Origin of the sequence: Pseudomonas sp. P867, assembly GCF_019891455.1 — a bacterium.
Lineage (GTDB): Bacteria > Pseudomonadota > Gammaproteobacteria > Pseudomonadales > Pseudomonadaceae > Aquipseudomonas > Aquipseudomonas synxantha_A.
In genome coordinates this window covers 1-224,977 of sequence record NZ_JAFLXB010000010.1, presented here as the reverse complement: position 1 = coordinate 224,977, position 224,977 = coordinate 1, and the positions used below count along the sequence as shown (strand labels likewise).

General features: G+C 60.4%; 218 protein-coding genes, 2 tRNA genes and 2 pseudogenes (1 of these 222 cut by a window edge). 103 read left to right on the top strand and 119 right to left on the bottom strand.

Annotated features, from left to right (window positions below):
• From ihfB to mtnA, 10 genes are all read right to left on the bottom strand, one after another.
• Positions 1–74, bottom strand: partial view of an integration host factor subunit beta gene (ihfB, locus tag J1G33_RS19465; RefSeq protein ID WP_003189779.1) — the start only. The gene continues 223 nt to the left of window position 1, outside the view; only the first 74 of its 297 coding nucleotides appear in the window; the start codon lies at positions 72–74; the stop codon falls past the left edge of the window.
• Between the two features lie 131 nt (positions 75–205).
• Positions 206–490 carry a lipoprotein gene (locus J1G33_RS19460; protein ID WP_032877175.1) on the bottom strand — a complete coding sequence of 95 codons (285 nt, stop codon included), beginning with the start codon at positions 488–490 and terminating at the stop codon, positions 206–208.
• Between the two features lie 160 nt (positions 491–650).
• Positions 651–2,336, bottom strand: a complete 1,686-nt coding sequence (rpsA, locus tag J1G33_RS19455; RefSeq protein WP_005786304.1) for a 30S ribosomal protein S1 — start codon at positions 2,334–2,336, stop codon at positions 651–653.
• 120 nt (positions 2,337–2,456) lie between these two features.
• Positions 2,457–3,146, bottom strand: a complete 690-nt coding sequence (cmk, locus tag J1G33_RS19450) for a (d)CMP kinase (protein WP_103733571.1) — start codon at positions 3,144–3,146, stop codon at positions 2,457–2,459.
• Positions 3,143–5,353 (bottom strand): bifunctional prephenate dehydrogenase/3-phosphoshikimate 1-carboxyvinyltransferase, encoded by a 2,211-nt coding sequence (locus J1G33_RS19445; protein WP_248134484.1) that lies wholly within the window; start codon positions 5,351–5,353, stop codon positions 3,143–3,145. The genes cmk and J1G33_RS19445 overlap by 4 nt, the downstream gene beginning before the upstream one ends.
• Before the next feature lie 28 nt (positions 5,354–5,381).
• Positions 5,382–6,494, bottom strand: coding sequence for a histidinol-phosphate transaminase (gene hisC, locus J1G33_RS19440; RefSeq protein ID WP_032877176.1), 1,113 nt, complete (start codon positions 6,492–6,494; stop codon positions 5,382–5,384).
• Positions 6,495–6,503: 9 nt separating this feature from the next.
• A complete protein-coding gene (gene pheA, locus J1G33_RS19435; protein ID WP_003172650.1) occupies positions 6,504–7,598 on the bottom strand; it encodes a prephenate dehydratase in 1,095 nt (364 codons plus the stop codon).
• Complete coding sequence (gene serC / locus J1G33_RS19430; RefSeq protein ID WP_032877177.1) at positions 7,598–8,683, bottom strand: 3-phosphoserine/phosphohydroxythreonine transaminase; 1,086 nt, start codon at positions 8,681–8,683, stop codon at positions 7,598–7,600. The genes pheA and serC overlap by 1 nt, the downstream gene beginning before the upstream one ends.
• Positions 8,684–8,928: 245 nt before the next feature.
• A complete protein-coding gene (gyrA, locus tag J1G33_RS19425) occupies positions 8,929–11,583 on the bottom strand; it encodes a DNA gyrase subunit A (protein WP_005786294.1) in 2,655 nt (884 codons plus the stop codon).
• 424 nt (positions 11,584–12,007) lie between these two features.
• Positions 12,008–13,078, bottom strand: a complete 1,071-nt coding sequence (gene mtnA / locus J1G33_RS19420) for an S-methyl-5-thioribose-1-phosphate isomerase (RefSeq protein WP_223018558.1) — start codon at positions 13,076–13,078, stop codon at positions 12,008–12,010.
• A 109-nt stretch (positions 13,079–13,187) separates the two neighbouring features.
• On the opposite strand from mtnA, the gene J1G33_RS19415 reads away from it, so the two are divergent.
• The 4 genes from J1G33_RS19415 to J1G33_RS19400 all read left to right on the top strand — a co-directional run bounded on the left by J1G33_RS19415 (position 13,188) and on the right by J1G33_RS19400 (position 16,768).
• The gene (locus J1G33_RS19415) at positions 13,188–14,519 is read left to right on the top strand and encodes a TRZ/ATZ family hydrolase (protein WP_032877179.1); all 1,332 of its coding nucleotides are present in this window, start codon (positions 13,188–13,190) and stop codon (positions 14,517–14,519) included.
• 64 nt (positions 14,520–14,583) lie between these two features.
• Positions 14,584–15,282 (top strand): bifunctional 2-polyprenyl-6-hydroxyphenol methylase/3-demethylubiquinol 3-O-methyltransferase UbiG, encoded by a 699-nt coding sequence (ubiG, locus tag J1G33_RS19410; protein ID WP_003172645.1) that lies wholly within the window; start codon positions 14,584–14,586, stop codon positions 15,280–15,282.
• A 4-nt stretch (positions 15,283–15,286) separates the two neighbouring features.
• Positions 15,287–15,958: an N-acetylmuramic acid 6-phosphate phosphatase MupP gene (mupP, locus tag J1G33_RS19405; protein ID WP_032877180.1), complete on the top strand. Its 672-nt coding sequence runs from the start codon at positions 15,287–15,289 to the stop codon at positions 15,956–15,958.
• 69 nt (positions 15,959–16,027) lie between these two features.
• Entirely contained in the window at positions 16,028–16,768 is a 741-nt protein-coding gene (locus J1G33_RS19400) for a YciK family oxidoreductase (protein ID WP_032877181.1), read from the top strand.
• A 133-nt stretch (positions 16,769–16,901) separates the two neighbouring features.
• On the opposite strand, the gene J1G33_RS19395 is transcribed toward J1G33_RS19400, so the two are convergent.
• The 6 genes from J1G33_RS19395 to J1G33_RS19370 are packed head-to-tail and all read right to left on the bottom strand — an operon-like array spanning position 16,902 to position 23,061.
• A complete protein-coding gene (locus J1G33_RS19395) occupies positions 16,902–18,416 on the bottom strand; it encodes an ABC transporter substrate-binding protein (protein WP_223018557.1) in 1,515 nt (504 codons plus the stop codon).
• A 31-nt stretch (positions 18,417–18,447) separates the two neighbouring features.
• Entirely contained in the window at positions 18,448–19,419 is a 972-nt protein-coding gene (locus J1G33_RS19390) for an ABC transporter ATP-binding protein (protein WP_032877183.1), read from the bottom strand.
• The gene (locus J1G33_RS19385; RefSeq protein ID WP_032877184.1) at positions 19,416–20,372 is read right to left on the bottom strand and encodes an ABC transporter ATP-binding protein; all 957 of its coding nucleotides are present in this window, start codon (positions 20,370–20,372) and stop codon (positions 19,416–19,418) included. Before J1G33_RS19385 ends, J1G33_RS19390 begins: the two co-directional genes overlap by 4 nt.
• Entirely contained in the window at positions 20,369–21,226 is an 858-nt protein-coding gene (locus J1G33_RS19380) for an ABC transporter permease (RefSeq protein WP_103733563.1), read from the bottom strand. Before J1G33_RS19380 ends, J1G33_RS19385 begins: the two co-directional genes overlap by 4 nt.
• Positions 21,223–22,170 carry an ABC transporter permease gene (locus tag J1G33_RS19375; protein ID WP_032877185.1) on the bottom strand — a complete coding sequence of 316 codons (948 nt, stop codon included), beginning with the start codon at positions 22,168–22,170 and terminating at the stop codon, positions 21,223–21,225. The genes J1G33_RS19380 and J1G33_RS19375 overlap by 4 nt, the downstream gene beginning before the upstream one ends.
• Positions 22,171–22,173: 3 nt before the next feature.
• A complete protein-coding gene (locus J1G33_RS19370) occupies positions 22,174–23,061 on the bottom strand; it encodes a proline iminopeptidase-family hydrolase (RefSeq protein WP_032877186.1) in 888 nt (295 codons plus the stop codon).
• Positions 23,062–23,244: 183 nt separating this feature from the next.
• On the opposite strand from J1G33_RS19370, the gene J1G33_RS19365 reads away from it, so the two are divergent.
• Together J1G33_RS19365 and J1G33_RS19360 are read left to right on the top strand one after the other, a co-directional pair.
• The gene (locus J1G33_RS19365) at positions 23,245–24,009 is read left to right on the top strand and encodes a LuxR family transcriptional regulator (RefSeq protein WP_005786276.1); all 765 of its coding nucleotides are present in this window, start codon (positions 23,245–23,247) and stop codon (positions 24,007–24,009) included.
• A gap of 90 nt (positions 24,010–24,099) precedes the next feature.
• Positions 24,100–25,032, top strand: a complete 933-nt coding sequence (locus tag J1G33_RS19360; RefSeq protein ID WP_103733561.1) for a proline iminopeptidase-family hydrolase — start codon at positions 24,100–24,102, stop codon at positions 25,030–25,032.
• A gap of 100 nt (positions 25,033–25,132) precedes the next feature.
• Here the strand turns inward: J1G33_RS19360 and J1G33_RS19355 are convergent, their stop codons facing one another.
• Entirely contained in the window at positions 25,133–26,635 is a 1,503-nt protein-coding gene (locus tag J1G33_RS19355) for a nucleobase:cation symporter-2 family protein (protein ID WP_032877188.1), read from the bottom strand.
• A 157-nt stretch (positions 26,636–26,792) separates the two neighbouring features.
• On the opposite strand from J1G33_RS19355, the gene J1G33_RS19350 reads away from it, so the two are divergent.
• Complete coding sequence (locus J1G33_RS19350; RefSeq protein ID WP_223018556.1) at positions 26,793–27,626, top strand: nucleoside-binding protein; 834 nt, start codon at positions 26,793–26,795, stop codon at positions 27,624–27,626.
• 127 nt (positions 27,627–27,753) lie between these two features.
• On the opposite strand, the gene punC is transcribed toward J1G33_RS19350, so the two are convergent.
• Positions 27,754–28,938 (bottom strand): purine nucleoside transporter PunC, encoded by a 1,185-nt coding sequence (gene punC, locus J1G33_RS19345; protein ID WP_223018555.1) that lies wholly within the window; start codon positions 28,936–28,938, stop codon positions 27,754–27,756.
• 122 nt (positions 28,939–29,060) lie between these two features.
• Here punC and punR point away from each other — a divergent pair, with 122 nt between their 5' ends.
• Entirely contained in the window at positions 29,061–29,975 is a 915-nt protein-coding gene (punR, locus tag J1G33_RS19340; protein WP_223018554.1) for a DNA-binding transcriptional activator PunR, read from the top strand.
• A 123-nt stretch (positions 29,976–30,098) separates the two neighbouring features.
• Here the strand turns inward: punR and J1G33_RS19335 are convergent, their stop codons facing one another.
• On the bottom strand, positions 30,099–31,268 hold the full coding sequence (locus J1G33_RS19335; RefSeq protein WP_103733560.1) for an aspartate aminotransferase family protein: 1,170 nt from the start codon (positions 31,266–31,268) through the stop codon (positions 30,099–30,101).
• Between the two features lie 102 nt (positions 31,269–31,370).
• Between J1G33_RS19335 and J1G33_RS19330 the strand changes: the two genes are divergently transcribed.
• Complete coding sequence (locus tag J1G33_RS19330) at positions 31,371–32,276, top strand: LysR family transcriptional regulator (RefSeq protein ID WP_223018553.1); 906 nt, start codon at positions 31,371–31,373, stop codon at positions 32,274–32,276.
• On the opposite strand, the gene J1G33_RS19325 is transcribed toward J1G33_RS19330, so the two are convergent.
• On the bottom strand, positions 32,254–32,895 hold the full coding sequence (locus J1G33_RS19325; protein ID WP_223018552.1) for an HAD family phosphatase: 642 nt from the start codon (positions 32,893–32,895) through the stop codon (positions 32,254–32,256). The genes J1G33_RS19330 and J1G33_RS19325 overlap by 23 nt on opposite strands.
• Positions 32,896–33,109: 214 nt before the next feature.
• Entirely contained in the window at positions 33,110–34,303 is a 1,194-nt protein-coding gene (gene fabV, locus J1G33_RS19320; RefSeq protein WP_032881058.1) for an enoyl-ACP reductase FabV, read from the bottom strand.
• Between the two features lie 276 nt (positions 34,304–34,579).
• Here fabV and J1G33_RS19315 point away from each other — a divergent pair, with 276 nt between their 5' ends.
• The 4 genes from J1G33_RS19315 to J1G33_RS19300 all read left to right on the top strand — a co-directional run bounded on the left by J1G33_RS19315 (position 34,580) and on the right by J1G33_RS19300 (position 37,746).
• Positions 34,580–35,404, top strand: coding sequence for an aspartyl/asparaginyl beta-hydroxylase domain-containing protein (locus tag J1G33_RS19315; protein ID WP_078820650.1), 825 nt, complete (start codon positions 34,580–34,582; stop codon positions 35,402–35,404).
• Between the two features lie 148 nt (positions 35,405–35,552).
• Positions 35,553–36,926 (top strand): nucleotide 5'-monophosphate nucleosidase PpnN, encoded by a 1,374-nt coding sequence (ppnN, locus tag J1G33_RS19310; RefSeq protein WP_032877195.1) that lies wholly within the window; start codon positions 35,553–35,555, stop codon positions 36,924–36,926.
• A 170-nt stretch (positions 36,927–37,096) separates the two neighbouring features.
• Positions 37,097–37,354 carry an AbrB/MazE/SpoVT family DNA-binding domain-containing protein gene (locus J1G33_RS19305; protein WP_078820648.1) on the top strand — a complete coding sequence of 86 codons (258 nt, stop codon included), beginning with the start codon at positions 37,097–37,099 and terminating at the stop codon, positions 37,352–37,354.
• Positions 37,351–37,746, top strand: coding sequence for a type II toxin-antitoxin system VapC family toxin (locus tag J1G33_RS19300; protein ID WP_103733557.1), 396 nt, complete (start codon positions 37,351–37,353; stop codon positions 37,744–37,746). The genes J1G33_RS19305 and J1G33_RS19300 overlap by 4 nt, the downstream gene beginning before the upstream one ends.
• 54 nt (positions 37,747–37,800) lie before the next feature.
• On the opposite strand, the gene J1G33_RS19295 is transcribed toward J1G33_RS19300, so the two are convergent.
• Entirely contained in the window at positions 37,801–38,130 is a 330-nt protein-coding gene (locus tag J1G33_RS19295) for a YXWGXW repeat-containing protein (protein WP_005786252.1), read from the bottom strand.
• A gap of 170 nt (positions 38,131–38,300) precedes the next feature.
• On the bottom strand, positions 38,301–39,197 hold the full coding sequence (locus J1G33_RS19290; protein WP_223018551.1) for a LysR family transcriptional regulator: 897 nt from the start codon (positions 39,195–39,197) through the stop codon (positions 38,301–38,303).
• A 99-nt stretch (positions 39,198–39,296) separates the two neighbouring features.
• Between J1G33_RS19290 and J1G33_RS19285 the strand changes: the two genes are divergently transcribed.
• Positions 39,297–39,968 carry an NAD(P)-binding domain-containing protein gene (locus J1G33_RS19285; protein ID WP_148852341.1) on the top strand — a complete coding sequence of 224 codons (672 nt, stop codon included), beginning with the start codon at positions 39,297–39,299 and terminating at the stop codon, positions 39,966–39,968.
• Positions 39,969–40,032: 64 nt separating this feature from the next.
• Here J1G33_RS19285 and mqo read toward each other — a convergent pair whose 3' ends face one another.
• Complete coding sequence (mqo, locus tag J1G33_RS19280) at positions 40,033–41,679, bottom strand: malate dehydrogenase (quinone) (protein ID WP_032902653.1); 1,647 nt, start codon at positions 41,677–41,679, stop codon at positions 40,033–40,035.
• A 482-nt stretch (positions 41,680–42,161) separates the two neighbouring features.
• Between mqo and J1G33_RS19275 the strand changes: the two are divergent.
• Positions 42,162–43,345, top strand: a pseudogene (locus tag J1G33_RS19275) (MFS transporter).
• A gap of 97 nt (positions 43,346–43,442) precedes the next feature.
• Here J1G33_RS19275 and J1G33_RS19270 read toward each other — a convergent pair.
• Both J1G33_RS19270 and J1G33_RS19265 read right to left on the bottom strand, forming a co-directional pair.
• On the bottom strand, positions 43,443–43,661 hold the full coding sequence (locus J1G33_RS19270; protein WP_080889019.1) for a hypothetical protein: 219 nt from the start codon (positions 43,659–43,661) through the stop codon (positions 43,443–43,445).
• A 147-nt stretch (positions 43,662–43,808) separates the two neighbouring features.
• Positions 43,809–44,099 (bottom strand): DUF6124 family protein, encoded by a 291-nt coding sequence (locus tag J1G33_RS19265; protein WP_216090917.1) that lies wholly within the window; start codon positions 44,097–44,099, stop codon positions 43,809–43,811.
• Between the two features lie 526 nt (positions 44,100–44,625).
• Here J1G33_RS19265 and J1G33_RS19260 point away from each other — a divergent pair.
• The 3 genes from J1G33_RS19260 (at position 44,626) to tal (ending at position 47,607) form a co-directional block, all read left to right on the top strand.
• On the top strand, positions 44,626–45,063 hold the full coding sequence (locus J1G33_RS19260; protein WP_032877202.1) for an acetyltransferase: 438 nt from the start codon (positions 44,626–44,628) through the stop codon (positions 45,061–45,063).
• Positions 45,064–45,290: 227 nt separating this feature from the next.
• Positions 45,291–46,286: a tRNA dihydrouridine(20/20a) synthase DusA gene (dusA, locus tag J1G33_RS19255; protein WP_223018550.1), complete on the top strand. Its 996-nt coding sequence runs from the start codon at positions 45,291–45,293 to the stop codon at positions 46,284–46,286.
• A gap of 394 nt (positions 46,287–46,680) precedes the next feature.
• Positions 46,681–47,607: a transaldolase gene (gene tal / locus J1G33_RS19250; protein WP_019818234.1), complete on the top strand. Its 927-nt coding sequence runs from the start codon at positions 46,681–46,683 to the stop codon at positions 47,605–47,607.
• A gap of 201 nt (positions 47,608–47,808) precedes the next feature.
• Here tal and rssC read toward each other — a convergent pair whose 3' ends face one another.
• From rssC to J1G33_RS19235, 3 genes are all read right to left on the bottom strand, one after another.
• On the bottom strand, positions 47,809–48,291 hold the full coding sequence (gene rssC, locus J1G33_RS19245) for an anti-sigma factor antagonist RssC (RefSeq protein WP_010212025.1): 483 nt from the start codon (positions 48,289–48,291) through the stop codon (positions 47,809–47,811).
• On the bottom strand, positions 48,291–49,472 hold the full coding sequence (gene rssB, locus J1G33_RS19240; protein ID WP_005786210.1) for a two-component system response regulator RssB: 1,182 nt from the start codon (positions 49,470–49,472) through the stop codon (positions 48,291–48,293). The genes rssC and rssB overlap by 1 nt, the downstream gene beginning before the upstream one ends.
• Positions 49,473–49,805: 333 nt before the next feature.
• Positions 49,806–50,495: a VacJ family lipoprotein gene (locus J1G33_RS19235; protein ID WP_005786208.1), complete on the bottom strand. Its 690-nt coding sequence runs from the start codon at positions 50,493–50,495 to the stop codon at positions 49,806–49,808.
• Positions 50,496–50,691: 196 nt separating this feature from the next.
• Between J1G33_RS19235 and J1G33_RS19230 the strand changes: the two genes are divergently transcribed.
• The gene (locus tag J1G33_RS19230; RefSeq protein WP_032877205.1) at positions 50,692–51,300 is read left to right on the top strand and encodes a hypothetical protein; all 609 of its coding nucleotides are present in this window, start codon (positions 50,692–50,694) and stop codon (positions 51,298–51,300) included.
• 110 nt (positions 51,301–51,410) lie between these two features.
• Positions 51,411–51,677, top strand: coding sequence for a DUF4404 family protein (locus tag J1G33_RS19225; protein WP_005786202.1), 267 nt, complete (start codon positions 51,411–51,413; stop codon positions 51,675–51,677).
• A gap of 138 nt (positions 51,678–51,815) precedes the next feature.
• Here J1G33_RS19225 and queF read toward each other — a convergent pair whose 3' ends face one another.
• Both queF and J1G33_RS19215 read right to left on the bottom strand, forming a co-directional pair.
• Positions 51,816–52,646 carry an NADPH-dependent 7-cyano-7-deazaguanine reductase QueF gene (gene queF, locus J1G33_RS19220; RefSeq protein WP_223018549.1) on the bottom strand — a complete coding sequence of 277 codons (831 nt, stop codon included), beginning with the start codon at positions 52,644–52,646 and terminating at the stop codon, positions 51,816–51,818.
• Between the two features lie 66 nt (positions 52,647–52,712).
• Positions 52,713–53,234: a cupredoxin family protein gene (locus J1G33_RS19215; RefSeq protein ID WP_032877207.1), complete on the bottom strand. Its 522-nt coding sequence runs from the start codon at positions 53,232–53,234 to the stop codon at positions 52,713–52,715.
• Positions 53,235–53,392: 158 nt separating this feature from the next.
• Between J1G33_RS19215 and J1G33_RS19210 the strand changes: the two genes are divergently transcribed.
• Complete coding sequence (locus J1G33_RS19210; protein WP_005786195.1) at positions 53,393–54,073, top strand: heavy metal response regulator transcription factor; 681 nt, start codon at positions 53,393–53,395, stop codon at positions 54,071–54,073.
• Positions 54,070–55,416 carry a heavy metal sensor histidine kinase gene (locus J1G33_RS19205; RefSeq protein WP_223018548.1) on the top strand — a complete coding sequence of 449 codons (1,347 nt, stop codon included), beginning with the start codon at positions 54,070–54,072 and terminating at the stop codon, positions 55,414–55,416. The genes J1G33_RS19210 and J1G33_RS19205 overlap by 4 nt, the downstream gene beginning before the upstream one ends.
• A 117-nt stretch (positions 55,417–55,533) precedes the next feature.
• On the opposite strand, the gene J1G33_RS19200 is transcribed toward J1G33_RS19205, so the two are convergent.
• Genes J1G33_RS19200 through J1G33_RS19190 form a run of 3 tightly spaced genes read right to left on the bottom strand, consistent with a single transcriptional unit; the run spans position 55,534 to position 58,780 of the window.
• The gene (locus J1G33_RS19200) at positions 55,534–56,778 is read right to left on the bottom strand and encodes a lipoprotein-releasing ABC transporter permease subunit (protein WP_216090911.1); all 1,245 of its coding nucleotides are present in this window, start codon (positions 56,776–56,778) and stop codon (positions 55,534–55,536) included.
• 60 nt (positions 56,779–56,838) lie between these two features.
• Positions 56,839–57,522 carry a lipoprotein-releasing ABC transporter ATP-binding protein LolD gene (gene lolD / locus J1G33_RS19195; protein WP_019818240.1) on the bottom strand — a complete coding sequence of 228 codons (684 nt, stop codon included), beginning with the start codon at positions 57,520–57,522 and terminating at the stop codon, positions 56,839–56,841.
• A 7-nt stretch (positions 57,523–57,529) separates the two neighbouring features.
• Positions 57,530–58,780 (bottom strand): lipoprotein-releasing ABC transporter permease subunit, encoded by a 1,251-nt coding sequence (locus tag J1G33_RS19190; RefSeq protein ID WP_032877209.1) that lies wholly within the window; start codon positions 58,778–58,780, stop codon positions 57,530–57,532.
• Positions 58,781–58,874: 94 nt separating this feature from the next.
• On the opposite strand from J1G33_RS19190, the gene J1G33_RS19185 reads away from it, so the two are divergent.
• Together J1G33_RS19185 and J1G33_RS19180 are read left to right on the top strand one after the other, a co-directional pair.
• The gene (locus tag J1G33_RS19185; protein ID WP_148852348.1) at positions 58,875–59,453 is read left to right on the top strand and encodes a PilZ domain-containing protein; all 579 of its coding nucleotides are present in this window, start codon (positions 58,875–58,877) and stop codon (positions 59,451–59,453) included.
• Between the two features lie 44 nt (positions 59,454–59,497).
• Positions 59,498–60,220 carry a glycerophosphodiester phosphodiesterase family protein gene (locus J1G33_RS19180; RefSeq protein WP_003172585.1) on the top strand — a complete coding sequence of 241 codons (723 nt, stop codon included), beginning with the start codon at positions 59,498–59,500 and terminating at the stop codon, positions 60,218–60,220.
• A gap of 42 nt (positions 60,221–60,262) precedes the next feature.
• Here J1G33_RS19180 and sthA read toward each other — a convergent pair whose 3' ends face one another.
• On the bottom strand, positions 60,263–61,657 hold the full coding sequence (gene sthA, locus J1G33_RS19175; protein ID WP_056847305.1) for a Si-specific NAD(P)(+) transhydrogenase: 1,395 nt from the start codon (positions 61,655–61,657) through the stop codon (positions 60,263–60,265).
• Between the two features lie 213 nt (positions 61,658–61,870).
• Here sthA and J1G33_RS19170 point away from each other — a divergent pair, with 213 nt between their 5' ends.
• The gene (locus J1G33_RS19170; protein WP_078820627.1) at positions 61,871–62,404 is read left to right on the top strand and encodes a chalcone isomerase family protein; all 534 of its coding nucleotides are present in this window, start codon (positions 61,871–61,873) and stop codon (positions 62,402–62,404) included.
• 184 nt (positions 62,405–62,588) lie between these two features.
• Here the strand turns inward: J1G33_RS19170 and J1G33_RS19165 are convergent, their stop codons facing one another.
• On the bottom strand, positions 62,589–64,052 hold the full coding sequence (locus tag J1G33_RS19165; protein ID WP_032803369.1) for a glyceraldehyde-3-phosphate dehydrogenase: 1,464 nt from the start codon (positions 64,050–64,052) through the stop codon (positions 62,589–62,591).
• Positions 64,053–64,392: 340 nt separating this feature from the next.
• Here J1G33_RS19165 and mfd point away from each other — a divergent pair, with 340 nt between their 5' ends.
• From mfd to J1G33_RS19150, 3 genes are read left to right on the top strand one after another with little or no spacing between them, the layout of a single operon-like run.
• On the top strand, positions 64,393–67,842 hold the full coding sequence (gene mfd / locus J1G33_RS19160) for a transcription-repair coupling factor (RefSeq protein WP_148852349.1): 3,450 nt from the start codon (positions 64,393–64,395) through the stop codon (positions 67,840–67,842).
• Positions 67,843–67,853: 11 nt separating this feature from the next.
• On the top strand, positions 67,854–68,420 hold the full coding sequence (locus tag J1G33_RS19155; RefSeq protein ID WP_148852350.1) for a CsiV family protein: 567 nt from the start codon (positions 67,854–67,856) through the stop codon (positions 68,418–68,420).
• Positions 68,421–68,429: 9 nt separating this feature from the next.
• Positions 68,430–71,120, top strand: coding sequence for a DEAD/DEAH box helicase (locus J1G33_RS19150; RefSeq protein ID WP_223018547.1), 2,691 nt, complete (start codon positions 68,430–68,432; stop codon positions 71,118–71,120).
• Positions 71,121–71,221: 101 nt separating this feature from the next.
• On the opposite strand, the gene nagZ is transcribed toward J1G33_RS19150, so the two are convergent.
• Complete coding sequence (gene nagZ, locus J1G33_RS19145; protein ID WP_032877216.1) at positions 71,222–72,232, bottom strand: beta-N-acetylhexosaminidase; 1,011 nt, start codon at positions 72,230–72,232, stop codon at positions 71,222–71,224.
• 136 nt (positions 72,233–72,368) lie between these two features.
• Entirely contained in the window at positions 72,369–73,076 is a 708-nt protein-coding gene (locus tag J1G33_RS19140) for a TetR/AcrR family transcriptional regulator (protein ID WP_005786171.1), read from the bottom strand.
• Positions 73,077–73,339: 263 nt separating this feature from the next.
• Between J1G33_RS19140 and lexA the strand changes: the two genes are divergently transcribed.
• Positions 73,340–73,948 carry a transcriptional repressor LexA gene (gene lexA / locus J1G33_RS19135; RefSeq protein WP_003172575.1) on the top strand — a complete coding sequence of 203 codons (609 nt, stop codon included), beginning with the start codon at positions 73,340–73,342 and terminating at the stop codon, positions 73,946–73,948.
• Between the two features lie 10 nt (positions 73,949–73,958).
• Positions 73,959–74,432: an SOS-induced cell division inhibitor SulA gene (sulA, locus tag J1G33_RS19130; RefSeq protein WP_005786162.1), complete on the top strand. Its 474-nt coding sequence runs from the start codon at positions 73,959–73,961 to the stop codon at positions 74,430–74,432.
• Between the two features lie 53 nt (positions 74,433–74,485).
• Here sulA and J1G33_RS19125 read toward each other — a convergent pair whose 3' ends face one another.
• From J1G33_RS19125 to J1G33_RS19095, 7 genes are all read right to left on the bottom strand, one after another.
• The gene (locus J1G33_RS19125) at positions 74,486–74,719 is read right to left on the bottom strand and encodes a hypothetical protein (protein WP_005786160.1); all 234 of its coding nucleotides are present in this window, start codon (positions 74,717–74,719) and stop codon (positions 74,486–74,488) included.
• Between the two features lie 115 nt (positions 74,720–74,834).
• On the bottom strand, positions 74,835–75,356 hold the full coding sequence (locus J1G33_RS19120) for a DUF6586 family protein (protein WP_032877217.1): 522 nt from the start codon (positions 75,354–75,356) through the stop codon (positions 74,835–74,837).
• A gap of 194 nt (positions 75,357–75,550) precedes the next feature.
• Entirely contained in the window at positions 75,551–78,172 is a 2,622-nt protein-coding gene (gene topA / locus J1G33_RS19115) for a type I DNA topoisomerase (protein WP_005786156.1), read from the bottom strand.
• A 114-nt stretch (positions 78,173–78,286) separates the two neighbouring features.
• Entirely contained in the window at positions 78,287–78,523 is a 237-nt protein-coding gene (locus J1G33_RS19110) for a DUF1653 domain-containing protein (RefSeq protein WP_032803813.1), read from the bottom strand.
• Positions 78,524–78,621: 98 nt separating this feature from the next.
• On the bottom strand, positions 78,622–79,797 hold the full coding sequence (gene fadA / locus J1G33_RS19105; RefSeq protein WP_005786153.1) for an acetyl-CoA C-acyltransferase FadA: 1,176 nt from the start codon (positions 79,795–79,797) through the stop codon (positions 78,622–78,624).
• Between the two features lie 29 nt (positions 79,798–79,826).
• Positions 79,827–81,974 carry a fatty acid oxidation complex subunit alpha FadB gene (gene fadB / locus J1G33_RS19100; RefSeq protein WP_005786151.1) on the bottom strand — a complete coding sequence of 716 codons (2,148 nt, stop codon included), beginning with the start codon at positions 81,972–81,974 and terminating at the stop codon, positions 79,827–79,829.
• A 458-nt stretch (positions 81,975–82,432) separates the two neighbouring features.
• Positions 82,433–82,870 (bottom strand): hypothetical protein, encoded by a 438-nt coding sequence (locus J1G33_RS19095; RefSeq protein WP_032877219.1) that lies wholly within the window; start codon positions 82,868–82,870, stop codon positions 82,433–82,435.
• A 105-nt stretch (positions 82,871–82,975) separates the two neighbouring features.
• On the opposite strand from J1G33_RS19095, the gene J1G33_RS19090 reads away from it, so the two are divergent.
• Positions 82,976–83,416 (top strand): universal stress protein, encoded by a 441-nt coding sequence (locus tag J1G33_RS19090; protein WP_005786147.1) that lies wholly within the window; start codon positions 82,976–82,978, stop codon positions 83,414–83,416.
• A gap of 182 nt (positions 83,417–83,598) precedes the next feature.
• On the opposite strand, the gene J1G33_RS19085 is transcribed toward J1G33_RS19090, so the two are convergent.
• A complete protein-coding gene (locus tag J1G33_RS19085; RefSeq protein ID WP_223018546.1) occupies positions 83,599–85,518 on the bottom strand; it encodes an ATP-binding cassette domain-containing protein in 1,920 nt (639 codons plus the stop codon).
• A 213-nt stretch (positions 85,519–85,731) separates the two neighbouring features.
• Here J1G33_RS19085 and J1G33_RS19080 point away from each other — a divergent pair, with 213 nt between their 5' ends.
• Positions 85,732–87,660: a transglycosylase SLT domain-containing protein gene (locus tag J1G33_RS19080; RefSeq protein WP_223018545.1), complete on the top strand. Its 1,929-nt coding sequence runs from the start codon at positions 85,732–85,734 to the stop codon at positions 87,658–87,660.
• Positions 87,661–87,795: 135 nt separating this feature from the next.
• Here J1G33_RS19080 and J1G33_RS19075 read toward each other — a convergent pair whose 3' ends face one another.
• A complete protein-coding gene (locus J1G33_RS19075) occupies positions 87,796–89,562 on the bottom strand; it encodes an ABC transporter transmembrane domain-containing protein (protein WP_223018569.1) in 1,767 nt (588 codons plus the stop codon).
• 236 nt (positions 89,563–89,798) lie between these two features.
• On the opposite strand from J1G33_RS19075, the gene J1G33_RS19070 reads away from it, so the two are divergent.
• Entirely contained in the window at positions 89,799–89,972 is a 174-nt protein-coding gene (locus J1G33_RS19070; RefSeq protein ID WP_057013325.1) for a PA1571 family protein, read from the top strand.
• Positions 89,973–90,025: 53 nt separating this feature from the next.
• Here the strand turns inward: J1G33_RS19070 and pdxB are convergent, their stop codons facing one another.
• Positions 90,026–91,168: a 4-phosphoerythronate dehydrogenase PdxB gene (gene pdxB, locus J1G33_RS19065; RefSeq protein ID WP_223018544.1), complete on the bottom strand. Its 1,143-nt coding sequence runs from the start codon at positions 91,166–91,168 to the stop codon at positions 90,026–90,028.
• 168 nt (positions 91,169–91,336) lie between these two features.
• On the opposite strand from pdxB, the gene J1G33_RS19060 reads away from it, so the two are divergent.
• Entirely contained in the window at positions 91,337–92,731 is a 1,395-nt protein-coding gene (locus J1G33_RS19060) for an MATE family efflux transporter (RefSeq protein WP_032877223.1), read from the top strand.
• On the opposite strand, the gene tusA is transcribed toward J1G33_RS19060, so the two are convergent.
• Entirely contained in the window at positions 92,728–92,973 is a 246-nt protein-coding gene (gene tusA / locus J1G33_RS19055; protein WP_032877224.1) for a sulfurtransferase TusA, read from the bottom strand. The genes J1G33_RS19060 and tusA overlap by 4 nt on opposite strands.
• 126 nt (positions 92,974–93,099) lie before the next feature.
• A complete protein-coding gene (gene rlmM / locus J1G33_RS19050; RefSeq protein WP_032877225.1) occupies positions 93,100–94,176 on the bottom strand; it encodes a 23S rRNA (cytidine(2498)-2'-O)-methyltransferase RlmM in 1,077 nt (358 codons plus the stop codon).
• 196 nt (positions 94,177–94,372) lie between these two features.
• Here rlmM and acnA point away from each other — a divergent pair, with 196 nt between their 5' ends.
• Complete coding sequence (acnA, locus tag J1G33_RS19045) at positions 94,373–97,114, top strand: aconitate hydratase AcnA (protein WP_223018543.1); 2,742 nt, start codon at positions 94,373–94,375, stop codon at positions 97,112–97,114.
• A gap of 137 nt (positions 97,115–97,251) precedes the next feature.
• Here acnA and J1G33_RS19040 read toward each other — a convergent pair whose 3' ends face one another.
• Entirely contained in the window at positions 97,252–98,190 is a 939-nt protein-coding gene (locus J1G33_RS19040; RefSeq protein WP_032877227.1) for an aspartyl/asparaginyl beta-hydroxylase domain-containing protein, read from the bottom strand.
• Positions 98,191–98,343: 153 nt separating this feature from the next.
• Complete coding sequence (gene cysK / locus J1G33_RS19035; RefSeq protein ID WP_032877228.1) at positions 98,344–99,318, bottom strand: cysteine synthase A; 975 nt, start codon at positions 99,316–99,318, stop codon at positions 98,344–98,346.
• A 125-nt stretch (positions 99,319–99,443) separates the two neighbouring features.
• Here cysK and J1G33_RS19030 point away from each other — a divergent pair, with 125 nt between their 5' ends.
• The 3 genes from J1G33_RS19030 to J1G33_RS19020 all read left to right on the top strand — a co-directional run bounded on the left by J1G33_RS19030 (position 99,444) and on the right by J1G33_RS19020 (position 102,643).
• Positions 99,444–100,520, top strand: a complete 1,077-nt coding sequence (locus tag J1G33_RS19030) for a DUF748 domain-containing protein (RefSeq protein ID WP_043046513.1) — start codon at positions 99,444–99,446, stop codon at positions 100,518–100,520.
• A 99-nt stretch (positions 100,521–100,619) separates the two neighbouring features.
• Entirely contained in the window at positions 100,620–101,465 is an 846-nt protein-coding gene (locus J1G33_RS19025) for a MoxR family ATPase (RefSeq protein WP_003210690.1), read from the top strand.
• A complete protein-coding gene (locus J1G33_RS19020) occupies positions 101,465–102,643 on the top strand; it encodes a VWA domain-containing protein (RefSeq protein ID WP_003189625.1) in 1,179 nt (392 codons plus the stop codon). The genes J1G33_RS19025 and J1G33_RS19020 overlap by 1 nt, the downstream gene beginning before the upstream one ends.
• A 108-nt stretch (positions 102,644–102,751) precedes the next feature.
• Here J1G33_RS19020 and J1G33_RS19015 read toward each other — a convergent pair whose 3' ends face one another.
• From J1G33_RS19015 to J1G33_RS19005, 3 genes are read right to left on the bottom strand one after another with little or no spacing between them, the layout of a single operon-like run.
• On the bottom strand, positions 102,752–103,666 hold the full coding sequence (locus tag J1G33_RS19015; protein ID WP_148852356.1) for a biotin-dependent carboxyltransferase family protein: 915 nt from the start codon (positions 103,664–103,666) through the stop codon (positions 102,752–102,754).
• A complete protein-coding gene (gene pxpB / locus J1G33_RS19010) occupies positions 103,663–104,367 on the bottom strand; it encodes a 5-oxoprolinase subunit PxpB (RefSeq protein ID WP_223018542.1) in 705 nt (234 codons plus the stop codon). The genes J1G33_RS19015 and pxpB overlap by 4 nt, the downstream gene beginning before the upstream one ends.
• Positions 104,364–105,104: a 5-oxoprolinase subunit PxpA gene (locus J1G33_RS19005; protein ID WP_032877232.1), complete on the bottom strand. Its 741-nt coding sequence runs from the start codon at positions 105,102–105,104 to the stop codon at positions 104,364–104,366. The genes pxpB and J1G33_RS19005 overlap by 4 nt, the downstream gene beginning before the upstream one ends.
• Positions 105,105–105,279: 175 nt before the next feature.
• Between J1G33_RS19005 and J1G33_RS19000 the strand changes: the two genes are divergently transcribed.
• Positions 105,280–106,200, top strand: coding sequence for a LysR family transcriptional regulator (locus J1G33_RS19000; protein ID WP_005786115.1), 921 nt, complete (start codon positions 105,280–105,282; stop codon positions 106,198–106,200).
• Positions 106,201–106,313: 113 nt separating this feature from the next.
• Here the strand turns inward: J1G33_RS19000 and J1G33_RS18995 are convergent, their stop codons facing one another.
• From J1G33_RS18995 to J1G33_RS18985, 3 genes are read right to left on the bottom strand one after another with little or no spacing between them, the layout of a single operon-like run.
• The gene (locus tag J1G33_RS18995; protein WP_005786113.1) at positions 106,314–106,856 is read right to left on the bottom strand and encodes a DUF2937 family protein; all 543 of its coding nucleotides are present in this window, start codon (positions 106,854–106,856) and stop codon (positions 106,314–106,316) included.
• Between the two features lie 10 nt (positions 106,857–106,866).
• Positions 106,867–107,643 (bottom strand): class II glutamine amidotransferase, encoded by a 777-nt coding sequence (locus J1G33_RS18990; RefSeq protein WP_032877233.1) that lies wholly within the window; start codon positions 107,641–107,643, stop codon positions 106,867–106,869.
• Positions 107,644–107,675: 32 nt separating this feature from the next.
• Positions 107,676–108,203 carry an MFS transporter gene (locus J1G33_RS18985; RefSeq protein WP_032877234.1) on the bottom strand — a complete coding sequence of 176 codons (528 nt, stop codon included), beginning with the start codon at positions 108,201–108,203 and terminating at the stop codon, positions 107,676–107,678.
• A gap of 24 nt (positions 108,204–108,227) precedes the next feature.
• Here J1G33_RS18985 and J1G33_RS18980 point away from each other — a divergent pair, with 24 nt between their 5' ends.
• Positions 108,228–110,270, top strand: coding sequence for a S9 family peptidase (locus J1G33_RS18980; RefSeq protein ID WP_223018541.1), 2,043 nt, complete (start codon positions 108,228–108,230; stop codon positions 110,268–110,270).
• A 48-nt stretch (positions 110,271–110,318) separates the two neighbouring features.
• On the opposite strand, the gene J1G33_RS18975 is transcribed toward J1G33_RS18980, so the two are convergent.
• Positions 110,319–110,597 carry a hypothetical protein gene (locus tag J1G33_RS18975; RefSeq protein WP_005786107.1) on the bottom strand — a complete coding sequence of 93 codons (279 nt, stop codon included), beginning with the start codon at positions 110,595–110,597 and terminating at the stop codon, positions 110,319–110,321.
• Between the two features lie 78 nt (positions 110,598–110,675).
• Between J1G33_RS18975 and J1G33_RS18970 the strand changes: the two genes are divergently transcribed.
• The gene (locus J1G33_RS18970) at positions 110,676–111,362 is read left to right on the top strand and encodes a hypothetical protein (protein WP_032877236.1); all 687 of its coding nucleotides are present in this window, start codon (positions 110,676–110,678) and stop codon (positions 111,360–111,362) included.
• Positions 111,363–111,479: 117 nt separating this feature from the next.
• Here J1G33_RS18970 and J1G33_RS18965 read toward each other — a convergent pair whose 3' ends face one another.
• Complete coding sequence (locus J1G33_RS18965) at positions 111,480–112,400, bottom strand: ParB/Srx family N-terminal domain-containing protein (protein WP_223018540.1); 921 nt, start codon at positions 112,398–112,400, stop codon at positions 111,480–111,482.
• Positions 112,401–112,507: 107 nt separating this feature from the next.
• On the opposite strand from J1G33_RS18965, the gene J1G33_RS18960 reads away from it, so the two are divergent.
• The 3 genes from J1G33_RS18960 (at position 112,508) to J1G33_RS18950 (ending at position 113,929) form a co-directional block, all read left to right on the top strand.
• Positions 112,508–112,882, top strand: a complete 375-nt coding sequence (locus J1G33_RS18960) for a YajD family HNH nuclease (protein WP_005786102.1) — start codon at positions 112,508–112,510, stop codon at positions 112,880–112,882.
• A 161-nt stretch (positions 112,883–113,043) separates the two neighbouring features.
• Positions 113,044–113,511 (top strand): RNA methyltransferase, encoded by a 468-nt coding sequence (locus J1G33_RS18955; protein WP_003189607.1) that lies wholly within the window; start codon positions 113,044–113,046, stop codon positions 113,509–113,511.
• A gap of 67 nt (positions 113,512–113,578) precedes the next feature.
• Complete coding sequence (locus J1G33_RS18950; protein ID WP_032877238.1) at positions 113,579–113,929, top strand: DUF2892 domain-containing protein; 351 nt, start codon at positions 113,579–113,581, stop codon at positions 113,927–113,929.
• Positions 113,930–114,012: 83 nt separating this feature from the next.
• Here J1G33_RS18950 and J1G33_RS18945 read toward each other — a convergent pair whose 3' ends face one another.
• Together J1G33_RS18945 and J1G33_RS18940 are read right to left on the bottom strand one after the other, a co-directional pair.
• Positions 114,013–115,233 carry a hypothetical protein gene (locus J1G33_RS18945; protein ID WP_223018539.1) on the bottom strand — a complete coding sequence of 407 codons (1,221 nt, stop codon included), beginning with the start codon at positions 115,231–115,233 and terminating at the stop codon, positions 114,013–114,015.
• A gap of 14 nt (positions 115,234–115,247) precedes the next feature.
• Positions 115,248–115,697 carry a YcgN family cysteine cluster protein gene (locus J1G33_RS18940; RefSeq protein WP_003172524.1) on the bottom strand — a complete coding sequence of 150 codons (450 nt, stop codon included), beginning with the start codon at positions 115,695–115,697 and terminating at the stop codon, positions 115,248–115,250.
• Between the two features lie 154 nt (positions 115,698–115,851).
• On the opposite strand from J1G33_RS18940, the gene J1G33_RS18935 reads away from it, so the two are divergent.
• Entirely contained in the window at positions 115,852–116,445 is a 594-nt protein-coding gene (locus J1G33_RS18935; RefSeq protein ID WP_078820608.1) for a nitroreductase family protein, read from the top strand.
• A gap of 70 nt (positions 116,446–116,515) precedes the next feature.
• On the opposite strand, the gene J1G33_RS18930 is transcribed toward J1G33_RS18935, so the two are convergent.
• From J1G33_RS18930 to J1G33_RS18910, 5 genes are all read right to left on the bottom strand, one after another.
• Positions 116,516–117,448, bottom strand: a complete 933-nt coding sequence (locus tag J1G33_RS18930; RefSeq protein ID WP_078820607.1) for a D-2-hydroxyacid dehydrogenase — start codon at positions 117,446–117,448, stop codon at positions 116,516–116,518.
• Positions 117,449–117,556: 108 nt separating this feature from the next.
• Positions 117,557–117,850 (bottom strand): YcgL domain-containing protein, encoded by a 294-nt coding sequence (locus J1G33_RS18925; protein ID WP_014717482.1) that lies wholly within the window; start codon positions 117,848–117,850, stop codon positions 117,557–117,559.
• Positions 117,847–118,980, bottom strand: a complete 1,134-nt coding sequence (gene rnd, locus J1G33_RS18920; RefSeq protein ID WP_032877242.1) for a ribonuclease D — start codon at positions 118,978–118,980, stop codon at positions 117,847–117,849. The genes J1G33_RS18925 and rnd overlap by 4 nt, the downstream gene beginning before the upstream one ends.
• 122 nt (positions 118,981–119,102) lie before the next feature.
• A complete protein-coding gene (locus J1G33_RS18915) occupies positions 119,103–119,702 on the bottom strand; it encodes a class I SAM-dependent methyltransferase (RefSeq protein ID WP_005786086.1) in 600 nt (199 codons plus the stop codon).
• A 99-nt stretch (positions 119,703–119,801) separates the two neighbouring features.
• Entirely contained in the window at positions 119,802–121,172 is a 1,371-nt protein-coding gene (locus J1G33_RS18910) for a glutamine synthetase family protein (RefSeq protein WP_223018538.1), read from the bottom strand.
• 350 nt (positions 121,173–121,522) lie between these two features.
• On the opposite strand from J1G33_RS18910, the gene J1G33_RS18905 reads away from it, so the two are divergent.
• Positions 121,523–122,296 carry a transporter substrate-binding domain-containing protein gene (locus J1G33_RS18905; protein WP_223018537.1) on the top strand — a complete coding sequence of 258 codons (774 nt, stop codon included), beginning with the start codon at positions 121,523–121,525 and terminating at the stop codon, positions 122,294–122,296.
• Between the two features lie 105 nt (positions 122,297–122,401).
• Here the strand turns inward: J1G33_RS18905 and cynR are convergent, their stop codons facing one another.
• On the bottom strand, positions 122,402–123,268 hold the full coding sequence (gene cynR / locus J1G33_RS18900) for a transcriptional regulator CynR (protein ID WP_032877244.1): 867 nt from the start codon (positions 123,266–123,268) through the stop codon (positions 122,402–122,404).
• Positions 123,269–123,380: 112 nt separating this feature from the next.
• Between cynR and J1G33_RS18895 the strand changes: the two genes are divergently transcribed.
• The 3 genes from J1G33_RS18895 to J1G33_RS18885 are packed head-to-tail and all read left to right on the top strand — an operon-like array spanning position 123,381 to position 125,414.
• On the top strand, positions 123,381–124,022 hold the full coding sequence (locus J1G33_RS18895) for a carbonic anhydrase (protein WP_223018536.1): 642 nt from the start codon (positions 123,381–123,383) through the stop codon (positions 124,020–124,022).
• Between the two features lie 27 nt (positions 124,023–124,049).
• Positions 124,050–124,520 carry a cyanase gene (gene cynS / locus J1G33_RS18890; RefSeq protein ID WP_005786081.1) on the top strand — a complete coding sequence of 157 codons (471 nt, stop codon included), beginning with the start codon at positions 124,050–124,052 and terminating at the stop codon, positions 124,518–124,520.
• A 54-nt stretch (positions 124,521–124,574) separates the two neighbouring features.
• On the top strand, positions 124,575–125,414 hold the full coding sequence (locus J1G33_RS18885) for a cache domain-containing protein (protein WP_148852364.1): 840 nt from the start codon (positions 124,575–124,577) through the stop codon (positions 125,412–125,414).
• 87 nt (positions 125,415–125,501) lie between these two features.
• Here J1G33_RS18885 and J1G33_RS18880 read toward each other — a convergent pair whose 3' ends face one another.
• Positions 125,502–127,019 (bottom strand): MDR family MFS transporter, encoded by a 1,518-nt coding sequence (locus tag J1G33_RS18880; protein ID WP_223018535.1) that lies wholly within the window; start codon positions 127,017–127,019, stop codon positions 125,502–125,504.
• 66 nt (positions 127,020–127,085) lie between these two features.
• The gene (pobA, locus tag J1G33_RS18875) at positions 127,086–128,279 is read right to left on the bottom strand and encodes a 4-hydroxybenzoate 3-monooxygenase (RefSeq protein WP_216090894.1); all 1,194 of its coding nucleotides are present in this window, start codon (positions 128,277–128,279) and stop codon (positions 127,086–127,088) included.
• Positions 128,280–128,459: 180 nt separating this feature from the next.
• Between pobA and J1G33_RS18870 the strand changes: the two genes are divergently transcribed.
• A complete protein-coding gene (locus J1G33_RS18870) occupies positions 128,460–129,335 on the top strand; it encodes a helix-turn-helix domain-containing protein (RefSeq protein WP_005786075.1) in 876 nt (291 codons plus the stop codon).
• On the opposite strand, the gene J1G33_RS18865 is transcribed toward J1G33_RS18870, so the two are convergent.
• Positions 129,328–129,507 carry a hypothetical protein gene (locus J1G33_RS18865; protein WP_003189580.1) on the bottom strand — a complete coding sequence of 60 codons (180 nt, stop codon included), beginning with the start codon at positions 129,505–129,507 and terminating at the stop codon, positions 129,328–129,330. The two genes, J1G33_RS18870 and J1G33_RS18865, sit on opposite strands and share 8 nt — an antisense overlap.
• A gap of 100 nt (positions 129,508–129,607) precedes the next feature.
• Positions 129,608–130,513, bottom strand: coding sequence for a LysR family transcriptional regulator (locus tag J1G33_RS18860; RefSeq protein ID WP_005786071.1), 906 nt, complete (start codon positions 130,511–130,513; stop codon positions 129,608–129,610).
• Positions 130,514–130,618: 105 nt separating this feature from the next.
• On the opposite strand from J1G33_RS18860, the gene J1G33_RS18855 reads away from it, so the two are divergent.
• Positions 130,619–131,485 (top strand): MBL fold metallo-hydrolase, encoded by an 867-nt coding sequence (locus tag J1G33_RS18855; RefSeq protein ID WP_216090892.1) that lies wholly within the window; start codon positions 130,619–130,621, stop codon positions 131,483–131,485.
• 34 nt (positions 131,486–131,519) lie between these two features.
• On the top strand, positions 131,520–132,134 hold the full coding sequence (locus J1G33_RS18850) for an NAD(P)-dependent oxidoreductase (RefSeq protein ID WP_078820600.1): 615 nt from the start codon (positions 131,520–131,522) through the stop codon (positions 132,132–132,134).
• A 38-nt stretch (positions 132,135–132,172) separates the two neighbouring features.
• On the opposite strand, the gene J1G33_RS18845 is transcribed toward J1G33_RS18850, so the two are convergent.
• Positions 132,173–133,042 (bottom strand): LysR substrate-binding domain-containing protein, encoded by an 870-nt coding sequence (locus J1G33_RS18845; protein WP_103733521.1) that lies wholly within the window; start codon positions 133,040–133,042, stop codon positions 132,173–132,175.
• Positions 133,043–133,153: 111 nt separating this feature from the next.
• Between J1G33_RS18845 and J1G33_RS18840 the strand changes: the two genes are divergently transcribed.
• The 3 genes from J1G33_RS18840 (at position 133,154) to J1G33_RS18830 (ending at position 137,189) form a co-directional block, all read left to right on the top strand.
• A complete protein-coding gene (locus J1G33_RS18840) occupies positions 133,154–134,791 on the top strand; it encodes a 5-guanidino-2-oxopentanoate decarboxylase (RefSeq protein WP_223018534.1) in 1,638 nt (545 codons plus the stop codon).
• A 131-nt stretch (positions 134,792–134,922) separates the two neighbouring features.
• Complete coding sequence (locus J1G33_RS18835) at positions 134,923–136,110, top strand: cyanate transporter (protein WP_223018533.1); 1,188 nt, start codon at positions 134,923–134,925, stop codon at positions 136,108–136,110.
• 137 nt (positions 136,111–136,247) lie between these two features.
• Positions 136,248–137,189 carry a LysR family transcriptional regulator gene (locus J1G33_RS18830; RefSeq protein ID WP_032877254.1) on the top strand — a complete coding sequence of 314 codons (942 nt, stop codon included), beginning with the start codon at positions 136,248–136,250 and terminating at the stop codon, positions 137,187–137,189.
• Positions 137,190–137,217: 28 nt separating this feature from the next.
• Here J1G33_RS18830 and J1G33_RS18825 read toward each other — a convergent pair whose 3' ends face one another.
• Entirely contained in the window at positions 137,218–138,138 is a 921-nt protein-coding gene (locus tag J1G33_RS18825; RefSeq protein ID WP_032877255.1) for a LysR substrate-binding domain-containing protein, read from the bottom strand.
• 187 nt (positions 138,139–138,325) lie between these two features.
• Positions 138,326–138,472, bottom strand: a complete 147-nt coding sequence (locus J1G33_RS18820; RefSeq protein WP_164699504.1) for a hypothetical protein — start codon at positions 138,470–138,472, stop codon at positions 138,326–138,328.
• Positions 138,473–138,670: 198 nt separating this feature from the next.
• Here J1G33_RS18820 and J1G33_RS18815 point away from each other — a divergent pair, with 198 nt between their 5' ends.
• A complete protein-coding gene (locus J1G33_RS18815) occupies positions 138,671–139,978 on the top strand; it encodes an MFS transporter (RefSeq protein WP_032877256.1) in 1,308 nt (435 codons plus the stop codon).
• The gene (locus tag J1G33_RS18810) at positions 139,975–140,733 is read left to right on the top strand and encodes a substrate-binding domain-containing protein (RefSeq protein WP_005786057.1); all 759 of its coding nucleotides are present in this window, start codon (positions 139,975–139,977) and stop codon (positions 140,731–140,733) included. Before J1G33_RS18815 ends, J1G33_RS18810 begins: the two co-directional genes overlap by 4 nt.
• Here J1G33_RS18810 and J1G33_RS18805 read toward each other — a convergent pair.
• Positions 140,725–141,627 (bottom strand): LysR family transcriptional regulator, encoded by a 903-nt coding sequence (locus J1G33_RS18805; protein WP_057701145.1) that lies wholly within the window; start codon positions 141,625–141,627, stop codon positions 140,725–140,727. The genes J1G33_RS18810 and J1G33_RS18805 overlap by 9 nt on opposite strands.
• 210 nt (positions 141,628–141,837) lie before the next feature.
• On the opposite strand from J1G33_RS18805, the gene J1G33_RS18800 reads away from it, so the two are divergent.
• Together J1G33_RS18800 and J1G33_RS18795 are read left to right on the top strand one after the other, a co-directional pair.
• A complete protein-coding gene (locus tag J1G33_RS18800; protein WP_078820595.1) occupies positions 141,838–142,242 on the top strand; it encodes a type II toxin-antitoxin system ParD family antitoxin in 405 nt (134 codons plus the stop codon).
• Positions 142,239–142,592: a type II toxin-antitoxin system RelE/ParE family toxin gene (locus J1G33_RS18795; protein WP_223018532.1), complete on the top strand. Its 354-nt coding sequence runs from the start codon at positions 142,239–142,241 to the stop codon at positions 142,590–142,592. The genes J1G33_RS18800 and J1G33_RS18795 overlap by 4 nt, the downstream gene beginning before the upstream one ends.
• Before the next feature lie 18 nt (positions 142,593–142,610).
• Here J1G33_RS18795 and J1G33_RS18790 read toward each other — a convergent pair whose 3' ends face one another.
• The 3 genes from J1G33_RS18790 to J1G33_RS18780 all read right to left on the bottom strand — a co-directional run bounded on the left by J1G33_RS18790 (position 142,611) and on the right by J1G33_RS18780 (position 146,343).
• Positions 142,611–143,648, bottom strand: coding sequence for a histone deacetylase family protein (locus tag J1G33_RS18790; RefSeq protein WP_223018531.1), 1,038 nt, complete (start codon positions 143,646–143,648; stop codon positions 142,611–142,613).
• A gap of 134 nt (positions 143,649–143,782) precedes the next feature.
• Positions 143,783–145,015, bottom strand: a complete 1,233-nt coding sequence (locus J1G33_RS18785; RefSeq protein ID WP_223018530.1) for a Zn-dependent hydrolase — start codon at positions 145,013–145,015, stop codon at positions 143,783–143,785.
• 11 nt (positions 145,016–145,026) lie between these two features.
• Positions 145,027–146,343: an MFS transporter gene (locus tag J1G33_RS18780; protein WP_223018529.1), complete on the bottom strand. Its 1,317-nt coding sequence runs from the start codon at positions 146,341–146,343 to the stop codon at positions 145,027–145,029.
• Between the two features lie 157 nt (positions 146,344–146,500).
• Here J1G33_RS18780 and J1G33_RS18775 point away from each other — a divergent pair, with 157 nt between their 5' ends.
• The 4 genes from J1G33_RS18775 (at position 146,501) to J1G33_RS18760 (ending at position 149,618) form a co-directional block, all read left to right on the top strand.
• The gene (locus tag J1G33_RS18775) at positions 146,501–147,442 is read left to right on the top strand and encodes a LysR family transcriptional regulator (RefSeq protein ID WP_103733514.1); all 942 of its coding nucleotides are present in this window, start codon (positions 146,501–146,503) and stop codon (positions 147,440–147,442) included.
• Between the two features lie 105 nt (positions 147,443–147,547).
• Positions 147,548–147,862 carry a type II toxin-antitoxin system RelE/ParE family toxin gene (locus J1G33_RS18770; RefSeq protein ID WP_057022036.1) on the top strand — a complete coding sequence of 105 codons (315 nt, stop codon included), beginning with the start codon at positions 147,548–147,550 and terminating at the stop codon, positions 147,860–147,862.
• A gap of 2 nt (positions 147,863–147,864) precedes the next feature.
• Entirely contained in the window at positions 147,865–148,152 is a 288-nt protein-coding gene (nadS, locus tag J1G33_RS18765; RefSeq protein WP_003189536.1) for a NadS family protein, read from the top strand.
• A 239-nt stretch (positions 148,153–148,391) separates the two neighbouring features.
• Complete coding sequence (locus J1G33_RS18760) at positions 148,392–149,618, top strand: MFS transporter (protein ID WP_032877262.1); 1,227 nt, start codon at positions 148,392–148,394, stop codon at positions 149,616–149,618.
• Positions 149,619–149,691: 73 nt separating this feature from the next.
• Here J1G33_RS18760 and J1G33_RS18755 read toward each other — a convergent pair whose 3' ends face one another.
• A complete protein-coding gene (locus J1G33_RS18755; protein ID WP_032877263.1) occupies positions 149,692–149,946 on the bottom strand; it encodes a hypothetical protein in 255 nt (84 codons plus the stop codon).
• A 651-nt stretch (positions 149,947–150,597) separates the two neighbouring features.
• On the opposite strand from J1G33_RS18755, the gene J1G33_RS18750 reads away from it, so the two are divergent.
• Together J1G33_RS18750 and J1G33_RS18745 are read left to right on the top strand one after the other, a co-directional pair.
• Positions 150,598–150,837: a type II toxin-antitoxin system RelB/DinJ family antitoxin gene (locus tag J1G33_RS18750; RefSeq protein WP_014717442.1), complete on the top strand. Its 240-nt coding sequence runs from the start codon at positions 150,598–150,600 to the stop codon at positions 150,835–150,837.
• Positions 150,827–151,120 carry a type II toxin-antitoxin system RelE/ParE family toxin gene (locus J1G33_RS18745; RefSeq protein ID WP_103733512.1) on the top strand — a complete coding sequence of 98 codons (294 nt, stop codon included), beginning with the start codon at positions 150,827–150,829 and terminating at the stop codon, positions 151,118–151,120. Before J1G33_RS18750 ends, J1G33_RS18745 begins: the two co-directional genes overlap by 11 nt.
• A 95-nt stretch (positions 151,121–151,215) precedes the next feature.
• Here the strand turns inward: J1G33_RS18745 and J1G33_RS18740 are convergent.
• The 5 genes from J1G33_RS18740 to dapA form a co-directional block, all read right to left on the bottom strand.
• Positions 151,216–151,305, bottom strand: a tRNA-Ser gene (locus J1G33_RS18740).
• 83 nt (positions 151,306–151,388) lie between these two features.
• The gene (purC, locus tag J1G33_RS18735) at positions 151,389–152,102 is read right to left on the bottom strand and encodes a phosphoribosylaminoimidazolesuccinocarboxamide synthase (RefSeq protein WP_005786030.1); all 714 of its coding nucleotides are present in this window, start codon (positions 152,100–152,102) and stop codon (positions 151,389–151,391) included.
• 27 nt (positions 152,103–152,129) lie between these two features.
• Positions 152,130–152,888, bottom strand: a complete 759-nt coding sequence (locus J1G33_RS18730; RefSeq protein ID WP_005786028.1) for an MBL fold metallo-hydrolase — start codon at positions 152,886–152,888, stop codon at positions 152,130–152,132.
• 4 nt (positions 152,889–152,892) lie between these two features.
• Complete coding sequence (gene bamC, locus J1G33_RS18725) at positions 152,893–154,008, bottom strand: outer membrane protein assembly factor BamC (RefSeq protein ID WP_005786026.1); 1,116 nt, start codon at positions 154,006–154,008, stop codon at positions 152,893–152,895.
• A 17-nt stretch (positions 154,009–154,025) separates the two neighbouring features.
• Positions 154,026–154,904, bottom strand: a complete 879-nt coding sequence (dapA, locus tag J1G33_RS18720; RefSeq protein WP_032877264.1) for a 4-hydroxy-tetrahydrodipicolinate synthase — start codon at positions 154,902–154,904, stop codon at positions 154,026–154,028.
• Between the two features lie 262 nt (positions 154,905–155,166).
• Here dapA and J1G33_RS18715 point away from each other — a divergent pair, with 262 nt between their 5' ends.
• Both J1G33_RS18715 and J1G33_RS18710 read left to right on the top strand, forming a co-directional pair.
• Complete coding sequence (locus tag J1G33_RS18715) at positions 155,167–155,727, top strand: glycine cleavage system protein R (protein WP_003189463.1); 561 nt, start codon at positions 155,167–155,169, stop codon at positions 155,725–155,727.
• A gap of 10 nt (positions 155,728–155,737) precedes the next feature.
• The gene (locus J1G33_RS18710) at positions 155,738–156,211 is read left to right on the top strand and encodes a peroxiredoxin (RefSeq protein WP_005786022.1); all 474 of its coding nucleotides are present in this window, start codon (positions 155,738–155,740) and stop codon (positions 156,209–156,211) included.
• A gap of 19 nt (positions 156,212–156,230) precedes the next feature.
• Here the strand turns inward: J1G33_RS18710 and J1G33_RS18705 are convergent, their stop codons facing one another.
• On the bottom strand, positions 156,231–156,470 hold the full coding sequence (locus J1G33_RS18705) for a sulfurtransferase TusA family protein (RefSeq protein ID WP_223018528.1): 240 nt from the start codon (positions 156,468–156,470) through the stop codon (positions 156,231–156,233).
• Between the two features lie 95 nt (positions 156,471–156,565).
• Here J1G33_RS18705 and J1G33_RS18700 point away from each other — a divergent pair, with 95 nt between their 5' ends.
• Positions 156,566–157,999: a M48 family metalloprotease gene (locus tag J1G33_RS18700; RefSeq protein ID WP_032877266.1), complete on the top strand. Its 1,434-nt coding sequence runs from the start codon at positions 156,566–156,568 to the stop codon at positions 157,997–157,999.
• 80 nt (positions 158,000–158,079) lie between these two features.
• Here the strand turns inward: J1G33_RS18700 and J1G33_RS18695 are convergent, their stop codons facing one another.
• The 4 genes from J1G33_RS18695 to rpoE form a co-directional block, all read right to left on the bottom strand.
• Positions 158,080–159,516, bottom strand: coding sequence for a DegQ family serine endoprotease (locus J1G33_RS18695; RefSeq protein WP_005786015.1), 1,437 nt, complete (start codon positions 159,514–159,516; stop codon positions 158,080–158,082).
• A gap of 235 nt (positions 159,517–159,751) precedes the next feature.
• On the bottom strand, positions 159,752–160,711 hold the full coding sequence (locus J1G33_RS18690) for a MucB/RseB C-terminal domain-containing protein (RefSeq protein ID WP_032877267.1): 960 nt from the start codon (positions 160,709–160,711) through the stop codon (positions 159,752–159,754).
• 16 nt (positions 160,712–160,727) lie between these two features.
• On the bottom strand, positions 160,728–161,315 hold the full coding sequence (locus tag J1G33_RS18685) for an RseA family anti-sigma factor (RefSeq protein WP_005786011.1): 588 nt from the start codon (positions 161,313–161,315) through the stop codon (positions 160,728–160,730).
• Between the two features lie 32 nt (positions 161,316–161,347).
• A complete protein-coding gene (rpoE, locus tag J1G33_RS18680; RefSeq protein WP_003172477.1) occupies positions 161,348–161,929 on the bottom strand; it encodes an RNA polymerase sigma factor RpoE in 582 nt (193 codons plus the stop codon).
• Positions 161,930–162,390: 461 nt separating this feature from the next.
• On the opposite strand from rpoE, the gene nadB reads away from it, so the two are divergent.
• Entirely contained in the window at positions 162,391–164,007 is a 1,617-nt protein-coding gene (nadB, locus tag J1G33_RS18675) for an L-aspartate oxidase (RefSeq protein WP_078820542.1), read from the top strand.
• On the opposite strand, the gene J1G33_RS18670 is transcribed toward nadB, so the two are convergent.
• Positions 163,976–164,422 (bottom strand): protein YgfX, encoded by a 447-nt coding sequence (locus tag J1G33_RS18670; protein ID WP_223018527.1) that lies wholly within the window; start codon positions 164,420–164,422, stop codon positions 163,976–163,978. The genes nadB and J1G33_RS18670 overlap by 32 nt on opposite strands.
• Positions 164,406–164,660: a succinate dehydrogenase assembly factor 2 gene (locus tag J1G33_RS18665; protein ID WP_032877270.1), complete on the bottom strand. Its 255-nt coding sequence runs from the start codon at positions 164,658–164,660 to the stop codon at positions 164,406–164,408. The genes J1G33_RS18670 and J1G33_RS18665 overlap by 17 nt, the downstream gene beginning before the upstream one ends.
• Positions 164,661–164,799: 139 nt before the next feature.
• Here J1G33_RS18665 and J1G33_RS18660 point away from each other — a divergent pair, with 139 nt between their 5' ends.
• Together J1G33_RS18660 and J1G33_RS18655 are read left to right on the top strand one after the other, a co-directional pair.
• The gene (locus J1G33_RS18660; protein WP_032877271.1) at positions 164,800–165,741 is read left to right on the top strand and encodes a folate-binding protein YgfZ; all 942 of its coding nucleotides are present in this window, start codon (positions 164,800–164,802) and stop codon (positions 165,739–165,741) included.
• A gap of 36 nt (positions 165,742–165,777) precedes the next feature.
• Positions 165,778–166,599, top strand: coding sequence for an HDOD domain-containing protein (locus J1G33_RS18655; RefSeq protein ID WP_032877272.1), 822 nt, complete (start codon positions 165,778–165,780; stop codon positions 166,597–166,599).
• Here the strand turns inward: J1G33_RS18655 and J1G33_RS18650 are convergent, their stop codons facing one another.
• Both J1G33_RS18650 and J1G33_RS18645 read right to left on the bottom strand, forming a co-directional pair.
• Entirely contained in the window at positions 166,600–167,985 is a 1,386-nt protein-coding gene (locus tag J1G33_RS18650; protein WP_078820540.1) for a sensor histidine kinase, read from the bottom strand.
• Positions 167,978–168,649, bottom strand: a complete 672-nt coding sequence (locus J1G33_RS18645) for a response regulator (RefSeq protein ID WP_005785982.1) — start codon at positions 168,647–168,649, stop codon at positions 167,978–167,980. The genes J1G33_RS18650 and J1G33_RS18645 overlap by 8 nt, the downstream gene beginning before the upstream one ends.
• 247 nt (positions 168,650–168,896) lie before the next feature.
• Between J1G33_RS18645 and J1G33_RS18640 the strand changes: the two genes are divergently transcribed.
• From J1G33_RS18640 to J1G33_RS18615, 6 genes are all read left to right on the top strand, one after another.
• Positions 168,897–170,189, top strand: a complete 1,293-nt coding sequence (locus tag J1G33_RS18640) for an OprD family porin (RefSeq protein ID WP_032877274.1) — start codon at positions 168,897–168,899, stop codon at positions 170,187–170,189.
• Between the two features lie 47 nt (positions 170,190–170,236).
• Positions 170,237–171,220, top strand: coding sequence for a tripartite tricarboxylate transporter substrate binding protein (locus tag J1G33_RS18635; protein ID WP_148852377.1), 984 nt, complete (start codon positions 170,237–170,239; stop codon positions 171,218–171,220).
• Positions 171,221–171,366: 146 nt separating this feature from the next.
• Positions 171,367–171,825, top strand: a complete 459-nt coding sequence (locus tag J1G33_RS18630; RefSeq protein WP_005785979.1) for a tripartite tricarboxylate transporter TctB family protein — start codon at positions 171,367–171,369, stop codon at positions 171,823–171,825.
• Between the two features lies 1 nt (position 171,826).
• A complete protein-coding gene (locus tag J1G33_RS18625; RefSeq protein WP_032877276.1) occupies positions 171,827–173,341 on the top strand; it encodes a tripartite tricarboxylate transporter permease in 1,515 nt (504 codons plus the stop codon).
• Positions 173,334–174,362, top strand: coding sequence for an AbrB family transcriptional regulator (locus tag J1G33_RS18620; RefSeq protein WP_078820536.1), 1,029 nt, complete (start codon positions 173,334–173,336; stop codon positions 174,360–174,362). Before J1G33_RS18625 ends, J1G33_RS18620 begins: the two co-directional genes overlap by 8 nt.
• 118 nt (positions 174,363–174,480) lie before the next feature.
• Positions 174,481–175,416 (top strand): YncE family protein, encoded by a 936-nt coding sequence (locus tag J1G33_RS18615; RefSeq protein WP_164699505.1) that lies wholly within the window; start codon positions 174,481–174,483, stop codon positions 175,414–175,416.
• A gap of 15 nt (positions 175,417–175,431) precedes the next feature.
• Here J1G33_RS18615 and ung read toward each other — a convergent pair whose 3' ends face one another.
• On the bottom strand, positions 175,432–176,124 hold the full coding sequence (gene ung, locus J1G33_RS18610; protein ID WP_032877279.1) for a uracil-DNA glycosylase: 693 nt from the start codon (positions 176,122–176,124) through the stop codon (positions 175,432–175,434).
• Between the two features lie 136 nt (positions 176,125–176,260).
• Between ung and J1G33_RS18605 the strand changes: the two genes are divergently transcribed.
• Positions 176,261–177,373, top strand: coding sequence for an enoyl-CoA hydratase/isomerase family protein (locus J1G33_RS18605; RefSeq protein ID WP_078820535.1), 1,113 nt, complete (start codon positions 176,261–176,263; stop codon positions 177,371–177,373).
• Here the strand turns inward: J1G33_RS18605 and J1G33_RS18600 are convergent.
• Together J1G33_RS18600 and J1G33_RS18595 are read right to left on the bottom strand one after the other, a co-directional pair.
• A complete protein-coding gene (locus J1G33_RS18600; RefSeq protein WP_032877281.1) occupies positions 177,359–177,811 on the bottom strand; it encodes a DUF3757 domain-containing protein in 453 nt (150 codons plus the stop codon). The genes J1G33_RS18605 and J1G33_RS18600 overlap by 15 nt on opposite strands.
• Positions 177,812–177,967: 156 nt before the next feature.
• Entirely contained in the window at positions 177,968–178,327 is a 360-nt protein-coding gene (locus J1G33_RS18595; RefSeq protein WP_081883289.1) for a hypothetical protein, read from the bottom strand.
• Between the two features lie 244 nt (positions 178,328–178,571).
• Between J1G33_RS18595 and J1G33_RS18590 the strand changes: the two genes are divergently transcribed.
• The 4 genes from J1G33_RS18590 (at position 178,572) to J1G33_RS18575 (ending at position 180,840) form a co-directional block, all read left to right on the top strand.
• Positions 178,572–178,784, top strand: coding sequence for a cysteine-rich CWC family protein (locus J1G33_RS18590; RefSeq protein WP_032877283.1), 213 nt, complete (start codon positions 178,572–178,574; stop codon positions 178,782–178,784).
• Complete coding sequence (locus tag J1G33_RS18585; protein WP_032877284.1) at positions 178,774–179,466, top strand: pseudouridine synthase; 693 nt, start codon at positions 178,774–178,776, stop codon at positions 179,464–179,466. Before J1G33_RS18590 ends, J1G33_RS18585 begins: the two co-directional genes overlap by 11 nt.
• Before the next feature lie 304 nt (positions 179,467–179,770).
• On the top strand, positions 179,771–180,655 hold the full coding sequence (locus tag J1G33_RS18580; protein ID WP_078820531.1) for an alpha/beta hydrolase: 885 nt from the start codon (positions 179,771–179,773) through the stop codon (positions 180,653–180,655).
• A 111-nt stretch (positions 180,656–180,766) separates the two neighbouring features.
• Positions 180,767–180,840 (top strand) — tRNA-Gly (locus J1G33_RS18575).
• A 94-nt stretch (positions 180,841–180,934) separates the two neighbouring features.
• Here J1G33_RS18575 and J1G33_RS18570 read toward each other — a convergent pair.
• The gene (locus J1G33_RS18570) at positions 180,935–182,104 is read right to left on the bottom strand and encodes an MFS transporter (RefSeq protein WP_223018526.1); all 1,170 of its coding nucleotides are present in this window, start codon (positions 182,102–182,104) and stop codon (positions 180,935–180,937) included.
• 95 nt (positions 182,105–182,199) lie between these two features.
• Here J1G33_RS18570 and J1G33_RS18565 point away from each other — a divergent pair, with 95 nt between their 5' ends.
• From J1G33_RS18565 to J1G33_RS18545, 5 genes are all read left to right on the top strand, one after another.
• On the top strand, positions 182,200–183,093 hold the full coding sequence (locus tag J1G33_RS18565) for a LysR family transcriptional regulator (RefSeq protein WP_103733495.1): 894 nt from the start codon (positions 182,200–182,202) through the stop codon (positions 183,091–183,093).
• 167 nt (positions 183,094–183,260) lie between these two features.
• Positions 183,261–183,443, top strand: coding sequence for a type II toxin-antitoxin system HicA family toxin (locus J1G33_RS18560; RefSeq protein ID WP_078820528.1), 183 nt, complete (start codon positions 183,261–183,263; stop codon positions 183,441–183,443).
• A gap of 22 nt (positions 183,444–183,465) precedes the next feature.
• A complete protein-coding gene (locus J1G33_RS18555) occupies positions 183,466–183,876 on the top strand; it encodes a type II toxin-antitoxin system HicB family antitoxin (RefSeq protein ID WP_032877288.1) in 411 nt (136 codons plus the stop codon).
• A 139-nt stretch (positions 183,877–184,015) separates the two neighbouring features.
• Entirely contained in the window at positions 184,016–184,516 is a 501-nt protein-coding gene (locus J1G33_RS18550) for a methylated-DNA--[protein]-cysteine S-methyltransferase (RefSeq protein ID WP_223018525.1), read from the top strand.
• 101 nt (positions 184,517–184,617) lie between these two features.
• The gene (locus tag J1G33_RS18545) at positions 184,618–185,034 is read left to right on the top strand and encodes a low affinity iron permease family protein (RefSeq protein ID WP_032877290.1); all 417 of its coding nucleotides are present in this window, start codon (positions 184,618–184,620) and stop codon (positions 185,032–185,034) included.
• A 53-nt stretch (positions 185,035–185,087) separates the two neighbouring features.
• Here the strand turns inward: J1G33_RS18545 and J1G33_RS18540 are convergent, their stop codons facing one another.
• The 4 genes from J1G33_RS18540 to J1G33_RS18525 all read right to left on the bottom strand — a co-directional run bounded on the left by J1G33_RS18540 (position 185,088) and on the right by J1G33_RS18525 (position 187,772).
• Positions 185,088–185,615: a DUF4142 domain-containing protein gene (locus J1G33_RS18540; protein WP_005785958.1), complete on the bottom strand. Its 528-nt coding sequence runs from the start codon at positions 185,613–185,615 to the stop codon at positions 185,088–185,090.
• A gap of 118 nt (positions 185,616–185,733) precedes the next feature.
• Positions 185,734–186,375, bottom strand: coding sequence for a LysE family translocator (locus J1G33_RS18535; protein ID WP_032877291.1), 642 nt, complete (start codon positions 186,373–186,375; stop codon positions 185,734–185,736).
• Positions 186,376–186,422: 47 nt separating this feature from the next.
• Complete coding sequence (gene fos / locus J1G33_RS18530; RefSeq protein WP_005785954.1) at positions 186,423–186,839, bottom strand: fosfomycin resistance glutathione transferase; 417 nt, start codon at positions 186,837–186,839, stop codon at positions 186,423–186,425.
• Positions 186,840–186,854: 15 nt separating this feature from the next.
• A complete protein-coding gene (locus J1G33_RS18525) occupies positions 186,855–187,772 on the bottom strand; it encodes a LysR substrate-binding domain-containing protein (RefSeq protein ID WP_177327396.1) in 918 nt (305 codons plus the stop codon).
• 77 nt (positions 187,773–187,849) lie between these two features.
• On the opposite strand from J1G33_RS18525, the gene J1G33_RS18520 reads away from it, so the two are divergent.
• Entirely contained in the window at positions 187,850–188,326 is a 477-nt protein-coding gene (locus J1G33_RS18520) for a DMT family transporter (RefSeq protein WP_223018524.1), read from the top strand.
• Here the strand turns inward: J1G33_RS18520 and J1G33_RS18515 are convergent.
• Positions 188,298–188,972 (bottom strand): NAD(P)H-binding protein, encoded by a 675-nt coding sequence (locus tag J1G33_RS18515; protein ID WP_078820524.1) that lies wholly within the window; start codon positions 188,970–188,972, stop codon positions 188,298–188,300. The two genes, J1G33_RS18520 and J1G33_RS18515, sit on opposite strands and share 29 nt — an antisense overlap.
• An 87-nt stretch (positions 188,973–189,059) precedes the next feature.
• The gene (yiaY, locus tag J1G33_RS18510; protein ID WP_078820523.1) at positions 189,060–190,208 is read right to left on the bottom strand and encodes an L-threonine dehydrogenase; all 1,149 of its coding nucleotides are present in this window, start codon (positions 190,206–190,208) and stop codon (positions 189,060–189,062) included.
• A 123-nt stretch (positions 190,209–190,331) separates the two neighbouring features.
• On the opposite strand from yiaY, the gene J1G33_RS18505 reads away from it, so the two are divergent.
• Positions 190,332–191,348: a DUF4917 family protein gene (locus J1G33_RS18505; protein ID WP_223018523.1), complete on the top strand. Its 1,017-nt coding sequence runs from the start codon at positions 190,332–190,334 to the stop codon at positions 191,346–191,348.
• A 125-nt stretch (positions 191,349–191,473) separates the two neighbouring features.
• On the opposite strand, the gene J1G33_RS18500 is transcribed toward J1G33_RS18505, so the two are convergent.
• Entirely contained in the window at positions 191,474–192,001 is a 528-nt protein-coding gene (locus J1G33_RS18500; RefSeq protein ID WP_005785945.1) for an XRE family transcriptional regulator, read from the bottom strand.
• 160 nt (positions 192,002–192,161) lie between these two features.
• Here J1G33_RS18500 and J1G33_RS18495 point away from each other — a divergent pair, with 160 nt between their 5' ends.
• From J1G33_RS18495 to J1G33_RS18475, 5 genes are all read left to right on the top strand, one after another.
• Positions 192,162–192,944: an aldolase gene (locus J1G33_RS18495; protein ID WP_005785944.1), complete on the top strand. Its 783-nt coding sequence runs from the start codon at positions 192,162–192,164 to the stop codon at positions 192,942–192,944.
• Positions 192,945–192,974: 30 nt separating this feature from the next.
• Entirely contained in the window at positions 192,975–193,847 is an 873-nt protein-coding gene (locus tag J1G33_RS18490) for a dihydrodipicolinate synthase family protein (RefSeq protein WP_005785942.1), read from the top strand.
• 137 nt (positions 193,848–193,984) lie between these two features.
• Complete coding sequence (locus J1G33_RS18485) at positions 193,985–194,524, top strand: RNA polymerase sigma factor (RefSeq protein ID WP_032877298.1); 540 nt, start codon at positions 193,985–193,987, stop codon at positions 194,522–194,524.
• Positions 194,521–195,489, top strand: a complete 969-nt coding sequence (locus J1G33_RS18480; protein WP_032877299.1) for a FecR domain-containing protein — start codon at positions 194,521–194,523, stop codon at positions 195,487–195,489. Before J1G33_RS18485 ends, J1G33_RS18480 begins: the two co-directional genes overlap by 4 nt.
• 126 nt (positions 195,490–195,615) lie before the next feature.
• Entirely contained in the window at positions 195,616–198,174 is a 2,559-nt protein-coding gene (locus J1G33_RS18475; RefSeq protein WP_223018522.1) for a TonB-dependent receptor, read from the top strand.
• A gap of 105 nt (positions 198,175–198,279) precedes the next feature.
• On the opposite strand, the gene J1G33_RS18470 is transcribed toward J1G33_RS18475, so the two are convergent.
• The 4 genes from J1G33_RS18470 to J1G33_RS18455 all read right to left on the bottom strand — a co-directional run bounded on the left by J1G33_RS18470 (position 198,280) and on the right by J1G33_RS18455 (position 201,726).
• Positions 198,280–199,497 carry an SAM-dependent methyltransferase gene (locus tag J1G33_RS18470; protein WP_223018521.1) on the bottom strand — a complete coding sequence of 406 codons (1,218 nt, stop codon included), beginning with the start codon at positions 199,495–199,497 and terminating at the stop codon, positions 198,280–198,282.
• 221 nt (positions 199,498–199,718) lie between these two features.
• Complete coding sequence (locus J1G33_RS18465) at positions 199,719–200,336, bottom strand: TPM domain-containing protein (protein WP_005785935.1); 618 nt, start codon at positions 200,334–200,336, stop codon at positions 199,719–199,721.
• A gap of 31 nt (positions 200,337–200,367) precedes the next feature.
• Positions 200,368–201,096: a TPM domain-containing protein gene (locus J1G33_RS18460; protein ID WP_032877302.1), complete on the bottom strand. Its 729-nt coding sequence runs from the start codon at positions 201,094–201,096 to the stop codon at positions 200,368–200,370.
• A gap of 18 nt (positions 201,097–201,114) precedes the next feature.
• Positions 201,115–201,726 carry a LemA family protein gene (locus J1G33_RS18455; RefSeq protein WP_032877303.1) on the bottom strand — a complete coding sequence of 204 codons (612 nt, stop codon included), beginning with the start codon at positions 201,724–201,726 and terminating at the stop codon, positions 201,115–201,117.
• Positions 201,727–201,967: 241 nt separating this feature from the next.
• Here J1G33_RS18455 and bglX point away from each other — a divergent pair, with 241 nt between their 5' ends.
• Positions 201,968–204,259 carry a beta-glucosidase BglX gene (gene bglX, locus J1G33_RS18450; RefSeq protein ID WP_032877304.1) on the top strand — a complete coding sequence of 764 codons (2,292 nt, stop codon included), beginning with the start codon at positions 201,968–201,970 and terminating at the stop codon, positions 204,257–204,259.
• Positions 204,260–204,387: 128 nt separating this feature from the next.
• Here bglX and J1G33_RS18445 read toward each other — a convergent pair whose 3' ends face one another.
• The 8 genes and pseudogenes from J1G33_RS18445 to J1G33_RS18410 form a co-directional block, all read right to left on the bottom strand.
• Positions 204,388–205,545: a phosphatidylserine/phosphatidylglycerophosphate/cardiolipin synthase family protein gene (locus tag J1G33_RS18445; RefSeq protein WP_005785930.1), complete on the bottom strand. Its 1,158-nt coding sequence runs from the start codon at positions 205,543–205,545 to the stop codon at positions 204,388–204,390.
• Position 205,546: 1 nt separating this feature from the next.
• The gene (locus J1G33_RS18440) at positions 205,547–206,128 is read right to left on the bottom strand and encodes a YceI family protein (RefSeq protein WP_148852393.1); all 582 of its coding nucleotides are present in this window, start codon (positions 206,126–206,128) and stop codon (positions 205,547–205,549) included.
• Positions 206,129–206,299: 171 nt separating this feature from the next.
• Entirely contained in the window at positions 206,300–207,058 is a 759-nt protein-coding gene (locus J1G33_RS18435; protein WP_223018520.1) for a helix-turn-helix domain-containing protein, read from the bottom strand.
• Between the two features lie 65 nt (positions 207,059–207,123).
• On the bottom strand, positions 207,124–208,566 hold the full coding sequence (locus tag J1G33_RS18430; RefSeq protein ID WP_148852394.1) for an amidase: 1,443 nt from the start codon (positions 208,564–208,566) through the stop codon (positions 207,124–207,126).
• A pseudogene (locus tag J1G33_RS18425) lies at positions 208,563–209,872 on the bottom strand (citrate-proton symporter). Before J1G33_RS18425 ends, J1G33_RS18430 begins: the two are co-directional and overlap by 4 nt.
• A 60-nt stretch (positions 209,873–209,932) precedes the next feature.
• Positions 209,933–211,108, bottom strand: coding sequence for a M20 aminoacylase family protein (locus J1G33_RS18420; protein ID WP_005785919.1), 1,176 nt, complete (start codon positions 211,106–211,108; stop codon positions 209,933–209,935).
• Positions 211,109–211,366: 258 nt separating this feature from the next.
• Positions 211,367–211,681 (bottom strand): hypothetical protein, encoded by a 315-nt coding sequence (locus J1G33_RS18415; RefSeq protein ID WP_032877308.1) that lies wholly within the window; start codon positions 211,679–211,681, stop codon positions 211,367–211,369.
• Complete coding sequence (locus J1G33_RS18410; RefSeq protein ID WP_223018519.1) at positions 211,678–212,751, bottom strand: serine hydrolase; 1,074 nt, start codon at positions 212,749–212,751, stop codon at positions 211,678–211,680. Before J1G33_RS18410 ends, J1G33_RS18415 begins: the two co-directional genes overlap by 4 nt.
• Before the next feature lie 184 nt (positions 212,752–212,935).
• Here J1G33_RS18410 and olsB point away from each other — a divergent pair, with 184 nt between their 5' ends.
• Entirely contained in the window at positions 212,936–213,691 is a 756-nt protein-coding gene (olsB, locus tag J1G33_RS18405) for an L-ornithine N(alpha)-acyltransferase (RefSeq protein ID WP_005785912.1), read from the top strand.
• Positions 213,691–214,482, top strand: a complete 792-nt coding sequence (locus J1G33_RS18400) for a lysophospholipid acyltransferase family protein (RefSeq protein WP_032877310.1) — start codon at positions 213,691–213,693, stop codon at positions 214,480–214,482. The genes olsB and J1G33_RS18400 overlap by 1 nt, the downstream gene beginning before the upstream one ends.
• Before the next feature lie 107 nt (positions 214,483–214,589).
• On the opposite strand, the gene J1G33_RS18395 is transcribed toward J1G33_RS18400, so the two are convergent.
• Positions 214,590–215,174, bottom strand: a complete 585-nt coding sequence (locus J1G33_RS18395) for an ACP phosphodiesterase (protein ID WP_005785909.1) — start codon at positions 215,172–215,174, stop codon at positions 214,590–214,592.
• 155 nt (positions 215,175–215,329) lie between these two features.
• Here J1G33_RS18395 and J1G33_RS18390 point away from each other — a divergent pair, with 155 nt between their 5' ends.
• From J1G33_RS18390 to J1G33_RS18380, 3 genes are read left to right on the top strand one after another with little or no spacing between them, the layout of a single operon-like run.
• Positions 215,330–215,644 carry a helix-turn-helix transcriptional regulator gene (locus J1G33_RS18390; RefSeq protein WP_032877312.1) on the top strand — a complete coding sequence of 105 codons (315 nt, stop codon included), beginning with the start codon at positions 215,330–215,332 and terminating at the stop codon, positions 215,642–215,644.
• Between the two features lie 14 nt (positions 215,645–215,658).
• A complete protein-coding gene (locus tag J1G33_RS18385; protein WP_005785906.1) occupies positions 215,659–216,825 on the top strand; it encodes an MFS transporter in 1,167 nt (388 codons plus the stop codon).
• A 27-nt stretch (positions 216,826–216,852) separates the two neighbouring features.
• Positions 216,853–217,908 carry an alkene reductase gene (locus J1G33_RS18380; protein WP_148852399.1) on the top strand — a complete coding sequence of 352 codons (1,056 nt, stop codon included), beginning with the start codon at positions 216,853–216,855 and terminating at the stop codon, positions 217,906–217,908.
• 301 nt (positions 217,909–218,209) lie between these two features.
• Here the strand turns inward: J1G33_RS18380 and J1G33_RS18375 are convergent, their stop codons facing one another.
• Positions 218,210–218,842, bottom strand: a complete 633-nt coding sequence (locus J1G33_RS18375; RefSeq protein WP_005785903.1) for a TetR family transcriptional regulator — start codon at positions 218,840–218,842, stop codon at positions 218,210–218,212.
• Positions 218,843–219,107: 265 nt separating this feature from the next.
• On the opposite strand from J1G33_RS18375, the gene J1G33_RS18370 reads away from it, so the two are divergent.
• From J1G33_RS18370 to adeC, 3 genes are read left to right on the top strand one after another with little or no spacing between them, the layout of a single operon-like run.
• Entirely contained in the window at positions 219,108–220,256 is a 1,149-nt protein-coding gene (locus tag J1G33_RS18370) for an efflux RND transporter periplasmic adaptor subunit (protein WP_103733482.1), read from the top strand.
• Between the two features lie 3 nt (positions 220,257–220,259).
• Positions 220,260–223,421: an efflux RND transporter permease subunit gene (locus tag J1G33_RS18365; RefSeq protein ID WP_032877315.1), complete on the top strand. Its 3,162-nt coding sequence runs from the start codon at positions 220,260–220,262 to the stop codon at positions 223,419–223,421.
• On the top strand, positions 223,418–224,875 hold the full coding sequence (gene adeC / locus J1G33_RS18360; RefSeq protein WP_032877316.1) for an AdeC/AdeK/OprM family multidrug efflux complex outer membrane factor: 1,458 nt from the start codon (positions 223,418–223,420) through the stop codon (positions 224,873–224,875). The genes J1G33_RS18365 and adeC overlap by 4 nt, the downstream gene beginning before the upstream one ends.
• Positions 224,876–224,977: the final 102 nt, after the last annotated feature.

The following is a 224,977-nucleotide window of genomic DNA, read 5'->3' as shown; positions in this document are numbered from 1 at the left end:
GCCAGCTCCACATCCTTGGATGAGAGCAGCCCTTGATGGGTGACAATTCGTTCGATCAACTCCGACTTCGTCATATTTTTCCCTTCTTTTTCAAGCAGCTAGGAAAAGCGCTTCGAAGGTTTTAGCATGACTTGATGAATTTGAACAGCCCATGTGTAAACTTATCTGCCGACCGCATAAACGCCTTCAGCCACCCTACCGTTACTCATTTACAGATCACCAACATCGTCCGCGTAACTGCGCCAGCCGGGTTCCAGCCGAACAGGTAGTCACCCTCTTCATCCTCTGCATCACTGGAGCGAGTGATGACTTTGTAGCCCTGCATCTTGCACTCACGGGCAGCACGCTTCTCGCACTTCTCCCATTTATTACCCAAGCCGGAACAGTCGATCTCGATGCCACTGACACCTCGCTTGGCGTGCGTCTTGGCGCTGGTGGAGGAGCAGCCGGCAAGCACTGCCAATGCAAGTATTACGATAATCCTGTTCATTCAAACCCTTATTGAGTCAGCAACGCGAAATAGCCGTTTCAAAGACTATAGTCAGTTCTGACATTGGGCTGAACGCCTTCGTTCGATGCAGTTGCTTCATCAAATTTCAGGCGCAAAAAAGGGCGACCGAAGTCGCCCTTTTTCAACAGCTTTACAGAACTTAGTTCTGCTTGGCCATTGCCTGGCGCAGCAGTGCCGCCATGGTGGTGTCAGCAGCAGCTTCCGGAGCAGCTTCTTTCAAGCTCTGGATAGCTTCTTTCTCTTCCACTTCGTCTTTCGACTTGATGGAGAGTTGGATCACGCGGCTCTTGCGATCAACGCTGATGATCTTGGCTTCTACTTCTTGGCCTTCTTTCAGAACGTTGCGCGCGTCTTCAACGCGGTCACGGCTGATTTCGGAGGCTTTCAGAGTCGCTTCGATATCGTCGGCCAGAGTGATGATGGCGCCTTTAGCGTCAACTTCTTTCACAGTGCCTTTAACGATGGCGCCTTTGTCGTTCTCTTGAACGTACTCGGAGAACGGATCGCTTTCCAGTTGCTTGATACCCAGGGAGATGCGCTCGCGCTCTGGGTCAACCGACAGGATAACGGTGTCCAGCTCGTCGCCCTTCTTGAAACGACGAACAGCTTCTTCGCCAACTTCGTTCCAGGAGATGTCGGACAGGTGAACCAGGCCGTCGATGCCGCCGTCCAGACCAATGAAGATACCGAAATCGGTGATCGACTTGATGGTGCCGGAGATTTTATCGCCCTTGTTGAACTGGCCAGAGAAATCTTCCCATGGGTTAGATTTGCACTGCTTGATGCCCAGGGAGATACGACGACGCTCTTCGTCGATGTCCAGAACCATGACTTCCACTTCGTCGCCGACTTGTACGACTTTCGAAGGGTGGATGTTCTTGTTGGTCCAGTCCATCTCGGAAACGTGTACCAGGCCTTCCACGCCTTCTTCCAGCTCTGCGAAGCAGCCGTAGTCGGTCAGGTTGGTAACACGCGCGGTTACGCGAGTGCTTTCTGGGTAACGAGCCTTGATAGCAACCCATGGATCTTCGCCCAGCTGCTTCAAGCCCAGGGAAACGCGGTTACGCTCACGATCGTATTTCAGAACCTTGACATCGATCTCGTCGCCAACGTTGACGATTTCGGAAGGATGCTTGATACGCTTCCAAGCCATGTCGGTAATGTGCAGCAGGCCATCGACGCCACCCAGATCGACGAATGCGCCGTAATCGGTGAGGTTCTTGACGATACCTTTGACTTGTTGGCCTTCCTGCAGGGATTCCAGCAGAGCTTCACGCTCGGCGGAGTTCTCTGCTTCCAGCACGCTGCGACGGGAAACGACAACGTTGTTGCGCTTCTGGTCGAGCTTGATGACTTTGAATTCGAGTTCTTTGCCTTCCAGGTGCGTGGTGTCGCGCACAGGACGAACGTCGACCAAAGAACCTGGCAGGAACGCACGGATGCCGTTAACGTCGACAGTGAAGCCGCCTTTAACCTTACCGTTGATAACGCCCTTGACCACTTCTTCAGCTGCGAAGGCTGCTTCGAGAACAATCCAGCATTCAGCGCGCTTGGCTTTTTCACGGGACAGCTTGGTTTCACCGAAACCGTCTTCAACCGAGTCCAGAGCAACGTGAACTTCGTCACCGACATTGATAGTCAGGTCACCAGCATCGTTGTAGAACTGTTCCAGCGGGATCAGAGCTTCAGACTTCAGACCAGCGTGAACGGTTACCCAGCGAGCTTGGTAATCGATATCAACGATAACACCGGTGATGATGGAGCCTGCCTGAAGGTTCAGGGTTTTTAGGCTTTCTTCAAAGAGTTCCGCAAAGCTTTCGCTCATTTTAATTCCTGTTGATAAGGGCGAAGAATACGCCCATCTCCACACCCCAGACGGTGTGGGTCAGTTTCAGTTAAAAGAAGCCACCGCAGGACTATGACTGGTCCCCTGCGGCCTTCTTGATCACCCGGCGATATCGCGAATGGCGATTTCACTCATGATGCGTTCCAGCACCTGCTCGATGGACAACTCCGTGGAATCCAGCTGTATGGCGTCAGCCGCCGGCTTGAGCGGGGCTACCGCACGCTGGGTATCACGCTCATCGCGTGCACGGATCTCATCTAGCAGACTCGACAGACTAACACCTTCGACTTTGCCCTTCAACTGCAAGTAGCGGCGGCGCGCTCGTTCCTCGGCACTGGCCGTGAGGAATATCTTCAACGGCGCCTCGGGAAACACCACCGTGCCCATGTCACGGCCGTCGGCCACCAGGCCCGGCGGCTCCTGGAACGCACGCTGGCGCTGCAGCAAAGCCTCACGAACCGCCGGCAAAGCAGCCACTTGGGAGGCGCCGGCACCGATGCTCTCGGTACGAATCACATCACTGACTTCGTCGCCTTCCAGAATGATGCGCTGCAGTTGACCGTCGGTCGCCGCGATGAACTGCACGTCCAGATGGGCGGCAATTTTCGTCAGCAACTCTTCGTTGGTCAGATCAACACCATGGTTGCGCGCCGCGAATGCCAACAGGCGGTACAGCGCGCCGGAATCGAGCAGGCACCAGCCCAGGCGCTTGGCCAGGATGCCGGCGATGGTGCCTTTGCCCGAGCCGCTTGGCCCGTCGATGGTAATCACCGGTGCTTTGATATTCACAATTGAGCCTCTTGGGCAACACGAATGCCGACGTGGGCACACAGTGTAAGAAAGTTCGGAAAAGACGTAGCAACATTGGCGCAGTCACGAATACGAATCGGCGCCGCTGCCTGCAGGGAGGCCACGCTGAACGCCATGGCAATGCGGTGATCGCCATGGGCATGCACTTCGCCACCGCCTATCGGGCCACCGTCAATGATAATCCCATCAGGCGTGGGTTGGCACTTCACACCCAGGGCCAGCAGACCGTCGGCCATAACCTGGATACGGTCCGATTCCTTGAGCCGCAGCTCCTCGGCACCGCGTAATACGGTACGCCCCTCGGCGCAGGCAGCGGCGACAAACAATACGGGAAACTCATCGATCGCCAACGGCACCAACGCCGCTGGAATCTCGATACCCTTCAAGACAGCTGCCCGGACACGCAAGTCCGCAACAGGCTCGCCACCTACCTCACGCGGATTTTCAAGGCTGATATCAGCCCCCATCAGCCGCAGGATATCGATCACGCCGGTGCGGGTAGGATTGACGCCGACATGCTCAAGCAGCAACTCCGAACCCTGGGCAATCGAGGCCGCCACCAGAAAAAACGCCGCAGACGAAATATCCCCAGGCACTTCAATGTGGGCAGCCGTCAACCGATGACCCGACTCCACCGACGCCGTCGCGCCCTCCACCGCCACCGGATAACCAAAGCCACGCAACATGCGCTCGGTATGATCGCGGGTCGGCGCAGGCTCGGTGACTGCGGTTTTACCTTGTGCATACAGACCAGCCAGCAACAGGCAGGATTTAACCTGCGCACTGGCCATCGGCAACGCGTAAGTCAGGCCCTTGAGCGTCTGCCCACCACGAATGGTCAGCGGCGGACGCCCTTCAGGACCGGTCTCGATCACCGCGCCCATTTCCCGCAGCGGCTTGGCCACGCGACTCATCGGGCGCCTGGACAGCGATGCATCACCGGTCAGGACGCTATCGAAGCTTTGCGCCGCAAGCAGACCCGCCAACAGGCGCATTGATGTACCGGAGTTACCGAGGTAGATCGGTCCTGGCGCTGCCTTCAAGCCGTGCAGGCCAACCCCATGAATAGTCACTCGCCCATGGTGCGGGCCCTCGATCACCACGCCCATGTCGCGAAACGCCTGCAAGGTCGCCAGGGCATCTTCGCCTTCAAGGAAACCGTCGACCTCCGTTACGCCGTCAGCCAATGAACCCAGCATGATCGATCGATGGGAGATCGACTTGTCACCTGGCACCCGAATGCATCCGCTCAAGCGGCCACCCGGATTGGCGATAAAAGTCAGCTCATCGGCGTTCACTGCAGTTTCCATATAGGCCCGGCGCGCCAGGATCTTGCTGAAATGCTCTCGCGCCATCCGCGCCCGGGTGAACACACCCAGTAACTGATGGCCATCACCCGCATCCACCGCATCGCGCAAGGCGTCGAGGTCACTGCGGAACGTGTCCAGGGTGCGCAACACCGCTTCGCGATTGGCGAGAAAGATGTCATGCCACATCACCGGGTCACTGCCGGCAATCCGCGTGAAATCGCGAAAACCACCGGCGGCGTAACGGAAAATCTCGAGGTTTTCGTTGCGCTTGGCCAACGAATCCACCAAGCCGAATGCCAGCAGATGGGGAAGATGGCTGGTCGCGGCCAACACTTCATCGTGGCGCTCGACCTGCATATGCTCCACATCCGCGCCCAGCTCGCGCCAGAGCCGATCCACCACGGCCAACGCCGCCGGATCAGTCTGCGCCAGCGGCGTCAGGATCACCTTATGCCGACGGAACAACTGCGCATTGGACGCTTCCACCCCGCTCTGCTCGGAACCGGCAATCGGATGGCCCGGCACAAAGCGCGGCGGCATAGCGCCAAACGCCAATTGTGCCGCGCGCACCACATTGCCTTTGGCGCTGCCGACGTCCGTGAGGATCGCCTGCCCCAAGTCCATGCCAGCCAATACGGCGAGCAATTTCTCCATGGCCAGGATCGGCACCGCAAGCTGGATCACGTCCGCGCCCTGGCAAGCGATTGCCAGGTCCGCTTCACAGCGATCCACGACACCCAACTCCACCGCCAGCTTGCGCGATTGCGGGTCAAGGTCCACGCCGACTACTTCGCCACACAGCCCGCTGTCCCGCAGGCCCTTGGCGAACGAACCACCGATCAACCCCAGGCCGACCACCACCAGGCGACCGATCATAGGCACAGCAGGTTGCAATGCAGTGACATCAACCACGGGCCAGAACCTTGGCCAACGCCTCCAGGAAGCGGCTGTTCTCGGCCGGCAAACCAATGGTGATACGCAGGTGGTTCGGCATACCGTAGTTGGCCACCGGACGCACGATCACGCCTTCGCGCAACAAGCCCTGAAATACCGGTGCAGCCTCTTGGCCGAGGTCGACGCAGATGAAGTTGCCCTTGGACGGAATCCAGCCCAGGCCCAACTCGCGAAAGCCGTCCTGCAACTGCAACATGCCGCTTTCGTTAAGGCGGCGCCCTTCTTCCAGGTATTGGGCATCCTTCACCGCCGCACACGCAGCCGCCAGGGCCAGGCTGTTGACGTTGAACGGTTGGCGTACGCGGTTCAGCACATCGGCCACTACCGCTGTGGACAGGCCGTAGCCAACCCGCAACGACGCCAGGCCATAAGCCTTGGAGAAGGTGCGCGACACCAGCAGGTTCGGGTAGGCCGCGAGGAAATCCAGGCCATCGGGCAGGTCGCCGCCTTCGGCGTACTCGATGTAGGCTTCGTCCAGCACAACCAGCACATGCTCCGGCACGTTCTGCAGGAACTCGTTCAGGGCCTGCGCATCGAACCAGGTGCCGGTCGGGTTGTTCGGGTTAGCGATAAACACCACGCGGGTTTGCGCATCGATCGCTGCCAGCATCGCCGGCAGGTCGTGGCCCCAGTTCTTGGCAGGAATGACGCGCGCATCAGCCCCTACGGCCTGGGTCACGATCGGGTAGACCGCGAATGCATGCTCACTGAACACCGCATTCAAACCGGGCGCCAGGTAGGCACGCCCGACCAGTTCAAGAATGTCGTTGGATCCATTGCCCAGGGTCACCTGATTGAGCTCGACCCGGCATTTTTCTGCCAGCAGGGACTTGAGGGCAAAGCCATTGCCGTCGGGATAACGGGTCAGCTCGGCAAGCTCCTCCCGAATCGCCGCCAATACTTTGGGGCTCGGACCCAGCGGGTTTTCGTTACTCGCCAGCTTGACGATCCTGGACGGGTCCAGATTCAACTCACGGGCCAGTTCGTCCACAGGCTTGCCTGGAACGTAAGGCGAGAGTTGTTGCACGCCCGGCTGAGCCAGGGCGAGGAAGTTGCCACTCATGTCAAAGCCTCACAAAACCGCTTTCGGGTAGGAGCCCAGCACTTTGAGTGCCACGGCTTCCTGACTGATCTTCTCCAGCACGCCCTTGACCAGCGGGTCGCGGTGGTGGCCGATGAAGTCGATAAAGAACACGTAGGTCCATTTACCGCTGCGCGAAGGACGAGTCTCGATGCGCGTCAGGTCAATCCCGTTGTCGTGGAATGGCACCAGCAGCTCATGCAACGCGCCGGGCTTGTTGCTCATGGAAACGATGATCGAAGTCTTGTCGTCGCCGGTTGGCGGCACTTCCTGGCTGCCGATCATCAAGAAGCGCGTGGAGTTGTCCGGGCGGTCCTCGATTTTCTCGGCCAAGCGTGTCAGCCCGTAGAGGCCCGCAGCCATATCGCCGGCAATCGCCGCCGAGTTCCACTCACCCTTGACCCGCTTGGCCGCTTCGGCGTTGCTGGACACCGCCACGCGCTCAACATTCGGGTAATGGGCGTCCAGCCACTTGCGGCACTGGGCCAGGGACTGAGCGTGAGAGTAGATACGGCTGATGCTGTCGGTCTTGGTGTTCTCGCCCACCAGCAGGTGGTGGTGAATACGCAACTCGACTTCGCCACAGATCACCATGTCGTGCTCGAGGAAGCTGTCCAGCGTGTGGTTGACCGCGCCTTCAGTGGAGTTTTCCACCGGCACCACGCCAAAATTCACCGCGCCGGCCGCCACTTCGCGGAACACTTCGTCGATGGCCGCCATCGGCTTGCTGATCACCGCGTGGCCGAAGTGCTTCATGGCCGCCGCCTGGGTGAAGGTGCCTTCGGGGCCCAGGTAGGCCACTTTCAGCGGCTGCTCAAGGGCAAGGCACGAAGACATGATTTCACGGAACAACCGCGCCATCTCCTCATTGCCCAGCGGCCCCTTGTTGCGCTCCATCACGCGCTTTAGCACCTGGGCTTCGCGCTCAGGCCGGTAGAACACCGGCACTTCGCCTTCCGCCAGGGACGCCATTTTCACCCGAGCCACTTCCTGGGCGCAGCGCGCGCGCTCACTGATCAGCTCCAGGACTTTCTCGTCCAGGCTGTCAATGCGTACGCGCAGGGCTTTGAGTTCTTGCTCAGACATTAGCCGTGTTCCTTTTCGAACTCTGCCATGTAGGCAACCAGCGCGTTGATGGCGTGGATGTCGACAGCGTTATAAATGGAGGCGCGCATACCACCGACCGAGCGGTGGCCCTTGAGGTTCAGCAAGCCACGCTCGTCGGCGCCGGCCAGGAACGGCTTGTCCAGGCGATCATCGGCCAGGCGGAACGGCACGTTCATCCACGAGCGGTCGGTAAGGTTGATCGGGTTGCTGTACAGGCCGCTGGCATCGATGAAGTCGTACAGGGTGCGCTTCTTCTCTTCGTTGCGCTTGCCCATCGCAGCCACACCGCCCTGCTCCTTGAGCCATTCGAAGACCAGGCCGGACAGGTACCAGGCAAACGCCGGCGGGGTGTTGTACATCGAGCCGTTATCGGCCGCGACCTTGTAGTTGAGCATGGTCGGGCACAGCGAACGGGCGCGGCCGAGCAGGTCTTCGCGGATGATATTGACCAGGATGCCGCTCGGGCCGATGTTCTTTTGCGCACCGGCGTAGATCATGCCATACCGGGACACGTCGATCGGGCGCGAGAGGATGTCCGAGGACATGTCGCACACCAGCGGAACGTCACCGACTTCAGGCACCCAATCAAATTCCAGGCCACCGATGGTTTCGTTTGCGACGTAGTGAACGTAGGCCGCGTCCTTCGTCAGCTTCCACTCGTTCTGACCTGGAATGGCGAAGTAGTCGTAGGGCTTGGCGGTACCGGCCACATTGACGTGACCGTAGCGCGAGGCCTCTTCAATGGCTTTCTGCCCCCAGATACCGGTGTCGATATAGTCGGCAGTGCCCTCTTCGGGCAACAGGTTCAGTGGGATCTGAGCGAACTGCTGGCTCGCGCCGCCTTGCAGGAACAACACTTTGTAGTCGGAGGGGATGTCCAGCAAGTCGCGCAAGTCCTGCTCGGCCTTGGTGGCGATGGACACGAACTCATCGCTGCGATGGCTCATTTCCATCACGGAGAGGCCTTTTCCATGCCAGTCGAGGAGTTCACCCTGCGCACGCTGCAGGACTGCTTCAGGAAGCGCCGCGGGACCGGCACAGAAGTTATAGGCTCTCTTGCTCACATCCAATCTCACTCTGATCTGGTGGGGCTGCAATCATGTTCGGCAACACCCTTTGTCTGAAGCCAACCCGTGTGGGAGCTGGCTTGCCTGCGATACAGGCACCTCGGTAGTTCCAGTGATACCGCGGTGATGCTATCGCAGGCAAGCCAGCTCCCACATGGACCGCGTCCAGGCAAAGGACGTGTATTTTTCAAAGGGGACAAACAACAAGGGGGCGAATCTTCATCCGCCCCCTGTGTGTCCGCTTATTCCTGCGGTTCTTCTTCGTCTGCGGCAGCATCGAGGGTTGGCTCGTCGACGTTGTCATCGCCGGCTGCGATCACCTCGCCGTCGAACTCCTCGCCTTCCAGCTCTTCACCTTCAACTTCCGAAGGCTCCTGCACACGCTCCAGGCCGACCAGTTTTTCATCCTTGGCCAGCTTGATCAGGGTCACGCCCTGGGTATTACGGCCCAGGCTCGACACTTCAGCCACACGGGTACGCACCAGGGTGCCCTGGTCGGAAATCAGCATGATCTCCTCGCCATCAAGCACCTGTACCGCGCCAACCAGGCGGCCGTTGCGGTCGTTGCTGACCATGGCGATCACGCCCTGGCCGCCACGCTTGTACTCCGGGAACTCGCTGATGGCAGTGCGCTTGCCATAGCCACGCTCGGAAGCGGTGAGGATCTGGCTGCCTTCTTCCGGGATCAGCATCGAAATCAGCTTCTGCCCTTCCGGCAGGCGCATACCACGTACACCGCGGGCGGTACGGCCCATCGCCCGCACGTCGGATTCCTTGAAGCGCGTAACCTTGCCGCCATCGGAGAACAGCATGACTTCGCGCTCACCATCGGTAATGGCGGCGGAAATCAGTACGTCACCTTCATCCAGCTCCAGGGCGATCAGGCCCACGCTGCGTTGACGGCTGAAGGATTCCAGCGGGGTCTTCTTCACGGTGCCCTTGGCGGTAGCCATGAAGATGAAGTGACCTTCGGTGTATTCCTCGACCGGCAGCATGGTGGTGATGTATTCATCACTGTCCAGCGGCAGCAGGTTGACCAATGGGCGACCACGGGCAGCACGGGAAGCTTCCGGGATTTCGTAGGTTTTGAGCCAGTACACCTTGCCCTTGCTGGAGAACAGCAGCAGCGTGGTGTGGCTGTTGGCGACCAGCAGGTGAGCGATGTAGTCCTCATCCTTGACGCCGGTAGCCGATTTACCTTTACCGCCACGACGCTGGGCCTGATACGCAGCCAACGGCTGGGTCTTGGCATAGCCACCGTGGGAGATGGTCACGACGCGCTCTTCTTCCGGGATCATGTCACCCAGGGTCAGGTCCAGGCGCGCATCGAGGATTTCGGTGCGGCGCACGTCGCCGTACTCGGCGCGGATCACTTCCAGTTCTTCGCGGATCACTTCCATCAGGCGCACAGCACTGCTGAGGATGCGGATCAACTCGCCGATCTGGTTGAGGATCTCCTGGTACTCGGCCAGCAGCTTCTCGTGCTCAAGGCCGGTCAGGCGATGCAGGCGCAGTTCCAGGATGGCCTGGGCCTGCTCCGGCGACAGGAAGTACTTGCCTTCGCGCAGGCCGTATTGCGGGTCCAGGGTTTCCGGACGGCAAGAATCGGCGCCTGCGCGCTCAACCATGGCCACCACGGCACTGGATTCCCAAGGCGTGCTGATCAACGCTTCCTTGGCTTCCGACGGGGTTGGCGAGGCCTTGATCAGGGCGATCACCGGGTCGATGTTCGACAACGCAACGGCCTGGCCTTCCAGGATGTGGCCGCGCTCGCGAGCCTTGCGCAGTTCGAACACGGTACGGCGGGTGACCACTTCGCGACGGTGACGTACGAAGGCTTCCAGCAGGTCCTTGAGGTTCAGGATGCGTGGGCGGCCGTCGATCAGTGCAACCACGTTGATACCAAACACGCTTTGCAGCTGGGTCTGGGCGTAGAGGTTGTTGAGGATCACCTCAGGCACTTCGCCACGACGCAGTTCGATCACCACGCGCATACCGTCTTTGTCGGACTCGTCGCGCAGTTCGGTAATGCCTTCGAGCTTCTTCTCTTTAACCAGCTCGGCGATCTTCTCAATCAGACGCGCCTTGTTCAACTGGTACGGGAGTTCGGTGATGACGATCTGCTGGCGGCCACCGACCTTGTCGATGTCTTCGATCATCGAACGGGCACGCATGTAAATGCGCCCGCGACCGGTGCGGTAGGCTTCGATGATGCCGGCGCGACCGTTGATGATCGCGGCGGTCGGGAAGTCCGGGCCGGGGATGTACTGCATCAGCTCATCGACAGTCAGCTCGGGGTTGTCGATAAGGGCCAGGCAACCGTCGATGACTTCACCGAGGTTGTGCGGCGGGATGTTGGTGGCCATGCCCACGGCGATACCGCTGGAGCCGTTGACCAGCAGGTTGGGGATCTTGGTGGGCATGACGGCCGGGATCATTTCGGTGCCGTCGTAGTTCGGCACCCAGTCCACGGTTTCTTTATGCAGGTCGGCCAGCAGCTCGTGCGCCAGCTTGGTCATGCGCACTTCGGTGTATCGCATGGCCGCGGCGTTGTCGCCGTCGACCGAACCGAAGTTGCCCTGGCCGTCTACCAGCAGGTAGCGCAGGGAAAACGGCTGGGCCATCCGAACGATGGTGTCGTACACCGCAGTGTCGCCGTGAGGGTGATACTTACCGATCACGTCACCGACAACACGGGCAGATTTCTTGTACGGCTTGTTCCAGTCGTTACCCAGCTCGCTCATCGCGAACAGCACACGCCGGTGCACGGGCTTCAAGCCATCGCGCGCATCAGGCAGTGCCCGACCGACAATTACGCTCATCGCGTAGTCGAGGTAGGACTGTTTCAGCTCGTCTTCGATATTGACCGGGAGGATTTCTTTGGCCAGTTCGCCCATGAGAAGCCTGATTCCTTTTTCGGGTGAAACCTCGTCACATCCATTCGGGACGAACGAAGCTCGCCGCTGCCGGCACGGTGCCTGACAACGACTTACGACAAATCAACGAGTTATGACACGGATCTGCGCGTTATGAGCAACCCCTCGGGGCAGCCCTGGAAACCGCCGGATGTTATCACAATCGCCGCCACGCACCTATCCCCCTGATGCGCATGGAGGCTAGTAATTTGACGGATGACAGGCTTGAAGGGGACGAGAGGGGCTCAGAGGTGGGGTGATGCTGTTTTTTGAGGATGGATCCGAGGGTTTTATTGACTTTCGGGCCCAATCGGGGGCAAGCCCCCTCCCACACTTGAATTGTGAACACAGTCAAAATGTGGGAGGGGGCTTGCCCCCGATTGCTATTTCACAGACACCACTGTCCTCAATGCAGCCGCTTACGGCACATCAACCTGGCCAATTTGGCAGTATCCGGCCGCTCGACCACGCCTTTCTCGGTCACGATCACATCAATCAGGTCGGCCGGGGTCACATCAAATACCGGATTAAACCCATCCACCTCCAGGCGCTGCCCCATGACGTGCAGCAGCTCAGCGGGATCGCGCGCCTCCAGTGCAACATCATCGCCAGTAGCCATCATCAAATCGAGCGTCGAACTCGACGCCACCACCATAAAGCGCACGCCATGGTGCATGGCACAGACGGCCAGCTGATAAGTGCCGATCTTGCTGATCACGTCGCCATTGGCAGCAATACAGTCAGCACCGACCACCACCCAGGTCACGCCTTTGGTCTTGAGGATATGCGCCCCGGCGGAGTCGGCATTCACCGTCACCGGGATGCCCTCGCCCGCCAACTCCCACGCCGTCAGGCGCGAGCCTTGCAGCCATGGACGGGTTTCGTTGACATAGACCTGCTCGACCAGCCCCTCCAGGAACGCCGCGCGAATCACGCCGTGGGCCGTGCCGACACCGCCCGTGGCCAATGCACCTGCGTTGCCATGGGTGAGGATCGCCTGGGCGTTGCCCTGGTGCTTGCGAATCCGCTCCATACCCAACTGGGCCATGACCACATTGGCCTCCCGGTCGCTTTCATGGATCACAATGGCCTGGGCTTCCAGCACGACAACCGGGTCGGCGTGCTGCTTGAGGCGGTCCAGGCAGTCGCGCATATTCTTGAGTGCCCAGAACAGATTCGACCCGGTCGGGCGGCTATCGGCCAGCAGCGCGTAGTCTTCTTCCCACGCTGCCTGCCAGTCGCCACCCTCGGCAATGCGCTCACGGGCAGCCAGCACCAGGCCATAGGCGGCACTGATGCCGATGGCTGCTGAGCCCCGCACCACCATCGAACGAATGGCCTCGGCCACCGCCGCGACGGTATGGCAGGCCACCCAGCTCTCCCGGGACGGCAACACGCGCTGATCGAGCAGGTACAGCGCGCCGTCACGCCAATCGATGGCCTTCACTTTCTCTGCAGCCAACAGTCGGTCGCGCATCCCTTACCCCGCACTCATGAACAAAAGCCGCGGATTATAGCGATCCGCCAGCCAGGACGCTCGGGTATACTTCGCCCTTCTTTTATAGCTGCCTGGGAAGAAGCCTGCGATGACCTCCACTGCCGCCCCGCTCGACGTGTTGCTCTTGCCGACCTGGCTGGTACCGGTCGAACCTGCCGGCGTGGTGCTCAAAGAGCATGGTCTGGGCATCCGCGATGGGCGCATTGCCTTTATCGGCCCACGGGCCGCCGCATTGAAGCTGGCGGCCAATGAGGTGCGCGAACTGCCCGGCATGTTGCTCAGCCCCGGCTTGATCAACGCCCACGGCCATGCGGCAATGAGCCTGTTCCGTGGCTTGGCCGATGACCTGCCGTTGATGACCTGGCTGGAAAAACACATCTGGCCGGCCGAAGCCAAATGGGTCGATGAAGCCTTTGTGCGCGACGGCACCAACCTGGCCATCGCCGAACAGATCAAGGGCGGCATCACCTGCTTCTCCGACATGTACTTCTTCCCCAAGGTCGCCAGCGATTGCGTGCACAATAGCGGTATGCGCGCGCAGATCGCCATGCCGATCCTCGACTTCCCGATTCCCGGCGCCAGCACTGCCGACGAGGCGCTTCGCCAGGGCATCGAGCTGTTCGGCGACCTCAAGCACCACCCGCGCATCAAGATCACCTTCGGCCCTCACGCGCCCTACACCGTGTGCGACGCCAACCTGGAAAAGATCCGGGTGATCGCCGAAGAGCTGGACGCCGCGATCCATATGCATGTGCATGAAACCGCCTTTGAAGTACAACAAGCCGTGGAGCAGACCGGCGAGCGGCCATTGGCGCGCCTGGGTCGCCTCGGCTTGCTCGGGCCGCGCTTCCAGGCCGTTCACATGACCCAAATCAGCGAAGAAGACTTGGCTTTGCTGGTAGAAAGCAACACCAGCGTCATCCATTGCCCGGAATCGAACCTGAAACTGGCCAGCGGCTTTTGCCCGGTTGAGCGCTTGTGGCAGGCTGGGGTCAATGTGGCCATCGGCACCGACGGCGCCGCCAGCAACAATGACCTGGACCTGCTGGGCGAAACCCGTACCGCCGCGATGCTGGCCAAGGCCGTCGCCGGCTCGGCCACCGCCCTGGACGCCCACCGTGCCCTGCGCATGGCAACGCTCAACGGTGCACGGGCCATGGGCCTGGAAAGCCAGATTGGCTCGCTGGAAGTCGGCAAGGCCGCAGATATAGTCGCCTTCGATCTGTCGGGGCTGGCGCAACAACCGATCTACGATCCGGTCTCACAGCTTATATATGCCACCGGACGCGATTGCGTGAAACACCTTTGGGTCGCCGGCAAGCTATTGCTCGACGACCGGCAATTGACCCGCATGGATGAACAACAGTTGACCGCCACGGCCATTGCCTGGGGCCAACGCATCAGCGGGCACAGCGAATAACGAAGGCGCTGAGCCCATGCGCTCGGCACCCACTCACCGATTTTTCAGATTTAGAGGATTCATCATGAGCAACGTCGACCACGCAGAAATCGCCAAATTCGAAGCCCTCGCCCACCGCTGGTGGGACCGCGAGAGCGAGTTCAAACCCCTGCACGACATCAACCCGCTGCGGGTCAACTGGATTGACGAGCGCGTCAACCTGGCCGGCAAGAAGGTGCTGGACGTGGGTTGCGGCGGCGGCATCCTCAGCGAAGCCATGGCTCAACGCGGCGCGACCGTGATGGGTATCGACATGGGCGAAGCGCCATTGGCCGTGGCGCAGTTGCACCAGCTCGAATCCGGCGTGAGCGTGGAATACCGCCAGATCACCGCCGAAGCCCTGGCCGAGGAAATGCCCGAGCAGTTCGACGTGGTGACCTGCCTTGAGATGCTGGAACACGTGCCGGACCCATCCTCGGTCATCCGTGCGTGCTTCCGTATGGTCAAGCCGGGCGGCCAGGTGTTCTTCTCCACCATCAACCGCAACCCCAAGGCTTACCTGTTCGCGATCATTGGCGCCGAATACATCATGAAGCTGCTGCCGCGTGGCACCCATGACTTCAAGAAATTCATCCGCCCCTCCGAGCTGGGTGCGTGGAGCCGTCAGGCCGGGCTGACCGTCAAGGACATCATCGGCCTGACCTACAACCCGCTGACCAAGCACTACAAGCTGGCCAGCGATGTTGACGTCAACTACATGATCCAGACCCTGCGCGAGGAGTAAGCCTGTGAAGTTGCGAGCGGTTCTCTTCGACATGGACGGTACCCTGCTGGATACCGCGCCGGACTTTATCGCCATCTGCCAGGCCATGCGCGCCGACCGCGGCCTGGAACCGATCAACCCGCAGCACATCCGCGATGAAATCTCCGGCGGTGCGCGGGCGATGGTTGCCGTGACCTTTTCGATGGATCCTGAATCGCCAGGCTTTGAAGAGCTGCGCCAGGAATTCCTCGATCGCTACCTCAAGGGCTGCGCGGTGCACAGCAAACTGTTCGACGGCATGGCCGAGTTGCTGGAAGACATCGAGAAGGCCAAGTTGATCTGGGGTGTGGTCACCAACAAGCCCGTGCGCTTTGCCGAACCGATCATGCAGCAACTGGGCCTGGCCGAGCGCTCGGCCGTGCTGATCTGCCCGGACCACGTGAAGAACAGCAAGCCGGACCCGGAGCCGATGATTCTGGCGTGTAAGCTGCTCGACCTCGACCCGGCGAGCGTATTGTTCGTGGGCGATGACCTACGTGATATCGAATCCGGCCGCGATGCCGGTACGCGCACGGCGGCGGTCACCTATGGCTATATCCACCCGGATGACAACCCACGTCACTGGGGCGCGGATGTGGTGGTGGATCACCCGCTGGAATTGCGCAAGGTGCTGGATAACGCGCTGTGCAGTTGCTGATGGCTCCCACATTGGATTTTCAATGCACTCAAAATTGGTATTACCTACTGAATTTTGTCGAGGCTATTTATGTTTGATTATTCTGCCCCTCCAGAACTGCTCAAAGGCCGGGTCATCCTGGTCACCGGCGCCGGCCGCGGGATTGGCGCAGCAGCAGCAAAGACCTATGCCGCCCATGGCGCCACCGTGCTGTTGCTGGGCAAGACCGAAGCCAACCTGGCCCAGGTGTATGACCAGATCGAAGCCGCCGGCCAGCCGCAACCGGTGGTGATCCCGTTCAACCTGGAGACCGCCCTGCCCCATCAATACGATGAGCTGGCAGCGATGATCGAAAAAGAATTCGGCCGCCTCGACGGCCTGTTGCACAACGCCTCGATCATCGGCCCACGCACGCCCATCGAGCAGTTGTCCGGCGAGAATTTCATGCGCGTGATGCATGTAAACGTCAACGCGATGTTCATGCTGACCAGCACCTTGCTGCCGCTGCTCAAGCTGTCCCAGGATGCATCGGTGGTGTTCACCTCCAGCAGCGTCGGGCGCAAGGGGCGGGCGTACTGGGGGGCTTATGGTGTATCGAAGTTTGCTACCGAAGGCTTGATGCAAACCCTGGCCGATGAGCTGGAAGATGTAGCGGCAGTGCGCGCCAACAGCATCAACCCGGGCGGTACACGCACGAGTATGCGGGCCCAGGCGTATCCCGGTGAGAATCCGATGGAAAGGCCGGCGCCGGAAGACATCATGCCGGTGTACCTGTACCTGATGGGGCCGGACAGTGCTGGCATCAATGGGCAGGCGTTTGATGCGCAGTAAGCCCTGACACCCCGCAAAAAAATGTGGGAGCTGGCTTGCCTGCGATAGCATCACTGCGGTGTAACTGAAGCACCAAGGTGTCTGCATCGCAGGCAAGCCAGCTCCCACACTGCTTTGTGGTGTAGTCAAAAACTCAGTTTTTGACTACTTCTTCAAGGGTGAAACGGCCCAGCGGGTTCTGCAGGAAGTTGCTCACATTCTTGCGTGAAATATTGATGTACGGGCTGTAGTACAGGTCAATCCAGTTCACATCCTGTTTCGCCAGTTTCTGCAACTCGACATACATCTGCTCACGCTTGGCCGGGTCTGCCTCGACTCGCGCCGCAGCTACCAGCGCCTTGACCTTGTCGTTCTTGTAGCGGGTCATGTAGTTCTGGTTGGTGTCGTGGCCCAGCACGAAGGTGGTCTTCTGGTCCGGGTCGAGGATGTCGTTGGTCCAGTACATCACCGAAATATCGTACTCACCGTCCACCAGCATCTGCCAGCTTTGGGTCGGGTCGACCTTTTGCAGGTTGGCGGTCACGCCGACCTTGGCCAACTGGTCCTTGATGATCACCGCAATCTGCTCGTCGGCCTCGTTGCCGGCGTTGACCACGTAGTTGAGCTTCAAGTCCTTGGCACCAGCCTCCTCCAGCAGTTTCCTGGCCTCAGTCGGGTCATAAGGACGTTGCAGGTTGTTGGCGTAGTGGTACAGCGAGCCTTTGGGAATGTAGGAATACGCCACGGTGCCTTGACCGTAAGTAGCGGTTTTCACCAGCGATTGTTTGTCGATGGCCATGTCCAATGCCTGGCGCACCTGCGGCTTGGCGAGCAAGCCGTGCTCGTGGTTGATCAACAAGTGATCTTCACGGGTAGACGGGTCGGCGTGGATCACCACGTTCTTGTCTTTCTTCAGCTCTTCGACCCGCGAGAACGGTACGAAGATCGCCGTGTCGAGTTCGTTGTTCTGCACCATGCGCATACGGGTGTTGTCGTCGGTCACCGACACCCACTCCACGCCGTCGAGGCTGACGTTATTGGCCTGCCAGAAATTCGGGTTCTTCTTCAGGATCACCCGGTCGCCCTTGCGCCACTCTTCCACGGTAAACGCGCCGGACGTCACCGGGTTTTCCGAGTAGGCGTCTTCGCCCATCGTGGTCATGGCTTTTTCCGACAGGATCGACACCGTCGGCGACGCCAATTGCGAGAGGAAGGCCACCGCCGGGGTTTTCAGAGTGACCACCAGGGTCTTCGCATCGCTGGCCTTGGCGGTGTTGATCAGGCTGAACGGATCGCTCCACAACGACGCCTTGTTGTCGCGGATGCGCAACAGGCTGAACGCCGCGTCGGCCGCGGTGATCTTTGATCCGTCGGAGAACTTCGCTTCACGCAGTTTGAAGGTGTAGGTCAAGCCATCCTCGGATATCTCCCAGCTCTCGGCCACGCCCGGTTCCATCTTGGTGCCCAGGTTATCCACGCGCACCAGGGTGTCGTAGACGTTGGCAAATACCCAGGTGTCGCGGTTTTGTGCGCTTTTGATCGGGTCGAAGGTGGTGCTGTCTTCACGGCAGCCGATGGTGAGGACACCAGCGGCCTGGGCCAGTCCTGCGGTCAGCGACCAGGCGGTCAGCGTAGCGGCGGCGAGCAACTTCAAGTGGCGCGATTGCATATCACAACTCCTTGTTAATGAATGGCAGAGGTCAAGGCAAAGGTTCTTCAAGCACGCAACTGTACCGATGCTCGTGCAGGAAATGGGTCGGCGGCAACACCGCGGAACACACGGCTCGCGCATACCGGCAACGCGGGTGAAACGCACAGCCTGTAGGCAGATTCAGTGGGCTTGGTGGCTCACCCGGCAAGGGGTGCGCGGGCAATGGCCGATGCGGGTCAATCTCGGGAATCGCCTCGATCAACGCCGCCGTATACGGATGACGCGGCGTGGTGAACACCGCCTCCACCGGCCCTTCTTCGACGATCTTGCCCAGGTACATCACCGCCACGCGGTCGCACAGGCGCCGCACGATGGCCAGGTCATGGGCGATAAACAGGATCGCCAGGTTCATGCGTTGTTGCAGTTCCAGCAGCAAGTTGATGATCTGGCCCTGGATCGACACATCCAGCGCGGCCACGCATTCATCGGCAATGATCAGGCGCGGCTCCACCGCCAGTGCCCGGGCGATACCCACGCGCTGGCATTGGCCGCCGCTGAGGGAGCCCGGTTTGCGCCCGGCCAACTCGGGGCGCAGGCCCACCAACTCCAGCAGCTCATTGACGCGTGCCGGGATCTGCTCCACAGCCACCTTGCGCTGCACGCGCAACACCTCGGCGAGGGTTTCGCCAATGCTGTGCCGGGGGTTCAGCGCGGCGTACGGGTCCTGGAAAATCATCGCGGTTTCATGGCGCAGGCGGGCGATGTCGATGGCGCTGCCGTGCGCCATATCGATACCGTCAAACAGCACCTGGCCGGCGCTGATCGGGTTGAGGTGCAAAATCGCCCGGCCCAGGGTGCTCTTGCCGCTGCCGGACTCGCCCACCAAGCCGAGGGTTTCACCGGCGGCAAGGTTCAGCGACACCCCGTTCACCGCCCTCACCCACTGCTTGTTCAGGCCGAGCAGGCCACTGCCGGACGCGGCAAAGCGCACCTCCAGGTCCTTGATCTGCAACAGGCTCATGGGCGACCTCCCAGTGGATAGTGACAGGCCACGCGTGCGCCTTGGGGCAACAGCTCGGTGCATAAGGCCCCGGCCTGCGGGCAACGCGGATTAAAGCGGCAACCGTCAGGCAAGGCATCGAGCAACGGCGGCTGGCCAGGGATTGTGCGCAACAAGGCATGACCGCTGCTGTGGGCCGGCTGGCAGTCGATCAGCCCAGCGGTATAGGGATGTTGCGGCCGCGCCAGCAGCTCGTATTTGCTGCCGTGCTCGCACAGGCGCCCGGCGTACATCACCGCGATGGAATCGCAGGTTTGCGCGACCACGCCCAGGTCATGGGTGATCATGATGATCGACAGGCCACGCTGGTCGCGCAGGTCGAGCAACAGGCGCAGGATTTGCGCCTGCACCGTCACATCCAGGGCCGTGGTCGGCTCGTCGGCAATCAGCACTTTCGGGTTGCAGCCCAGTGCCACGGCGATCATCGCGCGCTGGCGCATACCGCCGGAAAACTCATGGGGATAGTTGTCGACCCGCGCCTGCGGGTCAGGAATCCCGACCTGGCGCAGCACCTCGATAGCCTGCAAGCGGGCGTCCTTTTTCGACGCACCTTGATGCAGGCGGATGCCCTCGGCGATCTGCTCGCCGATGCGCATCAGCGGATCCAGGTGGCTGCTGGGGTTCTGGAAGATCATGCCCAGTTGCCCGCCACGCACGGCGCGCATACCGGCGTCATCCAGTTGCAGCAGGTCCTGGCCGGCCAGGCGTACGGCGCCGCCTTGCACACGCAGGCTGGGCGATGGCAGCAGGCGCATCAAGCCGCGGCAGGCCATGGTCTTGCCCGACCCGCTCTCACCCACCAGGCCGAGAATCTCACCTTCGGCCAGGTCGAAGGACACGCGATCCACCAAGGTGACATCACGCCCGCTGTTGTTGGCGATCACGCTGAGGTCGCGCACTTGCAGCAGGCTCACGAGCGGTCCCCCAACACTTGCGCGACACCGTCGGCCAACAGGCTGAAGCCCATGGCCAGGGTCACAACGGCCAACCCCGGGAAGGTGCAGATCCACCAGGCCGTGGTGATAAAGGCTTGCCCCTCGGCCACCATCGTCCCCCATTCCGCGGTAGGCGGTTGCACGCCCAGGCCCAGGTAACTCACGGCGGCGCCGTTGAGCAGCACCAGCACCGCGTCGGACATGGAAAACACGATGGAGCCAAACAGGGCATTGGGCAGCAAATGCCGGAACAGAATGCGCCCATGGCCAAACCCCAGGCTCTTGGCGGCCAGGGCAAACTCGCTTTCCTTGAGCACCAGGATCTGCGAGCGAATCAACCGCGCATACGACACCCAGCCCACCAGTGCCATGGCGATATAAAAGCTCTGCAAGCCAGGCCCCAGAATGGCCATGATCGCCAGCATCAGCACCAGGAACGGGAACGCCAGCACCACATCGATCACGCGCATACAGAAACTGTCGAAACGCCCACCCACATAACCGGACACCGCGCCGACGAAAGTGCCGATGATGAACGGGAAGATCACCCCGACAATCGCCAGTTGCAGGTCGATGCGCGCGCCCCAGATCACCCGCGATAACACATCCCGGCCGTAATTGTCGGTACCCAGCGGATGGGCAAGGCTGGGCGCCAGCAAACTCATGTCGGTGTTTTGGGCGATGGGGTCAAACGGTGCGATCCACGGCGCAAACAGCGCCAGGGCCAGCCACGTCAACAGGATCAGCAGGCCCCAGGCGGCGGTCAGGCGGCCATTGCGAAAGCCAAAGCGCAGGCGCAAGCGCCAGGGTGCAATCAGTGGGCGGCTGCTCATTGCATCTTCACCCGTGGGTCGAGGGCGACCGTTACTATGTCGGCGACGAAGTTGACCACCACCGTGGCACAGGCCAGCACCATCGCCACGCCCTGCACCACCATGTAGTCACGGGTGAAAATACCGCGCACCAGCAATTGGCCGATGCCCGGAATCGCAAACAGGCTTTCGATGACCACCGTACCGCTGATCAGCCAGCCGATGTTGACCGCCAGCAGGTTGACGGCCGGCACCAGGGAGTTGGGCAGTACATGCCGACGAAACACCGCAGCCTCGGACAAGCCTCGGGCCCGGGCGGCGGTGACATGATCGGCCTGCAGCTCCATCAACATACTCGCCCGCAGGTTGCGCACCAGCACCGCCGACAGCGCCAGGGCGATGGTCAGGCACGGCAACACCATATGGTGGGCCTTGTCCAGCCAGGTCCGCCCATAGCCAGACACCGGGAACAGGCCCCATTGCACGCTCAGCAGCAGGATCAGCATCAAGCCCAGCCAGAATGCCGGCATCCCCAGGCCGACCGTGGTGAAAACGCGGATCAGGTTGTCCGCCCAACCGCCTTTGTGGCGCGCCGCTACTGTCGCCAGCGGCACCGCGATCAGCAACGCCAGGGCCACGCTGCCCAGCACCAGCACCAGCGTCGGCTCGATGCGGGTAACGATCAGTTTCAGCGCGTCGACCTTGTACAGCAGCGATTGGCCGAGGTCGCCCTTGAGCAGGTTTTTCAGGAAGTAGAAATATTGCAGCCACAAGGGCTGGTCGAGGCCGAACTGGGCACGGATTTTCAGCAGCGCATCCGGCGTACTGCGCGAGCCAAGCAAAGCCCGCGCTGGGTCGCCGGGGATCGAGCGCACCAACACAAAAGTGATCAGGCTGATGCCAAACAGCACCGGCAGCAGTTGCAACGGCCGGGACAGGACAAAACGGTAACGCGCCAGGTTCATCCGTCAGCCTCGGTTGCGAGCGAGAAAGTCCAGCAGCACCGGGAAGTACGCTTGAGGTTCCTCATAAAACGGCATATGGCTGCTATTGGGGAATACGTGCAGTTCGGCGTGTGTGGCGGCCAGCTTCATGCGCATGGCGCAGGCGGGGGTCAGTTCGTCGTGCTGGCCGGTAGTGATCAGGATCGGCATCCTGAATTCAGCCATCTCCTTGAGGCGGTTCCAGTCCTTGAGATTGCCGATATAAAGGAACTCGTTGGGGCCCTGCATGGTTGCGTAGGGCCCCATGTTCCAGTCGCCCAGGGAGCGTTTGAGCGGCTCCGGCCACTCGTCGAGGCGGCACACATGGCGGTAGTTGAGCAAGGTGATGGCGGCCTGGTATTGCGGGTGGTCGAGGGTGCCCATGGCTTCGTGGCGTTGCATCATGGCCACGGTTTCGCTGCCCAGGGCGCCTCGCAGGCGTTCGAGCTCCTGGGACAGATGGGGAATGTCGCCGACGGTGTTTTCCAGGATCAGGCTTTTCAGCGCATCGGGATAATGGATGGCGTATTCGATACCGAGCCAACCGCCCCAGGAATGCCCGAGCAAATGCACGCGGCCCAGGCCCAGGGCTTGGCGCACGGTCTCGACTTCTTCGACATAACGGCGGATTTCCCACAGCGCAACATCGGTCGGTCTGGCTGATGCGCCCGTGCCAAGCTGGTCGAATGCAACCACTCGCAGGTTATGCGCTTTGAGCCAGCCATGAGCGTCACGCAGATAGTCACACGGCAGGCCTGGGCCGCCGTTGAGACACAGCAGCACTTCATCGCCTTCGCCAAAGCTGTAGACCACGAGGTTATGGCCGTCGACTTGTACGTTGTACTGCTGGTCGGGGGCAATTTCACGCCACATGCATACATTCCTTGTGTTGTATCGGCCTGGCGGGTAGCGGCCGTTTATCAGGTCAACACTACCGAGGATACCGTGCGTCCATAACCTAGTATTTCCTATAGGTTTGGCCTGGCTGTCCTTCGCCGGGGCGTGGCATTCTACTTGCAGCAAGTCGAGATTCAAATGAATTCGGGAGCAGAACGGATGCTGGCCAAGCTGACCGCCTTCAATAATCGCCTCATGCCGGGCAGGAGCCTGGATGAACAGATGGACAATACGTTTATTCTCGCCCAACAACTGGGCTTCGATGCGCTGGTGTACGACTACACGCCGGTGCCCATCGACCTCAATGGCACGCTGATTACCCCCTCGGTGTTGCAACTGCGCAACACACCGCCCGATTGGCACGCCTTATGGTGCAGCGAAGGGTTTTACCAGATTGACCCGGTGCAGCACCTGGCGTTGAGCACGGTATCGCCGTTTGTCTGGTCCTATGAAGCGAAAACCGAGACCGCCCTGCAAAAAATCATCGACCCGTGCCACGCCCCCGTTTCCTCGTACCTGCACGAACGTGAACTGACCTGCGGCGTCAGCGTGCCCATTCACTTGCCCCGTGGTGGCTTCGCATCGCTGACCGGCCTGCGCACCGGCAAGGCGCGCACGGTATTGAAGGACGCACAGCACACATTGGCCGACTTCAGCCTGATCACCCATGCCCTGCAGGAAGCGGCTTACCCGTTGTTCAGCAAGGAACTGCGCGCCTACCCGCACATCCACCTGACCAAGCGCGAACGCGAATGCCTGAAATGGGCCGCCGATGGGCTGACCGCCGCCGAAATCGCCACCAAACTGAGCCGCTCCCTGGCAGTCGTCACCCTGCACCTGGCCTCGGCCATGCACAAACTGGGGGCCAAGAACCGCGTCCAAGCGGTGGTGCGGGCCACCCATTACCGCTTGCTGGAAGGTTGAGTTTTCGCAAAAACCTAGCTGTTTTGCTAGTTACCTAAACTTTTTGTTCAGATTATCGTAACCCTGATCATTTTTTTCAGAGGGTACGAAATGGAATTCATCGAAAAAGTTCGCGAAGGCTTCGCACCCTTTGGCGCCTACCAGACCTGGTATCGCGTCACCGGTGACCTGGGCACGGGCCGCACGCCGCTGGTGATCATCCATGGCGGCCCGGGCTGCACCCACGATTACGTCGATGCCTTCAAGGATGTCGCCGCCAGCGGCCACGCGGTGATCCACTATGACCAACTGGGCAACGGTCGCTCCACGCACCTGCCCCACAAAGATCCTTCGTTCTGGACAATCGGTCTGTTCCTCGACGAGTTGAACAACCTGCTGGACCACCTGCAGATCAGCGAGAACTACGCGATCCTCGGTCAATCCTGGGGCGGTATGCTGGGCAGCGAACACGCGATCTTGCAGCCCAAGGGCCTGCGCGCGTTTATCCCCGCCAACTCACCGACCTGTATGCGCACCTGGGTCAGCGAAGCCAATCGCCTGCGTAAACTGCTGCCCGAAGGCGTGCACGAAACCCTGCTCAAACATGAACAGGCCGGCACTTATCAAGACCCGGAATACCTGGCGGCCTCGCGGATTTTCTATGACCAGCACGTGTGCCGGGTCAACCCATGGCCCGAGGAAGTGGCGCGCACCTTCGCCCAGGTCGACGCAGACCCGACGGTGTACCACGCCATGAGCGGCCCGACTGAATTCCACGTGATCGGCAGCTTGAAGGACTGGAACGTGATTGGCCGCCTGGACGCGATCAAGGTGCCGACCCTGGTGATTTCCGGTAGGCATGACGAAGCCACACCGCTGGTGGTCAAGCCGTTTCTGGATGAGATAGCAGACGTGCGCTGGGCACTGTTTGAAGACTCCAGCCACATGCCCCATGTGGAAGAACGCCAGGCGTGCATGGGGACCGTGGTGAAGTTTTTGGATGAGGTGTGTTCAATGCCGCACAAAGCCCGCAAGGCTGGCTAGATTCCAATGTGGGAGGGGGCTTGCTCCCGATGACGGTGTATAAGTCAATATCTTCAGTGGCTGACACACTGCTATCGGGAGCAAGCCCCCTCCCACATTTTTAGACCTCTGTGGTTTCGGGTTTTGCGGCTTTCTTCGAGGTATCCGCTACCAGAGGAATCTCCTTACCCTCTGCATCAAACAACTTCCCGCCCCGGTAATAATCCCCATCACGCAGCGCGGCCACGTCGCGAAAGCACAGGCTGCGCTCAGTCCCCGCCACAAACACTGACTGCTGGTCCGAGTTACCCGCGGTGAAGTGGTTGAACGCCAGGTTCAGCAAGATCGCCATGATCGCCGACGAACTGATACCCGAGTGGAAGATGGTCGCGAACCAGCTCGGGAACTGATCGTAAAAGCTCGGCGCGGCGATGGGGATCATGCCAAAGCCGATGGACGTGGCAACGATGATCAGGTTCATGTTGTTGCGGTAATCCACCTTGGACAGCGTACGAATGCCACTGGCCGCGACCGTGCCGAACAACACGATCCCCGCGCCACCCAGCACCGAGGTGGGCACCGCCGCGATCACCCGCCCCATAAAGGGCAACAGGCCCAGCACCACCAGGAACACCCCGCCGGTGGCCACCACAAAGCGGCTCTTCACACCGGTCACCGCCACCAGGCCGACATTCTGGGCGAACGCGCTTTGGGTGAACGAACCAAAGATCGGCGCGAACATACTCGACAGCATGTCGGCGCGCAGGCCATTGCCCAGGCGCTTGGAGTCAACCTTGGTGTCGATGATCTCGCCCACTGCGAGGATGTCCGCCGAAGTTTCCACCAGCGTCACCATCACCACGATGCACATGGAAATGATCGCGGCCACATGAAAGGTCGGCATACCAAAGTGGAAAGGTGTAGGAAAGCCAAACATCGGCCCTTGCGTGACGCTGGAGAAGTCAGCCATGCCAAGCAGTACGGCGATTACTGTGCCGATCACCATTGCCAGCAGGATCGACAAACGCGAGATCGTGGCGCTACCGATTTTGCTCAATAGCAGCACCAGCACCAGAGTCAGGGCCGCGAGGCCGACATTCGACATGCTGCCGAAATCCGCCGCACGGCTGTTGCCGCCCATGGCCCAGCGCGCAGCCACTGGCATCAGCGTCAGACCGATAGTAGTGATCACGATGCCGGTCACCAGTGGCGGAAAAAATTTGGTAATGCGTGAAAACACCGGGGTGATCAACAGGCCGATCAACGACGCGGCCATCACCGCACCGAGAATTGCCGGAATACCTCCCGCACCGTCGCTGCCGACAATCGCCACCATGGTCGCCACACCCGCGAACGACACGCCCTGCACCAGTGGCAACTGACAGCCGAAGAACGGCAGGCCAAGGGTTTGCAGCAACGTGGCCAAGCCACCGGCAAATAACGACGCGGCAATCAACAGACCAATATCCGCCGGCGACAACCCGGCAGCCTGGCCGACGATCAACGGCACGGCGACGATGCCGCCGTACATGGTGAGTACATGCTGCAGGCCGTAAGCCATGTTGGCGGCAACGCCCAGATTTTCATCTTCGGGCCGCTGCGGTGACGCCTTCGGGATAGTCATGGTGAGGGGTTCTCTGTTTTTGTTGTGCGCTCACTGTATGCAATATTCAGACTGTATGTCCATAGAGTTGTATACAATCAATCGAACAAGATACCCTCCCGCGGCGTTACAAAAATAATCCGGCCGTCATGAGCCAGAACGCCAAAGGACAAAAATAATGAAAAAGGCACTACAGGGCGCAACCGTTGCATTGACCCTTCTGGGCGGTGGTGAGGCTGTCGCGGTGGAATGGATGAACAACAGCGTAGGATTTCGCTACGGCCAGCACTTCACCAATCCGAACAACCCCGACGATTTCAGCAAGCGCATCTACAGCTTCACCCACGCCAGCGGCTACCGCTACGGCAGCAACTTCCTCAACCTCGATGTGTTTCTGTCCGATAGCCGTGACCCACGCAAGGGTACCGACCATGGCGGCAGCGAGGTGTATGCCGTGTACCGGCACCAGCTGTATGCCTCGCGCGTGTTCGATCTGCCGCCGGACACCGGGTTGATCAAGGATTACGCCCTGACCCTGGGTTTCGACGCCAACCGCAACAACAACTTCGCCTCAGCCAAAAAGCGCGCGCTGGTGATCGGCCCGACCTTGAAGTTCAACACCGTCGGCGTGCTGGACCTGAGCCTGATGTACTACAAGGAAAAGAACCACACCGGCATTCCCGGCGCGCAAGAGTCGAATCACACCTTCGACGACACCTACATGCTTAACCTGACGTGGATGCGCCCGTTCGAGGTCGGCAACCACGCGGCGAAATTCCAGGGGTTTATCAATTACGTCGGGGAGAAAGGCGAGGACTATCATGGCCGCGATACGGCACCGGAAGCGCTCATGCGCACGGCGCTGATGGTGGCGGTGCGGCCGGGTAAAAGCGTCAAGCCGAACCTGTATTTAGGAGTGGGCTATGAGTACTGGCATAACAAGTTCGGCGTGGATGGTGGCCGTGGCAGCCGCACCTCAACGCCGACGCTGAACATGGAAGTCACGTTCTAACTGAAGAAATGCAAAAAAATGTGGGAGCTGGCTTGCCTGCGATAGCGGTGTATCAGTGCCAGATGGGCTAACTGACAGACCGCTATCGCAGGCAAGCCAGCTCCCACAGTTTGATCGTATTGTCAGCTCAGGCGCTGGCCAGTTCGGAAGTATTGCGCTTCGGCCGCGCCAGCCAATACCCCAACACAGCCAACGGCGCCGTCGCCAACATCACAATCACCGTAATCATCAGCGGTTGCTCGATCATCGACGACACCAACAAGCTGGCCAGGAAGCACAGCCCAAGTTGCAGGGTGTTTTGCAGGGCCGCCGCCTTGCCGGAGTTTTCTGCAAACGGCATCAGCGCATTCGCTACCACAATCGGGTAGCTGGCGCCGTTGCACAGCGCCATCAGGCAGAACGGGATCAGCAAGGTGGTCAAGGTCGGCACGCTCAGGGTGGCGACCAGGTACAACGCCACCATGCTCAAGCAATACGCAGCCAGCAGCCACGGCAACAGGACTTTGCCCGACAGGTGTTGCAGGGCGCTACGGCAACTATAGCCACCAACGAGAAACGCCAGGGTCGGCAATACGTAGCTCAGGCCGATGTCATTCGGGCTGTAGCCCATGCCGCCGAGGATGAACGGCGAGGCCGTGAGCCATGCGAAGAAGCTGGCCGAACAGGCGGCGAAAATCATCACGTTGCCGGTAAACACCCGCGAGGTGAGCAACTGTCCATACCCCAGACGCGTGGGTCCGCCCTTGTGCTCCACACGCTTGGGCAGGCTACGCAGGAACAAGGTCGGCAACAGCAGCAATAGTGACACCACCAGCAACACGCCGAAGATCGCCTGCCAGCCAAAGTGATTCAACACCATGGCGCCCAACAACGGTGCAAGGGCCGGCGACAGCGACATCAACGGCATGATGCTGGCGAAGACGCGATGGGCCTTGTCGGCCGGGTAGCGATCAATCACCAATGCCTGCCAGCTCACGGCCGCGGCACACACACCAATCGCCTGGATAAAGCGCAGCGCCAGTAGTTGCGGGGCGGTCTCGACCCAGAACATGCCCAGGCAACCGAGCACAAACAGGCTCAGGCCGGCGAGCAGGATAGGCTTGCGCCCCAGGCGGTCCGAGAGCGGCCCCCACACCAACTGCCCCACCGCAAAGCCGGCGAGAAAAATGCTCAAGCTGGCGCCCACCGCGCCGGCGCCAATCTGCAACTGCTCGCCCATGGCGCCAAACGCCGGCAAGTACATGTCCATGGCGAGATAGCCGAGCATACTCAGCCCCGCCAGATACCAGGTAAAACCAAAAGAATTTTTCATCGAAGCCTTGTAAAAACTGCCATCAAACTATTTGCTGACTGGCGCCCATTATGAAGCTGACAAAATCTGTGTGAAGCGATAATAATTGGACACTCTCATCAATAATTTTGAAGGCAGCCCACATGTGGTCGGAATATTCTCTGGATGTGGTCGACGCCGTCGCCCGTCACGGCAGCTTCAGCGCCGCCGCCCAGGAACTGCACCGCGTACCGTCGGCCATCAGTTACACCGTACGCCAACTTGAAGAATGGCTGGCCGTGCCCTTGTTTGTGCGCCGGCATCGCGACGTGGAACTGACCCCAGCCGGCCGCCTGTTTATCGACGAAGCCCGCAGCGTGATGAAGAAAATGCTCGGCACCCGACGCTTGTGCCAGCAGGTGGCCAATGGCTGGAGCGGCCAGTTGAAGGTGGCGGTGGACTCCATCGTCAAACCCCAGCGCTGCCGCCAATTGGTGCTGGACTTCTATCGGCAGTTTCCCGAGGTGGAACTGCTGCTCGAATACGAGGTGTACAACGGTGTATGGGATGCGCTGGCCGATGAGCGCACCGACATCGTGATCGGCGCCACCAGCGCAGTGCCAGTGGCCAGTCACTTCAGCTTCCGTGACATGGGCCTGTTGAACTGGCTGTGTGTGGTCAGTGCTCGGCACCCCTTGGCGGCGGTGGAAGGCTTGCTCAGTGATGACCAATTGCGCCCTTTCGCCTCACTGTGCATGACTGACACCTCGCGCAATCTGCCCAAGCGTGACACCTGGACCCTGGATAACCAGCGCCGCCTGGTGGTGCCCAACTGGGCTTCGGCCCTGGATTGCCTAAGCGATGGGCTGTGTGTAGGGATGGCGCCGGCCCATCAGGTATTGCCATGGATCGAGCGCGGCGAGTTGGTGGCGCTGCAATTGAGCCGGCCCTTTCCAGCCAGCCCATCATGCGTGGCGTGGGCGCAGAGCAAGCTTTCGCCAGCCATGGCGTGGTTGCTGGAATACCTGGGAGATACCGAAACCATGAACCAGGAATGGCTGAATGGCCCCTCCCTCTGAACCCCACACAGAACCACTGTGGGAGGGGGCTTGCTCCCGATAGCGGTGTATCAGTCAATATCTCCAGTGGCTGACACACTGCTATCGGGAGCAAGCCCCCCCTCCCACACTTTGATTGCGTTTTCAATCCAGCAATCGGGTGATGGTCCGTACGATCATCTCGGCTTCCTTGGCATCCAACGTCAGCGGCGGCAACAGGCGAATGATCTTGCCCCGTGTGACGTTGATCAGCAGCCCGTGCTCCTGGGCGGCACGTTGGGCCAGGTCGCGATAAGGGCTGGCCAGCTCAATCCCGATCATCAAGCCTTTGCCACGAATTGCCCGGACGTGCGGGTGCCCATCCAGCTCCATGCGCAAGCGCGCCAGCAAGTGTTCGCCCTGGTGTGCGGCGTTTTGCAACAAGCCTTGCTCATGAATGATATCCAGCACGGTGCAACCGACACGGCACGCCAGCGGGTTGCCACCAAAGGTGCTGCCATGACTGCCTGGGGTGAACAGCTCGGCGACGGCGGCGCGGGCTAGGCAGGCGCCGATGGGCACGCCATTGCCCAGGCCTTTGGCCAGCGTCATCACGTCTGGCACGATGCCTTCGTGCTGGAAGGCAAACCAGGTGCCGGTGCGCCCGATGCCGGTCTGGATTTCGTCGAGCATCATCAGCCAGCCGTGGCGCGTGCAGTGGTCGCGCAAGGCTTTGAGATAACCCACTGGCGCCACCACCACACCACTTTCACCCTGGATCGGCTCAAGCAGCACAGCTGCGATGCGCGTGCCGAACTGCGCAGTGATCACCTCCAAAGCCTGCATATCGCCAAAGCCTACCTTGATGAAATCCCCCGGCAGGCGCTGAAAGCCCAGGCGCACCGACGGCCCGTCGCTGGCGGCCATGGTGCCCAGCGTGCGGCCGTGAAAGGCGTTCTCCATCACCACCACCAACGGTTGTTCAATGCCTTTTTTCCAGCCATGCAAGCGCGCCAGTTTCAGCGCTGTCTCGTTGGCCTCGGCGCCGGAGTTGTTGAAGAACGCGCGATCGAGCCCGGACAGCTGCGCCAGGCGTTGGGCCAGACGTTGTTGCCAGTCGATGCTGTAGAGGTTGGACGTGTGCAGCAGCAAACCGGCTTGTTCGCTGATAGCTGCCACCAGCCTGGGGTGGGAATGGCCGACATTGGTCACCGCCACGCCGGCGACAGCGTCCAGGTATTCGCGGCCCTGCTGGTCCCAGAGGCGCGTGCCCAGGCCACGGGTGAAGCTCAGGGCCAAGGGTTGGTAGGTGCTCATCAGGCAGGCGGCGGTCATGGTTGCGGCTCCAGTGCATCGTTGCGGTGATGGAAGTATCGTTAACCACCTGCGCTGGATAAACTGCGAATATCTGCAATGACTTTAAACCAGGGCTTGATAATGGATCTGTTCCAGGCAATGTCGGTGTACGTGAAAGTGGTCGAAACCGGCAGCATGACTGCCGCCGCGCAAGAATGCGGGATGTCGACCACCATGGTGGGCAACCATCTGCGGGCGCTGGAGCAACGGTTGGGCGTGAGCTTGCTCAAACGCACCACGCGTAAACAGAACCTGACCGAATTTGGCGGGCAATACTATCAGCGCTGCCTGGAAGTGCTGGGGCTGGTGGCGGACTCCGAACTGCTGGCCGAGCAAATCCACAGCGAAGCTCCTAAGGGCAGCCTGCGCATCACAGCGCCTCCCGTGTTCGGCACCGAACGCCTGGTGCCGGCCTTGAGCGAATTTTCCCAGCGCTACCCGCTTATCGACCTGTACGTGGTGCTGGGCAATGAACGCATGGACCTGGTCGACAGTGGCTTCGACGTAGCGATCCGTCTCGGTGAACTGGGGACCTCCAGCCTGATCGCCCGGCCTATGCAGCCCTATACGCTCACCCTCTGCGCATCGCCTGCCTACCTGGCGCGACGCGGCACGCCGCAGACCCCGCAGGACCTGCAACAACATGACTGCCTGGCATTCGCCTACCCTGCGAACGACAACTGGCGTGACACCGACAAACTGTGGCGCATGAGCGAGGATGGCAGCGAGGTGGAGGTTTCGGTGGCGGGGTCATTGACCATCAACAGCTCGCAAGGCTTGCGCCAGGCGGCCGTCAACGGCATGGGCATCACGATGCTGGCCGACGCCTTGGTGCAACCGGACCTGGAGAGCGGCAAGCTGGTGGCCCTGTTAACCACGTATAAATTGCCCAGCCGCCCGATGCATCTGCTGTATCGCCATGACCGTTACCGCCTGCCCAAGCTGCGGGCATTCGTCGATTTCGTCATGGAAAAGTGGGCACATTAAAGGCCACGCCCAACGCCCGCAGACGCGCGGCGGTGCGCTCGGCAGATACATGATGAATGCCCTGCCAACCCAAGGCGATAGCGGCCTCGGTGTTGCCGGCGACATCGTCGATAAACACCACTTCACTCGGTTTTATGTCCGGCAGGTCAGCGCGGATCTGATCAAGGCTGGCGTGGTAGATCGCCGGATCAGGCTTGATCAATTCCAACTCGCCGGACACGACGATGTTTCGAAAGAGTTGCAGGAACGGATAGTGGGCCCGAGCGTAGGGGAAGGTCTCCGCCGACCAGTTAGTAAGCCCGAACAACGGCATATCGGCCTCGTGCAACGCCTTGAGAATCGCCACGCCGTCGGCTAACTCACCGCGCAGCATCTCGTGCCAGCGCTCGTAGTAAGCCTGGATCAAGGGTTCGTGATCGGGATGCAGGTCAATCAGGGTGCGGGTGGCTTCGGCCAGGGTACGACCGGCATCTTGCTCGGTGTTCCAGGCCTGGGTGCAGATGTTATCGAGGAACCACTGCCGCTCTGCCTCATCGGCGATCAGCTTGCGGTACAGGTGCTGCGGGCTCCAGTCGAACAGGACACCGCCGAAATCAAAAACTACTGCACGAATCGTCATCAGATCCTCCGTTGGCGTGGCTTGATAGCAGCTGGAGTCTGGCAGATCTGGAAGAGAGAGGCGCGCGTCGGGGCGTAAGAAGTGTCTGAAAAGACTCGGATCAAATGTGGGAGGGGGCTTGCTCCCGATAGTAGGGTGTCAGCCACTGAAGATAGTGACTGATACACCGCCATCGGGAGCAAGCCCCCTCCCACATTTTGGTCTGGATCAGACCTTAAGCTTGGATCAGGCCGTTGATTTTGACGGTCGGGTTCACATCCGCGTCGTAGTCCACGCCGTCGACTTCAAAGCCGAACAAGCGCAGGAACTCAGCCTTGTAACCGGCAAAGTCGCTGATCTCGTTGACGTTGTCGTCGGTAACCTGGTTCCACAACGCAGCCACGGCGTCCTGGACCTTCGGTTCCAGCTCGGCCAGGTCGGCGCGCAGGCGGCCATCGGCGTCGAGCTTAGGTTCTTTACCGTACAGGCTGTCCTTGAACAGGCCGTAGACTTGCTCGATGCAGCCTTCGTGGGTGCCCTGCTCTTTCATCACCTTGAACAGCAACGACAGGTACAGCGGCATGATCGGGATCGCCGAGCTGGCCTGGGTCACCACGGCCTTGAGCACAGACACACGGGCATCGCCCTTGAGCGCGGCGAGGTTTTCGCGCAGGGTCAGGACTTTCTTGTCCAGGTCTTTCTTGGCTTCACCGATGGAACCGTTCCAGTAGATATCCTGGGTCAGCTTCTCGCCGAGGTAGGTGAACGCCGTGGTCTTGGCGCCTTCGGCCAACACATCGGCGTCACGCAGGGCATCGATCCACAGCTGCCAGTCTTCGCCGCCCATGACCTTCACGGTGCCGTCGATTTCTTCCTGGGTTGCAGGCTCAAGAGTGGTGTCTACCACTACGCCCTTGTCGGTGTTGATACCGCGCAGGGTCACGGCCTTGCCGATTGGCTTGAGGGTGGAGTTGTGCACCACGCCTTGCGGGTCGGTACGGCGTGGCGCGGCCAGGCTGTAGACCACCAGGTCGATCTTGCCCAGGTCTTTCTTGATGGTGTCGATGGTCAGGCGCTTGATCTCGTCGGAAAACGCGTCGCCGTTGATGCTCTTGGCGTACAGGCCTTTTTCCACGGCAAACTTCTCGAATGCCGCGCTGTTGTACCAGCCGGCGGAGCTCAGCTTGCCTTCTTCGCCTTCTTTCTCAAAAAACACGCCCAGGGTGTCGGCGCCGCAGCCAAACGCAGCACTGATGCGCGCGGCCAGGCCGTAGCCGGTGGAGGCACCGAGGACCAGTACCTTTTTAGGGCCGCCTTCGATGACGCCGTTTTTGGTTACGTAGTCGATCTGCTCTTTGACGTTCGCTTCACAGCCAACAGGGTGAGCGGTCACACAGATAAAGCCACGAACCCGCGGTTTGATGATCATAAAAATTTCTGCCTCTTCCAAGGTGCCGAAGGCCAATGGTGGCCATTCAACTTCAATCGTACCGGTCTATGACGTCCAAAAAACCGAAGCGTCACGATAGTCGCAAATCTTCTGTTCTCAAAATTCAATCCACAAAACGTCGAAGCCTGCACGGCAACGGTTACAAATTGTGCAGCGGCTTCACAATTTCACCCTATTTAAAAACGCCTGCCGGCGCCAGAAACCCCTATGATGACGACATTGTTTCAATATGTTTCGGCCTTGGAGCCTCGTTTCATGAGCAAAAATGCTGTCGGCAAAAAGCTGGTGTCCCTGGCGTGGGCACTCGGCGTTCTGCTGTTGATCTATTGTTTCCCGCGCAGTTGCCTGGTGTTTCTGCTGTTGGTGGTGTGCTGCGGCGTTTATGACTTCCTGCGTAACGGTCTGTACGACCGCGACACCATCAAGAAATACTTCATCGGCAACGGTCGCAATACCTGGGTGCTGGCACCGTTCAACACCCTGCTCGATCTGCTGAGCAGCCGCAACCGCCATGTCTATACGATGCAAGACCTGCCACCGGCCTGGCGCGAAGACCTGCAACAGGTGATCGACGACGCCATGGCCCGCAAGGATGAAATCATCGGTTACCTGGACGAACGCATGGCCGAGAAGAAACGCGGCATGTTGTTTTTCCAGTGGTACGGCCGCCCCATCGAGACCACGCTGGATATCCCGCAACTGCGCAAGAAATTGCCATTCGTGAAGACCATCGGTGTCTCGGTATTCAACGAGAACCGTTCCACGTCCTTTCACTTCGGCCCCCTGCGCATGATGTTCCGCGTGCTCTACAACATGGCCCCGGCGCCCCACCACGAAGGCGTGTATATCCAGGTAGGCAAGCACAAGCACTACTGGCACGACGACCCGCTGTTCATCTTCGATGACACCCTGATGCATGCGTCCTTCAACAAAAACGACGCCAAGCGCTACTGCCTGTTCATCGACATCGTGCGCCCGACCTTGCTGCCGTCAGTGCTCAACGCCGTGATCGCAGGCTTTGCCGGGCTGGTCTTTACCCTGCGTCGAGTTTTCTACAAAAACTGGAAGCTGATTCAGTAAGTTCTGCGGCATGATGGTGCTGGACGGTATTTGCGCTGGGCCTCGCGCCTGAGGTAAATAACCGTCTCGTGCGACCTTAATTGGCGCTCACCATTCTCAAGCCATCGCCCCGAAACGGGCGCGGTGGCTGTGCTTTCAAGGAATCAGAATGCTCCAACGTCAAGTCATCAATGCCTCCGTCAGCCCCAAGGGCAGCCTCGAAACCCTGTCCCAACGTGAAGTGCAGCAACTGAGTGAAGCCGGCACCGGCAGCATCTACACCCTGTTCCGCCAATGCGCCTTGGCCATCCTCAACACCGGCGCGCATATCGACAACGCTAAGACCATCCTCGACGCCTACAAAGACTTTGAAGTGCGTATTCACCAGCAGGACCGCGGCGTGCGCCTGGAACTGCTCAACGCCCCGGCCGATGCCTTTGTCGATGGCGAGATGATCGCCAGCACCCGCGAGATGCTGTTCAGCGCCTTGCGTGACATCGTCTACACCGAGAACGAGCTGGACAGCCAGCGCATCGACCTGAGCAACTCCCAAGGCATCACCGACTACGTGTTCCATCTGCTGCGCAACGCCCGCACGCTGCGCCCGGGTGTGGAGCCCAAGATCGTGGTGTGTTGGGGCGGCCACTCGATCAACACCGAAGAATACAAATACACCAAGAAAGTCGGGCACGAACTGGGCCTGCGCAGCCTCGATGTGTGCACCGGCTGCGGCCCCGGCGTAATGAAAGGCCCGATGAAGGGCGCGACCATTTCCCACGCCAAGCAACGCATCACCGGCGGGCGTTACCTGGGCCTGACCGAGCCTGGGATCATCGCCGCCGAAGCACCGAACCCCATCGTCAATGAGCTGGTGATTTTGCCGGACATCGAAAAACGCCTGGAAGCCTTCGTGCGCGTCGGCCACGGCATCATCATCTTCCCCGGCGGTGCCGGCACGGCAGAAGAGTTTTTGTACCTGCTGGGCATCCTGATGCACCCCGACAACCGCGACGTGCCGTTCCCGGTGGTGTTGACCGGGCCCAAACACGCCGCGCCTTACCTGGAACAGCTGCACGCGTTCGTCGGCGCCACCCTCGGCGAAGCGGCGCAGCAGCATTACCAGATCATCATCGACGACCCCGCCGAAGTGGCGCGCCAGATGACGGCCGGCCTCAAGGCAGTGAAGCAGTTCCGCCGCGAGCGTAACGACGCGTTCCACTTCAACTGGCTGCTGAAGATCGACGAAGGCTTCCAGCGCCCGTTCGACCCCACCCACGAAAACATGGCCAGCCTGCAACTGAGCCACGCGCTGCCGCCCCATGAACTGGCAGCCAACCTGCGCCGGGCGTTCTCGGGGATCGTGGCGGGTAACGTCAAGGACAAGGGCATCCGCCTGATCGAAGAGAACGGCCCGTATGAGATCCACGGCGACCCGGCGATCATGAAACCGCTGGATGAATTATTGAAGGCGTTCGTGGCCCAGCACCGCATGAAACTGCCGGGCGGCGCGGCGTATGTGCCGTGCTATCGCGTGGTGCAGTAAGCCAGCGGCGGTAGGTCATAGTTTGTATCTGTTTGGGGCGTAGCCAACGGTGTGAGGATCGAGCATTCGGACTAGGGTTTTACTACCGACTGACTCACACCTGCGAGCGACCTATGGACCAACGGATATTGTCCTCTGTCATTCCTTACCCTAAGGTAAGGAATATCACGATGGAGATCTTCACTATGGCTACCGCCACACTCACTTCAAAAGGGCAAATCACCATCCCTGTCCAGGTCAGGACAGCCCTGGGCCTGGAAACAGGCGACCGGGTGGAATTCGTCGAATTGGAAGACGGCAAGTTTTCCATGATCGCCGCCAGCAAAACCGTCAAGGACCTCAAGGGGTTGATCCGCAAACCCGCTCACACCGTGTCTATCGAAGACATGAACCGAGCCATCGCGGCCCAGGGAGCAACCGCTGGATGATCGGCCTGGATACCAACGTGCTGGTGCGTTATGTGACCCAGGACGACCCGGTTCAATCAGCTAAAGCATCCCAACTGATCGAATCGCTCACCGCCGCCTCACCCGGTTTTGTCAGCCTGGTGACGCTTACGGAGCTGGTGTGGGTGTTGCAGTCCTGCTACCAGTCGACCAAAAGCGACGTGGTGACCGTGCTGGAAACCTTGCTGTACACACGGGAACTGACCGTCGAGCACGCCGATATCATCTGGCAGGCCCTGCGCAGGTTCACCGCAAGCAAAGCGGACTTTGCCGACTGCCTGATCGAACGCTGTGGCCACGCGGCCGGTTGCGAGTACACCGCAACGTTTGATCTGAACGCGGCCAAGGCAGCGGGGATGAAACGGATCGGCTAGGCCGGCTTTTTTGTAGGAGCGAGCAAGCTCGCTCCAATGGGAGAAAGCGTTGGGTCAGCGAACCCAGCCGCCGATCTGCCAGTGGTAGCCATCATTACGCTGCACCCAGTGCGGGTGTACATAACGATAGCCCTGACGCACTGGTTCCCAATGGCCATGCACTGCCACATAACGCCCGCCTTCCCAACGCCAATAACCGCGTGACCAGATATAACCTTCGCGCACCGCAGGCTCCACTTCGATCACCTGCACCGGCGGCGGTTGCGGCGCCACCACATCAACGTACTCGTGTTGTACCGGCCTGCGCTCATGCACAACACGCTCTTGCACACACCCGGAAGCGGCGACCACCATGGCGGCCAATGCTGCATAACGTAGCAACATACAAAACCCTCGGGCGCGAACGCCCAACACCTGCATCAGAAAGAATTCCTTCCTTTGTTGCAGCCGGGCCCTGCTTGGGCCTGGGTTATTTTTAACAGGAGATGTCTGTCAGATTGCTGAACCTGTAGACCTTTAACGTGCCTCCCGGCGACCGCCACGGTGATGAACCTTCATACCGGACCAAAACGTCCCAGCACAGCCTCGACAAAGCACCGCAACTTGGCAGTGTGCTGGCGGTTTGCGGTGTAGACCAAATGCATCGACCGGCTTGGAGCCTCAAACTCCGGTAGCACCCGCACCAACTCGCCACTCGCCAACGCCGTTCGCAGAAAGTCTTGCGGGCCGAGCACAATGCCAAAACCATCCAATGCCGCCGACATCAATGCCCGGCTTTCATTGATGAGCAAACGACTGGCCACTCGTACCTTGTAGGAAACCGTGCCCTGGAAGAACACCCACTCTCGATCCGCCGGACGCGATGAAAAGGCGTACCCCAGGCACTCATGACGCTCAAGATCCGCCGGCTTCTGAGGTGTGCCTCGCGCCATCAGGTAAGCCGGTGCAGCGCAGGCCACCAACCGATAAGGTGCCAGGGGTCTCGCTGTCAGGCCGCTCGTGCCCAACGGACCAATGCGAAACGCGGCGTCGTAGCCCTCCTCCACCAAGTCGACGAAACGATCCGTCAGGTGCAAATCGAGTTCTACCTGTGGGTTGTCACGTAAAAACCCGGTGATCAACGGCATCAAGCTGTAGGAGCCAAAGGTCACCGGGGCGGTGACCTTCAGCTTGCCGCGCGGCGTGTCGTTCATGACCTGTGCCAGGGAGTCGGCGGCCTCGGTCTCCGTCAGGATATGCTTGCAGCGTTCGTAATACTCCACTCCCAGTTCAGTCAGGCTTTGTCGACGCGTAGTGCGGTTGAGCAATCGCGCACCCAAACGTTGTTCCAACGCGGTGACATGCTTGGCCACCATCTGCGGCGACATGCCCAAGCGTTCGGCGGCCCTCGCATAGGAGCCCAATTCAGCGGCTATCACGAAGGCGTTCATGCTTGATAGGCGGTCCATCATTCCCAACTCCCAGTAACAACACCCACACCGAAATGCTGATTTATCACGTTATGGTTGCCAATCATCATAGCCACTTCCTACTTCCACTGGAGCAAGCACATGAAGATTGGCGTGATTGGAGCAGGTTTTATCGGGCGTGCCGTGGCGCAACTGGCGCTTGCCGCCGGGCATAAGGTGATGTTGAGCAACTCCCGCGGCCCACACACCATGAGCAGCGTGGTGAGCGGCATACTCGGCGTACAAGTGGGCAGCGCGGATGATGCCGCCAGGTTTGGCGATGTGGTACTCGTGGCGATTCCGCTGGAGCACTACCGCAGCGTCCCTGCCCAATGGCTGGAGGGCAAGACGGTGATGGACGCCAACAATTACTACCCCGATCGCGATGGGCATATCCCGCAACTGGACCGGTTTGAAACCACCACCAGCCGATTGCTGGCCGACCATTTGCCGCAATCACACGTGGTAAAAGTATTTAATGCGATCTTCGCCCCAGACCTGACGCAGGATGCCCGCCCGCGCGGCGCTCCTGACCGCCGCGCGCTGCCAGTGGCAGCAGATCACGCTGCGGCAAAAGCGCAAGTGATTACGTTACTCGACGAACTGGGCTTCGATGCCGTGGATGCCGGAGGGCTGGATGAAAGCTGGCGATTCGAGCGGGCTAAACCGGCGTATTGCGTACCCCTGAACCAAGCGGGCTTGAAGGCTGCGCTGGCAGCGGCCGAGCGTACGGTTGAGCTGCCCCCGGTGGAGCGACACCCGCCGCGCGCCTGATCGTTCACGCACAAAAAAGCCCGCTGACCGTCACCGGTTCAGCGGGCTTTTTCGTAGGTGTTGCTTACAGCGCCAGGTCAGACGCCGGCTTGCTCGGCTCAGCCGCAGGCTTGGCAGCCTCGGTAGCCTGTGGAGCAGCCAGTTGCGGGATCGCTGGCGGTGGTGTCAGTTGCAGCACACCGGCCGTGTAGGCCCATTCCTTGGCAACAGCTTCAGGGCTGTCGTTCAGCTTGGTGCCGTAGCTTGGCACGATCTGGTGCAGTTTTTCCTGCCAGGCCGGGCTTGCTACCTTGTCCTTGAAGACTTTTTGCAGCACGGTCAGCATGATCGGAGCCGCGGTGGACGCGCCTGGCGATGCACCCAACAGGCCGGCAATGGAGTTGTCAGCAGAGCTGACCACTTCGGTACCGAGTTTCAGCACGCCGCCCTGCTCTTCGTCACGCTTGATGATCTGCACGCGCTGGCCGGCTTGCCACAGGCGCCAGTCGGACTGCTTGGCGTTCGGGAAGTACTCTTGCAGCGCCTTGAAGCGGTCGTCGTCCGACAGCATCAGTTGGCCGGCGAGATACTCGACCAGTGGGTATTCACGAATACCGACTTTGGTCATGGGCCAGATGTTGTGGGTGGTGGTGCTGGTCAGCAGGTCCAGGTACGAGCCTTCTTTCAGGAACTTGGTCGAGAAGGTTGCGAATGGGCCAAACAGGATCACGCGCTTGCCATCCAGCACGCGGGTATCCAGGTGCGGAACCGACATCGGTGGCGAACCGACCGAGGCTTTACCGTAGGCCTTGGCCAGGTGCTGCTCGGCGATGGTCGGGTTCTCGGTCACCAGGAACGAACCACCGACCGGGAAGCCAGCGTATTCCTTGGCTTCCGGAATGCCCGACTTCTGCAGCAGGTGCAAGGCACCGCCGCCGGCGCCGATGAACACGAACTTGGCGTCGGTTTCAGTTTTGGTGCCGTCTTTGAGGTTTTTGTAGCTCACACGCCACGAACCGTCGTCGTTGCGGGTGATGTCCTGCACTTCGCTCGACAGCTTCAAGTCAAACTTCGGCGTGGTTTGCAGGTGAGCGACGAACTGGCGGGTGATCTCGCCGAAGTTCACGTCGGTACCGATCGGGCTCCAGGTGGCCGCGATTTTCTGGTTCGGGTCACGCCCTTCCATCATCAGCGGAACCCACTTGGCGATCTGTGCCGGGTCTTCGGAGTACTGCATGCCGGCGAACAGCGGGCTGGCCTTCAGGGCTTCGTAGCGCTTTTTCAGGAACTTGATGTTGTCATCGCCCCACACAAAGCTCATGTGCGGTGTGGAGTTGATGAACGAACGCGGGTTCTTCAACACGCCCTGCTGAACCTGCCAGGACCAGAACTGACGGGAAATCTGGAACGCTTCGTTGATCTCGACCGCTTTCGGGATCTCAACGTTGCCGTTCTTGTCTTCCGGGGTGTAGTTCAGCTCAGCCAGGGCCGAGTGACCGGTACCGGCGTTGTTCCAGCCGTTGGAGCTTTCTTCGGCCACGCCATCGAGGCGCTCGACCATCTCCATCGACCAGTCCGGTTCCAGCTCATTGAGCCAGACACCCAGGGTCGCACTCATGATGCCGCCGCCGATCAGCAGCACATCGACTTTCTTTGCCTCTTCCGCGTGAACGGACGTGATCCCCATCGACAAAGCCAGCCCCAGCAGGGCAGTGTTTACTTTTTTAAACATCAGTAGCACCTATGATAAAACGCCATCCGCCCTACCGCCCCCGATCATGAGTAACCCTCGTTCACGCTACGTCAGGCAACGTACCGCGGGGTCTGCACATTCACATGAAGGCTGCAGGGTGGGCACACAAGGCCGATGGATCGACCTCACTGTTATGTCCCTTCTGCGCTGACTTCTTATCGTTATTGGCTTCAGCTACCTGGGCGACAGCCAACCGCTGGGACGTATACGGGTGTACGCACCAGGGAAAGACTAGACCAAGACGGCGCGCAGAATATCACGCTAAACAGCGTTTATGCGCCGTTTGGCCAATTGACAGGCCTAAATCGCGGGTTTTAATGCGCCGGTGTCAAGCCTGACAGCCGCGACCTGCGGTCACAGGCCCGGAACTCTCACGCAAATGGCGGTTCTAGACACCTTCGCCATTGCCTGCGTAGCATCGGCAGCTGTCCTTCGTGCACACCTTCCACACAGAGTTACCCATGACTACCCAGCAAACACCCGGGCATGTACTGCCCGCGCGCAGCGCCGCGAAAATGGAAGCGGCCATGGCCGTAGGCGCCTTCGCGATCGGCACCGGCGAATTCGCCATCATGGGCCTGATGCCCGACATCGCCCAGAACCTGGGCCTGAGCGAACCGCAAGTCGGCCACGCCATCAGCGCCTACGCCCTGTGATGGTCGGCGCCCCACTGCTGGCCATCCTCGGCGCCAAGCTGCTGCGCAAACATATGCTGCTGTTACTGATGGGCCTGTACGCCCTGGGCAACTTCGCCACCGCCTTCACCCCCACCTTCGGCTCGCTGGTGGCCTTTCGCTTTATCAGCGGCCTGCCCCACGGCGCCTACTTCGGCATCGCCGCCGTGGTCGCCTCCAGCATGGTGCCCACCGACAAACGCGCCGGCGCCGTAGCCCGCGTGATGATGGGCCTGACCCTGGCCATGCTGCTCGGCAACCCCATCGCCACCTTCCTCGGCCAACACCTGGGCTGGCGCTCGGCGTTCGCCCTGGTCAGCGTGATCGCCCTGCTCACCATCGCCCTGGTCTGGCAATTCGTGCCCCACCGCCACGACGAACAACGCAGCGACCCGCGCAAGGAACTGCGCGCCTTCACCAAACCCCAGGTCTGGATGGCCCTGTCCATCGGTGCAATTGGCTTTGCCGGGATGTTCTGCGTATTCAGCTACCTGGCGCCAACCATGCTCGAAGTGACCAAGGTCTCGCCGCAATGGATCCCCTTCGGCCTCGCCGCGTTCGGCGTCGGCGGTATCATCGGCAACATTGCCGGCGGCAAGCTGTTTGATCGCATGCAGTTTCGAGCCGTAGGCTTGATATTGGTGTGGTCGATGGCCGTGCTGCTGTTCTTCCCCTTAGCCGCCTCGTCGCTATGGGGCGTGCTGCTGAGCATGGGGTTGGTTGGCACTATGGTTGCGCTGGCAGCACCGTTGCAGATTCGCCTGATGGACATTGCCCACGAAGCGCCAAGCCTGGCGGCAGCGTCCAACCATGCCGCGTTCAACCTGGCTAATGCGCTCGGCCCGTGGTTTGGCGGCATGGCCATTACTGCCGGTCTAGGCTGGACCAGCACCGGCTACATCGGCGCCGCAACAGCCCTGGTCGGCCTGGGCCTCTACCTGATCGCTCGGCGTATGAAAGGCGGCCACTAACGCCACAAGTTTTGCGCCGATCATAGATCCAATGTGGGAGGGGGCTTGCCCCCGATAGCAATGGGCCAGTCAACACACCACTGACTGACCCCCTCCTTCAATCATCATGCAACAACCCCGAACCATACTCCCCATAACTACTCCCCAGCCCACTGCCGCCAAAATTCATCTTGGCGGCTTTGCCGGGGCTGTGGTCCCCAAACGCCTGGCATCCACCAGAAAAGCACGGGTCACTATTCACAGCTGGTGAAGATGAACAAGCACTCAACATCAACGTGCCGGTGATCATCACGACTTTGACGAGATTCGAGATCATGATTTTTCAACTCCCTGTGGGCTGGAGGCGCTGGGGTCCTCTCTTGCAGGCAATCGTAGGCCTCAAAGGCGCAGGGAATTATGAAACTTTGCTGGGGGACAGCATGAGTTCAAGTTGCCGCCTTGGGTAAGGCGGCAGGGATGGTTGTCAGGCTTTGACTGAGGCAGTCACAGGCGCAACTTGCTCCTGGGCTCGATCAACCAGCAGCGAGCTCAACTCGATTAACTGCTGAATGCCTAGGGCGATGGCGCGCTGGGAATCGTCGAGGTCGAACGCCAAAATGGCGGCCATTTCGTTGGCGGCTGCGAGGTTTTCGGCGGCGTTAGCCAGGAGGGTTTCGGGGTCGAGAGTTGGGTTTACGAGGAATAGGTTGTTGCTTGGACATTCGATGGACGATTTACTTTGATCAAGTGAAGGACTGCGAGTGTCGTGGTGCATGGGCGAAGCTCCAATATTCGGGAGTTAAAAACGCCTTAGCAATACGGACTTCCACCTCCGGCCACTGGGTATTCAGCGGCTTGACGAGATTAGCTATGGATGATCCAGGGGGCAAGCCGAAAAAGCGTAGGATATTTCCTGGAAATCCTGACCTATTCCCATAGATCACTCTGTCGCTTCATACGTTGCACCGATGAGGGCTTGGACAAAATATTTTTAAAGGCATTAATTTGTTAAAGGCTTCCAGACCAGATTTCTGCGTACCATTTTTTGCACCTTTCATGCTGTAGAAGCCCCTACTGAGTACCGGCATTGAGTGCGCACATTTTGAATATCGATCAAGTGCCCGTTTTCTTGACGCATCGAAAAACACAAAGTATTTTTCAGCTCCCCTCCTTTTCGGCTACCTCTGCCGTGCACAGCCCAGGCGTTAACTCGCGAAGCGGTCATACAGATGCCGACACTTACACGGCCGCTATTTACCGGCGAGCCTCTATTTAGATATCAAGTGTATAAGGTTGATTTCATGATTATTCGTCAGGCAAGTGCTGCCGACTATCCGCAACTGCTCGACATTTGGCTGCGATCCGTTCGCGCCACTCACCACTTTCTTCAAGAGTCCGACATAGATGCGCTGCTTCCGCAGCTCCGCGACATCTATCTACCCGTTGTTGACGTATGGGTTGCGGTAGACGTGAAAGACAACCCGCTTGGCTTTATTGGACTCAACCAAAGCCACGTAGAAATGCTCTTTATTGATCCTGATCTTCGCGGCCAAGGTATGGGCCGTGCACTACTAAATCACGTTCGCAGTTCGCGCTCTACGATGAGCGTTGACGTAAACGAGCAAAACCCCCAGGCGGTAGGCTTCTATCTCCATTACGGGTTCGTTCAAACAGGCCGCTCTCCTTTGGATGGTGAAGGCAGGCCGTTCCCGCTACTACACATGAACTTATCCCGCTAAGAGCACGATAAAGAATCGGCCCTACACATTCGTGTAGGGCCGACTCACAAGTAGTGAAACCAGGCCCCCAGGACCGAAAAGAGGCCGTGCGTTCGGGAAAAGGGGACCGAGAAACGGGGACAGATTTATTTAATATTTGGGGCTCGCGCCACCCAATCAACACCCAGCCCCCTCCGACCCATTCCTGATAAACTGCCCACCCTTCGCATTCTCCATCCAAGACTCCAATGCCTTCAGCCATAGCTCCACCGAAAGCCATCTCCCGCCGCTTCTCCGTCGCCCCGATGATGGACTGGACCGACCGCCACTGCCGGTTCTTCCTACGCCTACTCTCCAAACACGCCCTGCTCTACACCGAGATGGTCACCACGGGCGCGATCCTCCACGGCGACCACGACCGCTTCCTGCGCCACAACGAAGCCGAGCACCCGCTGGCGCTGCAATTGGGTGGCAGTGTCCCCGCCGATCTGGCCGCCTGTGCCCGTATGGCCGAGGCCGCCGGTTACGACGAGGTGAACCTGAACGTTGGCTGCCCCAGCGACCGCGTGCAGAACAACATGATCGGCGCGATCCTCATGGCGCACCCTGCCCTGGTGGCGGATTGTGTGAAGGCGATGCGCGATGCGGTATCGATCCCGGTGACGGTGAAGCACCGTATCGGCATCAATGGTCGGGACAGTTATGCCGAGCTGTGTGATTTCGTCGGGACGGTGAAGGATGCCGGTTGCACCAGTTTTACCGTGCATGCGCGGATTGCGATTCTGGAGGGGTTGTCGCCCAAGGAGAACCGGGACATTCCGCCGTTGCGTTATGACGTGGCGGCGCAGTTGAAGCGGGATTTTCCGGAGTTGGAGATTAATCTCAACGGTGGGATCAAGACGTTGCAGCAGTGCCAGGAGCATTTGCAGACGTTTGATGGGGTGATGTTGGGGCGGGAGGCTTATCACAATCCGTATTTGCTGGCCGAGGTGGATCAACAGCTGTTTGGCAGCACTGCGCCTGTCATCACCCGCGCCGAGGCGCTGGCACAGTTGCGCCCGTATATAGCCGAGCACTTGGCAACAGGTGGCTCGATGCATCACATCACGCGCCACGTTCTGGGGCTGGGAACCGGTTTCCCGGGGGCGCGTAAGTTTCGGCAATTGTTGTCGGTGGATATTCATAAGGCGGTGGATCCGTTGGCGTTGCTGGATCAGGCGGGGGAATTGTTGGAGGGGCGGTGACGGGTTGGGTGTCAGTGGGGATATTTGGGGCTGACAGACCGCTTTCGCGAGCAAGCCCGCTCCCACAGTTTTGAGCGATGTGTGTCAGGTGAATGTCAGTGGCTGGACTGGCGTTATCGCAGCTCCCACAGTTTGACTGATGGGGGTCAGGTGAATATCAGTGGCGGGGCTGGCGTCATGCACGCAAGCCGGCTCTCACAGTTTGATTGGGGTGGTCACCGGGCAGTTGGGTTGAACCTGCCAGCGATTTTGCCCTCCTATCGAACACCACTGCCGGTAATTCAAACGGCCGTTTCCAGGTTATTGCCCTCGCAAACGACCTAACGCATTTGCGCCCTTGAGCGCCTGCCAGCGCTCGGGTAATGTCATCAGACCCACAGGACAGAGCACGCCCATGACTTCCAAGCTGGAACAACTCAAGCAATTCACCACCGTCGTAGCCGATACCGGCGATTTTTCCACCCTCGCCAAGCTCAAGCCGCAAGACGCTACCACCAACCCTTCCCTGCTGCTCAAGGCTGCATCGATTCCAGGCTATGCCAAGCTGCTGGATGAGTGTGTACAGGACTGCAACGGCGATGTGGGCCTGGCCAGTGACCGCTTTGCGGTGGCGGTGGGTCAAGAAATTCTCAAAGTAGTGCCGGGCCGTATTTCTACTGAGGTGGATGCGCGCCTGTCATTTGACGAAGCCGCCATTCTCAAGCGTGCGCACCGTCTGATCGACCTGTACGACAAAGCCGGCGTTGGCCGTGACCGTGTGCTGATCAAGATCGCCTCTACCTGGGAAGGCATCCGTGCCGCCGAGAAGCTGGAAAAAGAAGGCATCCAGACCAACCTGACGCTGTTGTTCTCCTTCGCCCAGGCCGTGGCCTGCGCCGAAGCCGGTGTGTTCCTGATTTCGCCATTCGTGGGCCGTATCTACGACTGGTACAAGAAGGCCAACGGCAACGACTACACCGGTTCCGATGACCCGGGCGTGCAGTCGGTGACGCGCATCTACAACTACTACAAGGCCAATGGCTACAAGACTGTGGTGATGGGTGCGAGCTTCCGTAACCTGAGCCAGATTGAAGAGCTGGCCGGGTGTGACCGCCTGACCATCAGCCCGGACCTGCTGGAGAAGCTGGCGGCGGATGAAGGCAAGCTGGAGCGCAAGTTGGCGCCAGGCCATGCCGGTGAGGCGCGGGTGCATATGACTGAAGCGCAGTTCCGCTGGGAGTCCAACGAGGATGCGATGGCGACTGAGAAGCTGGCAGAGGGTATTCGCCAGTTTGCTCGGGATCAGGAGAAGCTGGAGGCGTTGTTGTCGGCCAAGCTGTAAGGGCAGATAGCAGCAAAAAGGGCGGCACCTGTGAGGGTGCCGCCCTTTTTTGTGTGCGCCAGCCTCAAGCCAGTCGCAGATCAACTGTGGGAGGGGGCTTGCTCCCGATTGCGGACTGTCAGTTGGATATGTGCCGACTGATACACCGCTATCGGGAGCAAGCCCCCTCCCACATGGGTATGTGTTTCGACAGGGAAGCCGTCAGTGGCGCTCTAGGGCGTTGACCAGGTCGTGGAAGGCTTCGCGGTTGGACTCGTTGAGGCCCATGAGGATCTTGTGCGCTTCCAGCACCTTGACCCGTACGATCTCTTCGGACTGGTCTTGCGACGGCAGGTCGGTGAGGCATTCCGGGCAGGGAATTGGGCGGTCAACGATGTTGAACACCTGGTCAAAGCCCATCGACTGCAATAGACGGGTGATGTCTTCGTGGGTGGTGACCACAGTCGGCAACAGGCCGACCTTCTGCCGCGACAGAATCGACAGCTTGGCCAACAGCCCCAGAGTGGTGCTGTCGATGCTGCGGGTTTCGGTCAGGTCGATCACGATCGCCGAGAAGTTCAGCGCTGTGAAGATCCGCTCAATCGTCGCATCCAGGGCCGAACACAAGGTCAGGCGCACTTCGCCGACAAACTTCAGGACGAAGGTCCCGTCTTGCTCGGCGAATTGGATTCTTCCGGTACTCATCAAAGATTCCTGCTCAACACCAATAGGGCGATATCATCCGGCATCTCCCCTAGCGTGGCCAATCCAAAAACCTGCCGCAGGCCATCCAGGCTGCCGCCCGCCGACTTGACCTTTTGGGGCAAGGCGGCTTCTTTCTCTTTGAGTGTAGGCTCTGGAAGAAGGTCCAGGATGCCATCGGACATCAGCGTCAGGCTGAAGGTCGGCGGCAGTTCCAGGATGTGGTCTTCGTAGGTGGCTTCATTGAACAAGCCCACCGGCAGGCCACGCCCTTCCAGGTAGCGCACACTGTCAGGAGTGTACAAAACAGGCATCGGCAGGTGACCGCCAATGCTGTAGGTCAAAAGACCGGTTTCTTCGTCGATCACGCCGCCGACCATCGTCACGTGCTTGCCCAGCTTGCAGCTGATCAGGCCCCGGTTGATGTGGCCCAGCACCTCGGAAGGGGTGAACTCCGGCAAGGTGCCATTGCGCTTGGACTCGAACAACAGCCGTGTGGTCATGAACTTCAACAACACGGTCACAAAGGCAGAAGAGGCGCCATGGCCGGAAACGTCGGCCAGGTAGAACGCCACGCGTCGCTCATCGACGCGGAAGTAGTCGACAAAATCACCCGACAGGTACAACGACGGGATGATCTGGTGGGCAAACTTGAACTCGTCGATGCTCCAGGGGCTCACCGGCAGCATGTTCATCTGCACCTGGCGACCGGCGTTCTGGTCTTCCTGGAGCAGATTCAGGCTGGCTTCGAGCTCGCGGTTGGCGGTCTCGAGCTTTTCGCGGTAGCGCTGGTTTTCCAGGAGCAGGCGGGCACGGTCCAGGGCGCGGCGCACCGAGTGCTCCAGCACGGCCAGGTCTTCCAGGGGCTTGATCAGGTAATCGGCAGCGCCCAGGCGCAGGGCTTCGACAGCGTCGTTCATGACACCGGCACCGGACACGACAATCACCGGCGTTTGCGGGGCAAGCTCGGTCACCTGGCGAATCAGCTCCAGGCCGCCCATCTGGGGCATGCGCAGGTCGCAGATCACAAGGTCGGGCTTGTCGCGCTCGAATACCTGGAGACCCTGTTGGCCATTACTGGCCTGCAGGACGCTGAAGCCACTGTCTTCCAAGTAGGCCGCGAGGCTCGCGCGCACTACTTCGTCGTCATCGATTATCAGCAGCGTGGCACTGGTTTTTTGCATGTGGGCAAACGGCGCCAGAATTAGGTTGGCGTAGGCGGCTCGGCAATGGCCGGGCTCACGTACTGGATTCGCTTTCTAGCCTCTCTGTCCTACAAAGCATTGGGATTTCGCCCATGCACAACGGTAAAGCAGAGGTGCCCTTCTAAGGCGCAGACGGTACTCCCATCCGTGAGGGGTTTCAAGCTCATGGCGATGGTCGCCGAGCGTCTTTACCCTGCAAATCACCGGGAGTTATAAGAACCGCTTGGACCACAACACAAAGTAAGGTTGGAGCACGCATAAAAAAAGGCGACCATCAAGAGGTCGCCTTATTTCATTTCAAGATGTCACGGCTTAAAAGTCGTCGACAACCTTGCCATCCTTGACCTTGAACTCACGGTTCTGCAGGTAGGCGTTACGGATAAAGGTGTACTTGTCGCCGCTGATCAGCTTCTCGCTGTCGAGCAGGCTGGCGCGCACGTCAACGACGTTGAGGCCGAAGGTGCTGTTACGCCAGCCGATGTCGTTCATGTAGCGGTACGGCTGGGTGTAGCTGTCGACGTACTTGGACGGCGCATCACGCAAGGTGCTTGGGCCCAGCAATGGGATCATCACGTAGGGGCCGCTGCCGACGCCCCAGTAGCCGAGGGTCTGGCCGAAGTCTTCGTCGCTGCGCTGCAGCCCCATTTTGGTGCCGACATCGATAAAGCCCAGCACGCCAAAGGTGGTGTTGACCAACAGGCGAGCGGTGTCGACGCCTGCATTGTGCGGCTTGAGTTGCAGCACGTTGTTGGCCAGGTTGCCGACATCGCCGATGTTACGGAAGAAGTTGTGAACGCCGTCCTGCACAAACTGCGGGGTGACGAACTGATAGCCCTGGGCGATCGGCTTGAGGGCGTAGGTATCAACGGTGTCGTTGAAGGTGAAGATCGGGCGGTTGACGCTTTCCCATGGATCATCTTCCGACGCGGCTTGAGCGGCGAACGGTGCCAACAGGATGGTGGCACACACCGATAGCTGAGCGAAGTAGTGGCTCCAGCGCATAGCTTTTGCTCCTTGAATGGTCTGTCATGGGCGCTATGCCCTGAATAAGGCCGTCAGTATATGACGGAAGTGTGTGTTTAGGCAGCTACCAGGGTCCTGTCTCACGAAAAATGCACAAAATTCCTACAAACACTGTCAGTGTCATGGCCTTGTCATGCCACCCCGATAGTGTTGCTGCTATTTCAGGGACGTTCAGATGCCACACGCCGAGATTGCCATCGCCACAGCCCCCTCGTTGACCGCCGTGCTATTTGGCCTGAGTGGCTGCCTGGTGGATTTCGGTTCCCTGGCGCGTACCGACTCGCCCTGCCCCGGCTGCGTGGCTACACCCGGCGCCTTGAAAAGCCTGCGTAGCCTGAAAGAACAAGGCGTGCCCTGCGCCTGGCTGGATGAACTGCCCCCATCGGTGACCGCGCCCCTTTCCGCCAGCCTGCCGAGCTGGATCAAGGCCGCCTCGCCCTCCTCCATCCGCTGGCCCGCGCCCCACGCCTGCTGGCAAGCCTTGATGGAGTTGAACATTGAGCGCCTGGAAGGCTGCGTGCTGGTCAGCGGCGAGCCGCGCCTGCTGCAATCGGGCTTGAATGCCGGGTTGTGGACTATCGGCCTGGCGTCCTGTGGCTCGCTCTGCGGCCTGTCACCCGAGCAATGGCAGGCACTGACCGCGCAGCAACGCGAATACAAGCGCGGCAAGGCGACGGTAGCGCTCTATGGCCTGGGCGTGCACTCGGTGATCGACCACCTGGGCGAGTTGGGCAGTTGCCTGGCGGACATCAGCCTGCGCCGGCTCAAAGGCGAGAAGCCCTGATCAAGATCATGCACGGTTGGCCGCAGTGGATTAATCTACAGGCCAGCCCGTAGACCTTTCACGGCGTGCCGTGGTCTATGCCAGTGACTATCGATAAAAGGAAAGACGTCATGCCTGATCGCAAAAAGCTGGAAGAACAGGTCGAGATTCTGCGTGGGCAGTTGGAACAGGAGCCGCCGCTGTCGGAAGAAAAACGTGAAGCGCTGGAAGCCCTGATTGCCAAGTTTGAATTACAACTCGAACTTGAACCGGCGACTCAGACACCCAGTATTTCCGACGATGTGAATCAAGCGGCCATAGAGTTCGACGCTGAACACCCGGTCATTTCCGGGACATTGCGCAATATCATGATCACCCTGGGCAATATCGGCATCTAACCCGAACACAGGCCCAGCAAAAAACCCAAATGTGGGAGGGGGCTTGCTCCCGATAGCAGAAGTTCAGACACAGATGCTGTGACTGACACGCCGCTATCGGGAGCAAGCCCCCTCCCACATTTAGTTTTGTGTGCAGGCTTACTGGCGCGCCAGGCGCACGTTCAGGAATTGGGTGTTCTCAGTGCTGCGGTACGGGTTGATATCCAACCCTCCTCGACGCACATAGCGCGCATACACCGTCAACTTCTCCGGCTTGAGCAAGCGCTGCAGGTCGAGAAAGATGCGTTCCACGCACTGCTCATGAAAGTCCGAGTGCTGGCGAAAACTCACGATATATTCCAGCAGGCTGGCGTGATCCAGCGCCGCGCCACGGTACTCCACCACCACACTGCCCCAATCGGGCTGGCTGGTCACCGGGCAGTTGGATTTGAGCAGGTGGCTGTGCACACTCTCCTCAACAACACGCGAGTCATCACAGCGCAGCAGCTCCGGGCGCGGGTGCTCGTAGCTGCTGACATTGATATCCAGGCCGTCAATGCACGCACCCGGCAACGCCATCACACCCTCTGCCTCGATGTCGGCCAGGCTGCGGATGCGCACGGTCACCGGCTTGCCGGCAGCAGCGCTGAGGTCGGTGCGCAAGGTGGCTTCAAGGCCTTGCGTATCGGCAAACGCAGTCTGGTTCAGCGAGTTGAGGTACAGCTTGAACGACTTGGACTCGATGATGTTCGGCGAGTCGGCTGGGATGCTGAACTCACCGATGGCCACCACCGGCTTGCCCGATGGCAGCAACCAGGACAGTTCGAAGCAGTTCCAGAAATCCACGCCCTTGTACGGCAGGGTGTCGGCGCTCAGGCCCAGTTCGGCCCACTTGGCGGCACGCGGAATCGGGAACAGCAACGAAGGCGTATAGGTAGAGATGTATTCACTGGACTTGCCCAGCGGCGAATGTTCGGCTGCGGGATGCATGGCGGAAACCTGGCTAAATAAACCGCGCCAGTCTACCAGCCTTTGCCCCCTGCCTTAACAAACGCCTCACTCAACGGTCAGCTTGCCGACCATGCCCGCCTGATAATGGCCGGGAAGGTTGCAAGCGAACTCCAGGCCAGTGGCCTTGGTGAAGGTCCACGTCAGTTCGGCCGTCTTGCCCGGCTCCACCAACACACTGTTGGGATCGTCATGCTTCATGCCGCCCATATCGCCGTGGCCCATGGCGCTGTGGTCCATCTTGCCCATACCGGTGGCGGTGAGCATGCCGCTGGCTTGCATCTGCAGCATCTCTTTCTGGTGAGCGGCATGCATCGCCGCGTCGCCCAGGTTGAATTCGTGGAGCAACCGGCCTTTGTTGACCAGTACAAACCGCACGGTTTCACCGGCTTTTACGTCCAGGCTCTTGGGCTCGAAGGCAATGTCCTGCAGGGTGACTTCCACGGTACGCGTGGCCTTGGCTGCCGGAGCCGGCTGGCCGAACGCGTAACCATGAGCCGCATCCGCCAGCGCATTGAAGCTAAGCGCCAATAAGCAGCCCGCCATTAACAGGGATGTACGCAACGCCATTTCTCACGCTCCAAAAATAGGTGACCAGCTTGGGCCGCACTTTAAGATAGCCTCGCTGCCAGCCAGCTGACTGCTAGATTACAACTTTGTCAGCTTGCGCCCATACCCTTGCGCCCACGGTATAAAGGCCCGCGCTTACCCCTTGCCAAGAGCCCAACATGAAACTGCTGATCGTCGAAGACCAACCCAAAACCGGCCACTATCTGCGTCAAGGCTTGGCCGAGGCTGGCTTTACCACCGAACTGGTGGCCGACGGCACGACCGGCCAGCACCTGGCGCTGAGCGGGGATTATGACTTGTTGATCCTCGATGTGATGCTTCCGGGCCGCGACGGCTGGCAGATCCTGCAGGCGGTGCGCAGTGCCGGCCTGGACATGCCGGTGCTGTTCCTCACCGCTCGCGATGCGGTGGAGGACCGCGTACATGGCCTGGAACTGGGCGCCGACGACTACCTGGTCAAGCCCTTCGCCTTTTCCGAACTGCTGGCCCGGGTGCGCACTTTGTTACGCCGTGGCAGCAGCACACCGCAGGAAACCACCCTGCAACTGGCCGACCTGCGCCTGGACCTGATCCGTCGCCGCGTCGAGCGCGACGGCCAGCGCATCGACCTCACCGCCAAGGAGTTTGCCCTGCTCGAAATGCTGCTGCGTCGCCAGGGCGAGGTGCTGCCCAAGACGCTGATCGCGTCCCAGGTGTGGGACATGAATTTCGACAGCGACACCAACATTATCGAAGTGGCGATCCGCCGCCTGCGCCTGAAAGTCGACGATAACTTCCCCAACAAACTGATCCACACCGTGCGCGGCATGGGTTACGTGCTGGAGGAGCGCTTCACGTGATCAAGCGCCTGTCCCTGACCAGCCGCCTGGCGCTGCTGTTTGCCGCCTGCACCGCGGTGGTCTCGTTGATCGCCGGCGTACTGTTCAATCGCGCCAGCGAAGCGCACTTCGTCGAGCTGGACCAGCAACTGCTCGACAGCAAGCTGGTGGCCCTGCGCAGTGCCTTGCAGGGTGTCGACTCACGTGAAGCCTTCGCCCTGCGCGGCCCGCAATTGCGCGCCGAGCTGGATCACCAGCCCGACTTCACCGTGCGCATCACGGCGGCCGGCCAGCGCTGGGTGGACGGTGCGCCGAACCTCAATGTGCCCGCCGCCCCGGGCCTGCACAGCCTGCAAAACGCAGGCACCGACTACCGTGTGTACAACGCGCCGTTGACGCCCGGCCAACCCGGTTCGCCACAGCTGAGCCTGATACTCGACATCACCCACCACCAGCACTTCCTGGAGCATATGCAACGCTTGATCTGGCTGACCGTCGGCCTCTCCGCGCTGGCTACCGCCCTGCTCGGCGCATGGGCCGCACGCAGTGGGTTGCGACCGTTGCGGCGCATGGGCGAGGTGGCCGCCAGCGTATCCGCCCACTCCCTGACCCAACGCCTGCCCCAGGCGCAAATGCCGGTGGAGCTGGCGGAACTGGCTCAGGCCTTCAATGCCATGCTGGGGCGCCTGGACGACGCGTTCCAGCGCCTGTCGGCGTTCTCCGCCGATATCGCCCACGAGCTGCGCACGCCGCTCTCCAACCTGCTGACCCAAACCCAGGTCATTCTCACCCAGCCACGCCCACTGGAGGATTACCGCGAGGCGCTGCACAGCAACCTGGAAGAGTTGCAGTGGATGGCGCAACTGGTCAACGACATGCTGTACCTGGCCAAAGCCGACCACGGCCTGCTGATGCCCAACCGTGAAGCCCTGGATCTGGGCGATGAGGTCGACGCACTGTTGGAGTTCTTTACCCTGCTGGCGGAGGACGCACAGGTCACGCTGGTACGCGAAGGCAGCGCCCATACGCTGGGCGATCGCGGCATGTTGCGCCGGGCCCTGTCGAACTTGCTGGATAACGCGCTACGGTTTACCCCACCAGGCGGTGAAGTGCGGGTGCGCATAGAGAGTGGCGTGACACTGACAGTTGAGAACACCGGGGAAGGCATTCCAGCGCAATTATTGCCGCGGCTGTTCGACCGGTTCTACCGAGCCGACCCGTCAAGGCGGGCAGGCAGCAGTGAACATGCGGGGCTGGGGTTGGCGATTACCCAGTCGATTGTGCGGGCCCACGGGGGGAGGATTTATTGTGAGTCGCAGGCGAGGTGGACGAGGTTTGTGATTGAGTTGCCCAAGGGAGATTGACGCAAGCTGGGCCGGCCCTATCGGGGGCAAGCCACCTCCCACATTTTGCCCTCATTGTTCCTGTATAAACGCGGTCCAGTGTGGGAGGGGGCTTGCCCCCGATAGCGGTCTAAGACCTTACGAATATCTCAAGGCATGCGCCGGCTCAATCTTCGCCGCCCGGTACGCCGGGTAAATCGTCGCCAAAAAGCTCAACACAAACCCCGCCGAGCAAATCAGCAACACATCCCCACCTTGCAGCTCCGAAGGCAGGTTGCTGACAAAATACACATCCGAACTAAAGATATGCTGCCCGCTCACCCGCTCCAGCCAACCTACCAGTTCGCTCACGTTCAGCGCTGCAATTACCCCCAGCACGCCGCCGATCAAGGTGCCGACCACGCCGATCACCGTGCCCTGCACCATGAAGATCGCCATGATCTGCCGAGGCGTGGCGCCGATGGTGCGCAGGATCGCGATGTCCGCGCCCTTGTCGTTCACCACCATGATCAACGTGGCGATGATGTTGAACGCAGCGACTGCGACGATCATCAGCAACAACAGACCGATCATGGTCTTTTCCATCTTCATCGCGCTGAACAGGCTGCCCTGGGTGTGGGTCCAGTCATCCGGCTTGTAAGCCGCGCCGAGGCTGGCAGCGATATCCGCCGAGACTTTGGGCGCTGCGTACAGGTCCTTCACCGCCAGGCGCACGCTTTGCACCTGGTTGGGCTGCCAATGCTGGATTTCTGCCGCGTCGGCCATGTGGATCAGGGCCATGGAGCCATCCAGCTCGGCGCCGACTTTGAAGATACCCACCACGTTCAACCGCTGCATACGCGGGGTGATGCCACCCGGCGCGCTGCTCAGTTCCGGGACGATCAGGGTCAGCTTGTCGCCCACGCTCAGGCGAAAGCGCCGCGCGGTGATATCGCCGACCACCACGCCAAACTCGCCGGGTTTGAGGTCGTCCAGTTTGCCGCGCACGATGTGCTGGGTCACGATCGACACCTTGCCTTCCTGGGCCGGGTCGACGCCGCTGATCTCGATCGGCTGCATGGCGCCCTTGTAGGAGAACATGCCGTCCATCTGCGTGAAGGGTACGGCGGCGGTGACTTGGGGATTCTTCATCGCCGCGGCCGCCACCGGTTGCCAGTCATCAATCGGCTTTACGCCAACAATTGTGGCGTGGGGCACCATGCCGAGGATGCGCGAACTCATTTCGCGCTGGAAGCCGTTCATCACAGACAGCACCACGATCATGGCCAATACGCCCAGGGCGAGGCCGATCATCGAGGTCATCGAGATAAACGAGACAAAACGGTTACGGCGCTTGGCGCGGGTATAGCGCGTGCCGATGAAAATGGATAACGGTCTGAACATTCGCGTACACCGCCTGAAAAAATGAAAAAGCCCGACGCCAGGCGCCAGGCTTGAAACAGGTCAGATGGCGACCAGGTGACCTTCCTGCAGGTGCAACACGCGGTCCATCTGCCGGGCCATGCTCATGTCATGGGTCACCACCAGGAACGCGGTGCGCATCTGGGTGCTCAGCTCCAGCATCAAGTCCTTGATGCCCTGGGCGGTGTGGGAGTCGAGGTTGCCGGTCGGCTCGTCGAGCATCACCAGGCCAGGGTTGTTCACCAGGGCGCGGGCAATCGCCACACGCTGGCGCTCACCGCCGGACAGTTCGGCCGGCTTGTGCTCCAGGCGATGGCCGAGGCCGACGCGTTCCAGCAAGGCGGTGGCACGTTGGCGCGCCTCCGGGATCGCGGTCTTGCCGATCAACAGCGGCATGCACACGTTTTCCAGGGCGGTGAATTCCGGCAGCAGGTGGTGGAACTGGTACACAAAGCCCAACGAGCGATTACGCAGTTGGCCACGGGCCTTTTCATTCAACGCCGACAGTTCTTCGCCGGCCAGCCATACGCTGCCCTGGGACGGCGTATCGAGGCCGCCCAACAGGTTCAGCAAGGTGCTTTTGCCGGAGCCGGAACTGCCGACGATCGCCACGCGCTCGCCCGGATGCAGCTCCAGTTGCAGGTTCGACAGCACGACCACCGATTCCGGGCCTTCCTCGTAGGATTTGCCCAGGTTGCGGCAGCTCAGGATTGCTTTTTCACTCATGCCCGATTCACTCATAACGTAATGCCTGTGCTGGCTGGGTACGTGCCGCGCGCCAGGCTGGATACAGGGTGGCAAGGAAGCTCAGGACCAACGCGGCGCCGCCCACCATCAGCACGTCCTGGGTTTGCACCTGGGACGGCAAGTAGTCGATGAAGTAGACGTCAGCGTTGAGAAACTTGTGGCCGATCACTTTTTCAAGCAAGGCGATGGCGGCGCTGACGTTCAGCGCGGCCAGAATGCCCACCGCGGTACCGATCAGGGTGCCGACCACGCCAATCACGGTGCCCTGCACCATGAAGATCGCCATGATCTGCCCCGGCGTGGCGCCCAGGGTACGCAGGATGGCGATATCGCCCTTCTTGTCGTTCACTACCATCACCAGCGTGGAAATGATGTTGAACGCAGCCACGGCGACGATCAGCAGCAACAGCAGGCCGATCATGGCTTTCTCCATGCGGATGGCCTGGTAGAGGTTGCCGTGGGTACGGGTCCAGTCGCGGGCGTAATACTCGGATTCACCCAAGTGCTGGGCGATTTCCCAGGCGCCGCGCGGGGCGTCGAACAGGTCGTTGAACTTCAGCCGCAGGCCCTGCACCTGGTCCGGCTGCCAGCGATGCAGGCGGGCCAGGTCGGTAAGGTTGGTCAGGCCGATGTAACCGTCGATCTCGCCGGCGCCGACGTGGAAGGTACCCACCACGGTAAAGCGCTTCATGCGCGGGAACATGCCGGCCGGGGTCACGGTGACTTCCGGAGCGACGAAGGTCAGCTTGTCGCCAACGCCCACACCGAGCTTGGCCGCGGCCTTGTCACCGATAACGATGCCGAAACTGCCAGGGGCCAGGTCGTCGAGCTTACCTTGCTGCATGAACTTGTCGATGATCGAGACGTTGCGCTCCTGGGCCGGGTCGATGGCATTGAGCAGGATCTTCTGCACCTTGCCGTCGTTGGTCAGCAACCCCTGCATCTGGGTAAACGGCGCGACCGCCACCACCTTGGGGTTCTGCTTGACCTTGGCGGCCAGGCTTTGCCAGTCGTTGATGGGCGCATCGCCCTCGATGGTCGCGTGGGGCACCATGCCCAGCACGCGGGTACGCATCTCATGATCGAAGCCGTTCATCACCGACAGCACCACGATCATCACAACCACGCCCAGGGCGAGACCGATCATCGAGGTCAAGGAAATGAACGACACAAAATGATTGCGACGCTTTGCACGGGTATAACGCGTGCCGATAAATACGAAGAGAGGTCTGAACATGTCGGGGCTTGTTCGGAGGAAAAGAAGACGTCCCGGTGGCGGGGTCTGGTAAGCAGCTTTACACTCAGACCATTACCGTTACCTGGGGTTCGCCATGTCGACATTAGATGAAGAAGAGCGCCGCGAATACTACCGTATCGACGACATGATCGCACTTCAAATCAGCACATTGTCTGGCCCCGACGCGGCGAGCAAGGAAGTGTTGCTGGATGATTCGCCGCTGTTCAATCTGCTCAGCGAACTGCACCTGAGCGAATTCGAAGCCCAGCACCTGCTGCGTCAGATCAGCGAGAAAGATCGCAGCCTGGCGGCCTTCCTCAAAGTGCAAAACAAGCGTTTGGATCTGCTCAGCCAAGTCATGGCCCGCGGCCTGCTGGCTGAAGTGGGCGCGCCGCAACCGGTGATTCTTTCCGAAGGCGGCATCGACTTCCGGCACCCTACCCCGCTGGCCCCCGATACCCATCTGGCAGTCAAGCTGGTGCTGATGCCCCAAGCGCTCGGCCTGTTACTGCGCGCACGAGTGACCCATTGCGATCCCCGGGGCGAGGGCTTTGAAGTGGGCACGGAATTCGAATCCATGACCGATGCCCAACGCCAACTGCTGGCGCGCTATATCCTGCAAAAACAGGCGCAGGAACGCCGTCTGGCGCGAGAGCAAAGCGACGACCTCTGAATACCTATTCATTCCGCCAGCGATCCTGGCGCAAAGGAGCAACTGTGACCCTGATCTACGGCCATCGCGGTGCCAAAGGCGAAGCACCGGAAAATACCCTGACCAGTTTTCAGGAATGCCTCAAGCACGGCGTACGTCGTTGCGAACTGGACCTGCACCTGTCCATGGACGGCGAGCTGATGGTCATCCATGACCCGACCCTCAAGCGCACCGCCGACCGGCGCGGCAAGGTGGTCGAGTACTCGGCGGCTGATCTGGTGAAGATGGACGCGCGCAAAGGCGGCCCGGGTTGGGTCAGCCCGTGCCCGATCCCACGCCTGGAGGAGCTGTTCGAAAAGTGCGACTTCGATCACTGGCAACTGGAAGTCAAAAGCGCTTCACGCACTCGCGCTGCGACCACCGTGCTGGCGATCCGTGAGATGGCCGTACGCTTTGGCCTGATGGACAAGGTCACCGTGACGTCAAGCTCACGGGAGGTGTTGAAAGCCGCAGTAGAACTCACCCCGGACCTGTCACGCGGGCTGGTGGCCGAGTACGCCTGGCTCGACCCGTTGAAGGTCGCGCAGAACTACGGCTGTGAGTACCTGGCATTGAACTGGACGTTATGCACCCCTGAGCGGCTGGAGAAAGCCCAGCGCCAGGGTTTGCATGTATCCGTGTGGACGGTCAACGAACCTGCGCTGATGCGCAGGCTCGCCGACTTCGGCGTAGATAGCCTGATTACAGACTTTCCCGGTTTGGCCACTGCCACTCTCGGGAATTACTGAAATCGGTCTCCCCGGCCGGCTCAGGCCACCGGCCGGAGCCGCTCAAAAAAGCCGGTTGAGGCCGTCGTAGGCGGCTACCCGATAGGCTTCGGCCATGGTCGGGTAGTTGAAGGTGGTGTTGACGAAATACTTGAGGGTGTTGAGATCACCCGGCTGGCTCATGATCGCCTGGCCGATGTGCACGATCTCCGACGCCTGGTAGCCGAAGCAATGCACGCCGAGGACCTCCAGGGTTTCACGGTGGAACAGAATCTTCAGCATGCCTTGCGGCTCACCGGCAATCTGCGCACGCGCCATGCTCTTGAAGAACGCCTTGCCCACTTCGTAAGGCACCTTGGCCTTGGTCAGTTCGTGCTCGTTCTTGCCGATGGAGCTGATCTCGGGAATCGTGTAGATCCCGGTCGGCACATCATTCACGTAGCGCCAGCTGCCATTGTCGACGATGCTGCCGGCGGCCGAACGGCCCTGGTCATGGGCGGCACTGGCCAGGCTTGGCCAGCCGATCACGTCACCGGCACCGTAGATATTGGTTACGCAGGTGCGGTAGTTCTCGTCCACCTCGATCTGGCCACGGCTGTTGACCTTGACCCCAATATTTTCCATACCCAGCTTGTCGGTGTTGCCGGTACGGCCATTGCACCACAGCAAGGCGTCGGCCTTGATCTTCTTGCCGGACTTGAGGTGCAGGATCACACCGTTGTCCAGGCCTTCGACCCGCTCGTACTCTTCGTTGTGGCGCACGGTGATGTTGTTGTTGCTGAAGTGGTAGCTCAACGCCTGGGAAATTTCCGAGTCGAGGAAGCTCAGTAACTGGTCACGGTTGTCCACCAGCTCCACCAGTACACCCAGGCCGCTGAAGATCGAGGCGTATTCGCAGCCGATCACGCCGGCGCCATAGATGATCAGTTTGCGCGGGGTGTGGCCCAGGCTGAGGATGGTGTCGCTATCGTAGATACGCGGGTGGTGGAAATCGATGTCCGCCGGGCGATACGGGCGCGAACCGGTGGCGATGATGATGTGCTTGGCCACCAGCTTCTCGACCACGCCATTGGCGCAGACCACTTCGACGGTTTGCTCGTCGGCGAAGCTGCCGGTGCCGAAGAACAGGTCGACGCGGTTACGGGCGTAGTAGCCGGTACGCGAAGCGACTTGCTTGGAGATGACTTTTTCGGCGCTTTTCAACACGTCCGGGAACGAGAACCAGCGCGGCTCGCCAATGGCCCGGAACATCGGGTTGGTATTGAATTGCATGATCTGGCGCACGGAGTGACGCAACGCCTTGGACGGGATGGTACCCAGGTGGGTGCAGTTACCGCCGACCTGACGACGGCTATCGACCATCGCCACCTTGCGCCCTGCTTTGGCAGCGTTCATCGCCGCACCTTCTCCAGCCGGGCCGGAACCCAGTACCACCACGTCGTAGTTGTAGACAGCCATGCGTACTCCTCAGAACAGGCCAGGCGTACGGTTGGACGCCGGGCTAAATCATGCCGCGGCCAGCGGTCATGAAGGACAATTTGGCTCAAGTGTGTGAACCGGGGCACAGTCTATAGAAGGCCGAGCGCCGCGAACATTAACCCTTGGTCGCGTCGTAGGCCAGTGTTGCCATACTACAGGACGCAAATCAGCGCCGAATTGAGGGTGAGCCTTATGCGACAACTATTTTTTTGTTTAATGCTGATAGTGTCGCTCACGACGCACGCCAACGATGCGAAGCGGCTCAAGCAGGCAAGCTTCCCCGCACAGGTCGAGGGGCTGGCCCTGAAAAACCAGGCGGTGTTCAACTATCTTTGGGCGGATGTGTATGCGGCGGCGCTGTATGCACCGGCTGACCTCGCTGCAAAGCAAGCCTGGGAGCAACAGAAGGCTGTGCGCCTGGCGTTGTATTACTTTCGCGACATTGACCGCGATGATGTGATCAAGGCGGCCACGGTAACCCTGGAACGCCAGCAAGCCAATGCTCGATTAAAGCCGCAGTTGGATCAGTTGCACGCCAGCTTTCGCAACGTCCGCAGCGGTGATCGTTATGCCCTGGATTTTCGTCCGGGCCGTGGGTTGAAGCTGGAGATCAATGAGCAGGTGGTGTTCAGCAGTCGTGATGAGGAACTGGCGCGGGCCTACCTGGGCATCTGGCTGGCGCCCAAAGGGCTGTCTGATGAGTTGCGCGACAAGTTGCTGAATTGATGTGTCGGCTGTAGCACCGCCATCGGGGGCAAGCCCCCTCCCACAGTTGACCGAGGCCACCCTGAAGGAATACGACCCAATGTGGGAGGGGGCTTGCCCCCGATGAGGCCCTCCAGGCAACACAAAATCCACAGCCATAAAAAAGCCCCGAACCAGTCGGGGCTTTCTCATTCAGCCCAAAGGCTTAGCGCGGGAACGCAGGCGGGTTGACCCCAGCCATGTCTTCCATCACGCGAACCACTTGGCAGCTGTAGCCAAACTCGTTGTCGTACCACACGTACAGCACAACACGGTTGTCCTGGGTGATGGTCGCTTCAGCGTCCACCACACCGGCGTGGCGCGAGCCAACGAAGTCGGTGGAGACCACTTCCTGCGAGTTGACGAAGTCGATCTGCTTGTGCAGGTCGGAGTGCAGCGCCATGTAGCGCAGGTACTCGTTCATCTCTTCGCGGGTGGCGGCTTTCTCAAGGTTGAGGTTGAGAATGGCCATCGACACGTTCGGCGTCGGTACACGGATCGCGTTACCGGTCAGCTTGCCGGCCAGCTCAGGCAGGGCCTTGGCAGCAGCGGTGGCAGCACCGGTCTCGGTGATCACCATGTTCAACGCGGCGCTACGACCACGGCGATCGCCCTTGTGGAAGTTGTCGATCAGGTTCTGGTCGTTGGTGTACGAGTGAACGGTTTCAACGTGGCCGTTGACGATACCGAACTTGTCATTCACAGCTTTGAGCACCGGCACGATGGCGTTGGTGGTGCAGGAAGCGGCGGACACGATCTTGTCGTCAGCGGTGATTTCAGCGTGGTTGATGCCGTGCACGATGTTCTTGAGCTTGCCTTTGCCAGGCGCGGTCAACACGACACGGTCGATACCCGGGCAAGCCAGGTGCTGGCCCAGGCCCTCGGCATCACGCCATACGCCGGTGTTGTCCACCAGCAGGGCGTCCTGGATGCCGTACTGGGTGTAATCCACCTCGGTCGGGTTCTTCGCGTAGATCACCTGGATCAGGTTACCGTTGGCGGTAATGGTGTTGTTTTCTTCGTCAATGGTGATGGTGCCGTTGAACGAGCCGTGTACCGAATCGCGACGCAGCAGGCTGGCGCGCTTGGTCAGGTCGTTCTCGGCGCCTTTGCGCACCACGATGGCACGCAGGCGCAGGCCGTCGCCGCCACCGGTTTTCTCGATCAGGATGCGCGCCAGCAGGCGGCCGATACGGCCGAAGCCGTACAGCACCACGTCGGTGCCTTTGCGGGCGGCAGCGTTTTGCTGGCCAACCACATCGGCCATTTCTTCACGCACGAACTGCTCGGCACTGCGGCCGGCGCCTTCCTTGCGGAATTTGTAGGCCAACTTGCCCAGGTCTACCGAGGCCGCGCCGAGCTTGAGCTCGCTCATGGCTTTAAGCAGTGGGAATGTTTCGTGGACGGAGAGTTCGCTGTCGTCGGCGGAGCGATGGCGCGCAAAGCGGTGAGCTTTGAGAATCGCGATGACAGACTGGTTGATCAGGCTGCGGCCATAGATCGAGCTCACCACATTGTTATTGCGGTACAGCTGGCCGATAAGCGGAATCATCGCTTCTGCGAGTGCTTCACGGTCGATCCATTCACCAAGACACTGGTCGGGCTTCTGAGTCACGGGAACCTTCCACATGTAGGGGCAGAAAAAAGGGGCTACATTATGTCGCCCGACTGGCCGTTGAGCAATGCGCGAGGGGCAACAAAAAGCCCTTGCAAAAAAATACCTCCGCGCTACAGCCCAGTAAATACGCGGGTTCCAGAAGGCCACTAGTCCAGCGCCATCGCCGACTTGTCCGTAACCCTCCTAAACATTCGCGCATTTTGGCACTACATATTGAGTCAAAACCGGTCATTGTTTGTCTTAGCCACTACATTTCCTACAAACCGTAATAGGCACAGTCAGCAACTGACAGGCGGCACCTGGGGCCGTTACAATTACCGACTTTGTCGCAACGCTTGGAGCTCAACCTTCCGTGCCCGTTCTGCGTCTACCGCTTCTCCCTGCCGCGGCAGGTAAACAGCACTGGGGCAACCTGCCCGGTGCCGCCCTGAGCCTGGCCATTGCCGAGGCTGCCAGCGCAGCCAAGCGCTTTACCCTGCTGCTTACCGCCGACAGCCAAAGTGCCGAACGGCTGGAGCAGGAGCTGAGCTTCTTCGCCCCGGATTTGCCGGTGCTGCATTTTCCCGACTGGGAAACCCTGCCTTACGACCTGTTCTCGCCGCACCAGGACATCATCTCCCAGCGCATCGCCAGCCTGTACCGCTTGCCGGAACTGGCCCACGGCGTGCTGGTGGTGCCGATCACCACGGCGCTGCACCGCCTGGCGCCGACCAAGTTCCTGCTCGGCAGCAGTCTGGTGCTGGATATCGGCCAGAAGCTCGACGTAGAACAGATGCGCACGCGCCTGGAAGCCAGCGGCTACCGCTGCGTCGACACGGTGTACGAGCACGGTGAGTTCGCAGTGCGCGGCGCCCTGATCGACCTGTTCCCGATGGGCAGCAAGTTGCCGTATCGCATCGACCTGTTCGATGACGAAATCGAGACCTTGCGCACCTTTGATCCGGAAAACCAGCGCTCCATCGACAAGGTCGACTCGATCAAGCTGCTGCCGGCGCGGGAGTTCCCGCTGCAAAAAGACGCGGTCACCCGTTTCAAGGCGCGCTTTCGTGAGCGCTTTGACGTGGATTTCCGTCGCTGCCCAATCTTCCAGGACTTAAGCAGCGGGATTACCCCAGCGGGTATCGAGTACTACCTGCCATTGTTCTTCGACGAAACCTCCACCCTCTTCGACTACCTGCCCCAGGACACCCAGGTGTTCTCGCTGCCAGGCATCGAGCAGGCGGCGGAAAACTTCTGGAACGACGTGCGCAACCGCTATGAAGAGCGCCGCGTCGATCCGTCCCGGCCTTTATTGCCGCCCGCCGAATTGTTCCTTCCCGTAGAAGACTGCTTCGCCCGCTTGAAAAACTGGCCGCGCGTGGTCGCCAGCCAACAAGATGTAGACGCCGGCAGTGGTCGGGAACGCTTCCCCGCGGGAACCCTGCCCGACCTGGCGATCCAGGCCAAAGCCACGCAACCGTTGGAAGCGCTGTCCAACTTCCTCGGTGACTTCCCTGGCCGCGTGCTGTTTACCGCCGAGTCCGCCGGGCGCCGCGAAGTGCTGCTGGAGCTGTTGGAACGCTTGAAACTGCGGCCCAAGACCGTCGACAGCTGGCCGGATTTTGTAAATAGCAAAGAGCGCCTGGCGATCACCATCGCCCCCTTGGACGAAGGCTTGTTGCTGGACGACCCGGCCCTCGCCCTGATCGCCGAGAGCCCGCTGTTCGGCCAGCGCGTGATGCAGCGCCGTCGCCGGGAAAAACGCGCAGACGCCAACAATGATGCAGTGATCAAGAACCTCACCGAACTGCGCGAAGGCGCCCCGGTGGTGCACATCGACCACGGTGTCGGCCGCTACCTGGGCTTGCAGACCCTGGAGATCGACAACCAGGCCGCCGAATTCCTCACCATGGAATACGCCGAGGGCGCCAAGCTCTACGTGCCGGTGGCCAGCCTGCACCTGATCGCCCGTTACACCGGTAGCGACGACGCTTTGGCACCGTTGCATCGCCTGGGCTCCGAGACCTGGCAGAAAGCCAAGCGCAAGGCCGCCGAACAGGTTCGCGACGTGGCCGCAGAATTGCTCGACATCTATGCCCGCCGTGCCGCCCGCGAAGGTTACGCGTTCGCTGACCCGAAAGCCGACTACGCCACCTTCAGTGCCGGCTTCGCCTTCGAAGAAACTCCGGACCAGCAAACCACCATCGAGGCGGTGCGCGCCGACATGCTCGCGCCCAAGCCAATGGACCGCCTGGTGTGTGGCGACGTGGGCTTCGGCAAAACCGAAGTGGCCATGCGCGCCGCCTTTATTGCAGTGCACGGCGGTCGCCAGGTGGCGATTCTGGTGCCGACCACCCTGCTCGCCCAGCAGCACTACAACAGCTTCCGCGACCGCTTTGCCGACTGGCCAGTGACCGTGGAGGTGATGAGCCGCTTCAAGTCCGCCAAGGAAGTGAATGCCGCCGTTGCCGACCTGGCCGAGGGCAAGATCGATATCGTCATCGGCACCCACAAGTTGCTGTCGGACGATGTGAAGATCAAGAACCTGGGCCTGGTGATCATCGACGAAGAGCACCGCTTTGGCGTGCGCCAGAAAGAACAGCTCAAGGCCCTGCGCAGCGAAGTCGACATCCTTACCCTCACCGCTACGCCGATTCCGCGCACGCTGAACATGGCCGTTTCAGGTATGCGCGACCTGTCGATCATCGCTACGCCACCGGCGCGCCGCCTGTCGGTGCGCACTTTCGTGATGGAGCAGAACAAGAGCACGGTCAAGGAAGCCCTGCTGCGTGAACTGCTGCGCGGCGGCCAGGTGTATTACCTGCATAACGATGTGAAGACCATCGAGAAATGCGCCGCCGACCTCGCCGAACTGGTGCCGGAAGCCCGTATCGCCATTGGCCACGGGCAGATGCGCGAGCGCGAACTCGAACAGGTAATGAGCGACTTCTACCACAAGCGCTTCAACGTGCTGATCGCCTCGACCATCATCGAGACCGGCATCGACGTGCCCAGCGCCAACACCATCATCATCGAGCGCGCCGACAAGTTCGGCCTGGCGCAGCTGCACCAACTGCGCGGCCGCGTCGGGCGCAGTCACCACCAGGCCTACGCCTATCTGCTCACGCCGCCACGCCAACAGATCACTTCCGATGCGGAAAAACGCCTGGAAGCGATCGCCAACACCCAGGACCTCGGCGCCGGCTTTGTGCTGGCCACCAACGACCTGGAAATCCGTGGCGCCGGCGAACTGCTGGGCGATGGCCAGAGCGGGCAGATCCAGGCGGTCGGCTTCACCCTGTATATGGAGATGCTCGAACGCGCAGTGAAAGCCATCCGCAAGGGCGAGCAACCGAATCTCGATCAACCCCTGGGCGGCGGCCCGGAGATCAACCTGCGCTTGCCGGCATTGATTCCCGAAGACTACCTGCCGGATGTGCATGCGCGGCTGATCCTCTACAAGCGCATCGCCTCGGCCACCGACGAAGAGGGCCTCAAGGACCTGCAAGTAGAGATGATCGACCGCTTCGGCCTGCTGCCCGAACCGACCAAGAACCTGGTGCGCCTGACCCTGCTCAAGTTGCAGGCCGAGCAGTTGGGGATCAAGAAGGTCGACGCCGGGCCGCAAGGTGGGCGTATCGAATTCGAAGCGCAGACGCCGGTCGACCCGTTGGTGCTGATCAAGCTGATCCAGGGCCAGCCCAACCGCTACAAGTTCGAAGGGGCTACGCTGTTCAAGTTCATGGTGCCGATGGAACGTGCCGAAGAACGCTTCAATACCCTGGAGGCGCTGTTTGAGCGCCTCATCCCGAAATCCGCTTGAAGGACGCCGCCATGCGCTTGTTCCGCATTCTGAGCCTGTTGTTGGTGGTACTCGCGCCTTCGGCATTTGCCGACAGCCCGTACCAGGTGGAAATGATCCTGGTGCGCCAGAATGCCGAGCCGGTGATCAACAGCCGCGCCGCGCCGGAAAACTGGGATGAAGGTGCACCGCGCCTGGGCGAGCGGCTGAGCCCGCCGCGCCTGGGCAACATCGTGGAAAAATTGCGCGCCGACTCCAACTACACCGTGCTCGCGCACAAGGCCTGGGAACAGAACCTGGGCGAGCAGCCGGTGAAGATCGCGATCACCGACGGCCAGGAGCAATTCGGCCAGTTCCCTATCGAAGGCGTGCTGAGCCTGCAACTGGGTCGTTTCACCGACATCGATGCCGACTTCTGGATCAACCAGTTCGACGGCAACGGCAGCGTGATCGCCAGTGAACACCTGGCGCAGAAAGACGTACGCACCAAGAACAACCAGCTTAATTACCTGGACGGCGGCCACCTGGCGTTGCTGATCAAGATCACCTCGCTGACCGCCAAGCCGCCCAGCGCACCGCCGCCCGACATGCAGGACTGATCCAGCGCCATGCCCCTCACTTCGCCTCTGACCAAACCCCTGGCCCCTTCGTGGGCCAATCGCTTCAAAGAGCAGAGCCTGGAGCGCGGGCGGCGTTACGCACTGGAAAATCGCGTGCGTATCGTCGAGTGCGGTGACAGCACCATTACCGCCAGTTGCGAAGGCTCCGGCGGTAACGTCTATCGGCAAACCATCTCGTTGCGTGAGTCGGCCAAGGGCCTGCTGATCCTGGTGGATAGCCGCTGTACCTGCCCGGTGCACACCAACTGCAAACACATCGCGGCGGTGCTGCTCAAGGTCCAGGAAACCCTGGCCTACCCGGCGGCGACCCAGGATGCGCAACTGCTGGAAAAACTCCAGGCCGTGCTGGATAACCGCGTGGTCCTGCCGCAGGTGGTCATGGAGGATGTGCGGCCCGTGCCACGCCTGTGGCTGGCGAGCGTCGAGTTCAGCGCGTTCGAACCGCGCAACGGCAAGATGCAGCGCTATATCCAGCACCGTGCGGCACTGTCGTTCAACTACCTGGGCAATTACGTCAGTGGGCAAAAGAACGCCGATATCATCGTGCGCCAGGACACCCAAAGCCTGCGAATCAAGCGCCACCCCGAGCTGGAACAAGCCTGTCGCGAACAGCTGCGTCTGCTGGGTTTCAAGATCGCTACGCGCCAAAGCAAGGCCTTGCCTGAAAGCGCCGGCGAGCTGTTCGAGATGGTCAATGACAGCGCCTGGCTTAACTTCACGCTCAACTCATCGCCCACGCTGCGGGCCGAGGGCTGGGAGCTGCAAATCGATGAAGACTTCGGTTTCGACCTGAGCCCGGTGGACGACTGGTACGCCAGCGTCGATGAAGCGCCGGAGCGTGACTGGTTCGACCTGGAGTTGGGCATCATCGTCAATGGCGAGCGGTTGAGCCTGCTGCCGATCCTGTTGAACCTGATGCGCTCCCACACCGAGATCCTCAACCCGGAAAAACTCGCAAGGCGCCGCGATGATGAACTGATCCTGGTGAATATCCCCGGGCTGCCCAACGGCCACGGCCCGCTGCAAGTGGCGCTGCCCTACGGGCGCTTGAAGCCGGTGCTGGCGACTCTCGGCGAGTTCTACCTGCAAGAAACCGGCACCACGACGTTGCGCCTGGCCAAGGCCGACGCGATCAGGCTCAACCCGCTGGAAGACCTGCCGTTGCAATGGGAGGGTGGCGAGAAGATTCGCAACTTCGCCCAACGTCTGCGGGACATCAAGGACTTCACCTGCGTGGCGCCCGAGGGCCTGAACGCAACCTTGCGCCCCTATCAACTGGAAGGCTTGAGCTGGATGCAGTCACTGCGCCAGCTGGAAGTGGGCGGGATTCTCGCGGACGACATGGGCCTGGGCAAAACCCTGCAAACCCTGGCGCATATTCTCACCGAGAAAATCGCCGGGCGCCTTGATCGGCCCTGCATGGTCGTGATGCCCACCAGCCTGATTCCGAACTGGCTCGACGAAGCTGCGCACTTCACCCCGCAACTGCGGGTGCAGGCGCTGTACGGCGCAGGGCGCAAGAAACACTTCGCCAACCTGCACGACTACGACCTGCTGCTGACCACCTATGCCCTGCTGCCCAAGGACATCGACACGCTCGCCGCCCTGCCCTTGCATGTATTGATCCTGGATGAAGCGCAGTACATCAAGAACCCGTCCAGCAAGGCCGCCCAGGCCGCACGCGAGCTGAATGCCCGCCAGCGCCTGTGCCTGAGCGGCACGCCATTGGAAAACCACTTGGGTGAACTGTGGTCGCTGTTCCACTTCCTGTTGCCGGGTTGGCTGGGCGACGTGAAGAGCTTCAACCGTGATTACCGCGTGCCGATTGAAAAACGCGCCAATGAAGTGCGCTTGCAGCACCTCAACGGTCGAATCAAACCGTTCCTGCTGCGCCGCACCAAGGAACAGGTGGCGACCGAACTGCCACCCAAGACCGAAATTATCCACTGGGTCGACCTCAACGAGGCCCAGCGCGATGTGTACGAAACCATGCGTCTGGCCATGGATAAAAAAGTCCGCGACGAAATCACCCGCAAGGGCGTGGCCCGCAGCCAGATCATCATCCTTGAAGCGCTGCTCAAACTGCGACAAGTGTGCTGCGACCTGCGCCTGGTCAACGACGCCACTCTGCCGGCGCGTGGCAGCAGCTCGGGCAAGCTCGACAGCCTGATGGACATGCTTGACGAGCTGTTTGCCGAAGGCCGCAGGATTCTGCTGTTCTCGCAGTTCACTTCGATGCTGAGCCTGATCGAAATCGAACTGAAAAAACGCGGGATTGCCTACGCATTGCTGACCGGCCAGACCCGTGACCGACGTACACCGGTGAAGGATTTCCAGAGCGGCAAGTTGCAGATCTTTTTGATCAGCTTGAAGGCCGGTGGCGTGGGTTTGAACCTGACCGAAGCCGACACGGTGATTCACTACGACCCGTGGTGGAACCCGGCCACGGAAAACCAGGCCACCGACCGTGCGTATCGCATCGGGCAGGAAAAGCCAGTGTTTGTGTACAAGATGATTGCGCGGGGCACGGTGGAGGAGAAAATTCAGCACTTGCAGAAGGAGAAGTCCGACCTTGCGGCGGGTGTTCTGGATGGCCGGACCACTGGCGATTGGCAGTTGGGTAATGAGGATATCGAGGCGCTCTTCGCACCACTGCCTAATAAGCAAGAGAAGCGCTGACTGTTAGATCGCTATCGCAGGCAAGCCAGCTCCCACACTTGAATGTATTCACACATCAAAATGTGGGAGCTGGCTTGCCTGCGATGGCCGCGCTTCGGTTTTCAGCCGATCAACTGCGCATCGCGCAACGCAGTAAGCGCTGTCAGCCAACGCGGGTCCTGCTTATAGTCCGTTGAGGCAACCGCCTGCCCACGCATACGCGCTATCCGCGCCGATGGCGTGACCTTCATCCGCTGTGCTGCACTCAGCGCCAACTCGGCCGCCGCACGGTCATTGCACACCAAGCCCATGTCACAACCAGCGGTCAACGCCGCTTCGATACGGCTGGCCGCATCGCCGACCACATGGGCGCCCGCCATGGACAGGTCATCACTGAAGATCACCCCGTCGAACTGCAACTCACCGCGCAGGATGTCCTGCAACCAGCGACGCGAAAAACCAGCAGGCTGGGCATCAACCTGCGGGTAAATGACGTGCGCCGGCATCACGGCGGCCAATTGCTTACTCAAGCGTGCGAAAGGCACCAGGTCGTTGGCGCGAATCTGTTCCAGGCTGCGTTCGTCATTGGGAATCGCGACGTGGGAATCGGCCTCGGCCCAACCGTGCCCGGGGAAGTGCTTGCCGGTGGCGGCCATACCGGCGCTGTTCATGCCGCGAATAAAGGCACCGGCCAGTACGGCGGCGCGCTCGGGGTCGCCTTCGAAGGAGCGAGTGCCGACCACGGCGCTGCGTTGGTAATCCAGGTCCAGCACTGGGGCGAAACTCAGGTCGAGACCCACGGCCAGTACTTCGGTGGCCATGATCCAGCCGCACTGTTCTGCCAGGTATTCAGCGTTGGGGTTATCGGCCAGCGCGCGCATGGCTGGCAGGCGCACAAAGCCCTGGCGCAGGCGCTGTACGCGCCCGCCTTCCTGGTCGACCGCCAGCAGCAGGTCCGGGCGCACCGCACGGATCGCCGCACTCAGCTCGCGAACCTGGCGTGGATGCTCGATATTGCGCGCAAAAATAATCAGACCGCCCACTTCCGGTTGGCGCAACAGGTGACGATCCTCGGCCGTCAGCCAGGTACCGGCAACGTCGACCATCAAAGAACCTTGCAGGGCAGCAGTCATAAACCTTCCTTAAATAACGCACACAACCCGTCGGGCTGACCAGGCACGGTCAGCACGACGGGTTGCGGATAAATAGCTGAAATCGGCATGGCGGCTAGCTTAGCGGATGCTAGCGGCCACGCACACCCAGGGGCGATCAAACCTTGGCAGCGACCGGTGCAGTTTTGCTGCGTGGGCGCAATTGGGCGGCAGCCATGGTCGAGTCGGTGACGCCGGTCTCGGCGCGCATACCCGCAGCGAGGAACGGCACCATCAGGCGCATCACCTGTTCGATCGAGGTGTTCACGCCGAAATCGGTCTCGGCTATCGCTCGCAACGCCTTGATCCCGGACATGCTGAACGCCGCAGCGCCGAGCATGAAATGCACGCGCCAGAACAGTTCGATAGGCGGAATACGTGGGGCCGCCTCGTTGACCAGCAACATATAGCGGCGGAATACTTTGCCGTACATGTCTTCCAGGTAACGACGCAGGTGGCCTTGGCTCTGGCTGAACGCCAGGCCCAGCAGGCGCATGAAGATCGACAGGTCATTACCACTGCGAGGTTGCACGACCAACGCCTGCTCTACAAGAATTTCCAGCAGCTCTTCCAGGCTTGGCTTGTGATCGGCCTTGGCCTGGCGGCGCTCCAACTCACGGTCGAGGCTGGCACAGAATGGCCCCAGGAAGCGTGAAAACACCGCCTGGATCAGGGCTTTTTTCGAGCCGAAATGATAGTTCACGGCAGCGAGGTTGACTCCAGCCTTGCTGGTGATCAGCCGCAATGAAGTTTCAGCAAATCCTTTTTCCGCGAACAATTGCTCGGCAGCATCGAGAATGCGTTCAACGGTTTCCGACTGGGCCATGGCTACTCCGCCTGACAAACACTTGTTTGAAACATACGTTTCAGAGTGTGTCTTGTCAAGCCTGCGGGTTCGCTTTCCGGCCGGGCAGTCACCCCTTTCATCGCTATTTAATCACATCCCTTTCGCCGTGTAGGCAACACCCTATCTACGTTGTAGGAAGGGTGACGCATGACCGTCCAGCGGAGTCGCGCAAAAGGATGATTGCCAAGCGCAGTTCACTGTATATAATCCCAGTCACTGTATAAAAAGACAGAGCGATCAACATGCTAAAACTGACGCCACGCCAAGCCGAGATTCTGGCCTTCATCAAGCGCTGCCTCGATGACAACGGTTACCCGCCTACCCGTGCGGAGATTGCCCTGGAACTGGGGTTCAAGTCCCCGAATGCCGCGGAAGAACACCTCAAGGCGCTCGCTCGCAAAGGCGCGATCGAGATGACTCCAGGGGCTTCACGCGGTATCCGCATCCCTGGCTTTGAAGCCAAGGCCGACGAATCGACACTACCGATCATCGGCCGCGTCGCTGCCGGTGCGCCGATCCTGGCGCAGCAGCACGTCGAGGAATCCTGCAACATCAACCCGACCTTCTTCCATCCTCGCGCCGACTATCTGTTGCGTGTGCACGGCATGAGCATGAAGGACGTAGGCATCTTCGATGGCGACCTGCTCGCCGTGCATACCACCCGTGAAGCCCGCAATGGCCAGATCGTCGTCGCCCGTATCGGCGATGAGGTCACGGTCAAACGCTTCAAGCGTGAAGGCAGCAAGGTCTGGCTACTGGCCGAGAACCCTGAGTTCGCCCCGATTGAAGTCAACCTGAAAGATCAGGACCTGGTGATCGAAGGCTTGAGTGTCGGCGTCATTCGCCGCTAAAGGAGGCATCATGCAGCTCGTGCACACCCCACAACACACACAACTGTCGCTGTTCGAGGCCTTTATGGCCCAACCCCTTGCGCCCATCCTCAAGGAAACGGTCGAAGCCCCCTGGGGCGGTGAACCTGAGGCGTTCAGTGAATTGTCGTTGCGCGGTGCAGCCGAAAGCTGCCTGAACCTGCTGGCGCCAATTCTGCGCGAATTGAGCGAAGACCAGGACGCACGCTGGCTGACGCTGATCGCCCCGCCCGCCAGCCTGACCCAGGCCTGGCTGCGGGACGCCGGCCTCAACCGCGAGCGCATCCTGCTGTTGCAGCCACGGGGAGCGCAGAGCGCCCAGCAGTTGACCTGTGAGGCCTTGCGTCTAGGCCGCAGTCATACGGTGGTGAGCTGGTTGAATCCGTTGAATGCGAGCGCCAAGCAGCAACTCATCAGTGCCGCACGTACGGGCGACGCTCAGAGTTTGAATATTCGTTTGGGATAAAACTACAGCTTGGCTTGCAGTGATCGGGCTTGGAAGCCCCCTCACCACAAGACTCAGTGAAGTACGCGCGGGCCGTCGTCCTTCTCCGGTTCGCCTTCAGCCAGGCGACCTGCCATCTGCACGCCCACGCTCAACATGGCTTTAGCCACTTCCACGTGCTGGCCCTGCAGGAACACTTTGGCATCTTCGGAAAAATCCAGAATAACCAGAGAACCTTCGTCCTCAGCCCGGCGCAGTTCGATTCGGCCATCAGGCAGTTCAACAATTTCCAGAAAGGACGTTGGCATAAAAGTCTGTTCTCCACGAAAGGCCGAGATTATATCAGTCATCCACCCAGCCTCGCAGAGGAACCGGGCAGGTTTCTTTACGGCTTGATGAATGGTGCCCGGCGAGCGCCGACCTTCAACACTCGTTCAACCCCTCACGAAAACGCAGCGCCATCTTTTTCAGCTCCTGGCGCCAGCCTTCCAACTCTTCGCGCCCCAAGGGCTTGGGCTCATCCTGTTCCAGCGCCACGGCAACGATCAGCGGCTGGGTGACATCGCCCTTGGGCACATGGGGAATACGTGGTGGATGGAACATATCGGCATGGGCCTTGAGCAGCCGTGCCACCCAACTGTCAGGGCTCTGGGCCATTTCCACCAGCTCGGCCAACTCAGGGATCGCCATCGAATCGAGCACTTCACGATTCATGATCATTTCTGCACGGGGGGCACCCGCCTGGGGCAAGCGGTAGAACCCTGCAATTTCATGACACAGCCCCAGCAACGCGCCATAGAGATGGAACAAGGCCGCTTCGCGTCCCGCCTGCACCAGCGCGATGGCATTCATCTCCTTCCCTTCCTCTGCACGGCCAAGGGCGTCCAGGGATAAACCCGCGAAGTAAATTTTCTGATTGGTACGGGTATAGAGTTCGTTGGCCATGACGGCAATCTCCACAACGAATAGGCGTGATGCTGGCTGAACAGTGTCACGGATCAGCCGAACGTACTGCAAGTGCAAATGTGGGAGGGGGCTTGCTCCCGATGGCGGTGGGTCAGTTACAGATGTATCAACTGACACTCCCTCATCAGGGGCAAGCCCCCTCCCACATTTGGATCTTCAGCGCATCCGACGGATCAAGCGCCCTGGCGCTTGTCCTCGACCTTCCACTTGCCGCCGTCGTAGAACGCTTTCCAGCCAGTAGGCTTGCCGTCCACTTCGGTCTGCACGTACTGCTCCTTGGTCTTGCGGCTGTAGCGGATTACGGCTGGGCGACCATCCGGGTCCTTCTTCGGCGCTTCACACAGGAAGTGGTACTTCGGATCGATCTCGTCCTTGTGCGGCACGATCTCCATCACCAGCGGCGCACGGGTCTCGCGGTTTTTCGGGAACTGGCTGGCAGCCAGGAACAGCCCCGAAGCACCGTCACGCAGGATGTAGGTGTCGTTGACCTTTTCGCACTTGAGCTCCGGCATCTTCACCGGATCCATCTTCGGCGGCGCCGCATCACCGCTTTTGAGCAGTTTGCGCGTGTTCTTGCAGGTAGGATTGGTGCAGCCGAAGAACTTGCCGAAACGGCCGGTCTTGAGCTGCATCTCGCTGCCGCACTTATCGCATTCCAGGCTCGGACCTTCATAGCCTTTGATGCGGTAGGTGCCCTCTTCGATCTCGTAGCCATTGCAATCGGGGTTGTTACCGCAGATGTGCAACTTGTGCTTCTCGTCCAGCAGGTAGGCGTCCATCGCCGTGCTGCAGATCGGGCAACGGTGCTTGCCACGCAGCACCAGCGACTCGGATTCACCCTCGTCATCAGCCGCGATTTCATCACCCGGCACCAGGTTGACGGTCGCCTTGCAGCGCTCTTTGGGCGGCAGGCTGTAGCCCGAGCAACCGAGGAACACGCCCGTGGAGGCGGTACGAATCTGCATTGGTCGACCGCAGGTGGTGCACGGAATATCCGTCATCACCGGCTGGTTGGCGCGCATACCGCTCTCAGGGTTCTCGGCCACTTCGAGTTTTTTCTTGAAGTCGCCGTAGAACTCATCCAGCACGTTTTTCCAGTCGCGCTCGCCCTGGGCCACGTCATCGAGGTTCTCTTCCATACCGGCGGTGAAGCCGTAGTCCATCAGGTTGGAGAAGCTCTCGGACAGGCGCTCGGTAACGATATCGCCCATCTTTTCCGAATAGAAACGACGGTTGTGCAGCGCGACGTAGCCACGGTCCTGGATGGTAGAAATGATCGCTGCATAGGTCGACGGGCGACCGATACCGCGCTTTTCCATCTCTTTCACCAGGCTGGCTTCGGAATAACGCGCCGGTGGCTTGGTGAAGTGCTGGGATGGGTCGAGCTTGATCAGCTTCAACGTATCGCCCTGGGCCATGTCCGGCAGCACGTCGTCATCGCCAGGCTTGGCGATTTGCGGCATGACACGGGTGTAGCCGTCGAACTTGAGGATACGGCCCTTGGCGCGCAGCTCGAAGTCGCCAGCGCCCACACTGACAGTGGTAGACAGGTATTGCGCCGGCAGCATCTGGCAGGCCAGGAACTGGCGCCAGATCAGCTCGTAGAGGCGCTCAGCGTCACGCTCCATGCCGCTCAGCTTGGCGGGCGTGGTGTTGGCGTCGGAAGGACGAATCGCTTCGTGAGCCTCTTGTGCGCCTTCCTTGCTGCTGTAGACGTTCGGCTTCTCCGGCAGATAGGTCTTGCCGAACTCGCTTTCAATATACGTGCGCGCCATCGCCACCGCGTCTTGCGACAGGTTGGTGGAGTCGGTACGCATGTAGGTGATGTAACCGGCTTCATACAGACGCTGGGCCATCATCATGGTCTTCTTCACCCCGAAGCCCAAGCGGTTGCTCGCGGCCTGTTGCAGGGTAGAAGTGATAAACGGCGCCGACGGCTTGCTGCTGGTCGGTTTGTCTTCGCGCTTGACGATGCTGTAGCTGGAGGCCTTGAGCTTCTCCAGCGCGGCCATGGCCTGGGCTTCGTTCAGCGGCTTGAAGGCCTCGCCTTTCTCGCGGGCCACTTCAAAGCGCACGTTGGCGCCCTTGGCGGTGCCGAGATCGGCGTGCACTTCCCAATATTCTTCGGGGTTGAACGCACGAATCTCACGCTCACGCTCTACCACCAGCTTGACCGCTACCGATTGCACACGGCCGGCGGACAAACCACGGGCAATTTTCGCCCACAACAGTGGCGAGACCATGTAGCCCACGACGCGGTCGAGGAAGCGACGGGCCTGCTGGGCGTTGACGCGGTCAATATCCAGCTCGCCCGGCTTGGAGAAGGCTTCCTGGATGGCTTTCTTGGTGATTTCGTTGAACACCACACGCTTGTAGCGGCTGTCATCACCGCCGATGGCTTCGCGCAGGTGCCAGGCAATGGCTTCCCCTTCGCGGTCCAAGTCCGTCGCGAGATAGATGGTGTCAGCATCCTTGGCGAGCCGGCGCAGCTCTTCGATGACCTTTTCCTTGCCCGGAAGGATTTCGTACTTGGCCTTCCAGCCATGGTCCGGGTCCACACCCATGCGCGAGACCAGCTGCTTGCGCGCTTTCTCTTTAGGGCTGAGCACCGGACCTTCGCCCGCAGCCGCCTTGCCGCGCTTGGCGGCAGGCTCCTTGCTGGCGCTAGCCGAACCGCTGGTGGGCAGGTCTCGGATATGGCCGATACTCGACTTCACCACGTACTCGTTGCCCAAGTACTTGTTGATGGTCTTGGCCTTAGCCGGGGATTCCACAATGACCAGCGATTTGCCCATGGATCGGAAAATTCCTGAATTCGAGAAGTGAAAGGCAGTTGGCGCCTGTCGCGGCAACGCTATATATAGTGGCAACAAGGTGAGGTCAAGCGCAGCATTCTGCGCGACCTGCCGTTATTGCCCTTTAAAAAGACTGGGTTCGGCCTGGACCAAAGCAAAGCGCGGGACCTGCTCGCCGTCAACTTCAACGGTCTCCAGGAACATGCTCAAGGGACGCACCCAAAAGCCGTATTCGCCATACAGTGCTTGGTAAAACACCACTTCTTCTTCGGTTTCGGAGTGCCGTGCCACGCTGAAAACGCGGTACTGCGGCCCCTTATAATGTTGGTAGAGCCCTGGTTCAACTTTCATGCTCTGGCCCTCGTACAAAATTTGTTGAAAAAAAATATTAAAAAGTTCCAAAAAACAAAAACCGGGGCACTTGGCCCCGGCTTCCGTCAACCGAACGTTTAGACGCGTTCGAAGACGGTGGAGATGCCTTGGCCGAGACCAATGCACATGGTAGCAACCCCGAGGTTGCCGCCATTTTGCTTCATCACGTTAAGCAAAGTGCCGGAGATACGTGCACCGGAGCAACCGAATGGGTGGCCCAGGGCAATCGCACCGCCGTGCAGGTTAACCTTCTCGTTCATCTTGTCGAGTACTTTCAAATCTTTCAGCACTGGCAGGGCCTGTGCGGCGAAAGCTTCGTTGAGCTCGAAGAAGTCGATATCGGAGATGGAAAGGCCCGCGCGCTTCAAGGCTTTTTGTGTGGCCGGTACTGGACCATAGCCCATGATCGCCGGGTCCACACCTGCTACCGCCATCGAACGGATCACGGCCAGCGGCTGGATACCCAGGTCCTGGGCACGCTGCGCCGACATCACGATCATGCACGAAGCACCGTCGGTGATCTGCGACGACGTACCGGCTGTCACGGTGCCGCCCTTTGGATTGAACGCAGGCTTCAACGCCGCGAGGCTTTCCAGGGTGGTGTCCGGACGAATGGTTTCGTCGTAGTCGAACAGTTTCAGGAAACCGTTCTCGTCGTAGCCGTTCATCGGGATGATCTCATCCTTGAACTTGCCTTCCACGGTCGCCTTGTGGGCGAGCTGGTGGGAACGCAGGCCGAACGCGTCCTGGGCTTCGCGAGTGATGCCGTGCATCTTGCCGAGCATTTCTGCGGTCAGACCCATCATGCCCGAGGCTTTTGCCGCGTACAGCGACATGTGCGGGTTGGGATCGACGCCGTGCATCATGCTGACGTGGCCCATGTGCTCCACGCCGCCGACCACGAATACATCACCGTTGCCGGTCATGATCGCTTGTGCAGCGGTGTGCAGCGCGCTCATCGACGAGCCGCACAGGCGGCTGACGGTCTGGCCGGCTGCGGTGTGCGGGATCTGAGTCATCAACGACGCCATGCGCGCGATGTTCCAGCCCTGCTCCAGGGTCTGGTTAACGCAGCCCCAGATCACGTCTTCGACTTCGTTCGGGTCAACCTTGACGTTACGTTCCAGCAGCTTGCTGATCAGGTGCGCCGACATGTCTTCAGCGCGGGTGTTGCGGTGCATGCCGCCCTTGGAGCGGCCCATCGGAGTACGACCGAAGTCGACAATCACGACGTCTCTTGGATTCAAGCTCATAAATATTCTCGCTCTAGTCGATTGGGCGCTTAACCGAAGAAGCTCTGGCCATTCTTGGCCATTTCACGCAGCTTCGCGGTCGGGTGGTACAGCGGGCCCAAATCAGCGTATTTGTCAGCCAGGGCAACGAACTCGGCCACACCGATCGAATCGATGTAGCGCAGTGCACCACCACGGAATGGAGGGAAACCAATACCGTACACCAGGCCCATATCGGCTTCGGCGGCGGTTTCGACGATGCCGTCTTCCAGGCAACGCACGGTTTCCAGGCACAGGGCGATCATCATCCAGTTGATGATGTCCTCGTCCGACACCTCACGCTGTTCGTAGATGACCGGAGCGAGCACTTCGTGCACCGACGGGTCGGCGACTTTCTTCTGCTTGCCCTTCTTGTCGGCCTCGTAGGCGTAGAAGCCCTTGCCGTTCTTCTGGCCCAGGCGCTTGGCCTCGTACAGCGCGTCGATCGCCGAGCGGCGGTCGTCTTTCATGCGGTCCGGGAAGCCCTCAGCCATCACGTCGCGGCCGTGGTGGCCGGTGTCGATGCCGACCACGTCCATCAGGTACGCCGGGCCCATGGGCCAGCCGAATTTCTCCATGACCTTGTCGATGCGCACGAAGTCCACACCGGCACTGACCAACTTGGCGAAACCGCCGAAGTAGGGGAACAGCACGCGGTTGACCAAAAAGCCCGGGCAGTCGTTGACCACGATCGGGTTCTTGCCCATTTTCTTGGCGTAGGCAACGGTGGTGGCAACGGCCAGCTCGCTGGACTTCTCGCCACGGATCACTTCCACCAGCGGCATCATGTGCACCGGGTTGAAGAAGTGCATGCCGACGAAGTTTTCCGGACGCTTGAGGGCCTTGGCCAGCAGCGAAATGGAAATTGTCGAGGTGTTGGAGGCCAGGATGGTGTCATCTTTGACCTGGGCTTCCACTTCAGCCAATACCGCCTGCTTGACCTTCGGGTTCTCGACAACCGCTTCGACCACCAGGTCGACGTGGCCGAAATCGCCGTAGGACAGCGTAGGACGAATGCCATTGAGCACTTCGGCCATTTTTGCAGCGGTCATACGACCTTTATCAACGCGGCCCACCAGCAGCTTGGCGGCTTCGGCCAGGCCCTGCTCGATACCGTGCTCGTTGATGTCTTTCATCAGGATCGGCGTGCCTTTGGACGCCGACTGATAGGCGATACCGCCGCCCATGATACCGGCGCCGAGTACGGCAGCCTGTTTCACGTCCTTGGCAATTTCGTCGTAGGCCTTGGCCTTTTTCTTCAGTTCCTGATCGTTCAGGAACAGGCCGATCAGGCTCTGGGCCGCCGAGGTTTTCGCCAGTTTGACGAAGCCTGCCGCTTCCACTTCCAGGGCTTTGTCGCGACCGAAGTTCGCGGCCTTCTGGATGGTCTTGATCGCTTCAACCGGGGCCGGGTAGTTCGGACCGGCCTGGCCTGCCACGAAACCTTTGGCGGTTTCGAACGACATCATCTGTTCGATAGCGTTGAGCTTGAGTTTTTCCAGCTTCGGCTGACGCTTGGCCTTGTAGTCAAATTCGCCGCTGATGGCGCCCTTGATCAGGTTCAGCGCGGCTTCGGCCAGTTTGTCCGGAGCCACCACTGCGTCGACGGCACCGACCTTCAGTGCGTCCTCGGCCTTGTTTTCCTTACCGGCGGCGATCCATTCGATCGCATTGTCGGCACCGATCAGGCGCGGCAGGCGCACGGTACCGCCGAAGCCCGGGTAGATGCCCAGTTTGACTTCCGGCAGGCCGATCTTGGCGGTCGCGGACATGACGCGGAAATCCGCTGCCAGGCACATTTCCAGGCCGCCACCCAACGCAATGCCATTGATCGCGGCAACAGTCGGCACGTTGAGGTCTTCGAAATCGCTGAAGATCTTGTTGGCTTCGAGGTTGCCAGCCACCAGCTCGGCATCGGGCAGCTTGAAGTTGTCGACGAATTCGGTGATGTCAGCGCCGACGATGAACACGTCCTTGCCGCTGGAGACGATCACGCCCTTGACCGAAGCATCTGCTTTGATGGTGTCTACGGCCTGACGCAATTCATTCAGGGTTAGACGGTTGAACTTGTTGACGGACTCACCCTTGAGGTCGAATTTCAATTCGACGATGCCACTTTCAAGAGCCTTAACCGTGATGGCTTTACCTTCGTAAATCATCAACTGATCTCCACGATATGGAAGCTGAACAGTACACACCGGACGCTGGCCTCTGGTTTGACGTTGACAGTCGCATCAATGCTCAAACCCATCCGCCAGGCACACCCGCCAGTGCGATAGTCGGGGTTATGTATGAGCTGCCTGTAGGACAAACGCTCAATTCATACGCCCGTTTGATTTGGGTACGCCACCTTCATCCAATTCCGAGCAATTGTCAATCGCTCCAAAGGCTAGGAAAAACGCGACTTTCCAGTCATTTCAGAACCCGGACCACAGGCAGGCAACCCGTCAATATTCAAATATTCACAAGATCAATAATAGAAAAGATGTGGGAAGCGGCTGTACAGAAAGGGATATACGGCTAGGCTAGCGGGAACTTGCAGATTTACCGGCCTGCCTGGCCACCTCCAGCCCGATGATGAAGTCGGGCTTTTTATTGCCCGGCCTCTGTAGGAGTGTCAGGCCAAGGCCCTGAGCAACGCATCAATATCCTTCAACACACTCATGTCGCCCTTCTCGCCCCAGTACAAGGCGATCATCTGCTTGTCGGCCTCGACCTTGTAGACGTTCGCCGGCAGCGTCGCAAAATACGGCAACAACTTTTCATCCACACACTCTTCGCGCCATTGATTGACCCACACACCCGGCTCCAACTGCCAGTAACTCCAGATGGCCGGCGTGCTCCCACGCCGCGGTCGACAGTACTGCGCACAAGGGCTCGGCGGCTCTTGCTTGAGCCAGTGCGGCCATTCCTGGGGCGCCAACTGCATGGCCAGGCCGATGCGGCGTGCCTCCATGCGCAGGGCCATGCGCCCGCTCTGCCCACGCGACGGGCGCAGCCAGGCCAGGGGGCTTAAAACCACCGCAAGGATTGACACCACTATCCACACCGTCATATGTGTACTCCCGAATTTCTAGATGAGCGGATTTGACCTGACGCAACCCCATCCGCTTGAAAGCAGCCATACTGAACTTATTGCAGTCCCTTGGAGGAACGCCTCATGCCCTACAAACATATTCTGGTCGCTGTCGATCTGACCGAAGAGTGCGATCCGGTGATCAAGCGCGCGCAGGAATCCGCATTGGCCAATGGCGCCATACTGTCGCTGGTGCATATCGTCGAGCCCATGGCCATGGCCTTTGGCGGTGACGTACCGATGGACCTTTCCCAGTTGCAGCAACAACAATTCGACCAGGCCAAGGAGCGCCTGGACCGTTTGATTCTCAAATACCCGCACCTGAAAAAGGAAGACTGCCACCTGACATACGGCCAACCGCGTCAGGAAATCCACCACTTGGCCAAGGAAAAGGCCTGTGACCTGATCGTGGTCGGCAGCCACGGCCGTCATGGCCTGGCACTGTTGCTGGGCTCCACCGCCAATGATGTATTGCACGGCGCGCCTTGCGATGTACTGGCCGTCAAACTGGCAAAGAGTTCGTAAGACCGATGAAGGTCTAATGTGGGAGCTGGCTTGTCTGCGATAGCAGCCTGTCAGTTGATGCATCAGGTGGCTGTTACACCGCTATCGCAGGCAAGCCAGCTCCCACAGTTGAATCGCATTTCATATTAAAAAGCCCGGCGCTCATAGAAGAGTGCCGGGCTTTTTTATTGCGGTGCGATTACTCAGGCATCCAGCTCGGCCCAACGCTCAACCAACGCTTCCAGCTCCTGGTTCAACGTCTCCAGGGAAGCGATGACCTTGGCGGTTTCAGCCGCGGGTCGCAGATAGAAACCGGCGTCAGCCATTTCAGCTTCGACCGCAGCAATCTGCTGTTCCTTGGCGTCGATCTCACCCGGCAAGGCTTCCAGCTCACGCTGCAGCTTGTAGCTGAGCTTCTTCTTGGCCGCGGGTGCAGCTTCCTGGGCCGGTGCAGCCTCTTGCACAGGAGCCACCACCGCCGTATTCAGGTCGGCCTTGCCGGACTTGCTCTCGGTCACGCCCAGCAGACGTGGCGAACCACCCTGACGCAACCAGTCCTGGTAACCACCGACGTATTCGCGCACCTTGCCTTCACCTTCAAAGACCAGGGTGCTGGTGACCACGTTGTCGAGGAATTCCCGGTCGTGGCTGACCATCAGCACAGTGCCGTTGAACGTCAGCAGCACTTCTTCGAGCAACTCGAGGGTTTCCACATCGAGGTCGTTGGTCGGTTCGTCGAGCACCAGCAGGTTGGCCGGTTTGCTGAACAGCTTGGCCAGCAGCAAACGCGCGCGCTCACCACCAGACAGGGCCTTGACCGGCGTACGCGCACGTTGCGGGCTGAACAGGAAGTCGCCCAGGTAGCTGAGTACGTGGCGGCTCTGGCCGTCGATGTCGATAAAGTCGCGACCTTCGGCGACGTTGTCGATCACGGTCTTTTCCAGGTCCAACTGGTGGCGCAACTGGTCAAAGTAGGCCACGTCGATGCGTGTGCCCTCTTCCACCTTGCCGCTGGTCGGCTGCAGACCGCTGAGCATCAGCTTGAGCAAGGTGGTCTTGCCGGTGCCGTTGGCGCCCAGCAGGCCGATACGGTCGCCGCGTTGCAGGACCATGGAGAAGTCCTTGATCAGGAACGGGCCGTCCGGGTGATGGAAGCTGACATTCTCCAGCACCATTACCTGCTTGCCCGACTTGTCGGCGGTGTCCAGCTGGATATTGGCCTTGCCGGTACGCTCGCGGCGCTCACTGCGCTCCACGCGCAAGGCTTTCAAGGCACGTACGCGGCCTTCGTTACGGGTGCGACGGGCCTTGATGCCCTGGCGGATCCAGACTTCTTCCTGGGCCAGCTTCTTGTCAAACAGCGCGTTGGCAGTTTCTTCGGCAGCCAGGGCGGCTTCCTTGTGCACCAGGAAGCTGGCGTAGTCGCCGTTCCAGTCGATCAGGCCGCCACGGTCCAGCTCGAGGATGCGCGTGGCCAGGCTCTGCAGGAAAGCACGGTCGTGCGTGATAAACAGCACGGCGCCCTGGAAGTCCTTGATGGCTTCTTCAAGCCAGGCGATGGCGCCGATGTCCAGGTGGTTGGTCGGTTCGTCGAGCAACAGCAGGTCCGGCTCGGACACCAGGGCCTGGGCCAGCAGCACACGGCGACGCCAGCCCCCGGACAATTCGGCGAGGGTCTTGTCGGCCGGCAGTTGCAGGCGGCTCAGGGTGCTGTCCACCAGTTGCTGCAAGCGCCAGCCATCACGGGCTTCGAGGTCTTGCTGGACGTGCATCAGCTTGTCCAGGTCTTCCTCGGTGACGCAGTTCTGCGCCAGGTGATGGTATTGCGCGAGCAACTCGCCGACGCCGTCCAGGCCTTCGGCAACCACGTCGAACACTGTCCGTCCGTCGGCCACCGGCAATTCTTGCGGCAATTCGCCGATCTTGAGGCCCGGGGCACGCCAGACAGAGCCGTCATCAGGCTTCTGGTCGCCTTTTACCAGCTTCATCATGCTGGACTTGCCGGTGCCGTTGCGGCCGATGATGCACACCCGCTCACCACGGGCGATCTGCCAGGACACCTTGTCCAACAACGGCATGGCGCCGAAAGCAAGGGACACATCGCTGAATTTGAGCAGGGTCATACGCTTCTCCAAAAACTGGGCGCGCATTCTACCTGACTTGAGGGTGGGATGCGGTCGGCATTTTCTCTATTGACACGTTCTGTAGGACATTTCCGGCGAACTTGAACGAACCAGACGGCAAAGCTTTCGCGGGCCGCTGGCAAAAGGCTAAGCTAGGGGCAATCAGTGTCGGCAGTGCCGGTGCTAGTCGTGATTTCTCTGCACGGACGTCTCATGCGCAGTCGCCTTTTCAACTTTTTATCTTGTCTGCTTCTTTCCGCCACTGCCGTTCAAACCGCCCAGGCGGTGGACCTCACCACCCAACGTCAGTATTACGATCAAGCCAAACGCGCCCTGGCCAAGGGCGACAGCGGCCCGTACATGCAATACAGCCAGGCCCTGGCCGACTACCCGCTCACGCCGTACCTGGCGTATGACGAGCTGACTGCACGCCTGAAAACCGCGAGCAACGAGGAAATCGAACAGTTCCTCGCCAAACACGGCGACCTGCCCCAGGCCAACTGGATGAAACTGCGTTGGCTGCGCTGGCTGGCCGAGCGTGGCGATTGGCAGACCTTTGAAAAGTACTACGACACCAAGCTCAATTTCGTCGAGCTGGACTGCCTGCATGGCCAGTACCAGCTCAGCCACAATCTGAAAGCTGAAGGCTACAAGACCGCCGAAAAGTTGTGGATGACCGGCAAATCCCAGCCCGCCGCCTGTGACGCCACCTTCGGCCAATGGGCCGCTGCCGGCCAACTGACCGAACAGAAGATTTGGGACCGCACCAAGCTCGCCGCCGAAGCCCGCAATTACGCGCTGGCCAACAGCCTGGTGAAGACCCTGCCAACCCTCGGCGTCCAAGGCCGCCTGATGGTGGATGTGGCGCAAAAGCCTGACATGCTCAGCGATCCGTCACGCTTCCTGCCGGCCACCGAGGCGATGTCTGACGCCGTCGGCCTGGGCCTGCGCCGCCTGGCCCGCCAGGATCCGGACAAGGCCATGGCCCTGCTCGACGGCTACGCCAGCAGCATGCACTTCTCCCGTGACGAAAAGGTGTCGATTGCCCGCGAGATTGGCCTGACCCTGGCCAAGCGCTTCGACCCACGTGCGCTGGACGTGATGACCAAGTACGACCCGGAACTGCGCGACAACACCGTGTCCGAATGGCGCCTGCGCCTGCTGTTGCGCCTGGCACGCTGGGAAGATGCCTACCAGTTGACCCGCAAACTCCCACAAGACCTGGCCACCACTAACCGCTGGCGCTACTGGCAGGCGCGCAGCCTGGAGCTGGCCGAACCGAAAAACGCGCAGGCCCTGGTGCTGTACAAAAACGTGGCCAAGGAACGGGACTTCTACGGCTTCCTCGCCGCTGACCGTTCCAAATCCCCTTACCAGTTGAACAACAAACCGCTGGTGATGAGCCAGGCGTTGGTCAACAAGGTGCGCAATACTCCTGGGGTGCGCCGTGCGCTGGAGTTCTACGCCCGTGGCCAGATCGTGGACGGTCGCCGCGAGTGGTACCACGTCAGCCGGCACTTCAACCGTGACGAAATGGTCGCCCAGGCCAAGTTGGCCTACGACATGAAGTGGTACTTCCCGGCGATCCGTACCATCAGCCAGGCGCAGTACTGGGACGACCTGGACATCCGCTTCCCGATGGCGCACCGCGACACATTGGTGCGCGAAGCCAAAGTGCGCGGCCTGCATTCAAGCTGGATATTTGCCATCACGCGTCAGGAAAGCGCGTTTATGGACGACGCCCGCTCCGGCGTGGGCGCCAGCGGGTTGATGCAACTGATGCCCGGCACCGCCAAGGAAACCGCACGCAAATTCAGCATCCCCCTGGCCTCCCCGGCCCAGGTGCTGGACCCGGATAAAAATATCCAGCTCGGCGCCGCCTACCTGAGCCAGGTGCACAGCCAGTTCAACGGCAACCGTGTGCTCGCTTCCGCCGCCTACAACGCCGGCCCCGGCCGCGTGCGCCAATGGCTGCGCGGTGCAGACCACCTGAGCTTCGATGTGTGGGTTGAAAGCATCCCGTTCGACGAAACCCGCCAGTATGTGCAGAACGTGCTGTCTTATTCGGTGATCTACGGGCAGAAGCTCAATTCGCCGCAGCCGCTGGTGGATTGGCATGAGCGGTACTTCGACGACCAGTAAGGCACTGAACCTTCTTCCAATGTGGGAGGGGGCTTGCTCCCGATAGCGGTGGGTCAGCAACAAAACTGCTGATTGACACTCTGCTATCGGGAGCAAGCCCCCTCTCACATTGGTATTTCTGCAATGCTTGTGGCGCTAGTGATCTGCGCTGAACTGCAGCGCCGCCAACCGCGCATACAGTGGATTGCTCGCAATCAACTCCTGGTGCGTGCCCACCGCCACCAGTTTGCCCTGATCCATCACCGCTATTCGATCGGCATTCTTGACGGTCGCCAGACGGTGAGCGATCACCAGCGTGGTTCTTCCTTGCATCAATTGCGGCAGCGCTTGCTGGATCAGGTGCTCACTCTGCGCGTCGAGGGCGCTGGTGGCTTCGTCCAGCAGCAGGATCGGCGCGTCGACCAACAAGGCGCGGGCGATGGCCAGGCGTTGGCGCTGGCCGCCAGAGAGGCCCATGCCACCGTCGCCGAGGTGGGTCTGGTAGCCGTCGGGCATCTGCAGGATGAAATCGTGGGCGTGGGCGATGCGCGCAGCGGCTTCGACCTGGGACATGGTGGCGGACGGGTTGCCGTAGCGAATGTTGTCCTCGACGCTGCCGAAAAACAGCGCCGGGCTCTGGGACACCAGTGCAAAGTGGCGACGCAGGTCCAGGGGGTCCAGCTCGGTCAGCGGGCGGCCTTCGAGCAGGATGCGCCCTTGCTGGGGATCGTAGAAGCGCAGCAGCAGGTCGAAGATTGTCGATTTACCCGCGCCTGATGGGCCTACCAGCGCCAGGGTTTCGCCGGGATTGATGGTCAGGTTCAAGCCATCAATGGCGTAACTGTCCGGCCGTGAGGGGTAGCAAAAGCGCAGATCTTGCAGCTCCATGCGGCCACTGACCCGCTGCGGCAAGCGTTCGCTGCCATCGGCCGGCGCCTGGATGTCGTTGCTCGACTGCAACAGCTCACCGATACGCTCGGCCGCACCGGCAGCGCGCTGCAACTCGCCGAGCACTTCGCTCAGAGTGCCAACCGCACTGCCGACTATCAGGCTATAGAACACAAACGCCGCCAGCTCACCGCCGGAAATGCGCCCGCTGATCACGTCCATGCCGCCTACCCATAGCATCACGCCCACGGCGCCGAGCACCAGCATGATCACCAGGGTTATCAGCCAGGAGCGTTGCAGGATGCGTTTACGTGCGGTGGTGAACGCGTCCTCCACGGTAACAGCGAAACGCTGTTCGTCCTGCACCTGGTGGTTGTAGGCCTGCACCGTTTTGATCTGGCCCAAGGTCTCGGCGACATAGCTGCCGACGTCGGCAATACGATCCTGGCTCAGACGCGACAGGCTGCGCACCCGGCGCCCGAAGATCAGGATCGGCGCCAGTACCAGCGGCAGCGCCACCACCACGATGCTGGTGAGTTTAGGGTTGGTGATGAACAGCAACACGATGCCGCCGATGACCATCAGGGCGTTGCGCAGGAACAGCGACAGCGATGAGCCGATCACCGATTGCAGCAACGTGGTATCGGTGGTCAGCCGCGACTGGATCTCCGAGCTGCGGTTGTTCTCATAGAAGCCTGGGTGCAGGTAGATCAAGTGATTGAACACTTGCCGGCGAATATCGGCCACCACGCGCTCGCCAATCCACGACACCAGGTAAAACCGCGTGAACGTACCCACAGCCAGGCCCAGTACCAGCACCATGAACAAGCCGATGGACTGGTTGAGCAAGTGCGGTGACTGGGTCATGAAACCCTGGTCGACCAGAAGGCGAATGCCCTGCCCCATGGACAAGGTGATGCCGGCGGTGACGATCAGCGCCAGCAAGGCGCCCAGGGCCTGCCAGCGGTAGGGCGCAATAAAGCGGCTGGCCAGGCGGATCGCACGGCGTTGACGGGTTGAGAGCATGGAAGGCACCACCAATGAGGAATCTGTACTTCAACATTGGGGGAACTTGCGCAAATAACAATGAGTCAGGTTAATTATGCCCGCCGATACAGGCCGCTAGAGGCTATCGGTCTAAGACTCATCTGGAAATATGTACCGGTTTCTGGTGGACTGGGTGTTCGAACCGATGAGCGTGCAAGGAGTTGTAACAGCGCGTTCATGCGGGGGATTTAAGATAGGTACACAACCTGATGAGGAGACAGGCCATGACCTTGCAAGATAGCAGCAACGCCAAGATTGAAGTGATCCGCCAGCAGCAGGTGTTGCCTTGCTCGTATATCGATGCCAAGGGCCGCGAGGTGCAGATTACCGAAGAGATGATCCAGCAAGCCTGCAGCGAGCTGGAACAGCGACTGGTCAAACCTGCCCAGCAAGGCTGAAGCGCCCACGCTCTTTCAAACCCGGCCCAGGTGGCCGGGTTTTTTATGGGTGTTTACAGCGTTTCAGCGCCCAGAGCCGAAACGATAGCCGACAGCGCCGTCGACTCGCCCTTGATGCGCACTTTCAGGCCATCTATCTCACGGCGCTGCGGGTAGTGCTTGCGCAGCAAATCGAAGGACTGGCGCTGCTCCTGCACGGTCCCCACCAGGCTGCGACGAAAATCTGCATCATCACGGCGCGGGTCGTACACGCTGCGGCACAGGGCCGCCAGTGCCCAGGCCGGATCGGTTGAAGCGTCCAGGTGGACTTCGGCCAGCCACGGTGCCGGCAATAAATCACTGAGCTGAACGCTCGGTTCGTGGCCCAGGTGCGCGCAAAATGCCTGGTAGATCTGCGCGGTGCCGCGCTGCTTGCCATCGAGGCTGTAGCCGGCGATATGCGGCGTGGCCAGCACGCACAGGTCAGCCAGGTCGACGTCCACTTGCGGCTCGCCTTCCCACACATCCAGCACCGCTTGCAGGTCTTCACGGGCCAGCAGCACCTCGCGCAGCGCGGCGTTGTCCACCACCGCGCCACGGCTGGCGTTGATCAGCCAGGTGCCGGGCTTGAGTTGCCCCAGGCGCTGGCGGTCGAATAAATGCCAGGTGGCGCCATTGCCGGACTTGATCAGCGGCGTGTGCAAGCTGATCACATCGCACTGCTCGATGATCTGTTGCAGGCTGACGTAGTCGCTGTCCTCGGCGATCTGGCGCGGCGGGTCGCACACCAGCACGTTCCAACCCAGGCCCTTGAGGACCTTGACCAGTCGCCCGCCCACCTCACCGGCACCGACGACACCGTAGGTGCGCGAGCCCAACTCGACGCCTTCGATTTCGGCCAGGGTGTGCAAGCTGCCGAGTACGTAATCCACAACCCCCCGCGCATTGCAGCCAGGCGCGCTGGCCCACTGGATCCCTGCCCGCTTGAAAAAGTCCAGGTCCAGATGGTCGGTGCCGATGGTGCAGGTGCCGACAAAGCGTACGTTGCTGCCTTCGAGCAGGGCACGGTTGACGTTGGTCACCGAGCGCACCAGCAGCACGTCGGCCTGCTCGACGGTAGCGCGGTCGATGGACCGCCCAGGCACGCGGCGAATCTCGCCAAACCCCTGGAAAAAGTCATCAAGCAGCGGAATATTTTCGTCGGCAACAATCAGCATGGCAGGCTCCTTTGGCGGATCAGCAGTGTACAGGCATGGGATTCAACTAACACAACAGATCCCTGTGGGGCTGCATTACAAATCAGCAACACAGGTTTTTTCCTGACCACTGCGTCAAAGCGTAGAATCCGCCGTCCTTGCGACTGCTTTTTTATTGGACACCTGTACGTGAACACTGCCACCGCTACCCTTTCCCGCCCAGCCCGCATCAGCCGGGAAGTGCGCGGCCTGCTGACGCTGGCCTTGCCGATCATGATCGGCCAATTGGCAACTACTGCGATGAGTTTTGTCGATGCGGTGATGGCCGGGCGTGTCAGCCCCCAGGACCTTGCGGCGGTCGGCCTGGGTAACTCGATCTGGATCCCGGTGTACCTGCTGATGACCGGCACCTTGCTGGCCACCACGCCGAAAGTGGCCGAGCGCTATGGCGCGGGCAAACTCACCGAGATCGGGCCGTTGGTGCGCCAATCGTTGTGGTTGGCCGTGGTGGTCGGCCTCTGCGGTGCGGTGCTGTTGCTGTGTGCCGAGCCCATCCTGCATGCGATGAAGGTCGAGCCAGACCTGATCGAGCCGTCCATGGGTTACCTGCATGGCATCGCCGCGGGGATGCCGGCAATTGCGCTGTATTACGTGCTGCGCTGCTTCAGTGATGGCCTGGGCCGTACGCGGCCGAGCATGGTCATGGGCCTGTGCGGTCTGGCGCTGAATATTCCGCTGAACTACATCTTCATCTACGGCCACTTCGGCGTACCGGCCATGGGCGGCGTGGGTTGCGGCTGGGCCACGGCCATTGCGATGTGGGTGATGATGCTCGGCCTGGCTGGCTGGACGCGCTGGGGTCCGGTGTACCAGAGCAGCGAACTGTTCAAGCGCTTTGACTGGCCGAAATGGGCGGTGATCAAGCGCATCCTGGGCATCGGCCTGCCGATTGGCGTAGCGATCTTCGCCGAGTCGAGCATATTCGCGGTGATTGCCCTGTTGCTTGGCAGCCTGGGCGCCACCGTGGTTTCCGGCCATCAGATCGCGTTGAATGTCAGTTCTTTGGTATTCATGATCCCCTACTCCCTGAGCATGGCCGTGACCGTGCGCGTCGGCCAGGCCCTGGGGCGTGGCGAACCGCGTGAAGCGCGCTTCGCCGCCGGGGTCGGCATGGGCACTGCACTGGCCTATGCGTGCCTGTCGTGCAGCCTGATGCTGGTGTTTCGTGAGCAGATCGCGGCGATCTACACGCCCGACCCGGTGGTCATCCACCTGGCGTCGATGCTGATTGTGTTCTCGGCGCTGTTCCAGTTCTCCGACTCGATTCAGGTCACTGCCGCCGGTGCTTTGCGCGGCTACCAGGACACCCGGGTGACCATGGTGCTGACCTTGTTCGCCTATTGGGGCGTGGGGCTGCCGGTGGGTTATGCCCTAGGGCTGACCGACTGGCTCGGCGAACCCAGCGGCCCAAGCGGTTTATGGCAAGGGCTGATCGTGGGTTTGAGCTGTGCGGCGGGGATGTTGCTGGTGCGCCTGGCGCGCAGTGCACGCCGGCGCATTCGTGCCGAAAAGGCGCTGGCTTAATCGGCTTTTTTGCGGATCCAGTACAGGTAGGTGCCAGCATCTTCCTGTTGATCCACCAGTTCGTGGTCAAGAAACACGCAGAATTTGGGAATATCACGACGGGTCGACGGGTCGGTGGCGATCACCTTGAGCAAGCCGCCCGCCGGCAGGTCACGGATGTGCTGGTGCAGCATCATCACCGGCTCCGGGCAGTTGAGGCCGGTGGCGTCGAGGGTGCCGTCTACGGGTAAATCAACACTCATACTTCACTCCTGAAACAGGCCCGCTCTTATGTGGGAGTGGGCTTGCCCGCGATGACGTGGGCACATTCAACATAGATTTTGACTGTTATACCGCTTTCGCAGGCAAGGCAGCTCCCACAATTAATATCAGCGGCTTTTGGATTTCTTTACGTCTATCAGACGACGCAAGTGGCACGTCACTTCCTCTCGGTCGTGGTACAGCTGCTTGCAACCGATTTCCACCCGTATGCCACGCGCCTTGAAGCCCTCTTCGATGCGTTCGAGCAGGCGCTTCACTTCGGCGTAACGCTGCTTCATCGGCAACTTCAGGTTGACCACCGCCTCACGGCAATGCCCCTCGCCGATCCAGGTTTCCAGCAGCGCCGCGTTGCGCGCAGGCTTCTCGACGATATCGCAGACCATCCAGTCCACCGGCTGCTTGGGCACAAAGGTGAAGCCGTCAGCCATCAAGTGTTGCACCAGGCCGGTGTCCATCAGGCTTTCGGCCATGGGGCCGTTGTCGATGGCGGTGACCAGCATGCCACGGTTGACCAGTTGCCAGGTCCAACCGCCCGGCGCTGCGCCGAGGTCGACGCCGGTCATATCACCGTGCAGGCGCTCGTCCCACTGGTCACGGGGGATAAAGTGATGCCAGGCCTCTTCCAGCTTCAAGGTCGAGCGGCTGGGCGCGTCACGCGGGAACTTGAGGCGCGGGATGCCCATCGGCCACATTGCCGAGTTGTTCGACTCGGCCAGCCCCATGAACACTTCGCGGCCGCTCTTGAAGGTCAGCAACAGGCGCGGCTTGCTCGGGTCGTCCACCAGCTTGCCGGCGCCCAGCAGGGCTTTGCGCAGGTGCACTTCGAATTTTTTGCAAAAGTTGGAGAGTTCCTTGCCGTCATTGGTGTCGACCATTTCCAACCACAGGCTGCCGCACACCGGGAAGTCGCGCAGGTGGGTAAGGATCACGCTGATGCGGTCGGTTTCCGGCAGGTCGATAAACACCCCGCGTGCCCACTGCCTTGGGAAGATCAGCTCGGCGAAGCGCTGGCCGTGCATCAAGCGCTGGGCGCCGTCTTCTTCCGTGCAGACAAATTCGGCGCAGGCGCTGCCGGTCTTGGCCTTGGCGTAGCCGGACACGTTCAGGCGCGCGGCGTGTTCCGCGATCTCGGAACAGACTTCGCCTTCAAAACCCGGGCGGCAGTGCATAAAAAGGGTGTTCATCTACTCTCCTGGTGAATCAACTGACCTTGCGCTATCGCAATGCCTGTCATGAAAACGCGCGCATGATAGCCGAGTTCGGAACCTTGGGCTCGGCGATAGAGTCCAGTTATTAGCCTGCTAATGAAAACAGCGCTAACGTGTTAGCTCTGTTCGTCCCGCCAGGTCCGTGGCCGTGCGGACCATAAGGAGTCATGTAATGTCATCCCTTGATAGCCTGAGAACCCTTAAGACACTGCAAATAGACAGCAAGACCTACCACTACTTCAGCCTGCCCGAAGCCGCCAAGAGCCTGGGTGATCTGGACAAGCTGCCGATGTCGCTCAAGGTACTGCTGGAAAACCTGCTGCGCTGGGAAGATGCCAAGACCGTTACCGGCACCGACCTCAAAGCCATCGCCGCCTGGCTCAAAGAGCGCCAGTCGGACCGCGAGATTCAGTATCGCCCCGCCCGCGTGCTGATGCAGGACTTTACCGGGGTGCCCGCGGTGGTCGACCTGGCCGCCATGCGCGCCGCCGTGGCCAAGGCCGGCGGTGACCCGCAGCGCATCAACCCGCTGTCGCCGGTGGACCTGGTGATCGACCACTCGGTGATGGTCGACAAGTTCGGTACCACCAGCGCCTTTGAGCAGAACGTTGACATCGAAATGCAGCGCAACGGCGAACGCTACGCCTTCCTGCGCTGGGGCCAGAGCGCCTTTGACAACTTCAGCGTCGTGCCACCTGGCACCGGCATCTGTCACCAGGTGAACCTGGAATACCTGGGCCGCACCGTGTGGACCAAGGACGAAGACGGCCGCACGTACGCCTTCCCCGACACCCTGGTCGGCACCGACTCCCATACCACCATGATCAACGGCCTCGGCGTACTCGGCTGGGGCGTGGGTGGGATCGAAGCCGAAGCGGCCATGCTCGGCCAGCCGGTGTCGATGCTGATTCCGGAGGTCATCGGCTTCAAGCTCACCGGCAAGCTCAAGGAAGGCATCACCGCCACCGACCTGGTGCTCACCGTTACACAAATGCTGCGCAAGAAAGGCGTAGTGGGCAAGTTCGTCGAGTTCTACGGCGACGGCCTGGCCGACCTGCCCCTGGCCGACCGCGCCACCATCGCCAACATGGCGCCGGAGTACGGCGCTACCTGTGGCTTTTTCCCAGTGGATGAGGTGACGCTGGACTACCTGCGCCTGTCCGGCCGCCCGGCTGAGACGGTCAAACTGGTGGAGGCCTACACCAAGGCCCAGGGCCTGTGGCGCAACGCCGGCCAGGAACCGGTGTTCACCGACACCCTGGCCCTGGACATGGGCAGCGTCGAAGCCAGCCTCGCCGGGCCCAAGCGCCCCCAAGACCGGGTATCCCTGCCGAATGTCGGCCAAGCGTTCAGCGACTTCCTCGACCTGCAATTCAAACCCACCAGCAAGGAAGAAGGCCGCCTGGAAAGTGAAGGCGGTGGCGGCGTGGCCGTGGGCAACGCCGATCTGGTCGGTGAGGCCGATTATGAATACGAAGGCAACACCTATCGCCTGAAAAACGGCGCGGTGGTGATCGCCGCCATCACCTCCTGCACCAACACCTCCAACCCCAGCGTAATGATGGCGGCCGGGTTGGTGGCGAAAAAGGCCGTGGAAAAGGGCCTGACCCGCAAACCTTGGGTCAAGACCTCGCTGGCCCCAGGCTCCAAGGTGGTCACCGATTATTACAAGGCCGCGGGCCTCACCCAGTACCTCGACAAGCTCGGTTTTGACCTGGTGGGCTACGGCTGCACCACCTGTATCGGTAACTCCGGGCCGTTGCCCGAGCCTATCGAAAAAGCCATCCAGAAGGCCGACCTCGCTGTGGCCTCGGTGCTGTCGGGTAACCGCAACTTCGAAGGCCGCGTGCACCCGCTGGTGAAAACCAACTGGCTGGCTTCGCCGCCCCTGGTAGTCGCCTATGCGTTGGCCGGCACTGTGCGCATCGACATCAGCAGCGAGCCGCTGGGTAACGATCAGAACGGAAACCCGGTGTACCTGAAGGACATATGGCCCAGCAGCCAGGAGATCGCCGACGCGGTGGCCCAGGTCAGCACCAGCATGTTCCACAAGGAATACGCCGAGGTGTTCGCCGGTGACGAGCAATGGCAGGCGATTGAAGTGCCGCAGGCAGCGACCTACGTGTGGCAAAAGGACTCCACCTACATCCAGCACCCACCGTTCTTCGATGACATTGCCGGCCCGCTGCCGGTGATCAAGGACGTCAAGGGCGCCAACATCCTGGCCCTGCTCGGTGATTCGGTGACCACCGACCACATCTCCCCTGCCGGCAATATCAAGACCGACAGCCCGGCCGGACGCTACCTGCGCGAGCAAGGGGTGGAACCGCGTGACTTCAACTCCTACGGCTCGCGCCGGGGCAACCATGAAGTGATGATGCGCGGCACCTTTGCCAACATCCGTATCCGCAATGAAATGCTGGGCGGCGAGGAAGGCGGCAACACGTTGTATATCCCCACCGGGGAAAAAATGGCGATCTACGATGCATCCATGAAGTACCAGGCTTCCGGCACGCCGCTGGTGGTGATCGCAGGCCAGGAATACGGCACCGGTTCCAGCCGCGACTGGGCGGCCAAGGGTACCAACCTGCTGGGGGTCAAGGCGGTGATCGCCGAGAGTTTCGAGCGTATCCACCGCTCCAACCTGGTGGGCATGGGCGTGTTGCCGTTGCAGTTCAAGCTGGACCAGAACCGCAAGACGCTCAAGCTCACCGGCAAGGAGAAGATCGACATCCTCGGGCTGACCGATGCCGAGGTCGAACCGCGCATGAACCTGACGTTGATGATCACTCGGGAAGATGGCAGCAGCGAGAAGGTTGAGGTGCTGTGCCGGATTGATACCTTGAATGAAGTGGAGTACTTCAAAGCGGGTGGGATCTTGCACTACGTATTGCGGCAGTTGATCGCGTCATAAGCAACACTGCAAACCAATGTGGGAGGGGGCTTGCTCCCGATGGCGGTATGCCAGGTTAAATATCTATACCTGATCCACCGCTATCGGGAGCAAGCCCCCTCCCACATTTGGCTGCATTTCAAGTCAAGAAATCACAATCAGCCGAACAACCACTTCCACAACAGCACCAACACCACCACCGCCAGCACCGGCCGCGCAATGCGGTACGCCTTGGGATGCTTGCGCTTCCACTGCTTGACCTGGCCACTGAACTTGTCGCTGAAGGTCTTGCTCCAGGCATAGGCCTGGTTGATGCCGCCCACGCGTTCGTCGTCAAGGTTCTGCGGCGCAGTAGCACGGCCCAGTTGCTTGCTGACCCAGCGGTTGACGCGGGTCATCACACGGTTGCTCAACGGCCGTTCGATGTCGCAGAACAGGATCACGCGGGTCTGCTCGGTTTCGTTCTTCACCCAGTGCACGTAGGTTTCGTCGAACATCACGTCTTCACCGTCGCGCCAGGCGTAGACCTGGCCGTCGACGAAGATGCGGCAGTCGTCAGAGTTCGGCGTGGACAGCCCCAGGTGATAACGCAACGAACCGGCGAAGGGGTCGCGGTGCGGGTTGAGGTGGCTGCCGCCCGGCAACAGCGCGAACATCGCGCCCTTGACGTTGGGGATGCTGCTCACCAGCGCCACGGTCTTGGGGCACAACGCCTCGGCCGATGGCAGGGGTTTGTCGTACCACTTGAGGTAGAAGCGCTTCCAGCCTTTCTTGAAGAACGAACCGAAACCGGCGTCGTTGTTCTTTTCGGCGGCGCGGATGTAGCCCTCGTCGAACAGGTGCATGGCCTCTTCGCGGATCACTTCCCAGTTGTCCTTGAGCACGTCCAGTTCCGGGAACTTGCTGCGGTCCAGGTACGGCTTGGACGGCACCGCGGAAAACAGGTACATCAAGGCGTTATACGGGGCGAACAGCGCCGAATGGTTGACGAACTGGCGCAGCATCGGCAAACGGGCCTTGCCACGCAGGTGCACATACAGCGTGCTGCCGATAAACAGCAGCAACACCGACAGTTTGGCGGCCAAAGAAAAGGTCATGCAGCAACTCCTGGAAATAAGCGCCTGGCCGGCAAACTTGCGTCAACGGGAAACCAGACGTAACAGCCGGCCATGATAAACACTTGAGCCATTATGCAGAAGGCCCACGCCGACCGGATGACTTACATCAACCTTGTGGGACCGCTTTGAAGATCAGGCCTGGTTTTCCTGGTCGGTAAACACATCGCTGAACAACATGCTCGACAGGTAGCGCTCGCCGGAGTCCGGCAAAATCACCACGATGGTCTTGCCTTGCATTTCCGGCTTCTCGGCCAGGCGTACTGCCACAGCCATGGCGGCACCGCAGGAGATACCGCACAAGATACCCTCTTCCTGCATCAGGCGCAGGGCCATGGCCTTGGACTCTTCGTCGGTCGCCAACTCCACGCGGTCGACCATCGACAGATCGAGGTTTTTTGGCACAAACCCGGCGCCGATACCCTGGATCTTGTGGGGGCTGGGCTTGATTTCTTCCCCCGCCAAGGCCTGGGTGATCACCGGGGAAACCATGGGTTCCACGGCCACCGACAGGATCGGCTTGCCCGCAGTGTTCTTGATATAGCGTGACACCCCGGTGATGGTGCCGCCGGTCCCCACGCCCGCCACCAGCACATCCACGGCGCCGTCGGTGTCGTTCCAGATTTCCGGGCCGGTGGTTTTCTCATGGATCGCAGGGTTGGCCGGGTTTTCGAACTGGGCCGGCATAAAGTAGGTGGTCGGGTCGCCGGCGAGGATTTCACCGGCCTTTTCGATGGCGCCCTTCATGCCCTTGGCCGGCTCGGTCAGCACCAGCTCGGCGCCCAGGGCCTTGAGCACTTTGCGGCGCTCAAGGCTCATGGACGCCGGCATGGTCAGCAGCAATTTATAGCCACGGGCCGCCGCGACAAACGCCAGGCCGATACCGGTATTGCCGGAAGTCGGCTCGACAATGGTCATGCCTGGCTTGAGCTTGCCGCTGCTTTCGGCATCCCAGATCATGCTTGCGCCAATGCGGCACTTCACTGAATAACTCGGGTTACGCCCTTCGATCTTGGCCAGAATCGTCACGCCACGCGGTGCGATGCGGTTGATCTGAACCAGGGGCGTGTTACCGATGGAATGCGCGTTGTCTGCAAAGATACGGCTCATGAGGGATCCTGTTGGCGACTTTGAAGAAGGTCCCAAGGGTATGCCTCGTTCTCCAGGGCGTCCAGACGGGGGAACGTTGCGTTCATCAGAACAGTCAATCTCCTACAAGCAAGGAGAACTGCCCCATGAAACGTCGTTACAGTTGGCCGTTAGGGACAATCGCCGCTCTGGTGCTGGTCCTGATTGCCTTGAATATCGCGCTGCCCTACCTGGTGCGCAATTACCTGAACGAGAAACTCGCCAACATGGGCGATTACCGCGGCGAAATCGCCGATGTGGACCTGGCCCTGTGGCGCGGCGCCTACCGGATCAACGGCTTGCAAATCGTCAAGGTGGACGGCAAGGTCCCGGTGCCGTTCGTGAAGGCGCCGCTGATCGAGTTCGCCGTGAGCTGGCATTCACTCTGGTACGACCACGCCGTAGTGGCCGAGGGGCATTTTGTGCGTCCGCAGATCAACTTCGTCGATGGCGGCGCCAACAAGCAGGCGTCCCAGACGGGTAAAGGCACCGACTGGCAGGAACAACTGCGCAAGTTGCTGCCGATCACCCTCAATGAAGTGCGCATCGAAGACGGCGAGATTGCCTTCCATAACTTCAGCTCCAAGCCCCGGGTCAATATCAACGCCACTGGGGTCAACGCCAGCTTCTACAACCTGACCAATGTGGTGGATGTCAAAGGCAAGCGCGACGCCCGCTTCGAAGGCAAGGCACTGCTGCAAGGCCAGGCGCCGCTGGAGGCCAATGCCACCTTTGATCCGCTGAGCGATTTCGAAGAATTCGAGTTCCGCTTCCGCGCCCGCGACCTGCAACTCAAGCGCATGAACGACTTTGCATCGGCCTATGGCAAGTTCGACTTCAAGGCCGGCACGGGCGACGTGGTGATCGAAGCCCAGGCTGAAAATGGCCGACTCACCGGCTACATCAAGCCGCTGCTGCGTGACGTAGAGGTGTTTGACTGGCAACAAGATGTTGAAAACAAGGACAAGAATATCTTCCGCTCAATCTGGGAGGCCGTGGTCGGAGCCAGCGAGACGGTGCTGAAAAACCAGCGCAAAAACCAGTTCGCCACCCGTGTGGAGCTCAGCGGTAGCGTGCACCAGCAGAATGTCAGTGCGTTTTCTGCGGTGATCGCAATTCTGCGCAATGGGTTTATCCAGGCGTTCAATGCCCGGTATGAACAACCCAAGCCATCGGCGGATTGAGCCTGACCCGCCATTCAGAGACTGAATGCCCCGTCTGCGTTCACAGTCGCCGGGGCTGCGGGGTATAGTCGGGGCATTGATGAATCCGAGGAATGACCGATGAAGTTCGAAGGCACCCAGGCCTATGTGGCTACCGATGACCTGAAACTGGCCGTCAACGCCGCCATCACCCTGGAGCGGCCATTGCTGGTCAAGGGCGAACCGGGCACTGGCAAGACCATGCTTGCCGAGCAACTGGCCGAGTCCTTCGGCGCCAAGTTGATCACCTGGCACATCAAGTCCACCACCAAGGCGCATCAGGGCCTCTACGAGTACGACGCAGTGAGCCGCCTGCGCGACTCGCAGCTGGGCGTGGACAAGGTCCACGATGTGCGCAATTACCTGAAAAAGGGCAAGCTCTGGGAAGCCTTCGAGTCCGAGGAGCGGGTGATCCTGCTGATCGACGAAATCGACAAGGCCGACATCGAGTTCCCCAACGACCTGTTGCAGGAACTCGACAAAATGGAGTTCTACGTCTACGAAATCGACGAGACCATCAAGGCCAAGAAGCGCCCGATCATCATCATTACCTCCAACAACGAAAAAGAGCTGCCGGATGCATTCCTGCGCCGCTGCTTCTTCCACTACATCGCCTTCCCCGACCGCACCACCCTGCAAAAAATCGTGGATGTGCACTACCCGGACATCAAGAAAGACCTAGTCAGCGAAGCGCTGGACGTGTTCTTCGATGTGCGTAAGGTTCCGGGCCTGAAGAAGAAGCCTTCCACGTCCGAACTGGTCGACTGGCTCAAGCTGCTGATGGCCGACAATATTGGCGAAGCGGTACTGCGCGAGCGTGACCCGACCAAGGCCATCCCACCGCTGGCCGGCGCTTTGGTGAAAAACGAGCAGGATGTGCAATTGCTGGAACGGCTGGCGTTCATGAGCCGCCGCGGTAATCGCTGATGCTGCTCAACCTGTTCAATGAAATGCGTGCGGCCAAGGTGCCGGTGTCGGTGCGCGAGCTGCTGGACCTGATCAACGCGCTGAAACAGCGCGTGACCTTCGCTGACATGGACGAGTTCTACTACTTGGCCCGAGCGATACTGGTCAAGGACGAGCGGCATTTCGACAAGTTCGACCGTGCCTTCGGTGCCTATTTCAATGGCCTGGAAAAACTCGATGACCATTTGCAGGCGCTGATCCCCGAAGAGTGGCTGCGCAAGGAATTCGAACGTTCCCTGAGCGATGAAGAACGCGCGCAGATCCAGTCCCTCGGCGGCCTCGACAAGCTGATCGAGGAATTCAAGAAGCGCCTGGAAGAACAGAAAGAACGCCATGCCGGCGGCAACAAATGGATCGGCACCGGCGGCACCAGCCCGTTCGGTTCCGGTGGCTACAACCCCGAAGGCATTCGTGTCGGTGACGCCGGCAAGCGCCAGGGCAAGGCGGTGAAAGTCTGGGATCAGCGCGAGTACAAAAACCTCGACGATCAGGTGGAACTGGGCACGCGCAACATCAAGATCGCCCTGCGCCGCCTGCGCAAGTTTGCACGTCAGGGTGCGGCCGAAGAGCTGGATATCGACGGCACCATCGACCACACCGCACGCGATGCTGGGCTGCTGAATATCCAGATGCGCCCCGAGCGGCGCAACACCATCAAGCTGTTGTTGCTGTTCGACATTGGTGGTTCGATGGATGCCCACGTGAAAATCTGCGAAGAGCTGTTCTCGGCGTGCAAGACCGAGTTCAAGCACCTGGAGTACTTCTACTTCCATAACTTTGTGTACGAGTCAGTGTGGAAGAACAACCAGCGTCGCACTTCGGAGCGCACGTCCACCCAGGACCTGCTGCACAAGTACGGCGCCGACTACAAAGTGATCTTCATCGGCGATGCGGCCATGGCGCCCTATGAAATCACCCAGGCCGGCGGCAGCGTCGAGCACTGGAACGAGGAGCCGGGGTATGTGTGGATGCAGCGCTTCATGGCCAAGTACAAGAAGCTGATATGGATTAACCCCTACCCGAAAGATACCTGGGGCTATACGGCCTCGACGGGGATTGTGCGGGAGTTGGTGGAGGACCAGATGTACCCGCTGACGCTGCGCGGGCTGGAAGAAGGTATGCGTTTTCTCTCGAAATAGGCGGTGTTTTGACCGGCCTCATCGCAGGCAAGCCAGCTCCCACATGTTGACTGCATTTCAAGGTTGGAATGCAGTCAACATGTGGGAGCTGGCTTGCCTGCGATGCTTTTAGCGATCGGCAAACCGCTGCAAAAACTTGGTGTGCTGCCGATGCGCCGCCTCCTGCACCACCGGTGCCAACCGCACCTTCTCCCCCGGCAAACACTGCGCCAGCCGCGCCAAGGATAGAGGCGTCAACGCGCCCAACCGCGGATAACCGCCGATCGTCTGCCGGTCATTGAGCAACACAATCGGCTGCCCATCCGGGGGCACCTGGATCGCGCCCAACGGAATCCCTTCGGAAATCAACGACGGCCCCTGGTACTGCAACGGCGTGCCGAGCAAGCGCATACCCATGCGGTCGGCGCGGCTGTCCAGCGCCCATTCGGTGTTGAAGGCGTCGAATAAACTCTGCCCGCTGAACTGGCCGATCTGCGCGCCGATAATCACGTCCAGTGAGGCACCGGATTGCAACTCCGGCTTGGCCAGCACCTTCATTGCACCGCCCGTACCGGAATAAGCCAACCGCCCGCCTTCAGCCAATGCCTTGCCGAAACCGTCCACCCCGCCCAACGCTTCGCGCACGACCGTGGCACAACTGCCAAGTACAGCCGGGGCATCGAACCCACCGGGCGCCGCCAGATAAGCGCGTGCCCCATTGAACGGCTGGGTAAAGCGCAGTCGCTGGCCCTTTTGCAGGATAAAACTGCGACCGGGGCTAATGGCGCGCTCATCGATATAGGCGCCCAGGTCTGCACCGGCCAGTGCCAGCAGGCAATAATCCTCGGCCTGCACGGTGAAACCACCCAGGGTGATCTCCACCACCGGCGCATCCAGGGCATTGCCCAAGAGCCAGTTAGCCCAGGACATCGACACCCAGTCCAGTGCGCCGCCCTGGGTTACACCCAGGTGGCGCACGCCAAAACGCCCGGCGTCCTGCAACAGGCACAGCGGCGTGCTGGCCTCGATCATCAAGCGGCTCATGCCAGCGCCTCCAACGGCGTGTCATCGCCACCCAGGTTGACGAATTCGGTGTGGCTGACCGGGGCGAAGCGCACCGTGTCGCCGGGCTGCATCAGGCTGTAGCCGTCGCGCTCACGGTCGAAGAGTTTGGCCGGGGTGCGGCCGATCAGGTTCCAGCCGCCCGGGGACACCACCGGGTACGCAGCAGTTTGCCGTTCGGCAATGCCGACGCTGCCAGCGGCCACGCGTTTGCGCGGCGTGTTGAGGCGCGGTGTGGCGAGGCTTTCATCCACCAGGCCCATAAAGGCAAAACCCGGCGCGAAACCAAGGGCGAAAACCTGGTATTCATGGGCGCTGTGGCGGCGGATCACGTCCTCTACCGTCAGCCCGCTGCGCTGGGACAACGGGGTCAACTCCGGGCCGACGCTCAGGTCGTACCACACCGGCAGCACGTGGCACTGGCCGCTGCCCTGGGCCTGGGGTTGCAGGTCCGTGAGCGCAAGGTCGATCAGCTCCCGAGCCTGTGTCGGGGTCAGCTCCCTGAGGTCGTAATGCACCATCAAGGTGGTGTAGGACGGCACCAGATCCACCAGCGCCGTGCCGAACTCTGCGCGCAAACGCTGCGTGGCAGCGAGCATCCACGGCATGTTGGCCTCGGCAATCACCTCAAACAGACGCACCATCAGGCAGTCGATGGCCACCACTTCAATGCGTGGCTTCATGCTGTATGCAACGCTTGGCGGATACGCTGCACCGCGGCCACCGAGCTGGCGTTGTCGCCATGCACGCACAAGGTATCGGCCTGCAAGGCCAACGGGCTGCCGTCGCTGGCGACCAATGCCGCGCCACGGGAAATGGTCAGGGCCTGCTGCACGATAGTGTCGCTGTCGTGGTGCACCGCGCCGGGCAACTGGCGGGAAACCAGATGGCCCTTGCTGTCGTAGGCGCGATCGGCAAAGGCTTCGAACCACAGGGTCACACCGTATTCGTCACCCACAGCTTGGGCGGCGCTGTTGTCACGGGTAGCCAGCAGCATCAGCGGCAGGTCGCCGTAGGCGGCCACGGCCTGGATCACCGCACGCAACTGCGCGGGGTTGGCCATCATGTCGTTGTACATCGCACCGTGGGGTTTCACGTAGCTGACGCGTCCGCCCTGGACCCGGCAGATGCCGTCCAGCGCACCGATCTGGTAATGCAACAGATCCTGGATTTCCTGCGGCGTGTAGTTCATTGACCGTCGGCCAAAGCCTTGCAGGTCTTGATAGGCCGGGTGAGCGCCCACTTGCACGCCATGCTTGAACGCCAGGCTGACGGTCTTGCGCATGATGCTCGGGTCGCCAGCATGGAAACCGCAGGCCACGTTGGCGCAATCAATGAACGGCATGACTTCGGCGTCCAGACCCATGGTCCAGTTGCCAAAGCTTTCGCCAATGTCGCAGTTCAGTAGCAGGCGGCTCACGGTGGTCGCTCCTGTAGGTTTTGTTTTTTTGTAGTGTGGGATTTATTACACAGAACTCGCAACTTGTCCTGGCACCCCAACGACGCTTATCGTGGAACGGCTCGATTTTTGGCGCTTGCCCGGTGCGACGTCCAACTAATAAAAACCGATCCATGCATAAGAAAAAGTTGATCCCATGAATTTGAAGTTCCTCGAAACCTTCGTCTGGGTGGCCAAGCTCAAGAGCTTTCGCCTGACTGCCGAGAAGCTGTTCACCACCCAGGCCTCTATTTCCAGCCGCATCGCCGTGCTCGAAAGCGAGCTGGGGGTGAAGCTGTTCCTGCGTGACTCCCGGGGCGTGAGCCTGACCCCGGAAGGCTTGAAGGTGCTCGATTATGCCGAGCAAATGATGGTGACCATGCAGGGTTTGAAACAGTCCCTGGAGACCACCAGCAGCAAGGTCGGACGCATTCGGATCGGCGCGATGGACACGGTGATCCACACCTGGCTCAGCCCGCTGGTGGCAGAACTGATGAAGCTGTTCCCGCTGGTGGAAATCGAGCTGGTCGCCGATACCGCGCTGAACCTCAGCGATCAGTTGCAAAAAGGTTTTCTCGACCTGATCCTGCAAACTGACCTGCTGCGCCTGGAAACCGTGCGCAGCCTGGAACTGGCCAGCCATCCCATGGCCTGGATCGTCGCCAGCCACTCGATTTACAACCGTGACTACGCCTCCCTCGCCGAACTGGCTCAGGAGCGCATCATCACCTACTCGAAAAACTCCCACCCGCATCAGGACGTGCTGAGTCTGATGCAGGCCAACGGCGTGGCCGCGCCCAGAATGAACTGTGTGAACTCGGTGTCGGCGATTACGCGATTATTGCGTGACGGCTTCGGCATCGGTGCCCTGCCGCCGGTGCTGGTCAGTGAAGAGCTGGCGCGGGGGGAATTAGTGATGCTGCCGATGGCACAGCGCCTGCCGAACTTGCAGGTGGTGGTGTCATGGCGTGTGGGGGTGGAGTTGGTGGAGGAGATTGTGGGGTTGTGCCAGAAGGTGGTGGCGCGCTATGCCGAGGAAGTCGGTGCAGAACGCATGCAACTGCATAAACCCGATTAAAACTGTGGGAGCTGGCTTGCCTGCGATAGCGGTGGGCCAACGCGCACATCTGTGACTGGACCACCGCTATCGCAGGCAAGCCAGCTCCCACATTGGACCGAGTCGGCCCTGACTTATAGGCCCTTCAAGTCCCGCTCTTCGATCGGCCGGCTCTGGCGTAAGCGCCGGCCACCCAGCACTACCCAGTCGATCAGGCGATACAGGCACTCGATGCCGAACGACAACAGCATCGCCCCGCCCAAGCCCCAGCCCATGGCTTCGGGCGTCAGCAGAATCTGGTAGCTGTAGCCATTCCAGGTTTCCAGGCGGATATCCGGGTCGGCGGCTACGGCCACTTGCAGGGCGCGGATGTACCACGGGCCTTGCATGGCCTGGAATTGCTTGTCCAACTCAAGCTGGCGATCAAGCATCGCGCCCAGGCTGCTGGCGTCGCTCTGGAAAACCGGGTCATCGCTGGCGCGGTAATGCGCCACCAGCGCTTGCATGTCCCCGTTGAAGAACTGCTGCGCGGTCGACTCAAAGCCGCGCAAGCCAGTCTGCGCCTCGATCAGGTGGGCTTCGACGCGCTTGGCGTAATCGTTGATAAACCCCGGCACTTGCACGCCGACCAACAAGCCAATGGCAAACAGCACCAACCGCAGATAGCTGAGCAACATGGTCGATTCCTTATTCGGTAACGCCCTGGCTGACGCATTCACCGCGTCGCCACAGGCTCCATTGGCCCGGTTCATAGCGGGTCCAGTTTTCGTTGTCGGTCAAAGGCTCGGTGGCGATGACGGTTACCACGTCATTGGGCGTCGTTTCGGCCTGAAAATCGACGATCACGTCGACATCTTTCAAGCGTGCGGGGCCAAACGGCGCGCGCCGGGTAATCTGCGCCAGTTTGGTCGAGCAGTAGCAAAACAGCCAGTCGCCGTCGCTGAGCAAGCAGTTGAACACGCCCTTGCTGCGGTATTCGGCGCAGGCGGCGATCAGGTCCGGCAGCACTTGCTCGATGTCCACAGGCTCAGGGAAGGCTTCGCGCACGCGGTTGAGCAGGTCACAGAAGGCCGCTTCGCTGTCGGTATCGCCGACCGGGCGGTAAAACGTGGCGCGCGGGTGGAAGTCGGCCAACTGGCCGTTATGGGCAAAACACCAGTTGCGGCCCCACAGCTCACGCACGAACGGATGGGTATTGGCCAGGCTGACCTTGCCCACATTGGCCTGGCGGATATGGCCGATCACCACTTCGCTCTTGATCGGATAGCGCTGCACCAACAGCGCCACTTCAGACTCACTGCTCGCGGCCGGGTCCTGGAACAGGCGCAGGCCACGGCCTTCATAGAAGGCGATGCCCCAACCGTCGCGGTGCGGGCCGGTACGCCCACCGCGCTGCATCAGCCCGGTAAAGCTGAACACGATATCGGTGGGGACGTTGGCACTCATGCCCAATAATTCACACATGCCAGGGCTCTCGCTGCAGGGGCAGTCTACGTTTAAAGGCGCGGCTCGACCCGCATACCACCAGCAGGCGCCGGGCGACGGAACGGTTCGTCGTCTTCCGGCTCGGCGGCCAAGGCGGCATCTGCAGCAGCCTTGCGCTCACGGCGAGCGCTGGCCGCGCGTTCGATGGGCCAGCGGATCAGCACAAACACGATGTACAGGGCAAACACGATCATCGTGTACATGAACAGATCGGAGATCGCCCGCCAGGCGTTGTTGCCGACCTTGAGCACCAGGTCCAGGGCGGTAATGGCCACGGCCGGCGCAAACTGGGTCTTGACCGGGTCGACGATGGTCGGGCTCAGTAACAGCACCGCCATCAGCAATTGCAGCGGCTCGCGCAGCCAGCGCCAGACCCAGCGGGTCATGCGCCACCACACTAACAGGCAGCCCAAAGCGGCGAAGGCGTAGAGGCCCCAAGCGGTCAGATAGTCGTTCTCGGTCATGGTGTCCATGGCAAGGCTGGCAAAGAGGCGGCTATGATAACGGCTTTTGCGTGTCGCGGCTGCAATGCCGGCCACCGTCCGCCAGATAGGGAATTATCCATGCCTATTTCCACCGCTCCGATTGCCCGCAAGGCCCCAGGCGCAGACCCCTACGCCTGGCTGCAGGAGCGCGACACCCCTGAAGTGCTCGATTACCTCAAGGCGGAAAACGCCTGGCAGGAAGCCCAACTCGCCGACCAGCAGGCTTTGCGCGAAACGCTGTTCGAAGAGATCAAGGGCCGCATCCTCGAAACCGATCTGTCCCTGCCCTCCCCCTGGGGCCCGTACCTGTACTACACCCGCACCACCGCCGGTGACGAATACGCACGCCACTATCGCTGCCGCCGCCCGGCCGATGACAGCAACCAGGTGGACGAGAGCAGCGAAGAACTGCTGCTGGACCCGAACGTCTTGGCCAATGGCGGCTTTTTCTCCCTCGGCGCGTTCAGCATCAGCCCCGACCACCAGCGCCTGGCCTACAGCCTCGACACCAGCGGTGAAGAGATCTACACCCTGTACGTGAAGGAATTGGCCACCGACAAGGTCAGCGAACTGGCGTTCGACAACTGCGACGGCAGCATGACCTGGGCCAATGACAGCTTGACGCTGTTCTTCGGCGAACTCGACGACACCCATCGCCCGCACAAGCTGTATCGCTACCGTCTGGACGGTACGGCGGCGCAGGAAGTGTTCCACGAGCCCGATGGCCGTTTCTTCCTGCACTGCTACCGTTCCAGCTCCGAGCGCCAACTGCTGCTGGCTCTGGGCAGCAAGACCACCAGTGAGATCTGGGCACTGGATGCCGATCAGCCGCACCTGGCCTTCACCTGCCTGGCGCCGCGCGTCGAGGACCACGAATACGATGTCGACCACGGCAAGCGTAACGGCGAGTGGACCTGGTTTATTCGCAGCAACCGCGACGGCATCAACTACGCGCTCTACCTCGCCGCCGATACCGGTACGCCGCCTACCGAGGCCGACTGGCAGAACCTGATCCCTCACAGCGACGAAGTCATGCTCGACGGCGTGAGCCTGAACGCCAGCGCCATGACATTGAGCCTGCGCATCGGCGGCCTGCCGGTCATCGAGGTGCACCCCGAGGGCGTACCGGCTTATCGCGTGGAATTACCCGACGCCGCCTACAGCCTCTACGTACAAAACAGCCTGGAATTTCCAAGCGACAACATCCGCCTACGCTATGAGGCCCTGAACCGTCCCGCCCAGGTGCGTCAGCTAGAGCTGGCAAGCGGCGCGCAGGTGGTGCTCAAGGAAACCCCGGTACTCGGCACATTCAACGCCGACGACTACGTCAGCCAGCGCCTGTGGGCCACCTCTGCCGACGGCACCCAAGTGCCCATCAGCCTGGTGGTCAAGCGTGATCAACTGGGTAAACCCACCCCGCTGTATCTGTACGGCTACGGTGCCTACGGCTCAAGCCTGGACCCATGGTTCTCCCACGCACGCCTGAGCTTGCTGGACCGAGGGGTCGCGTTTGCCATCGCCCATGTGCGCGGCGGCGGTGAGCTGGGTGAAGCCTGGTACCGCAACGGCAAGCAGGAACACAAACAGAATACCTTCAGCGATTTTATCGCCTGCGCCGAACACCTGATCACCGAGGGGCTGACCACTTCCAGGCAACTGGCGATCAGTGGCGGCAGTGCCGGCGGCCTGTTGATTGGCGCGGTGCTCAACCAGCGCCCGGAACTGTTCCAGGCGGCGATTGCCGAAGTGCCGTTTGTCGATGTGCTCAACACCATGCTCGATCCGGAGCTACCGCTGACCATCACCGAGTACGACGAATGGGGCAACCCCGAGGAACCCGAAGTGTATGCGCGCATCAAGGCTTACGCGCCATACGAAAACGTCAGCGCCCAGGCGTACCCGGCCATGCTGGTGATTGCCGGCTACAACGACAGCCGCGTGCAGTATTGGGAGGCCGCCAAGTGGGTGGCCAAGCTGCGCGATACCGCCACTTCAGACAACCTGTTACTGCTCAAGACCGAGCTGGGCGCCGGCCATGGCGGCATGAGCGGGCGCTACCAGGAATTGCGTGACGTAGCGCTCGAATATGCGTTCGTGTTCAAGGCGCTCGGGCTGATCTAAGCACTTGATGGAGCGGTCCTGTCTGAACGCAGGACCGCCTTGACTGTTTTAACCGCCGGGCGTCTTCGGCTTGCTGTCGTTCTGCTGCAAGCCGGGGACAGTCTGGTCCTTGGGCGGCGTGGGCAACACGATGGGCACCAACGGTGGCGTACCGTTCGTCTTGGGCGTGGCGGGCGGGCTGACTTGAGGGTACAACGTCGGGGTCGGCGTGCCCGGCGCGCCTGGGGTTGGTGCGGGCGCGACCGGTACGGTTTGCAACTCCTGAGCCTGCGCCGCAGCGGATATGAGCGCGCTCAATACAATGACCGTTAGAATGCTGCACTTCATCGATGGCTCCATGGCCTGACCGGAATGCCTTAAGGCTACTCCCAACTGCGCAAGAATGCCCTTCCCAATGAGATTTCCATGAAACGTTTCGTTCTGCTGGACACTACTCCGATCCCCGACAACGGCGGCGCCTTGTGCCTGTTCGAGTACGGCGAGGACTTCGTCATCAAGATCCAGGGCGGTGACGGCGGCCAGTTGATGAACACGCGCATGCACGGTTCCGAAGACGCCCTGGCGGAGATTCCCTGCCGCAAGGTCGCCGGTCGCCCGAACTCACGCGTGCTGATCGGCGGCTTGGGCATGGGCTTTACCTTGGCCGCAGCACTCAAGCATTTGGGCAAGACTGCCGAAGTGGTGGTGGCCGAACTGGTGCCGGGCGTCGTGGAATGGAACCGTGGGCCACTGGGAGAAAAATCCGGGTGCCCCTTGCAGGACCCGCGCACGGTGATTCGTCTGGAAGATGTGGCCAAGGTGCTACAGGCCGAGCCCCAGGGCTTCGACGCGATCATGCTTGACGTCGACAACGGTCCCGAGGGGCTTACGCAAAAGGCCAACAGCTGGCTGTATTCCGCCGGTGGCCTGGCCGCCTGCGCCAAAGCCCTGCGGCCCAAGGGCGTGCTCGCCGTGTGGTCGGCCAGTGCCGATAAGCTGTTCAGCGACAAACTGCGCAAGGCCGGCTTCAAGGCTGAAGAGGTTCAGGTGTTCGCCCATGGCAATAAAGGCACGCGGCATACCATCTGGATTGCAGAAAAGCTCAAGGGCTGAATCACCATCGGTCAAATGTGGGAGGGGGCTTGCTCCCGATAGTGGTGTGTCAGCTTGCCTATCCTTAGCAGACACACTGCTATCGGGAGCAAGCCCCCTCCCACATTTGGTACTGCTTCAGTCTCTGGATTTGCGGTAATCGATCACGTACGGCACTTTCTTGTCGAAGGTCTTTTCCAACTCCTTTTGATCCAGCTGGGTCATACCACCCAACTGCCCGGCAGTGAAACCGCTGTCGCCGACCATTGCCCCCGGCGCCAGGCTGACCATGCGCTTGGCGACAGCCTCGATGGCACCCTTGTAGCCGCCCTTCTTGTTCAGGTTGTACTGGCCCAGATCAATCTGCGTGCGCAGCCAGTTGCCCCAGTAGAACTCGAGAAATTCCGGCGCAATCGCACCCTCGTTTGGCTTGCCGTACGCGGCCTTACGGGTGAAATACACCAGGCTGCGGAACGTGTCGTCCTGCAGGTTCTTGAAGCCCAGGTGCGCCGGCAGTTGCTCCGCTGGTAACGCCTGGCCCCGGTTGTCCTTGAGCCAGACCTTGCGGGCCGCTTCCATCCGCTGCCAGAACGTGGCGAGGTTGGGGCTGGAACTGAAGTCGTCGGTGACCTTGACCCACATTTTCAAGCGCGGGCCAGCGCCGGGTGTTTCCCACAAGGTAGTGAAACTGTGATGACCATCGGTCAGGTAAAGCTGGCCGCCGGGACCCACCACCACGGTTTTCATATCCTGCGGGTAGGTGCCGACCGGGTGCTTGCAGGTAAAGCTGCCGGGCCTTAGCAGCTCGGCGTTTTTCGGCACCTGGTCAGCCTCGCCCTGGCCGTTGGTTTCGCAGTATTCATCGAAAGCCTTGGCCGGCTTGTCGGCGAACAGCCCGAGGCTGTAGTAGATCTGGTCGAAACCCACCACGGCCTGGGTGGGGTGCAATTGCTCCAGGGCCACCTCGATCACCTGCCCGGGCTGCGGCGTCGACAACGCCTGGGCCTGAGCGGTAACCACACAGAGCACAAGCCCGATAGTCCATGAATACAGACGCATAAATTTCAAATCCTTATCAGTCAGTGAAGCAATCCCTAGGGGTGATTTTCAGCGTAAGCGGCTAGAATCAACCTTATCCGTGACCCACCAAATAGCCAGGAGCCATGATGAGCTCGACCAACCCGCCCTCCCACACCGCCAAGCTGGACCGCATCCTCGCCGATGCCCAGCGCGACCGCGAAATGGGCTACCGCGACAAAGCCTTGAAGATGTACCCCCACGTGTGCGGTCGCTGCGCCCGTGAATTCGCCGGCAAGCGTTTGAGTGAACTGACCGTACACCACCGCAACCATAATCATGATGACAATCCCCAGGACGGCTCCAACTGGGAATTGCTGTGCCTGTACTGCCACGACAACGAACACTCGCGCTACACCGACCAGCAGTATTTCGGCGAAGGCTCCACCAGCAGCCCGAGCATTGCCAAGGCGACGCACAATCCGTTTGCGGCGCTGGCGGGGTTGATGAAGAAAGACGACTGAAGATCGTCCTTGTCTGTACTGGCCTCATCGCAGGCAAGCCAGCTCCCACATTTGGAATGCATTCCCCTGTGGGAGCAGGGCTTGCCCGCGATGACGATCGCCCAAGCACTGCATACCCCCAGGCCGTATAATCGCCGTTTTTCTCCAAGGCACCCTTCCCCGTGGGCAATAAACGCTACAGCTGCATCGGTCTGTATAACCCAAAATCCCCCGAAAACGTCGGCTCGGTGATGCGTGCCGCCGGTTGCTACGGCGTGGCCTCGGTGTTCTACACCGGCGTGCGCTACGAGCGCGCCCGGGATTTCATCACCGACACCAAGAAGGTCCACCACGACATTCCGCTGATCGGCATCGACGACCTGAAGAAGATCCTGCCCCTGGGCTGCATCCCGGTTGCCGTGGAACTGGTGGAAGGTGCCCGCCCGCTGCCTGAATACACCCACCCCGACCGCGCGCTGTATATCTTCGGCCCCGAGGACGGCTCCCTGGACAAGGAGATCCGCGACTGGTGCGAAGATGTGGTGTACATCCCCACCACGGGTTGCATGAACCTGGCGGCCACCGTCAATGTGGTGCTCTACGACCGCCTGGCCAAGGGCAACAATACCCGTTCGGGCCCCAAGTACTGATTCTGCGGGAACATCCGGCACCTGCGCGCAGTCAGCTAGTAACACTAGCCCTTGTTGGAGACAGATCATGAGCGACAGCAAAATTTTGCAACCTATCATCGAAGCCACACCGTTGAAGCCTCAGCCTACCCAGAACGTGCATGGCTGGGAGCGCATCGGCTCAGTGGCGGGCGGCGTGATGATGGTCGGCAAAGGCCTGCGCCGCGGCGGGATTTTCGGGCTGATCCAGGTGGCGATTGGCGGCGTGGCACTGGCCCGTGGCTTTACCGGGCACAGTTCGCTCAAAGACAAGCTGGAGCAGGGTCGCCAGGAAATGAACAGCGTGCGCACGAAGATCGAGCGGGCCGGGGAAGAATTGAAGAATTTGAAGACCAAGGCGGAAGTGGCGGCTGAGAAGGCTGTAAAACCCAAAGCCTGACCTAAGTCTTGGACATGCTGGAGATTCAAAATGTGGGAGGGGGCTTGCCCCCTCCCACATTTTGAATTGCACAGGGCTTGGGATCAGCGCAGCAGCTTGCTATCCAGTACCACCGACGATTCGCCGATTACACTTTCAGCCAACTGAACGAACTCTTTGGTGTTGATGCTGTTCACCCGCATCACCGCCTGCGCCAGATCATCCAGGGAGCGCTTGTTGTGGGTTTTCACGCGGATCTCGCGGTCCAGGTCCTGCAACACCAGTACTGCCCGCGCTACACCAGCGCTGCCGATTTGCTCGCCCCTCAGCGTGGTGACCGCCTTGCTTTCTTTGGCCAGGCGCGCCTGGATCGCCGCATAACGCTCATCGGTGAGGCCCCCCGCACGTCGCACCAGTTCAATCGCGTAATACTCCCCCAGGCCCTCGCTGATCCAGTCACTGCTGTCGTGGTCGTTGAAGCGCCCGATGGCCTGCACCACCTCGCGCAACAACGGGCTGCCGCCATTTTCGCTGACCAGTGGCGTACGGCTGTTGAGGTAGATCGAATCGTGCGACGCCCAGGCTCCGCGGCGCATCGGGTCACTCGCGCCGACGATCAATAATTTGGCGGGATGGCGTGGGAACGCAGCGTCCACCTGCGGCCAGACGAACGTCAGCAGCGTCAGCACGTCCATGCGGCGCATGCCCTGCCCCTTTGGCGAGGCCACGGTGACCTCGGTTTCACCCAGGCGCAGGCGACGGCTGCCGAGGTTACCGGCGAGCATCCAGCCGGTGGGGCGATCGAACAGGCGGGACACGTTGTCGATGCGGAATTTGTTTTTGCCAATGCGCGGCCAGGCAGTTTCGACGCTCTTCCAGCCCGCGGGCAGTTCGAACATCAGGCGCGATACCAATTCAATGCCATCTTGCTGGTCCAGGCGCGCAGCCGGCACCAGGTCTTCACCGCGCAATAATGCCCAATTGGGCGTGGCCCGTGTGTCAAAGGTGCCCGGCTTGCGCGCGTGGGTCAGACGCACGCGGTAGATCAGGCTGGCCTTGTCGGCGCTGGGCTGCCACACACCACGGCTGCCCGTGACTTGCCATTGGCCGTCGGCCTTGAAGTCGCTGTAATCACCACTGCGGCCCAGGTCAAAGTCCAGGCTGCGCACCGCCGAGCCTTGGGACAGGCTGACGCGCACCTCGGCCTGCTCGCTCTGGGGCAGCAGCTTGACGTGATAATCCAGGTCAACCTTCTTCGCACACCAGCCCGGCCCGCTCAGGGCCAGCAATACCAGGGCCGCTGCCAACTTGGCTGCCACCTTCATACACACTCCTTTGTTCAACCTGCACGGAAGATCAGGTAATCCTCCCAGTCGTCCTCTGGCACGCTGCCTTCGCTGAGCATGCGCCCGGACTGGGAAATGCGTTCATGGTGCACGGCGTCGCGATCGCCGCAGACCAGGTGGTGCCAGAGCGGCAAATCCTTGCGCTCGCTGACCAGACGATAGCCGCAGGTTGGCGGCAGCCATTTGAACTGGTCGGCCTGGCCGGGCGTGAGCTGGATACAGTCCGGCACCGAAGCGCGGCGATTGGGGTAATCGGTGCACTGGCAGGTTTTCAGGTCGAGCAGTTTGCAGGCGATACGCGTGTAATAGACGCTGTTGTCGTCTTCATCCTCAAGCTTTTGCAGACAGCACAGGCCGCAGCCGTCGCACAACGACTCCCACTCCTCCTGGTCGAGGTGCTCAAGGGTTTTGCGTATCCAGAAAGGTTCGACTTTGGCGGCCATGGCTCTACATCAGTATCAGAAGGTGAAAAGGCCGCCAGTCTAGTGCCCAAGCCCGTTACGGCCAAGCGCTTACGACTGACGGTGTTGCAAGACTTGTCAGGCCTGGGTTGGCGCAGTAGTTTTGAACCCCGGCTTTTTTCATCAGGATCTGTCCATGAGCGATAACCCACGCGTTGCCGATTACCCGATCCATACCCAATTCACCGAACGCTGGTCGCCCCGCGCCTTTACTGGCGAAAGCATCCCGCAAGAGACGTTGCTGAGTTTCTTCGAAGCCGCACGCTGGGCACCCTCGGCGTACAACTCGCAGCCGTGGCGGTTTCTCTACGCCCGCCGGGACACGCCGGACTGGGAGCGTTTCCTGGGCCTGCTGAATGAGTTCAACCGCAATTGGGCGCAGCATGCGTCGGCCCTGGTCATCATCGCGTCGAAAACCGACTTCATCGCCCCCGGCGCTACAGAAGAAACCCCGGCGCTGTGGCACACCTTCGACACCGGCTCGGCCTGGGGCCACCTGGCGCTGCAAGCCAGCCTCAGCGGCTGGCACACCCACGGCATGGCCGGTTTCGATCAGGAGCTGACCCGCAAAGAGCTGAAGATTCCACAAGGCTATGCGCTGCACGCGGCCGTAGCGGTGGGTAAGCTGGGTGACAAGTCGAACCTGCCGCAATACCTGCAAGGCCGTGAAGCGCCGAGCCCGCGCAAGCCGTTGACTGAACTGGTGTCCGAGGGCGACTTCAGCCTGTAAGCCTAGTGCAACTCCAATGTGGGAGGGAGCAAGCCCCCTCTCACATTTTAGATTGATGCATGGCCAAGGATCAGTAGCCCCGGTCGAAGTCCACTTCGCCGCGCAGCGCTTGCTTGGCCTGGTAGGCGCGCACGTTTTGCACAAACAACGCCACCATCATCGACGGCGAGGTCGGTGCCGAGCTGTGCCCAGTCAACAGCAAACCCCACGCAGTCCAGAACGGGTGGCGTTGCGGCAACGGCTCCTGACGGCACACGTCGATCACCGCGCCGGCCAGATGCCCTTCTTTCAGGGCCTCGACCAGGTCGGCATCCACCACCGCCACGCCGCGCCCGACGTTGATAAACAGCGCCGTCGACTTGAATTGCTTGAACAACGCCGCGTTGTACACGTCATGGGTGTCCGGGGTATTGGGCAGCAGGTTGATCACGTAATCGACCTCGCCCACCAAGCGGCCCAACTGATCGAGCCCGGCCACTTCAATAAAGGGTGCCTGTTCCCGCGCCGTACTGGCGATGCCGTACAGCTTGACGCCAAAGGGCACTAGGAAATCAGCCACGCTTTTGCCAATATCACCCGTGCCGACAATCAGCGCCTTGCGCCCCGCCAGGCTCTGGCCCATGCGGTTGTCCCACTTGCGCTCGACCTGGCTGACCAGGCGCGCCAGCACTTCGCGCTCATGGCCCAGCATATAGGTGAGGACAAACTCGGCCATGACCTGGCCAAAGATGCCGACTGCACGGGTGAGGCGATAGTCGCGGGGCAAGCCATCGGCCAGCAGCGGCGTGATACCGGCCCAGGTCGATTGCAACCACTGCGGTTGATGGCCCTGGCGCAGCAGCGTCGCCAGCAGATCGGGCTGGCCCAGCCACACCGGGCAATCGGCGGCCAGGCGCGAGAGTTCGGCCGAGTCACCGCTGGTCAGCACGTCAAGGTCCGGGGCGGCCTCCTTGAGCAGTTGGGCGTAGAGCGGGTGATCCTGTTCAGCAATCAGAACACGCATGGTTCAAACCTTTCAAAAACAATGCAGACGGCCGCCCGCATCCTTACGGCCACCGTCGTCTAATACGATTCCATTTAAAGCCTGTGCCCTGACACGGGCACTGATCGATCACATCGGGTCGTTGCGGCGCAGCAACTCTTCGGGCAAGTGCTCGATGTACTCGTCTTCGGCCGGCGGCATTTGCAGGTGGTAGCCCTGTTTGTCGAGGTTTTCCAGCACCACGGTGATGTCTTCGCGCGACAGCTTGCGCTCCGGCGTCAGCACCATGTCAAACGCGTGATGCGCCTTGCCGAAGGCCTCCATCAACGGCTCGGGCACGCGCTCGAGGGCATCGCTTTTGAGCACGTAGAGGTACATGCCGTCTTTTTTCTTGCTGCGGTAGATGGAACAAATACGTTTCAAGGCTGTTCTCCGGCATTGGCCAGGCTGTCGAGCAGCGCCTGGCCCATCAACTCGCGGCGCCAGCCACGCAGCGAGTCTGGCAATTGGTAAGGCCCATCGGGGTAGCCACTTTTGACCAGGGCTTCGAGGGTTTTCTTGCGCAGCATCAGTTCCGGCGCCATCTCCAGGCGCTCGGCGAACGTCTGGCCCAGGGCGCGCAGTTGCTTGATCAGCGCGGCGGCGTCCACCGGCAACGGTTCGGCCACGGCGGGAGGCCATTGGTCCATCGGCACGCTACCGGCACGTTTGATCAGGTCCAGCAGGAACTGGCCGTCCTGACGCACGGTACGCGGGTGCATGTCTTCGATCTTGCCCAGCGCGGCCAGGTTATCCGGCTGGGATTTGGCCAACGGCCAGAGCGAATGCTCGCGGATGATGCGGTTGCGCGGCAGGTCACGGGCGCGGGCCTGCTGCTCGCGCCAGGCGCACAATTCACGCAGCACGGCAAGTTGGGCACGGGACAGTTTCCACGCCAGCTTGGCATCGCGGTACACCTCGAAAGGGTCGATTTCGCGGCGCAGGTTGGCCACCAGTTCGGCACCGTCTTCCAGGACCCAGGCGTACTTGTCATCCGATAGCTGCGGGCGCAGGCGAATATAGACCTCGGCCAGGTGCACCGCGTCTTCAGCGGCGTAGCTGACCTGCGTCTCGGACAATGGCCGCTGCAGCCAGTCCGAACGGGTTTCGCCCTTGGGCAGCTCGATATCCAGCACGGCTTGCACCAGGCGCGAATAGCCCATGGAAAAGCCGAGGTTGAGGTAAGCCGCGGCCAACTGGGTGTCGAACAACGGTGCCGGCAGGCTGCCGGTCAGGCGCAACAGCACTTCCAGGTCTTCGCTGCAGGCGTGCACCACCTTGATCACCGCCGGGTTCTCCAGCAAAGCGGCCAAGGGTTGCCAGTTGTCGATGGTCAGGGGGTCGATCAGGTAAGCGCGTACGCCATCACCGATCTGGATCAGCCCGGCAATAGGGTAAAAGGTGTCGACCCGCATGAATTCGGTGTCGAGGGCGACGAATGGCAACTGCTGCCATTGGGCGCAATGCTGGCCGAGGCTATCGTTGTCGCAGATCCAGTGAATATCGATGGCCACACGGCTCTCCCTTGAAGAATGGCGCGCAGTATATATCGCGAAAGGGGCTTGCGAGCATCCGTAGTGCACACACCATCATGAAAACTCCGACAGGAGATGAAGAATAGTCCGACATATGGGAGTTATCCTCTCTTACGCAGGACGTACACACACCACAGTTTGGAGCCCGGCAGGAACTCCTGGTAATTCAGAACCTTGAAGCCCGCCTGACGAAACTCATCCTCTACCGGTGTACCCGCGCTTACGGAAACAATCACCGTGTCGCGGCTGACGCGGTGAAACTCGCGCAACAACATTAATCGCACATCGCTGCTGGGCACATGGCGAAACAACTCCAGGCAGAAAATACAGTCTACCGCGTTCGCCGAAAGGCCAATCGAAAACGCCGAGCCCTGGAAGGTTTTGACACGTTTTAGCAACGTGCCCGGGTGATGGGTGCGCGCGTGGTCGAGCATGGCCTGGGAGTTGTCAGAGGCGAGGATCACCCGGTTGACGTGCTCGGCCAGCACCGGCCAGAAGCGCCCCGAACCACAGGCCAGGTCAAGGATAAGCCCTGGCTCACCCGCGACCTTCAGCGCATGGCGTACCAGCCGCGCATCCCGCCACGCGGCCAAGCGCTGCAACAGCCTTGGCGGACGCGGATCACCGCACACCCTGGCATGCTCACGGTCACAGCGCTCGGTGAATTCAGTCTCGATGGGGGATGGAGGTTGTGGCGACATCACGGGCTCATGTGGGTAAAACGGTAGTGAACGACCTTGATTCCCAGCTTAACCACTGCAACGTGAAAAAAAGGTCGAAAGCCGCCACCGTAAACTCCGTCACGCCTGATGCAGGTACCAGCGCCAATCCTGCTCGCCGACCTCGCCCATGAACTGGCGATATTCGGCACGTTTGACTGCCAGGTAAACACCAAGGAATTCACTGCCAAACGCATCCTTTGCCCATCGTGAAGCCTCAAGCGCACGCAGGGTGTTCAGCCAGTCAGTGGGCAACAGCTCCTTGGCCTGGGCATAACCGTTTCCTTCCACCGGGGCGCCAGGGTCGCGTTGCTCGCGAATGCCGCGATGGATGCCGGCCAGGATCGCGGCGGCCGCCAGATAAGGGTTGGCATCGGCGCCGCAGATGCGGTGCTCGATATGCCGGGAACTGGCCGGGCCACCGGGCACGCGCAGGCTGACGGTGCGGTTGTCCACGCCCCAGGTGGCAGCCAGGGGTGCATAGCTGTTGGTTTGGAAACGCCGATAGGAGTTGGCGTTGGGGCAGAACATCAGCAGCGAATCGAGCAACGTACTCAGCATCCCGCCCACCGCCTGGCGCAGCAGTGGCGTGCCATCAGCCGCCTCGCTGGCGAACAGGTTATTGCCCTGGGCATCGGCCAGGCTGACGTGCATATGCATACCGGTGCCGGCCAGGTCGTCGAACGGCTTGGCCATAAAACATGCGGCCATCCCGTGCTTGTGGGCCACGCCCTTGACCAGGCGTTTGTAGCGCACCGCTTCGTCCATCGCCTGTAAAGCATCAGTGCGATGTTCAAGGGTAATTTCCACCTGGCCCGGGGCGTACTCGGAGATGGCCGTTCGCGCCGGAATACCTTGCAGCTTGCAGGCGCTATAAAGGTCGGCGAGAAACGGCTCGATCTGCTCCAGTTCGCGCAGGCCATAGACCTGGGTCGAACGCGGGCGATTGCCGTCCATATCCCGTGCCGGTTGCGGACGACCGTTGCCGTCGGGCTTCTGGTCGAGCAGGTAGAACTCCAGCTCTGCCGCCATCACTGGGTAATAGCCATCGGCTTTGAGTGCATCGATGACCTTGGCGAGCAAATGCCGAGGGTCGGCCACGGTAGCGGGCAAGCCTTGTGTGGGGTGCATGCTGACTTGCACCGCCGCGGTGGGGATCAAACGCCAGGGCATACGCTGCAAACTGCCACTGATCGGGTAGGCGCGGCAGTCGATATCGCCGACTTCCCACACCAGCCCTGAGTTTTCTACGTCATCGCCATTGATGGTCAGGCCGAGAATGGTGCTGGGCAGTGGCCGACCGGTTTCGTACACCGCCAGCAGTTCGTCGCGGTGCAGCAGCTTGCCGCGGGGTACGCCGTTGTTGTCGAGGATAAACAGCTCGAACATCTCAATGTCGGGGTTCTGCTCAAGGAAGGTTCGGGCTTCGTGCAGGCGGGCAAAGACACTCATGGCAATTCTCATACGTTTGGGTCGGGCAGATGCAGATGGGCACAGGTGCACGTCATCCGTGGGGGTGGATCAACGTAGAAAAGAGGTGTCTGGCGGGCGCGCGTGTCGACAATGGAACAAGGCCCAGAACGCAAGTGCAGAAGGCAGTGTCGCGGCGTGAGTGTCGGGGCAACCGTCCATGCGCGGATCACAGAAATAGAGAACCCCGAGCGTCACACGCCTGGATAGGCGGTTAAATTCAGGCTTGATGGAGTTTGGGTACAGTTTGGCTAAACATTCCCCACGCCTTGCCACCCTGCCCGGCGCTGGAAATAATGGGCGCCCCGACCGTGCCCCAAGGACTCGCCCCCATGAAAGCTCCTCTGGCCCTCTGTGTGCTGGCAAGCCTGGTAAACATCGCCCAGGCCGACACTGTCCCGTCACGTCTTGACGAGGTGATCCAGCGCGGCACCCTGACCGTTTGCACAACGGGTGACTATAAGCCCTACACCTCATTGCGCGCCGATGGCCATTATGAAGGTATCGACATTGCCATGGCCGAGTCCCTGGCCAAGAGCCTCAACACCACGATCAAGTGGGTGCCCACCACGTGGAAAACCCTGATGCCGGACTTCCTCGCCCAACGGTGCGACATCGCCGTGGGTGGGATTTCGGTGTCGTTGGAGCGGCAGAAAAAGGCGTTCTTCAGCCAATCGCTGGGGGTTGACGGCAAGATCCCACTGGTGCGCTGCGCCGATGTGCAGCGCTACCAAACGGTTGAGCAGATCAACCAGCCACAGGTGCGGGTGATCGAGCCGGCAGGTGGCACCAATGAAGTGTTTGCCCGTGCCCACCTGGGCCAGACACAGATTCGCCTGCATGACAATGTGACGATTTTTGATGAGCTGCTGGCGGGCAAGGCCGATGTGATGATTACCGATGCCAGCGAGGCGCGGTATCAGCAGAAGCTCAAGCCGGGGTTGTGTGCGGTCAATCCTGAGCGGCCGATGCAGTACAGTGAAAAAGCCTTCCTGTTACCTCGCGATGATGTGGCCTGGAAGAGTTATGTGGATCAGTGGTTGCACTTGAGCGTGGCGACCGGGGGGTATGCGGGGATTGTCAGCCAGTGGTTGGCTGCGCCTTGAATTTGCTGCCATGACGGCCTGTCTGGCGCACCGAGATCCAAATGTGGGAGGGGGCTTGCTCCCGATATAGGTGGATCAGCCAAAAAATTGTTAACTGACACTCCGCTATCGGGAGCAAGCCCCCTCCCACATCAGCTCGACGAACGCCCTGCACGCGGCGCTGCGGTAGGCGCCCTTGCGGCTCAAGAGTGCGGCAGTACGCTGCGGCAGCGGTGGGTCGATGGTCACGGCGTGCAGCCCCGTCTGCGCCTCGGCCAGTGCTTGGGGCAGGACGGTTGCCAGTGACGTGTTGCGGACGATTTCGATGATTGCGCTGATGGAGTTGGCTTCCATGGCGATAAATGGTTTCACACCTTGCCCGCGGCAGTAATCATCGATATGGCGGCGGGTAGCGAAGCTCGTGTTCAGCAGCACCAGGGGTTGTTCAAGCCAAACGAGTCGGCTCAATTGGGGATGGCTGGCACTGACCACTACGCTCAGTTGTTCGACAAACAGCCCCTCGCACTCAATGTCCGGCCCATGTTCGCCGGTAAATCCGATACCGATATCCAGCAGGTCTTCGCCCAGTGCAGCTTCGATACGGTCCTGGGTCAACTCCTCGACGCTGAGGGTGATGCCCGGGTACAGCGTATTGAATCGCGCCAGCAACGGGCCGATCAGGTAGGCGGTGAAGGTCGGCGTCATGGCCAGTCGCAACTGCCCGCGGCTGAGGTCCTGCACATCGTGTATGGCGCGGCTGCCGGCCTGCAGGTCCTGCAAGGCCAGCCGCGCAAAGCGCACATAGGCTTGCCCCGCATCGGTCAGGCTGATACTGCGCCCGGAGCGGTCGAGCAGCGGCGCGCCGAGGCTTTCTTCCAGCTGTTTGATCTGTTGTGAGAGGGTCGGCTGCGATACATGCAGCGCTTCGGCGGCGCGAGTGAAGTTGCGATGCTCGGCAACGGCGAGCAAGTAACGGATATGACGCAGCAGCATCGACAGCGCTCCAGCTATAGGCATGACTTATGGACAGCATCATAAACCGGTCTTGGACGCTATAGCCGAAAACTTCCATCCTTGCCCCATCAGCGACGCAAGGAGAACCACCATGCAGCATCTCATCGATGGCTTCCGCAAATTCCAACGTGAAGCCTTTTCCCAACGCAGCGACTTGTTCAAGCACCTGGCGACCACACAGAACCCCGGCACCTTGTTCGTGTCCTGCTCCGACAGCCGTGTCGTACCGGAGCTTCTGACCCAGCAGGAACCCGGCGATCTGTTCGTGATCCGCAATGCCGGCAATATCGTGCCGTCCTACGGCCCCGAGCCGGGTGGTGTGTCGGCCACGGTTGAATATGCGGTGGCGGTACTCGGGGTCAGCGACATTGTGATTTGCGGGCATTCGGACTGCGGCGCCATGACTGCCATTTCCACCTGCAAGTGCCTGGACCATCTGCCGGCCGTGGCCAACTGGTTGCGTCATGCCGAGTCAGCCAAGGTGATCAATGCATCCCGTACGCATGTCTCGGACGATGCGCGCCTGGATTCATTGGTGCGCGAAAACGTGGTCGCCCAACTGGCTAATCTCAAGACTCACCCCAGCGTTGCGCTGGCCCTGGAACAAGGCCGGATGAACCTGCATGGCTGGGTGTATGACATCGAAACCGGTGGCATCGACGCGCTGGACGGTCGCACCGGGCGTTTCGTCTCCCTGCTCGACCATCCAGCCACCCGCGCCCACGCTGCCTGAACCTTAACCACCCGAGAGGAAATCACCATGTTGCAATCCCAATTCGCCCAAACCCCGCGCCTGGCCCTGGCCGATACCGTTATCGACCTCAAGGCACGCAAAAATCTATCATGGCAGGACCTCACCGATGGAACCGGCCTGAGCCTGGCGTTCGTCACCGCCGCCCTGCTCGGCCAGCACCCACTGCCCAAGGAGGCGGCCGACATCGTGTGCGACAAACTCGGCCTCGACCAGGACGCCAGCCGCCTGCTGCAAAGCGTCCCACTGCGCGGCAGTTTCCCCAGCGGTGTGCCGACCGATCCAACCATGTACCGTTTCTACGAAATGCTGCAGGTCTACGGCTCTACCTTGAAGGCCCTGGTGCATGAGCAATTCGGCGACGGCATCATCAGCGCCATCAACTTCAAGCTGGACATCAAGAAAGTCGAAGACCCGGACGGCGGCTCCCGTGCGGTCATCACCCTGGACGGCAAATACCTGCCCACTAAACCCTTCTGATTTGCCGCCAACCGTCTACGCTCTTGGCACACCAACAAGAACGAGGGACGGTAAATGAAGAGACTGCTCCGATTCACCTGGCTGCTGCTATTGTGTTGCAGCCAGGTGCATGCCGCCACGGCACAGGAAGCGGATGCCCAAGCCGCCAAGGCCCTGCTGGAAAAGGCCTTGGCGTACTACCACAAGCAAGGTGACAAGGCGTTCGCCGCCTTCAGCCGTCAGGGCGAATTCATCGACCAGGACCGTTATGTGTTTGTGGTCAATACCCAAGGCGTACTGTTGGCCAGTGGCGGGCCCTCCTCCGCACTGATCGGTCGCGACGTGTCCGAGGTACTCGGGCCCGACCTGCAAGCCTCGTTCAAACAAGCCTTGAGCGTGCCGGAAAGCCAGGGTATCCAGCAGGCTGACTATCGCTGGCAGAACTGGAACGACGGCAAGGTCGAACATAAGCATGTGTTTTATCAGCGGGTGGGCGAACGCATCCTGGCGGTCGGTTATTACTTGCCGCGCGCCACGCCAGAACAGGCACGGGCGCTGCGCAACAAGGCGGTGGAAGCGCTGGTCAAGGATGAAACCGGCACGCTCAAGGCGATCAACTCCTTGCAGGGCGGCTTCTTGCAAGATGACCTGTACGTGTTCGTGGTAGACCTGAACACGCGACGCTACGTCGCCCACGGCACCAACCTGCGCCTGATCAACACCGACTTTGCCAAGATCAAGGACCCGGATGGCAAACCGGTGGGTGTGCCGATCCTCAAGATGATGGCCGAGCAGGACCAGGGCGAATACAAATACCGCTGGAAAAACCCGGTGACGGGTAAGGTCGAGAACAAGCACGCTTATGTGCGCAAAAGCGGGCATTTCATGGTTGCGGTGGGATATTACAGCCCCTGACCTGACTTGAAATGCAATCAAACTGTGGGAGCAAGTCGAATCGTCGCGCCGCCCCTCCCACATTTGGTTTCCTACATTCAGTTGGACCTAGCGGGCTTTGTCTTCCCGACCACGCAGCACCCGGTTCGGCATCACGATCGCAGCCGCCAACCCCAGCAGCGACACTGCCGCACTCACCATCAGCAAATGCCGGAACGTCACCGCCAACTCCCCGCGCAACGCATCCTGCGCCGGGCCGGGTGCGGCGTTGAGGCCGTCAAGCAGCACGTTGCCAGAACTGCCTTCGGCCACCAGTGCGGCGCTCGTCAAATGGGCGAAACTGGAGTCGTGCAACAGCGCCAGCAGCAACGCCGACATGCAAGCCACCCCCACTGCCCCGCCCAGGGAGCGGAACAGGTTGGTGGTGCTGGTGGCCACACCGATATCCCGTTGCTCTACCGAATTCTGCGTACCCACCAGCGAGGTCGGGAACTGCATACCGGCGGCAATGCCGCACAACAGCATGAATACGCTGGTGAGCACCACCGCCTGGGGCGCGCTGTAGGCCATGCCGAGAATCGCCAGCGGGCTCAACACCGCGCCGCTCAGGATCATCGGTTTATAGCGGCCAGTCACCGACGTCATGCGCCCGGCAAAATACGCGCCCATCGGCAAGCCCATCGCCAAGGGCAGCAAGTGCAGGGCCGCACTGTCGGCACCGGCGCCGGTCACGGTCTGGTAACGCAGGGGCATCAGCACGGTCAGGGAAATCGCCTGGAAGCTGGTGACAAAAATCGTGCACCAACACAACACCGCATTGCGGTTGGCAAACAAGTGCATGGGCAGCAGCGGTTCGCGCGCGCGGCGTTCGTGCCACACAAACACGCTCAACGCCAACAGTGCGCAGGCCAACAACCCCAGCACTTGATCGTCACGCCACGAATGGCCCTGGCCGATTTCGGTGATACCCAGCAACAAGGCGGTGAGGCCGACGATCATCAGCACCGTGCCGAGGTAATCGATGATCGGCTTGCGCTGCGGCACCGGCAGCCCCACCAGAGTGCGATGGGCCACGTACCAGGCGCCGGCACCCAGCGGCAGGTTGATCAAAAACACCCAGCGCCACGACAGGTACTCGGTCATATAGCCGCCCAGCACCGGCCCCGCCACGCTGGCCACCGCGTACATGCTGCTGAAATACCCCTGATAACGTCCCCGTTCGCGGGGAGGAATAATGTCGCCAATGATTGCCTGGCTCACTGAAATCATCCCGCCGGCACCGATGCCCTGGAGAATCCGCGCCAGCACCAATTGCTCCATGCTTTGCGCCATGCCACAAAACAGCGACGCCAGGGTAAACACGCCCATGCCGATCAGCATCATGGGCCGGCGCCCATACAGATCGCCAAGCTTGCCGTAGATCGGCACCGCCACGGTCATCGCCACCATATAGCCGGAAATCACCCAGGCCAGCAGGTTGACGTCATGAAACTGCGCGGAAATGGCCGGCATGGACACCGCCACAATGGTCTGGTCCAGTGCGCCGAGGAAGATCGCCATCATCAGCGCAGAAAGAATACTGCGCACGGCGGGAACGGTTGGGGCGGGCTGATTGAGGTGAGTCACGGCAGAACCTTCGAACAAGGCCCGCAGGACAAGATCGCCCGCGGGAATGCTCAATACGATAGCAGGCTATTCGATAGGCTCATAAGCAAGCCCGACGTAATTTTCTGCAATGGTTTTGCGCCCGGCATCCGAGTGGATGAAATAGTCCAGCTCACTCTCGGCAATGCGCTGGCTGAAGGCGTCCGCTTGGGGAAACTCATGCAGCATCGAGGTCATCCACCAGGAAAACCGCTCGGCTTTCCATACCCGGCGCAGGCAGATAGCCGAGTACTTTTGCAGCAAGTCCAGGCGTCCTTCGCGGTACACCTTGAGCAAGATCCGGAACAACGTGCTCACGTCACTGGCCGCCAGGTTCAACCCCTTGGCGCCGGTGGGCGGGACAATATGCGCGGCATCGCCAAGCAGGAACAGGCGCCCGTACTGCATGGGTTCCACCACGAAGCTGCGCAGCGGCGCGATACTTTTTTCAATCGATGGGCCGGTCACCAACTGCTGCGCCAATGAACCGGGCAAGCGGGTTTTCAGTTCATCCCAGAAACGCTCATCCGACCAATCCTCCACAGCCTCGTCCTGCGGCACTTGCAGGTAATAACGGCTGCGCGTCGGTGAGCGCATGCTGCACAGGGCAAAACCCCGTGGGTGTTTGGCATACACCAGCTCGGCGTGTACCGGCGGCGTATCGGCGAGCACCCCCAGCCAACCGAAGGGATAGACCCGCTCGAATACCTTCAAAGCCTGCGCCGGAATCGACTGGCGGGCGACGCCATGGAAGCCATCGCAACCGGCGATGTAATCGCACTCCAGGCGATAGGCTTGGCCTTGGTGATTGAACGTCAGCCAGGGTCGATCACTTTTCAGATCATGGGGCTGTACGTCGCACGCCTCGTACAGCGTGGTAGCGCCGGCGGCTGCGCGGGCGGCCATCAGGTCGCGGGTGACTTCGGTCTGGCCGTAGATCATCACCGATTGGCCACCGGTCAATGCCTTGAGATCGATTGGGATAAGTTGGTCATTAAGGGCAATGTCAAAACCTGTGTGCACCAACCCTTCAACATCCATGCGTTGGCTCACCCCGGCTTCGCGCAACAGGTCAACCATGCCCTGCTCCAACACCCCGGCACGGATGCGCCCCTGCACGTAATCGGCGCTCTGGCGCTCTAGAACAAGGGTTTGAATACCAGCGTTGTGCAGCAGCTGGCCGAGCAGCAATCCAGACGGACCGGCGCCAATAATGGCGACTTGGGTTTTCAGGGTTTTCATTATTTTTATGGCCTTCACGCTTTACCCGAACGTATCGAGTGAAAGAGTTGTTAGTGGAATTGTGGCTGACATTTTTCACTTGAGCGAACCGCATAAGAAGGTGAAAACTGCGTCAAAGCCTGCGCTTTTCGCCAATCGGGGCGATTACCGAACCATTATCCTGAGTATCGGATTGAAACCATGACCAAAACCGCGATTCCGGTCTTCAAGCTTTACGGGGAAAGCCAGCAGTGGCCGACGCCCGATTTGTTGCACTGCGAAACCATTTCCCGGCGCAGTCGGGAATACCAGTGGGAAATCCAGCCCCACCGGCACGCGGATCTGTGCCAACTGCTGTATGTGCACAAAGGCCAGGCACAACTGGAAATCGAAGGCCAGCGCACCACCCTCAATGAAGCGAGCCTGCAAGTGCTGCCGCCACTGTGCGTGCATGGCTTTCGTTTTTCCGAAGATGTGCAGGGTTATGTGGTGACCCTTTCGGCGCCGCTGGTCAGCCATTTGCAGGCGCAATTGGGTGACACCGTCGATGGCCTGCAAACCCTCGGCAGTTATCCTGCGGGCAAGGACAGCGACTACTTGAACAACCTGTTCGTGCGCTTGCAGGACGAATACGCCGATGATCAACCGGCACGGGACATGATGTTGCACGCCTTGGTCAGCGTGCTGCTGGTGTGGGTCAGCCGCCAGGCGATCCAGCGCCGTCATCCACGCGCCCCACGTGGTCGTGAGTATTTTCGGCGTTTCACCCAACTGGTCGAACAGCATTACCGTGAGCACCCCAAGATTGAAGATTTGGCCCACAAGCTGGGCATCTCGGTCTCACACTTGAACGGGACTTGTCGGGAATTGGGCGGGCAACCGGCATTGCAGATCATGCATGACCGCCAATTGCTGGAAGCCAAGCGCTTGTTGACCTACACCAGCATGACCATCAATGAGATGTCCGAGGTGCTGGGCTTTTCCGACCCGACCAACTTCTCGCGACTGTTTCGCCGCAGGGTCGGGTTTTCACCCAAGGCGTTTCGCGAGCAATTGAAGGCCGAGCAGCCTACCTGAGCGCGCTGAAGCTGCCGGTGCGCGGCACGCATTGGTCCTGATGGCAACTGATGGCGAACGCCGCCGGTTGCATGCGCGTTTGCTCAACGCGATAGGCGGCTGTCCCGTACAACGCAGTCGCCAATGCGCAGAGGGTGAAAATCGTCAGGTATTTTCTGGTTTTGATACTCATGGCACAGACCTCTGAACGGATCTACACGGTGCTGTTTAAAGCATAGGTCAGTCAGCGCAAGTTGCCATGATTGGCTGCCATTCAGCGCGTTTATATCGCCTCAGAGGCCGACGTCCCACGCAGGCGCCTCCGGAAACCGCAGCACCAGAAAATCCAGCAGGCTGCGCAGTGCCGAGGGCATGTGCTTGCGCGAGGCGTACACCGCATAGATGTTCATCTGTCGTGGCTCTGCTGCAGGCAGCAAGCGCACCAGTTCACCACTGCGGATCAGGTCACCGGCCTGATAACTGGGGAGCATCGCCACCCCTGCCCCGGCCAGGGTTATACGCAATAACGTGCTGGCCTCGTTGGCGGTGATATTGCCGTGCACCGGCACCGACACGTGTTCGCCCTGCTCTTCGAAATGCCACAGGCTCTTGCCGAAATAGGAGTGGGTCAGGCAGTTGTGCCGGGCCAGGTCTTCGACTTTCTGCGGCGCCGGATGCTCACGCAGATAGGCCGGTGTGGCACACACCACCGAGCGGCACACGGTCAAGCGCCGGGCGATCAGGTTCGGGTCCAGGTCATTGCTGGTGCGGATCGCCAGGTCGATGCGCTCGTCCACCAGGTTCACCGTGCGGTCGAGCATCTGCAAGTCCACCGTCACCAGCGGGTAGCGCTTGACGTACTCGGCAATGGCCGCGCCCAACTGCGCCTGGCCGAACGAGGTACTGACGCTCAGGCGCAACAAGCCCCGAGGCGCGTCATCGGGCTCGCTGACGGCGGCCTGCATATCAGCGCACAGCTCCAGCAATTGCCGGCAGCGCGGCAGGGTTTCGCTCCCGGCAGCAGTGAGGCTGAGCTTGCGCGTGGTGCGGTGCAGCAGGCGCGCGCCGACCCAATCCTCCAGCTCAGCCAGGTAACGCGAGACCACCGGGCGCGACAGGTCCAGATGATCGGCGGCGGCAGACTGGCTGCCCAGGTCCACCACGGTGACAAACACGCGCATTGCTTGAAGACGATCCATGATCTGCCCGATTTCAGAAACAAACTATGTCCAAGCATCGCATTTTTTGTGGTGTTTTATGCAACTAAGCTCTACCCACCCCTTACCAATGGCAGGAGCTGCCCGATGTTCTCGACCTTCAAACGCTTGACCCTGGCCACTGCCGCCCTGGCGTTCGCCGCCCACGCCGCAGCCGCTGAGCTGAAACTGGACGTGTACAACCCAGGCGAAGCGGCGATCTTCCCCGTCAGCTCGGTGCTGGTCAGCGGTGCCAAAGACGCGATCCTGGTGGACGCCCAATTCGGCAAAGGCCAGGCCGAGCAATTGGTGCAGAAGATCCGCGCCAGCGGCAAGCACCTGACCACCATCTACATCAGCCATGGCGACCCGGACTACTACTTCGGCCTCGACACCCTGACCGCCGCGTTCCCCGACGCCAAGGTGCTGGCGCCACAACCGGTGGTCGACCATATCAACGCCACCGTCGCCGGCAAGCTGGCATTCTGGGGCCCGAAAATGGGCGCCGACAAACCGACCAAAACGATCGTGCCGCAAGTGTTGCAAGGCCACAGCCTGACCCTTGAAGGGCAACAGCTTGAAGTGGTCGGTCTGGACGGTCCGCAGCCGGATCGCAGCTTTGTGTGGATCCCGTCGATCAAGGCCGTGGTCGGTGGCGTGGTTGTCGCCGAAAACATTCACCTGTGGATGGCTGACACTCAGGGCGCGCAATCTCATAAAGACTGGTTGAGCACCCTTGAGCGTATTGAAGGCTTGAAGCCAAAAACAGTGATCCCTGGTCACTACCTGGGCACCCCATCGCTGGCCTCGGTGAAATTCACCGCCGACTACATCCAGGCCTTCGACATCGAAACCGCCAAGGCCAAGGATTCCGCCGCCCTGATTGCGGCCATGAAACAGCGTTACCCCACCCTCGCCGACGAAAGCTCGCTGGAATTGAGCGCCAAAGTCGCCAAGGGCGAAATGAAGTGGTGATCGGCTTTAAACCCTAACCCTGATGGAGAACGTCATGAGCAAAATCGCAATCATTGGTGCCACCGGCCGTGCCGGTAGCCAACTGCTGGAAGAAGCCCTGCGCCGCGGGCATACCGTCACCGCCATCGCTCGCAACACCGACAAGCTGGGCGTACGCCCAGGCGTCACGGTCAAGCAGGTGGATGCCCTGGACGCCGATGCCCTGCAACACGCTATCAGCGGCAGCGATGTGGTGATCAGCGCCGCGCACTTTGCCACCTTGCCCGCCAGCGCCGTGATCGGCCCGGTGAAAAAGGCCGGGGTCAAACGCCTGCTGGTGGTGGGGGGTGCAGGCTCGTTGCTGCTACCGGACGGCAGTCGCGTCATCGATAGCCCGGGTTTCCCTGCGGAGTACAAGGCCGAGGCCAGTGCCGGGGCTGATTTCCTGGAAACGCTGCGCCAGGAAACGGAATTGGATTGGACGTTCCTCTCGCCATCGGCGCTGTTCGACGGGACCGAGCGCACCGGCAAATTCCGCCTGGGCCAGGATGACCTGTTGGTGAGCAGTGACGGTAACAGCTCGATCAGCTTTGCCGACTACGCCATCGCCATGATCGACGAGGTTGAAACACCCAAGCACTCGCGTAAGCGCTTCACCGTTGGCTACTGACACCACGCGGTAAAAATGTGGGAGGGGGCAAGCCCCTCCTACATTTGCGCCTGGCTGGTCAGCCAATCCATCAGGGCCAACAACCCGGCAGAAGGCACTGTCTGCGGCGGATACACCAGGAAGTAGCCCATGCCCGTCGGCACCCGCAGTTCAAACGGCATCACCAGGCGCCCCGCCTTCAGGTCCTCGCCAATCAGCGCACGATCACCGATCGCCACGCCCGAGCCTTGTGCCGCCACCGTCATCGCCAGGTCCAGCGTTTCGAAATGATGCCCCTGGCTCAGACTGCTCAGGCGCGTACCCGCCGCCTTTAACCACAATGCCCAATCCCGCTGATCCCGTGTGGGGTGCAGCAGCACCTGGTGTTGCAGATCCGCTGGCGTGTGCAAGTTGTCCAGCAAGGCCGGCGCACAGACCGGTGTGAGTTGTTCATCGAACAAATGCCGAGCCTCCTCGGACTGCTCGCCGATGGGCGCATAGATCACCGCCGCATCAAATGGCTCGCGACGAAAATCCACGGTGTAGGCCACGGTGGTGGTCAGTTCCACCGGTACATCCGGGCGCTCCCTTTGCCATTGCAGCACGCGTGGCAGTAGCCAGCGCATCACACAGGTGGACGCCTTGAGCTGCAAAACCTCGCGGCGACTGCCGATTTGCTCCACGGCCTCACCGATCACGCCGAACACCTGCTGCACCCGCAGCGCCCACTCGCGACCTTCCTCGGTCAGGCTCAAGCCCCGCGCCTGGCGCACAAACAACCCATAGCCCAAATGCCGTTCCAACCCCGCGATCTGGCGGCTCACCGCCCCCTGTGTGATGTGCAGTTGCTCGGCGGCGCGGGTGAAGTTGCAGCATTGGGCCGTGACCCAGAAGGTATGCAATGCGGGCAACGGTGGAAGGCGTTTCATTAGGGCGCAGCCATGACGTGAGGACATGGCGAGTATGACTTTTTATCGATTGTTGCCGCTACCGGCCAGCCGGTCCAATAGCGCCTTCAATCCATAACAAGAGCGACCGGCATGGCAACCTGCGGCGAAGTATTGGTCCACCTCCTGAAAGGCTACGGTGTCGATCATGTGTTCGGCATCCCCGGTGTGCATACCGTGGAGCTGTACCGTGGTTTGGCGCGCTCCGGCATCCGTCACGTCACCCCGCGCCACGAACAGGGCGCCGGGTTTATGGCCGACGGCTACGCGCGCACCTGCGGCAAGCCTGGTGTGTGTTTCATCATTACCGGCCCGGGCATGACCAATATCACCACGGCCATGGGCCAGGCCTATGCCGATTCGATCCCGATGCTGGTGATTTCCAGTGTGCAGGCGCGCAGCCAGTTGGGCGGCGGGCGTGGCAAGTTGCATGAGTTGCCGAATCAGAGCGCACTGGTGGCCGGCGTGGCGGCGTTTTCCCATACCTTAATGTCGGCCCACGAGTTGCCCGGCGTGCTGGCGCGGGCGTTTGCACTGTTTCAGGCCGGGCGGCCGCGCCCGGTGCATATCGAGATTCCGTTGGATGTGCTGGTGGAGAATGCCGACGCTCTGCTGGGCAGCCAGCCGGTCAGCGTGGCCCGCGCCGGAGCGGCACCGGCGGCGATCGAGCACATGAGCCGCTTGCTCGCCACCGCCCAACGCCCGCTGATTCTGGCCGGTGGTGGCGCCATCGATGCGGCGCCCGAGTTGACCCGCCTGGCCGAAACCCTCGGCGCGCCCGTGGCCCTGACCATCAATGCCAAAGGCCTGCTGCCTGCCGCACACTCGTTGTTGATCGGCTCGACCCAGACCCTGGCGGCCACCCGCGCACTGGTCGCCGAGGCCGATGTGGTACTGGCCATCGGCACGGAACTGGCGGAAACCGATTACGACGTGACCTTCGCCGGCGGCTTCAAGATTCCCGGTACGTTGCTGCGCATCGATATCGACCCGGATCAGACCGTACGCAACTACCCACCCGAGGTGGCCCTGGTGGCCGACGCGAAAATCGCCGCCCGGGCGCTGCTCACCGAACTGGACCGCCAGTCACTGGCGCCGCGCAATACCGATTGGGGCGTAGTTCGCGTCGCACGTTTGTGGGCCGAGCTGGAGCCCACTTGGGACGCTGCCACCCGTGCACACACGCGGCTTCTCAACACCGTATTGGAAGAACTGCCCGGCGCCGTGCTGGTGGGTGACTCCACCCAACCGGTGTACAGCGCCAACCTGACCCTGAACCTCGACCGACCACGTCACTGGTTCAATTCATCCACCGGCTACGGCACCCTGGGCTATGCCCTGCCCGCCGCCATCGGCGCCTGGCTGGCGCGCGGCGATAGGCAACCGGTGGTGTGCCTGATCGGCGACGGTGGCCTGCAATTCACCCTGCCGGAACTGGCCAGCGCCGTGGAAGCCCGCACAACGGTGATCGTGCTGTTGTGGAATAACCAGGGCTATGAGGAGATCAAGAAATACATGCTCAATCGGGCCATCGAGCCTGTGGGTGTAGACATTTACACCCCGGACTTTATTGGCGTGGCCAAGGCCCTGGGCTGCGCGGCAGAGAGCATCGAAGGCATCGAGCATCTGCGCTCGGCACTGCGCGCCGCAGCTGATCGCCAGGGGCCGACGCTGATTGAAATCGACCAAGGGCGGTGGGAGTCGACCAAGCCTGGAACTCGCTCTATGTGACTCTGGTTTTCCCCTGTGAGAGGGGCGATCTGTCAGTTATCCGCAATTTTTAGATAGCCCCAGCGACTTTCTGATTTGCCCCACTTGCCCCTGCATGGCCTGATTCGCCCTTGTTCGAACAAGGCAGGCCCATGGAAAACGTTCACGCAAAACCCACCACCGCCGTATGGCTGATGATCAGCGTGGTGCTGGTCGCCCTTAACCTGCGACCGTCGATGGCGGCTGTGGGGCCGTTGTTATCGTCGATTCGCGTGGATGTGCCGTTGAGTTTCGGCAGCGCCGCGTTACTGACCATGTTGCCGGTCATGGCCATGGGCCTGGCGATGTTTGTTGGCATGGGCCTGGCCAAGCGCCTGGGCGAACATCGCAGCATTATGCTGTCGCTGCTGGTGATTGGGCTGGCGACCTTATCGCGGCTGTTGCTGGATTCGGCGCTGGAGCTGATCGTCAGCGCGATTGCCGCAGGGGTCGGCATCGCGCTGATTCAGGCGTTGATGCCGACGCTGATCAAGTCGCGATTCAGCGCTGACGTTTCGCTGTTCATGGGCCTGTATGTGACTGCGATCATGGGCGGCGCTGCGCTGGCGGCATCACTCTCACCCTTGGTGCAAGTGCGCACCGGCAGTTGGCGCATCGGCCTGGCGATCTGGGCGGTACTGGCGCTGTTGGCGCTGGTGTTCTGGTATGCCCAGCGTTCGGCTCTGCCACCCTTGCCTCAAGCAGAATCGAGCACTCGGGAATCATTTTTCAGCAATCGCCGCGCCTGGTTGCTGGCGATCTTTTTTGGCCTGGGCACGGCGTCCTATACCTGTGTATTGGCGTGGCTGGCGCCGTACTACGTCGAACAGGGCTGGAGCGAGCAGAATGCCGGCTTGCTGCTGGGCTTGCTGACCGCCATGGAGGTGATCTCCGGCCTGGTCACCCCGGCCATCGCCAACCGACGCCAGGATAAACGCGGCGTGATCGCGGTGCTGCTGGCGCTGATCATCCTCGGGTTCTGCGGCCTGATCCTCAGCCCGCAACACTGGAGCCTGCTATGGCCTTGCCTGCTCGGCCTGGGTATCGGCGGGTTGTTTCCCATGAGCCTGATTGTGTCCCTCGACCACCTCGACAACCCACGGCGCGCCGGTAGCCTTACCGCATTTGTACAGGGCATCGGTTACCTGATTGCCGGCGTGTCGCCCTTGATTGCCGGAGTGATCCGCGATCAATTGGGCAGCTTTGAAGGAGCCTGGTGGTCGCTGACCGCGGTGACTGTGGTGATGCTGCTGATGGTCCTGCGCTTCAACCCCCGGCATTACGTACGACATATCCGCTGACGTCGTATTACAAACAGTATTTGTCCCACACGAAACATTGACGAGTCCTACAGAGCTTTCTATTGGTACGAGCGTTCCGTTAACATTTTGCCCAGTCTTGTACTGAGTTCGGTACAAAGGGTTTACGGACGAAACCGATGCTAAACAGTAACTCGCTCAGAAAGCTCGATATGCAGGATTTGATGGTGTTTATCGCCGTCTACGACCAGAGCAGCGTTACTGATGTATCCGAAACGCTGTTCGTCAGCCAGTCCACGGTGAGCTACAGCCTGAAGAAGTTGCGCACCAGCTTTGAGGATGAGCTGTTTATCAACACACGGGCCGGTATGCGTCCGACGTACAAGGCCACCACCATGTACGGGCATGTGCAGAAGATCCTGGAAAGCATCAACCTGTGTCACGCCGGTGGCCAGGCCTTTGACCCAACCCAACAGGCGGTGACCTTCAATGTGTGCGCCCCGGAATACTTCGAGCAACTGATCCTGCCACGGCTGTTGAAGCACTTCGACCATGCCGACCTGCCGGTGATCGTCAATGTGCAGAAGCTGGAAACCGACATTCCCGTCGATGACCTGCGTGAAGGCCGCCTCGACCTGGTGATCTGCTTCGGCCCGCACTTTCATCGCACCCATAAAGACTTCAAAACCCAGATGCTGTTGGAGGATGACCTGGTTTGCGTGTTCGACCAGCGCTCGGCACCCAGGGAGCCGGCGTTCAGCCTGCAATCTTTCGTCGAGCGGCGTCACATATTCCCCACGCCATGGTCCTCCGACACCAACATGATCGACGGCTGGCTCGCACGTCAGGCGCGCAAGCGCCAGGTGATCGCACGGGCCAACAGCTACAGCGCAGCGTTGAAGATGATTACCGGCACCGACTTCATCGTCACCCTGCCGCGTCGCGTGCAAAAGTTGCTGGCGCCGGCACCGGGGTTCGGTGTGTGCGAAGCACCCAACGGTTTGCCGGGGTTCACCCTGGATATGCACTGGAAGGAAACCAATGGGCAAGACAGCGCCAATAGCTGGTTTCGTGAGCAAGTGGTGAGGGTGTGTGAGGAACAGCTGCAAGCGGCAAGTTGAAGGCGCCAAGCAGTCTCTACAGTTGCTTTTAGCTTGGAGCCGGGAGCTTGTCACTCATGAACGCCTCCAGCCGCGAACGCATCCAGCGCTCCGCCGGGTCGGTGTCGACGTGGCTGAGCCAGACCATCGACAAATCCAGGGTCGGGGTCTGGAAGGGAAACGGCTCGCAGTACAAATTGCCGCCGGCGGCCATGGCTTGGGCAGTGTAATCCGGCAGGCTGGCGATCATGTCGGTGCCGGCGAGCAACGCCGGCAGCGAACTGTATTGCGGCACCGACAGCACCACATGGCGCTTGCGGCCCACCTCCGCCAGCCACTCATCGGCAAACCCGGCCACGTTGGCAGTGTGGGACACCAGCACATGGGGCCGTGCGCAATATTCATCGAGGGTCAGCGGCGTGTCCGAGGCATCGGCGCGCAGCAGGCAGGGGCGGATATGCCGCAACAGCTTGCGCTTGGCATTTGCCGGCAGGCCGCGGGTCTGGGTGATGCCGACGGTGATATCGCCCGACGCCAGCAAGTCGGGAATACGCCAGTAATCCACGTGCTGCACCACGAACACCACCTGCGGCGCCTCCTGGCGCAAGGCACGCAGCAACGGTGGCAGCAGGCCGAACTCGACGTCATCGGACAGGCCGATGCGAAAGGTCATGGTACTGATGGACGGATCAAAGTCATGGGTCAGGCTCAGGGCCGATGACAAGGAATCCAGGGCCGGCGACAGGTGCTGGATGATTTCCTCGGCACGGGCCGTGGGCTCCATGCGATGGCCGACACGAATGAACAACGGGTCGTTGAACAAGGTGCGCAGGCGGTTGAGGGCCGAACTGATGGTGGGCTGGCCGAGAAACAGCTTCTCCGCCACCCGCGTCACATTGCGCTCAAGCATCAGCGCTTCGAAGACCACCATCAGGTTGATGTCGGCCTTGCGTAGTTCATTGCGATTCATCGGCGCCCACCCCTCTCCCCAAGACAAGCCGCAGTTTAGAAAGGCCACGGGGCTGCGTCTATGTGCGCACTGCTCATCAGGCGGTTTGGGGACTATAAATCAGCGCTTGAGGGTTATGTAAGCCTCACAGAACAACTGTGGGAACGGCCTATCCCACTCCCACAGCTAGATTGTGTTTACCTTGAAGTCAGGGTTTCAGCGGGCGCTCCTGGTCCCGTTCGGAAAGCTCCGTGCCGTCGTCGGGGTGCTTCCAGGTTTGCGGTTTTTCTTCCTCTGGCTGCCGCCGATGATGATCACGTTCTGGCTCATTGTGCTGCTGGTGTTCGTTGCCCATAGCCACCTCCCATCCGTAAGAATTGGACACAAGCTCAAGCATAGAACAGGTCTGAAAAATCGGATGGCCGTTTTGACTGATAACCAAAACACATCAATGCATCCATATTTGTCACTTATCATTTCTAAATGTGTCAGCCACTATCCCCAGTCTTAAGCGAAACAAGCACTTTAAAAAGAACGCTGGAGACACAAAATCATGACTAGCCCTTCCCGGCCCGCCCCTGCCAGCTCGAAAGTAGGCGCTGTACTGCGCGTTACTTCGGGCAACTTCCTTGAACAGTTCGACTTCTTTCTGTTCGGGTTCTACGCGACCTATATCGCCGCCGCGTTCTTCCCGGCCGCTAATGAGTTTGCGTCATTGATGATGACCTTCGCCGTGTTCGGCGCGGGCTTCCTGATGCGACCACTGGGTGCAATCATTCTGGGTGCCTATATCGATGACGTGGGCCGTCGCAAAGGTTTGATCGTGACCTTGTCGATCATGGCCAGCGGCACGCTGTTGATCGTGCTGGTGCCCAGTTATCACACCATTGGCCTATGGGCGCCGCTGCTGGTGCTGCTGGGCCGCCTGCTGCAAGGTTTCTCGGCCGGTGCGGAATTGGGCGGTGTCTCGGTTTACCTGTCTGAAATGGCTACGCCGGGCCGCAAAGGTTTCTACACCAGCTGGCAGTCGGGCAGCCAGCAGATCTCCATCGTGGTCGCCGCAGCGCTGGGCTATGGCTTGAACGTGTGGATGGAACCGGCAGTGGTGGCCGATTGGGGCTGGCGTATTCCATTTGCCGTAGGTTGCGTGATCATTCCGTTTATCTTTGTGCTGCGTCGCAACCTGCAGGAAACCGAAGAGTTCGCCAACCGCAAGCATCGCCCGACCATGCGTGAAGTGATGGCGACCCTGGTGAAGAACTGGACCGTAGTCATCGGCGGCATGTTGATGGTGGCCATGACCACCACCGCGTTCTACCTGATCACCGTGTACGCACCGACCTTCGGCAAGACCGTACTGCAACTGAGCACTTCCGATGCCCTGCTGGTGACCTTGCTGGTGGCGGTGTCGAACTTTTTCTGGCTGCCGATCGGCGGCATCCTCAGTGATCGCTTCGGCCGCAAACCGGTACTGATCGCCATGACCGTGCTGACTGTTCTCACTGCTTATCCAGCGCTGTCCTACGTGGTCAACGCGCCAAGCTTTGCGCACATGCTGGAAACCCTGTTGTGGTTCTCCTTCCTCTACGGCCTGTACAACGGCGCAATGATCCCGGCGCTGACCGAAATCATGCCGGTGGAAGTGCGCGTGGCGGGTTTCTCCCTGGCTTACAGCCTGGCGACTGCAGTCTTCGGTGGCTTCACGCCGGCGATTTCCACCTGGTTCATCCACATCACTGAAGACAAGGCATCTCCCGCCTATTGGATGATGTTCGCCGCACTGTGTGCGCTGTGTTCAACCCTGGCGTTGTATCGCCACGCCAATACCCGTGGCCAAGTCATGCAGGAGGCGGTGCAATGAAGCCTTTGTTCAAATCCCTCACTGCCGTCGTCCTCGGCGCCCTGGCGCTGACGGCCCAGGCCGAAGAGCTCAAGGTGATGACCTCTGGTGGCTTCACCGCCGCCTATAAACTGCTTGGCCCGCAATACGCCAAGCAAAGCGGTGACACCCTCGACACCATTCTCGGCCCGTCCATGGGCAAGGCGCCGGAAGCGATTCCCAACCGCCTGGCCCGCGGCGAGCACGCCGACGTGGTGATCATGGTCGGCTACGCCCTGGATGAGCTGATCAAGCAAGGCAAGGTCGACCCCGCGTCCCGCGTGGAACTGGCCGATTCGCGCATTGGCCTGGTGGTGAAGGAAGGCGCGCAAAAACCTGCGATCAATACCGACGCCGAACTCAAGGCCGTGCTGAGCAAAGCCAAATCCGTGGCGTATTCGGACAGCGCCAGCGGTGTGTACGTCGAGAAAGAGTTGTTCAAGAAACTCGGTATGCCGGCCAAAGGCACCATGATCGAACGCGTGCCGGTGGGCGAGCAGGTGGCCAAGGGTGACTACGAAGTGGGCTTGCAACAGGTGGCTGAATTGTTGCCGGTCAAGGGTGTGACGTTTGTCGGCAAAATCCCGGAAGACGTGCAATCGGTGACACGCTTTGCGGCGGGAATTCCGGTCAATGCCGAACACCCCGACGAGGCCAAGGCGCTGCTGCAGTTCATGGCCTCGCCGCAAGCTCAACCGGTGGTGCAATCCACCGGCCTGGACTCGGTGTCACGCTGACCGAAACGGCATCTCCCGCACCAATCGTTCCAACTCCAGCGCCGCGGGCGGCAATGTCCGCCCGCGGCGCTTGATCAAGCCCACATTGCGCATCACCTGCGGCTCTACCAGCGGCACACTCACCAGAATCGGGTGCTCGCACGCCGGCATCGCAATCGACGGCACCATCGCCACGCCCAGCCCCGCCTCCACCAGCCCGATCATCGTGGTCACGTGGTGGGTCTCGCAGATACTCGGCTTTTTCACCCGCACGCCACGCAGCGCCTGGTCGAGCAGGAAGCGGTTGCCCGAGGTTTTGTCCACGCTGATGTAGTCGTGTTCATAGGCTTCTGTCCAGGTCACGCTCTCACGCGTGGCCAACGGATGGTCACGCCGACAGGCGAGTACATAGCGCTCTTGCAACAACAGCTCGAACTCGACCTCGTCGGCCAGGCTACCGCTGAAGCTCACGCCAAAATCCGCTTCACCGCTTGCCACCGCATTGCTCACTTCGCCAGCACTGGCATCGAGCACCCGCAGGCGAATCTTCGGATACAGCTTGTGGAATTCGGAGATCACGTGGGGCATGAAGTAATACGCGGTAGACGGCACACAGGCGATGGTGACGTTGCCCATGCGTGTGGACGCGACGTTGCTGATGCCCATCAAGGCGATGTCAAGATCGTCGAGCATTCGCTCCACCTGGGGCAAGAAGGCACGACCGACCATGGTCAGACTGACCCGCCGTGTGGTGCGTTCGAACAGCTTTACATCCAGGGCGGATTCAAGCTTCTCGATGCGTCGGCTGAGGGCCGGCTGCGAGATACGGATGGCCTCGGCGGCGCCACGGAAACTGCCCTTGTCTACCACGGCGCGGAAGGCTTGGAGATCGTTGAGGTCGAAATTGATGATCACGGGAGGCAGGCCAGAGTGGTCGGGGTGACGAGCATTATCGTATGGGAGCCGATGCGATGCCATGCGAGCCGGGGCGGCTATATCGAGATAATCCTGTTACAGATATCAAGTCATACATTTCAGCAGCTTATCGGCCACCTGCGGCCACGCGATCGCCAAAACGGGTCAATACTTGCGGCCTGACCCACACAACTGGAGACGCAGCAACTTATGCAAACCTACCCCTTCTGGATGGACGACGAGACGCCGGAGATCGGCATCGATCAGTTGCTTCTTGCATCGCGCCAATGGTCAAGTAGGATTGAATCCTACTCACTTCTGGCGGACATCCCAATGCGCTCAACCCAGCAAATGAGCATCACCTTGCCCCTTGAAATGGCGGCCCTGGTCAAAGCCAAGGTGGCTGCCGGCGAATATGCCAGCGAAAGCGAAGTGATTCGCGACGGATTGCGGGTGCTGCTGGCACGTGACCGTGCCATGGAAGATTGGCTGAGGGACGAAGTCATCCCGGCAGCGACCGCTCTTGAGGCACAGCCTGAGCTCGGGTTATCTGCAGAACAGGTTCGCGAGCATATGGCAGCCAGGCGTCAGCGCAAAGGCATCGGGAACGCGTGAGCTACTCGGTGGTTTTTTCGCCTGAAGTCCTGACGCAACTCAATGCCCTTGAGGATTACATCTGCGATGCCGGCTCCCCCTTGGTAGCGACGCGCTTTATCGACAATCTCGTCAGCCACTGTGAAAGCCTCGCCCTGTTCCCCTTGCGTAGCACGCGCCGTGACGACCTGCTTACAGGCTTGCGCATCACGCACTATCGTCGCAGCACCATCATCGCGTTCAGGGTGAGGCCTAATTGCGAAACGGTGTCGATAGTGGGGGTATTTTATGGCGGGCAAAACTACACGGCGCTGTTCCAGGGTGAGGGGAACGACTGCTTATTGATAGATGAAAAGCCTGCTGAAAACTGATCGGCAGGCTTTTAGCACTTAATCGACTGATAGTTTCTCCCACGCCGCTGGCGCGCTGAAAAACGCCTGCGCGTTACTGTCCAGCGTCTCCAGGTGATAACCCCCTTCCTGCACGATCAAGCACGGCAACCCCAGCCCTCGAATGCACTGCCCCAGCCGCGCAAAGCCTTCCCGTGTCACCGCGACCTTGCTTTGCGGGTCCAGCTCGTAAATATCGAAGCCCAGTGACAACACCAGCACATCTGCCGAGAAGTCCTTCACCGCTGCCAGGGCCAGCTCCAGCTTTTCGAAAAACAGCGCTTCGCTGGCACCGTGGGGCATGGGCAGGTTGAGGTTGAACCCTGAGCCTGGGCCATCGCCTTTTTCGTCGGCAAAGCCCGCCACCCCAGGATAGAAGTTGGTCGGATCGCCATGGATCGACGCGTAGAGCACGTCATCGCGCTGGTAGAAAATCTCCTGGATGCCTTGGCCGTGGTGCATGTCGGTATCGAGCACCGCGACGCGCTGGAAGCCTTGGCGTAACGCTTGCGCAGCCACCGCCGCATTATTGATGTAACAGAAACCACCCGCCGCATCGAAGCGGGCGTGATGACCCGGTGGTCGGCACAAGGCGTAGGCGGCTGGTGCGCCATCGAGGATCGCCTGGGCAGCGGCGACGGCGCTTTGGGCTGACCAATAAGCCGAACGCCAAGTCAGCTCGCCAACCGGGCAACTTCCATCGGCCAGGTAACGTGCAGCCTGGGCAAGAATGCCGCGCAGGGCGTTGGGCTCGCGCACGAAGATGTTGGACATGACTTCGTCGCCCCAGTCTTCAGGAATTTCCTTCCAGCGCTGGTGAGCCTCTTGAAGAAAATCCAGGTAGGCCGCGCCATGCACGGCGAGCAGCGGTTCCATACCGTAGTCGCTTGGTTGCTGGATATCAAAGCCCAGGGTTTGCGCAGCCAGCAGCAGGTTGCGCGCACGCTCGGGGACCTCCTGTGGCGTGCGCATCTGGCCACGAGAATAGTAGCTGCGTGGGTGATGCAGCAGTTGTTCGGGATGGAAAAACGTATTCATAGGATGCTCCTGGATAAACACAGAACCTGTGGGAGCTGGCTTGCCTGCGATTGCGCACGGTCAGAGCACAATGTACTGCCTGCTTCACCGCTATCGCAGGCAAGCCAGCTCCCACATGGGCACGGCGTCAGCCTTTAGAAATGAACCTGGCCGGCGCGTTTCAACACGGCGTTGAGCAATACATCGGTGCCCTGGCGCACGTCTTCAGGCAAGACATCTTCGGCTTCGTTGTGGCTCAGGCCACCGACGCAGGGGATGAAGATCATCGCAGTCGGGCAATAGCGCGCCAGGTGGATAGCATCGTGGCCGGCACCGCTGATGATGGTCTGCTGGCTGTAGCCCAGAGCGTCCACCGACGCTTGTACGCAGGCCACGCACTCAGCATCGAACGGCGTGGCCGGGCTGATCCAGTGCGGTGTGATAGTCACGCTGAGGCCACGGTTGTCGGCAATCGCCTGCAGGCGTGCGCGCACTTGCTGCTCCATGGCGTCGATATCGGCGTCGCGGTGATGGCGCAGATCGACAGTGAAGTCGAGCACACCGGGAATGGTGTTGCGCGACGACTTGGCGATGCTCAACTCACCCACCGTAGTCAGGCCATGCGGGGTAAAATCGGCAGCGAGGTTTTCCAGGGCCTGGATCATTTTTGCGGCGCCGTACAACGCATCTTTGCGCAGCGCCATCGGCGTGGTGCCCGCATGGGCAGCCATGCCTTCGACCCGCACATCGAGCCAGCGAATCGCCTGGCCGCCGGTCACCACGCCGATACTGTTGGCGTTGTCTTCCAGGATCGGGCCTTGCTCGATATGCGCTTCGAAATACGCATCCACTGCCCCACCCAATGCACGCTCGCCGTTATAACCGGTGGTGCGCAACGCCTCGGCCACGCTGACGCCATCACCGTCGGTGGTCGCCAGCGCCTTGGCCAGCGCGAGGGCGCCGGTGAAGACCGCCGAGCCCAGCATCGCCGGGGTGAAACGCGCGCCTTCTTCGTTGGTCCACACCGCAATTTCCAGGGGTTTGCGCGTCTGGATGCCGTGGTCGTCGAGGCTGCGGATCACCTCCAGGCCAGCCAATACGCCGTACACGCCATCGAAGCGCCCGCCTTCGGGCTGGGTATCGAGATGGCTGCCGATCATCACCGGCGCGGCGTCATTGTCGGTACCCGCACGACGGGCGAACAGATTGCCGATGGCATCCACGCTCAACGTCAGGCCAGCCGCTGTACACCAGTGGCTGAACAGCTCGCGACCGGCCTTGTCTTCGGCGCTCAACGCCAGGCGGCAGCTGCCACCGCGTGCAGTCGCGCCGATCTCGGCCATGGCCATCAAGCTATGCCACAGGCGCTCGCCATTGATCTTCAACATTGCTGACTCCCTCAACTGTGTGCCATTTCCAGGCGGTGAGCCGTGGCGTGGCGGCGGGACAAGGCCAGCACGCACACCAACGAGACCGCCGCGATCACGCTGTAAAACACTGCCATCGGCCACCATTGGCCCAGGTATTGATGGGCCAGCCAGGTGCCGATCAACGGTGTCAGGCCACCCGCCAGCGCACCGCAGACCTGGTAAGCCAGGGAAATTGCGGTGTAGCGCACGCGGGTTTCAAACAGACCGCTGACAAAGCCTGCGATGACGGCATAGAACGACGCCATGCACACCACCGCCAGGGCAATGCCGAGGATGATCAAGGGCGCCTGGCCGCTGCTGACCAGCACAAACATGGGGTACGGCGACGCCATTGCCAGTACGCACATGGCGCACAGGAACCGTGTAGCGCCGACCTTCTCTGCCACCCAGGCGGCCAGTGGCTGAATGCAGAACTGGATAATGGCGACGAAGAACAGGCATTCCAGAATCAGCGAGCGCGGCAGGTTCAGTTGCTGAGTGCTGTAGGCAATCATGAAGGTGTTGGTGAAATACACGCCGGCAATCCCCAATGTGTTGGCGCCAATGCACAACAACAGTGGACGCCATGCGGTCTTCAGCACTTCCAGCACGGGGGCTTGGTCCTTCTTGATCGCCCGAGCTTTTTCCGCCTGGGCCTTGTCTTCGAGGAACTCCGGCGACTCGTTCACACCCAGGCGGATCGCCAGGCCGACAACCAACAACAAGGCACTGGCCAGGAACGGCAGGCGCCAGCCCCAACTGAGCAGGTCTTCTTCCGGTAAGCGGGTCACCGCACTGAACGCCAGCAGGGAAAGAATCAAACCGGCCGGGCTGCCCAATTGCGCGAAGGATGCAAAGAAGTTACGCCGCCCCTTTGGCGCATGTTCTCCGGCCATCAACACCGCCCCGCCCCACTCACCGCCGACCGCAATGCCTTGCACCACTCGCAGCAGTATCAGCAGCACCGGTGCCGCGGCGCCGATCTGTGCATAGGTCGGCAACAGGCCGATGCACACCGTGACCACGCCCATCATGACGAGGGTAATCACCAGGGATTTCTTGCGGCCGATGCGGTCGCCGATATGGCCAAACACAATGCCGCCCAACGGCCGCGCAAAAAAGCCCACGGCGAAGGTGCCGAACGCAGCCATGGTGCTGAACAATTTATCGTCGGAGGGGAAGAACAACTGACCGAACACCAGCGCCGCAGCGGTGGCATAGATGTAAAAGTCGTACCACTCGATCATGGTTCCGATAAAAGCGGCGGCCGCGGCACGGCGAGGCTGCGGCGAAGCGGAAGGCTTCATGGGGCTGGCTCCTTTGGTTATTTTTTTGGCAGGAGATGGTCGAACCGGTGCGCTCTGATGGCGCTTGTTGAGCCCGATTTTTCAGCCTGGGGGTATGATTAGTCAATTTTCTATTTATTATCTTGATTATAAATACTGCTTATTATCGAGCGTCACCATGCCCGAATCCCGCCGCGATATTCACCCCCTGCTCAACGACCGCCTGGACTGGAACCTGCTGCGTACCTTCCGCGTGATCGGCCAGGAGCTGAGCATCAGCCGCGCCGCCGCGCGCCTGCACCTGACGCAGCCGGCCATCAGCCAGGCGCTCAAGCGCCTGGAGGAACAGCTGGATTGCCAGCTCATCCTGCGCCGTGGCCCGCGCTTCGTGCTCACCGAGGCAGGTGAACAGATTTTCGCGATTGCCGGCGAGATGTACGGCCAGGTTTCGCAAATGAGCAACGCCCTGCAAAAGCCCGGCGATGAAGTGATCGGCAAAGTGCGCTTGCTGATGATCAGCCGGATTAATTCCGACACTTTCGATGACTTTCTCGCCAGCTTTCATCGCGAACATCCGCGGGTCGATCTGGAAGTCGAAGTGATGCGCAGCTCCGACATCGTCGCCGCCTTGCTGGAAAAAACCGCGACCCTGGGGTTGAGCCTCAATCGTCGGCCTCAGCCGCGCCTGGAACAGCACCTGTTTCTGCGTCAGCGCTACGCGTTCTTTTGCGGAAAACATCACCCATTGTTCGGGCGCACAAACCTGGCCGAGGGGGATTTGCAGTCGGAAAACTTCGTGAGTTTTACCAGCGACCAGATTGGCGGGATGCTCTCGCCGCTGACGATTTTCCGTGATCAGCAAGGCTTCGGTGGGCGGATCGTGGCGTCATCCTCCAGCCTGGAAGAAGTGCGGCGTTTGGTGATTGCCGGGTTTGGTTTGGGTTGCTTACCGACTCATGTGGTGGCGGACGATGTGAAAAACGGGCTGCTGTGGCGGTTGCCGCCGGATGAGGGGATTGCGGATGTGGATATTCACCTGTTGTGGAATCGCGAGCAGAAGATGAGTCGGGCGGAGGGGGTGTTTATTGAGTGTCTTATGGGGCGGTTGGCCGACGTATAATTGGCCACATCCTGCGTGTCAAAAAGCAGTTACAACTCACTGGATGCACGTCGAAGCACGCACGGCTAGGATTGCAGTCAACTAAGCCAATGGCGTACATTAGCGATGATTTTCATAGAGACGTCAGTCTTCACCCGTCGCGTTAAAGAATTGATCGACGAGGATGCCTACACGGCTCTTCAGAACGTGTTGGTAGTCAACCCTTCTGCTGGCGATGTAATCGAGGGTACGGGTGGAGTTCGCAAGATACGAGTAGCAGCCAAGGGCCATGGCAAACGAGGCGGGGCGCGGGTGATCTATTACCACTTCGTCTCGGCATCACAGATTGTTCTACTGATGATCTATCCCAAAAATGAACAGCAGGACTTGACTGCCGACGAGCGCAAGTCACTGAAGGCTGCGATTGAGCACTGGAGATAGCTATGAGCAGATTTTTTGATGAATTGATGGAAAGCGTTCAAGAGATGAACGAGATCCTGCGCGGAGAACGCGAACCTTCTCGTGAATTCCATGTTGATTCAATGCGAGTCAAAGAGATCCGTAAGGCGACAGGGCTGACCCAGGCTAAATTCGCAGCGCTGATTGATGTGCAACTTGGCACATTACGTAACTGGGAGCAGGGTCGTCGTGAACCTACCGGACCAGCAAAGGCATTGTTGAAAGCTATCCATAATGACCCAGTCCATGTACTGAATGCGTTGGCTAGCTAAAATAAGACTCCACTGCTGCGCCTTAAACATCGTCATAACCGGAAAAGCTCGGAGCTGACTCAGCGACGGGCTTTTTCGTTTGTACGGCAGATTTAAGGCTCTTTAAAATCTCACATCGATACCACTGATGATTACTATCGAAACGAGCGCCTGAACGATTGCCGCCACTGATTCCTATAATCGCTCCAAATTCCCTCCTCGCCTGGCTTCAGGCGACATTCCTCCCGGAACCCAATCCCATGCCAAGCGCGAGCCAGGCCCCTAGCGGGCTTCCCGAACATAATCAACAAAGCGTCAAACAGCAGTGGCTGGCGATTCTTTCGGTCGCCGTGGGTGCCTTCGCCCTGGTGACCAGTGAATTCCTGCCGGTGGGCGTACTCAACGACGTCGCCAGCGACCTGGGCATCAGTGCCGGTCACGCCGGATTGATGGTCACATTGCCCGGCATCATGGCCGCCCTCGCCGCGCCGTTTCTGTCGGTCAGCATTGGCGCCATGGACCGTCGCTATCTGCTGATTGGCCTGACACTGGTGATGATCATCGCCAACTCGGTGGTGGCCTTCGCCACCGATTTCAGCCTGCTGCTGTTCGGCCGCGTATTGCTCGGCATCAGCATCGGCGGCTTCTGGGCCACGGCCATTGCCCTCAGCGGGCGGCTGGCGCCCAAAGGCGTTGGGGTTGCGAAAGCCACCTCGATCATCATGATGGGCGTGACCCTGGCCACCGTTCTGGGCGTGCCTGTGGGTACCTGGCTCAGCGGCCTGATGGGCTGGCGCATGACCTTCCTGGTTACTGCGTTGGTGGGCATTCCGGTGCTGCTGGCGCAGATCTTCCTGCTACCGCGACTGACCCCGGAAAAGGCCATTGAGATTCGTGACTTGCCCGCGTTGTTTATCAACCCACAGGCGCGAGTCGGCTTGATCGCTGTATTGCTGATCGGCCTGGCGCACTTTGCTGCGTATACCTATGTCGCGCCCTTCTTCAAAAACAGCTCCGGCTTTGACGGCCCGACAATTGGTTCATTGCTGCTGCTCTATGGCGTAGCCGGGGTAATGGGCAATGTTTTTGCCGGTTTCGCCGCTAACCGCAGTGTGCGTCACACCCTGCTGCTGGTTGCACTGATGATTGGCACCAGCACAGCACTGTTCCCCTACTTCGCCACCGGCCTTTCCGGCGCCTCGATGCTGATCGCACTCTGGGGTTTCGCTTTCGGCGCCTTCCCAGCCTGCGCCAGTATCTGGATGTTTGTGGTGGCGCCCAAGGATGTAGAGCGCGGCATGCCACTGTTTGTGGCGCTGTTTCAGGTGATCATCGCCCTGGGTTCGTTCTTTGGCGGACGCATCGTCGACCAAATGGGCAGCTCGGTGTTGTTGAGCCTGGCCACGGTGTTGGTAGGGTTCGGGTTTGCGACCGTGCTGGTGTTGGGGCGCAAGGTCAGTAATAACCTGGTGGCACAGCCTGCCTGACCGGGTTGTATGCGCAAAAAAGCCTGCTGAGCGTTGAGTTCAGCAGGCTTTTTTCGTTTCAGGGAGCAGGTATTTATTTGGCCGTGGGGAAATCACGCTCGAGGACAGCATCCACCAAGGCTTGCGCGTTCTCGATCAATTGAGCCAGGGCCATGATCACGGGCGACTGCGTGCTGTCTGGATCTTCGGCGCATTGGTAGGCGGTTTGAAGGGCGGATGAGAGGATTTCGGTGGCGTTTGTGAGGGCTTCTTCGGTGCGGACATCATCGGCTACGCAAAAGATTTTGCGTGCTTGCCCTTCGGTAGAATCAGCGGTGCTCTTCTTCATGATGTAACTCCACGTTATGAAAAGAAGCTACCACTCCCTGCTGTCAAACAGGATTGGGTGGCAGCTGTACGCGGGTTGACAGACCGGAAACGTGGAAACCCGGCGCACCCGAAGATGCCCCACGCACAGCCGCCATAACAAATGGGCACAGACAGACGCCTGGAACCAGTTTGGGGATGCACAGAGATCGCACGTTATTCGGCCTGTCAAAACCGGTCGCCATGAGGACGACGGCGGAAGATTAGCGCCCTACCCCAGTCAACGCAACCCTGCTCGAAAACTGCCAAACCTGCACAACGTAAGCACCTGTTTCGGAAAAGCTTGGTAACCAGAATCCCCACCGGGAACCTTGTGTGCATAAGCCTGCGAGCTAGTCTCAAAAAGTCGCCGCCGTGGCGACATACTGTCAAGGATACTGATATGCCAACGAGATATCGCGATGCGGTCACAGGTGAATACGTAACCGAGCAAGAGGCGAAGAAAAGACCAAGGGAAACAGTGAAGGAAACCGATAAAAAGCGCCCGGCAAAGCCGACGGCCAAGAAGTAGGATCAACAGATGAGAGCGACTGCCGTATGTCCAGACAGACTTGCCAATGAAACCCGATTGCCCCAATGTAATGACCAACGTCATTACACAAGGAGCTATCCCTTGGCATCTATCAACATCCGTATCGATGACGACCTGAAAGCTCGCGCCTACCTTGAGTTGGAGAAACTCGGTGTCACCCCTTCCGAACTGATACGTCAGGCGTTGCAATATGTTGCCGAACGCGGCCAGTTGCCATTTAAGCCTGTCCTCATGACTGAAGAGGATGAAGCCTTGATGGCGACCGTACGTGAGCGCCTTGCGTCGCCTCAACGCGTGAGGGTTTCTTTGGATGACCTATAGCCTTGATTTTGATGCGCGTGCATTGAAGGAATGGCAGAAACTCGGCGACACCCTCCGTCAGCAACTCAAGAAGAAGCTGATGGAAATCCTGAACAACCCACGTATTGAGGCTAACCGCCTGCATGGCCTGCCTGACTGCTACAAGATCAAACTGCGTAGTAGCCGGTACAGGCTGGTCTATCAAGTGATAGATCAGGAAGTGACCGTGTTCGTGGTCGCTATTGATAAACGTGAACGAGATCAGGCTTATCGCAAAGCGTCTGAGCGCCTTGATCAGCGCTAGGCAGGACTGGAAAAAATCACTGAAGCAGTCGTAGATAAAGGCTGGAAACGAAAAAGCCCCGCAGCTTATTCAGCTACGGGGCTTTCTCTATGTAATGGCGGAGAGATAGGGATTCGAACCCTAGGTACCGGTGAAGGTACAACGGATTTCGAATCCGTCCCATTCGGCCACTCTGGCATCTCTCCAACGGCGCGCATCATAACAGCATGATTGATGGATGCAAAGCGCCGAAGCGATTTTTTTCCGTGCTATCAGATGCTTGCGTCGATTACAGCGGTACGCCGAGACGATTGGCGACTTCTTCGTAGGCTTCGATCACGTCACCGAGGCCCTGGCGGAAGCGGTCTTTGTCCATCTTTTTCTTGGTGTCCTTGTCCCACAGGCGGCAGCCGTCCGGGCTGAATTCGTCGCCCAGGACGATGGAGCCGTCGTGGAACACGCCGAATTCGAGCTTGAAGTCCACCAGCAACAGGCCTGCGTCGTCGAACAGCTTGGTCAGCACGTCGTTGACCTTGAGGGACAACTCCTTCATGCGCGCCAGTTGTTCAGCGGTGCCCCAGCCGAACGCCACAACGTGGGATTCGTTGATGAACGGGTCGCCCTTGGCGTCGTCCTTCAGGAACAGTTCAAACGTGTAAGGGTTGAGCTTGAGGCCCTCTTCCACGCCCAGGCGCTTGACCAGGCTGCCGGCGGCGTAGTTACGCACGACGCATTCCACCGGGATCATGTCGAGCTTCTTGACCAGGCACTCGTTGTCGCCCAGCAGTTTGTCGAATTGGGTCGGGATACCGGCCGCTTCGAGCTTCTGCATGATGAAGGCGTTGAACTTGTTGTTCACCATGCCCTTGCGATCAAGCTGTTCGATGCGCTTGCCGTCGAACGCCGAGGTGTCGTTGCGAAACAGCAGGATCAGGCGGTTGGCGTCGTCGGTCTTGTACACCGACTTGGCTTTGCCGCGGTAGAGTTCTTCACGTTTTTCCATGATGGGCTCCGCTTTGAGTAAGGTGGGCTAGGCGATGTGTCGCCAATCGAGCCCTGAATCTTGATCGGCCAGTTGCAGCCAGTCCGGGTCGCACCCGAGGGTGTCGACAAAACATTGCCGGGCAAGCGTCGGCAGGTTGTTCTTGCTGCTGAGGTGAGCCAGGACCAGGTGTTGCAGGTCTTGCCAGCCCAACTCATACACCAGGTACGCCGCCTGGTGATTGTTCAAATGTCCCAGCTCGCCGCCCACCCGCTGCTTGAGAAAGTAAGGGTAGTGACCGCGCGCCAGCAGATCCCTGCAGTGGTTGGACTCGATCATCAAGGCATCGAGGTCCCGGTAACCGTCCAGCACCCTGGCGCAGTAGGAACCCAGGTCGGTCAGCACGCCAAAACGCCGCTGGCCGTCACTGAATACGTATTGCGTAGGCTCCTGGGCATCGTGGGCAACCGCGATGACATTGATGCTCAAGGCACCGATTTGCAGTTGCTCGCCACCGGCCAGAAAACCTGCCGGCTCGATGGGTTTGCGCATCCCGCGCAGCGTGCCGCGACTCAAGTACACCGGCAGATTGTAGCGCCGAGACAGTAAACCCACGCCATGCACGTGGTCGGCATGTTCGTGGGTGACCAGAATTGCGCTCAACTGCGTGGGGTGAACCCCGAGGCGCAGCAGGCGTCGCTCGGTTTCTCTTAACGAGAAACCACAATCGACCAGCACATACGTGTCATCGTGGGCGACCAGCGTACCGTTCCCTTGGCTACCGCTGCCGAGAACGGCAAAGCGCACCGAATCAGCCCAGGTTGTCTTGAATCACGCCCAACACTTTGCGCGCTGTTTCAGCTGGCGCGACGGTGTTGATGTTCTTCTCGACGGTGACTTGCACGCTTTCGCCAACCTTGCTCAAACGAACCTGATAACGCTCGGCACGGGTTTCGATCTCTTCCTTGGTCGGCGCGCTGCCGAACAGTTTGCCGAAGAAACCTGGCTCGTCGTCTTTCTTCTCGGCCTTTTCAGCCACGTTAATGTAGTACAGGCCCAGGCTGCGGTTGATGTCTTCAACGCGCCAAGGGCCTTGCTCCAACGCACGGCCAACACTGGCCCAGGCACGGTCGAGGTCTTCACCCAGGTTGAGCACCACGTTACCGCTGCCGTCTTCGGTGAGGCTGACGCGGTTAGGGGTGTCGTAGTCACGGGCGGCGAGCAGGGAAACGGAACCGCCCTTCTCGGAGATACGGCTCATGCTGGCGAGCATCTCGTCGACCAGCGCGGCATCGACGCCGGTGTTGACCGAACGCGGGGTGAAATCGACGTTGGCCGTGCTGCCGGCAGGGCGCTCGGCGCTGACCACATAGACTTCACTGGTATTGCGCTGCACGCCTGGCTCGATGCGCACACGCACACGGGCCTCGCTGTCGGCGGCTACACCGCCGGCCAGCAGGCGCTGAGCCATGTTGGCGGACAACTCGCGGCCTTGCTGCCACGCCGTGGTGAACTCACCGGTTTGCGGGCGTTGCTGGTCGAGACGGAAACCGTTGTCCTGGAAGAACTGCACTGCCACCGGCCAGACTTCGGCAGGTGGGCGCTGAGCCACGATCCAGCGGTTGTCGCCACTTTTCTGCAGGCTGTAGTCGCTGGCATCGGCCACTGCCGTGATCGGCTGCGGGCGTGGTACTACGTACTCGCCCTTGACGGTGTCGTCGGCAACGTTGCGTGGGATCGGCAACAAGGGGTCAAGACGCTTGGCGACATTGACATCAGGCGGCAACTGCATCGGTTTGGTTGCTTGCGCTTCCAGGTAATCGCTGCCGCGGTCACGGAAGTAGCCTTCCGGGCCCCATACCCAACCGCAGCCACTGGTGCTGGAGATAATCAAGGCAAGTGCGGAAAGTCCGGCCAATCGCTTCATGCGTAGTGCTTCCTCAATTAAACCAGGACGCCGGACTGGCGCAGGGCCTGTCGCAGCGGTTCGTGACAGGCTTCGCTGAGCCGGGTGAGCGGCAGACGGATACCGTCCGGCATCAGGCCCATCTCAGTCAGCGCCCATTTCACGGGAATAGGATTGGATTCGATAAACAGTGTCTTGTTGAGCGGCATCAGCTTCTCGTGGATCGCACGGGCCGTCGCGGCATCGCCGGCGATGGCGGCGGCGCACATTTGGCTCATGGCACGCGGAGCCACGTTGGCGGTCACGGAGATGTTGCCCTTGCCACCCAGCAGGATCAGTTCGACAGCGGTGGCGTCGTCACCGGAATACACCAGGAAGTCACTGCTCACGCCGGCCAGGATGTCCTTGGCGCGCTGCAGGTCGCCAGTGGCTTCCTTGATACCGATGATGTTCGGCACGGTGGACAGGCGGATCACGGTCTCGGCCTTCATATCGCACGCGGTACGACCCGGTACGTTATAGAGGATCTGCGGGATCTGGACGGCTTCGGCGATGGCTTTGAAGTGCTGGTACAAGCCTTCCTGGGTCGGCTTGTTGTAGTACGGGGTCACCAGCAGGCACGCATCGGCGCCGGCTTTCTTGGCGTTGCGGGTCAGCTCGATCGCTTCGCGAGTGGAGTTGGCACCCGTTCCGGCGATCACGGCGATGCGGCCCGCAACGCGCTTGACCACGAACTCGATCACCTGGATGTGTTCTTCCACATCGAGGGTGGCCGATTCACCTGTGGTGCCGACCGCCACGATGGCGTTGGTGCCCTCTTGCAGGTGGAAGTCCACCAGTTTGCCCAGGCTGTCCCAGTCGAGACGACCTTGTGCATCCATGGGTGTGACCAGTGCCACCATACTGCCCGCAATCATGCAACCGCTCCTGCCGGAAAAAGAGAGCCGTAATGGTACTGGCGCCAAGATGCTTGTACAAGCGAAGTACCGCGTGAGGATGCGTTCTGGAGCAACTAAACGTCGGGCAATGCCATCATTGGGCCAAAGCACCGCTTCAAGCCGGCCGATCACGCAATGAAAACGCCACCTCCTAGCCCTTGGCGACGCTTTTCGCTACCCTTGATCCTTTGATCGATACGGCCCACACAGTATTGACCGCTCATCGCTTTAGGAAGGCTGCATGTCCACCCCCACAGTTCGCGAACAATTCCTTGTTATCAGTGCCCTCGGCGCCAACCCCATGGAGCTGACCAACGTCCTGTGCCGCGCCAGCCATGAGAACCGCTGCGCGGTGGTGACCTCGCGCCTGACTCGCCACGGCGAGTGCAGCGCGCTGGTCTTGCAGATTTCCGGCTCCTGGGACGCATTGGCGCGCCTGGAAACCGGCCTGCCGGGCCTGGCCAAAAAGCACGACTTCACCGTCAATGTGGTGCGCAGCGCCGCCCTGGAAAATCGCCCACAGGCCTTGCCTTATGTGGCGTACGTCAGCTCGGCCTACCGCTCGGACATCGTCAACGAGTTGTGCCAGTTCTTCATCGACCACAACGTCGAGCTGGAAAACCTGACCTGCGACACCTACCAGGCGCCTCAAACCGGCGGCACCATGCTCAATGCCACCTTTACCGTGACCTTGCCGGCCGGCGTACAGATCAGTTGGCTGCGCGACCAGTTCCTGGATTTTGCCGATGCCCTGAACCTCGACGCACTGATCGAGCCATGGCGCCCACAGAACCCAATGTAAGGAAAGACTCATGCCGGTAGCCATCGATAAACCCGTCGCCGATTTCGAAGCCCAGGCCACCAGCGGCCAGACTTTCAGCCTCGCAGCTCTCAAGGGCAAGCAAGTGGTGATCTACTTCTACCCCAAGGACAGCACCCCGGGCTGCACCACTGAAGGCCAGGGCTTTCGTGACCAGTACGCAGCTTTCCAGGCCGCCAACACTGAAGTGTTTGGTGTGTCGCGTGACAGCGTGAAGTCCCACGAGAACTTCAAGGCCAAGCAGGAGTTTCCTTTCGAGCTGATCAGCGACAAGGACGAAGCGGTCTGCCAGCTGTTTGATGTGATCAAGCTCAAGAAGCTGTACGGCAAGGAATACCTGGGCGTAGATCGCAGCACCTTTCTGATCGACAGCGAAGGCGTGCTGCGTCAGGAATGGCGTGGCGTGAAAGTGCCGGGGCATGTGGATGCCGTGTTGGCGGCAGCGCAGGCGCTGAACAAGGCCTGATTGTGCGTCGATAAGGCCGTCAGGCCTTGCGCAACCAATACCGGTACACACCCTCGGCGTCTTCTTCATGCTCCAGGGTGTGGCCGGCGAGTTTGGCAAAGGTGCGGAAGTCACGCTGGGAGCCAGCGTCGGTGGCGGTCACCTTGAGCACCGCACCGCGGGCCATTTTATTGAGTTCCAGCTTGGCCTTGAGCAAGGGCAACGGGCAGTTGAGGCCGCTGGCATCGAGTTCGGCGTCAAAGGCTACAGCGTCGGTCATGGTGTTACTCCAGGCAAACATTCGGGTTGCTTAGAATATCTGGTCCCAGGCGCAGTGTCCGGCTACAGTAAGCTCTTTGTCGAAAGGCTTTGTGCATGACTTTTTTGCGCCCTACCCTGCTGACGCTGGCCTGCCTGCTGGCCTCCCCGGCCTTCGCTGATGAGCTGCCGTCACTTGGTGACGCCAGTTCTGCCATTGTCTCGCCCCAACAGGAATATCAACTGGGCCGCGCCTGGCTGGCCTATTTGCGCGGTCAGGTGTCGCAGCTTAACGACCCGCAACTTAAGGACTACGTAGAAACCAGCGTGTACAAGCTGGTGGAAACCAGCCAGGTCAACGATCGGCGCCTGGAATTCATCCTGATCAACAGCCCGCAGCTCAACGCCTTTGCGGCACCCGGGGGGATCATTGGGGTGAACGGCGGCTTGTTCCTCAATGCCCAGACCGAAGGTGAGTACGCGTCGGTACTGGCCCACGAACTGGCGCACTTGTCCCAGCGTCACTTTGCCAGGGGCGTGGAAGCCCAGTCACGCATGCAACTGCCAATGATGGCGGCGCTGCTTGGCGGCATTATTGCCGCCGCCGCGGGTGCCGGCGATGCGGGTATCGCCGCGATTGCCGGCTCACAAGCGGCTGCGATCCAGGAGCAGCGCCGGTTCTCCCGGCAGAACGAACAAGAGGCAGACCGCATCGGCATCCTCAACCTGGAGAAAGCCGGCTACGACCCGCGGTCGATGCCCACCATGTTCGAACGCCTGATGCGTCAGTACCGCTTCGATGCCAAGCCACCGGAGTTCCTGTTGACGCACCCAGTGACCGAATCGCGTATTGCCGACACCCGCAACCGCGCCGAGCAGGCCAAACTCGGCGGCAAGGAAGACAGCCTGCGCTATCAACTGATTCGCGCACGCGTGCAGTTGAAATACGAAGACACGCCTGGCCTGGCTGCCAAGCGCTTCCAGGCGCAGTTGGACGACAACCCCAAAAACGATGTAGCGCGTTATGGCCTCGCCATTGCGCAGATCAAGGGAGTCCAACTCAAGGAAGCACGGGAAAGCCTGGCACCGCTGCTGGCCAAGGCGCCCAACGACATCACCTACAACCTGGCGCAGATCGAGTTGGACATTACCAACAACCGCATGGCGGATGCCCAGCAACGGACTGACCGTATGCTCACCCAGTACCCCAGCAACTATCCGCTGAACCAGGTGCGGGTAGACCTGCTGCTTAAGCAGAACCGCACCGCCGATGCCGAAAAGGCGCTGGATGGCTTGCTCAAGTCACGCCCCGACGATCCGGACGTGTGGTATCAGGTGGCCGAAACACGCGGCCTGTCCGGCAACATCATCGGCCTGCATCAGGCCCGCGCCGAATACTTCGCACTGGTGGGGGACTTCCAGCAGGCCATCCAGCAACTGGACTTTGCCAAGCGCCGCGCCGGCAGTAATTTCCCACTGTCCTCACGTATCGACGCACGTCAGCGTGAGCTGATCGAACAGGAACGCCTGGTGAAAGGGATGATGAGCTAAACCCGTCACCCACAAAAAAGCCCCGCTGCCGTTAACCGGCAGCGGGGCTTTTTGTTTCTATTGCAATGCAGGCTTGACGATTACTCGGCCAACTTGAAGGTAATGAAGCTGGCACGACCTTGACGCAGTACGCGCATCGACACCGAACGGTTCTTCGGCAACGCCTTGGCGATGTCGGTGAACTCCTTGGTGGTGTTGATCGCCTGATTGTTCAGGTGAGTGATCACGTCGCCCGGCTGCAGGCCGATCAGGGCGGCTGGGCCGTCCTGGACTTCCTTGATCACCACACCGCTTTGCAGGTCAAACGTCTTCTTCTGCTCGGCGGTCAGTTCAACCACGGCGATGCCCAGGCGGTTACTGCTGCGCTCTGCACCCGGCTTGGCATTACCCAGGGCATCCAGCGTCGCGCCTTCTTCCGGGATCGCACCAACGGTCAGCTCTACGTTCTGGCGCTTGCCGTCACGAATCACTTCCAGTTTGGCCTTGCCGCCAGCCTTGAGCGCGCCGACCAGATGAGGCAGGTCCGCCGACATGACGATGGGTTGGCCGTTCATGCTCAGAATCACGTCGCCGACTTTCAGGCCGCCTTTGGCCGCTGGACCATTGTCCTGGATTTGCGCAACCAGAGCACCGGCCGGCTTGTCGAGGCCGAAGGATTCAGCCAGGTCTTTGTTGACTTCCTGGATCACTACGCCCAACCAGCCACGGCTGACTTTGCCACCGCTTTTGAGCTGATTGGAGACGTCCATGGCCACGTCGATCGGGATCGCGAAAGACACGCCCATGAAACCACCGGAACGGGTGTAGATCTGTGAGTTGATGCCTACCACTTCGCCAGCCAGGTTGAACAATGGCCCCCCAGAGTTGCCCGGGTTGATCGGCACGTCGGTCTGGATAAACGGTACGTAGTTTTCATTCGGCAGGCTGCGGCCAATAGCACTGACGATACCCTGGGTGACGGTATGGTCAAAGCCGAACGGCGAACCGATCGCGACGACCCATTGGCCGGCCTTCAAGTCCTGGGATTTGCCCAGCTTGAGAACCGGCAGGTCCTTGCCATCGATTTTAAGCAAGGCTACGTCGGAACGCGGGTCGGTACCGATCAGCTTGGCCTTGAGCTCACTGCGATCAGCCAGGCGCACGAGGATTTCGTCGGCATCGGCAATCACGTGGTTGTTGGTCAGAATATAGCCGTCAGGCGAAATGATGAAGCCGGACCCCAGGGATTGGGCTTCGCGCTGACCACCGCCACCACGAGGGGTGCGCGGTTGCGGCATACCGCGCTCGAAGAACTCGCGCAGCATGGGCGGCAAGCCTTCCAGGTCGGGCATCTGCTGGTTCGAGACTTTGCGATCCGGCAGTTTCTGGGTGGTACTGATATTCACCACCGCCGGTGAGGCTTGCTCTACCAGTTGGGTGAAGTCAGGCAGCTCAACTGCTTGCGCAGGCAAGGCCTGACCCAGTACCAGCACTGTGGCGACTATGGATAGGTAAGACTTCAAACGTGGTATCGACATACAGCTCCCGTTACGACGAGCAGGGTTAAGCGACAGGGTCCAATAAACGCCGAATGCGGCAAACGACATTTTTGTTCCGCGAACAAAACAAGGCCAGAGCCAACAAACCCTGACCTATAAAAAACATGGGAAGTTTTTGCAAGTGAAAATGCTGATCCAGAAATTTCATACGATCGGCCCTCAACCTAACTTGAGCACAGATTGAAAGGTCAGGATGAACATAGAATTAACAATCTCACGGCTTGGCAGCGGCATTTTCACCGCGTACTGACAGCGCGATACGCTCAGCAGTGCCGACGGGGATCTCCCCTACTACGGTGACCATCATCTCACCGTCAACCGTATTCAAACGCCGAGAAACCGCCACCGTCGGGCCGAGCTGAGCGCGGGTTTCATTCATGTCGGCGCCCTTGGCGGACTCAAGAAATACAGAAAAGCGTGCGAGCCCATCATCATACATCAGGCTATCGACGGTCGATTTCGTTTGGCTGTCTTTGCGCGTGGTGCTGCTGACCTGCTGGAAACCAGGCGGCAGCCAACCCAGATGCCACGCCTGGGAGGCAGGCATGTCAGAGGCTTTGTCGGTGGAAGCAGCAACAGGCTTGCATTCGCTGCCAGGCTGTAAGTCATGCTCGGCAGGAACGACCGAGGTATCCAGGCGCGCATACTGAAAGCGCTCCAGCAACTGCCCCTGATCATTGAGCAGCAGGGATTTGAGCGGCAGAGCCGTCTCACGATCCAGGTGCAATTCAAAGCCGTAGCGGTAGTGATCTCGCGGGCTGATTGACACAATCACAGCATGACGACCGGCCACGCGGGATTTGCCAATGACGGCAAGTTCATAGAATTGAGTGAGTTTTTTTGAATCGGGAGCACGCGAAGGTGCATCAGAAGACGTAACCAACCCAGCACTCAGATCGCCACTGACGCAGTGCGTCCGGCCATCCAACCGTACAGTTTCCTGAGGCGAGCCGTCCAGTTGCAGCAACCGCTCACGGACATGACCGTCCTGCACACGGTGCCAGATAGCGTGGGTAGAAAAACTGCCATTACGTTCGTAAACAAACGTACCTTCAAAGCTTTGCTGCTGCTCTGCACGCCCAAGTCGAGTCAGCCAGTCTTGGGCTTCATCGGCATGGGCGGACTGTGCAATCCAACTACTGAGCAAAAGCGCAAGGAGCGGTATGGCGCGCATAGAGCTCCCTAACGGATCAGCGGTTTTCCTGACTGGCTGCGCGAGCGTATGGCAGAGCGCTTTCGGTGCCTTTGGCGGCCGATTCCTGTGCGTGCTGACGCAGGTAGCCTGGTAGACGCTGATCTTGCCAGCCGGATTGCCCTTGAAGCACACCATTGGCCATCGGACCTGTGGTATCAGAGCTTTCCTTGTAGCCTGCCAGTACAGCCGGGCCTTTGACTTGCGGACCCGCCATGACGGGCTGCTGAGTTTGCTGGGCCAGTTCGGCACCGGCAATTTCGTCCTGGTTGTACAGGCGAACACCAGCCAGTACGGCGACGGTCACCGAGGCAGCCACTGCCAGTCGACCCAGGCTACGCCACGGGCCACGAGCAGCTTTGGCCGGAACGGCTTCATCAGCCAGCGCGGCAGAAACGGCCGCAGCAATATCCAGACGAGGGATTAAAAGATCCTTGTGCATCACCGCCCGAGCGACTTGGTAACGAGACCAGGTATCACGGGTTTCGGCATCATCAAATGCGTTGAGCACTCGACGAAGTTCCAGTTCATCCGCTTCGTTATCCATCACTGCGGACAGCGATTCCTGCAGGGCATCACGACTCATGGCGGTTCCTCTCTTGGCTGTCGCCGCTGTCTTTAGTTTTCCTGCAACAATGGTTGCAAGGCTTTGTCGATGGCTTCCCGGGCCCGGAAAATCCGTGACCTTACAGTCCCCACCGGACATTGCATGACGCTCGCAATGTCTTCGTAACTCAGACCATCGAATTCACGTAAAGTTAATGCAGTACGCAAATCTTCTGGCAGTTGCTGAATTGTTCGATGGACGGTGCCTTCGATCTCGTCGCGCAGCAATGCACGCTCCGGCGACTCGAGATCTTTGAGGCCGTGATCACCATCGTAAAATTCAGCATCTTCTGAACTGACATCACTGTCTGGTGGGCGGCGGCCGCGAGACACCAGATAGTTCTTCGCCGTGTTAATGGCGATGCGATATAGCCACGTATAAAACGCACTATCACCGCGGAAATTTCCAAGTGCACGGTACGCCTTGATAAAGGCTTCCTGTGCAACGTCCTGCGCTTCATGGGTGTCGTGCACAAACCGCACGATCAACCCGAGAATTTTGTGCTGGTATTTCAGCACTAGCAGATCAAATGCTCGCTTGTCGCCGCGTTGTACGCGCTCGACCAGCTGCTGATCCTCTTCCTGGGTTAGCATGAACACTCCTCGTTGTACTTGAAGGAGGCTTGCATAACTAAACGATCAGGCTTGCAAACATAGACTCGGGCTTTTCGCAAAAGTTCTCCCCCTTCAAGCAAGTTTCCGGCATGCACTGATTTGGCACACACGAAAAACGCAGCCCGGGCGGGGCCGGCTGCGCGAATAATCTTGTCGCCGGTTTCGTGACGCGTCCAATGCTCCCGACGGGCCAATAAACTCAACGTTTTCCCAGCTTTCGGGCAACCTGCTATTGAGTCGGGGCCCATGCAAAAAGTTCCCGTCCCGCCAACCGGCTGTTTCCCAAAGCTGCGCAGCATAATCTCACAATGCCACGAATGCGTGGCTATTGTGCCGCTCCACCCCTCTATATACTAGTGGCCCGTGTGACCCTTTGATTCGCCGATCCAGGCGTCCTGTTTGCGCCGCTCCTTCGGATCGCTTTTTGCGGAATCCTTCCAATGAGCCAACAGTTTCAACACGATGTGCTGGTGATCGGCAGCGGCGCAGCCGGATTGAGCCTTGCCCTGACCCTACCCAGCCACCTGCGCATTGCGGTTTTGAGCAAAGGCGACCTGGCCAACGGCTCGACATTCTGGGCCCAGGGCGGTGTCGCGGCGGTACTGGACGACACCGATACGGTGCAATCGCATGTCGAAGACACCCTTAACGCTGGCGGCGGCCTGTGCAATGAGGAGGCCGTGCGCTTCACCGTCGAGCACAGCCGGGAAGCCATCCAATGGCTGATCGACCAAGGTGTGCCCTTCACCCGTGATGAACATGCCGGCAGCGACGACGGCGGCTTTGAGTTCCACCTGACACGCGAAGGCGGCCACAGCCATCGCCGTATCATTCACGCCGCCGACGCCACGGGTGCCGCGATTTTCAAGACCCTGCTCGACCAGGCTCGCCAACGGCCCAACATCCAATTGCTGGAGCAACGCGTCGCCGTCGACCTGATCACCGAAAAACGCCTGGGCCTTGCGGGCGAGCGCTGCCTCGGCGCCTACGTACTCAATCGTACCAGCGGCGAAGTCGATACCTACGGGGCGCGCTTCACTATTCTTGCTTCGGGCGGGGCCGCGAAGGTCTATCTCTATACCAGCAACCCCGACGGTGCTTGTGGCGACGGCATTGCCATGGCCTGGCGATCGGGCTGCCGGGTGGCCAACCTGGAGTTCAATCAGTTCCACCCCACGTGCCTGTACCACCCGCAAGCCAAGAGCTTCCTGATCACCGAAGCCCTGCGCGGCGAAGGTGCGCACTTGAAGCTGCCCAATGGCGAGCGCTTCATGCAGCGCTTCGACCCACGCGCCGAGCTGGCACCGCGCGACATTGTCGCCCGCGCCATCGACCACGAGATGAAGCGTCTGGGTATCGATTGCGTCTACCTGGACATCAGCCACAAGCCCGAAGCGTTTATCAAGACCCACTTCCCGACCGTCTATGAACGCTGCCTGACGTTCAATATCGATATCACCAAAGGCCCGATCCCGGTAGTGCCGGCTGCGCACTACACCTGCGGCGGCGTGATGGTTGACCAGCACGGGCGCACCGACGTGCCCGGCCTCTACGCCATCGGTGAAACCAGCTTTACCGGTCTGCACGGCGCCAACCGCATGGCCAGCAATTCGCTGCTCGAGTGCTTCGTGTACGCTCGCTCGGCAGCAGCGGATATCCTTGAACAACTGCCGCGCATCAAGGTTCCAGCCGCCCTGCCCCGCTGGGACGCCAGCCAGGTCACCGATTCGGACGAAGACGTGATCATCGCGCACAACTGGGACGAGTTGCGGCGTTTCATGTGGGACTACGTGGGCATTGTGCGCACCAACAAGCGCCTGCAACGGGCGCAGCACCGGGTACGTTTGCTGTTGGACGAGATCGACGAGTTCTACAGCAACTATAAAGTCAGCCGCGACCTGATCGAATTACGCAACCTGGCGCAAGTGGCCGAGTTGATGATCCGCTCAGCCATGGAGCGCAAGGAAAGCCGGGGCCTGCATTACACCCTCGATTATCCGCAGATGTTGCCCGAAGCCCGCGACACTATTCTGGTGCCAACCACCTACGGCGGCTGAACTTCAGGCGTACCCGCAGGCGCCGATGCACATCGGCGGCCTGCGCGTCCTTGGGCACACAGACCGCGCGTACTCGCCGCTCACCCTGCACGCGATAACGCAACACCACGATCAACGGTAACGCCAGGCTGTCGGGGCGAAGTTGCACGGCGTGCCAGCCGCGCGCAGAGCTCCATAACTGCCAGCCATCTTCGTCGCGGCGCAGGCCACGAATCGACGAACGGTGAGTAAGCAGAACATGGCGCGGTAGCACCCACGCACAGTGTGCCAGGCATAACAGGATGCCGAGGCTCGAATAAGGCAGGTTCAAAACCAGCAGGCTGCCCAGTGCGATCAGCAGGGCAAGCAGATACGCCGCCAGCAACCGCCGCGAGGCCTGCCAGCGGCATTCAAAACGATTACTTGGGCTGGACACGATCCAGGATCATCCGAACCATGCGCTGCAGCTCTGGATCTTCAGATTCAGCACGCTCCATGAACCAGCCGAACATGTCCTGATCTTCACAGGTCAGCAACCTGACGTAGAGGTCGCGGTCCACCTGATCGAGCGTCGCGTACACCTCTTTGGTGAAAGGCACCAGCAATACATCCAGCTCCAGCATGCCACGACGGCTGTGCCAGTAGAGGCGATTGATTTCTACATCTTCGACCATGGAGCCCTCCTCAAATAGAGCGCAAGTATACAGGCCCGGCGACACCGGAACAGTCGGCTTTGGTCGCCCGCGACGAAACTATGCATTTGCCGGACGCCCCTCTATGATGCACCCATGACTTTTTAACCTGCGATGACCCATGGCTGACTCTGCTTTCTTCTGCCCCCTGTCCCACGAAGGCGTTCTCGCCGTCCGCGGTTCTGATGCTGCCAAATTCCTGCAAGGCCAGCTGACCTGCAACCTCAATTACCTGAGTGATACCCAGGCCAGCCTGGGCGCGCGCTGCACGCAAAAAGGCCGGATGCAGTCCAGCTTCCGCATCCTGCTGCAAGGTGACGGCGTACTCCTGGCCATGGCCACGGAGCTGCTCGAACCGCAGTTGGCAGACCTGAAGAAATACGCGGTGTTCTCCAAATCCAAACTTACCGACGAAAGCGCCGCTTGGGTGCGCTTCGGATTGGCGAACGCAGACGCGTCCCTGGCCGCCCTTGGCCTGACGCTACCCGCCGAAACCGACAGCGTGGTGCGCACCGACACCTTGATCGCTATTCGCGTGTCCCCTGGCCGTGCCGAACTCTGGGTGCCCACCGAACAAGCCGACACCGTGCGCAACCAACTGGCCGCACAATTGCCACAGGCTGAGTTGAATGCCTGGCTACTTGGCCAGATTCGCGCGGGTATCGGCCAGGTAATGGCGCAGACCCGCGAACTGTTCATCCCGCAGATGCTCAACCTGCAAGCCGTGGGCGGCGTCAGTTTCAAGAAAGGCTGCTACACCGGCCAGGAAATCGTCGCGCGCATGCAATACCTGGGCAAACTCAAGCGACGCCTGTATCGACTGAGCCTTGAAGCCACGCAATTACCCGAGCCCGGCACGCCGTTGTTTTCCCCAGACCATAACAGCGCGGTTGGCGAGGTCGTGATCGCGGCAAAAGCTGACCAGTCGATTGAACTTCTCGCTGTGCTGCAAGCCGAAGCTGCCGAGAGTGGCGACGTGCGTACAGGCAGCCTGGAAGGGCCCGGCCTGCAGCTGCTTGATCTGCCTTACCAACTGGACCGTGATCGCGAGATCCAGCGTTAATCGCCATACCTTTTTGCAGCACCCTAGAGAGCATGAATGAACAAGCTGGCGGAAAAAGTCCAACAGGCGTTGGTGACGGCCATCGACAACGATGACCTGGTTCTGCCGACATTGCCGGAGGTGGCCCTGAAAATTCGCCAGGCCGCCGAAGACCCTGAGATCAGCATCAGTCATTTGAGCAAGGTGATCAGTCGCGACACCGCCCTGTCGGCGCGCCTGATCAAGGTGGTCAACAGCCCGCTGTTACGGGCGAGCCAGGAAGTCACCGACCTGCACACGGCCATCACGCGGCTGGGCACCAACTACAGCAGCAACCTGGCCATCGGCCTGGTGATGGAGCAGATTTTTCACGCCCGCTCCGAAGTGGTCGCACAGAAAATGCGCGATGTGTGGTGCCGTAGCCTGGAAGTCGCCGGCGTCAGCTATGCCTTGTGTCGCCGGCATAGTCACCTCAAGGCCGACCAGGCGGCCCTCGGCGGGTTGGTGCATCAGATCGGCGTGCTGCCGATCCTCACCTACGCCGAAGACCACTACGAGCTGCTTTCCGACCCGGTCAGCCTCAACCACGTCATCGAAAGTATTCATCCGTTACTGGGCGACAAACTGCTGAGTGGCTGGGACTTCCCCGAAATGCTGGCGAAACTGCCGGGCCAGTACCTGAACCTGGAACGCAACTCTGCCACACTCGACTATGTGGATCTGGTGCAGATCGCCGTGCTCTACTGCCATCACAACACCGACCATCCGCTGGCGAAAGTCGACATTACCAGCGTACCTGCGATGAAAAAGCTGCGAATTGATCTCTACAGCGAGAAATCGCGCACCGAACTGGATGAAGCACGGTCGATGTTCTACTGATCAACCGGCGATAAAACTCACGCGCACTTTCAACCCAGCCAACTCGCCATCATGCAGGCTGATCTGCGCCAGGTGCGCACGGCAGATCTCCCCGACAATTGCCAGCCCCAAGCCCGACCCCATGCCCTGCTGGCTACGGCGATAAAAGCGCTCGAATACCCGGTCCCGCTCATCCAATGGGATGCCCGGGCCATCATCCTCAACCTCCAGCACCGCCGGCGCGGTCACGCGCAAAATCACATTGCCGCCAGGTGGCGTATGGGCCATAGCGTTGTCCACCAGATTGCTCAGCAGCTCATTCAACAGCGTCGGTTCACCGCGCAACCAGACCGGCTCGTCCGCCTCCAGTGCCAGGGCCACCCCGCGTGCGTGAGCCAGCGGCGCCATGGCCATGCCCAGTTCGCGCGCCAACTGGCTGAGGTCGAGCAACTGCGCGCCTCCTTCAGCAATGGCTCGGGCACCGTTTTCGATACGGGCCAGGGACAACAATTGATTAGCCAGATGGGTCAGGCGGTCGGTGCCCTGGGCAGCGCTTTCCAGGGTGCTGTGCCAGGTGGACGGCTCCTGGGCACGCAAGCCCAGTTCCAGGCGAGCCTTGAGCGCCGCCAAGGGCGTACGCAGTTCGTGGGCTGCATCGGCAATAAACTGGGCCTGGCGCTCGAACTGGCCGCGCAGACGTTCGGTGAAATGGTTGAGGGAGCGCACCAGCGGGCCGAACTCATCCTGAACTTCCACCAATGGCAGCGGCCGCAAATCATCGGGTTGGCGTTCTTCCACCGCTGTACGCAGGCGTTCGAGCGGACGCAGTGCAGCGCTCACCGCAAACCACACCAGCAGCAACGCGCCGATGGCCAGCATCCCCAGGCGCAGCAACGTGTCGGCCATCAAGCTGCGGGCCATGGCAACGCGTGCTTCGTCGGTCTCCGCGACACGAATCTCGGCCATCCCATTCATGTTCGGCTCGGAAACGGCCTTGAGCAGGCTCACCACTCGCACGTGCTGGCCCTGGTACATGGCGTTGTAGAAGCGCGCCAAGGCCGGGTAATCGTCGGTGCGGGGAGTGCCGGGCGGCGGGCCTGGGAGGTTTTCGTAACCGGAAATCAGCTTCTGATGGATATCGTTGACCTGATAATAGATGCGCCCGGCACTGTCGTAGGCGAAAGTGTCGAGGGCCACATACGGCACATTGGCGCTGAGGGTGCCGTCCACCTGGGTCAAGCCTGCGGCAATGGTGCGCGCCGAAGCCAACAGCGTGCGGTCATAGGCCGTGTCGGCGGCTTCGCGCCCGTTCCAGTAGGCGCTCATGCCGCTGGCGAGCATCAACAGCACCAGCAACAGCGCCAGGTTCCACAGCAAGCGCCAGCGCAGACTGCTGGGCTTATGCATCGCGGGCTTCCAGCAAGTAGCCCAGGCCGCGGAACGTCACGATGGCGATGGGCTGGCCGTCGAGCTTCTTGCGCAGGCGGTGCACGTAGATTTCGATGGCATCGGGGCTGGCCTCCTCGTCCAGGCCGAAAACCTGAGAGGCCAATTGCTCTTTGCTCATCACGCGGCCCGGTCGGGCGATCAAGGCTTCGAGTACGGCTTGTTCGCGGGAGGTCAACGTCATCAATTCACCGCCAACCGTGAAGCGTCGTGTGTCCAGGTCGTATACCAGCACCCCGCACGTCTGCTGGCGCTCCCCACCCAGTACACTGCGTCGCAGCAGCGCCTTGACCCGCGCTTCCAGCTCCGTCAGTTCGAACGGCTTGGCGAGGTAGTCATCGGCGCCCAGGTTCAGGCCGTGCACGCGGTCTTTGACATCACTGCGTGCCGTCAGCATCAGCACCGGCAGGTTTTTCCCTCGGGCCCGCAAGCGCGCCAGCACCTCGAAACCATCCATGCGCGGCAGGCCCACATCGAGGATCGCCGCCGCGTATTCCTCGCTGCCCAAGGCCAGGTCCGCGGCCACACCATCGTGCAGCACGTCGACGGTCAGACCCATGCCCTTGAGCGCTTGCGCAACACTTTCGGCAAGTTGCAGATGGTCTTCAACCAGGAGGACACGCATGGATTTCTACCTCATGAGGAGTGGTCGGCGCGGCGTTTTATTGGCCCGCTGGCCGGCGAGTTTACAGGCGCAACCTGCCCTGTGAAGCCCGAAAACATTGAAAGACAATTGAAAGGTTAGTGAAAGCTTCGCCCTTTAGCATCCAGCTACGGTGGTTTCTGCCCGCCGAGCTGCCTCATCCGTAGCGCCCGAAAAACGCCTCGAAGCGTTTTCGCCAAAAATAAGAACAATAACGGAGTCCATCACGATGCTGTCGACACAGCCCCAGGCTTGCACGCCTGTTCGTTCTTGCCGTCTGAGCCACACCGCTCTCGCCAGTGCTTGCGCCCTCGCCGGCTTTTCGCCGCTAAGCCAGGCTGCCTTCTTCGAAGACAGTACCGCGACCCTGGAAACCCGCAACATGTACTTCAACCGCGACTTTCGCGACGGTACCCGTGCGCAGCAATCCAAACGCGACGAATGGGCCCAGGGTTTCATGCTCAACCTGCAATCGGGCTACACCGACGGCACTGTCGGTTTTGGCGTGGATGCGCTGGGTATGCTCGGCATCAAGCTCGACTCCAGCCCCGACCGCACCGGCACCGGCCTGCTGCCGACCCACGACGACGGCCGTGCCGCCAATGAGTACTCCAAGCTGGGCCTGACCGGCAAAGTGAAAATCTCCGCCACCGAGCTGAAGATCGGCGCGCTGATACCCGAATTGCCAATCCTCAAGCCCAACGACGGTCGCATCCTGCCGCAGACCTTCAACGGTGGCCTGCTGACGTCCAAGGAATTCAAGAACCTTGTGTTCACTGGTGGCCGCCTGGATAAGGCCAAGGACCGCGACGACACCAATTACGAAGATATTGCGCTCAATAACAAGAACAGCCGCTTCCTCAGTGGCGCCACCGGCAAGCACTTCAACTTCGGCGGCGTGGACTACAAGTTCGCCGACAAAATCACCGGCAGCTATCACTTCGCCCAACTCGATGACGTGTACCGCCAGCATTTCCTCGGCCTGGTCGCCGCGCGCCCGATGGGCCCCGGCACGTTTGCCGCCGACCTGCGCATGGCCATCAGTGACGACACCGGTAGCGCCCGCGGCGGCAATATCGACAACACATCCCTCAACGGCCTGTTCAGCTATGCCCTCAATGGCCATAAGCTCAGCGCCGGCTACCAGCACATGTCCGGCGACAGCGCCTTTCCGTATGTGGATGGCAGCGACCCGTACCTGGTCAACTTCGTACAGATCAACGACTTTGCCGGCGCCGAAGAACGCTCCTGGCAGGCACGCTACGACTACGACTTCGCCAAGCTGGGGATTCCAGGCCTGAGTTTCATGAGCCGTTACCTGTCGGGCGACAACATCAAGCTCAAGAACGGCCAAACGGGCAAAGAGTGGGAGCGCAACAGCGAGATCAAGTACGTGGTGCAAAGCGGCACGTTCAAGGATGTGGCCGTGCGCCTGCGTAACGCGACCTATCGCTCCAACTATTCAGCCCGTGATGCGGATGAAATGCGTTTGCTGGTCAGCTATAGCATTGCCCTTTGGTAAATGTGCGTTGGTACTAAAACCTTATAACAACAACGATGGAGATAACCATGAACCCTTCAGTGCGTAAATTTGCCCTCGCCGCCGGCTGCCTGCTGTTCGCCGGCCAACTGCTGGCCGCTGACGAACCCAAGCGCCCGGAATGCATCGCCCCGGCCTCACCTGGCGGCGGTTTCGACCTGACCTGCAAGCTGGCGCAAAGCGCGCTAGTCAACCAGAAGCTGCTGAGCAAGCCGATGCGTGTGACCTACATGCCCGGCGGCGTTGGCGCGGTGGCCTACAACGCAGTGGTTGCCCAGCGCCCTGCGGACGCAGGCACTTTGGTGGCCTGGTCCAGTGGTTCGCTGCTGAACCTGGCCCAGGGCAAGTTCGGTCGCTTTGATGAAAGCGCCGTGCGCTGGCTGGCGGCGGTAGGCACCAGCTACGGTGCCATCGCAGTGAAAAACGATTCGCCCTACAAGACCCTCGACGATCTCGTAAAAGCCTTGAAGAAAGATCCGGGCAGCGTAGTGATAGGTTCCGGCGGCACCGTCGGCAGCCAGGACTGGATGCAAACCGCGCTGATCGCCAAGGCTGCCGGGATCAACCCGCGTGAACTGCGTTATGTGGCCCTTGAAGGCGGCGGTGAAATCGCTACCGCCCTGCTCGGCGGTCATATCCAGGTGGGTAGTACCGACATCTCCGACTCCATGCCGCACATCCTCAGCGGTGACATGCGCCTGTTGGCGGTGTTCTCCGAGAAACGCCTGGACGAGCCGGAAATGAAAGACATCCCCACTGCCAAGGAGCAAGGCTACGACATCGTCTGGCCGGTGGTGCGCGGTTTCTACCTTGGGCCAAAAGTCAGCGATGCCGACTACGCCTGGTGGAAAGACGCCTTCGACAAGCTGCTGGCCTCCGACGAGTTCGCCAAGCTGCGTGACCAGCGCGAGCTGTTCCCGTTTGCCATGACCGGCCCGGAGCTGGACACCTACGTGAAGAAACAGGTGGCTGACTACAAAGTGCTGGCCAAAGAGTTCGGCCTGATCCAGTAAACGCCCGTCATTTGTGTAATGCCCTGTAGGAGCGAGCTTGCTCGCGAAGAACCCAAGGACATCCACGTGCGTCCAGACAGCACGCGTTATCGTTGAAGTTTTTCGCGAGCAAGCTCGCTTCTACAAGAGGGGCCTTGGAGTTTTCTATGCTCTTACAACGCATTTTCGCTGCAGCGCTGTTGCTGGCCTGCGCCGGCCTGGCCCTGATGGCCTGGCCGTATCAGGCGGCGTTTTCCTACGAGCCGGTCGGCCCACGTGCCTACCCGCTGCTGATGCTCGGGCTGATGAGCCTGGCGCTGATCTACATGCTGTTTCGCCCGCAACCGACCAGGCACACCGAAGAAGAACCGGCGCTGGACCGCGAAACCCTGATCAAGATCGGCCTTTGCGTCGCGCTGTTGCTCGTGTTCGCCGCCACCTTCGAATCCCTGGGGTTCATTCTCAGCAGCATGTTGATCGGCATTCCAATGGCGCGCCTGTATGGCGGCCGCTGGATGCCCAGCGTGGTGATCGTCGGCCTGATGGCTATCGGCTTGTACCTGCTGTTCGATAAAGCCATGGATGTGCCGTTGCCCCTCGGCCTGCTCGACGTTCTGGAGAACTGATATGGATACTTTTGGCTATTTGGGCCAGGGTTTCGGCGTCGCGCTGAGCCCGTACAACCTGGTGACCGCGCTGTGCGGCACTTTGATCGGCACCGTGGTGGGCCTGCTGCCGGGCCTGGGCCCGATCAACGGCGTGGCGCTGTTGATCCCCATCGCATTCGCCCTGGGCCTGCCGCCGGAGTCAGCGTTGATCCTGCTCGCAGCGGTGTACCTGGGTTGCGAATACGGCGGCCGCATCAGCTCGATCCTGCTCAACATCCCGGGCGAAGCGTCCACCGTGATGACTACCCTCGACGGTTACCCGATGGCCCGCAAAGGCCTGGCTGGCGTAGCACTGTCGTTGTCGGCATGGAGTTCGTTCATCGGTGCGTTTATCGCTACCTGCGGCATGGTGCTGTTTGCCCCGCTGCTGGCCAAATGGGCGATTGCCTTCGGCCCGGCGGAATATTTCGTACTGATGGTGTTCGCGATTGTGTGCCTGGGCGGCATGGCCGGTGACAAGCCGCTGAAGACCTTCGTGGCGGCGCTGATCGGGCTGTTCCTCTCGGCAGTGGGCATCGACGCCAACAGCGGCGTGTATCGCTTTACCGGAGATAACATCCACCTCACCGATGGCATCCAGTTTGTGGTGCTGGTGCTGGGCCTGTTCTCCATCAGCGAGATCCTGTTGCTGCTGGAAAAAACTCACCGTGGTCAGGAAGCGGTCAAGGCCACCGGACGCATGATGTTCAACCTGAAGGAAGCGGGTGCGGTGTTCGTGGTTAACATCCGCTGCGGCTTGCTCGGTTTCATCATGGGCGTGTTGCCGGGTGCCGGTGCAACACTGGCTTCGGCCGTTGCCTACATGACCGAAAAACGCATGGCCGGTGCCAGCGGCAAGTTCGGCCAGGGCGATATGCGCGGCCTGGCGGCACCGGAAACCGCCATTGGGGCGTCCGCCTGTGGCGCGTTGGTGCCGATGCTAACGCTCGGCGTGCCAGGTTCGGGCACCACTGCGGTGATGATCGGCGCCCTGTCGCTGTACAACATCACCCCAGGCCCGCTGCTGTTTCAACAGCAACCCGACATCGTCTGGGGCCTGATCGCATCGTTGTTCATTGCCAACATCATGCTGGTGATCCTCAACATCCCGATGATCCGTATCTTCACCCGTATCCTCGCCGTGCCGAACTGGGCACTGGTGCCGGTGATCGCGATCATTACCGCGATTGGTGTGTATGCGGTGCATGCCACCACCTTCGACCTGTTCCTGATGGTCGGCATCGGCATCTTCGGCTACATCCTGCGCAAGCTGGATTTCCCGCTGTCGCCGGTATTGCTCGGTTTTATCCTCGGCGGCCTGATGGAGCAGAACCTGCGCCGTGCGTTGTCGATTTCCAACGGTGCGCTGGAGATCCTGTGGTCGAGCCCGATCACCTTCGGTGTATGGGTACTCACCGCCATCATGCTGCTCGTGCCATTGCTGCGTATCTGGCGCAAGCGCTCCTTGCAGCGCCGTGCCGTAGCCGATGTCTGAAGTCACCTTCAAACATTGGTGGGGAACACCGCTGGTCGGCCTGGCCGGCGGTTACCTGGCCAGCCTCGTCGGCTGGCCTTTGCCGTATATGGTCGGCGCGTTGCTGGCGATCATCCTGGTTCGCTGCCTCACGCCCTGGCAATTGGCGGAGATTCCCGGCGGGCGCAAGTGCGGCCAATGGGTGGTGGGCATCGGCATCGGCCTGCACTTCACGCCCGTGGTGATCGAACAGGTGATGAGCCACTTCGGCCTGATCTTCTTCGGGGCGCTGGTCACCAGTTTGTCGAGCGTGGTGGGTGTGTGGCTGATGCGCCGCAGCGGTGAAGACCGCGCCACGGCGTTTTTCTCCAGTATGCCGGGCGGCTCCGGGGAGATGGTCAACCTGGGCGCCCGCAATGGTGCGGTACTCAGCCGGGTGGCGGCAGGGCAAAGCCTGCGTGTGCTGGTGGTGGTGTTGTGTGTGCCGGCGATCTTCAAGTATTTGCTGGGCGGCGGTGCACCGCAGTTTCACCCGGCGCCTGTGGACTGGGCCTGGCTGGCCCTGCTGTTCCCGGTAGGTGCGCTGGTGGCCTGGGGCTGGCAGCGTTTGCGCCAACCCAATCCCTGGCTGTTCGGGCCGTTGCTGGTGAGCGCCATCGCCAGTGTGACGTGGGACTTGCACATCGGCCTACCCGACGGCGGCAGCCAGATCGGCCAATGGTTGATCGGCAGCGGTTTGGGCTGCCACTTCAATCGGCAGTTCTTCCGTAGCGCTCCGGCGTTCATGGGCCGCACCTTGATTGGCACGGCCTTGACCATGGCGCTCGCCACGTTGGCAGCGGTAGGGTTGAGTGCGCTGACCCACCTGGACCTGCGCTCACTGACGTTGGGCATGATGCCTGGCGGCATTGCCGAGATGAGCCTGACGGCGGAGACCCTGCAATTGTCGGTGCCGTTGGTGACGGCAATGCAGGTGATGCGTCTGCTGTTTGTGCTGTTTTTGGCAGAGCCGTTGTTCAGGCACTGGAACCGCCAATCTTAACTCTGGAAGTGGCCCCTCAGGGGCCACGACCGTTTGTCTGAACTGGCACTCTTCACAGCTAGCCAAGCTCACCTTATCAGGTGTTCCATGGCGCGACTTCCCTTTGAGGAGCGCAATCGTGGTGACCCCAACCGAAACAACGCTCGAAAACGAGAATGAAGAGCCCGCCGCAATCGTCAATACGATTACCGTCCATGGTTCCCCCAATCGCCTTGTACTCAATGGGGATGGAACGCGTCTGTATGTCGCAAGCTCCACATTGCCACAAGGCATTACTGTCATCGACACAGCGAACTTTAGCGTCGTCAGGACCATCACCAATGTGGGATCCCCCATTTGGCTGGCCATGCACCCCACGGCCCCGCGCCTTTACGCCAGCGATAACAGCCAGGCCAGCAATACGCCGATCACAGTGATAGACACCTTGACCGATACCGTCAGTGACCAGATCAGGGGGTTTACTGCCATCAATGGGTTGGCCTTGAATTCTACCGGAGCACGCTTGTACGTCGCCGACCACGCCGCATCGGAAGTGGTGGTGATCGATACCGCCAATCATCAGCGAATCGCCACCACCCCAGTGCGTTACCCTCGAGAGATAGCGATAGCACCCGGCAACGCCCGTTTACACCTTGCCTCGGATTTGGATGGGTGGACCAGCATCCACCTGGGGACCAACAGGGTTGTGACCCAAACCAATACCGTTGCCGGTCAACCTACCTCCATTGCTCATGCTCGCTTCAACGCACGTGTCTACATCACCTACCAGGACCGTGGTGAGGTCTATATCGGCAATACCTCCGCCGCACAGGTCAGTACCATACTGGACGGTTTGCTAGGCCCCTATCAGGTGGCATTTCATACGATGCTCGAATTCGCCTACATCACGGAAACCGATGGCGATCGCGTGAGTATCCTCCACACCCGCACACAAACCGTAACGGACACCCTCACAGGCTTCAACAAACCGCGGGGTATCGTCGTGACACCCAACGGCCGAACCGCCTACGTGGCCAATATTGGCAATAGCACAGTGTCGCAAGTCCGTCTGTAGCCATGGTCGTCCGGTTCAGAGTGGCGGCAGCCGCCACTCGATCGGTGCCTCGCCATTCTGTTCAAGAAACTTGTTAGCCCGGCTGAAATGCCCGCAGCCCAGAAACCCGCGATACGCCGACAACGGCGACGGATGCACCGACGTCAGCACCAGATGCTTGGTGGCATCGATGAGCTTCTGCTTGCTTTGAGCATGAGCGCCCCACAGCAGGAACACCAGGTGCGGCTGATGCTCGCTGACTACCTCGATAATCCGATCGGTGAAGAACTGCCAGCCCTTGCCCGCATGGGCGTTGGCGTTGGCGCGCTCCACGGTCATGGTGGTGTTGAGCATCAGCACGCCCTGATCGGCCCAGCTTTGCAGGTAGCCGTGGTTGGGGATGTCGATGTTCAGGTCGCGCTTGAGCTCTTTATAGATATTGACCAGCGACGGCGGCGCCGGCACCCCCGGTTGTACCGAAAAGCACAGGCCATGGGCCTGGCCGGGACCGTGGTAGGGGTCCTGGCCGAGGATCACGACCTTGACCTTGTCCAGGGGCGTTGAATTGAGAGCGTTGAAAATCAACGGACCGGGCGGGTAGATCTCTTTGCCGGCGGCATGTTCCTGGCGCAGGAATTCGCGCAACTGGGCCATGTAGGACTTCTCGAACTCATCGCGCAAGGCGTGTTTCCAGCTGGGTTCGAGTTTGATACGGTCGCCATCGGTCATAGTTGAATTGTCTTGTAAAAAAGAATGAGGCGAACCCTAGGAAAGCCGACCCCGCTTGTCAATTGATCTGACACACCACCGGCACTTTCCCACGAAGGGATCATACTCATCCTTCACCTTCTCGATTGAGGTCACAATGAACCTGCACTTCGAAGAACTGGCCGGCAACGGCGGTGCGCGCATAGGCATCGCCAGCCTGGACGCTCAAAAATCCCTCAACGCCCTCTCCCTGCCCATGATTCTGGCGTTGGCAGAACGCCTGGATGCCTGGGCCAACGACCCGCAAATCGCCTGTGTGTTGTTGCGCGGCAACGGGCCAAAAGCCTTTTGCGCTGGGGGTGAAGTGCGCAGCCTGGCTCAGGAGTGCCGTGAACAACCCGGCGAAGTACCCGCCCTGGCCGCGCAGTTTTTTGCTGCCGAATATCGCCTCGACTACCGCTTGCATACCTACCCCAAGCCGCTGATTTGCTGGGGCCACGGCTATGTATTGGGCGGTGGTATGGGTCTGTTGCAAAGTGCCTCGGTACGTATTGTTACGCCGAGCAGTCGCCTGGCCATGCCCGAGATCAGCATCGGGTTGTACCCGGATGTAGGTGCCAGCTGGTTTCTGTCTCGCCTGCCGGGCAAGCTCGGTTTGTTCCTGGGCCTTACCGGCGCTCATGTCAACGGCCGCGACGCCCTGGAACTGGGCCTGGCTGACCGCTTCCTGCGTGATGACCAGCAAGACGAGCTGCTTGACGGTTTGCTGCAACTGAACTGGCAGGAACAGGCCGCAATGCAGCTGAACAGTTTGCTCAAGGCCCTTGCCCAGGAAGCGGTCGGCCACCAACCCGAAGCGCAATGGTTGCCGCGCCGTGGGCTGATCGACGAATGGCTGGATGTGGGTGATATACGGTGTGCCTGGCGTGCATTGAGCCTGTTGCGTGATCACAGCGATCCGCTCTTGGCCCGCGCGGGTAAAACCCTCAGTGAAGGCTGCCCGCTGACGGCACACCTGGTGTGGGAGCAGATTCAGCGTGCCCGTCATCTATCCCTGGCACAGGTGTTTCAGATGGAGTACACCATGAGCCTCAATTGCTGCCGTCATCCAGAGTTCGCCGAAGGTGTTCGAGCACGCCTGATCGACAAGGACCAGACACCTCATTGGCATTGGCCGGATATCAATACCCTTCCGGAAGCGGTGGTGCACGCGCATTTCAGCAAGGCATGGGAAGGTAGGAATCCTCTGGCGGATTTATCTGACTACTGACAGGTCCGTTCGCTTGTCGTTGACGTTGAAAGCGCAGTTGTCCGGCTGGCTGTCCGTGCAGGTATATACCGGCAGTGTGAACGCGCCGGGCCGCAGTTCCCAATACAAGGTGCTGGTCAATGACATGTTGATAATTTTACTGTCCTTGTAGGGCCTCAGTGCTACCACACCGTCCCAACCGGTGCGGTAGATGCACTTATCCATGTAGCCGTTTTCCCTCTGCTCGTCCTCACCCGGTATGAAGACCGCGCCGATGAATCCGTCGATAAGGCCCCGATACTTGACCTTCGGGCTTTGCCACCGCAGGCCGTTGTCCTCGGCTCGATAATGCCCGTCGACATACGAGACCTGCGCCGGGTAAGGACAGCCTTGCTCCGCTCTGGCCGATGCAACGATGCAGCTCGTCAGCAGGAGCACGCAAATAAGTTGTTTGAACATAGGGATTCCATCTGCTCAGTTTCACCACGCAAAGCGCAGGGCTTTTCGCTAGTGAAATACAGCTATCGCCTCAAAGATAGCTGTTAAATCTGACAGTACGGACATACGGTACCTATAAAAAACGGCGCTTGATGCGCCGCTTGTTTTTCAAGATATTTAACGATGACCGCCGCGGCCACCTCCGTGATCGGAACCACGCCCATGCCCGCCGTTGCCCCAGCGATTACCCCACCCTTGATTGGAGTAAGGTCGGTAACCCGCCCTTGGGTAATAACGCGGTGCCGGCTGGTAATAACGCGGCGCCGAGTAATAGCGAGGTTGTGGTGCATAGTAGCGAGGCGCTGGGGTGTAATAACTGCGCCCATAGGGAGAATAACGCGGGCCGCCGTAATAATAGGCGGGCGCCGGTGCGGTATAGACTTCGGAGCGATAGTAAGTGGCGCCTCCATCGTAGTAGGGCACACAAGCTGACAAGGTCAGGCCGAGCAAAGCGATAAGCAGCAGTCGTCTATACATGGCGGCCTCCTGGACCGCGGAAGAGCTCCTCCAGCGACGCTGGAGAGCGGCATTCAGCCTTCACTGAATGACGAAATATCTGACATCAAAAACCGAATCTGGTGCGCCTACGACATAAGTCGAAACATCTGTTTCAGACGAAGTGAATGCTCGCCTTCAGGACGCGGCGATGGAACCGGACTCAGCGGCGCTGTATCGTGCAAGGACTTGTGCGCCCCTGCCCGATTCCTGCCTGAACCGACCGATGACCACACCCACCCTTTGCCCTGCCTGCGGCGCTCGCAACGACTGCACCCTGGCCGATCCGCGTACCGCCGACCAGCCCTGCTGGTGCTTCAGCGTAACCATCGATCCGGCGGTGCTTGAAGCCTTGTCCGATGAACTGCGCAATAAAGCCTGCCTGTGCCCGCGCTGTGCCCAGGCGGACGAACAGTTGCGTAACCGCAATGCGCGTTGATCGTTTCCTCAGCAACCTGGCGCAGTTCAATCGCCAGCAAGTGCGCCTGCTGCTGGCGGGGCGCCGGGTGACCGTCGACGGGGTCGAGATCAGCGACCCTCATCATCCAGTGCGCGAATTCAGCCATGTCTGCGTTGACGGTGAAGTACTGCAGGCAGGCAAACCGGCGCGCTATTTCATGCTGCACAAACCCCAGGGCTGCGTGAGTGCCACATCGGACCCGCAACACCCCACTGTCCTGGACTTGCTGGATGTACCAGACAAGGCCGAGCTGCATATCGCCGGTCGCCTGGATTTCAATACCACCGGCCTGATGCTGATTACCAACGACGGCCAGTGGTCGCGGCGCCTGACGCAACCACAGACCAAGTTGCCCAAGGTTTACCGCGTGGAAACCGAGCAGGACATCGGTGCACAGTACGCGGTGACTTTTGCCGAGGGTGTGTATTTCGCTTTCGAAGATCTCACCACCCAACCTGCCGAACTTGAGTTGCTGGGCCCAAGGACGGCGCGCTTGAGCATCATCGAAGGCCGCTATCACCAAGTGAAGCGGATGTTTGGCCATTTCGACAATAAGGTGACCGGCCTGCATCGCGAGCGGATGGGCCCCTTGGCTCTGGATACAAGCCTTGCGCCGGGCCAATACCGGCCATTGACCGACGACGAAATCCGACAGGTCTGACGACCGTTCGGCCAGCGCCGGCAAAAATCCGGCCGTTCAACTTGCGGCCTGCCGGTTGTGCTGCTTGACTCAGGGCTTGCGCCACATCATGACTGATGAGTCGCCCTATAATCTCCAAGAAACACCTTGCCTCGTCCGCGCTTGATCTGCGGGCCATCCCGGCAAACCGCCCTTCATAACAATACCCGCCGGCCAGCCGTCATCGGACCGACATGGGCCCTCATTTCAAGGCGTATGCCTACCTGTCACAAAGCTCGTGCAGAGTGATCTGCGCGCACTACCCGCTTGCCAGGAGTCTTACGACATGAGGCCAGAAATCGCTGTGCTGGATATACAGGGTCAGTATCGGGTGTACACGGAGTTCTATCGCGCGGACGCGGCTGAAAAGACCATCGTCCTGGTCAATGGCTCCATGGCGACCACGGCGTCCTTCGCTCAAACCGTGAAAAGCCTGTACCCGCAATTCAATGTGGTTTTGTACGACCAGCCTTACGCCGGCCGTTCCAAAATCCATAACCGCCATGAGCAGATGCTGACAAAGGAAGTTGAGGGTCAGATTCTCCTGGAACTGCTCGATCACTTCGCCGCAGAGCATGTGCTGTCCTTTTCGTGGGGCGGTGCCGCCACGCTGGTCGCGCTTGCACACCGGCCTCGACGTGTGGAAAAAGCCGTGATCAGCTCATTCTCGCCAGTGATCAATGCGCCGATGCGCGATTACCTTGAGCGCGGTGTCGACTACCTCGGCAACCTCGACCGCGACCGCATCGGCCACCTGGTCAACAGCACCATCGGCAAGCATCTGCCGTCGCTGTTCAAGCGCTTCAACTACCGCCACGTCAGCAACCTGGCCGAGCACGAATATGGGCAGATGCACTTTCACATCAGCCACGTACTCAACAGCGACCGGCTGTGCTACCTCAGGGCGGCCAAACAGATCGACATTCCGGTGTTGTTCTTGAACGGCGAATGGGACGAATACACCAGCGCCGAGGATGCCAGGCTGTTTGGCCAGCATGTGGCCAAGAGCAGCTTCAGCACCATCCAGGCCACGGGGCACTTTCTGGATATGGAGCACAAAGCGGCGTGCCGGGATAGCCGTGAGGCAGTGGTGGGCTTCTTGAAACCAGAGCGACAGGTGAGCCGGCTGCGATATCACCAGGGGCAGACGCAGCATGCAGCTACCCTTTGAAATGGAGACTGGCGACGGCGAACAAGCGCCCTCGCCACACGCAACCCACACATTTTTCAAAGAAAAACTTCAAATTGCGGCGAACATCTGGTACAAAGTCAGCCGCTCTGAGCGGGTATAGTTTAGTGGCAAAACGAAAGCTTCCCAAGCTTTAGTTGAGGGTTCGATTCCCTCTACCCGCTCCACTTGAAAGTGGCACCTGCGTCAGGCTAAATCTGGCGAAGGATGCATAGAAACCGGTCCCTGGTGACCGGTTTTTTTATGCCTGGGATTTGAGATTCAAGAACGTTGTGCACAGACCCGTTCGGGTTTGACAGGCTTCCAGCCCACCAACGCGATCAACAGGGTCAGCAGTTGCAAACCGATGATCAGCCCCACACACCCGGCCCAGCCCCAGCGCTCCCAAATCAGCGCCGGCACGATAGCTCCGCAGCTACCGCCCAGGTAGTAACAGGTCAGGTAGACCCCCACTGCTCTTGCCTTGCTGTCGCCAGCGTTGGCGGTGATGAAGGCATTGGCAGCGGCTTGGGCGAGGAACACGCCGGTGGAGCTGAAGGCCAGGCCTACCACGATGCACCCCAGGGAAGGCACCAGGGTCAGGGCCGAACCACAAACGCCCAGCACCGCGGCGATGCTCAGCAGTTCTGCCTGTGGGCGGGCTTTGCTGAGGCGGCCGGCGATGGGTATCACGATCAGCGCCAACAGAAATACGGTGTACAGCGCTCCCAAGGCCGCAGGCCCGAGGTTGAAAGGCGGTAGGCCAAGGTACAAACCTGCGTAGGTGAAGGCGGCGACCTGTGAAAATAACACGCAAAAACCTACGGCATACGCAGCCATCAGCGGCGTGCGTAAAACACCTGACCAAGCCGCCTTGGCCAGCTTCGCCCGCGGGCGATTGGCGGGCAGCAGAAACTGGATAAAACCGCCGACCATCAAGCTCAACACGGCCAGCCACTCAAACGCTTCGCGCCAGCCCACGTACTCGGTCACCACTCCGGTGACGAACCGCCCGGCGAACCCACCCAGCACGGTACCCGCCACATACAGGCTGGTGACTTCAGTCACCGTGCCACCGCTCCAGCGATCGCCGATGTAAGCCACGCTCGTGGCAAACACTATGGGGATCAGCATGCCCTCGACAAAGCGCCAGACCAACACTCCGGCGAAGCTGTCAGCATAAGCCGTCATCAACGCCGGCCCCGCCAGCAACAGCGCCGCCAGGCTTATCACCGTGCGTTGCTCGAAGCGTCGGGTCAGGTGGCTGACAAATGGCGCAGTGATCGCCACCGCCAGCGTGGTCACGGTAATGCTCCAGCCGGCAGCCTTGGCGCTGATGTCGAACTGCGCCGCAAACACCTGCAGGATGCTCTGGGTGGCGTAGAGGTTGAGGAACGCCGCGCAGCCACACAGGAACAGGGCAAGGCGGGCACAATGCAGGCGCGGTTTCATGAAACCTCTCGTTTTATTTTGTGCGGCCTTTATAGAATGGCCGGCGTGCCTTTAACCAATACCGAATTCCGACCGATTGATACCCAAGGATCAGGATGCTCGACCTACGCAAGCTGCGTTACTTTCTGACGGTCGCTGAAGAACTGCACTTCGGCCGTGCGGCACTTCGCCTGCATCTGGCCCAACCGCCGCTGACTCGGCAGATTTCTGCGCTGGAGGCAGAGTTGGGGTTCAAGCTGTTTGACCGCACCAGCCGCACGGTCACCCTCACCGCTCAGGGACGTTCGTTCCTGCCCTATGCCCGCGGTGTGTTGGAGCAAGTAGAACTGGCGCAAGTGATCGCGCGTAAATTGGCCGCCGGCACTGCGGGCCAACTGGCACTGGGATATGCCAGTTCAATCGCGCTGTCGGACCTGTTCAGCCAGGCGATCCAGGCATTCGCCCAGCGCTTTCCCGATGTGCAGTTGACCCTGGTGGAATGCGCCTCCGGCAGCCTGGGCGCCCAGGTGGCGGACGGACGCCTGGATATCGGCTTGAGCCGCCTGATGCCGCAAAGCGCCGATGTCCAGGCGTTATCGCTGGGTGAGGAGCGGTTGGTGGCCGCCGTCTCCAGCGACAGCCCATTGGCCAGCCAAACGATGCTCGGCGTGGCGCAACTCAGCACTTATCCGCTGATTCTGTTTCCGGCCGATTACGGGTCTGGCTTGAACCAGTCCATCGAGCAACTTTACCGACACCACGGCCAGCCCCTGCGCCCTGGGCCGACCGGGCGACAGATCACTTCGATCATTGCCTTGGTGGCGGCCGGGCAAGGCGTTGCGCTGGTCCCGGAATGTACCCAGAGCTTGATGAACAAAGGCGTGACGTATCGACCGCTGCAGGAAGTGGACGCATGTGCGCAGTTATTGGTACTTACCCCGACATCAGGAAGAGGCGTATTAGTGGACGCATTTATTGGTGTACTTGAACAGGCATTACACATCCCGTAATACCGCGAAAAATCCCGCAATACGTCTCGGCGGCGCCATTCCAGCGCCGCCATACACTTCCTTCAACCGCTACCGAAATACCGGACATCGACCATCGGTAGGTAGAGTGTTGATAATTTTTTTTCAGTAGTTATAGTCACCACCAACACACACCACAAGGAGGTGATGTGGATAGCCGCTATTTGATAGGTAACATCGTTGCAGACGGTTGGTATCTGGTGCGCATCAGGGGCAGTCATCATCACTTCAAGCACCGGACAAAGCCCGGTCTGGTCACGATTCCTCATCCAAAAAAGGACCTGCTGGATAAAACCGCCAAGAGCATTTTGAAACAGGCTCTGCTGAGTTAACCGTCCCTGGAGGGCAACACACATGCTTTATCCCATCGCAATTTCAACGGGCGACGAGGACCACGCCTGGGGCGTGGAAGTCCCGGATATTCCCGGGTGCTATTCCGCCGGCGATGACCTGGACGACGCCATGGCCATGGCCCGCGAAGCCATCGAGGGGCACTTCGAGATCCTTGCAGAAGATGGCGCGCCGATTCCCAGCGCGCAGAAAGTCACCTTGCACGCCGCCAACCCACAGTACGCAGGCTGCACCTGGGCGGTGGTAGACATCGACGTCACCAAGTACCTGGGCAAGGCGCAAAAACTCAACATCACCCTGCCGGGGTATCTGTTGAATCGCATCGATGACTATGTACTGAATCACCCGGAAGAAAAAAGCCGTTCGGGGTTTCTGGCGTCCGCGGCACTCAAGGTATTGCAACAGGATCGATAATCGCGGCGAAGCAACACCGAAGGGTTTACCGCAACGTTCAACTGACAAGAATTTGACCGCAAGAAACGTAGTTTCCAGGCCCGCTGGCGGAACTAGAGTAGCGTCATCCCCATTAAACGCCTGTTCGAGGAGCACGCTCATGACTTACCAATTCAAGCTCATGCCTTCCCCTGTCGGTGAACTGACCCTGGTAGCGCGCAACGGCAAACTGAGCGCCATTTTATGGGAAGTGGAACGCGCGAACCGTGTGCGCCTGGGTGAATTGGTCGAGGCCAATGACAGCCCGGTATTGCGGGAAACCCAGCGCCAGTTAACGGAATACTTTGCCGGATCGCGCAATCGGTTTGAGCTGGAGCTGGATTTCGCCGGTACCGATTTTCAGAAACAGGTTTGGCGGGCTCTGCTGACAATTCCCTTCGGCGAAACGCGCAGCTACAGCCAAATTGCCCAACAGATCGGCAACCCCAAGGCTGTACGCGCAGTCGGTGCGGCAAATGGGCGTAATCCGATCTCGATTGTCGCCCCCTGCCACCGGGTGATTGGTGCATCAGGCGGGCTGACCGGATTTGCCGGGGGGTTGCAGGCCAAGCAATATTTGCTGGCGCTGGAAGGCGCAGGTCAGGCAGAGCTGGCGCTCTGACTTTGGCGGCGACTGAACTGCTTGCCGAGATATTTGTTAAAAGAAATTTCAGAGAACCGCTGTGGTCAATTGTTCATCACCTCTTCACACAGGAAACGGTAATGAAATTCTCCACGGTCTCGCAAACCCTGTCCCGCTGGGCAGGCAGCCCCCGAACCTTCTACACAGCCGTCGCACTGATCCTGATATGGAGCCTGAGCGGACCCTATTTCCACTACAACGACACCTGGCAACTGATCATCAATACCTCGACGACCATTATCACGTTCCTGATGGTGTTCCTGATCCAGAACACGCAAAACCGCGACAACGATATCCTGCATATCAAGATTGATGAGCTGCTGCGCGTATCCAAGGATGCCCAGAATGCCGTGCTCAGCCTCGACGGCCTGGACCGCAAGGAACTGGAAAAGCTGCGCCAGGAATACCGCAACATTGGCAACACCAGCAGCCTGAGTTTGAACAACGGTTGCGCTGACAACACTGCGCCGACCAAGACAGACCTGAACCAGGCATAAAAAAACGGCGGTTGGGTAGGCCCCAACCGCCGATTTCATTTCACGCTACGGTCTCAACCGTCGCCTTGATGACCCTTGCCATAGGTCGACGCCAGAGCACGGGCTTTTTGCAGACGCTCTTCGAGCTTGGGCAGCGTCTCATCCACCAGCGCTTTTATCTCCGGCACATCCGACGCGGCACCTTCTTTCTTGAACAGGGCGATGGCGTCTTCGTTTTCCTTGACCTGCTGTGCGGTATAGGCAGCGTCAAAGGAGTCGCCATCCTTGAGTTCAGGCATCAGGGTTTCGGCTTTATCGACGATCTTTTCCCGTGGCGCGACCGGCAAATCGAGCTTCTTGGCAATGGCTGCCAAGTGCTGGTTGGCCAGGGTGCGCTCGTTGATGACCTCAATCGTGTAGTCCTTGATCTCTTGGGACGAGGTCTTGGCGTGGGCCATGCGACTGGTTTCGATATCGGCCATACCTTTGGCCGAAGCCTGCTCGATAAATTCAGCAGGCGACTGGGCGAAAGCATTGCTGGCGCCGAGGCCCAGCAGCATCGCGAAACTGGCGGTGCGTAACCGGATAGCCATGCGGCTCATGATGGGTTCCTCCAGAGCAAAAATAGGTACGGGGATCTACACCCGCCCTGGATTCGAATTTTCAGAGCCGCAAAGGTTTAGAAAAAACTTGTCAGTGCGACGAACGGTTGTCGTCATTTCATGCAGGCTTGCTTGCGAACAAGCCCGGCAATGCATGCGCCAGGGCATTAATGGCAAAGCCGATGAACATCACGCCGCAGAGCTTGGTGATCAGGATTTCATGGCGTTGATACACCGTACGTACTCGTTGGGCGCCGACCACGCCGATCAAAATCCCATAGGCCAACAGGCCGCCCACAAAGCTCAGGAAGATCAGCGACGGCAGCATCGACCACGTCAACAACTCGGCACGGCTGGACAGCAACGCGGTGAAGGTCGCCACGGCAACCGGATAGGCTTTGGGGTTGGTCAAGCCGAACACAATGCCATGCCAGAACGGGTGCCGCGCGGCGCCCTGGGGAGCATCGCCGTTGCGGCGCTGGGTACGGATCGCCCGCCAGCCGAGCCAGAACAGATACACACCGCTGAGTACGCCCAATACATCAAACGCACTGCTGCCCACTTCTCGCGCACCGACGATGGCAATCAGCGCAGTACTGCACCACACCACATCGCCGAGCAAATGCCCGCACAAAAAACCCGCTCCGGCACGCCGGCCACGCGCAGCACCGATGCCGAACACGGCCAAAACACCTGGGCCAGGTGTAATACCGTAGATAAAACCCGAAGCAAGGACGGCGAGCAGCAAGGATGGGGTCATGAATAGACGCTCTGAGGGACTCTTAAAGGTGATTGATTCTGCATGTTTCACTGCGGTGGGTAAAACTTCATTCCTGCGTAAGGCTTGGCGCGACAAGCTTGCAGGCGCGAGGCCAGATCGCCGACATGAACCTCCAGCTTGTGGCCGTCGGGATCGAGGAAATAAAACGACGCGCCTTCGCTGCGGTTGTCACGCCACTCCTGCACGCCGGCGGCCCGCAGGCGTTCGACCAATGCGGTGAAATCAGCGGCATCGACGGTGAAGGCATAGTGGGTGTAATCCATTGCCGCAGTGGTCGAGCGCACCGGATCCAGCGACAGGCACAGCCAAAGCCCGGGCAAGGAAAGGTAAGCACCATTGTCCCAAGTGGCATCGAGTTGAACACGCAGCAGATCGTGATAAAAACTGACGCTGCGCGGCACGTCGGTGACGGCCAGGGTCAGGTGGTTGAAGCCGGTTAGCATTTAGGTTTTCTCTTATTATCGGTGACCATCGGACAATACACCGCGCACCCGCCCAATCAACCACTGCAACCCAGAATCACCACCCCGCCGCACATGCCAGGCGAGCTCAAAAGCAAACGAGGGAATATGAAACGGCGGTGGCACGGTCAGTAAATGTTGATGGTCGATATTCAGTAAACCCCGGGACGACACCGTCAAAATCAGATCCGTGCCCTCGATCAACTGAGGCGCCACGCCCCAGTGTGGCAGGCTGATTGCCACATGCCGCCGTTCACGTATCGCAGCCAGTGCCCGTTCGATTTCCGGCGTACCGCTGCCGCGCATCTCCAACAGTACATGTGGGCGTGACAGGTAAGTCGGCAGGTCCAGCGCACCGCTGGGTGCAAGGCTGTGGCGGTCGACCAGGCAGGTGTAATGCTCTTCGAACAATGGCGTCGTACACAGTTCGGCGGGCATGTCGGGGAATACGCCCGCCGCCAGGTCGAGATCGCCATTGAGCACGCCGTCAACCATACCTTCGCGGCTGGCCTGGATGATCTGCAGGTCGATGCCCGGCGCTTCGCTGCGCAGGACGCGGACCAATCCAGGTAGGAGGATCGCTGCGCTGTAGTCTGACATCGCCACGCGAAAGCGGCGCTTGGCCGAGGTGGGGTCAAAACGATTCGGCGCCAATAATGCCTGCACCTGGCCCAGCGCTTCGGCCAATGGCGCTGCCAACTCCAGAGCCCGAGCCGTGGGCACCAGCGCGCCGCCCTGACGCACCAACAGCGGATCGCCAAGCATATCGCGCAGCCGGGCCAACGCGTGGCTCACCGCCGGCTGGCTCAGGTGCAGGCGCTCGGCGGCGCGGGTCACGTGTTGCTCGCTGAGCAAGGCGTCGAGGATCACCAGCAGGTTAAGGTCGATGCGGCGTAGATCATTCATCAGCTGCATGGTCTGTATAAGAACTTGGAATTTAAATCTGCGCGACGAATAGCCTAGAGTCCAGCGAAACTTCTGGGAGCATGGAGATGAGCGTGTTGCATTGGATGGGTTTGTTAGCGCTGGCGGTGATCGCCGGAGCCGTGGTGCCGTTTCAAAGTGCAATCAACGCTAATCTTGGGCGCGGCCTCGGCCATCCATTGTGGGCCACCTTGGCGTCGTTGCTGGTGAGTATCATCGTGCTGCTGCCAGTGATTATCGCTTTGCGTCTGCCCTTGCCGAGCCTGACGTTTATCACCAAGGCTCCGTTGTGGATGTGGGCCGGTGGCGCCTTCGGCGTCTGTTTTATTTCACTGGCGTTGATGCTGCTGCCCAAACTCGGCGCGTCAGGGTTTATTGCGTTGGCGATGGCCGGGCAGATTCTCGCCTCGTTGCTGCTCGACCATTTCGGCCTGTTCGGCCTGGTACAACGCCAACTGACAACGCCGCGGCTGTTGGGCGCGTTGCTGCTGATCGGCGGCGTGGCATTGATCCAGTTCAGTGGCGCTCAGCCGCCAGGCGATTGATCTGGGCCTGCTCTACCACCGGCTGCGGCGCGCCCAGGCTCGCGGCCTGTAACATTGCCCGGCCGACAGTCTCGGTGCTCACCACCCAAGCCGGTTTTACCCGCCGCACAAACGAAAGCACCGGCCCCAGCACGCTATAAAAAGCTTGATACACGGGGGTCTTCGAGCGCACGCCGTGCAACGGCTGAATGATCCCCGGACGGAACAGGTACACCGCCTTGAACGGCAGGCGCAGCAAGGCGTTTTCCGTCTTGCCCTTGACCCGCGCCCACATCAATTGGCCCGTCTCGGAACTGTCCGTGCCGGCGCCGGAAACGTAGATAAAGGTCATCTGCGGATTAAGCCGCGCCAGGGTACTGGCAGCTACCAGGGTGAGGTCATAGGTGAGGTGGGTATACCGGGCTTCGTTCATGCCCGCCGACGAGACACCGAGGCAGAAGAAACACGCATCAAACCCTTGCAGCAGGTTCTCCAGGGGCTGTAAGTCGAGCATGTCGCTGTGCAGCACCTGGTGCAGCTTGCTGTGTTGCTGGGTCAGGGGCGTACGGCCGACGGCCACCACTTCCTGCACATCCGCCGCCAGCAGGCACTCGCGCAGCACGCCTTGGCCGACCATGCCAGTGGCGCCGAATAACAGAACTCTCATTAGGTAACCTCAGCGGCACGCCGCAAGCTTGCTCAAGTAGAACGCGTTGAGCGTGTAGCTTAACGCCTGCCGCCTGAGGCTGCCCTATCAAAACGCGCTACGAAATATCTCCTCAATCTGACGCTGATCCGCCCGACGTGGGTTGGTCAGCCCGCACGCGTCCTTCAGGGCGTTGGCGGCCAGCACTGGGATGTCCTGCAACTTGGCACCCAGCTCACGCAGGCCGGTGGGGATTTCCACGTCCTGGGACAGCCGACGGATTGCCGCAATGGCGGCCTGGGCGCCCTCCTCCACGGTAATGCCCTTGATGTCCGCGCCGAGGGCGCGGGCCACGTCGCTCAGGCGCTTGGCACTGACGCTGGCATTGAAGCTTTGTACGTGGGGCAGGAGCACGGCGTTGCAAACGCCATGGGGCAAGTCGTACAGACCGCCCAGTTGGTGAGCCATGGCATGCACAAATCCCAGGGACGCGTTGTTGAATGCCATGCCGGCGAGGAACTGCGCGTAAGCCATATTTTCCCGTGCGGCCATGTCGTTGCCGTCGCGCACCGCCAGGCGCAGGTTGGCACTGATCAGCTCGATGGCCTTGATCGCACAGGCGTCAGTGATCGGTGTGGCGGCGGTGGACACGTAGGCTTCGATGGCGTGGGTCAGCGCATCCATCCCCGTGGCGGCGGTGAGGCCCTTGGGCATACCGACCATCAGCGCCGGGTCGTTGACCGATAGCAGCGGCGTGACGTTGCGATCGACGATGGCCATTTTCACGTGACGGGTTTCGTCGGTGATGATGCAAAACCGCGTCATCTCGCTGGCAGTGCCGGCGGTGGTGTTGATGGCGACCAGTGGCAGTTGCGGCTTGCTCGACTGATCGACGCCTTCATAGTCGCCGATGCGTCCGCCGTTGGTGGCGCACAAGGCGATGCCCTTGGCGCAGTCATGGGGCGAGCCGCCACCCAGAGACACCACGAAGTCGCAGGCCGTCTGTTGCAACAGCGCCAGCCCCTTCTCGACGTTTTCCACCGTGGGGTTGGGCTTGGCGCCGTCGTAGATCACCGAGTCGATATCCTGCATCGCCAGCTTCTCGGCGATCATGCTGGCCACGCCAGCCTTGGCCAGGCCGGCGTCGGTAACGATCAAGGCTTTACGAAAGCCGTAGGCGCGAATGGCGGTCATGGCTTCGTCGAGGCAGTCGCTGCCCATGATGTTGACGGCGGGGATGAAGAATGTGCTGCTCATGGTCGATCCTCAGAGGCTTTATGCCGACAGAATCCACCGGTACCGCATGGCGCATCTTGATCAGGATCAACTTCAGCTCGTGATAAAGTCACCCTCCAGCCGATTTCGAGTAGACCCGCCGCAATGAAGGATTTCCAGGATATTGACGCCCACCTTGAAGACTGGAGCGCCCTGCGCGACGCCATCGACTTCAACGGGATTCTGATCGGCAACGGCGCCAGCCGCACGATCTGGGAAGACTTTGCCTACGACTCGCTGTTTGAAAACGCTCGCACCGTTGAAGAAAAACCCCTGAGCCAATCCGAACTCAGCGTGTTCGATGCCCTGCAAACCCGCAGTTTCGAGCAAGCCCTGGGCGCCTTGAAAACCACCAGCCGGGTCAACAAGGCCCTGGCGGTCAGTTCGGCGGCGCCGCGTAATCGCTATTACGCGATCAAGGAAGCGTTGATCAACACCATTCACACCGTACACATCCCCTGGCGCCTGGTGCAGCCATCGACCCTGGCAACGATCAACAATGAGTTGGCACGCTACGCCACCGTCTTCACCAGCAACTACGATTTGCTCAACTACTGGGCAATCCTGCACACGCCCGGGATCGACGACCTGTTCCGCAGCGCCGATTCAAGCTTCGACCTGTGCAATACCCACACCGACACCACGCGCATTCTCTACCTGCACGGCGGCCTGCATCTGGTGCGCAACCTTGACGGCACAGCGCGCAAACTGCCGTCCACCGACAGCACCTTGCTCAGCAGTTTCGCGATCAACAACACGATCAAGACGCTGGACGATGTGCCGCTGTTCGTCAGTGAAGGCAAGGTGGAAGAAAAGCTCAAGAGCATTCGCAGTTCGGATTATCTGTCGTTCTGTTATGAGCAGTTGCTGAGCCATGAAGGCGCGTTGTGCATTTTCGGCCATGACTTGGGGCCGCAGGATAAACACTTGGTGGATGCGATTCGCCAGGCCGGTATCACCACCCTGGCGATCTCGGTGTCGGGGCGCACTGATGGCTTTATTCGTCAGCAGAAGCAGCGGTATTCGCAGCTGTTTGAAGGGACAGGAGCGCAGCTTGAATTCTTCGCGGCGCGCACGCATCCGCTGGGTAACCCGGCGCTTTCGGTGCCGGTCGAACACTGAGCAAAATGTGGGAGCGGGCTTGCTCGCGAATGCGGTGGGTCAGTCAACATTTTCAGTGATTGACACTGCGCTTTCGCGAGCAAGCCCGCTCCCACATTTGATTGCATTTCAAATCGGGATCAGCGTCATTCCTCAGCGCTGTGCACCACCACCAGCAACTGCGCCTGCACCTCTCCCACCGAGCGAATCCGGTGGGGTTTCTGCGCATTGAAATGCAGCGCATCGCCGCGCTCCAACAGCACCCGCTCGCTCATGAAATCCACTTCCACCTGGCCTTCATGCACGAACAAAAACTCTTCCCCCAAATGCTCCTTGAAGGTCTTGTCGGTAAACTCCGCCGGCGGGTAGATGATGAACGGCAACAGACTGCGCTCGCTCACCTGATGGGCGAGTACCGCATAACCCGGTGACGTGTCGGGCCGTTCATGGCTGCGCACCAGGCTGTAGCTGTCGAGGCTGACGTTGCCTTCGCTGAACAGCTCTTCGACTTTCACGTTCAGCGCCTTGGCCAGTTTCAGCGCAGCGGCAATGGACGGCGTGTTGAGCCCACGCTCCACTTTCGACAGGTAACTCTTGGTCATCCCGGATTTTTCGGCCAGGGCCTCCAGGGTTACGCCAAGTTTTTTTCTCAGTAATTTCAAACGGATAGACATTTGCTGCGGTTAATCCATGCAGAAAGCGATGAGCCGTGCTTGCTAATGACACAAGGTGTCATATAGCATCTTTAGTGTCATTTGCAGTCACCCAACGACCTTGCGAGCAGCGGGCGAGCAGCAAATCCGACGTCCATTGAACTACCCAAAGGACACCGATATGGCCAAGACATTAGCACTCCCAAAAGACCAACTGGTCAAGCAAGCCCTGAGCCAGATGCAAAACAGCCTGGCAGATAATACGTGGACCGAGCGCCAAAAGCTGGCGCTGACTTGCCGAATTCTGTTCGAACACGGCCACGACTCCGGCCTGGCCGGGCAAATTACCGCACGCGGGCCTGCGCCTGGCACCTACTACACTCAGCAACTGGGCCTGGGTTTTGACGAAATCACCGCCAGCAACCTGCTGCTGGTCAACGAAGACCTGGAAGTGCTCGAAGGTCATGGCATCCCCAACCCGGCCAACCGCTTTCACACCTGGGTGTACCGCGGGCGCCCGGATGTAAACTGCATCATCCATACACACCCCACGCACATTGCCGCGCTGTCGATGCTGGAAGTGCCGTTGCAGGTGTCGCATATGGACCTCTGCCCGCTGTATGAAGATTGCGCGTTCCTGGAGGCCTGGCCCGGCGTGCCGGTGGGCAATGAAGAGGGGGAAATAATCACCACGGCGCTGGGCGACAAGCGCGCCATCCTGCTCTCGCACCACGGCCAGTTGTCCACCGGGGCCAGCATCGAAGAAGCCTGTGTCATTGCGCAGTTGATCGAGCGGGCGGCCAAGTTGCAGTTGCTGGCGATGTCCGCGGGCACCGTCAAGCCGATCCTGCCAGAGCTGGGGCGCGAGGCCCACGACTGGATTTCCAAGCCCAAGCGCCACGGCGCTGCGTTCAATTACTACGCGCGGCAGAATCTGCGTAAACATGCCGATTGCCTGAACTGATCGCCCCCTTTTTTCGACCGGAGTTTTCCCATGTCCAATCCAACTATTCACGGCATCATCGGCTACACCATCACCCCGTTCAGTGCTGATGGCCAGCGTGTTGACTTCGACGCACTCGGGCGTTCTATCGACCGCTTGATCGACAGCGGCATCCACGCCATCGCGCCGCTGGGCAGCACCGGCGAAGGCGCTTACCTGAGCGATGCCGAGTGGGACGAAGTCAGTGCCTACAGCATCGAGAAAGTCGCCAAACGCGTACCGACCATTGTCAGCGTGTCCGACCTGACCACCGCCAAGGCCGTTCGCCGTGCGCGCTATGCCGAGGCGCACGGTGCCGATGTGGTCATGGTGCTGCCCGCCTCATACTGGAAACTCAGCGAAGCGCAAATCCTCGCCCACTACGCCGCAATCGGCGACAGCATCGGCGTGCCGATCATGCTCTACAACAACCCGGCCACCAGCGGTACCGACATGTCGGTGGAGTTGATCCTGCGCATCCTCAAGCAGGTCGACAACGTGACCATGGTCAAGGAGAGCACGGGCGACATCCAGCGCATGCACCAGTTAAAACTGGAGAGTGACGTGCCGTTCTACAACGGCTGCAACCCGCTGGCCCTGGAAGCCTTCGCGGCCGGTGCCAAAGGCTGGTGCACCGCGGCGCCGAACTTGATCCCCCAACTCAATCTGGACCTGTATCAGGCAGTGCTGGCCAATGACTTGAATAAAGCGCGAGAGCTGTTCTACCGACAGTTGCCGTTGCTGCAATTCATCCTCAAGGGCGGGTTGCCGACGACGATCAAGGCCGGGTTGCGCTTGACTGGGTTGGAGGTGGGGGATCCAAGGTTGCCGGTGTTCCCGTTGGGTGAGGCGGGGATCGAGCAACTCAAAACACTTCTGAAATAAACTCAGGGCCTGTGTGGGAGGGGGCTTGCTCCCTCCCACAGTTGAATTGAGTACAGCCTTTAAATAGAGACAAATAGCAATAATTCTCGATATCATTCACGACCTTTCCACCTCGTGCTTCGTCAAGAAGGATATCCATGTCTCGTCCCAAGCCCGACCCGTCGTCGGCCGATGCCTGTCGCGGGTTTTATGCAGATATTCTGTATTTCCTGCGTAAACGCACGGACAACGCCAGCGACGCGGCGGACATGACTCAGGATGTCTTTACCCAGTGGCTGGGCTACCGCGACCGAGCCAAGGTCGAGCAGCCCCGGGCGTTTCTGTTCCAGATGGCACGCAATCTGTTGCGCGATCACTGGCGCAAACAGAAGGTACGGCACACCGCCCATCCCGATCACGCCGAAATGGATACCGAGCCGGTCACCGACGAACAGCACGACCCCATGGCCGCCGCCCTGCGCCTGCAACGCCTGGAACAGTTGAAAGAAGTCCTCGCCGAACTCTCGCCCCGCCGGCGAGAAGCCCTTATGCTGCACCGCTTCGAAGGCTTGAGCCAGGCACAGATCGCCGAACGCATGGGCATTTCGACCAGCATGGTAGAAAAGCACATTGCCTTGGCCCTGCTGCATTGCAAGCGACGCCTTCAATCCGACCCCGGCACGGAGCAGCCAGAATGAACCGCCTGAGCGACATCGACGCCCTGGACAGCCAAGCGAGCGACTCCATCGACGCCCAGGCCGCCAGTTGGTTTGCACGCAACCGCAACGCTGCCAGCCGTGCCGACCGCAAAGCCTTTGCCGCCTGGCAGGCGGTGCCAGCCCATGCGCGTGCCTATGCCGAATTCGAACAGCTGTGGGCCGACCTGGCCCAGTTGCAACAACTGAACAAACCGCTGCCGCTGGCCAAACGCAAACGCCCCCTCTGGCGCCCAGCCCTTGCGGTGGCCGCTGCCGTGCTGTGCGCCGTGTTGGCGACCCACATCGGCGCGCCCCGCGAGCTGTATCACACCCAGGTCGCCGCTCATGCCAAAGGTATGCGTACCTTGAACCTGCCCGATGGCAGCACCCTGTACGTGAATGCCAACACCCGCATCCGCGTGGACTTCAGCGCCCATCAACGTGTCCTGCATCTGGACAAAGGCCAGCTGTATATCGAAGTGGCGGCCGACAAGGAGCGGCCACTCTACGTGCAAGCCGGCGAGTCGATCATACGGGTGGTGGGCACTGGTTTTGACGTGCGTCGCGGCCAGCAGCAACTGGTGGTGAGCGTTGCCCATGGCCAGGTGGCGTTCGAGCCGGACAGCAAAAGCCCCACCACCCTGCTCGGCGCCCGGCAACGTGCCGCTTACAGCTACGCCAAAGGCACCCTGCAACAACAAACCCTCAGCGCTGAAGAAGTGGCCGATTGGCGCAGCGGGCATTTATCGTTTCGCAATCGCGAACTGGCCAGCCTGATCGACGAGCTGAGCCTGTACCGTCCCCAGGCGCCGTTGCAGGTCAGCAAGGCCGTGGCGCAACTCAAGGTGTCGGGCAACCTGGATGTGAATGACCCCGATGCCCTGCTCAACGCCTTGCCCGCCCTGTTGCCGGTAAAAACCGTGGTCTTGGCCGATGGCAGTGTGAAAATCGAGCCGAGCAAATAGCCTGCACACTGCCACATGAGAATATTTTGCATTCGCATGTGTGGTTTTTTTGGTCTGCCCCGTCTTCCTCCTGTCCGTGTTTGATACGCACACCTTTTTGGCTATTTAGCCGCTCCGGGGGATTTCATGTTTCGCGCGCCTCGCCACGCTTCGCACCTGTTTCTTCGACCCACGCTCCTGGCCACGTGCCTGGCCTTCAGCCTCAACGCCCAGGCCGAGTCGTTCACCCTGCACCTGCCGGCCCAGTCACTGGCCACGTCCCTGAGCCTGGTGGCACAGCAGGCGAAAATCCAGCTGCTGTTCGATGAAAGCCTGCTCAAAAACCTGAAAGCGCCGGCGCTCGACGGTGACTACACCGCGGAAGTAGCGATTCGCTCCCTGCTGAAAAACGGCGAGTTCACCCTGATCAAGGTCGGCAGCACCTACGTAGTGCGCCCCGATGAGGGCAAGGCCACCAGCAGCGCCGCGATCCAGCTGGACACGCTGAGCGTGATCGGCACCGGCAACGAAGTGAACGCCAGCACCGTCAGCCGCTCCACCCTGACCCAGGCCGATATCGACCGCTACCAGTCCAATAACATTCCCAGCCTGTTGCAGACCCTGCCCGGCGTCAGCCAGGGCGGCTCGCTCAAACCTGGCGGGCAGACCATCAACATCCGTGGTTTCGGCGATGCCGAAGACGTGCCGTTGACCGTGGACGGCGCCACCAAGACCGGCTTTGAGCGCTACCAGCAAGGCACAGTGTTTATCGAACCCGAGCTGATCAAGCGCATCGAAGTGGAAAAAGGCCCCAACTCGCCGTTCACCGGCAATGGCGGCTTCGGCGGCACCGTCAACATGATCACCAAGGACGCCCCGGACCTGCTCCAGGACGGTCGCAACAGCGGCGCGATGCTCAAATACGGCTACTCCAGCAATGATCATGAACAGGTCTACAGCGGTGCCGTGTATGGCCGCACCGACGATGGCCGTTTCGACGCCCTGGCCTACCTGACCCAACGCGACGGCGGCGATATGAAGGTGGCCGCCAAGTTGCCCAACGACAACAACGAGTACCCGATCAACCCCCAGCGCTTGCCCAACAGCGCGCAGGATGTGGACGGCAAGTTGTTCAAGGTCAACGCGTACTTCACCGATGAGCAGAGTGTCGGCCTGTCGTACTCGCGTTCTCACAGCAACCGCTGGACACCGTTTTCCGCCGCGAGCTACCCGACGCCGCCTACCCAGTTCAACATCGACCGCTACGGCTACGAAGGGGCCTTGAAGCGCTTCCTCGCGCACCGCGATACGGTCGATACCACCTGGTCGGGCAAGTATCACTACCAGCCGCTGGATAACCCGCTGGTGGACCTCACCGTCAAATACTCCCAGTCCAATACCGAACAGACCGACGAGCGTGATGCTACCGCGTTTTTCCAACTCGCTACCGGCGGGCGCAAGATGGACACCGCCTACACCGACAAAAACCTCGACATCCGCAACGTCAGCCTGTTCGACACCGGCCCCTTGCAGCATGCGGTGACCGTCGGCGGGCAGATCCGCAAGCACATCCGCGAAACCGAAATGTGGATGCCCGGCACCACCTACAACACGCCGCGCTACAACTATGGGCACTTCCAGCCGGGCTTCATGCCCCAAGGCAAAGTCGATACCAACAGCTTCTTTATCCAGGACGCGGTCACCCTGGGCGATGTGACGATCACCCCGTCGCTGCGCTATGACCACGTGCGCAATCGCGGCGAGGGCAACGATGCGCCCTACTACAACAACCCCGATCCCAAAGTTGGCCACGATTACAGCGACCGCACCTACACCGGCTGGTCGCCACGCCTGGCGCTGTTCTGGACCGTGACGCCGAATGTGGGGTTGTTCGCCAACTGGAGCCAGACCTGGCGCGCCCCGGTGATCGACGAACAATATGAAGTACAGGGCCTGGGCAGCCGCACCGCGACCAGCGTGGACCTGGACCCGGAGCGCATCACCTCGATCACCCTGGGCAACATCACCAACTTCGACAACCTGTTGGCCCAGGACGACAACCTGCAACTGCGCACTACCCTGTTCCACAACAAGATCGAAGACGAAATCTTCAAGGCCACCGGCGTGGGCTGCCAGAACCAGGCCATCAACGGCGGCAGCATCTCCTCAGCGTGCCCGCCGGGGCCGATGTCCAACTATCGCAATATCGGTGGCATGACCATCAAGGGTGTCGAACTCGAATCGATCTATAACTCCACCTACCTGTTTGGTTCGGTATCGTTTGCCTATGCCAAGGGCCAGCACCAGGGCGCCTACACCAACCCCTGGGGCCCGGATGTGGCGGCACGGGATATCCCGCCGACCAAATGGGTGCTGGTACTGGGCACCAACATCCCGGCCTGGGATGCCCAGGTGGGCTGGATGGGTCAATTCATCGGCGCTACCGACCGCTTGCCCAGCGACAAATACTCCGGTGGCCCGGGCTCCGGCGTGGGCGACCGGTTCTTCGACCAGTACGGCAACAAGCGTTACAACACCCAGGGCCTGTTCGCCAAATGGAAACCGCAGCAGGCTTACCTCAAAGGCACCGAGGTGAACTTCACGGTGGACAACCTGTTCAACGAAAACTTCCGCCCGGCGTTGAGCGGCGACCGCGCCTATACCAAGGGGCGCGATGCGAAGATCAGCGTGACGCGATTCTTCTGACCACACACGCATTCCAAATGTAGGAGCTGGCTTGCCTGCGATAGCCGTGGTACAGCCACCATCGTCATCGCAGGCAAGCCAGCGCCCACAGGGAACGCGCTCACTTCAGGCCAGGTAGCCATCCCCGCGCAGCAGGGTTTCCAGGCAGTGCTCAGTGATGTGGTAGAACGCCTTGAGCTCCTGGATTTTCACCAGCAACTGCGCGTTGTCCAAAGGCTGCGCACGCTTGACCGCAAGAATCATCTTGTTCTTGTTGGTATGTTCCAACGAGATGAACTCGAACACCTTGGTCTCGTAGCCACAGGCTTCCAGGAACAACGCACGCAAGCTGTCGGTGACCATTTCTGCCTGCTGGCCCAGGTGCAGGCCGTATTGCAGCATCGGCTTGAGCAGCGCCGGGCTCTGGATCTGCAGGCGGATCTGCTTGTGGCAGCATGGCGAGCACATGATGATCGACGCGCCGGAGCGGATGCCGGTATGGATCGCGTAATCGGTGGCGATGTCGCAGGCATGCAGAGCGATCATCACGTCCAGCTCGCTCGGCGCCACACTGCGTACGTCCCCGCACTTGAACACCAGCCCCGGGTGCTCCAGGCGTGCGGCAGCACTGTTGCACAGGGTGACCATGTCTTGGCGCAATTCAACACCGGTAACCTCGCCCTCGGCCTTGAGGGTATTGCGCAGGTAATCATGGATGGCGAAGGTCAGGTAGCCCTTGCCCGAGCCAAAATCGGCAACGCGCACCGGTTGGTCGAGTTTCAACGGCGACGACGTCAGCGCATGGCTGAACACTTCGATGAACTTGTTGATCTGCTTCCACTTGCGCGACATCGATGGAATCAGTGCCTGCCTGGCATCGGTCACCCCAAGATCGGCGAGAAACGGCCGGCTCAGGTCGAGGTAGCGGTTCTTCTCACGGTTATGCTCGGCCGACGGTGCTTCGCGCAGTTGTTGCGGTTTGCTTTTGAACAGCGAGCTTTTGTTCTTCTTGCTGTATTCCAGCTGGGCTTCGTCAGTCAGCGACAGCAAGTGCGCGTTCTTGAATGACGCAGGCAACAGCTCGGCAATCGCCGCCACGCCGTCGGCCGAGGGGAAATTCTTGGTGATGTCGCGGGTCTTGTAGCGGTACACGAAGGACAGGCACGGCTGGTCTTTGACGGTGACCGGCTTGATGATCAGCCGTTGCAGCTCGGCTTCCTCACCGACGTACTTGGCCAGCACCAGCTTGATAAAGGCGTTTTGCGCAAGGCTTGCGCTCAGCAATTGGATGAACTGGGCGTGATGATCCGGCGCAGGGTTGGCGGGTTGAGCGGTGACGGACATGAGCAAAAACGCCTCGGGCAAAGAATGCCGGGCATTTTAGGGGGGATAACCCTCAACGGCACGGAGTTATTTGACCAATGGTCAGTTCCAGCAGCCACAGTAGATCCAAATGTGGGAGGGGGCTTGCCCCCGATTGCAGTGGGTCAGCCAACAGATTCATTGACTGGTGCATCGCCATCGGGAGCAAGCCCCCTCCCACATTTGCAACTGAGTTGGCCGGGCTATTCGAGTACCACTAGGCGATTGGGCAGCTCATTGCGCGTTTGCGTCACCGGCACATGCACCTTGAGCAACTCGCCGCACGCCTCGATGCACGCAATAAACCCGGCCAGCGTCTGCCCCTGTTTCACCTGCTGGGTGAACGTCTTGACGATGGCGTCCCAACTGCTGTCATCCAGGCGTTTGGAAATGCCGTCATCGACGAGGATCTCCACGTAGCGTTCCGCCTCGCTGACAAATATCAGCACGCCAGTACTGCCCAACGTGTGATGCAGGTTCTGCTCCAGAAACTGCCGACGCGCCAGGTTAGAGGCGCGCCAGTGGCGTACGGAGCGGGGAATCAGGCGGGTGGTGACCTTGGGCAAGCGAAACACCAGGCACAACACAATAAACGTCGCCCATTGCGCCAACAGCAAGGTGTACATGGTCAGGTAGCCCGACAAATAATGCACCACGCCCGGTACCACCAACGCGATCAGGCTGGCCCACAGCAACGGGATGTAGGCGTAGTCGTCGGCACGCGCCGCCAGCACGGTCACCAGCTCTGCGTCGGTGTTTTTTTCGACCCGGGCAATTGCTTCGGCGACTTGGCGCTGCTCATGTTCAGTCAGTAATGCCATGGTTGTAGATGCTCTTTTCTCGTTATTGTCATTACCAGCCGCCCGAAGCCCCGCCACCGCCGAAGCCACCACCGCCGCCACGGAAACCACCGCCACCGCCGCCCCCACCACCACCGCGGCCGCTGCTGCTGAGAATGGCCAGCAGGATAGCGCCTACCGGCAAGCCCATGCGATTGCACAGCCACAACACGCCGATCAGCAGGATAAACAGGCCGATGGAAAACCCGGGATTATCCTTGGCGAAATTCGCATCCGCCACATGGGCGGGCACCGCCAGGGGTTCACCGCCCACCACCTGGATCATCGCCGCCACGCCGTCGCTGATGCCCTGGCTGAAATTGCCGGTCTTGAACTTGGGCAGGATCACCTGGTTGATGATCACCCAGGACTGCGCATCCGTCAGCACGCCTTCCAGGCCGTAACCGACTTCGATGCGCAATTGGCGCTCATCACGGGCAACGATCAACAGCGCGCCGTTGTCCTTGCCCTTCTGGCCGATGCCCCATGCGCGCCCCAATTGATAACCGTAGTCTTCAATCGGAACGCCCTGCAGGTCGGGCACGGTGACCACCACAAGCTGGTCACCGGAGGTCTGCTCCAGCGCCTGCAGCTGTTGAGTGAGCTGCTGGCGCGTTGCCGGGTCGATCATCTGGGCGTTGTCCACCACCCGCCCGGTCAGTGCCGGGAAGGTCAGGGCCGCCTGGGCCATGCCCATGCAGGCCAGTAGCCAGAATGCCAGGCCTATCCGTAATAAACGCATCGACACCTCAAGGCAGCGTTATTTGAATTTCACCTGCGGCGCCTTGTCGGCATCGGCGCTGGTGGCTTCAAACGTGGCGCGGATCGGCAAGTCGCTGTACATCACGCTATGCCACAGACGGCCCGGGAAAGTACGGATTTCGGTGTTGTACGCCTGCACGGTCTGGATGAAATCACGACGGGCCACGGCGATACGGTTCTCGGTGCCTTCAAGTTGGGATTGCAAGGCCAGGAAATTCTGGTTGGCCTTGAGGTCCGGGTAACGCTCGGACACCACCATCAAACGGCTGAGTGCGCCGCTCAAGCCATCCTGGGCTTGCTGGAACTGTTTGAGTTTTTCCGGGTTGTCGAGGGTGCTGGCGTCCACCTGGATCGAGGTGGCCTTGGCCCGCGCTTCGATCACGGCGGTGAGGGTCTCCTGTTCGTGGGCGGCATAGGCCTTCACCGTTTCCACCAGGTTGGGAATCAGATCGGCACGGCGTTGATACTGGTTCTGCACCTGGCCCCAGGCCGCCTTGGCCTGTTCGTCCAGGGTCGGGATGTTATTGATGCCGCAACCGCTCAGTACGGTGCTGATCAATAGCAAAGCCGCGGCCTTGAAGCCCCAACGGTAAGTCTGTGCTGCTTGCATGGTGTTTCTCCTGCCCAATCTTGATGGAATTTGACGACTAACCCTATAAACCACGCGCTTGGGGCATAATCCGCCACCACTGGAATGCATCGAGCCAATCAGCTACAAAGATGCCCAGCGCGAAAAAGAGTTCAGAGTGTGCTGCATTTATCTGAACAACACCCGAACAACAATAGACGTTCCCCACATTTTGGCCGACAGCATGCGTTTAATGCTGCGCAGTAGCCGAAAAAGGATATTCATGAAAAAGCTGTGTTTGCTCGGCCTTGTTGCCACGCTGGCCACCCACCCCGTCTGGGCAGAAACAAAGCCTGCTGCGCTTAAAGACAAGGACGCCTTCGTCAGCGACCTGCTCAAGCAAATGACCCTGGACGAAAAGATCGGCCAATTGCGCCTGATCAGCATCGGCCCGGAAATGCCCCGCGAGATGATCCGCAAGGAAATCGCCGCTGGCCGCATCGGAGGCACCTTCAACTCCATCACCCGCCCGGAAAACCGTCCGATGCAGGACGCGGCCATGCGCAGTCGCTTGAAGATCCCGATGTTCTTCGCCTATGACGTGATCCACGGCCACCGCACCATTTTCCCGATCAGCCTGGCCCTGGCCTCCAGCTGGGACATGGACGCCATCGGCCGCTCCGGGCGCATCGCCGCCCAGGAAGCCGCTGCCGACAGCCTCGACATCACCTTCGCGCCGATGGTCGATATCTCCCGCGACCCGCGCTGGGGCCGTACCTCCGAAGGTTTCGGCGAAGACACCTACCTGGTCTCGCGGATTGCCGAAGTCATGGTCAAGGCGTTCCAGGGCGCAAGCCCGGCGAATGCCGACAGCCTGATGGCCAGCGTCAAGCACTTCGCCCTGTATGGCGCGGTGGAAGGCGGGCGCGACTACAACGTGGTCGACATGAGCCCGGTCAAGATGTACCAGGACTACCTGCCGCCCTACCACGCGGCGATCAAGGCCGGTTCCGGCGGCGTGATGGTCGCGTTGAACTCGATCAACGGCGTGCCCGCCACCGCCAACACCTGGCTGATGAACGACCTGCTGCGCAAGGACTGGGGCTTCAAGGGCCTGACCGTCAGCGACCACGGCGCGATCTTCGAGCTGATCAAGCACGGCGTGGCCAAGGACGGGCGCGAAGCCGCCAAGCTGGCGATCAAGGCCGGCATCGACATGAGCATGAACGACTCGCTGTACGGCAAGGAATTGCCCGGCCTGCTCAAGTCCGGCGAGATCGAACAGAGCGACATCGACAATGCCGTGCGCGAAGTGCTCGGCGCCAAGTACGACATGGGCCTGTTCAAGGACCCGTACCTGCGCATCGGCAAGGCCGAGGATGACCCGGTCGACACCTATGCCGACAGCCGCCTGCACCGCGCCGAGGCCCGCGACATTGCGCGCCGTAGCCTGGTGTTGCTGAAAAACCACAACGACACCCTGCCGCTGAAAAAATCCGCGACCATCGCCCTGGTCGGCCCGCTGGCCAAGGCGCCGATCGACATGATGGGCAGTTGGGCGGCTGCCGGCCGACCTGCGCAATCAGTGACCCTGCTCGACGGCATGAACGCCGTGATCGGCGAAAAGGGCAAAGTGATCTATGCCCGCGGTGCCAACATCACCGGCGACAAGGCGGTGCTCGACTACCTCAACTTCCTCAACTTCGATGCTCCGGAAGTGGTGGATGACCCACGCCCTGCCCAAGTATTGATCGACGAAGCGGTGAAAGCGGCGAAGAACGCCGACGTCATCGTCGCGGCCGTGGGCGAATCCCGTGGCATGTCCCACGAGTCGTCGAGCCGTACCGACCTGAACATCCCGCAAAGCCAGCGCGACCTGATCAAGGCCCTCAAGGCGACCGGCAAGCCGTTGGTGCTGGTGCTGATGAACGGCCGCCCGCTGTCGATTCTCGAAGAGAACCAACAGGCTGACGCGATCCTGGAAACCTGGTTCGCAGGTACCGAAGGCGGCAACGCCATCGCCGACGTGCTGTTCGGGGACTACAACCCGTCGGGCAAGCTGCCGATCACCTTCCCGCGTTCGGTAGGGCAGATTCCCACCTACTACAACCACCTGACCATTGGCCGGCCGTTCACCCCAGGCAAGCCGGGCAACTACACCTCGCAGTACTTCGATGACACCACAGGTCCCCTGTTTCCCTTTGGCTATGGCCTGAGCTACACCCAGTTCAGCCTGTCGGACATGGCACTGTCGTCCACCACCCTGAACAAGACCGGCAAGCTCGACGCCAGCGTCACCGTGAAGAACACCGGCAAGGTCGATGGCGAAACCGTGGTGCAGTTGTATATCCAGGATGTGGCCGGCTCGATGATCCGCCCGATCAAGGAGCTGAAGAACTTCCAGAAGGTCATGCTCAAGGCCGGCGAAGCGCGCACGCTGCATTTCACCATCACCGAGGACGACTTGAAGTTCTACAACGCCCAGCTCAAGTTCGCGGCGGAACCGGGTGAGTTCAATGTGCAGATCGGGCTGGATTCCCAGGATGTGCAGCAGCAGACCTTTGAACTGCTCTAACGCCTGACGCGGTCAAAAATGTGGGAGGGGGCTTGCTCCCGATAGCAGTGGGTCAGTCAATGAATCTGTTAACTGAAACACCGCCATCGGGAGCAAGCCCCCTCCCACATTTGACCTCATTGTTCTTGTTAGCCGCGCCGGTCGAGCAGATTGACCACCAACCGATCAATCCACCCCCACACCCGCTGCTTCACCCGCTTCCACAACGGCCGCGCCTTCCAGGCCTCCAGGCTCACCACCTGGCTTTGGGCAAAATCCGCTTCGAAACTGCCCACCACCGCCGCCGTCAATCCCGGGTCCAACGCTTCGAGGTTGGCTTCCAGGTTGAAGCGCAAATTCCAGTGGTCGAAATTGCACGAGCCAATGCTGACCCAATCGTCCACCAGCACCATCTTCAGGTGCAAAAAGCACGGCTGGTATTCAAAAATCTGCACGCCTGCACGCAGCAGACGCGGGTAATAACGATGGCCGGCGTAGCGTACTGACGGGTGATCGGTACGGGGCCCGGTGAGCAGCAAACGCACATCCACCCCGCGCCCTGCCGCCCGGCGCAAGGCACGACGCACGCTCCAGGTCGGCAGAAAATAGGGAGTCGCCAGCCAGATACGCCCTTTGCTGCTGTTCAACGCGCGAATCAACGACTGCAGGATATCGCGGTGCTGACGAGCGTCGGCGTACGCCACGCGACCAAGCCCAGGGCCCGTCGCTGGCACTTTCGGCAAGCGCGGCAAACCGAAATGGGTCGCCGGTTTCCATTCACGGCGCGCGGCGTTAGCGTGCCATTGCCGGTCGAACAGGGCCTGCCAGTCCAGTACCAGCGGGCCGCTGATCTGCACCATCACTTCATGCCAATCGGCGCTGTCTTGCCCCGGCGTCCAGAACTCATCGGTGACGCCCGTACCACCGACCACGGCAACGCGCTGGTCGATCAGCAGCAGCTTGCGGTGGTCGCGATACAGGTTGCGCATCCAGCGCCGCCAATTCAGGCGGTTGTAAAAACGCAGCTCCACGCCGGCGTCGGTCAAGCGCTTGCGCAGCCCAAGGGTAAACGCCAGGCTGCCGTAGTCATCGAACAAGCAGCGCACCTGCACCCCACGTTCGGCGGCCAGCACCAGCGCCTGCACCATCGCGTCGGCACAGGCGCCGGCTTCGACCAGATACAGCTCAAGATCCACCTGCTGCTCGGCCCGGGCGATGCCCACCAGCATCTGCGGGAAGAAACTCGGCCCGTCGATCAGCAGTTCGAATTGATTGGCGCTGCGCCACGGGAACACTGCGCCACTCATGTCAGCGCGCTGTGAAGATCAGTACCGCACCCACCGGCACCGACAAACTGATCGACTTGAGCCCCGCCGCCTTGCGCAACGCCGCCACACCCGGCGCCAGATCGAAGTCCTCGGCGTGCAACACCACAGGCTCCAGGGTCACCACCTGGAAACGTCGCTCATCCAGGCGCGTTGCAAGCAATTCGGCGCTGTAGGTCTGGGTCTTGCCGTGCAGGGTGACGCTCAGCGGCAGGCGCAACTCCTGTTGCGCGCCGGACGCCAGGTCGTTGATCGGTTGCAGATTGATCTGTGCGCTGATCAATGCGTCGGGAAAGGCCTTGATCTGGAACAGCTCTTTGCGCATGCGCTCATCGCGCAGCGGGATGCCGCTGTTGATCGACTCCATCTCCACTTGCAACTGCGCCGCGCCTTTGGCGTCGACCTTGCCATGCAGCACCAGGAAGCGGTGGACTTCGGCAATTTCGGTGTTTTTGGTGGTGACGAAAGACAGGCGCGAGGATTCGTTATCCAGGTACCAATCGGCGTGGGCAGGCACGGTGGCGCAGGTCAGCAGGGCGAAGACCAGAGGTTTGACATTGAACATAAAGACTCATGGGGCAAAAAACCTGGGCGAACATTAAGCGCAATCTCACGAACGGCGCAAATCCATTGTGGGAGCTGGCTTGCCTGCGATGGCGGTGTGCCAGGCGAGAAATGGTTGACTGATACATCGCCATCGCAGGCAAGCCAGCTCCCACAGGGTTTTGCGGTGTTTTTAATCCAGCGTTCGCTGAACTTCGCACACCGCCTGTTCAAGGCTGGCCATATGCAGGTTCAACACCCGATCCACCGGCGCCTGATGCATGGGCCAATGCAACGCCATGCTCCCCACCAACCGGCCATTGGCGTGCACCGGCAACGCCACCGCCCGAATCAGGAAGGGCAAACGCACCGGGTATTCCCAATAGCCCTCGGTACGCTGGCCGAACCCCTGGTGCTGGGTTTGCTCGCAAGCATGGCTTTGCTCATCGGCGGCCACACGATCGCGACACGCCAACCGCTGCACTTCATCAAGGGGCAACTGCGTCAGGCATGCCTTGCCCATCGCCGAGTGAAACAGGCTGGCGTACTGACCGACGATCTGGCAGTTGTTCGGGTAGAGCTTGCGCAACACGCTGGGAATCGCGCTTTCCATGACTTCCAGGCGCTCGCCGTCGAAACACGACAAGTCCACCACCAACCCCGTGCGCTCGCTGAGCTCCAATAACCAGGGCGCCGCGCTTTCCACCACCTGGCGCTTGAAGCGTTGCTGGGTATCACCGAACAAACGCCGAGCGCGCAGGCGGTAACGCCGATCGCTCAGGCCGCGGTAGACCCAGCCCTGATCCTGCAAGGTCAGTAACATGCGCGACACCGTGGCCTTGGGCAGCCGCGTAAGGTAGTGCAGTTCTTCCAGCCCAAGGGCCTGGTGCTCGCCCAGCAACTCGACGATTGCCAGTGCGCGCTCAACCGAGCGTACCGTGCCTGTCTCCATGTTCGATCTCCCTGTTGCTGGTGGATGATCTGTTTTACACAGCAAGATACAGGCCCGGTCGCAGGTCAGGTGGTGGTGGCAATGCACGCCGGCGGCCGGCGTTGCACCCATTGAGTCAGCTGTTCATGGGCAAATGCCAGTTGCAGCACGGCTCGGTCGGCCTGGGCCGGGCCGATGACTTGCAGGCCCATGGGCAGCCCTTGGGGGTTGAAGCCCACCGGGATGCTCATGCTCGGCAAACCGGCGAGTGTCGGGCCGATCACCACTTCCATCCAGCGGTGATAGGTGTCCATTTCGCGCCCGCCAACGAGGCGTGGCCAAGGCTGTTGTGCATCGAAAGGGAACACTTGGGCGGTGGGCAACAGCAGAAAATCGTAACGCTCAAACAACTTGGCCAGGGCCCGATACCACTCGCTGCGATCCACCGACGCCTGGTACACCTGCTGGGCACTCAGGCCCTGGCCGCCCTCCACTTCCCATTGCGCTTCGGGCTTGAGCAATGCGCGTTTTCGCGGGTTGGCGTAGGCCGCGCCGAGGTTGCCGTGCACCAGCCAATGGCGGTGTACCAGCCAGCAACGCCACAGGCGCGCCAGGGAAAAGTCCGGCTGGCAGCTTTGCACCTCGCAGCCCAGCGTGGCGAAATCATCGAGTGCCGCCTCGCACAGGCTCAGCACGCCGTCTTGCATCGGCAGATAACCGTTGTAGTCACCCAGCCAACCCAGGCGCGTGCCTTTGAAGTCGCGCTGTAACGACTGGCCCAGCATCGCGGGATCGTCCTGGGATGACAAGGGCACACGGGGGTCGTAACCGGCCTGGATGCTCAGCAGCCGCGCTACATCCGTGACACTGCGCCCCATCGGGCCTTCGGTGCCCAGTTGCTGCACAAACAGCTCCGGCATCGGCCCGTGGGGCACGCGGCCCTGGGACGGGCGCAAGCCGAACACGTTATTGAACGCCGCCGGGTTGCGCAGCGAGCCCATCATGTCGCTGCCATCGGCCACCGGCAACATCCGCAACGCGAGGGCCACCGCTGCCCCGCCGCTGCTGCCGCCGGCCGTCAGGCGTGGGTCATAGGCATTGCCGGTGGTGCCGAACAGCGTGTTGTAGGTGTGGGACCCCAGGCCAAACTCCGGCACGTTGGTCTTGCCGATGATGATCGCGCCACTGGCGCGCACCCGCGCCACGCTGATGGCGTCTTCGCTGGGCACGTGCTCGGCAAACAACGGTGAGCCCAAGGTGGTACGCAAACCTTGGGTCGCCGCCAGATCTTTGATGGCCTGGGGCATGCCATGCATCCAACCGCGGGATTGACCCTGGTACAGCTCACGGTCGCAGGCCCTAGCCTCGGCCAGCACAACCTCGCTGTCGCGCAACGACACCAGCGCATTCACACGGGGGTTGAAACGCTGGATCTGCGCCAGGTACGTCTGCATCACCTCTTCGCACGATACCTGCCGCCCATGGATCGCCTGCGACAGTTGCGTGGCATCCCAATCGACAATACTCAAGGCTTCACCTCTCTGGAAAACGGCAGCGGTTTGCTCGCTCGTGGTGCCTCGCGCATGCAATAAGTGCCGAGCAGCGTCAGCACGCACGCGAACAATACGTAGAACGACGGCGCCACCGGCGTGCCCAGCACCTTACTCAACCAGGTCACGATCAACGGCGCAAAACCGCCGAACACCATCACCGCCACGTTATAGGCCACTGACACGCCGGTCGAGCGCACCTCGATGGGAAACTGTTCAGCCAACGCCGTCGGCGCCGGGCCGAAGAACCCGCCAATGGCCGTGCACAGCATTACCTGCATCACCAGCAAGCGCTCGATGGACGGCGCGGCAGCCACCCATACATACAACGGGTAGACCATCACGAAGAACGCCAGAGTGAAGGCCATCAACACCGGTCGCCGCCCCAAGCGATCCGAGAGCAGGCCGGACAAGGGAATCACCACGGTCATCAGCGCCACCGCAAACATCTGCACCATCAGCACCTGGTCCAACGGCAGGCCGAGATTCTTGTGGGCGAAGGTCGGCATGTTCACCAACACCACATAGAACGACACCGTCGCCCCGCACGCCAGGCCCATGGACACCAGGATGCTGCGCCTATGTTCACGCAGCACCTGCATCAGGCTCGGCGCCGGGCCGGTAGCGTTTTTACGCGCCTGGATAAACTCTTCCGGGTCCTCCATGTGCCGCCGGATCCACAACCCCACCGGGCCGATCAGCAAGCCCAGCACAAACGGCAGGCGCCAGCCCCACAGGTCGAGGGTTTCGGGGGAGAAGAAGTGCGTGACCAGCGCCACCATCGCCGCACCACCAAACACCGCCAGGCACTGCCCCACCAATTGCCAGGAACCATACAACCCCTTGCGATGGGCCGGTGCGCTCTCCACCAGAAACGCCGTGGCGCTGGCATATTCACCGCCCGTGGCAAACCCCTGAAGCATCCGCGCCACCACAATCAGCAACGGCGCGCCCATACCGATGGCGGCGTAGTTGGGGGCGAAGGCGATCAGCGCGATAGACACGGTCATCAGCCGAATAATCAATTGCATCGCGGCTTTGCGGCCTTTGCGGTCGGCGTAGATACCAACAGGATCCCGCCCACCGGCCGCATGAAAAAGCCCACGCCAAAGGTGGCCAGGGCCATCAGCAGCGAAGCGTATTCATCCTCCGACGGGAAAAACTGCCGGGCGATAATGCTGGCGAGAAAGCCGTAGACGATGAAGTCATACCATTCCAGTGCATTGCCGATCACGGCGGCCACCACTTGGCGGGTGCGCGAGACGCCTGGTTTTAAAGTCTGCATGAGGAGCACTCCATTCAACCGATAAGGGAAAGGGTCCAGCGGCAGAAAAAAGTGCGGTCGTCAGGCAGGCTTGAGCCAGCTCTCGGCCAACGCGCCCCAATAGGCGGCGCCGGTCAGCAGGATGTCGTCGTTGAAGTCATAGGCGGGGTTATGCACCATTGGCCGCGACACGCCGTTGCCGATAAACAGGTAACTGCCGGGGCAGCGTTGCAGCATCCAGGCGAAGTCTTCACTGCCCATCAGCGTGCGAGTGTTGCCGTCCACCGCATCGGCGCCGAGCAAGGCCACACCGACCTGGCGAGCGAATTCGGTTTCTTCGCCATGGTTGACCAGCACCGGGTAGGCCGGACGGTGCTCGATCTGCACGGTGCAGCCGAAGCTGGCGGCCTGGGTGTTGATGATAGCGTTGACCCGCTCCAGCATCTGTTCGCGCACCTTGGGGTTGAGTGCACGCAGGCTCAGGCGCAGCAAGGCTTGCTGGGGAATCACGTTGGCGGCCTGGCCGGCTTGCAGCGCACCGACCGTAACCACGGCGGCTTCCTGGGTATCGATATTGCGCGCTACTACCGTCTGCAAGGCCATGACCATACTCGCTGCAGCCACCAGTGGATCGACCGTGAGGTGCGGCATGGAACCATGGCCGCCGACGCCTTCAAGGGTGACAGTGAGCAAGTCCTGGGACGCCATCATCGGGCCAACTCTTAATCCCAAATGCCCCGCCGGCAAGCCCGGCATATTGTGCATGCCGAACAGGCCGTCACACGGGAAGCGCTCCAGCAAACCATCCGCCAACATCGCCTCGGCACCGCCCTGGCCTTCTTCGGCGGGTTGGAAAATCAGATTCAGGGTGCCGTCGAATTGCCGGGTCGCCGCCAGGTAGCGGGCAGCGCCGAGCAGCATGGTGGTGTGGCCGTCATGCCCGCAGGCGTGCATGCAACCGGCGTGCTGGCTGGTGTAGGCCGCACCGGTGTTTTCGATGATGGGCAAGGCGTCCATATCGGCACGAATACCCAGCGTGCGCGAACTGCTGCCATTGCGCAGCACCCCGACCACACCGGTTTTGCCAATGCCGGTATGCACCTCATACCCCCAATCCCGCAGGGACTGCGCGACCAGCGCTGAGGTGCGGTTCTCTTCAAAGCCGAGTTCGGGATGGGCGTGGATATCGTGGCGCACAGCGTGCAAGTCGCTGGCGACATCGCTGAGCCAATCCAGAATGTGCTGGTGTGGGCGCATGGTGATTCTCCTCACAGGCGGGTGGTCCCGTTCTTGTTGGCGACACATCGACAGCTAAGCGCGATGTGGGGCTGAGGACAATCAAAGGTGGTTCCACCCTGTGGAACCTCAGGGCCGGTTCTTTTTCCGAGAACCCACGCAGATAATCTAAATGTGGGAGCTGGCTTGCCTGCGATGACGGCGGCACAGGCACCAGTGATGTTGGCTGACCTGACGCTATCGCAGGCAAGCCAGCTCCCACAGGGGAGTTTGGGTGTGTCAGGGGTTGAGGCGGCAGCCTTGACGGTCGCCCAACCACCGCGCCGTATGCGTACGCCCCAACCCACTCGCCGTCACTTCACTGCGCTCCGGCGTGTCGATCAACGCACTGGTCGGCACGTACTGCTTCACATACCCACGGCAATACTGCGCCGGGTTGTTCTCCACATACCGACACGAGCAATACTCCTTGGCCGTGTACGCCGCGATGATGTCGGGGAAGGCTTGCAGGTTGACGCGCTCGTGCCATACCCAACCCAATAGGGCCAGCAACAGCAGTAGCAGCAGGCTGGTAAATGGCCGACGACGAATCATGACCGCACCGCCGCCAGCACGCGCTTGAGCAGTTCGTTGTGGCGGTAGCTGCCATCGCGGTCATCGCCGTAGCGCACGATCACCAAGTGCTCGTCGGGCAGTACAAACAGTGCCTGACCCCAGTGCCCCAGCGCAGCGAAGGTGTCGGTCGGCGCGTCGGGCCAGGGTTGGGGCGTACCCTTGTTGAGCCACCAGTGGCCGCCCGGTACCGCTTCATCCTGGCCGGCTTTGTATTTGTCGAAAGGCCGCCGATTGAAAGCCACCCACTCTTTGGGCAGCAACTGTTGCTCACCCCAGCGCCCTTCCCGTGCCATCAGCAGCCCGACCCGCGCCAGATCGCGAGCAGTGAGGTAGGCGTAGGACGAGGCAACAAAGGTTTCGTCGGCATCGGTTTCCCACGTCGCGTTGCGAATGCCCAATGGCTTGAACAGCGCATCCCACGGATAGCTCATGTACGCCTGGTGGCCGAGCATCCCTTTAAGCGCAGCGGACAGAATATTGCTGTCGCCACTGGAATAACGGAACGCCTGGCCGGGCTCGGCGGCGGCTTCGGTATCGGCGGCAAATTGCGCCATATCGTCACGCCCACGGGTATAGAGCATCGCCACAACAGAAGACTTCAACGGGGCGTATTCATAGTCCTCCTGCCAATCCAGCCCCGAAGCCCAATGGAGCAAGTCGGCCATGCTCACCTTGGGGTGTTGCTTCATTGGCGGGTAAAAACGTGCGGCCGGGTCGGTGAGCTTGAAACGGTTTTCGCCGTAGGCCACGCCGAGCATAGTGGCCATCAGGCTTTTGCTCACCGACCAGGTCAGGTGCGGCGTGCTGGCGGTGGTTGGCGCGGCGTAGCGTTCGTAGATGATTTCGCCGTCACGAATGACCAGCAGCGCGTCGGTACGAATGCCTTTGCGGGTGGTGTCGTCACGGGTTGGGAAAGCATAGGCGTTCAGGGCATCGACAGCAGGACCTTCAAGTGACGTGCCCGTGGCCCATTCTTTTTCGGGCCAGGTTTCAGCGCGGACGGTAGCGGTGACTAAAAGCACAACAACGCACAGCAGGCCTCGGACCATGGGCACGAACTCAAGGGGGCATTCAAGCCCGCGAGCCTAGCGCAGACCAATGACAGATTTGCTACACGGGGGCTGTCACCCAACCGTCACCGTAAGTTCATGGAGATGACACCGAGGCTACATAGCCTGACTTTGGACAACAAAGTCGACTGGCCGCAACCTGGCCGGCACCCGGAGACTCGCTATGACTCAGATCGCCCGCATCAGCGACAAAGGCAATGAACGCCGTCTGCAAGCCGAACGCCTGGTGGGCGCCAAGGCCTTGCAGGAAGCCCAGGCCCTGCGGTTCAACGTGTTCAGCGGCGAGTTCAACGCCAAGCTGAAAGGCGCGGAACTGGGCCTGGACATGGATGACTATGATGTTCACTGCAGCCACATCGGCGTGCGGGACTTGAACAGCGGTCGACTCGTCGCCACCACCCGTCTGCTCGACCACCAGGCCGCCAGCACTTTGGGCCGGTTCTACAGCGAAGAAGAATTCAGCCTGCATGGCTTGCTGCACTTGCAGGGCCCGATCCTGGAAATCGGTCGCACCTGCGTCGACCCGGCTTACCGCAACGGCGGCACCATCGCGGTGCTCTGGGGCGAACTGGCCGAAGTGCTCAACCAGGGCAGCTACAGCTACCTGATGGGCTGCGCGAGCATCCCGATGCACGATGGCGGCATTCAGGCCCACGCAATCATGCAGCGCTTGCGCGAGCGCTACCTGTGCAACGAACACCTGCGCGCCGAGCCGAAAAAGCCACTGCCGGCCCTGGACTTGCCGTCCAACGTCATCGCCGAAATGCCACCGCTGCTCAAAGCTTATATGCGCCTGGGCGCGAAGATCTGCGGCGAGCCGTGCTGGGATGAAGACTTCCAGGTGGCCGATGTGTTCATCCTGCTCAAGCGCGATGAGTTGTGCCCGCGCTACGCGCGCCACTTCAAGGCGGCGATGTGATGAACCGCCTGCGCATCTACGGGCGCATCGCCCGCGTGCTGTTGGTGGTGGCGCTGGGCTTGAGCATGGCCAGTGTGTTTGGCCTGTTCGAACGTCTGGGCGTGGCCAATTCGATGGTGCGGCGCCAGCGTTGGTCGCGGTTCTTTATGGCGCGATTGAGCAACGCCCTGCCCTTTCGCGTAACGGTGCACGGCGAGTTGCCGCAAGCGCCGATGCTGTGGGTGAGCAATCACGTGTCCTGGACCGACATTCCACTGCTGGGCATGGTCACGCCGCTGTCGTTTTTGTCCAAGGCCGAAGTCCGCACCTGGCCGGTAGCCGGCTGGCTGGCGGCCAAGGCCGGCAGTCTGTTCATTCGTCGTGGCGCGGGTGACAGCCAGTTGATCCGCAAACAGATGACCCGCCATCTGGAGCAACAGCACCCGCTGCTGATGTTCCCCGAGGGCACCACTACCGACGGGCGCAGCTTGCGTACTTTTCACGGGCGTTTGCTGGCCAGTGCAATCGATGCGGATGTGTCGCTGCAACCGGTGGCGATTCGTTATCTGCGTGACGGTGGGGTTGATCCGCTGGCGCCGTTCATTGGCGATGACGATTTGCTCTCGCACTTGATGCGCTTGTTTTCCAACGACCAGGGCGATGTGCAGATTCATCTGCTCAAGCCGATTGCCTGCGCCGGGCAGGAACGCGCGGCACTGGCGTATCAGGCGCAGCAGGCGGTGCAAAAGGCGTTGTTTGGCCCGGTGCCGGAAGCTGAGCAAGTGGCTGCTCGACCTGCGTTCGCGGCATAAAGCGGGCACAGTCATATGTGGGAGGGGGCTTGCTCCCGATAGCAGTTGTTCAGTCAACATAGACAGTGACTGACACACCGCAATCGGGAGCAAGCCCCCTCCCACATTTAGACATCGGTGGTCAGTTGGATCTGCGCAAATCTCTGCAATTGGGGATAGAACACCCGGAAATCTTCACTTAACGGCTTATAAAGCTCGCGCAACTCGTGCATCGCAAATCCGAGTGCCTGCGGGTCAGTCAGCCGCCGCGAAATTCCACGCAGCACCTGCTCCATCACCGCGAACTCGCGATACGAACCCAGCCAGTCATCCGCCGCCATATATGGCGCAATCTGCGCCAGCCGCCCCGGCAACGCGGGTTCTGCGGCCAGCACGCGGTACACCTGCGCGGTGAAGCGCTCCAGAGGCTGATCGGCATACAGCGCCCAATCCCGCGCCAGGCAATGATCGAAAAACACATCGAGCACGATCCCGGCATAGCGCCTGCGGGTCAGGCTGAAGCGCGACAACGCCTCGCCCACCAACGGGTGGCTATCGGTAAACCGGTCAATCGAACGGTGCAACTGGATCGCTGCTTCGATTTGCGGGCTGAACTGGCCCTGCAGGCGGCCTTTGACGAAGTCGCCATACAGGCTGCCCAGCAGTTGCGCAGGAAGTTGGCCGCCCAGGTGCAGATGTGCGAGATAATTCATGGCGCGCAGTCTATCACTGCCGCACTCATATCGTTATAACCCGATATACCGATTCGCTTTGGCCTCAGATCAAAATCATATTGGTATATCGGGATATGACGATTTAAAGTTCGCCTCATCGCGATATAACGCTTTACGACACCGAGCACCCTGCCATGTCCATCGACCTCGACGAAATAATAAAAGCCCTGGCGCACCCAGTACGACGAGACATCCTCACCTGGCTCAAAGACCCGAAAGTGCAATTCCCCGAGCAACTGCACAACCACGAATACGGCATCTGCGCCGGGCAGATCGACCAGCGCTGCGGCCTGTCCCAGTCGACCGTGTCGGCGCACCTGGCAACCTTGCAACGGGCGGGATTGATCAGCAGCCAGAAGGCCGGGCAATGGCACTTTTTCAAACGCAATGAGGAGACGATCCAAGCCTTTCTCACGGCGCTCATAACCGAACTCAGCGCACCGCAATAACCAAGGAAACGCAAATGCCCCTCTCGCTCCTCATACTGGCCCTGAGCGCCTTCGCCATCGGCACCACCGAGTTCGTCATCATGGGGCTGCTGCCCGATGTCGCGGCGGACCTGGGTGTGTCGATTCCCGGCGCCGGCTGGCTGGTCACCGGCTACGCCTTGGGCGTGGCCATCGGTGCGCCCTTCATGGCACTGGCCACCGCCAGGCTGCCACGCAAGGCCGCTCTGGTAGCGTTGATGGGCATCTTTATTGTCGGCAACCTCCTCTGCGCCTTGGCCAGTGACTACAACGTGCTGATGTTTGCCCGCGTCGTCACGGCGCTGTGCCACGGTGCCTTCTTCGGGATCGGTTCCGTGGTGGCGGCCAACCTGGTGCCGGCCAATAAACGCGCTTCTGCGGTGGCCTTGATGTTCACCGGTTTGACCCTGGCCAACGTGCTCGGCGTGCCGTTGGGCACTGCACTGGGTCAGGAAGCTGGCTGGCGCTCGACCTTTTGGGCAGTGACCGTGATTGGCGTGATCGCCTTGATCGGCCTGATCCGCTTCCTGCCGGCCAAGCGTGACGAAGAAAAACTCGACATGCGCGCCGAACTCGCTGCCCTCAAAGGCGCGGGTATCTGGTTGTCGCTGAGCATGACGGCGCTGTTCGCCGCCTCCATGTTCACCCTCTTTACCTACGTAGCCCCGCTGCTGGGCGATGTGACCGGCGTGTCGCCCAAAGGCGTGACCTGGACCCTGCTGTTGATCGGCCTGGGCCTCACGGTGGGCAACATCATCGGCGGCAAGCTGGCCGACAAACGCCTGGCGGCCACCCTGATCGGCGTGTTCATCAGCATGGCGGTGGTTTCCACGGTATTGAGCTGGACCAGCGTTGCACTGATACCGACCGAAATCACCCTGTTCCTGTGGGCCACCGCCTCGTTTGCCGCCGTACCAGCGCTGCAGATCAACGTGGTGACCTTCGGCAAGGCCGCCCCCAACCTGGTGTCCACCCTGAACATCGGTGCCTTCAACATCGGTAACGCCCTCGGCGCCTGGGTCGGTGGCAGCGTGATTGCCCACGGCTTCGGCCTGACAAGCGTGCCCCTGGCCGCTGCAGCACTGGCGATTCTCGCGCTGCTGGTGACCCTGATTACCTTCCGCCAGAGCGGCGATGCCGACCTGGCCCCCGCGACCAACTGATCAACTTAAAGACAAAGGTGTTTTCCCATGACGACTATTTTCGATCCGATCACACTGGGCGACCTGGAACTGTCGAACCGCATCATCATGGCGCCACTGACCCGCTGCCGTGCCGATGCCGGCCGCGTGCCCAACGCGCTGATGGCCGAGTATTACGTGCAGCGCGCATCCGCCGGGCTGATCCTCAGCGAAGCCACCTCCGTGACGCCCATGGGCGTGGGCTACCCGGACACGCCGGGCATCTGGTCCAACGACCAGGTGCGCGGCTGGGCCAACATCACCAAGGCTGTGCATGGCGCGGGCGGCAAGATCTTCCTGCAACTGTGGCATGTGGGTCGCATTTCCCACGAGTCGTACCTGGACGGCGAAACCCCGGTGGCCCCCAGCGCGATCCAGGCCAAAGGCCACGTCAGCCTGGTGCGCCCACTGGCCGACTACCCTACCCCGCGCGCCCTGGAAACCGCTGAAATCGCCGACGTCGTCGACGCTTACCGCGTGGGCGCCGAAAACGCCAAGGCCGCAGGCTTTGACGGCGTGGAAATCCACGGCGCCAACGGCTACCTGCTCGACCAGTTCCTGCAAAGCAGCACCAACCAGCGCACCGACCAATACGGCGGCTCCCTGGAAAACCGTGCGCGCCTGCTGCTGGAAGTCACCGACGCCGCCATCGAAGTGTGGGGCGCCGGCCGCGTGGGCGTGCACCTGGCACCGCGTGGCGATGCGCACGACATGGGCGACGCCAACCTGGCCGAAACCTTCACCTACGTCGCCAGCGAACTGGGCAAGCGTGGCATCGCCTTCATCTGCTCCCGTGAAAAAGAAGGCGCGGACAGCCTCGGCCCACAACTGAAAAAAGCCTTCGGCGGCGTCTACATCGCCAACGAACGTTTCACCAAAGACAGCGCCAACGCCTGGCTGGCGGCGGGCAAAGCGGATGCGGTGGCCTTCGGTATTCCTTTCATCGCCAACCCGGACCTGCCGGCGCGCTTGAAGGCTGATGCGCCGTTGAACGAACCGCACCCAGAAACCTTCTATGGCAAAGGCCCGGTGGGTTACATCGACTACCCGACGCTGCCGATCTAACCTGATTCGCAAAACCAATGTGGGAGGGGGCTTGCCCCCGATAGCAGTGCTTCAGTCAACACATCAGTGACTGATACACCGCAATCGGGGGCAAGCCCCCTCCCACATTTGCCTGTTTGTAGCGCCTGCGGAAACATTGCTTCACAGAACGGCAACAATATCGCTACAAAATACTTAGCCGGCTACCTATCAACGGCCCGCCAGCCCGTATATAACGTCACCCCACAAATCAGGCAGAAGGACGATTGACGATCCTTAGGCTTTACTGTTGACACAACTGGTCGCAATTACGCATTTTGTCTCAATTGCGCAGGCTGGGGCTCAGGCGCAGCATGTCCAGCCCTATATCAGCCCAGCGCTCGGCGTCCTGATGCAATTGAAAACTGTCAGGCACCAGCAGCCACTGGCCGATCAAGCCGTGGATAAAGGCATGAATACACACGGCGCCGCGGGTGGTATCCAGCGTGGCTGGAAGTTGCCCGCGATGGACCGCGTTACGCAACGTCAAGCCGATGCGCAGGTTGCACTCAAGGGTGTGGGTCTGGCGTTGGCGGCGCATGTCACACATTTCATCGGTGAACTCGCACTTATGAAACAGAATCTCGTTGATGCGCCGGGTTTTCGGGTCCAGGGCCACTTCATGGTAGAGATGAATCAGCAGCTTGCGCATACAGCCCAGCGGGTCGGCTTCGTCCTCGCTTTCACTGGCCCGCGCCAGTTCGTCCAGGGGCTCGTGCAACGTGTCGAGCAGTGCCTGAAGCAAGTCGGACTTGTTGCTGAAGTGCCAGTAGATAGCCCCGCGCGTCACCCCTGCCAGCGTGGCGATGTCCGCCAGGGTGGTCCGCGCGACGCCGCGCTCATAAAAGGCTTGCTCGGCGGCTTGGAGAATCTGGCTGCGCGTTTCCTGAGCTTCCTCTTTGGTGCGACGAACCATGGCAGTAAAACCTCAATCGGGACACTGTGGATGGTACTTGACCATCATCTGAATAATTATGGGACGACGCCGTCATGGGCACCGAACGTACTAGAATCGAGGCTTGCGGCAGTGCTTTGTCAACAATGCGCCAAGCCTGTCAAGAGTTTACAAACAACCATGAACGTAAGTATATTGCGTAGCAAGCTACTTATCCACTCACGGCTTGTTTTTTACCCTTCCACACTTCTTGTGCGCACTCTGCGCGCCTGACCCGAGGATCTTCATGCAACTTAAGCCAGCTGTTACCGCTCTGGTCACTGCCGTCGCCCTGGCATCGCTGCTCAGCGGATGTAAAAAGGAAGAAGCGGCACCGCCCGCTCAAACCCCTCAGGTCGGCGTGGTCACCATTCAACCGCAAGCCTATACCCTGACCACCGAGCTGCCAGGCCGCACCACGGCCTTTCGCATCGCGGAAGTGCGGCCTCAGGTCAACGGCATCATTCTCAAGCGCCTGTTCAAGGAAGGCGCCGACGTGAAGGAAGGGCAACAGCTCTACCAGATCGACCCGTCGGTGTATGAGGCCACGCTGAAAAGCGCACAAGCCAGCCTGTCCCAGACCAAGTCCATCAGCGACCGCTACAAGCAGTTGGTCGATGAACAGGCCGTCAGCCGTCAGGAATACGACACCGCCGTCGCCAACCGCATGACCGCCGAAGCAAACGTTCAAACCGCCCAGATCAACGTGCGCTACACCAAAGTGTTTGCACCGATCTCCGGGCGCATTGGTCGTTCTTCGGTGACCGAAGGCGCGCTGGTCAGCAATGGCCAGGCCGATGCCATGGCCGTGATTCAGCAACTGGACCCGATCTACGTCGACGTTACGCAGTCCTCAGCTGAAATGCTGAAACTGCGCCGCGACCTGGAAAGCGGCCAGCTGGAGAAGGCCGGCGAAAACGCAGCCAAGGTCAAGCTGACCCTGGAAGACGGCACGCCTTACGCCCAGGACGGCAAGCTGGAATTCTCCGAAGTGTCGGTCGACCAGACCACCGGTTCCGTGACCCTGCGTGCCGTGTTCCCCAACCCTGACCACGTGCTGCTGCCGGGCATGTTCGTGCACGCCCAGTTGCTGGCCGGTGTGAACAGCAAGGCCATCCTGGCTCCGCAGCAAGGCGTGACCCGTGACCTGCGCGGCATTCCGACGGCGCTGATCGTGAACAAGGACAACAAGGTCGAGCAACGCGAACTGGTTGCCAACCGTACCGCGGGTGCCTACTGGTTGGTGGAAAAAGGCCTCAATGCCGGTGACCGCGTCATCACCGAAGGCTTGCAATACGTCAAGCCGGGCGCCGAGGTGAAGGTCACGGAAGCTGCCAACGCTAAACCCGCCGGTACTGCTGCAGCGCCTGCTGCCGCCGCTGGTCAAGGGGAGTAATCCATGTCGAAATTTTTTATCGACCGCCCCATTTTCGCCTGGGTAATTGCCCTGGTGATCATGCTGGTCGGGGCACTCTCGATCCTGAAGTTGCCCATCAACCAATACCCGGCCATTGCGCCAACGGCCATTGATATCCAGGTGACCTACCCAGGCGCTTCCGCACAAACCGTGCAGGACACCGTGGTGCAGGTCATCGAGCAACAGCTCAACGGTATCGACAACCTGCGTTATGTCTCCTCGGACAGTAACTCCGACGGCAGCATGACCATCACCGTGACGTTCAATCAGGGTACCAACCCGGATATCGCTCAGGTTCAGGTACAGAACAAGCTAAACCTGGCCACCCCGCTGCTGCCGCAAGAAGTGCAGCAACAGGGTATCCGCGTGACCAAGTCGGTGAAGAACTTCCTGATGGTGATCGGTCTGGTGTCGGAAGACGGCAGCATGACCAAGGACGACCTCTCCAACTACATCGTGTCCAACATCCAGGACCCGATCTCCCGTACCGCGGGGGTGGGTGACTTCCAGGTGTTCGGTTCGCAGTACGCCATGCGTATCTGGCTCGACCCGGCCAAACTGAACAATTACCAGCTCACGCCAGTGGACGTCAGCAATGCCATCAAGGCCCAGAACGTGCAGGTGGCCACCGGCCAACTGGGCGGCCTGCCTGCCCTGCCCGGCACCCAGCTGAACGCTACGATCATCGGCAAGACGCGCCTGCAAAGCACCGAGGAATTCGCCAAGATTCTGATGAAGGTGAACACCGACGGCTCGCAGGTTCGCCTGGGTGACGTCGCGCGTATCGAACTGGGCGGCCAGAACTACAGCATCAGTGCACAGTTCAACGGCAAGCCGGCTTCGGGTATGGCGATCAAGCTGGCGGCCGGTGCCAACGCACTGGACACCGGCAAGGCCATCCGCGAAACAGTGAAGTCTCTGGAACCGTTCTTCCCGCCAGGCATGAAGGCGGTGGTGCCCTATGACACTACGCCGGTCGTGACCGAGTCGATCTCCGGCGTGGTTCACACCCTGGTCGAAGCGATCGTGCTGGTGTTCCTGGTGATGTTCCTGTTCCTGCAGAACTTCCGCGCCACCATCATCACCACCATGACCGTACCGGTGGTATTGCTGGGTACCTTCGGGATCCTGGCGGCGTGCGGCTTCACCATCAATACCCTGACCATGTTCGGCATGATCCTGGCCATCGGCTTGCTGGTGGACGATGCCATCGTCGTGGTGGAAAACGTCGAACGGGTCATGGCCGAGGAGCACCTGTCGCCCAAGGAAGCGACGATCAAGTCCATGGGCCAGATCCAGGGCGCCCTGGTGGGTATTGCCCTGGTACTGTCGGCGGTATTGCTGCCGATGGCGTTCTTCGGTGGCTCCACCGGTGTGATCTACCGCCAGTTCTCCATCACCATTGTTTCGGCGATGGCGTTGTCGGTACTGGTTGCCCTGATCTTCACCCCGGCCTTGTGCGCCACCATGCTCAAGCCGATCGATCCGGAAAAGCACGGCCAGCCCAAGCGCGGCTTCTTTGGCTGGTTCAACCGCACCTTCGACAGCGGCGTACTCAAGTACGAGCGCGGCGTGGGCAACATGATCAAGCACAAGATCCCGGCGTTTCTGGTGTATGTGCTGATTCTGGCCGGCATGATCTGGATGTTCACCCGTATTCCGAGCGCGTTCCTGCCTGAGGAAGACCAGGGTGTGATCTTCGCCCAGGTGCAGACACCGGTAGGCGCTTCGGCTGAGCGCACGCAAAAAGTCGTCGATGACATGCGCGCCTTCCTGCTGAACGACAAGGAAGGTGAGCCAGGCGAAGGCAAGTCGGTGAACTCGGTGTTTACCGTAAACGGCTTCAACTTCGCCGGCCGTGGCCAGAGCTCGGGCCTTGCGTTCGTGATGCTCAAGCCGTGGGACGAGCGTGACTCGACCCAATCGGTATTCGAAGTGGCCAAGCGTGCCCAGGGTTACTTCTTCGGGGCCTTCAAGGACGCCATGGTATTTGCCATCGTGCCGCCTTCGGTTCTGGAATTGGGTAACGCCACCGGTTTCGACGTGTTCCTGCAAGACCAGGGTGGCGTGGGCCACGACAAGCTGATGGCTGCCCGTAACCAGTTCCTCGGTGCGGCGGCGCAAAGCAAGGTGCTGGCGGGCGTACGTCCCAACGGCGTGAACGATGAACCGCAGTACGAGCTGACCGTCGACGACGAGAAAGCCAGTGCCCAGGGCATCAGCCTTGCCGATATCCAGCAGACCCTGGCCATTGCCTTGGGTGGCAGCTACATCAACGACTTCATCGACCGTGGTCGTGTGAAGAAGGTGTATGTGCAAGGTGACGCCGCCAGCCGCATGTCGCCGGAAGACCTGGACAAATGGTACGTACGCAGCGGCGACGGAAAAATGGTGCCGCTGTCGGCCATCTCGTCGGGCCAGTGGATCTACGGTTCGCCGAAGCTTTCGCGATACAACGGTGTAGCGGCGATGGAAATCCTCGGTACCCCGGCACCAGGCTACAGTACCGGTGACGCGATGGCCGAAGTCGAACGCATTGCCAAAGAACTGCCGGCCGGTGTCGGCTATGCCTGGACCGGCCTGTCGTACGAAGAACGCCTGTCCGGCTCCCAGGCGCCAGCCCTGTACGCATTGTCGCTGCTGGTGGTGTTCCTGTGCCTGGCGGCACTGTACGAAAGCTGGTCGATCCCGATAGCGGTGATTCTGGTTGTGCCACTGGGTGTGATCGGTGCACTGATCGCTACCAGTATGCGGGGCTTGTCCAACGACGTGTTCTTCCAGGTGGGCTTGCTGGTGACGGTGGGCCTGGCGGCGAAAAACGCCATCCTGATCGTGGAATTCGCCAAAGAGCTGCACGAGCAAGGCAAAGGCATCGTCGAGGCGGCTATCGAAGCGTCCCGTATGCGTCTGCGCCCGATCATCATGACGTCCATGGCGTTCGTGCTCGGCGTACTGCCGCTGGCGATTTCCAGCGGTGCCGGCTCAGGCAGCCAGCACGCGATCGGTACCGGCGTGATCGGCGGTATGATCACCGCCACTGTGCTTGCCATTTTCTGGGTGCCACTGTTCTACGCAACCGTGTCCTCGGCCGGCGAACGCAAAAAGAAAGACACTACTGAAACTCCTAAAGAGGCTGGCCAATGAGCAAGTCGCTACTTTCCCTAGCCGTCACGGCATTCGTGCTCAGTGGCTGCTCGCTGATACCTGACTATCAGCGCCCCGATGCGCCGGTGGCTGCACAGTTCCCGCAGGGGCCGGCGTATTCGTCGGCCCAGGCGCCGAACCAGGCCGCTGCCGAGCAGGGCTGGAAGCAGTTTTTCCATGACCCTGCCCTGCAACAGCTGATCCAGACCGCATTGGTGAACAACCGTGACCTGCGTGTCGCGGCCCTGAACATCGACGCCTATGCAGCGCAGTACCAGATCCAGCGTGCCGACCTGTTCCCGGCGGTATCGGCCACCGGTAACGGCAGCCGTTCGCGCACCCCGGCCAAGCTGTCACAGACCGGCGAATCGTCTATCGCCAGCCAGTACTCGGCGGGCCTGGGGATCAGCTCTTATGAGCTGGACCTGTTCGGTCGCGTGCGCAGCCTGAGTGAAGAAGCGCTGCAGAAGTACTTCGCCACTGAAGAAGCGCGGCGCAGTACCCAGATCAGCCTGGTGGCCAGCGTGGCCAATGCCTACCTGACCTGGCAGGCCGACAAGGAACTGCTCAAGCTGACCCAGGACACCCTGGGTGCGTTCGAGCAGAGCTTCAAGCTCACCTCGCGCAGCAACGAAGTCGGCGTGGCCTCGGCGCTGGACCTCAGCCAGGCACGCACCTCGGTGGAAAACGCCCGGGTGCAACTGGCACGTTATACGCGCCAGGTGGCTCAGGACGAAAACAGCCTGACCCTGTTGCTGGGCACCGGCCTGCCGGCGAATATCGCCAGCAAGCCGCTGTCCGATGACCTGCTCAGCGAAGTGCCTGCCGGCTTGCCGTCAGACCTGCTGCAACGTCGTCCCGACATTGTGCAGGCCGAGTACAACCTCAAGGCTGCCAATGCCAATATCGGCGCGGCCCGTGCGGCGTTCTTCCCGAGCATCAGCCTGACGGCCAGTGCCGGTACCGCCAGCCCAACACTGGGCGGCCTGTTCAAAGGCGGTTCGGGTACCTGGGCGTTTGCCCCGCAGATCAACATCCCGATCTTCAACGCCGGTAGCCTGCGCGCAAGCCTGGACTACTCGAAGATCCAGAAAGAGATCAACGTGGCCAACTACGAGAAAGCCATCCAGACCGGCTTCCAGGAAGTCTCCGACGGCCTCGCTGCGCGTCAGACCTACAAGCAGCAACTGGATGCCCAACGTGGCTTCGTCGAGGCTAACCAGGATTACTACCGCCTGGCCGAGCGTCGCTACCGCATTGGTGTCGACAGCAACCTGACTTTCCTCGACGCCCAGCGCCAACTGTTCAGTGCCCAGCAATCGCTGATCACCGACCGCCTGGCGCAGCTGACCAGCGAGGTCAACCTGTACAAGGCCCTCGGCGGTGGCTGGAATGAGCAGACCGCCAAGAACGAGCCGTTGAAAGAACAAGCACCGCCGTTGAAGTTGTTCTGATAGCGCGTGTGTAAGAAAACCGCTTCCCTTACCGGAAGCGGTTTTTTTATGCCTGGTTTTTTACCTCGCCAACTTGCGTTCGATCACCGCCCACAACCCGCC

Excerpts from the sequence above, each read along its gene's own strand:
- J1G33_RS19460 (WP_032877175.1), bottom strand. The coding sequence starts at position 490 with ATGAACAGGATTATCGTAATACTTGCATTGGCAGTGCTTGCCGGCTGC.
- rpsA (WP_005786304.1), bottom strand. The coding sequence starts at position 2,336 with ATGAGCGAAAGCTTTGCGGAACTCTTTGAAGAAAGCCTAAAAACCCTG.
- J1G33_RS19445 (WP_248134484.1), bottom strand. The coding sequence starts at position 5,353 with ATGATCGGTCGCCTGGTGGTGGTCGGCCTGGGGTTGATCGGTGGTTCG.
- hisC (WP_032877176.1), bottom strand. The coding sequence starts at position 6,494 with ATGAGTGGCAACTTCCTCGCCCTGGCTCAGCCGGGCGTGCAACAACTC.
- pheA (WP_003172650.1), bottom strand. The coding sequence starts at position 7,598 with ATGTCTGAGCAAGAACTCAAAGCCCTGCGCGTACGCATTGACAGCCTG.
- gyrA (WP_005786294.1), bottom strand. The coding sequence starts at position 11,583 with ATGGGCGAACTGGCCAAAGAAATCCTCCCGGTCAATATCGAAGACGAG.
- mtnA (WP_223018558.1), bottom strand. The coding sequence starts at position 13,078 with ATGCGCGACCGACTGTTGGCTGCAGAGAAAGTGAAGGCCATCGATTGG.
- J1G33_RS19415 (WP_032877179.1), top strand. The coding sequence starts at position 13,188 with ATGACCTCCACTGCCGCCCCGCTCGACGTGTTGCTCTTGCCGACCTGG.
- ubiG (WP_003172645.1), top strand. The coding sequence starts at position 14,584 with ATGAGCAACGTCGACCACGCAGAAATCGCCAAATTCGAAGCCCTCGCC.
- J1G33_RS19400 (WP_032877181.1), top strand. The coding sequence starts at position 16,028 with ATGTTTGATTATTCTGCCCCTCCAGAACTGCTCAAAGGCCGGGTCATC.
- J1G33_RS19395 (WP_223018557.1), bottom strand. The coding sequence starts at position 18,416 with ATGCAATCGCGCCACTTGAAGTTGCTCGCCGCCGCTACGCTGACCGCC.
- J1G33_RS19390 (WP_032877183.1), bottom strand. The coding sequence starts at position 19,419 with ATGAGCCTGTTGCAGATCAAGGACCTGGAGGTGCGCTTTGCCGCGTCC.
- J1G33_RS19380 (WP_103733563.1), bottom strand. The coding sequence starts at position 21,226 with ATGAGCAGCCGCCCACTGATTGCACCCTGGCGCTTGCGCCTGCGCTTT.
- J1G33_RS19375 (WP_032877185.1), bottom strand. The coding sequence starts at position 22,170 with ATGAACCTGGCGCGTTACCGTTTTGTCCTGTCCCGGCCGTTGCAACTG.
- J1G33_RS19370 (WP_032877186.1), bottom strand. The coding sequence starts at position 23,061 with ATGTGGCGTGAAATTGCCCCCGACCAGCAGTACAACGTACAAGTCGAC.
- J1G33_RS19365 (WP_005786276.1), top strand. The coding sequence starts at position 23,245 with ATGCTGGCCAAGCTGACCGCCTTCAATAATCGCCTCATGCCGGGCAGG.
- J1G33_RS19360 (WP_103733561.1), top strand. The coding sequence starts at position 24,100 with ATGGAATTCATCGAAAAAGTTCGCGAAGGCTTCGCACCCTTTGGCGCC.
- J1G33_RS19355 (WP_032877188.1), bottom strand. The coding sequence starts at position 26,635 with ATGACTATCCCGAAGGCGTCACCGCAGCGGCCCGAAGATGAAAATCTG.
- J1G33_RS19350 (WP_223018556.1), top strand. The coding sequence starts at position 26,793 with ATGAAAAAGGCACTACAGGGCGCAACCGTTGCATTGACCCTTCTGGGC.
- punC (WP_223018555.1), bottom strand. The coding sequence starts at position 28,938 with ATGAAAAATTCTTTTGGTTTTACCTGGTATCTGGCGGGGCTGAGTATG.
- punR (WP_223018554.1), top strand. The coding sequence starts at position 29,061 with ATGTGGTCGGAATATTCTCTGGATGTGGTCGACGCCGTCGCCCGTCAC.
- J1G33_RS19335 (WP_103733560.1), bottom strand. The coding sequence starts at position 31,268 with ATGACCGCCGCCTGCCTGATGAGCACCTACCAACCCTTGGCCCTGAGC.
- J1G33_RS19330 (WP_223018553.1), top strand. The coding sequence starts at position 31,371 with ATGGATCTGTTCCAGGCAATGTCGGTGTACGTGAAAGTGGTCGAAACC.
- J1G33_RS19325 (WP_223018552.1), bottom strand. The coding sequence starts at position 32,895 with ATGACGATTCGTGCAGTAGTTTTTGATTTCGGCGGTGTCCTGTTCGAC.
- fabV (WP_032881058.1), bottom strand. The coding sequence starts at position 34,303 with ATGATCATCAAACCGCGGGTTCGTGGCTTTATCTGTGTGACCGCTCAC.
- J1G33_RS19315 (WP_078820650.1), top strand. The coding sequence starts at position 34,580 with ATGAGCAAAAATGCTGTCGGCAAAAAGCTGGTGTCCCTGGCGTGGGCA.
- ppnN (WP_032877195.1), top strand. The coding sequence starts at position 35,553 with ATGCTCCAACGTCAAGTCATCAATGCCTCCGTCAGCCCCAAGGGCAGC.
- J1G33_RS19305 (WP_078820648.1), top strand. The coding sequence starts at position 37,097 with ATGGAGATCTTCACTATGGCTACCGCCACACTCACTTCAAAAGGGCAA.
- J1G33_RS19300 (WP_103733557.1), top strand. The coding sequence starts at position 37,351 with ATGATCGGCCTGGATACCAACGTGCTGGTGCGTTATGTGACCCAGGAC.
- J1G33_RS19295 (WP_005786252.1), bottom strand. The coding sequence starts at position 38,130 with ATGTTGCTACGTTATGCAGCATTGGCCGCCATGGTGGTCGCCGCTTCC.
- J1G33_RS19290 (WP_223018551.1), bottom strand. The coding sequence starts at position 39,197 with ATGATGGACCGCCTATCAAGCATGAACGCCTTCGTGATAGCCGCTGAA.
- J1G33_RS19285 (WP_148852341.1), top strand. The coding sequence starts at position 39,297 with ATGAAGATTGGCGTGATTGGAGCAGGTTTTATCGGGCGTGCCGTGGCG.
- mqo (WP_032902653.1), bottom strand. The coding sequence starts at position 41,679 with ATGTTTAAAAAAGTAAACACTGCCCTGCTGGGGCTGGCTTTGTCGATG.
- J1G33_RS19270 (WP_080889019.1), bottom strand. The coding sequence starts at position 43,661 with ATGATCTCGAATCTCGTCAAAGTCGTGATGATCACCGGCACGTTGATG.
- J1G33_RS19265 (WP_216090917.1), bottom strand. The coding sequence starts at position 44,099 with ATGCACCACGACACTCGCAGTCCTTCACTTGATCAAAGTAAATCGTCC.
- J1G33_RS19260 (WP_032877202.1), top strand. The coding sequence starts at position 44,626 with ATGATTATTCGTCAGGCAAGTGCTGCCGACTATCCGCAACTGCTCGAC.
- dusA (WP_223018550.1), top strand. The coding sequence starts at position 45,291 with ATGCCTTCAGCCATAGCTCCACCGAAAGCCATCTCCCGCCGCTTCTCC.
- tal (WP_019818234.1), top strand. The coding sequence starts at position 46,681 with ATGACTTCCAAGCTGGAACAACTCAAGCAATTCACCACCGTCGTAGCC.
- rssC (WP_010212025.1), bottom strand. The coding sequence starts at position 48,291 with ATGAGTACCGGAAGAATCCAATTCGCCGAGCAAGACGGGACCTTCGTC.
- rssB (WP_005786210.1), bottom strand. The coding sequence starts at position 49,472 with ATGCAAAAAACCAGTGCCACGCTGCTGATAATCGATGACGACGAAGTA.
- J1G33_RS19235 (WP_005786208.1), bottom strand. The coding sequence starts at position 50,495 with ATGCGCTGGAGCCACTACTTCGCTCAGCTATCGGTGTGTGCCACCATC.
- J1G33_RS19230 (WP_032877205.1), top strand. The coding sequence starts at position 50,692 with ATGCCACACGCCGAGATTGCCATCGCCACAGCCCCCTCGTTGACCGCC.
- J1G33_RS19225 (WP_005786202.1), top strand. The coding sequence starts at position 51,411 with ATGCCTGATCGCAAAAAGCTGGAAGAACAGGTCGAGATTCTGCGTGGG.
- queF (WP_223018549.1), bottom strand. The coding sequence starts at position 52,646 with ATGCATCCCGCAGCCGAACATTCGCCGCTGGGCAAGTCCAGTGAATAC.
- J1G33_RS19215 (WP_032877207.1), bottom strand. The coding sequence starts at position 53,234 with ATGGCGTTGCGTACATCCCTGTTAATGGCGGGCTGCTTATTGGCGCTT.
- J1G33_RS19210 (WP_005786195.1), top strand. The coding sequence starts at position 53,393 with ATGAAACTGCTGATCGTCGAAGACCAACCCAAAACCGGCCACTATCTG.
- J1G33_RS19200 (WP_216090911.1), bottom strand. The coding sequence starts at position 56,778 with ATGTTCAGACCGTTATCCATTTTCATCGGCACGCGCTATACCCGCGCC.
- lolD (WP_019818240.1), bottom strand. The coding sequence starts at position 57,522 with ATGAGTGAAAAAGCAATCCTGAGCTGCCGCAACCTGGGCAAATCCTAC.
- J1G33_RS19190 (WP_032877209.1), bottom strand. The coding sequence starts at position 58,780 with ATGTTCAGACCTCTCTTCGTATTTATCGGCACGCGTTATACCCGTGCA.
- J1G33_RS19185 (WP_148852348.1), top strand. The coding sequence starts at position 58,875 with ATGTCGACATTAGATGAAGAAGAGCGCCGCGAATACTACCGTATCGAC.
- sthA (WP_056847305.1), bottom strand. The coding sequence starts at position 61,657 with ATGGCTGTCTACAACTACGACGTGGTGGTACTGGGTTCCGGCCCGGCT.
- J1G33_RS19170 (WP_078820627.1), top strand. The coding sequence starts at position 61,871 with ATGCGACAACTATTTTTTTGTTTAATGCTGATAGTGTCGCTCACGACG.
- J1G33_RS19165 (WP_032803369.1), bottom strand. The coding sequence starts at position 64,052 with ATGTGGAAGGTTCCCGTGACTCAGAAGCCCGACCAGTGTCTTGGTGAA.
- J1G33_RS19155 (WP_148852350.1), top strand. The coding sequence starts at position 67,854 with ATGCGCTTGTTCCGCATTCTGAGCCTGTTGTTGGTGGTACTCGCGCCT.
- J1G33_RS19150 (WP_223018547.1), top strand. The coding sequence starts at position 68,430 with ATGCCCCTCACTTCGCCTCTGACCAAACCCCTGGCCCCTTCGTGGGCC.
- nagZ (WP_032877216.1), bottom strand. The coding sequence starts at position 72,232 with ATGACTGCTGCCCTGCAAGGTTCTTTGATGGTCGACGTTGCCGGTACC.
- J1G33_RS19140 (WP_005786171.1), bottom strand. The coding sequence starts at position 73,076 with ATGGCCCAGTCGGAAACCGTTGAACGCATTCTCGATGCTGCCGAGCAA.
- lexA (WP_003172575.1), top strand. The coding sequence starts at position 73,340 with ATGCTAAAACTGACGCCACGCCAAGCCGAGATTCTGGCCTTCATCAAG.
- sulA (WP_005786162.1), top strand. The coding sequence starts at position 73,959 with ATGCAGCTCGTGCACACCCCACAACACACACAACTGTCGCTGTTCGAG.
- J1G33_RS19125 (WP_005786160.1), bottom strand. The coding sequence starts at position 74,719 with ATGCCAACGTCCTTTCTGGAAATTGTTGAACTGCCTGATGGCCGAATC.
- J1G33_RS19120 (WP_032877217.1), bottom strand. The coding sequence starts at position 75,356 with ATGGCCAACGAACTCTATACCCGTACCAATCAGAAAATTTACTTCGCG.
- topA (WP_005786156.1), bottom strand. The coding sequence starts at position 78,172 with ATGGGCAAATCGCTGGTCATTGTGGAATCCCCGGCTAAGGCCAAGACC.
- J1G33_RS19110 (WP_032803813.1), bottom strand. The coding sequence starts at position 78,523 with ATGAAAGTTGAACCAGGGCTCTACCAACATTATAAGGGGCCGCAGTAC.
- fadA (WP_005786153.1), bottom strand. The coding sequence starts at position 79,797 with ATGAGCTTGAATCCAAGAGACGTCGTGATTGTCGACTTCGGTCGTACT.
- fadB (WP_005786151.1), bottom strand. The coding sequence starts at position 81,974 with ATGATTTACGAAGGTAAAGCCATCACGGTTAAGGCTCTTGAAAGTGGC.
- J1G33_RS19095 (WP_032877219.1), bottom strand. The coding sequence starts at position 82,870 with ATGACGGTGTGGATAGTGGTGTCAATCCTTGCGGTGGTTTTAAGCCCC.
- J1G33_RS19090 (WP_005786147.1), top strand. The coding sequence starts at position 82,976 with ATGCCCTACAAACATATTCTGGTCGCTGTCGATCTGACCGAAGAGTGC.
- J1G33_RS19085 (WP_223018546.1), bottom strand. The coding sequence starts at position 85,518 with ATGACCCTGCTCAAATTCAGCGATGTGTCCCTTGCTTTCGGCGCCATG.
- J1G33_RS19080 (WP_223018545.1), top strand. The coding sequence starts at position 85,732 with ATGCGCAGTCGCCTTTTCAACTTTTTATCTTGTCTGCTTCTTTCCGCC.
- J1G33_RS19070 (WP_057013325.1), top strand. The coding sequence starts at position 89,799 with ATGACCTTGCAAGATAGCAGCAACGCCAAGATTGAAGTGATCCGCCAG.
- pdxB (WP_223018544.1), bottom strand. The coding sequence starts at position 91,168 with ATGCTGATTGTTGCCGACGAAAATATTCCGCTGCTTGATGACTTTTTC.
- tusA (WP_032877224.1), bottom strand. The coding sequence starts at position 92,973 with ATGAGTGTTGATTTACCCGTAGACGGCACCCTCGACGCCACCGGCCTC.
- rlmM (WP_032877225.1), bottom strand. The coding sequence starts at position 94,176 with ATGAACACCCTTTTTATGCACTGCCGCCCGGGTTTTGAAGGCGAAGTC.
- acnA (WP_223018543.1), top strand. The coding sequence starts at position 94,373 with ATGTCATCCCTTGATAGCCTGAGAACCCTTAAGACACTGCAAATAGAC.
- J1G33_RS19040 (WP_032877227.1), bottom strand. The coding sequence starts at position 98,190 with ATGACCTTTTCTTTGGCCGCCAAACTGTCGGTGTTGCTGCTGTTTATC.
- cysK (WP_032877228.1), bottom strand. The coding sequence starts at position 99,318 with ATGAGCCGTATCTTTGCAGACAACGCGCATTCCATCGGTAACACGCCC.
- J1G33_RS19030 (WP_043046513.1), top strand. The coding sequence starts at position 99,444 with ATGAAACGTCGTTACAGTTGGCCGTTAGGGACAATCGCCGCTCTGGTG.
- J1G33_RS19025 (WP_003210690.1), top strand. The coding sequence starts at position 100,620 with ATGAAGTTCGAAGGCACCCAGGCCTATGTGGCTACCGATGACCTGAAA.
- J1G33_RS19020 (WP_003189625.1), top strand. The coding sequence starts at position 101,465 with ATGCTGCTCAACCTGTTCAATGAAATGCGTGCGGCCAAGGTGCCGGTG.
- J1G33_RS19015 (WP_148852356.1), bottom strand. The coding sequence starts at position 103,666 with ATGAGCCGCTTGATGATCGAGGCCAGCACGCCGCTGTGCCTGTTGCAG.
- pxpB (WP_223018542.1), bottom strand. The coding sequence starts at position 104,367 with ATGAAGCCACGCATTGAAGTGGTGGCCATCGACTGCCTGATGGTGCGT.
- J1G33_RS19000 (WP_005786115.1), top strand. The coding sequence starts at position 105,280 with ATGAATTTGAAGTTCCTCGAAACCTTCGTCTGGGTGGCCAAGCTCAAG.
- J1G33_RS18995 (WP_005786113.1), bottom strand. The coding sequence starts at position 106,856 with ATGTTGCTCAGCTATCTGCGGTTGGTGCTGTTTGCCATTGGCTTGTTG.
- J1G33_RS18990 (WP_032877233.1), bottom strand. The coding sequence starts at position 107,643 with ATGTGTGAATTATTGGGCATGAGTGCCAACGTCCCCACCGATATCGTG.
- J1G33_RS18980 (WP_223018541.1), top strand. The coding sequence starts at position 108,228 with ATGCCTATTTCCACCGCTCCGATTGCCCGCAAGGCCCCAGGCGCAGAC.
- J1G33_RS18975 (WP_005786107.1), bottom strand. The coding sequence starts at position 110,597 with ATGAAGTGCAGCATTCTAACGGTCATTGTATTGAGCGCGCTCATATCC.
- J1G33_RS18970 (WP_032877236.1), top strand. The coding sequence starts at position 110,676 with ATGAAACGTTTCGTTCTGCTGGACACTACTCCGATCCCCGACAACGGC.
- J1G33_RS18965 (WP_223018540.1), bottom strand. The coding sequence starts at position 112,400 with ATGCGTCTGTATTCATGGACTATCGGGCTTGTGCTCTGTGTGGTTACC.
- J1G33_RS18960 (WP_005786102.1), top strand. The coding sequence starts at position 112,508 with ATGAGCTCGACCAACCCGCCCTCCCACACCGCCAAGCTGGACCGCATC.
- J1G33_RS18950 (WP_032877238.1), top strand. The coding sequence starts at position 113,579 with ATGAGCGACAGCAAAATTTTGCAACCTATCATCGAAGCCACACCGTTG.
- J1G33_RS18945 (WP_223018539.1), bottom strand. The coding sequence starts at position 115,233 with ATGAAGGTGGCAGCCAAGTTGGCAGCGGCCCTGGTATTGCTGGCCCTG.
- J1G33_RS18940 (WP_003172524.1), bottom strand. The coding sequence starts at position 115,697 with ATGGCCGCCAAAGTCGAACCTTTCTGGATACGCAAAACCCTTGAGCAC.
- J1G33_RS18935 (WP_078820608.1), top strand. The coding sequence starts at position 115,852 with ATGAGCGATAACCCACGCGTTGCCGATTACCCGATCCATACCCAATTC.
- J1G33_RS18930 (WP_078820607.1), bottom strand. The coding sequence starts at position 117,448 with ATGCGTGTTCTGATTGCTGAACAGGATCACCCGCTCTACGCCCAACTG.
- J1G33_RS18915 (WP_005786086.1), bottom strand. The coding sequence starts at position 119,702 with ATGTCGCCACAACCTCCATCCCCCATCGAGACTGAATTCACCGAGCGC.
- J1G33_RS18910 (WP_223018538.1), bottom strand. The coding sequence starts at position 121,172 with ATGAGTGTCTTTGCCCGCCTGCACGAAGCCCGAACCTTCCTTGAGCAG.
- J1G33_RS18905 (WP_223018537.1), top strand. The coding sequence starts at position 121,523 with ATGAAAGCTCCTCTGGCCCTCTGTGTGCTGGCAAGCCTGGTAAACATC.
- cynR (WP_032877244.1), bottom strand. The coding sequence starts at position 123,268 with ATGCTGCTGCGTCATATCCGTTACTTGCTCGCCGTTGCCGAGCATCGC.
- J1G33_RS18895 (WP_223018536.1), top strand. The coding sequence starts at position 123,381 with ATGCAGCATCTCATCGATGGCTTCCGCAAATTCCAACGTGAAGCCTTT.
- cynS (WP_005786081.1), top strand. The coding sequence starts at position 124,050 with ATGTTGCAATCCCAATTCGCCCAAACCCCGCGCCTGGCCCTGGCCGAT.
- J1G33_RS18885 (WP_148852364.1), top strand. The coding sequence starts at position 124,575 with ATGAAGAGACTGCTCCGATTCACCTGGCTGCTGCTATTGTGTTGCAGC.
- pobA (WP_216090894.1), bottom strand. The coding sequence starts at position 128,279 with ATGAAAACCCTGAAAACCCAAGTCGCCATTATTGGCGCCGGTCCGTCT.
- J1G33_RS18870 (WP_005786075.1), top strand. The coding sequence starts at position 128,460 with ATGACCAAAACCGCGATTCCGGTCTTCAAGCTTTACGGGGAAAGCCAG.
- J1G33_RS18865 (WP_003189580.1), bottom strand. The coding sequence starts at position 129,507 with ATGAGTATCAAAACCAGAAAATACCTGACGATTTTCACCCTCTGCGCA.
- J1G33_RS18860 (WP_005786071.1), bottom strand. The coding sequence starts at position 130,513 with ATGGATCGTCTTCAAGCAATGCGCGTGTTTGTCACCGTGGTGGACCTG.
- J1G33_RS18855 (WP_216090892.1), top strand. The coding sequence starts at position 130,619 with ATGTTCTCGACCTTCAAACGCTTGACCCTGGCCACTGCCGCCCTGGCG.
- J1G33_RS18850 (WP_078820600.1), top strand. The coding sequence starts at position 131,520 with ATGAGCAAAATCGCAATCATTGGTGCCACCGGCCGTGCCGGTAGCCAA.
- J1G33_RS18845 (WP_103733521.1), bottom strand. The coding sequence starts at position 133,042 with ATGAAACGCCTTCCACCGTTGCCCGCATTGCATACCTTCTGGGTCACG.
- J1G33_RS18840 (WP_223018534.1), top strand. The coding sequence starts at position 133,154 with ATGGCAACCTGCGGCGAAGTATTGGTCCACCTCCTGAAAGGCTACGGT.
- J1G33_RS18835 (WP_223018533.1), top strand. The coding sequence starts at position 134,923 with ATGGAAAACGTTCACGCAAAACCCACCACCGCCGTATGGCTGATGATC.
- J1G33_RS18830 (WP_032877254.1), top strand. The coding sequence starts at position 136,248 with ATGCTAAACAGTAACTCGCTCAGAAAGCTCGATATGCAGGATTTGATG.
- J1G33_RS18825 (WP_032877255.1), bottom strand. The coding sequence starts at position 138,138 with ATGAATCGCAATGAACTACGCAAGGCCGACATCAACCTGATGGTGGTC.
- J1G33_RS18820 (WP_164699504.1), bottom strand. The coding sequence starts at position 138,472 with ATGGGCAACGAACACCAGCAGCACAATGAGCCAGAACGTGATCATCAT.
- J1G33_RS18815 (WP_032877256.1), top strand. The coding sequence starts at position 138,671 with ATGACTAGCCCTTCCCGGCCCGCCCCTGCCAGCTCGAAAGTAGGCGCT.
- J1G33_RS18810 (WP_005786057.1), top strand. The coding sequence starts at position 139,975 with ATGAAGCCTTTGTTCAAATCCCTCACTGCCGTCGTCCTCGGCGCCCTG.
- J1G33_RS18800 (WP_078820595.1), top strand. The coding sequence starts at position 141,838 with ATGCAAACCTACCCCTTCTGGATGGACGACGAGACGCCGGAGATCGGC.
- J1G33_RS18790 (WP_223018531.1), bottom strand. The coding sequence starts at position 143,648 with ATGAATACGTTTTTCCATCCCGAACAACTGCTGCATCACCCACGCAGC.
- J1G33_RS18785 (WP_223018530.1), bottom strand. The coding sequence starts at position 145,015 with ATGTTGAAGATCAATGGCGAGCGCCTGTGGCATAGCTTGATGGCCATG.
- J1G33_RS18780 (WP_223018529.1), bottom strand. The coding sequence starts at position 146,343 with ATGAAGCCTTCCGCTTCGCCGCAGCCTCGCCGTGCCGCGGCCGCCGCT.
- J1G33_RS18775 (WP_103733514.1), top strand. The coding sequence starts at position 146,501 with ATGCCCGAATCCCGCCGCGATATTCACCCCCTGCTCAACGACCGCCTG.
- J1G33_RS18770 (WP_057022036.1), top strand. The coding sequence starts at position 147,548 with ATGATTTTCATAGAGACGTCAGTCTTCACCCGTCGCGTTAAAGAATTG.
- nadS (WP_003189536.1), top strand. The coding sequence starts at position 147,865 with ATGAGCAGATTTTTTGATGAATTGATGGAAAGCGTTCAAGAGATGAAC.
- J1G33_RS18760 (WP_032877262.1), top strand. The coding sequence starts at position 148,392 with ATGCCAAGCGCGAGCCAGGCCCCTAGCGGGCTTCCCGAACATAATCAA.
- J1G33_RS18755 (WP_032877263.1), bottom strand. The coding sequence starts at position 149,946 with ATGAAGAAGAGCACCGCTGATTCTACCGAAGGGCAAGCACGCAAAATC.
- J1G33_RS18745 (WP_103733512.1), top strand. The coding sequence starts at position 150,827 with ATGACCTATAGCCTTGATTTTGATGCGCGTGCATTGAAGGAATGGCAG.
- purC (WP_005786030.1), bottom strand. The coding sequence starts at position 152,102 with ATGGAAAAACGTGAAGAACTCTACCGCGGCAAAGCCAAGTCGGTGTAC.
- bamC (WP_005786026.1), bottom strand. The coding sequence starts at position 154,008 with ATGAAGCGATTGGCCGGACTTTCCGCACTTGCCTTGATTATCTCCAGC.
- dapA (WP_032877264.1), bottom strand. The coding sequence starts at position 154,904 with ATGATTGCGGGCAGTATGGTGGCACTGGTCACACCCATGGATGCACAA.
- J1G33_RS18715 (WP_003189463.1), top strand. The coding sequence starts at position 155,167 with ATGTCCACCCCCACAGTTCGCGAACAATTCCTTGTTATCAGTGCCCTC.
- J1G33_RS18710 (WP_005786022.1), top strand. The coding sequence starts at position 155,738 with ATGCCGGTAGCCATCGATAAACCCGTCGCCGATTTCGAAGCCCAGGCC.
- J1G33_RS18705 (WP_223018528.1), bottom strand. The coding sequence starts at position 156,470 with ATGACCGACGCTGTAGCCTTTGACGCCGAACTCGATGCCAGCGGCCTC.
- J1G33_RS18700 (WP_032877266.1), top strand. The coding sequence starts at position 156,566 with ATGACTTTTTTGCGCCCTACCCTGCTGACGCTGGCCTGCCTGCTGGCC.
- J1G33_RS18695 (WP_005786015.1), bottom strand. The coding sequence starts at position 159,516 with ATGTCGATACCACGTTTGAAGTCTTACCTATCCATAGTCGCCACAGTG.
- J1G33_RS18690 (WP_032877267.1), bottom strand. The coding sequence starts at position 160,711 with ATGCGCGCCATACCGCTCCTTGCGCTTTTGCTCAGTAGTTGGATTGCA.
- J1G33_RS18685 (WP_005786011.1), bottom strand. The coding sequence starts at position 161,315 with ATGAGTCGTGATGCCCTGCAGGAATCGCTGTCCGCAGTGATGGATAAC.
- rpoE (WP_003172477.1), bottom strand. The coding sequence starts at position 161,929 with ATGCTAACCCAGGAAGAGGATCAGCAGCTGGTCGAGCGCGTACAACGC.
- nadB (WP_078820542.1), top strand. The coding sequence starts at position 162,391 with ATGAGCCAACAGTTTCAACACGATGTGCTGGTGATCGGCAGCGGCGCA.
- J1G33_RS18665 (WP_032877270.1), bottom strand. The coding sequence starts at position 164,660 with ATGGTCGAAGATGTAGAAATCAATCGCCTCTACTGGCACAGCCGTCGT.
- J1G33_RS18660 (WP_032877271.1), top strand. The coding sequence starts at position 164,800 with ATGGCTGACTCTGCTTTCTTCTGCCCCCTGTCCCACGAAGGCGTTCTC.
- J1G33_RS18655 (WP_032877272.1), top strand. The coding sequence starts at position 165,778 with ATGAACAAGCTGGCGGAAAAAGTCCAACAGGCGTTGGTGACGGCCATC.
- J1G33_RS18650 (WP_078820540.1), bottom strand. The coding sequence starts at position 167,985 with ATGCATAAGCCCAGCAGTCTGCGCTGGCGCTTGCTGTGGAACCTGGCG.
- J1G33_RS18645 (WP_005785982.1), bottom strand. The coding sequence starts at position 168,649 with ATGCGTGTCCTCCTGGTTGAAGACCATCTGCAACTTGCCGAAAGTGTT.
- J1G33_RS18640 (WP_032877274.1), top strand. The coding sequence starts at position 168,897 with ATGCTGTCGACACAGCCCCAGGCTTGCACGCCTGTTCGTTCTTGCCGT.
- J1G33_RS18635 (WP_148852377.1), top strand. The coding sequence starts at position 170,237 with ATGAACCCTTCAGTGCGTAAATTTGCCCTCGCCGCCGGCTGCCTGCTG.
- J1G33_RS18630 (WP_005785979.1), top strand. The coding sequence starts at position 171,367 with ATGCTCTTACAACGCATTTTCGCTGCAGCGCTGTTGCTGGCCTGCGCC.
- J1G33_RS18625 (WP_032877276.1), top strand. The coding sequence starts at position 171,827 with ATGGATACTTTTGGCTATTTGGGCCAGGGTTTCGGCGTCGCGCTGAGC.
- J1G33_RS18620 (WP_078820536.1), top strand. The coding sequence starts at position 173,334 with ATGTCTGAAGTCACCTTCAAACATTGGTGGGGAACACCGCTGGTCGGC.
- ung (WP_032877279.1), bottom strand. The coding sequence starts at position 176,124 with ATGACCGATGGCGACCGTATCAAACTCGAACCCAGCTGGAAACACGCC.
- J1G33_RS18605 (WP_078820535.1), top strand. The coding sequence starts at position 176,261 with ATGAACCTGCACTTCGAAGAACTGGCCGGCAACGGCGGTGCGCGCATA.
- J1G33_RS18600 (WP_032877281.1), bottom strand. The coding sequence starts at position 177,811 with ATGTTCAAACAACTTATTTGCGTGCTCCTGCTGACGAGCTGCATCGTT.
- J1G33_RS18595 (WP_081883289.1), bottom strand. The coding sequence starts at position 178,327 with ATGTATAGACGACTGCTGCTTATCGCTTTGCTCGGCCTGACCTTGTCA.
- J1G33_RS18590 (WP_032877283.1), top strand. The coding sequence starts at position 178,572 with ATGACCACACCCACCCTTTGCCCTGCCTGCGGCGCTCGCAACGACTGC.
- J1G33_RS18585 (WP_032877284.1), top strand. The coding sequence starts at position 178,774 with ATGCGCGTTGATCGTTTCCTCAGCAACCTGGCGCAGTTCAATCGCCAG.
- J1G33_RS18580 (WP_078820531.1), top strand. The coding sequence starts at position 179,771 with ATGAGGCCAGAAATCGCTGTGCTGGATATACAGGGTCAGTATCGGGTG.
- J1G33_RS18570 (WP_223018526.1), bottom strand. The coding sequence starts at position 182,104 with ATGAAACCGCGCCTGCATTGTGCCCGCCTTGCCCTGTTCCTGTGTGGC.
- J1G33_RS18565 (WP_103733495.1), top strand. The coding sequence starts at position 182,200 with ATGCTCGACCTACGCAAGCTGCGTTACTTTCTGACGGTCGCTGAAGAA.
- J1G33_RS18555 (WP_032877288.1), top strand. The coding sequence starts at position 183,466 with ATGCTTTATCCCATCGCAATTTCAACGGGCGACGAGGACCACGCCTGG.
- J1G33_RS18550 (WP_223018525.1), top strand. The coding sequence starts at position 184,016 with ATGACTTACCAATTCAAGCTCATGCCTTCCCCTGTCGGTGAACTGACC.
- J1G33_RS18545 (WP_032877290.1), top strand. The coding sequence starts at position 184,618 with ATGAAATTCTCCACGGTCTCGCAAACCCTGTCCCGCTGGGCAGGCAGC.
- J1G33_RS18540 (WP_005785958.1), bottom strand. The coding sequence starts at position 185,615 with ATGAGCCGCATGGCTATCCGGTTACGCACCGCCAGTTTCGCGATGCTG.
- J1G33_RS18535 (WP_032877291.1), bottom strand. The coding sequence starts at position 186,375 with ATGACCCCATCCTTGCTGCTCGCCGTCCTTGCTTCGGGTTTTATCTAC.
- fos (WP_005785954.1), bottom strand. The coding sequence starts at position 186,839 with ATGCTAACCGGCTTCAACCACCTGACCCTGGCCGTCACCGACGTGCCG.
- J1G33_RS18525 (WP_177327396.1), bottom strand. The coding sequence starts at position 187,772 with ATGCAGCTGATGAATGATCTACGCCGCATCGACCTTAACCTGCTGGTG.
- J1G33_RS18520 (WP_223018524.1), top strand. The coding sequence starts at position 187,850 with ATGAGCGTGTTGCATTGGATGGGTTTGTTAGCGCTGGCGGTGATCGCC.
- J1G33_RS18515 (WP_078820524.1), bottom strand. The coding sequence starts at position 188,972 with ATGAGAGTTCTGTTATTCGGCGCCACTGGCATGGTCGGCCAAGGCGTG.
- yiaY (WP_078820523.1), bottom strand. The coding sequence starts at position 190,208 with ATGAGCAGCACATTCTTCATCCCCGCCGTCAACATCATGGGCAGCGAC.
- J1G33_RS18505 (WP_223018523.1), top strand. The coding sequence starts at position 190,332 with ATGAAGGATTTCCAGGATATTGACGCCCACCTTGAAGACTGGAGCGCC.
- J1G33_RS18500 (WP_005785945.1), bottom strand. The coding sequence starts at position 192,001 with ATGTCTATCCGTTTGAAATTACTGAGAAAAAAACTTGGCGTAACCCTG.
- J1G33_RS18495 (WP_005785944.1), top strand. The coding sequence starts at position 192,162 with ATGGCCAAGACATTAGCACTCCCAAAAGACCAACTGGTCAAGCAAGCC.
- J1G33_RS18490 (WP_005785942.1), top strand. The coding sequence starts at position 192,975 with ATGTCCAATCCAACTATTCACGGCATCATCGGCTACACCATCACCCCG.
- J1G33_RS18485 (WP_032877298.1), top strand. The coding sequence starts at position 193,985 with ATGTCTCGTCCCAAGCCCGACCCGTCGTCGGCCGATGCCTGTCGCGGG.
- J1G33_RS18480 (WP_032877299.1), top strand. The coding sequence starts at position 194,521 with ATGAACCGCCTGAGCGACATCGACGCCCTGGACAGCCAAGCGAGCGAC.
- J1G33_RS18475 (WP_223018522.1), top strand. The coding sequence starts at position 195,616 with ATGTTTCGCGCGCCTCGCCACGCTTCGCACCTGTTTCTTCGACCCACG.
- J1G33_RS18470 (WP_223018521.1), bottom strand. The coding sequence starts at position 199,497 with ATGTCCGTCACCGCTCAACCCGCCAACCCTGCGCCGGATCATCACGCC.
- J1G33_RS18465 (WP_005785935.1), bottom strand. The coding sequence starts at position 200,336 with ATGGCATTACTGACTGAACATGAGCAGCGCCAAGTCGCCGAAGCAATT.
- J1G33_RS18460 (WP_032877302.1), bottom strand. The coding sequence starts at position 201,096 with ATGCGTTTATTACGGATAGGCCTGGCATTCTGGCTACTGGCCTGCATG.
- J1G33_RS18455 (WP_032877303.1), bottom strand. The coding sequence starts at position 201,726 with ATGCAAGCAGCACAGACTTACCGTTGGGGCTTCAAGGCCGCGGCTTTG.
- bglX (WP_032877304.1), top strand. The coding sequence starts at position 201,968 with ATGAAAAAGCTGTGTTTGCTCGGCCTTGTTGCCACGCTGGCCACCCAC.
- J1G33_RS18445 (WP_005785930.1), bottom strand. The coding sequence starts at position 205,545 with ATGAGTGGCGCAGTGTTCCCGTGGCGCAGCGCCAATCAATTCGAACTG.
- J1G33_RS18440 (WP_148852393.1), bottom strand. The coding sequence starts at position 206,128 with ATGTTCAATGTCAAACCTCTGGTCTTCGCCCTGCTGACCTGCGCCACC.
- J1G33_RS18435 (WP_223018520.1), bottom strand. The coding sequence starts at position 207,058 with ATGGAGACAGGCACGGTACGCTCGGTTGAGCGCGCACTGGCAATCGTC.
- J1G33_RS18420 (WP_005785919.1), bottom strand. The coding sequence starts at position 211,108 with ATGCGCCCACACCAGCACATTCTGGATTGGCTCAGCGATGTCGCCAGC.
- J1G33_RS18415 (WP_032877308.1), bottom strand. The coding sequence starts at position 211,681 with ATGATTCGTCGTCGGCCATTTACCAGCCTGCTGCTACTGCTGTTGCTG.
- J1G33_RS18410 (WP_223018519.1), bottom strand. The coding sequence starts at position 212,751 with ATGGTCCGAGGCCTGCTGTGCGTTGTTGTGCTTTTAGTCACCGCTACC.
- olsB (WP_005785912.1), top strand. The coding sequence starts at position 212,936 with ATGACTCAGATCGCCCGCATCAGCGACAAAGGCAATGAACGCCGTCTG.
- J1G33_RS18400 (WP_032877310.1), top strand. The coding sequence starts at position 213,691 with ATGAACCGCCTGCGCATCTACGGGCGCATCGCCCGCGTGCTGTTGGTG.
- J1G33_RS18395 (WP_005785909.1), bottom strand. The coding sequence starts at position 215,174 with ATGAATTATCTCGCACATCTGCACCTGGGCGGCCAACTTCCTGCGCAA.
- J1G33_RS18390 (WP_032877312.1), top strand. The coding sequence starts at position 215,330 with ATGTCCATCGACCTCGACGAAATAATAAAAGCCCTGGCGCACCCAGTA.
- J1G33_RS18385 (WP_005785906.1), top strand. The coding sequence starts at position 215,659 with ATGCCCCTCTCGCTCCTCATACTGGCCCTGAGCGCCTTCGCCATCGGC.
- J1G33_RS18380 (WP_148852399.1), top strand. The coding sequence starts at position 216,853 with ATGACGACTATTTTCGATCCGATCACACTGGGCGACCTGGAACTGTCG.
- J1G33_RS18375 (WP_005785903.1), bottom strand. The coding sequence starts at position 218,842 with ATGGTTCGTCGCACCAAAGAGGAAGCTCAGGAAACGCGCAGCCAGATT.
- J1G33_RS18370 (WP_103733482.1), top strand. The coding sequence starts at position 219,108 with ATGCAACTTAAGCCAGCTGTTACCGCTCTGGTCACTGCCGTCGCCCTG.
- J1G33_RS18365 (WP_032877315.1), top strand. The coding sequence starts at position 220,260 with ATGTCGAAATTTTTTATCGACCGCCCCATTTTCGCCTGGGTAATTGCC.
- adeC (WP_032877316.1), top strand. The coding sequence starts at position 223,418 with ATGAGCAAGTCGCTACTTTCCCTAGCCGTCACGGCATTCGTGCTCAGT.